Here is a 230,686-nt window from a genome sequence, read left to right as displayed (position 1 = left end):
CGACACGCCCCGGTAGGTGACGTCGGCGTTGGTGTACAGGCCGCCGGTCTGGGCCAGCTCGACCTTGACCACGTAGTAGTCGCGGACCCCGACGTACCGGGACAGGTCGGCGTACCGGATCCCCAGGTAGGAGATCACCACGATGCTCAGCACGAGGAACGCGTAGTTCTTCAGCCTGGTGCCGAGGGTCAGCATCAGTTGCCTCCAGCCTGGGAGGTGGTCGCCGACGGCGTACCGGGCGACGTCCCCGCCGGGGAGGTCGGCGCGGTGCTGCCCGTCCCGGTGCCCGGCCCGGTGCCCGTCCCGCCCGGTGCGGTGGGCGGCCCGACCCGCCGCGGCGCGGTGGTGGAGCGGGGCGAGGGCCCGGTGGTGGTCGGGACGCCGACCGAGGGCAGCGGCAGCGGGGCGTGCCTGAGGTTCACCGGCGCCTGCCCGCCGGAGGCCGGGCCCTGCCGGCAGCCCTCGTTGGCGTTGGTGAACTCCTCGTTGCTGCCGACCTGGCCGCAGGTGATGAACGGGATGATCGAGGTGCCGTCCACCGCGGTCGTCGACAGGTACACGTTGAGGTAGTCGCCCCTGACGGCGTTCAGCACCTGGTCGGTGAACGGGTAGGTCAGCAGCACCTCCAGCGACTTGGGCAGGGCGGTGCCGGCGTCGGCGAGGCGCTGCAGGATCGGCGCCAGCGCCCGCAGGTCGGCGACCATGTCGGCCTTGCTCCTGTCGATCACGTCGGTGGCGACCTCGCCGAGGTCCTCCAGCGCCCGCAGCATCGTCATCAGCTGGCCGCGCTGGTCCTCCAGCACGTCCAGGCCGGGCGAGATGTCGTCCAGCGCCACGTTGATCTGCGTCCGGCGGGAGGCCAGCGTGGCCGACAGCCGGTCGATGGCGTCCAGCGCGGCGGTGATGTCGCCGGAGTGCGCGTCCAGCGTGGAGGTCAGCTCGTTGACCCGCTTGAGCATCGAGCGGATCTGCGGCTCGTTGCCCTCCAGCGCCCGGTTCAGCTCCCGGGTGATGGTCTGGATCTGGCCGATCCCGCCGCCGTTGAGCAGCATCGACATCGCCCCGAAGACCTCCTCGACCTCCGGGTACCGGTTGGTGCGGTCCTCGGGGATCACCGCGCCGTCGCGCAGCGTGCCCTGGGCGGTGCCGTCGGGCGGCGGCATCAGCTGGACGTACTTCTCGCCGAGCAGGCTGGACTGCTCCAGCCGGGCGAGGGCGTTGGCGGGCAGCCGGACGTTCCGGTTGATCACCATGGTGACCTCGGCGCGCCACCCGTCGGCGGGCAGGGTGATGTCGGTGACCCGGCCGACGGCCACGTCGTTGACCCGCACCGCCGCGTGCGGGACGAGGCTGAGCACGTTGCCGAACTGCGCCTTCACCGTGTACGGGTCGTCGCCCACGTCGGCGCCGCCGGGCAGCGGCATGTCGTAGATGCCGCGGTAGCCGCCCTCCCCGGTGCTGCAACCGGCGGCCAGCGCCAGGGCCAGCCCGGCCACGGCCGTCTTGACGATGGGACGTCTCACCGGCGCTCCCCCTTCTGGCCGTACACGTCGCCGACCGCGGGCAGCGGCAGCGGCGGCGCGGTGGTCGCCTGTTCCCGCGACAGCGGCACCAGGTCCTGCGGCCCCAGCTTGTACTTGGCGCACAGCTCGCCGAGCGCGGAGTCGGCGTCGACGTCGCCGCACAGCTGGCCGCCGACCGGCGCGGGCGCGGCGCTCGTGGGGCTGGTGCCGCCGAGGCTGATCTCGTTGAGGTTGGCCCGGCTGAGGATGGAGCGGCTCACCGGGTCGTAGGCGCCCAGGAAGTTGCCGGCGGCGAGCGGGGCGACGTCCATCATCTCCGCCAGCGAGGCCCGCTGGTCGACCAGCACCTGGGTGATGTCGGCGAGCTTGTCGACGTTCTTCTCCAGCATCGGCCGGTGCTCGCGCACGAACCGCTCCACCTCGCGCAGCGCGGTCGCCAGCTCCGACAGCGCCGCCACCAGCTCCTCCCGGTCGGCGGCCAGGAACCGGTTGACCTCGGCCAGTTGCTGTTCGGCCCGGCTGACCTGGGCGTCGTTGTTCTTCAGCATGGTGGTGAACTTCTGCAGGCCGGCCAGCGTGCCGAAGAACTCGTCGCTGGTGCCCGACAGGGTGCGGGTGGCCTGCCCGAACTCGCGGATCATGTCGGCGATGGCCTCGCCGTTGGCCCGCAGGTTGGCCTCGCCGGTGCGCAGCGCGTCCGACAGCGCGCCGGTCGAGTTGACCCCGTCCGGCCCGAGCGAGTCGGTGAGCCGGGTGAGGCTCTCGTAGAGCTGGTCGACCTCGACCGGGACGGCGGTGCGGGAGGCGGGGATGACCGCGCCGTCGCGGATCCGGGGTCCTCCGGTGTAGGCGGGGGTGAGCTGCACGTACCGGTCGGCGACCACGCTGGGCGCGATCACCGCGGCGCTCGCGCCGGCCGGCACCTCGACGTCGTCGTCGACCCGCAGGGTGATCCTGACCTCCCGGCCGACCGGGTCGACCGACTCGATCTCGCCGACCCGCACGCCGAGCACCCGCACGTCCGATCCCTCGTAGACGCCGACCGCCCGGGTGAAGAAGGCCTCGATCCGCGTGCCGCTCTCCGGGGCCACGATGAACGCGACCGCGACCAGCGCGACCACCAGGGCCACGCCCGCGCCGGCCGTCCGCCCGGCCAGGCGTTCCCGTGCGATGTTCGCCATCAGTTCTCGCCTCCGGCCTTGGGCGGCATGCAGCCCTCGGGCGGCGTGTTGCCGTCGTACGGGGTGTCCTTCAGCAGCTCGGGGGTGATCAGCCCGCACAGGTAGCCGTCGGTCCACCGGCCGTTGCCGACGGCGTTGTTGACCACCCGGTAGTAGGGGCCGACCGTCGCCAGCGCCTTGTCCAGGTTCCGCTGGTTGTCGACGAGGATCTGGGTGACCCGGTCCAGCGAGCGCAGCATCGGCCGCAGGTCGTCCTCGGCGTCGCGCACCAGCCCGACCAGTTCCCGGGACAGCGCGCGGGTGGCCACCAGCAGCCGGTGGATGGCCTCGCGCCGCAGCCGCAGCTCCTCCAGCAGCAGGTTGCCGTCCCGCAGCAGCGCCTCGAACTGGCCGTTCTGGTCGGCCAGGGTGCCGGTGAGCCGGTCGGAGCCCTGCAGCAGCCGGGCCAGCCGGTCGTCGCGGGAGGAGATCGTCTTCGACAGCGCGGTCATCCCGTCCAGCGCCCGGCGCACGTCGGCCGGGGTGTCCTTGAACGTCGCGGAGATCACCCGCAGGCTCTCGGCGACCTTGGCGGTGTCCAGCTGCCCGGTGGTGCGGCCCAGTTCCTGGAACGCCTGGGTGACGTCGTAGGGCTCGTCGGTCCGCTCGACCGGGATGGTCTGGTCGGGGTCCTGCGCGGCCCCGCCGAGCGGGGTGATCGCCAGGTACTTGTCGCCGAGCAGGGTCTGGATGGCGATCGCCGCGTGGCTGGCGTTGCCGATCCACACGTCCTTGACCCGGAAGCTGACCTTGACCTTGCCGCGGTCCAGCTCGACCTTGGTGACCTCGCCGACCTTGACCCCGGCGACGCGGACCTCGCTGCTGGTGTTCAGCCCGGCGGCCTCGTTGAAGTGGGCGGTGTAGGTGGTGCCGCCGCCGATCACCGGCAGGTCGTCGGCGCGGTAGGCCACCAGGCCCAGCACCAGCAGCAGCACCAGCCCGATCACCGCGATCGGAACGGGGTTGCGTTCGGTGATCGGCTTCATCGCTTGCACCTCGGGTGGTCGACCGGCGGGAGCCCGGTGGGCGGCGGGCCGGGCGCCTCGGGCGCCACCAGGCCGGTGTCGTCGGTGTCCCACTCGACGCCCGTCACCCTGGCCTCGCACAGGTAGAAGTTGAGCCACGAGCCGTAGGAGGCCAGCCGCCCGACCGTCTGCATCTTCACCGGCAGGCGCTGCAGGAACGTCTCCACCGTGGCCTGCTCGTCGACCAGGTTCCGCGACAGCCGGTCCAGTTGCCGGATGTCGGTGACGATCGGGTCGCGGGTGTCGCGCAGCAGCCCGGCGGTGGTGTCGGCCAGGTCGCCGAGCGCGGTGATGGCCTCGCCGAACGCCCGCCGGTCGGCCGCGAAGCCCTGCACCAGCCGCCGCAGCGTGGTGACCAGCTGGACGAACTGGCCCTCGCGGGCGTTGATCGTCTCGACCACCGTGGTGAGGTTGTCGATGACCTGCCCGATGACCTGGTCCTTGTTGGCCAGCGTGGTGGTCAGCGACCCGACCGTGGCGATCAGCGACTCCACGGTGGCGCCCTCGCCCTGGAAGACCGAGATCAGCTCGCCGGCCAGCTTGTTGACGTCGTTGGGCGACAGCGCCTGGAACAGCGGCTGGAACCCGTTGAACAGCTGGGTCAGGTCCAGCGCGGGGGTGGTGCGCTGCTCGGGGATGGTGTCGCCGGGCCTCATGACGGCGGCGGTCCCGGTGACCTGGCCCTCGCCGCGGCCCAGTTCGATGAACCGCTGCCCGACCATGTTCAGGTACTTGATCGTGGCGGTGGTGGTGGCCGGCAGCCTGCGGTCGCGTTCGACGCTGAAGGTGACCTCGGCGAGCCTGCGGTCCACCACCCGGATCCCGTCGACCTGGCCGACCCGCACGCCCGCGATCCGGACGCTGTCGCCGACGATCAGCCCGGTGGTGTCGGTGAACCGCGCCTTGTAGGAGACGGTGTCGCCCACCCCGGTGTTGGCGATGCTGATCGCCAGCGCGGCGGTGGCCACCACGGTCACCACGATGAACGCGATCGACTTGGCCAGCGGGCCGGCGATGCTCTTGCGTCTCACTTCAGCCGCACCTCCGTTCCGCGGTAGATGGGGCCGACCAGCACGCTGCTCCAGTCGGGCAGCTCGCCGTGGGGCTTGCCGACCTGCGGGGCCAGCAGTTCGTTGAGGATCTGGTTCTCCTCCGGGGAGTTGGGGGCGCCGAGCCGCTGCCGGTCGGCGCCGCCCGGGTCGGCGGCGGAGGTGGACGCGAGCTGCCCGCCCGCCGGGACGGTGCCGACGCCGTCGTAGGGGACGGAGTAGCAGCGCGGCCCGCCGGTCGCGGTGTAGACGGGGCGGTCCCGTCCGGGCAGGTAACGGCCGCGGGACGGGGCGACCTTGACGGTGACCGACAGGCCGGGCTTGCCGGTGCCCTTGCCCAGCGCCCGGTCCATGGCTGGCACGAAGTCCCGCAGCATCCGCAGCGTGCAGGGGAACGACGGCGAGTACCGGGCCAGCAGTTCCAGCGACGGCCGGCTGTGGGCCGACAGCAGGATCAGGTTCTCCCGGTTGGCGACCAGCCATTCCCGCAGGTAGCGGGAGGTGGCGGTGACCGAGCCGTACAGGTCGCTCAGCTCGGCGCGCTGGTCGACCAGGGTGCGGCTGGTGATCGCGAAGTCCTCCAGCGCGGCCAGGATGTCGGGGGCGGCGTCGGCGTAGGCGTGGCTGACCCGCACCAGTTCCCGCAGGTCGCGGTTCATCTGCGGCAGGTGCGGGTTGAACTCGGCCAGGTGCGCGTCCAGCTTGACCAGCGTGTCGCCGAGCTGGTCGCCGCGTCCCTCCAGCGCGTCGGCCAGGGCGGTGAGGGTGGCCGCCAGCCGTTCCGGCTTGACCGCGGTCAGCAGCGGCAGCACGTTCTGCAGGACCTGTTCCAGCTCGACGGCGTTCTGGCTGCGGTCCTGGGTGATGACGGCGCCGGGCCGCAGGGTGTCGGCGGCGGGCTGGGCGGGCGGGATCAGCGCCACGTACCGCTGGCCGAACAGCGTGGTCGGCAGCATCTGGGCGGTGACGTTGGCCGGGACGTGCTCGAGCATCCCGGGCTTGAACGCCAGCGTCAGCCGCGCCCCGGTGCCGGTGGACTCGATCTCGCGGACCTGCCCGACGACCACGCCGCGCAGCTTGACGTCGGCGTTGCGGTGCATCTCGTTGCCGGTCGCGCCGGTGTGCAGGGTGACCATCTCGGCCGGGGTGAACCTCTTCTGGTAGATCGCCACCGAGAACCACAGCAGCAGCGCCATCACCAGCAGGAACACCAGTCCCAGCAGCCTGCGGCCGGTGGTGGTCATGATCGTGCTCCGCGCCATCAGCCCGCCACCTTCACGGTCGTGGTCGCGCCCCAGATCGCCAGGCTCAGGAAGAAGTCGGTCACGCTGATCAGCACGATCGCGGTGCGGACCGCGCGGCCGACCGCCACGCCCACCCCGGCCGGCCCGCCGACCGCCCTAAAGCCGTAGTAGCAGTGCGCCAGGATCACCATCACGCTGAACACCAGCACCTTGGCGAACGACCAGACCACGTCCACCGGTGACAGGAACAGCCCGAAGTAGTGGTCGTAGGTGCCGGGCGACTGCCCGTTGTAGACGGTGGTGACGAACCGGGAGGCGAAGTAGGAGGACAGCAGCCCCATCCCGTACAGCGGGATGATCGCCACGAAGCCCGCCACGATCCGGGTGGTGACCAGGTAGGGGATGCTGGAGATGCCCATGCCCTCCAGCGCGTCGACCTCCTCGTTGATCCGCATCGCGCCGAGCTGGGCGGTGAACCCGGCGCCGACGGTGGCGCTCAGCGCCAGCCCGGCCACCAGCGGGGCGATCTCGCGGGTGTTGAAGTAGGCCGACACGAACCCGGTGAACGCGCTGGTGCCGATCTGGTTGAGCGCCGCGTACCCCTGCAGGCCCACCACGGTGCCGGTGAACAGGGTCATCGCGACCATCACGCCGATGGTGCCGCCGATCACGCCGAGCGCGCCGCTGCCGAAGCTGACCTCGGCCAGCAGCCGGCGGATCTCGCGGGTGTAGCGCAGCACCGCCCGGGGGGTCCAGGCCAGCGCCCGCAGGTAGAACAAAAGCTGGTCGCCCAGCGTGTCCAGCCAGCTCAGCCGGCGGTTCACCTGCCGGCCGAGCCTGCCGTTGATGACGGTCATCGGGCCCCTCAGCTCCCCTTGGGCGGCACGACCTGCAGATAGATGGCCGTGAGCACGAGGTTGACGAAGAACAGCAGCAGGAACGCGATCACCACGGACTGGTTGACCGCGTCCCCGACCCCCTTGGGGCCGCCGCGCGGGTTCAGCCCCCGGTGCGCGGCCACCACCCCGGCGATGAAGCCGAAGATCAGCGCCTTGAGCTCGCTGATGTACAGGTCGGGGAGCTGGGCCAGGGCCGAGAAGCTGGCCAGGTAGGCGCCCGGCGTGCCGTCCTGCATGATCACGTTGAAGAAGTAGCCGCCGGCCACGCCGACCACCGAGACCAGCCCGTTGAGCAGCACGGCGACGCCCATGCAGGCCAGCACCCGGGGGACGATGAGCCGCTGGATGGGCGAGACGCCCATCACGGTCATCGCGTCGATCTCCTCGCGGATCTTGCGGGAGCCGATGTCGGCGCAGATCGCCGAGCCGCCCGCCCCCGAGATGAGCAGCGCCACGATCAGCGGGCTGGCCTGCTGGATGACCGCCAGCACGCTGGCCGCGCCGGTGAACGACTGGGCGCCGAGCTGCTGGGTGAGCGAGCCGACCTGCAGCGCGATGACCGCGCCGAACGGGATGGACACCAGCGCGGTCGGCAGGATGGTGACGCTGGCGATGAACCAGAACTGCTCGACCAGTTCGCGGAACTGGAACGGCCGTTTGAAGATGCCGGAGAGCACCGCCCCGGCCAGCGCGAACAGCTTGCCGGTCTCGCGCAGCGCGCCCGTTCCGGGGACGGTGTGGGAGGGGGTGGTCATCGCGGTCCCCCGGCGGGCGGCCCGGCCGGTCCCTCGGGCGGCAGCAGCCGCGGCCCCGGCGGCGGGGCGTGGCCGCCCGGCGGCGGAACGATCTGCGGGGCCTGCGGGGCCTGCGGCGGCACGGAGGGCTGGGCGGGCTGGGCCGCGGGGGCGCCGGCCGGGGCGGGCACGGGCTGGTGGGGCTGGTGGGCGGCCTCGGCGTTCAGGCTCTCCAGGATGGCGTGCTGGGCCTGCGGCGGCAGGGTGTGCAGCATCGCCAGGACCCTCTCGCGGCGGCGGGCGGCGGCCCTGCGCGGCGGCATCCCGGGGCTGGGCCGCAACTGCCGGGGGATCTTGAACGGCTCGTCGTCCTCGTCGTCGGCCAGCGGCGCGGCGGCCTCGGCGGCCAGGGTGGCGGCGTCCTTCTCCTCCGACATCCCGATCGGCCCGCGCCGCCGGCCGTGCAGGAACTGCGCCACCACCGGCTCCTCGCTGGTCAGCAGCACCTCGCGGGGCCCGAACATCACCAGGTTGCGGCGGAACAGCATGCCCATGTTGTCCGGCACCTTGGCGGCGATGTCGATGTTGTGGGTGACGATCAGCATCGTCGCGTCGATCTGCGCGTTCAGGTCGATGAGCAGTTGCGACAGGTAGGCGGTGCGCACCGGGTCCAGGCCGGAGTCCGGCTCGTCGCACAGGATGATCTCCGGGTCGAGCACCAGCGCCCGGGCCAGGCCGGCCCGCTTGCGCATGCCGCCGGAGATCTCGCCGGGCAGCTTGCCCTCGGCCCCGGCCAGGCCGACCATCTCCATCTTCTCCAGCACGATCCGGCGGATCTCGTGCTCTTTCTTCCTGGTGTGCTCGCGCAGCGGGAACGCCACGTTCTCGAAGAGATTGAGCGAGCCGAACAACGCGCCGTCCTGGAACATGATCCCGAACATCTTGCGGATCTCGTTGATCCGCCGCTCGGAACTGCTGACCATGTCCACGCCATTGATCAGCACCCGCCCGCGTTCCGGTTTGATCAGCCCGATCAGCGACTTGAGGAATACCGTCTTGCCGGTGCCCGAGGGGCCCAGCATCACGCTGACCTCGCCGGCCGGCAGGGTGAGCGTGACATCCTGCCAGATCCGCTGCTGGCCGAAGGACTTCGTCAGTCCTTCGACGACCACTTCGACGCCCATCTCACCCGCTCGCCATTCATGCCGCGCCGCGCCCGATGGCCCCCGAATGCGTTGTGCGGCGACGCGCGCCCTTATGATCGCTACTGGCGGGTACGCTACTTGCGCGACGCCCCCGGCTCAAGCAGATGGACTCACCAAAATAGCAGGCCGGAATTTATTATCACCGAGTGACAAGCGGCCCTCCGGCGTTGTGCTCCGGTGCGCAGATCCAGGTCGCGGAACGGTCACGATCAGGTCGTCAGCGGATCGCGGCCACCCGTGCCCACACGATCTTCCCGCCGCCGGGCGGCCGGCGCGTCCCCCACGCCTCGGCCAGCGCGCCGACGATCAGCAGCCCCCGCCCGCCCTCGTCCCCCGGTCCCGCCGCCCGCCGCACCGGCCCCTCCTCGACCGGGTCGCGCACCTCCACCATGACCGCCCCGGCCAGCGCGTACATCTCGAAGACGATGACCTCCCCCCGGCAGACGGCCACGCTGTTGGTGACCAGTTCGCTGACCACCAGCCGGACGTCGTCCACCAGTTCCGCCGACGCCCCCCACTTGACGAGATGCACCCCCGCCAGGTCCCGCAGCAGCCCCACCGTCGCGGGCGCCGCCAGCACTTCGCGCCGCAGTTCACAGCCACCGACTCGCGGCCTTTCGGGCATCCCGGTCATCATTTTCTCTCCCCTTGGTGACCCTTTTCGCCCACCAAGCCTGACCGGACCCATTACTGTCTGCCACGAGTTCTGTACTCCGCATCACCGACCCTGGCTACGCCTCGGCGAACCCCCGCTACCGCCGCTGTAGCCGACCGAGGAGCCCCCCATGCCAGAACTGGACCCGAAGAAATCCGCGCGGGCCTTCTACGCCCGTTCCCTGGCCCGCGAACGAGCCCGCGCGGGCCTGACCCAGGCCGCCCTGGGCGCCCACCCCGCCGTCATGGTCTCCGGCAAGCTCGTCGGCCACATCGAGAACTGCCGCCGTCCCCCGACCCTGCGCATCTCCCGCGCCTTCGACAGGGCCCTCAACCTGGAGGAGCACTTCGAGGGCCTGTACGCCCTGATGGTCCGCGAGGAGGGCGAGCCCCCGGCCATCTACGAGTATTACGACCTGGAGGACCAAGCCTCATCGATCAAGGCGTACGACTCTCTCTGGATCAATGGCCTGCTCCAGACCGAAGAGACGGCGCGGGAGATCTTGAGGGCCGGTCAGGGTGAGGACAGGCTGGAAGAACTCGTCGCCGCCCGCATGGAAAGGCAAGCGATCCTCCGCCGTGAGACGCCACCGTGGCTCATGGTCGCCATGGACGAATTCGTCCTGCGCCGCATCGTCGGCAGCCGCGACATCACCCGGCGGCAGCTCGAGCACCTGCTGACCGTCATGGAGGAGTCCGATGTCTCCATCGTGATCGTCCCGCGAGACGTCCCCATCCACCCAAGCGGCTCGTTCACCCTCCTCGAGCTTCCGGACGGCCTCAACGTCGGGTACGTCGAAGGAGCCGCCGGCCAAGGCCGCCTTCTGGGACCAGGACAGCCCGTCAGGAACCTCGGGCTCCTGCTCGACCGCATCGCCTCCACAGCACTGCCGGTGACAGACTCGGAGAAACTCATCCGTTCTGCCCTGGAGGACCTGTGACGGCACTGGATTTCTCGTCGGCCCGCTGGCGGAAGAGCAGCCACAGCTCGATGGACGAGAACTCGACATGCGTAGAGGTCACAGCTGTGCCGATCACCCGCCCACTCGGTGAGTGGCGCAAGAGCAGCCGAAGCGGCGACGGTGCCTCGATGTGCGTGGAGGTTGCGGCGTTGAGCGCTGTGATCGCCGTACGAGACAGCAAGGACCCGAACGGACCCCACCTGACCTTCACCCCCGAGGACTGGCGCACCCTCACCGAACGCATCAAGCACGGCCACCTCGACGCCTGACTCACCCCCACGCCTGGGACCGCCGGTCATCGGTCCCAGGCGCACGCCGTTCCCGGCCAACACCCCCGCAAGCCAAAGGGCGACGCCATACACCGGACGCACCCGGCAAGCCCGCTTCGACACCTGACCTACACCCACACCGGGACCGCCGGTCGGCGGTCCGGGTGCGCCCCGCTCCCCGCCCCCGGCAGACCAGGCGGCGAGGTCGTTCCGCAGGGCGTGACGGCCGGCCGTGCCGTTCAGCGGGGTGAGCGCATTTCCCTCCCCGCCGGCATCCGTCAAGCAACAGTGCGGCAGGGGGCGCAAGGGTGCTCCAGGGAGGAGCCGGGCGCGGCGTTCAGCGGGGTGGGCGGACCGCTCGGCGGCGGACCGCGGCGGTGCCGCCCAGTTCGTCCAGCAGGTCGGCCAGTACGGTACGGGCCGCGTCGAGCGCCCCGGTGCCGCATCGCTGGCGGAGGCGTTCCTCCAGCTCCGCCCGTGCGGTGCGGGCCGCGTCGATGGCGGCCCTGCCCCGTCCGGTGAGGCGGACCCGGCGGATGCGGGCGTCGCGCGGGTCGGGGACGCGTTCAACGTAGCCCAGGCCCTCGAGTTCCAGTACGGCCTTGGACGCGCCCTGCTGGGTCATGCCGAGCCCGGTCGCCAGGTCGCCCACCGTGGGCTCGGCGTCGATGAGGTGCTGGAAGACGTACCCGTGCGAGAAGCGCAGGTCGCCGAAGCCCGCGGCGGCCAGCGCGGCCTGCACGGACTCGGCCGCGGCGAACCCCACGAAGAGGGCGAGCGTGCCGGTGTCCAGATCCTGCGGTTCTGGGGAGGGCATGGATCCATGGTGCACTTGACAACCATAGTTGTACAACTACGGTTGTCCATATGACCGTTCTCCCCCGGCATCCCAACGTCGAACTCGCCGTCCGCTACCACGAGGCCGTCTCCCAGGGGCCTCCCCGCAGGAGCTGAGCCGGTTCCTGCATCCGGACATCGAGCACCGCGAGCTTCCGAACCTGCTGTTCCCCCAGGGCGCGACCCGCGACCTGGCGGGCATGCACGCCGCCGCCGAGCAGGGCCGCCGCACGATACGCGAGCAGCGCTTCGAGGTGCTGGGCGCCGTGGCGTCCGGTGACACCGTGGCGCTGGAGGTGCTGTGGACCGGCGTCCTGGCCGTTCCCCTGGGCGACCTGCCGGCCGGGCATGTGCTGCGCGCCCACATCGCGACGTTCCTGGAGTTCCGCGACGGGCTGATCCGCGCCCAGCGCAACTACGACTGCTACGAACCGCTCCGCCCCTGAACCACCGGTGAACGACTCGGGCGCACCTCATCCGGCGGACGAACATTCGCGCGCTGGAGGCATCCGCGACGGGAGGCGGCGCAGACCTTCTGCCGGGGCTGCCGCACGTTCATCGAACACATGGGGCGGAATGCCTCTGACCTACCGCGAGGGCCGGGTGTGCTCGCCGCCCAGGAGAGATGGAGCGGGGTCCGGAAAGGGGAACGGCGGGACCGATGGAAACGGTCCCGCCTCGGGCTGGCTCGGGTGCGGAGGGGTCAGGAGGGGGGAAGGGTGCCGGCGCCGAGCTTGAGGGTGATGGTGTTGCCGTCGCCCGGAACGGTCAGGTTGATCAGCGGGGTGGCCAGCAGGCAGTGCTCGAAGTCGGGGATGGAGTAGGTGCCGGAGAGGGTGCCGCCGTCGATGATGCTCCAGTCGTCACCGGACGTCACGCTGATCGTCACCGGCTCCTCGGTCTTGCAGTGGCTGCCCACCGGCGTCGGGATGCCCGCCACCTTGAGGTTGCTGAGCTGCAGCGTGACCTTCGAGGTGGAGGTCACCTTGCCGGTGAGCTGGTCGACCTTGCCGACCGTCTTGCCCTCCGGGATGAACGTCGTGGTGACGCTGACCGGGATGACCCCGAACTGCTTGAACTGGCCCTGCGCCGGCGGCAGTTCCAGGTCGGCGGTCAGGTCGGCGGTGGTCAGGTCCAGCTCCGACTTCAGCACGCCGGGCCCCAGCGTCATGGTCGAGTTGGTCGAGGCCAGGTAGGTCGTTCCGGTCACCGGGTAGTCCACCCGCAGGGTGTCCGCGTACGCGGTCCCCGACATGGCGACGATCCCGGCGGCGGCCGTCAGCCCGACGGCCGCCGTGGCCGCCGTCCTGCGCATCCACGATGAACCGGTCTGGTGGGACATGGATCCTCCTCGGAAATCCACCGAGCGGAATTCAGCGGGCAGCGGCGAATATTCGCCCCGGTCGGCCCCGAACCAGGTCCGCCGAACGTCCTCCGCAATTTTCCCGGAAACTACCCTGCGCGCACGGCGAGGACAAGACATGCCGCTCGAATACCTGACCACCGACCACGGAATCCGAATTATTTGTCACCGGCGCATGATTCCGGCGCCACCGGTTGTCGTCCGTTGAGTCCTCGGCCCACCCACACCGGTTCCACCCGGAAATCCTTCCGTCACCGCCAGTGAACGACTTTCGTCCCGCCCTGGGACCGACGCGGTGGAGGACTTCCGGGCGCACCGAGCCCGGTGCGCCCGGAAGATCCCCTGCGCGAGGGATCCCGGGCGCACCGGGCGGAATGGTCACCGAGCGGCGGCTACGGCTTGGTTATCTTGATCCGCTTGTCCGGGACGAAGGTGCCGTACATCTTGAGCTCGTCGAAGTTCGCGTGCGGAATACCGCACTCTTGACCCCATCTGAGCATAAGCCACACGCCGTTGTTCTGGGCCAGGACTCCTGGATTGAGCTCGAATCTACCCGTCACATTGTCATAGCTCAATCCGACCGAAGTTCCCTCGATCGTGTAGGGAAACAGGTCGAACGCACAGGTGCTGCTGACGTCTTCCATTGCTTGGAAGTTCCACATCCTGGCACGAACCCATCGCCCGTCGGCCGACGAGGTCAGCAAATCGACCTTTGCCGGCCCCGCCCAGTCTTGGATGAAGTTGAGGTCGAACGGCGTGCTCAGCTCACCGTCACCGGTGCATCCCGACGCGACGAGATGCGTGATCTCAGCAAATCCGGAACCAGTACTGGAGGATTCCGGCAGACTGCCGCGCATCACGGCGGAGGTGCAGGTGATGGAGGTCTGGTTACCGACCAGCCGCAGGCCGTCCGCCGCCGTGGCGGTGAACTCCCCGGCCTGCTCCACCTTCCAGCCGAACCGCTGCATCGGACACGGCATGGTCGGCTCGTCCTGCGGGTATTGAGGGCTGCCGCTGATGTTGCAGAGCGGTCCCTGGACCATCCGCACGTAGTTGCGCTTCCCCGACACCGATGACGTCAGCAGCGGGTCCAGGTCCTCACCGACTCCGCATCCGGTGAACTCGGGGATGTCGATGAATCCCTGCATGACCCCTCCGCCCTGCACCGTGTAGGAGGGGTTGGTGTCACCCCGGCCTTCCAGTTTCAGGTCGATCGGCCGCGCGGTGCGGCAGTTGTCGCCCACGTCCAGCGGAGTCCCGTTGACCTCGACGTCGTCCAGCCGGATCATGACCTTGCTGTAGGCGACCGTCTTCTCCGTTCGAGCACCGGGCAGGAAGGCGTTGAATGGGCCTATCCCCATGACGTCCACTTCCCCCACGGGAATGATCTCCATGGTGGCCGTGCTCGGCATGAATCCGTACGTCAGGAACGAGGCCCGGGAAGACTGCGGATAGAACTTCCCGATCGAGTACTGACTGGCGTAGTTGATCTTCTCGTCGCCGTTGAACACGAAGCGTATCGCGGGACGGAGGTAGGCCGTCCCGTTCACCGGCGTCGCCCCACCGGGCTTGTTGGCGTTGGAGTAGCCATAAAGCATGGCGCACCCCTGCTGACCCTGGGGGTTCATGAACTCCACCCAGCCCGGATGATTGACCGGGTCGGCACGGTCACCGACGTACTCGATGTCGTCCGGGAAGTCGGCGTTCGGCGGGAGGTATTCGGGCTTGGGAGCACGGAAGTCGATCGGATCCGGGCAGAAGTCGCCCAGGTCGTCGGGCTTCTCCGGGGTCGCTCCCCCGGACGGCGGCTGCGCCCGTGTCCCGGTCCCGGGCTGTGGCGTCGTCCGCCGGCTGGGCGGCGTCCGCTCGGTGCCCTCCACGAAGACCGTCCCCAGGGTGGCGTTCTGCCCCAGGGCGGGGGTGCAGGTCAGCGACACGGCGCCCGGAACGGTGGCGGCCCCGTCGCTCTTGCGTCCCCGCAGTTCGACCGTCAGCTGACCCGCGGAGAAAACGAGCGGGCCACCGGCCGCGGGGGTCACGGCCGGCAGCGCGCCGGAGGCCGTCACCGTCAGGTCCTCGCCCTCGCGCAGCGGCGCCGGCGCGATCTCCAGGTTCGGCTGGTCGAGCCTGCCGGTCGGCGACGGGTCGACCAGCAGGCCCGGGCTCATGGACCCGGCCACGGTGGCCGCCCCGGCCTTGGTCAGCTCCGCCAGGGCGCCCGCCGGAACGGTCGCGGTGACGGTCGCCTTGCCCGGTGTGATCGGCTTTCCCGCGGCGGCCGTCTCCGGAAGGCTGGAACGGATCCGCACGGTGACCACCTGGAGTCCACCGCCCTGCGGGCACTGGTAGCGCAGGCTGACGTCGACGTCCCGCGCGGCGGCCACCGCGCCGGACCCCGACAGCAGTCCCGCCGTCAGCACGAGCCCACCGATCGCAGCGGGCCACGCCCTCCGGCGGGCCGCCCAGTTCACGCTCAATTTCATCCGCGACTACCCGTTCTGAGCCGGCCGGTGACCGTTCGATGCCGTTGTCCGGAAACCCTCACGCATACCGGCGGATCCGGCCGCCCGATCCGTCCCCCGCCGAATCGGACCGCCCGTTCCGCACCGGCATCCACCGAGGCGCGATGGAACCATGATTCTTACTGGCCGGTACGCTACGTCCGCACTTCCCACCGTGCAAGCAGTCCCGAACGGCGAATCGCAACCCGATCGGCCCGCTATCACCGATTGACAATCCCGCCCCACCACCGGCTCAGCTCTTGCGCACTCCACGACAGCTCTACCGCCGCTCCTGGTGGCCTGCCCGCATCGCTCCGGCCTCCGCTCCTCGCACGCCCGGGCTCGGCGCCGCTCCCCCGTCATGCCGGGATTCCGTCGAGCATGATGATGGAACCGCCCTGGAAATCGTCTCAGACACCCAGGCGATCACTGTCGTTCAGAACTCCGAGGGGTCGGCGTCGCAGATCACCAGGTCGCCGTCTTCGATCTCGTCCATCGGCAGAATTCCGATGCCGCCATCGTGGGTGCCGTTCGTTGCTTCGGACACCGTCACAACAGTGAGGATCCCGAAAACCGGAACCCGGCACCGACGCGCCATGCGACGACATCATGTGCAGGCGGGCATGGATCTTCCGGATACCGGATGCGGTCCGCCGCAAAGGCGATGTCGAGCGGTTCCGCGCAGCCGATCCGGCTCTCCCCGCCGATGCCGCCGACGTGGCCCGGACCTTCGCTCCCGCGTGCGGGCCATCAAAGGCCACGCCTGCAAGGTCGCCCCTGCACGGTGGGCGGGAGGACTCCGTCGTCCACCGGCCTGTCGCCGCTACCGAGGAGAACTCGACAGCCCCTTCGGACTCGACGTCCCCGGTCACAGGAACCAGAGCCGTGTCTTGGGTCAGGCGGGGGTGATGACGGTGGGCGGAGTGGCGAAGGTGCCGAAGAGGCCCGGCCGATCACCATTTCTCAGGGTGCCGTCGAAGCAACTGGCACCAGAGACCACCAGGTTGCCGCCCTCGGGCTCGTTGATCACAAGAGTGCCGGCGTTGTCGTAGCTCCAACGAGCAGTGCCGGTCACACTGGCGCTGCACAGCGTACGGCTAAGCCCCAGGTTGATGCGGATCACACCCGTGACTCCGTCGGCGTTGGCCGCGTGCGCCTCAATGCTCCAGGTGCCCATCTGCCTCACGGTGAAGACGGTGCCGATCGGTCCGGCGCAGTTGGACCAAGTGATGGCGGTGATGTGGCCGATCGTGTTGGTGGTGCTGCTGGCGACGCTGCTTGAGAAGGTGGTCCTTCCGCACTGCAGCAGGGTGGTGCCCTTGTTGGTCATCCGGAAGTTGGTGCTGACGCCCGGAAAGGGACCCGAGGGGGTGACGGTCCAGCCGACGTCGGCATTGGCCGGGGCACCGGTCAAGCCGAGGATGGCGGCCACGGCCGTGCCGACGACCAGAATGGTTCGCAGAAACTTGCGCACGGCATTGCTCCTCTTCAGGAGGTCCTCTTGGGTTCGCGGAGCTTCTTGGAGGGGGTGGCGTGCAGGTCGGGCCACGTTCGTTCCCCGGCCTCTGGAGCACGCATCACCCGGTTGAGAACCGGTTCCCTGCGAACCCCCGCCGAGGTCATCCTCACCCTCACGCCCACGGGCTCCGGGCCACCGGAGGATGCAGGACTCCATGATCGCCTTCTGGAACGGCTCCTCATATGGAGACGGGGCCGTGCGGCGGAGGGGCTCCGCCGCACGGCCCCGGTCAGATGGCCGGGCCCGTGCCCTGGATCAGGCGGGGGTGACGGTGAAGGCCGGGGTCACCGTGAAGGTGGCGGAGAAGCTCGGCCGGTCGCCGTTGTTCAGAACGCCCAGGCAGCTGGCGTTGGAGACCACCAGGTTGCCGCCCGCGGGCTCGCTGATCGTGAGCGTGCCGGCGTTGTTGTAGGTGCCGCGGGCGGTGCCGGTCACCGTGGCGGAGCACAGCGGGCCGCTGATGCTCGCGTTGATGTTGCCGATCGAGCCGTTGATCCCGCCGCTGGCGTTGGTGCTGAGCGCGTTGACGGTCCAAGCGCCGTTCTGCCGCACGTTGAAGGTGATGCTGAACGGCCCGGTGCAGCTGGTCCAGGTGCTGCTGGTGATGGAGCCGACCGTGTTGCCGGTGCTGCTGGCGACGCTGCCCGAGGCGGTGACCCGGGCGCACCGCAGCGAGGCGCTGCCGTTGGTCAGCACGGAGTTGGTGCTGACGGCCGTGAAGGCGCCCGCGGGGCTGACGGTCCAGCCGGCGTCGGCGCTGGCCGGGGCGCCGGCCAGGGCGACGGCGGCGGCGGCGGTCGCACCGGTGACCAGGGCGTTCCTCATGAGCTTGCGCATTGTGCCATTCCCTTTCGAGAGATTCCTGGGGTTGGAGCGGAGGTGAACAGTTCGTGGTGCGAGCGCGGAGAGCGACGGCCGTTGCGCCGGGCCGGCTCTCCGCCTCGGCTGCTGGAGCGGAATCTGCGGGGTGTTCTGTGTTCTTCCGTTGGCGGCCCTTCTTTCCCGCGACACCACCGTTGACCTGGTCCGCCGCCGGCCGGGCAGGGTGTTTCAGCGGACACGGACGAAGCGGGTCACATGGTTTTCACCACATGGTCGGAGTGTTCGCGAGACGTTGCTGACTGTTGTGCGATAACCTTTCTTCGGGTCATCGCTGCCTACGCTCGAGTAGGTTAAGTCGCTGTTACAGGCCCGGCAAGGCCCGCATGACTGGAAATCCCGAATTCGTGCAGAACTTGTCATCGGCCGAGCACTTCGCGCCCCGGTCTTGTCCACGGCTCATCAAATTTCCGTGATCTCCGCCCGGCCGCCGCCGGATCGCGCCCGCGGCGCTCCGCGGACCCCACCGCCCCAGTCGCCACACCTTTCACCACCCCCGCACTTCCCGGCCCTCGGCTCCGCGTTCACCGACCGACAACGACGACCACCTGTTTTCTGCGCCAGGTGAGCAATCCGCCGCACGGCGGCGCCGAAACCACTGCGGTCGATGCCTTGACGAGAGCGGTGTCATGCGAAAGCCCGCGTCCACGCCGCGCCGTTCCCGCCGACCGGCACGCGACGACCTCGGTGGACGGTCTCCGGCATATCCCCGCCCTCCCGGCTCGCGGTCTCGCCGCCTCCGGTGGAGCGGACCCGGCCGCTTCGCTCACCGGGCGGCCCGCACGGGGAGACCGTCAGAACGAGCACCACGGCGAGAACCCCTCGGCGACGACCCCGCCGGCATCGCACCGGTCGTACGGGCACCTCACATCGCCAAGGAGTTCGACGATGGCGTACGCGAAGCCCCGTCCTCCAACGGCCCCGGGTGGCCCGACGCTGACCGCCGTTCCTCCACGAAGGTCGCCGGAGTCCGGACGCCGGCGCCGTCGAGGACGACGGAACGGCTCCCTGCCTCCGGAGCGGTCCCGCACGGCCGGAGGGATCCAACCGGCATCCGGCAATTCCGCGTTCACTTGCGAGGACGCGACCCGAAGCCGCCCGCCGTCGTGACCCGGCCGCACCAGATTTGTCAGAACCTGAGCAAAAACCGTCCCGGACGGCCGGCGTTCGCGTCACCGGCGGCGTTCCGTCGTATCGGCACCGAGCCGACCTCGGCGGATGCACTTTTCGTGCACGCACATGTCCGCAGCGCAACATTTCCGCCCATCGATGCGCTGGGCGGCGTCTTAAATTACCTTTAATGTGTCCTGGGTCACCGACCACCACCCCACCCCACGAGACCCTCCGGCTCGTGTCCTCGGCGACCCCCGGTGGAACGGCGCCGGCCGCCGCGGCCGGTCACCGGGCCGCCTCCGCGGGATGGCCGTCAGGGCGGGCGCTACGACGAGGAGGCCTCAGCGATGACCTACCGCACCGCGCACCACGGCACGGCGGCGCCGCCGGCATGCCCGCCGCCCCGGCTGGCCGCCGTGCTGCGCCCCGAACTGCCCGGCCTGGCCAGGGCGATCGAGGCCGAGATCCGCCGCTCGTTCCCCGAGTACGCGGACCTGGACTCCGGCGGTGACGCCCTGGACCTGCAGGGCGCCGTCCTGGAGATCCTGGAGGCGTTCGTGGACCGGATCGCCGACCCCGCCCGCGCCGACGACGAACGCGTGCAGAAGGTCTGCGAGGAGCTCGGCCGCTACGAGGCCCACCAGGGCCGCAGCCTGGACACCCTGCTGGCCGCCTACCGGGCGGGCACCCAGCTGGCCTGGCGGCGGGTGATGACGCTGGCGCGGCGGCACCACTTCTCCGCCTCGGTGATGCTGGTGCTGGCCGACGCGGTGTTCGCCTATATGGACGTGCTGTCGGACCGGTCGCGGCGCGGCTACCAGGACGCGATGGCCCGCTTCGAGGGCGAGCTGGAGGAGCGGCGGCGCCGGCTGCTGGCGCTGATCCTGGAGCGCCCGGCCGTTCCGCGCGCCGCGATCACCGAGCTGGCCGCCGGGGCCCGCTGGGAGGTGCCCGAGGAGGTCACCACGGTGGCGCTGTCCGGGGAGGCCCTGGAGATCCGGTCGGCGCTGGACGGCGACCTGCTGGTGGACCTGGCCGGGCCCGAGCCGCATCTGCTGATCCCCGGCCCGTTCACCGACGAGCGGCGGGCCATGCTGGAACGGGCCACCGCGCAGCATCTGGTCGTGGTCGGGCTGACCGTTCCGCTCGCCGAGGCGGCCGACTCGCTGCGCTGGGCGCGGCAGGCGCTGTCGCTGGCCCGCGCCGGGATCATCGCCGGCGGCCGGCTCACGCTGTGCGAGGACCACCTGATGACGCTGTGGCTGCTGGCCGACACGGCGCTCATCGACGAGCTGACCATGGGGCTGATCGAGCAGGCCGGGCTGTCGCAGGGGCACCGGCTGCTGGAGACGCTGGGGATGTGGCTGGAGAGCCGGGGCACCGCCGCCGAGATCGCCGACCGGCTGCACGTCCACCCGCAGACCGTGCGGTACCGGATCCGCCGGATCAAGGAGATCATGGGCGACCGGCTCGACGATCCCGACACCCGGCTGGCGCTGGAGGTGGCGTTGCGCGCGATGCGGCTGCGGGAACGCCCCTACCAGGCCGGTGAGCCGCGTCCGGCGCTGACGTTCCGCGCGTCCTGACAGCCCCGAAACTGACGGACCGGAACATCACTGACAGCCGTCCCAAATAACGGCCGGTAAGTGACCCGTGAGTATCCCCGGAGCCGTTTATCAGAAAATGAGCAAAAAATCCGACTTTACCTTGTCTTTGCCTTAGCCGATCGGGTTGTGGTTTAACGTGCGTGTGTCCTGGATCACTCCGGGCGCGGCCGGCGCCGTGCCTGGAGCGGTCCGCCACACGACCGCCACGCCGCCGTGGTGCCCACCCCCGGGACGCCCCCGCCATATCCGCCCGAGGAAGGGCCCGCGCCGGGGGCGCACACGGAGGTAACAGCCGATGACGGAAGGTCTCAACCCGGAGACCTTGGAGGAGCCGTTCTCGCTGCCCCCGAACCTGGCCCGGCTGATGCGGCCCGAGCTCCCCAGCCTCACCAACGAGATCATCGCGCAGATCCGCCGGTCCATCCCCGAGTACGCCAGGCCCATCGAGGGCCCCTACGGGCAGACCCTGCGGCTGGGCGTGGAGCGGGCGCTGAGCGCGTTCGTCGACCAGATCTCCGGCGCCACCGGCGACCTGGAACGGCGGGACGAACTGTGCCGGCGGCTCGGCCAGTTCGAGGCCCAGGAGGGCCGCAGCCTGGACAGCCTCCAGGCGGCGTACCGGATCGGTGCGCAGGTCGCCTGGCGGCGGGTGATGAAGATCGGCAGCCGCTACAACGTGTCCGCGGCGATCATCTCCAAGCTGGCCGACCGGCTGTTCAACTACATCGACGAGCTGTCGTCGCTGTCGCTGGAGGGCTACCTGGAGGCCAAGGCCCGCCCGGCCGGGGCGCTGGAGGAGCGCCGCCGCCGGCTGCTGCGGCTCATCCTGGCCCGTCCCGCGGTGCCCGAACCGGCCATCGCCGAGCTGGCGCACTTCGCCGAGTGGCCGGTGCCGGAGAAGGTCACCATGGTGGCGATGCCGTCCGGCGCCCAGCCGGTCCGCACCATCCTCGACGAGGACATCCTGTACGACCAGACCGCCGACGAGCCGCACCTGCTGGTCCCCGGCCCGCTGGACGAGAGCCGCCGGGCGATGCTGGACGCCGCGCTGCCGCAGACCCGGCTCGCGGTCGGCCTGACCGTGGACCTGGCGCAGGCCGCCGACTCGCTGCGCTGGGCGCGGCAGGCCCTGGACCTGGCCGTCCGGGGCGTCATCGACGAGGGGCGCATCACCTACTGCCACGACCACCTGCTGACGCTGTGGCTGCTGGCCGACCCGGCGCTGGTCGACCAGCTCGCCCGGCGGCGGCTGGGCGCCATGCAGGCGCTCACCGTCAACCAGCGGGAACGGCTCACCGAGACGCTGCGGACCTGGCTGGCCACCCGCGGCACCGCCGCGCAGATCGCCGAGCAGCTGCACATCCATCCGCAGACCGTGCGGTACCGGATCCGCAAACTGGAACAGATCCTCGGCGACCAGCTGAACGACCCCGACGCGCGTTTCGCCGTCGAGGTGGTGCTGCGCTCGCTGTGGCTGCGCGAACGGACCGGCCCGGACCGGGAGGGACCACCGCGGAATGTGTGACCGCTGACAAATGCGACACACCCGCCGGGCGGTGAATGCGCGGCGCCCGACAACAATTACCGGCGGGGTTGCCCGGTCACATCCGTTCGTGTTCGGATCGCTGGGTGACGGACCGGCCGAGTTCCCGGATGAAGGCGACAAGGCGGTGATGACGTGGCGAATCGACCGGCGGGAACCCCGATCATGCTGGGGCTCGGCGTCGCGGTGATCCTGGGGACGAACGTGGCCCTCCCGGCGGCGGCGTTCGCCGACGACCCGTCGGCCTCGCCCAGCGAGACCAGCGAGACCAGCGCCGAGCCGACCCCGGAGCCCTCGCCTCCGGCGGAGCCGACCCCCACCGTCTCCGAGTCGGAGCCGACCACCCCTCCGCCCGACCCGGACCCGACGACCCCGTCGCCCGACCCCACCAGCTCCGAGCCGGACCCGGACCCGACCTCGCCGACGCCCACGACGCCGGCCCCGGATCCGACCAGCCCCTCGCCCGACCCGACCACGCCGAGCCCGAACCCCACGTCTCCCGGTCCGACCCCGACGAAGCCGGGCACCACGCCGCCCCCGCCGGGCAAGGACCCGACCGACCCGGGCGACCCGCCGCCCGGCTCCACGGTCGCGATCAAGCTGTCGCTGTCCAGCCCGGTCGCCTCCCCCGGCGGCACGCTGACCGCCACCGCGCACCTCCGTTCCGGCAGGACCGCCGCCCGTGACGTGCGGCTGACGCTGTCGGGCAGCGGGTTCACCGTCAAGCAGTGCACCCTGTGGACCCCGTGCAAGCTCGGCTCGGTCAACGGCAAGGGCCGGGCGGTGCCGGTCACCGTGTACGTGCCGGGCAACGCCCGGCCCGGCAGCCACATCACCGTGTACGCCACCGTCACCGCGGCGCAGAGCAAACCGCAGACCGCGTCGGTCGCGTTCGGCGTGGCCGACGGCACGGGCGTCTCGACGGTGCTGCCGCCGACGCCGCCCGGCGGCGTCCCGGCCCCCCTGGCCATGGGAGATCTCCCCCAGGTGGCCCTGCCCCCGGTGGCGTCCCCGCAGCTCGCCCCCGGCCTGATGATCGTCAGCCCGGTCGCCGCGCTGCGCCACGACCCCGGCGACGGCGACGAGTGGGCGCCCGTCGTGCAGCGCATCGCCGCCGTGCAGGCCGGCTGGCTGGCCGCCCTGCTGACCTCGACCTCCCTGCTGCTCACCTCCCTGCGGCTGTCCCCGTACCGGCGGACCGGCAAGGCGGGCCCCGGCCGCGCCCTGCGGGTGGACCGCGACGTCCGCGCCCGCCTGAACGGCAAGCGCCCCACCGCCGCCCGCCTGCGCACCCTCCCGCCGCTGCCCGCCCAGCCGCCCAAACCACGCCCCCGCATCCGGCTGGCCTGGCTGCCGCCCCGCCCCACCCCCCCGATCCGCCACAGCACCGCCGGCACCTGACCTTCTCTGGGGACCGACCCCCAGCCCCCCGAAAGCGGGGATCAGGCGATCCTCGCTCCGCAGAACTCCGCTGCGGCCACCCGACCCCGGAGGCCGGCGCGACCGTCCACGCGCCGGCCTCCGGATTCCAGGACCTCTCCGGCGCCACCACCCTCGACAGGGCCCTGCACCCGAAGGCGCTGAAGGCCACCGCGAGCGGAGCGAGCGCCATGAGCACGCGCCGGCCTCCGGATTCCACTTCAGGGGGCTGCGATCGCGGTGAGAGGGTTGATCGCGGCGGCACGGCGGGCGGGACGGATCGCCGCCAGCACCCCGGCCACCGCTCCGACCAGCGCGATCACCGTGATCTGCACGGGCGGCGCGGCGAACGCCCCGAACCCGGCGCCCGCCAGCCCCCAGCCGAGGAACAGGCCCAGGCCCACTCCCCCGGCGGTGCCGAACAGCGCCACGATCACCGACTCCCAGCGGACCATCGCCCGGACCTGCCCGCGCGCCGCGCCGACCGCCCGCAGCAGACCCAGCTCCCGGGTCCGTTCGTGGATCGACTGGGCCAGCGTGTTGGCGATGCCCAGCAGCGCGATGAGGATCGCCAGCGCCAGCATCACGTAGATGACGGTGAGGAAGGCGTTCATGTCCGCGGTCTGCGCGTCCAGGAACGCGTCGCGGTCCCGCACCTGCGGTGCCCCGTACGGCCGGGCCACCCGGTCGATCGTCGCCTTGGCGCTCGCCGCGTCGGCCCCGTCCCTCAGGTCCACCAGCACCATCCGGTCCAGCGCCGGCGGGTTGTGGGCGTTCCACGTCCCGCGCGGCATCAGGTAGTCGCCGGCCATGCCGGGCGAGGCGTAGATCGCGGTGACCGGCAGTTCCTCCCGGGTGCCGTCGGCGAACGTGACCGGCACCCGGGTGCCGACCCGCCAGCCGTGTTCGTCGGCGACGTCCCGGGAGACCGCGAACCCGCCGAGCCGCCCTTCGCGCACGTCCAGGTCCAGCACCGCCCCGGCCGCCGCGGGATCGGCGACCGTCACCTGCGTGCCGGTCCGGCCCAGGCGCACGTCGCCGCCGCCGATCCCGGCCGCCGCGCGCACCTGCGGCAGCGCGGCCACCCGCCCGGCCAGCTCCGGGCTGAACCCGCCGAATCCGCCCCCGGCGTCGACCACCAGATCGCCCCGGAAAGAGCCGGTGACCTGCTGTTCCATCGACGCCCGCACCGACCCGACGAGCACCGTGAGCAGGGTGACCACCCCGATGCCGATCATCAGCGCGGTCGCCGCCCCGGCCGTGCGGCGGGGATTGGCGGTCGCGTTCCGCCGGGCCAGGCGTCCCCCCGCACCGCGCAGCCGGGCGGCGGGCAGGCCCAGCAGCCGCGCCGCGGGCCCGGCCGCGACCGGCGCCAGCACCACCATCACCACCAGGCACATCGCCGCCCCGGCCGCGGCGACCGGCAGCGCCTCGGCCAGCCGCCCCCACACCACCGCGCCCGCGGCGACGGCGCCCAGGGCCAGCCCGACCAGCGCCCGCGTCTCCGAGGCGCGCGGGGCGGGCCGTTCGGCGGCCGACTCGCGCAGCGCCGCCAGCGGCGCCACCCGGGACGCCCGCAGCACCGGGACCAGCACCGCCAGCGCGGTGACGCCGACGCCGACCGCCGCCGCCACCAGCGCGGTCCGCGCGGTGAACACCAGGCCCTGCGCCGGCAGCCCCAGGCCCACACCCGAGAACAGCGTCTTGAGCAGCGCCGCGACCCCGTACCCGCCGGCGAGCCCGGCGAGGGTGGCCACGACGCCGACCGCCAGCGCCTCCAGGCCCACCAGCGCCAGCACCTGCCCGCGGGTCGCGCCGATCGCCCGCAGCAGCGCCGACTGCCGGGACCGCTGCGCCATCTGGATCGAGAACGAGTTGTGGATGCTGAACGCCGCCACCAGCAGCGCCACCCCGCCGAACGCCAGAATCCCCGTCCGGAACGCGCTGAGGAACTGCTCGTTGACCTGGCTCACGCCCTCCTCCGCCAGCGCCGCCCCGGTCACCGCCTCAGTCCCGGGAGGCAGCACCGCCCGCACCCGCCGCGCCAGCTCCTCGTCGCTCACGCCCGGCTCGGCGCGGACCGCGACACTGCTGATCCGATCGGCGCCCTGCGCCAGATGCCTGCGCGCGCCCTCCAGGGTGAACCCCGTGTACGTCGCACCGCCGAACGCGTCGAGGTCGCCGAACTTGGCGATGCCGACGACCGTCACCGGCACCGGCGCCGGAGTCAGCACCGTCGTGCGGTCCCCCACCCGCAGGCCGCCGTCATCGGCCGCCGCCTTGTTCACCACCACCTCGTCCGAGGCCGCGGGGGCGCGTCCGGACACGATCCGGTACGGGTTGAGCGCCTGGTCGACCGGCCAGTTGCCCGCCCTGCGGGGACCGCGCGCCGCGACCGGCCTGCCGTCCCTGCCGACGAGCTGCCCGGTGCCCTCGATGACCGGCTCGGCCACCGCGACGCCGGGCACCCGCCGGACCCGTTCCACCAGCGCGCCGTCGATCATCGCGCGTTGCCGGCCCGGCCGGTCGGTCACGCTGGTCGCGTTGCGCACCACCGCGTCCGTTCCGGCATAGGCGCGCACGAAGTAGCCGTCCATGCTGGTCGCCAGGGTGTCGCCGAGCACCAGCGTCCCGGTCAGGAACGCCACGCCGAGGAACACCGCCGTCAGCGACCCGGCCAGCCGCCGCCTGCGCGCCCCGGCCTCCTTGACCGCGAGCCCGATCATGACACCCGCTCCAGCCGCTTCATCCGGTCCAGCACCCGCTCGGCGGTCGGGTCGGCGATCACGTCCACGATCCGGCCGTCCGCCAGGAAGATCACCTCGTCGGCATGGCCCGCCGCGCCCGGGTCGTGGGTCACCATCGCCACCGTCTGCCCCAGCTCGGTCACCGCCGTGCGCAGCAGCCCCAGCACCTCCGCGCCGGAGCGGGAGTCCAGGTTGCCGGTCGGCTCGTCGGCGAAGACGATCTGCGGCCGGGTCACCAGCGCCCGCGCCACCGCCACCCGCTGCTGCTGCCCGCCGGACAGCTCCGCGGGCCGGTGCCGCAGCCGCGACCGCAGGCCCACCGCGTCGACCACCGTGTCCATCCACGCCCGGTCGACCTCGGCGCCGGCCAGGACGGCCGGCAGGGTGATGTTCTCCTCGGCGGTGAGCGCCGGCAGCAGGTTGAACGCCTGGAACACGAAGCCGATCCGCTCCCGCCGCAGCCGGGTCAGCCGCCGGTCCGGCAGCGCGCCGATCTCCACGTCGCCGACGTACACCCGCCCGCCGGTGGGCCGGTCGAGCCCGGCCACGCAGTGCATCAGGGTGGACTTGCCCGCCCCGGACGGCCCCATGATCGCCGTGAACCGCCCTGCGGCCAGCTCCACGGTGACGTCGTCCAGCGCCCGAACGGCGGTGTCCCCCGTCCCGTAGACCTTGCTGAGCCCCACGGTCCGGGCCGCACTCGTCCCTGTGGTCGTTCGCATCCCGCTCCTCACCTCGCAGCCCGCTTCTCAGTCGCGAGCGTTCTCGTCTCCGTGGCCTGCTTCTCGGTGGCGGGCGCTGTTCTCCAGCCGCCTGCCGCGTTCGCCGTCGTCCTCATTCCGGAAGCGTGGCCGCGGGGAAAGGCCCCGGGCGTCGGGCGAGGAGAGGCATCCGGGATGCTCCGGCGGGAGCAGCGCGGGGCGCCGGCGTACGTCCGCCGGGGTAGACGCTGCTGGATGCGTTGTCCAATTTGTGACCCGCGCAACATACAAGCAGGCTTGCTTGCTTGTAAGTGACGGGCTTACCGTCGGGATGTGTCCATCACCGGCCGTCGCAGGCATCACCGCAGTTCAGGAAGCCGCCGCACCCAGCAGGAGCGGCGGTCGGCCACCCAGACCCGACTGCTGGAGGCCACCGCCGAGGCGCTGGCCGACCTCGGCTGGGCCGGGCTGTCCACCACCGAGGTGTCCCGGCGGGCCGGTGTGTCCCGGGGCGCGCAGCAGCACCACTACCCGACCAAGATGGCGCTGGTGGCCGCCGCGCTGGAGCACCTGCTCACCCGGCTGCGCCACGAGTACGAGCAGGCCTACGCGGCGCTGCCGGACGACCGGCGCAACGTGGAGGGCGCCCTGGACCTGTTCTGGGAGATGCTGCGGCAGCCCCCCGCCCTGGCGCTGCTGGAACTGGCGCTGGCCGGGCGCACCGACGAGTCGCTCCGCCAGCTCAGCGCCGACCTCAACGAACGCGTCGTCGCGATCATCAAGGAGGTCTTCCACGAGCTGTTCCCCGAGAGCCTGCCGCCGGAGATGGTCGACACCACCATCCGGGCGCTGTTCGCCCTGCTGGTCGGGCTCTCGCTGCAGAACGCCCTCGACGACGACGCCAACGGCCACCAGGCGGCCGTGCTGACACAGGTCAAGGCCATCGCCCTCATGCTCATCCCCGACGACAAGGGAGCCGCGTCATGACCGCACCCCCCGCCCGCACCGCGGAGGTCAAGGACCGCACGTCGTACTTCGGCGTCATCGAACGGCTGAACAAGGCCTCGGTGGACAAGCACTGGGAGGCGTACGCCGACATCCCCTGGGACGATCCCGACCACCAGGTCGACCCCGACGACCCCCGCTTCGTGCTGTCACCGGTGATGGACCCCCTGGGCCGCACCGAGTGGTACAGGTCGCAGCCGCCGCAGATCCAGGCGCAGATCGGCCTGTGGCGGGTCGCCACCGCCATGAAGGTCGGCCTGCAGTTCGAGAACCTGCTCAAGCGGGGCCTGCTCAACTACGCCTACTGGCTGCCCAACGGCCGGCCCGAGTTCCGGTACGTCCTGCACGAGACGACCGAGGAATGTCACCACGCGATGATGTTCCAGGAGTTCGTCAACCGGACCGGGATGCCGATCCGCGGCATGCCGCGCTCCCTGACCCTGATCGCCCAGAGCGCCCCGTGGATCCCGCTGATCAGCACCGAACTGTTCTTCGTCTTCGTGCTGGGCGGCGAGGACCCGATCGATCACGTGCAGCGCAAGTCCCTCAAGGAGGGGCACATCAGGCACCCGCTGCAAGAGACGATCATGAAGATCCACATCGCGGAGGAGGCCCGCCACATCTCCTTCGCCCGCCACTTCCTGCGTCACCGCGTCCCGCGGATCAGCGCGGCGCGCCGCCGCTTCCTCAGCATCATGACCCCGATCGTCCTCGGCGTCATGGCCCGCATCATGCTCTGCCCGCCCGGCCCGATGGTCCGCCACTTCGGCATCCCCCGCGAGGTGGTCAAGGAGGCCTACCGCTCCCCCGAGTTCCGCGCCGAACTCCGCGACTGCATCGCCAAGACCCGCGACCTGGCCCACGAACTCGGCCTCGTCAACCCCGTCAGCAAGCGCCTGTGGCAGGCCTTCGGCATCTGGGACGAGCCCCGCCCCGCCAAAGCCCGCCGCACCCGGACCCAGGCCGCCTGACCCCACCACCCCTCCACCGATCGAACGTCCCGGCCGACCGCCAGTCCCACCGGCGGGCACCCGCCCACTCCCGGCACCCGCACCGGACCGCCCGCCCGGCCGGACGCCCAGATCATCGTGGAGTCCCACCGACGAACACCCGACACACCCACCCCCAGCACGACCCGACACCCAAGCCGGGCACCCGCCTGGCTTCTCGACCGCGCGCCCGCCCCGCCGATGCACCGCAGCCTCGCCCCACCGGCGGGGCGGCCGCGCCCCGCCCCCTGTCCAGGGAGTTCACCAGGGAACAGCACGCCCACGACGCAAGAACGAGGGGCGTATGCGAACGGAACCAGACCGCCTCCCCAGAGAACGAGGCACCTCATGGCGCGGGAACGAAGGGCGTGCGCGAACGAAACCAGGCCGCGCTCCCAGAAAACGGGACGCCCCACGATGCAAGGGCACGGCGTGCGTGGACAGAACCAGACCGCCTCCCCAGGGAACAGGGACGCCCCACAGCACGAAACGAAGAGCGTGTGCGAACGGAACCAGGCCCGTTCCTGGGAACGGGGACGCCTCACAGCACGAGGGCGAAGGGGGCGTGCGCGAACGGAACCAGACCGCGCTTCCAGGGAATGGAGCACCACCGTGCCGCGAGGACACGAAGGTCAAGCAGGCGCTGAACGCGGCACCGCGACGCTCCGCCAGGCCGCTCCGTGACCCCGCACCGGCCGCGGTCCGGCGAGGTCGCCGTCAGGGGCGAAGCGTTGTGAACGGACAGGGCGGAGCAGGTCCCGGAGTGTGAGCGCGTAGACTTCCCGGCAACATTGATGATTCGTCCAATAGCCGTTCCGGCCCGAGCCATGGAGCCAGCCCATGAACATCGCGATCGTGACCGGGGGCGCATCGGGCATCGGCCGCGCCATCGCCACCGAGCTCGTCGCCCGCGGCGACACCGTGGTGGTCGCCGACATCGACGCCCCCGGCGCGGAGAAGACGGCGGCCAAGCTCAACACCCTCGGCCGCGGCCGGGCCAAGGCCGCCGAGCTGGACGTCACCGACGCCGAGGCGGTCGCCGCCCTCTACACCGGCGTGCGCGACGAGCACGGGCGGCTGGACCTGGTGTTCAACAACGCCGGGATCGCGATCGGGGGCCTGGCCGAGGAGCTGACCCTCGAGCACTGGAACCGCGCCATCGACATCAACCTCAAGGGCGTCGTCCACGGCGTGCACGCGGCGTACCCGATCATGCTGGAGCAGCGCTCCGGGCACATCGTCAACACCGCCTCGCTGGCCGGGCTGGTCCCCATGCCGATGGGCATCCCCTACACCGCCACCAAGCACGCCGTCGTCGGCCTGTCGCTGGGGCTGCGCGCCGAGGCCGCCGGCACCGGCGTCAAGGTCAGCGTGGTGTGCCCCGGTTTCGTGGACACCCCGCTGCTGAAGAACATCAACCCCGGGCTGCCGGAGACCCCGATGAGCGGCGACGGCCGGGCGGAGATCAGGAAGCAGGCCGGCGGCTTCTACACCCCCGAACGGCTGGCCCGCGACATCATGCGCGGCGTCGACCGCGACCAGGCCATGATCGTCGCGCCCCGCATCGGCCGGGCGGCCTGGCGGGGCATGCGGCTCAGCCCCCGCGCCGCGGTCCGCGCCGCCGCGTTCGCCGCCTCCCGCTACCGCCGCGAGCACCGCTCCCGCTGAACGTTCACCTCGGTTCCTCCGGTGTCCCGCCGGTGATCTCGCCCCGGGCCCGGGTGCCCGCGCTCAGCTTGCCGCCCTCCTCGGTGTGCGGATAGTGCAGGTCGAACGCCGGGCGCTCGGACCTGATCCGCGGAATGGCGTGGAAGTTGTGCCGCGGCGGCGGGCAGGACGTCGCCCACTCCAGCGAGTTCCCGTACCCCCACGGGTCGTCCACGTCCACCCGCCTGCCGTGCCGCGCCGTGCGGTACACGTTGTAGAGGAAGAACAGCGTGGACGCCCCGAGCAGGAACGCCCCCGCGCTGGAGACCCGGTTGAGGGCCAGGAACTCGTTCGGATAGTCGGCGTACCGCCGCGGCATCCCCTCGGCGCCCAGCCAGTGCTGGATCAGGAACGTGGTGTGGAACCCGATGAACAGCGTCCAGAAGTGCCACTTGCCGAGGGTGTCGTTCAGCATCTTCCCGGTGAACTTGGGCCACCAGAAGTAGAACCCGGCGAACATCGCGAACACCACCGTGCCGAACACCACGTAGTGGAAGTGCCCCACCACGAAGTAGGAGTCGTGCACGTGGAAGTCCAGCGGCGGCGAGGCCAGGATCACCCCGGTCAGCCCGCCGAACAGGAACGTCACCAGGAACCCGATCGCCCACAGCATCGGCGACTCGAAGCTCAGGTTCCCCCGCCACATCGTGCCGACCCAGTTGAAGAACTTCACCCCGGTCGGCACCGCGATCAGGTACGTCATGAACGCGAAGAACGGCAACAGCACCTGCCCGGTCGGGTACATGTGGTGCGCCCACACCGCCGCCGACAGCCCGGCGATCGCGATCGTCGCCCCCACCATCCCGACGTACCCGAACAGCGGCTTGCGGCTGAACACCGGGATGACCTCGGTGATGATGCCGAAGAACGGCAGCGCGATGATGTAGACCTCCGGATGCCCGAAGAACCAGAACAGGTGCTGCCACAGCAGCGGACCGCCGTTCGCGGGGTCGTAGATGTGCGTGCCGAGATTGCGGTCGGCGTACAGCGCCAGCAGCGCCGCCGCCAGCACCGGGAACGCCAGCAGCACCAGGATCGAGGTGAGCAGGATGTTCCAGGTGAAGATCGGCATCCGGAACATGGTCATCCCGGGCGCCCGCATCCCCACGATCGTGGTGATGAAGTTGACCCCGCCGAGGATGGTGCCGAGTCCCGACAGCACCAGCCCCATGATCCACATGTCACCGCCGGTCTCCGGCGAGTAGGTCTCCTGCGTCAGCGGGGTGTACCCCGTCCAGCCGAAGCTGGCCGCCCCGGTCGGCGTCAGGAACGAGGCCATCACGATCGTCCCGCCGAGCAGGAAGAGCCAGTAGCTGAACATGTTCAACCGGGGGAACGCCACGTCCGGCGACCCGATCTGCAACGGCATGATCACGTTCCCGAACCCGATGAACAGCGGGGTCGCGAACAGCAGCAGCATGACCGTGCCGTGGATGGTGAACATCTGGTTGTACTGCTCGTTGCTGACGAACTGCAGCCCCGTCTCCGCCAGCTCGGCTCTGATCACCAGCGCCATCACCCCGCCGAGCAGGAAGAACACGAACGAGGTCATCAGGTACAGGTAGCCGATGACCTTGTGGTCGGTGCTGGTGATCCAGCTGACGAGCACCGAGCCACGAGGACGCCGTACCGGCGGCGCCTCCGGCAGCGGTCGGCCGAGCAGTACCATGCCGGTCTCCCAGGGATGAGGAGGTCCATGGACACCGCTCTCCCTGTCCACAATTGGTCCGTTTCATGCACCCCTCACCGGAACCATGCGTTTTCCCGCAGCACTCGTTACCGGCCGCTGAACCGGGCCGTCGCCGCGGGTACGCCGCAGGTACCGTGAGTGATGTGGAACGTGTCCTGGTCAGCGCCTGCCTGCTGGGCCGGCCGGTCCGCTACGACGGCCGCGGCAAGCCCGTCCACGCCGAGATCTGGCGCCGCTGGCAGTCCGAGGGCCGCCTGGTCCCCTACTGCCCCGAGGTCGGCGGCGGCCTCCCCGTCCCCCGCCCGCCCGCCGAGATCACCGGCACCGGCGGCGGCGAAGGCGTCCTGAACGGCACCGCCCGCGTGGTCACCGACACCGGCGAGGACGTCACCGACGCCTTCCTCCGCGGCGCCCACCAGGCCCTCGAAACCGCCCTCCGCCACAACGCCCGAGTCGCCGTCCTCAAGGACTCCAGCCCCTCCTGCGCCACCACCCAGATCTACGACGGCACCTTCACCGGCCACCGCTCCCCCGGCACCGGCGTGACCACCGCCCTCCTGGAACGCCACGACATCCGCGTCTTCCCAGAAACCGCCCTGGACTCCGCCGCCGCCTACCTGACCACCCTCGAACACCCCTGACCCCCGCCCGCCGAAACACCCACCCTCAAAGAGCCACCCTCCGTGCGGAATCCTCCGGAGGACGGCCCCTCGGGGACCGGACGTCCTGGAGCCAGGCGGCCACACCCCCATTCGCGCACCGGGAGAGGCACCTGCGCCAGCGGGCCGGGCTCGACGCCGAGCCGCCTCCGGCCCAGGGAGCCGACGACGAAGGGGGGCAGGGAAGCACACACATGCGCACGCTGGGAGAGGCGTCCACACCGGCGGGCCGTCCACCCATAGCCGCACTACCGGCCCCCACGTGGAGACGCGAAGGCACAGAACGCGAGGGCGCGGAAAAGAAGGACCCGGCCTCAGAAGAAGAGCGCCGGAAGAATACGAAAGGGCCCGGTTTCTCGAAGGGTGTCAAAACCCCTGAGAAACCGGGCCCTTTTCGGATGGTAATGTTCCGGCGGTGTCCTACTCTCCCACACGGTCTCCCGTGCAGTACCATCGGCGCTGGAGGGCTTAACTACCGGGTTCGGAATGAGACCGGGTGTTTCCCCTCCGCCATGACCACCGGAACGCCTCACCCCGGCCGTGCCAGGCACGGCGGGAAACCCGTGGCGTTCCAGCACCCCCCAGAGGGGGTGGTGGACGCGTTATTCAGTTGCCAACAACCTACCAACAACCGCGGCCGACAAAGGGCCGGCGGGGTGCGGGGGTTGTTTTCTGTGAACCGCACAGGGACGCGAACATCCACGCTGCAACAGTGGTGTGTTAAGCCGCTCGGCCTATTAGTACCGGTCCACTCCACACCTTACGATGCTTCCATGCCCGGCCTATCAACCCAGTCGTCTCCTGGGGGCCTTACCCCCACACAGGGGGAGGGAGACCTCATCTCGAGGAAGGCTTCCCGCTTAGATGCTTTCAGCGGTTATCCTGACCGAACGTAGCCAACCAGCCATGCCCCTGGCGGGACAACTGGCACACCAGAGGTTCGTCCGTCCCGGTCCTCTCGTACTAGGGACAGACCCTCTCAAGTCTCCTACGCGCGCAGCGGATAGGGACCGAACTGTCTCGCGACGTTCTAAACCCAGCTCGCGTGCCGCTTTAATGGGCGAACAGCCCAACCCTTGGGACCTACTCCAGCCCCAGGATGCGACGAGCCGACATCGAGGTGCCAAACCATCCCGTCGATATGGACTCTTGGGGAAGATCAGCCTGTTATCCCCGGGGTACCTTTTAGCCGTTGAGCGACATCCCTTCCACACGGAGATGCCGGATCACTAGGCCCTGCTTTCGCACCTGCTCGACATGTCTGTCTCACAGTCAAGCTCCCTTGTGCCCTTGCACTCAACACCTGATGACCAACCAGGCTGAGGGAACCTTTGGGCGCCTCCGTTACCCTTTAGGAGGCAACCGCCCCAGTTAAACTACCCACCAGGCACTGTCCCCCACCCGGATTCACGGGCGCGGGTTAGACGCTCGAAACGACCAGAGTGGTATTTCACCAACGACTCCACCCCCACTAGCGTGGCGGCTTCACAGTCTCCCACCTATCCTACACAAGACGCTCCCAACGCCAATACCAAGCTGTAGTGAAGGTCCCGGGGTCTTTCCGTCCTGCTGCGCGAAACGAGCATCTTTACTCGTACTGCAATTTCGCCGGGCCTGTGGTTGAGACAGCGGGGAAGTCGTTACGCCATTCGTGCAGGTCGGAACTTACCCGACAAGGAATTTCGCTACCTTAGGATGGTTATAGTTACCACCGCCGTTTACCGGCGCTTAGATTCTCACCTTCACCCCCACGAGGAGGGTTGAGCGGTCCTCTTAACGTTCCGGCACCGGGCAGGCGTCAGTCCGTATACAGCGTCTTACGACTTCGCACGGACCTGTGTTTTTAGTAAACAGTCGCTTCCCCCTGGCCACTGCGACCACCCCCAGCTCCCACCGCAAGGGCGTTCACCAGGCGTGGCCCCCCTTCTCCCAAAGTTACGGGGGCAATTTGCCGAGTTCCTTAACCACAGTTCACCCGATCGCCTCGGTATTCTCTACCTGACCACCTGAGTCGGTTTGGGGTACGGGCCGCCGGCACACTCGCTAGAGGCTTTTCTCGGCAGCATGGGATCACTCACTTCACCTAAAACGGCTCGGCATCACATCTCACCCTCATGGACCGCGGATTTGCCTACGATCCGGGCTACCTGCTTACCCCAGGTCGACCATCGCCTGGGCTGAGCTACCCTCCTGCGTCACCCCATCGCTTACCTACTACCCCCTCGGGCCCCAGCCTCCCCGCAAGACACCCGGTCCGAAGACCGGGCGGCGGTTCGGGTGGTTAGCATCAGGAGGTTCGGTATGGGCGCGTACCAGCGGGTACGGGAATATCAACCCGTTGTCCATCGACTACGCCTCACGGCCTCGCCTTAGGTCCCGACTTACCCTGGGCGGATCAGCCTGCCCCAGGAACCCTTGGTCATCCGGCGCACACGTTTCTCACGTGTGAATCGCTACTCATGCCTGCATTCTCACTCCCACAGCCTCCACCACTCGATCACTCGGCGGCTTCACCGGCTGCAGGACGCTCCCCTACCCACCAACACCTCAAGTGTCAGTGCCACGGCTTCGGCGGTGTGCTTGAGCCCCGCTACATTGTCGGCGCGGAATCACTTGACCAGTGAGCTATTACGCACTCTTTCAAGGATGGCTGCTTCTAAGCCAACCTCCTGGTTGTCACGGCAACTCCACATCCTTTACCACTTAGCACACGCTTAGGGGCCTTAGCCGATGATCTGGGCTGTTTCCCTCTCGACTACGAAGCTTATCCCCCGCAGTCTCACTGCCGCGCTCTCACTTACCGGCATTCGGAGTTTGGCTGACTTCGGTAACCCGGTGAGGCCCCTAGGCCATCCAGTAGCTCTACCTCCGGCAAGAAACACACGACGCTGCACCTAAATGCATTTCGGGGAGAACCAGCTATCACGGAGTTTGATTGGCCTTTCACCCCTAACCACAGGTCATCCCCCAGGTTTTCAACCCTGGTGGGTTCGGGCCTCCACACCGTCTTACCGGCGCTTCACCCTGCCCATGGCTAGATCACCCCGCTTCGGGTCTACAGCATGCGACTCATACGCCCTCTTCAGACTCGCTTTCGCTACGGCTACCCCACACGGGTTAACCTCGCCACACACCATAACTCGCAGGCTCATTCTTCAAAAGGCACGCCATCACCAACCACAACCCCCGAAGAGGCCGCGGCCTGCGGCTCTGACGGCTTGTAGGCACACGGTTTCAGGTACTCTTTCACGACCCCTCACCGGGGCACTTTTCACCTTTCCCTCACGGTACTGGTCCGCTATCGGTCATCGGGAAGTATTCAGCCTTACCACGTGGTCGTGGCAGATTCACACGAGATTTCACGGGCCCCGTGCTACTCGGGAACACACCCAGAAGCCACCAGAGTTTCGCCTACCGGACTCTCACCGTCTACGGTCGGCCATCCCAAGCCGTTCGACTACCCCAGCGGTTTATCACTCCTTGCCGGCATGGCAGCACCGGCCGGATGGTCCCACAACCCCGCACACGCAACCCCTGCCAGGTATCACACGCGCACGGTTTAGGCTCCTCCGCTTTCGCTCACCACTACTCACGGAATCACATATTGTTTTCTCTTCCAGCGGGTACTGAGATGTTTCACTTCCCCGCGTTCCCACCACCGCCCTATACATTCAGGCGGCAGCGACACCCCATGACAGGTGCCAGGTTACCCCATTCGGAAATCCCCGGATCACAGCCTGGTTGCCGGCTCCCCGAGGCATATCGCAGGCTCCCACGTCCTTCATCGGCTCCCGATGCCAAGGCATCCACCGTATGCCCTTAACAACTTAACAAACCTACAGCGATCAAAGATGCTCGCGTCCACTATGCAGTTCACAAAAAACAACCGGACAACCACACCACACCCGAACACACACGCCCGGGAGGGGCCGTGGCCCCGCAGCCCAGAGAAAACAACCCCCACCCCCAAGAAGAGGGCGAGAAAGGTCCGTTTCCTCAGGACCCAACAGTGTGTCCAACCCACCCGAACCCCACACCAGGAGGTTCCACACCCCGACACCCGACCTCACAGAGGCCGAGCACCCGATCCCTCACCGAAGAGGAACCATCCACCAGCCACAGCTGGGGATGCGGGCAGTACTGACCAGGACGGCGGTCCCGGCAGGTTGAGTAGCCAGTGCTCCACGGTTCTATGAGCAACCACCCCGAGACACGGTCGGCCTCGACGGGCGGTTCCCTGGACCAGGCGCCTCTCACCACTGGTGAGCGGCGTCGGCCGGGTGCTCCTTAGAAAGGAGGTGATCCAGCCGCACCTTCCGGTACGGCTACCTTGTTACGACTTCGTCCCAATCGCCGGCCCCACCTTCGACCGCTCCCCCCCACGAAGGGTTGGGCCACGGGCTTCGGGTGTTGCCGACTTTCGTGACGTGACGGGCGGTGTGTACAAGGCCCGGGAACGTATTCACCGCAGCGTTGCTGATCTGCGATTACTAGCGACTCCGACTTCACGAAGTCGAGTTGCAGACTTCGATCCGAACTGAGACCGGCTTTTAGGGATTCGCTCCACCTCACGGTATCGCAGCCCTCTGTACCGGCCATTGTAGCATGTTTGCAGCCCAAGACATAAGGGGCATGATGACTTGACGTCATCCCCACCTTCCTCCGAGTTGACCCCGGCGGTCTCCCATGAGTCCCCACCATCACGTGCTGGCAACATGGAACGAGGGTTGCGCTCGTTGCGGGACTTAACCCAACATCTCACGACACGAGCTGACGACAGCCATGCACCACCTGTCACCCGCCCCCGAAGGGACCCCGTGTCTCCACGAGTTTTCGGGTGATGTCAAGCCTTGGTAAGGTTCTTCGCGTTGCGTCGAATTAAGCAACATGCTCCGCCGCTTGTGCGGGCCCCCGTCAATTCCTTTGAGTTTTAGCCTTGCGGCCGTACTCCCCAGGCGGGGCGCTTAATGCGTTAGCTACGGCGCGGAGCCCGTGGAAGAACCCCACACCTAGCGCCCAACGTTTACGGCGTGGACTACCAGGGTATCTAATCCTGTTCGCTCCCCACGCTTTCGCTCCTCAGCGTCAGAACAGGCCCAGAGAACCGCCTTCGCCACCGGTGTTCCTCCCGATATCTGCGCATTTCACCGCTACACCGGGAATTCCGTTCTCCCCTACCTGCCTCTAGCCTGCCCGTATCCACCGCAGACCCACGGTTGAGCCGTGGGCTTTCACGACGGACGCGACAGGCCGCCTACGAGCTCTTTACGCCCAATAATTCCGGACAACGCTTGCGCCCTACGTATTACCGCGGCTGCTGGCACGTAGTTAGCCGGCGCTTCTTCTGCACCTACCGTCCAGGTTCGTCGGTGCTGAAAGAGGTTTACAACCCGAAGGCCTTCATCCCCCACGCGGCGTCGCTGCGTCAGGCTTCCGCCCATTGCGCAATATTCCCCACTGCTGCCTCCCGTAGGAGTCTGGGCCGTGTCTCAGTCCCAGTGTGGCCGGTCGCCCTCTCAGGCCGGCTACCCGTCGTCGCCTTGGTAGGCCATCACCCCACCAACAAGCTGATAGGCCGCGAGCCCATCCCCGACCGAAAAAACTTTCCACCACCACCCATGCGAGCAGTGGTCATATCCGGTATTAGACCCGGTTTCCCAGGCTTATCCCAGAGTCGGGGGCAGGTTACTCACGTGTTACTCACCCGTTCGCCGCTCGAGTACCCCCGAAGGGGCCTTTCCGCTCGACTTGCATGTGTTAAGCACGCCGCCAGCGTTCGTCCTGAGCCAGGATCAAACTCTCCATCAAGGTCACACCCACCACCCCCAACAGGAGGCAGCGGAAACCCAGAATGGGAACAAATCCCAGCACGCACACCCCACATCAGGGGCGTGCTGCCTCAAAGAAATCCTCTTGACGAGGACAACAACCCCCACAGGGGCTGTCACAAGGCACTGGCTTTTAACACACTGTTGAGTTCTCAAGAAACGGACACCCACCCCAGAACACCCACCCCACCAGGCAGGCACCCCGCAGGGGCAACCCTTCTAACTTACCCGACCCCGACCCGATGTCAAACCCTCTCGCGAGAGCTCTTCCACCGCATCCTTGATCAGGCCCCGCACACCACCGCCACCCACAGGCCGAACAGCCTGCCGAAGCGTTGGTTCACGGGCTTGCCCTCGGGCCGGCCGCCTCCCCGGCGTCCTGCATCCCTTCCGGGCGACCCTCCCAGCATACCCCGCCGAACCCTGTGATCCGAACGGTTTACCCGGGACGGTGTCCCCGGGGCCGACCGCCTCGCGGCGTTCCGCATCCCCTCGGGGCACGTAGAAGATTAGGGTGATCATCCAACGCCGTCAAATCGGCGTCCATGAGTCATCAACACCCAGGTCACCCGGCTATCCCCGCTCGCGGACACGGATCCGGCAGGCTCACGTGCCCGGTCTGCGACCGGCCCCCTGCTCCGTCTGCAGCGCCGTCACCGATGATCGCGACGTGGGGGCGACCCGGCGTCCGAGTGGCTCCAACACCCAGACCGCTGCGGGCATTCCCGTCCGGGCGCGCGCATCAGCAGAGTCGCGTGACCGATCGGGGACAGACCCGCGCTCCACTTGGAGCGCTGTCGTCGGCGGCACCCACGATGGAGGCACACCCGTACGGAGGATGGCGGTGCCGGGAGTCGTGCCTTCGGGGAAGAGGCGGGGCGCACCCGTGCGTACGGGGAGGATGGGCGGGTGCGATCGTGAGGCCATGTATGCCTTCTCCGCCGAACCGGTCGCCGGGATCCGGGTCGTTCCGCTGTGCGATGCGATCGGTCCCATGCACGAGTCCATGCGCCAGCCGCTGCTGGAGACGTTCCCCGGGTCGACCCCGGAGATGTGGGAACGGATCCGCGCCGAGCAGCCGGAGGCCTTCGGGCCGGACGGTGAGTGGGTGCTGCGGTTCTACTGCTTCGTCCTGGACGTTCCCGGTGGGCCGACCGTGCTGGTCGACACGGGGCTGGGCGACCGGCATTCACCGGCGGCGAGCTGGGCGCCCGTACCGGGAAGGCTGGAGGAGGCGCTGTCGTCGACGGAGCTGTCCCCCGCGGACATCGATGTCGTGGTCCTCACGCACCTGCACAGCGACCATGCGAGCGGGGCGGTCGTCAAGGGCGAGCCGGCGTTCCCGAACGCGCGCTACATGGTGCAGCAGCGCGAGCTGGACTGGATCGCGGCGAGTCCCGGGAACCCGGTGGGAGAGCAGACGATCCGTCCGCTGCGGGAGGCCGGCTGCCTGGACGCCGTCGAGGGCCGTTCCCGCCTGACCCCGGATGTGGAGATCTTCCCCACGCCCGGCCACACCCCGGGCCACCAGTCGGTCGTGATCGACGACCACCGCCTGGTCGTGGCCGGCGACGTGGTGCTGCACCCGATCCATCTCGCCGACCACACGGTGCAGTACGTGCACGACGAGGATCCCGCGACGGCGGCCGTCACCCGCGCCGCCCTGCTGGACCGCATCCGAGAACGCGACGGCCTGATCGCCGCACCGCACCTGCCGGTCCCGTTCGCCCGTCCCTGAGAGCACCCAGAGAAGCGACCGCAGCCGAACCAGGCACCAGGCAAGACTCCACCTGGCAAAGCCTGAAGCCCTGCAACGCCCCCGTGCCGTGGCCCCTGCAAAGCCCCCACACTCAAGGCCCTGCACCCACCAACGGGGGCGTGGGGGCGAAGCCCCCACACGGGGGGTCCGGGGGGTCGTCCCCCGGGAGAAATGACGAGGGCCGGTGGTGAAGCAGCGAAGCTGCGAACACACCGGCCCTCGGCCCGAGTGGAGCTATGGGGATTCGAACCCCAGACCTCCTCCATGCCATGGAGGCGCGCTACCAACTGCGCCATAGCCCCGCGCGTGTTCGGGGATCGCGGGGATCCGCCGACCAGCCTGGGAAGAGCTTAGTGCACTCGGCGGGCAGATCCGTACAGCGCCCGGGTGAACGCCCTGTGGTCTGCCCCGCATGCGGCCGGAACAACCGGGCGCGGGGCCCTCCGCTTGCGCCATGATTGATCAACCTTGACCCGCTACGGCATCGTCTTGCACTGACGGCGTCGGTCTGTCGGCCTTCGGAGGTGTCGCGCATGCGGCGGCTGATCGTCTCTGTCCTGATGCTGCCCGGCTCGTTCGCCCTGTCCATGTGGACCGGCTACGGTCCGGCCGACGACTGGGTGCACAACTGCCAGGTGCGCCAGCAGTACCTCGACCGCCTGGACGCCATGCGCGTCGAGATCCACAAGCTGCGCGTGCAGGGCCGCTCCGAGCAGGAGATCGCCCGCATCATGGTGCCCCGCCGCAACCAGGCCAAGGCCCTGGTCCGCACCAAGATGAGGGCCAAGGACGTCCGCAGGCTCGAGGAGCGCAACAAGGCCCGCTACGGCGACCCGCTGGGCCCCACCGTCGAGTGGATGCACGCCCAGTACGGCGGCAACTGGCACGACATCGTCGAGGCCACCACCGAGTCCAACAGGCTCTACAACCTCTCCTGCCTCCCCTGGTTCGACCTCTGATCCATCCACCAGCCCCCTCCCGCCGAACGCCCCACTCCCACGAAGCCCCCCACCCCACCAACCCACGCATCCCTGATCCCCGACGCCCCCGGATGCTCCTCACCTCTGCTCGGATGGGTCGTTCCGGCGACGCATCGAACGTGACGACACCAACCCCGCCCCATGTCGGCGAGCCATCGTTCACACCAGCGATCGCGGACCAAGAGAGCAAACACCCGATCAGGCGCGCAGGAGAGCCACGGCCTCCCCGGACTGCTCCTCGCACAGATCGCCACCGCCGGTGACTACCGGTCGCCCAGCCCGTGTCGACCAGCACGGTCGGCCCACCGGGAACGTCCAGAACGAAGCAGTGGTCCCAAGTACGGAAGGGCGGTGCGCAGACCACCGAGCACGCCGTGGTGCGGGACAAGATCCCCAGGCACGGGATCGATGCCGAGCGCGTGTGCATCTGGACCGTGAGGCCATACGAGATCCCCCAGTACCGGGAGCAATACGCAAGCCGCTGGGCACGCCGCAACCTCGAGAGGAAGGGATCCCCAGGTACGGGAGCAACGCACAGACCACCGAACACGTCATGGCACGAGATGACGACGCTCCCACAGATACGGCAGGACAGTACCCCCGCACGCCACAGTTCCAGGGAGCAGACCCGAGGTACGGGGAGCGATACGCAGACCACCACACGCCGCAACCTCGGGAGGAAGAGGATCCCAGGTACGGGAGCAACGCACAGACCACCGAGCACGCCATGGCGCGGGACAAGATCCCCAGGCACGGGATCGATGGCGAGCACGCGTGTATTTGGACGGTGAGGTCGTACGAGACCCCCAGTACCGGGAGCAGTGCAAGCCGCTGGGCACGCCGCAACCTCGAGAGGAAGGGATCCCCAGGTACGAGAGCAACGCACAGACCACCGAACACGTCACGGCGCGAGATGACGACGCTCCCAGAGACACGGGAAGACAGTGCCCGAGCACGCCACAGCTCCAGGGACGAGACCCCAGGTACAGGGACACCGAGCACACCATAGCCCAAGGTGACGAGGTCCCCAAGTGCGAGGCGGCGCAACAGGCGGAAACGCCCCTGACCAGGTGCCGGCCAACCGTTCAGCAGAAGCGGAACACCCCAGGTAAATGACCGCGACCGAACCAGGCACCGGGCACCAGGCAAAGCCCGAAGCCCCGCAACGCCCCGTGCCTTGGCCCCTGCAAGGGCCCCGTACTCAAGGCCCTGCACCCACCAAGGGGGCGTGGGGGCGAAGCCCCCACACGGGGGGTCCGGGGGGTCGTCCCCCCGGGAGAAATGACGAGGGCCGGTGGTGAAGCAGCGAAGCTGCGAACACACCGGCCCTCGGCCCGAGTGGAGCTATGGGGATTCGAACCCCAGACCTCCTCCATGCCATGGAGGCGCGCTACCAACTGCGCCATAGCCCCGCGCGACTGCGTGGACTTTCATCCCGCAGCGCGTCGCCAGTGTATAGGACACCGGCCGTGGACTCGAATCGAATAACGAGGATCAGGTGGCGGCGGTGCCGTTGCGGTCGTCCTGGGCGGGGCGGTCGTCGCTGAGGACGGGCTGGGGCAGGGTGCCGGCGTTGTGCTCGACGAGGCGCCAGCCGCCGTCGCGCGCCTCCGCCAGGACCGACCAGCAGCAGTTGGACAGGCCGCCGAAGCGTTCCCAGATCTCCTCGGGGAAGCCGAGGAGGCCGCACATGCCCAGACGGAGGGCGGCGCCGTGGGAGGCGACGACGAGGACCCCGTCGGGGGGCAGGGCGTCCGCGGCGCGTTCGAGGGCGGCGGAGACGCGCTTGGCGACCTGGGCGCTGGTCTCGCCGCCGGGCGGCTGCCAGACGGCGTGCTCGGCCGGGTAGCGCGCGCGGATCTCGGCTCCGGTGAGGCCCTCCCACTCGCCGCCGTCGCGTTCGACCAGGTCCTGGTCGTAGGCGACCTCCAGGCCGGTGATCTCGGCGAGCGCGGCGGCGGTGTCGGCGGCGCGCTTGAGGGGGGAGGCGACGATCGCGGTGGGGTGCAGGCCGGCCAGCAGCCGGGCGGCGCGGGCGGCCTGGGCCAGGCCGGTCTCGTTGAGGGGGATGTCGGTCTTGCCCTGGAAGCGGTTCTCCACGTTCCAGGGGGTCTGGCCGTGCCGCCACAGCACCAGGCGGCGGCGGCCGGGCTCGCGGCGGGCGCCCGTGCCGACCTCGTCACTCACCGGCGCCTCCGGGGCCGGCGGCGCGGGCGCGCTGGGCGGCGTGCGCGTTGACGTGCTCGGGGAGCGTGATGGTGGGGCAGTCCTTCCACAGCCGTTCCAGGGCGTAGAAGGTGCGGTCCTCCTCGTGCTGGACGTGCACGATGACGTCGAGGTAGTCCAGCAGGACCCAGCGGCCCTCGCGTTCGCCCTCGCGGCGTACGGGCTTGGCGTCGGCGTCCTCGCGGAGGCGCTTTTCGATCTCGTCGACGATGGCCCGGACCTGGCGGTCGTTGGGCGCCGAGCAGAGCACGAAGGCGTCGGTGATGGCGAGCTGCTCGCTCACGTCGTAGGCGATGATGTCGTCGGCCAGCTTGTCGCCCGCCGCCTCGGCGGCGATCCGGACCAGCTCGGCGGCCCTAGCGGATGCGGTCACGTGCGGTCGTGATCCTCCCGTTCGCGGTCGGTTCCCAGGCTCTACTCTCTCACGGTCGCCGGGCCCGCATCCGGTCTGCGGCGACGGCCGTACATCCAGGTTATGCGGCGCTCCGGACGCGCCGTCCGGGTCGGGTGACCGCGGAGCGGAGGTCGCCCGACCCGCTTGCCGGGACCTGGGGTCGTTCCCCGGACGGAACACGCCAGGTGAGCGCAGCGGAGGTCGCCCGGCCCGCTCTCGGGGTCGCCCCGGACGGAACGGGTCAGTCGCGGTAGAGGCCGCGCTTGTTGATGTACTGCACGATCCCGTCCGGGACGAGGTACCAGATGGGCTCGCCGGCGCGGACGCGGTCGCGGCATTCGGTGGAGGAGATCGCCAGGGCGGGCACCTCGACGAGGCTGACGCGGCCCTTGGGCAGGCCGGGGTCCGACAGGTGATGGCCGGGGCGGGTGCAGCCGACGAAGTGGGCGAGGGTGAACATGTCGGCGGCGTTCCGCCAGGTGAGCATCTTGGCGAGGGCGTCGGCGCCGGTGATGAAGAACAGCTCGGTGCCGGGGCCGTGGATCTGGCGCATCTCGCGCAGCGTGTCGATGGTGTACGTGGGGCCGGGCCGGTCGATGTCGATCCGGCTGACGGAGAACCGGGGGTTGGAGGCGGTGGCGATCACCGTCATCAGGTAGCGGTCCTCGGCGGCGGCGACCTTGCGTTCGGACTTCTGCCAGGGCCGGCCGGTGGGGACGAAGACGACCTCGTCCAGCTCGAACAGGTGGGCGACCTCGCTGGCGGCCACCAGGTGGCCGTGGTGGATGGGGTCGAACGTGCCGCCCATGATCCCGAGGCGCCGGGCGGTGCTGCTGGTCATAGGGGCGACCATAACGACCGCGCCGGATCGGGCGCGTTCCGCCCCGCCCGTCGCGGGGATGGCCGGAACGGGCCGCGGCGCGGTGCCCGGGAACCCTGGGGGGAAGCGGTTCGTCGGACCTAGCATGCCGGATATGACGAAGAACACGCCGGACCGAGCACGCACGCGCTTCCCCGGGATCAGCTCCCGGGCCTACGAGCATCCGGCCGACCGCTCCGCCCTGGTGGCGCTGCGGTCGCTGACCGGGTTCGACACCGTCCTGCGCCGTCTGTCCGGCATGTTCAGCGAACGTGCCCTGCGGCTGATGTTCCTGGGCGGCAGCGTCCGGGTCGGGGACGACCAGTTCCGCAACATCCACGACATGGTGCGGGACGCGGCGTACATCCTGGACTTCGACGAGATCCCCGAGCTGTACGTGGTGCAGGACCCGACGCCGAACGCGATGGCCATCGGCACCGACAAGCCGTTCATCGTGCTCAACACCGGGCTGATCGAGCTGCTCGACGACGAGGAGCTGCGGTACGTGGTGGGCCACGAGGTGGGGCACATCCTGTCCGGGCACGCGGTGTACCGGACGATGCTGCTGATCCTCACGTCGCTGGGGGCGCGGCTGGCGTGGCTGCCGCTGGGCAACATCGCGATCGGGGCGATCGTGATCGGGCTGCAGGAGTGGCAGCGCAAGGCGGAGCTGTCGGCCGACCGGGCGGGCCTGCTGGCCGGGCAGGACGTCGACGCGGTCAAGCGGGCGCTGATGAAGATGGCCGGCGGGCCGCAGCTGACGGAGATGAACGTGGAGGCGTTCCACCGGCAGGCCCGGGAGTACGACGCGGCCGGGGACGTGCGGGACGGGCTGCTGAAGTTCCTGAACCTGCTGCAGCGCTCGCACCCGTACGCGGTGGTGCGGTTCGCCGAGATCGACAAGTGGGCGGGCGGCCCGGAGTACCGGCGGATCATGGCGGGCGACTACCCGCGCCGTGACGGGGACTCCTCCGCCAAGGTCACCGACGAGATCCGCAACGCGGCCAAGGCGTACCGGGACTCCTGGAACGAGACCGCCGACCCGTTCGTCGGCAAGCTCCGCGACATCGCCGACGGCGCCGCGGGGCTGGCCGGGGACCTGTTCGCCCGCGCCGGTCGCCGCGGCCAGAACCGCGAGGACAACTGACGGCCCGCCGTGTCGTGGGCGGCGTCCACGACACGGCGCGTGCCTGCCACCGACGGCCCCTGCGACAGCGGATGTCCCATGGGCGGGGCTCGCGTTGCGAGCGTCGATGACACATGGCTTCGTGATCTGTCGGCGGCCTCCTAGGGACGGGTGCGGGCGGTGCTCTGGGCAGCAAGGGCGGCCAGCTGGAGGACCGCCAGGAGCAGGACGCCGGCTCGCAGGTCGCCGTGGGCGGTCCAGGCGAGGGCCGTGGCGGCGGGGCCGAGGGTCATGCCGAGGGTGCGGACGGTGATGCTCGCTCCCCCGGCGGCGCCGGTCTGCCCGGGTGGGGCGGCGGCGAGGAGGGCGGCGTTGTGGGGTGCGTTGAAGAGCGCCTGGCCGCCGCCGATGATCACCAGCCGCCAGGCCAGGTCGAGCAGGCCGGGGTCGGCGGGCAGCGTCAGCAGGGTCAGCAGCCCGGCCAGGGTGACGGCGATGCCGAGGCGGGCGATCGTCTGAGGGCCCCGGCTGTCGGCGAGGGCGCCCGCGAGCGGTGAGACGGCGGCCAGGGTCCCGATGTGGAACAGCAGGGCCAGGCCGAGGAGTTCCGGGGATCCCACCGCGTAGGGCAGCAGGAACGCGGTCAGGCCCTGGATCGTGCAGGCCAGCAGGAGGGCCAGCAGCAGCGGCCCGGACCGGCGGCCGCGGGCGAAGGCCAGCAGCGGGCGGGCGTCGGGCAGCCGGGCCCACAGCACGGCGGGCGGCACCGCCACGGCGAGGCAGACGGCGGCCGTCACCGGGGCGGCCTGGACGCGGTCGAGGGCGAGCAGGACGGCGGTGACACCGCCGCCCAGCAGCAGGGCCTCGCGCACCGGCGTCCAGCCCGGCATCGGCAGGCCGCCGGGGGCCGGGGGCACGGTGCGGTGGGTCAGCCACAGGACGGCCACCAGCAACGGCAGCTTGATCAGGAAGACCGGGCGCCAGCCGAACGCACCGGCGACCAGGCCGCCCAGGGAGGCGCCGGCCATGGTGCCCGCGGGCATGATCGTGGTGACGTAGCCCAGGGCCCGGCCTCTGGCCGAGGGCGCGACCACCGTGCGGATCAGCGGCATGTAGACGGCGGCGACCAGCGCCCCCGCGACGCCCTGCAGAACCCGGGCGGCCACCAGCAGCTCGAACGTGGGGGCGGCGGCGGCCAGGACGCTGGTCAGTCCCACGGCGGTGACCGCGAGGAGCAGGACCCGGCGCAGGTCCGCGCCGTCGGCCCAGCGGCCGGCGGGGATGGCCAGGGCGGCGGTGGGCAGCGCGTACGCCAGCACGACCCAGGTGGTGGCGGCCGGGCCGGCGCCCAGGTCGGCGCCGATCAGGGGCAGGGTGACGGCGGTGAGGGTCAGTTCGACGGTGACGACGAGCATCGCAAGGCCCATCGCCGCCACCGGCGCCCAGCGGGTCCGTTGTTCTCGGGCGATCTGGTGCATGCCGCGGACGCTAGGCGGGGCGCGGGCGCGGGCGCCTCTGCCGTTCGACCGGGTTCCGCGGGCCGGCGGAACCCGGTCGGTTGACAGATGCCTCGCCCGGGCCGGTGTTCCTAGCGTTCATCGGCATGAACGACGACGCGATCAACCTGGCGATCATCATCGCCAGCACCCGGAAGGGGCGGCGCGGCCCGACGGTGGCCCGCTGGTTCGCCGGACGCGCCCGCGCGCACTCGGGCGTCGGCATCGACCTGATCGACCTGGCCGACACGGGGATCCCCGCCGCCGCGCCGGACTTCACCGACGAGCCGCCGGAGACGGTCCGGGCGCTGGGCGAGCGGCTGGCGCGGGCGGAGGCGTTCGCGGTGGTGACGCCGGAGTACAACCACAGCTTCCCCGCCTCGCTGAAGACGATGATCGACTGGTACCACGCCGAGTGGCGGGCCAAGCCGGTCGGTTTCGTCTCCTACGGCGGCCTCGCGGGCGGGCTGCGGGCGGTGGAGCACCTGCGGCAGGTGTTCGCCGAGCTGCACGCCACGACGGTCCGCGACACCGTCAGCTTCCACAACGTCGACGAACGGTTCGGCGACGACGGCGAGCCCACGGATCCGGAGGGCTGCAACGCCGCCGCCAAGGTGCTGCTCGACCAGCTCGTCTGGTGGGGCCGCGCGCTCCGCGACGCCCGTGCCGAACGCCCCTACGCGGTCTGAGAGGTCGATCCGATGAAGGCGATCCGGTTGCACGACTTCGGCCCCGCCGAGAACCTGCGCCACGTCGAGGTGGACGATCCCGTCCCCGGCCCCGGCCAGGTGCGCATCGCGGTGCGGGCCGCGGGCGTCCACCTGCTGGACGTGGCGATCCAGAAGGGCGACGCGGAGGGCCTGCCGTTCCCGCCGCCGCAGCCGCCGTTCATCCCGGGCCGCGAGGTCGCCGGGGTGGTGGACCGGCTCGGCGACGGGGTGGACCGACGATGGCTGGGCCGCCGGGTGGTGACGCATCTGGGGCTGGCGCACGGCGGGTACGCCGAGCTGGCGGTCCGGGAGGTGGAGGCGCTGCACGAGATCCCCGAGGAGCTGAACTTCGCCCAGGCCGTCGCGATGATCGGAACGGGCCGGACGGCGATCGGCATCCTGGACGCGGCACAGCCGAAGCCCGAGGACGTGGTGCTGGTCACGGCGGCGGCCGGAGGGATCGGCGGCCTGCTGGTCCAGCACTGCCGCCATCTGGGCGCGACGGTGATCGGCTTGGCCGGCGGGGAGCGCAAGACCGAACGGGTGCGGCGGCTCGGCGCCCACGTCGCCGTCGACTACACCCGGCCCGGCTGGCCCGACGAGGTGCGCGAGGAGCTGAACGGCCGGGAGATCACGCTGGCGTTCGACGGGGTCGGCGGCGAGCCGGGCCGGGCGGCGCTGGAACTCCTCGGGATGGCCGGCCGGTTCGTGATGTTCGGCTGGTCGGCGGGCGCACCGACGAAGATCACCACCGACGACCTGTACGCCAGGGTCCTGACCGTGACGGTGGCGCTCGGCCCGCGGCTGCTGGCGCGGCCCGGCGGGCTGCGGAGCCTGGAGACCGCGGCGCTGGCCGCCGCCGCGGGCGGCCGGATGGTCCCGGACGTGCAGACGTTCGCGCTCGCCGAGGCCGCCGCCGCGCACACCGCGCTGGACGGCCGGGCGACCGTCGGCAAGGTCGTCCTGGTGCCCTAGGGTGCGGAACATGCTGCACGGACGGGCCGGGGAACTGGCCGCCGTCGACCGGCTGCTGGACGGGGCCCGGCACGGCCGCAGCGGGGCGCTGGTGGTCCGGGGCGAGGCGGGCATCGGCAAGTCGGCGATCCTCGACCACGCCGCCGCCGCGCGGGACATGACGGTCCTGCGCGGCACCGGCATCGAGTCCGAGAGCGAACTGCCGTACGCGGGCCTGCACCTGCTGCTGGGCAAGGCGGTCGACCGGATCGGCGCGCTGCCCGCACCGCAGGCGCGGGCCCTGCGCGGCGCCCTCGGGATCGGCGAGCCCGCGCGGGCCGACCGGTTCCTGACCGGGCTGGCGGTGCTGTCGCTGCTGGCCGAGCTGGCCGAGGAACGCCCGCTGCTGGTGCTGGTGGACGACGCGCACTGGCTGGACGAGGGCTCGGCGCAGGCGCTGCTGCTGGCGGCGCGGCGGCTGGGCGCCGAGCCGATCGCGATGATCTTCGCGGTGCGGGACGGTCACGCGCCCGCGTTCGGCGCGCCCGGCCTGCCGGAGCTGCGGCTGGGCGGGCTGGACGAGGCGTCGGCGGCGGAGCTGCTCGCCGAACGGGCCGCCGACCTGGCCCCGCACGTCCGCGAGCAGATCCGCCACCAGGCCCAGGGCAACCCGCTGGCGCTGCTGGAGCTGGCCGCCGCGCAGCGGGAGGGCCGGCTGGCCGCCGAGACCGCCATGGTGCGGCCACTGCCCGCGCACAGCCGGGTGCGGCGCACGTTCGCCGAACGGATCGCCGCCGTTCCCCCGCGGACCCGGACGGTGCTGCTGGTGGTGGCGGCCGACGACACCGGCGACCCGGCGGTGGTGCTGGCGGCGGCGCGGCGGCTGGGCGCGACCACCGAGGACCTGGAGCCCGCCGAGCGGCGGGGACTGGTGCACCTCGTGGAGGGGCGGCTGGACTTCCGGCATCCGCTGATCCGGACGGTGGCGTACCAGGAGGCGACGCTGCACCAGCGGCTGGCCGTGCACCGGGCGCTGGCCGAGGTGATGGACGCGCCGCAGTACGCCGACCGGCGGGCCCGGCACCTGGCCGCCGCGACCACCGGGCCGGACGAGGAGGTCGCCGCCGAGCTGGAACGCAGCGCCGAGCAGGCCCGGGCGCGCGGCGGATACGGGGCGGTCGCGGCCGCCTACGCGCGGGCGGCGGAGCTGACCCCCGATCCGCGCCGGCGGGGCCGCCGCCTGGCCGCCGCCGCGCGGGCCACCGTCGACGCGGGCCGGCTCGACCAGGCCGAGCGGCTGGCCGACGAGGCCGCCGCTCATCTGACCGACCCGCTGGAACTGGCGGAGGTGGCGGAGATCAGGGCGGCGCTGGCCGGTGGCCAGGGGCGGCAGCGCGCGGCGCACGACATCCTGGCCGAGGCCGCCCTCTCGGTGGCGCGGCGGGCGCCGCAGCGGGCGAGCGGGATGCTGTTCCACGCGGTGGAGGCGGCCTGGAACGCCGTGGACTTCGAGGCCGTCGCGGCGACCGCGGGCCGCGCGGCGGCGCTGGGGCTCCCCGGCGGCGAACGGATCCGGGCGATGGCGCGGGTCGCCGACGGCCTCAACCACCTGGGCGGCGGCGACATGGGCGACGGGCTGGCGGCGCTGCGCGAGCTGGTCGCGTTCACCGGCGACGCCGGTCCCCAGGAGAGCGCCACGGTCGCGTTCTGGCATCTGCTGCTCGGCGACCACGAAGCCGCCCACGACCTGGCGGCCGAGCTGGAACGCCAGTGCCGCGCCCGCAGCGCGCTGGGGGCGCTCCCCCGCGTCCTCGGGCTGCTGGCCCGCGCCCAGTTGCTGCAGGGGCGGCACCGCGAGGCCCGTTCGAACGCCGCCGAGGGCCTGCAGCTCGCCCGCGACATCGGCCAGCCCGAGGGCGAGGGGCTCCCGGCGACCGTGCTGGCGCAGCTCGCGGCCATCGAGGGCGACGAGGAGGAGTTCGCCCGCATCTCCGCCGCGGCGCTCGACCGCGCCACCGGCACCAGCCCGCTCCGGCTGGCGTGCGCGCGGAGCCTGCTGGACCTGGGGCTCGGCCTGTACGAGGCGGCCGCCGACCGGCTGACCGAGATCGCCGCCGGGCCGGCCCGCCTCGACGGGCTGTCGAGCATGCCCGACCTGGTGGAGGCCGCCGTCCGGCTGGGCCGCACCGGCCGGGCCCGCGAGATCACCGCCTGGTACGCGGACTGGGCCGAGCACACCGGACGGCCCTGGGCGCTGGCGGTGGCGTCCCGCTGCCGTGCCCTGACCGGCCAGGACGGCGGACGCCACTACGCCCGCGCCGTCGAGCTGCACCGCGAGCCCGGCGGCAGGCCGTTCGAGCAGGCCCGCACCGAGCTGCTGTACGGGGAGTGGCTGCGCCGCGCCCGCCGCCCGTCCGAGGCGCGCACGCATCTGCGCGCCGCGCTGGAGACGTTCGAACGCCTGCCCGCCCGGCCCTGGGCCGAGCGGGCGCGCACCGAGCTGCGGGCGGCGGGCGAGACCACCACCGGCCGCGCTCCGGACGACCTGACCGCCCGGCTCACGCCGCAGGAGCTGCAGGTCGCCCGGCTGGCGGCGGCGGGGCTGAGCAACCGGGAGATCGGCGCCCAGCTGTTCCTCAGCCCCCGCACCGTCGGCTACCACCTGTCCAACGCCTACCCCAAGCTCGGGGTGACCTCGCGGGCGGCGCTGGCCGGGCTCGGGCTCGGCCCTTCGACCGGCCCGCGCCGGTGAAGGTCAGCAGTTGGCGGGTCCGCCGGCGCCCTTCAGCTGGCCCTCGCCGGTGACGACGTACTTGGTGGAGGTCAGCTCCGGCAGGCCCATCGGGCCGCGGGCGTGCAGCTTCTGGGTGGAGATGCCGATCTCGGCGCCGAACCCGAACTCCTCGCCGTCGGTGAACCGGGTCGAGGCGTTCACCATGATCGCCGCCGAGTCGACGATGGCGACGAAGCGGCGGGCGGCCTGCTGGGAGGTGGTGACGATCGCCTCGGTGTGGCCGGAGCCGTACTTGCGGATGTGCGCGGCGGCCTCCTCCAGCGAGCCGACCACCCGCGCGGCGATGTCCAGCGACAGGTACTCGGCGTACCAGTCGTCCTCGGTCGCCTCCACCACGTCGGCAGAGTAGGAGCGGACCCGCTCGTCGCCGTGCACGGTGACGCCCTTGGCGTGCAGCGCCTCCAGCGCCCGGGGCAGGAACGCGTCGGCGATGTCGGCGTGCACCAGCAGGGTCTCGGCGGCGTTGCACACCGAGGGCCGCTGGGTCTTGGCGTTGACCAGGATGTCGACCGCCATGTCCAGGTCGGCGGCGGCGTCGACGTACACCGCGCAGTTGCCCACCCCGGTCTCGATCACCGGCACGGTGGACTCCTCCACCACCGAGTTGATCAGGGAGGCGCCGCCGCGCGGGATCAGCACGTCCACCAGCCCGCGCGCCCGCATCAGGTGCTTGGCCGACTCGCGGGTGGTGCCGGGGACGAGCTGGACGGCGTCGGCGGGGACCTCGGTCGCGGCCAGCGCGTCCTGCATGATCCGCACCAGCGCGGTGTTGGAGTGGTACGCCGAGGAGGAGCCGCGCAGCATGGCCGCGTTGCCGCTCTTGAGGCACAGCGCCGCCGCGTCCACGGTCACGTTGGGACGGCCCTCGTAGATGATGCCGACCACGCCCATCGGGACGCGGATCTGCCGCAGCTCCAGGCCGTTGGGCAGCACGGTGCCGCGCACCACCTCGCCGACCGGGTCGGGCAGGGCGGCGACCTTGCGGACGGCGGCGGCGATCGCCGCGATCCGGGCCTCGTCCAGGCTGAGCCGGTCGATCATGTACTCGGAGGTGCCGCCGGCGCGGGCGGCCGCCACGTCGGCCTCGTTGGCCTTGACGATCTCGGCCGAGTGCTCGACCAGGGCGTCGGCGATGGCGTGCAGCGCGGCGTCCTTGGGCGCCCGCGGCAGCGGCGCCAGCGTCGCGGCCGCATCCCTGGCCAGCCCGGCCACCCGCAGGAAGTCCTCGCGCTCAGACATCACCGTGCTCCTTCTCGGTCGGATTCTCGGTCGAGCACGACCAGATCATCGCGGTGGATGATCTCCCGTTCGTACTCGGGGCCCATCTCGCGGGCCAGCCACCGGGTGGAACGCCCCATCAGGGAGGGGATCTCCCCCGCGTCGTAGTTCACCAGGCCGCGCGCCACCACGCGGCCGTTCTCGTCCACCACGTCCACCGGGTCGCCGGCGGTGAAGTCGCCCTGCACGCCGGTCACCCCGGCGGGCAGCAGCGACTTGCGGCGCCGCACCACCGCGTCGACCGCGCCGGGGTCCAGGACCAGGCGGCCGTGCCCCACGGTGGCGTGCGCCAGCCACAGGTGCCGGGTGGACGGGCGGTGCGCCTCGGGGTGGAAGTAGGTGCCGACGGGCTCGCCGGACAGGGCGGCGGCGGCCGAGGCGGCGTTGGTGAGGACCACCGGGACGCTGGCGCCCCCGGCGATCCGGGCCGCCTCCACCTTGGTGACCATGCCGCCGGTGCCGACCCGGCCCGACCCGCCGAGCTTGACGTCGGCCAGGTCCTGCGGGCCGCGCACGTCGGTGATGCGGCGGGCGCCGGGCTCGCGGGGGTCGCCGGTGTAGAGGGCGTCCACGTCCGACAGCAGGATCAGGGCCTCGGCGCGGACGATGTGCGACACCAGCGCGGCCAGCCGGTCGTTGTCGCCGAACCGGATCTCGTCGGTGGCGACGGTGTCGTTCTCGTTGACGATCGGGACCACGCCGAGCGCCAGCAACTGCTCCAGGGTGCGCTGGGCGTTGCGGTGGTGGGCGCGGCGCATCATGTCGTCGGCGGTCAGCAGCACCTGCCCCACCCGGATCCCGTACCGGGCGAACGAGGAGGTGTAGCGGGCCACCAGCAGCCCCTGCCCGACGCTGGCGGCGGCCTGCTGGGTGGCCAGGTCCGACGGCCTACGGGTCAGCCCCAGCGGGCCGAGCCCGGCGGCGATCGCGCCGGAGGAGACGAACACGATCTCCCGTCCGGCGGCCTTCTGCATCGCCAGCACGTCCACCAGCGCGTCGATGCGGTCGGCGTCGATGGTGCCCTGCGGGGTGGTCAGCGAGGACGAGCCCGCCTTGACCACCACCCGGCGCGCCCCGGCGATCTCCGTCCGGAACGCCGCCGCCTCTTCGATGATCATCCCTAGCGACCCTCCAGCCGGCGGTCGGTGCCGCGGGGCCCCAGGCCCTCGCCGCCGCCCGCCAGGATCTCCGGCTCCCAGTCGAAGACGACCGCGTCGTCCTCGTCGCCGATCATGACCGTGGCGCCGGGCTCGGCGCCCGCCTCGGCCAGCGCCTCCTCCACGCCCAGCCGGGCCAGCCGGTCGGCCAGGTAGCCGACCGCCTCGTCGTTGTTGAAGTCGGTCTGCCGCAGCCAGCGGCGCGGCTTGTCCCCGGTGATCAGGTACGTGTTGTCGCCCATCGGCCGGACGGTGAAGTCCGCCCCGCCGCCGACCGGCTCGGGACGGATCACCAGCCGGGTCGGCTCCGGGGGCGGCAGCGCGGCCCGGTAGGCGGCGACCATCTCGGCCATCGCGAACGACAGCTCCCGCAGCCCCTCGTGGGAGGCCGCCGACACCTCGAACACCCGCAGCCCGCGCGCCTGGAACTCCGGCCGGACCAGCTCGGCGATCTCCCGGCCGTCCGGCACGTCGATCTTGTTGAGCACCACCAGCCGGGGGCGGCCGGACAGCGGACGGTCGCCGCCCAGCGCCTCGTCGTAGGCGCGCAGCTCCTTCTCGATGACCTCGAAGTCGCTGACCGGGTCGCGGCCGGGCTCGGGGGTGGCGCAGTCCAGCACGTGCACGATGGTGGAGGACCGCTCGATGTGCCGCAGGAACTCCAGGCCCAGCCCGCGGCCCTCGCTGGCGCCCTCGATCAGCCCGGGCACGTCGGCGACGGTGAACGTCACGTCCCCGGCCGCCACCACGCCCAGGTTGGGGGTCAGGGTGGTGAACGGGTAGTCGGCGATCTTGGGCCGGGCCGCCGACAGCGCCGCGATCAGCGAGGACTTGCCCGCGCTGGGGAAGCCGACCAGCGCCACGTCGGCGACGCTCTTGAGCTCCAGCACGATCTCGCGTTCCTCGCCGGGCTCGCCGAGCAGCGCGAACCCGGGGGCCTTGCGCTTGGTGGAGGCCAGCGCCGCGTTGCCGAGCCCGCCCCGGCCGCCCTGCGCGACGACGAACCGGGTGCCCTCCCCCACCAGGTCGGCCAGCACGTTCCCGTGGGAGTCCAGCACCACCGTGCCGTCGGGGACGGGCAGCACCACGTCCTCGCCGTCGGCCCCGTTGCGGTGCGACCCCTGGCCGGGCCTGCCGTTGCCGGCCTTGCGGTGCGGGCGGCGGTGGTAGTCCAGCAGGCTGGCGGTGCCGGTGTCGACCTGCAGGATCACGTCGCCGCCGCGCCCGCCGTTCCCGCCGTCCGGGCCGCCCAGCGGCTTGAACTTCTCCCGGTGCACCGAGGCGCACCCGTGCCCGCCGTTCCCGGCCGCGACGTGCAGTATCACCCGGTCCACGAACTGCGCCCCGGCGGCCATCGTGTCTCCCTCGATCGACGTGTCACTTCTGGAGGCCCCGCGAACGAACCCTCTGGGGAGGCTCCAGACCTCCTTGTGCAGCGGACGGACCTCCCCGGGATGCCTCCCGGTCCCTCCGTGCGGTGGACCTGTGCCCCGCCTCCGGCGCGAGCCCGGCCCCTCGGAGGAGACGGGCCGGCGATCCGTTTCGGCGAGAACCCCGCCCCCTCCGGCCGAGGAGGCGATCCGGGTCCGGCGACGGTCCGCCTCCGGAGGGGCGGCCACACTCCGCCGGAGGCGTCCGTCCACGTTCAACGACAAAGGGCGGACCGGATGGTCCGCCCTTTGGTCAACGCTGTGTGCAGGCGGATTACTCCGCCGGCGGGACGATGCTCACGGCCCGGCGACCGCGGTAACGGCCGAACTCGACCGTGCCGGCGACCAGCGCGAACAGCGTGTCGTCGCCGCCGCGGCCGACGCCGGGGCCGGGGTGGAAGTGGGTGCCGCGCTGGCGCACCAGGATCTCGCCGGCGTTGACGAGCTGGCCGCCGAAGCGCTTGACGCCGAGCCGCTTGGCGTTGGAGTCCCGGCCGTTCCGGCTGGACGAGGCGCCCTTCTTGTGTGCCATCGGTCTACCCCTTCCTCACTTGCCGGACTTGATGCCGGTGACCTTGACACGGGTGTACGGCTGACGGTGGCCCATCCGCCGCTTGTACCCGGTCTTGTTCCGGTAGTGCATGATGTTGATCTTCGGTCCCTTGACCGCGCCGAGCACCTCGGCGGTGACCTCGTACTTGGCGAGCTCGGCCGGGGAGGTCACGACATTGTCGCCGTCGACGACCAGCACGGCGGGGAAGGTGACGGTGGCGCCGACCTCGTCGCTCAGCCGGTCGACGGTGAGCACGTCACCCTCGGTCACCTTCTCCTGCCTGCCGCCTGCGCGGACAATCGCGTACACCGCGGAAACCCTTCGTTGGCGCGTGCTTCCGGAATCAACCGGTCCCACGCGTGGTCCTCACCAGCCCTCGGTTGAGGGCCTACCTCCGGCTGCGACCGAAGGCGGCACGCACGGGACGGTCCCCCGTACGCTCTCTGCTTCCGAACCCCGCCGGAACGACGGGGGTCGCACCGGCACGTCCGCGACGGGGTCGCAGCCCCCACGGATGCCCAGGTGCATGGCTCATGGTCGCGCCAGGACGCGACAGGCCCATGGTACATGGGCCGCCGGGCCGCTGCGAACCGGGCGCGGCGGGCGGCCGCGCCCGGTTCGGGCGGTCAGCCGTCGGCGGCGGCCGCCTCGGCGACCTCGGACTTGGCGCGCGACCGGCGTGAGCGGCGCCGCCGCCCGTTGCTGCCCGCGGCGCCCTCCTGCGCCTCGTTCGCCTCGTTCACCTCGGCCGGCTCGACCGGCTCGGCGTCGACCGGCTCCAGCGTGGCCGGCACGGTCTCGGTCGCCTCCGCCGCGGCCTCGGCGGCCTCGGCGGCGGCCTCGGCCGGCTCCTCGTCGGGCTCGGGCGGCGGGCCGGCGGCACGCCGGGCGGCCGGGCGCTTGTCCGGCTCCCTGGCGGGCTCGGGCTGCTCGGCGGGCTTGTCGGGCTCGGGCTGCCTGCTCGCCTCCTGCCGGGCCAGCTTCTCCTCGACGGCCCGTTCCACGTCGCCCTTGCGCTTGCGGCGGCGGCCGCCGCCGGACGCGGCGGACTTGTCGGGGGTGTGGTCGACCGGGGTGGTGGAGACGTGGATGCCGCGGCCGTTGCAGCACTCGCAGACCTCCGAGAACGCCTCCAGCAGGCCCTGGCCGACCCGCTTGCGGGTCATCTGGACCAGGCCCAGCGAGGTCACCTCGGCCACCTGGTGCTTGGTGCGGTCCCGCGACAGGCACTCCAGCAGCCGGCGCAGCACCAGCTCCCGGTTGCTCTCCAGCACCATGTCGATGAAGTCGATGACGATGATGCCGCCGATGTCGCGCAGCCGCAGCTGGCGGACGATCTCCTCGGCCGCCTCCAGGTTGTTGCGGGTGACGGTCTCCTCGAGGTTGCCGCCCTGGCCGGTGAACTTGCCGGTGTTGACGTCCACCACGGTCATCGCCTCGGTCCGGTCGATGACCAGGGAGCCGCCGCTGGGCAGCCACACCTTGCGCTCCAGCGCCTTGGCGATCTGCTCGTCGATCCGGTACGCGGCGAGCACGTCCTCGCCGGACTCCCAGCGCTCCAGCCGGTCGGCCAGGTGCGGGGCGACGTAGTTGACGTACTCCGACACCATGTCCCAGGCGCCGTCGCCGGAGACCACCAGCTTGCTGAAGTCCTCGTTGAAGATGTCGCGGACCACCCGGATGGTCAGGTCCGGCTCGCCGTGCAGCAGCGCGGGCGCGCTGGCGGTCTTGGCCTGCCTCTGGATGTGCTCCCACTGGGCGGCCAGCCGCGACACGTCCCCGGCCAGCTCCTCCTCGGTGGCGCCCTCGGCGGCGGTGCGCACGATCACCCCGGCGTTGTCCGGCATGATCTTCTTGAGCACCTGCTTGAGCCGGCTGCGCTCCTTGTCGGGCAGCTTGCGGCTGATCCCGGTCATCGAGCCGTCCGGCACGTACACCAGGTAGCGGCCGGGCAGCGAGACCTGGCTGGTCAGCCGGGCGCCCTTGTGGCCGATCGGGTCCTTGGTGACCTGCACCAGCACCGACTGGCCGGACTTGAGCGCCGACTCGATCCGGCGCGGCTGGCCGACCAGCCCGGCCACGTCCCAGTTGACCTCGCCGGCGTACAGCACCGCGTTGCGGCCCTTGCCGATGTCGACGAACGCCGCCTCCATCGACGGCAGCACGTTCTGCACCTTGCCGAGGTAGACGTTGCCGACGTACGACTGGTGGCTGGCGCGGTCCACGTAGTGCTCGACCAGCACGTTGTCCTCGAGGACGGCGATCTGGGTGCGCTCGCCCTGCTGGCGGATCACCATCACCCGCTCCACCGACTCGCGGCGGGCCAGGAACTCCGACTCGGTGATCACCGGCGGACGGCGGCGGCCGTGCTCGCGGCCCTCGCGGCGGCGCTGCTTCTTGGCCTCCAGCCGGGTCGAGCCCTTGACGGACTGGACCTCGTCGGTGACGTCGCGGGTCTCGGTCCGCCCCGGGCGGACGTGCACCACCGTGTGCGGCGGGTCGTCGGGCGCCTGCTCCTCGGCCTCGGCGCCGCCGGACCGGCGACGGCGGCGGCGACGGCGGCGGCTCCCGGTCGCCGAGGTCTCCTCCGCCTGCTCCGCGGTCTGCTCGTCGTCCTCGTCGCCCTCCTCCTCGGCGGCGGGCTCGGCCTGCTCGGCGGTCTCCTCGGCCTTGGCGTCGGCCTTGGCCTCGGCCTTGGCGCGCCTGCGGGAACGGCTCGGCTTGGGCTCCTCGGCGGCGGCCTCGGGCTCCGCGCCCTCCTCGTCCTCGGCGGACTCGGCCTCGGCGTTCTCCCGGCCCTTGTCGCCGGACCGGCGGTTGCGCCCGCCCCGGCGGCGACGGCGGCGGGGACGGTCGGCGCCCTCCTCGTCCTCGTCGAGGTCGACCGGCTCGATGTCCTCGCTCTCGTCCTCGACCTCGGCGTGCTTGGGCGGCAGTTCCGCCTTCGGCGCGGGCTGCGGCGGCTGGAACACCACCATCGGCGGCTGGAACGTCACCGTGGGCACCCCGCCCGGCGTCTCCGGCTCGTTCCCGGTCTCGAACGCCGGGACCGGCGGCACCGCCGGCACCGCGGGCACCGGCGGCAGCCCCTCGGCACCCGCCTGCTCCCGCGCGATCTCGGCGTCGTCCGCGCGCTCGGCCTCGGCCGCCTTGGCGCGCTCGCTCCTGCGGCTCCTGGTCCTGCCGCGCGCGCCCTTCCTGCCGGACCGCTCCTCGGCGGGCGGCTCCTCGGCGGGCGGCTCCTCGGCGGGCGGCTCCTCGCTCACCGTGATGGCCGCGGTGCTCTCCCCGGCCTCGGCGACCTCGCCGGTCCCGGCGACCTCGTCGATCGGCCCGTTCCCGGCGGCGGGCTCCTCCGCCGTCGCGTCCTGGTCGGCGGCCGCCTGCCCGATCTCGTCGGTCTCCCGGATCCCGGCCTCCTCGTTCGAGGCGACCGGCTCGGCGGCCTCACCGGCGTCGGCGCTCCGGCCGGTCTCGGCGGGCTCGTGAGTCTCGATGGCATCGGCCGTCTCGGCGGCCTCAGCGGGCTCCACGGCCTCGCCGGTCAGGGCCTCCTCGGCCGCGGCGGCCTCGCCGGTCTCCGGAAGCCCAGCGGCCTCACCGGCCGGGCCGGGCTCGGCATCGCCGTTCCGGCCGATCCGGTCGCTCTCCTCGATCCCGGCGGTCTCGTTCGTGCCGGCGACCTCCTCCGCGGGCCCGGACGGGGCGGCGCCGGCGTCCTGGTCGCCGTCCTGGGTCCCGGTGGCCCGGGGCTCTTCCGCCTCGCCGCCGGCGCTCTCCGCAAGTCCGGCGGCCTCTTCGGTGTCGGCGTCCTCGGCGTCCTGGACGATCAGGTCATCCTCCTGAGCCGCGGCGTTCTCCGCCGCCTGGGACGCCTCGTCGGCGGCCGGTCCGCCGGTCTCCGGAGTCAGGCCGACCTCGTCGGCGGCCGGAGAGGCGGCGTCGCCGGCTCCCCGAACGGCGGTCTCGTCGGTCTCGGCGTCCTGGACGATCAGGTCACTCTCCTGAGCCGCGGCGTTCTCCGCCGTCTGGGACGCCTCGTCGGCGATGGGCTGGACGGTCTCGGCGGTCCGGGGGGTGTCCGGCGGGACGGAGGTCTCGGAGGCGGCCGGGGGGTTCTCGGCGGGGGGTGCGGTGAGGACCGCGGGGACGTCGTCTACCTCGGGGGGCGGGCCGGCGGGTCGGCTGGCGCGGCGGCGGGCCGGTGCGGGCCGGGTGGTGCCGGTGGTCTCCTCGGTGGTCTCGGGGTTGGCCGAGTCGTTGTCGTTGTCGTTGTCATGCATGCGGGCGATCTCCCGTCAGGCTCCCGGGCGCTGCCGCGGTCCGCCGGTGGGCGGGTCCGCGGTGCGCCGCGCGGGAGCGCTCCGTCAGTCATCGTCGCCGTGCGCCGGACGGTGGTCCGGTGACGACGGCGAAAGTCGTCTAGGCAGCCCGGCCGTACCCCTGGAGGGACGACGACGCGTGGCCGCGCCGTGCGTCCCCCGAACCCGCCCCGTGCCGGGGCACGGTGCGAGGTTCTATGACCGGGCGGTGACGACGTCCGCGCTCTCGGTGCCCGCCGGCCGCTCCTGGGCGGCGCCGTGGGCCGTCCCGGCGTCATCGCCGGGCGGTGGCACGGCGTCCCGATCGGGATCCAGCGGGTCCGCCAGCTCACCGGTGGCTTCGTCCAGGGGCCCCTGCGCCAGCCGGGTCACCAGCGGGGGTGACGGCGGCGCCAGGTCGGCGACCTGTCGTAGTCCGGCGAGGACGTCGTCGGGTCGAACGGCAGGTGTGACGTGCCGAACAACCATTCGAAGTATCGCAGAAGGGGCGTCGGCCGCCTGTGGGGCGCGCCGGTCCAGCTCGCAGGCGGACACTGCGGCACGCGCGTCGAAACGGCGGCGTCCCTTCTTGGTGAGGCGTTCCACCTCGATGCGCTCGGCGGCCATGAAGGCGGCCACGGCCCGTTCGACGGCGCCGGGGTCGACGCCGTCCAGCCGGATCCGCCACTCGGACGCCTGCAGGCGGTCCGCGAGCGAGGTGCCCGCCGGGGCGGGAACCACGTCGAGGACGTCCAGACCCGGCGGCAGCGCCGCGTCGAGGTCGGCCCGCACCCGTGCAGGGTCACGGATGTCGGTGAGCCCGAGTTCGAGGTACTCCGCCTCGCTGGCCACCCCTGTCGGTGCCGCACCCGTGTACGAGATCTTCGGGTGCGGGGTGAATCCGGCGCTGAACGCGACAGGGATCCCGGCGCGCCGCACTGCGCGTTCCACGGCCCGGGAGATGTCGCGGTGGCTGGTGAACCGCAGCCTGCCGCGCTTGGCGTAGCGCACGCGCAGGCGCTGGACCACGGGGGCCGGCGCTGGACCGTCCGGCATGGGTGCCAGGGTCTTTGTCCTTCCTACTCGTGTCGAGAAGAAAACGTCTGCCTACAGGGTAAGGCCACGTTGGCCCTCCCGTACCCACGGGTGCCGCCCCGTCCCCCGGCGAGCGCCCGATGACCTCGGCGAACGCGACCGGCCGCGGCGGCGCGCCGACGGCCGGATCGCCTGCGCCACAAGGGGGACGGAACGGTCAGACGACGCTCAGCGGGAGCAACTTCCGCCCGGTGGGACCGATCTGGATCTCGGTGCCCATGGTCGGGCAGACGCCGCAGTCGTAGCAGGGCGTCCACCGGCAGTCCTCGACCTCGACCTCCGACAGCGCGTCCTGCCAGTCCTGCCACAGCCACTCGCGGTCCAGCCCGGCGTCCAGGTGGTCCCAGGGCAGCACCTCGACCTCGTCGCGCTCGCGCGTGGTGTACCAGTCCAGGTCGACGGGCTCGTCGGCCAGGGCCTTCTCGGCGCAGGCCGCCCAGCGCTCGTAGGAGAAGTGCTCGCTCCAGCCGTCGAACCGGCCGCCGTCCTCCCACACCGCGCGGATCACCTTGCCGACCCGGCGGTCGCCGCGCGACAGCAGCCCCTCGATGATGGACGGCTTGCCGTCGTGGTAGCGCAGCCCGATCGAGCGGCCGTACTCCTTGTCGGTGCGCAGCACGTCCTTGAGGGCGCGCAGCCGCCGGTCCACGGTCTCGTGGTCGCACTGGGCGGCCCACTGGAACGGGGTGTGCGGCTTGGGCACGAAACCGCCGATGGACACCGTGCAGCGGATGTCGCGGCGCCCGGTGGCCTCGCGGCCGGCCTGGATGACGCGGCGGGCCATGTCGGCGATGCCCAGGACGTCCTCGTCCTCCTCGGTGGGCAGGCCGCACATGAAGTACAGCTTGACCTGCCGCCAGCCGTTCTCGTAGGCGGTGGTGACGGTGCGGATGAGGTCCTCCTCCGACACCATCTTGTTGATCACGCGGCGCATCCGCTCCGACCCGCCCTCGGGGGCGAAGGTCAGCCCGGAACGCCGCCCGCCGCGGGAGAACTCGTTGGCCAGGGTGATGTTGAACGCGTCCACCCGGGTCGACGGCAGCGACAGCGAGGTGTTGGTGCCCTCGTAGCGGTCGGCCAGGCCCTTGGCGATGTCGCCGATCTCGCTGTGGTCGGCGCTGGACAGGCTGAGCAGCCCGACCTCCTGGAAACCGGACTCCTTCAGGCCCCCCTCGACCATCTCGCCGATGGTGGTGATCGACCGCTCCCGCACCGGGCGGGTGATCATCCCGGCCTGGCAGAACCGGCAGCCCCGGGTGCAGCCGCGGAAGATCTCCACGCTGTACCGCTCGTGCACCGTCTCGGCCAGCGGGACCAGCGGCTTCTTCGGGTACGGCCAGGCGTCCAGATCCATCACGGTGTGCTTGGCCACCCGCCACGGCACCCCGTGCCGGTTGGGCGCCACCCGCTGGATCCGCCCGTCCGGCAAATAGGTCACGTCATAGAACCTGGGCACGTACACGCCGCCGGAGGCCGCCAGCCGCATCAGCAGCTCGTCGCGGCCGCCGGGCCGGCCCTCGGCCTTCCACTCGCGGACCACCTCGGTGATGGCCAGCACGATCTCCTCGCCGTCGCCGAGCACCGCGGCGTCCAGGAAGTCGGCGATCGGCTCGGGGTTGAACGCGGCGTGCCCGCCGGCGATCACGATCGGGTGCTCGTCGGTCCGGTCGGCCGCCTCCAGCGGGATGCCGGCCAGGTCGAGCGCGGTCAGCAGGTTGGTGTAGCCCAGCTCGGTGGGGAAGCTGACGCCCAGCAGGTCGAACGCGGCGACCGGGCGGTGGGCGTCCACGGTGAACTGCGGGACGCCGTGCTCGCGCATCAGCCGCTCCATGTCGGGCCACACCGCGTAGGTCCGCTCGGCGAGCACCCCGTCCCGCTCGTTCAGGATCTCGTAAAGGATCTGGACGCCCTGGTTGGGCAGGCCGACCTCGTAGGCGTCGGGGTACATCAGGGCCCACCGGACCTCGGCGGCGTCCCAGTCCTTGATCTGCGAGTTGAGCTCTCCGCCGACGTACTGAATCGGCTTGTTGACGCGCGCGAGCAGCGGCTCCAGACGCGCGAAGAGCGATTCGACGGGCATGGAGGTCCTCCGAAGTCAACAGGAATGGGTGTCAGCCTATGTGCAAATCGCCCACCGCGCAGATCAGATGATCGCGGCGGGGCGAGGATCGCCCGATCCGCTCCGCGGGTCGCGTCCCGGACCGGCGGGGTCAGGCGGGGAAGGGGCGGGCGCGCAGGTGGACGGCCTGCAGCAGGCCGAGCGCGATCATGTTGGCGAACGTCGCCGACCCGCCGTAGGACACGAACGGCAGCGGCAGCCCGGTGATCGGCATGATGCCCAGCGTCATCCCGATGTTCTCGAACATCTGGAACGCCAGCCAGCACACCACCCCGGCCGCCACCAGCGCCCCGAACGGGTCGGCGGCCGAGCTGGCGATCCGCAGGCCCCGCCACAGCACCACGCCCAGCAGCACGATGACCAGGCAGCCGCCGACGAATCCCAGTTCCTCCCCGGCGACGGTGAAGATGAAGTCGGTCTGCTGCTCGGGCACGAAATGGCCGCCGGTCTGCTCCCCCTCGAACAGCCCCTTGCCGGTGACGCCGCCCGAGCCGACCGCGATCCGCGCCTGCATGGCGTTGTAGCCGGCGCCGCGCGGGTCGGCCTCCGGATTGGCGAACGCGGTGAACCGGGCGATCTGGTACGGCTTGAGCAGCCCGAGGAACCACACCGCCAGGCCCGCCAGCAACGCCCCGCCGGCCAGGCCCGCCAGCCACCGCTTGCGGACCCCGGACATCGCCAGCATCCCCATCACCACGGCCCCGAACACCAGCGTGGTGCCCAGGTCGGGCTGCGCCAGCACCAGCGCCGCCGGGGCGCCGGCCAGCGCCAGCGCCAGCACGATGTCGCGCGGGCCGGGACCGGCGTCGGTGTCGCGGGGCTCGCCGTCGCGCGGCTCGGCCAGCAGCATCGCCAGCAGCACCACCAGCCCGACCTTGGCGAACTCCGACGGCTGCACCTGGAACCCGCCGCCCACCACGATCCACGAGTGCGACCCGTTGATCGTCTCGCCCAGCGGGGACAGCACCGCGACCAGGCCCGCGCAGGCCAGCCCGTACACGATCGGGGCGTAGGCGCGCAGCAGCCGGTAGTCCAGCATCGACACCACCGCGCCGAGCCCGAACCCGATCGCCAGGTTCAGCAGGTGCCGTTTGAGGAAGCCCTGGGGGTCCTTGCCCTGCTCGGCCAGCTCCGCCCAGGTCGCCGAGCGGACCAGCAGCGCGCTCAGCACCGACAGCGCCACCACGGCCAGGATCAGGCTCCAGTCCAGCCGGCGCAGCGCGGCGGCGCGGTGCCGCCAGGTGTGCCGGCTGCCGTAGCCCTCCACCACGTCGGTGGCGCCGATCCCCGCGATCATGTCCCGGCCCTCCTCCGGCCGCCCGCCGGCGTCACGGCGCGGTCCCCGTCGGCACCGCGACGGTCCCGTCCGGGCGCACCCTGGGCAGCCTGTTCGGCAGGTCGCCGTTCACCAGCGCGGCCTTCTTGCCGTTCAGCCCGTACATCGCCTCGTAGATCTCGCGGACGGCCGGGGCCGCGTAGGTGCCGCCGGTGCCGGCCTGGGAGATCATCGCCACCACGACGAAGCGGGGGTTCCTGGCGGGGGCGAAGGAGGCGAACCACGCGGTGTCCTCCTTGCCGTAGACCTCGGCGGTGCCGGTCTTGCCCGCCACATGGACCTTCTTGAGGTCGAACCCGTTGAACGCGCCCGCCGCGGTGCCGTTGGTGGTCACGTCCGCCAGCGCCCTGCGCATGTAGGCCAGCACCTTGCCGTCGACCGGCAGCCGCTCCGGCTCGGGCGGCTCGATGTGCCGGACCACGGTGCCGTCCGGGCGGATCACCGCCAGCCCGACCCGCGGCACCACCAGCTTCCCGCCGTTGGCCACCGCCGCGTACGCCCGCGCCAGCTGCAGCGGGGTGACCAGCACGTCGCCCTGGCCGATGGAGAAGTTGGCGGCGTCACCGGGCCGCCACACGAAGCCCTCGGCGCAGTGCTCCTTGGCGATGGCCTTCAGGTACGCGGCCCGCGACGGGGCGGTGCGCTCCAGGTCCTTGTAGCCGTTCTTGGCGGCCTTGCAGGTGTCGTCCTTGGTGGCCTGCCAGTACTCGCGCTTCCAGGTGCGGTCGGGGATCCGGCCCTCGGCCTCGCTGGGCAGGTCCACCCCGGTCCTGGAGCCGAAGCCGAAGTTGCGGGCCATGGTCGCCATCGGGTCCTTGGGCTTCCTGGCCGGCTTGAGGCCCCCGTCGCGCAGCCACTGCTCGTAGGCGAACTTGTAGAAGATCGTGTCGCAGGAGACCACCAGCGCCCGGTGCAGGGTCATGCTGCCGTGCGCCTGGCCCTCGAAGTTGCGGAACTCCCGGTTGCCGACCCGGTACGAGCCCGGGCACGGGTAGGTGCCGTTCAGCGGGTAGCCGTCGGCGACCGCCGCGGCCACCGAGGAGATCTTGAACGTGGAGGCCGGCGGGAACTGCCCCTGGATGGCGCGGGAGATCAGCGGCTGCCCCTGCGACCTGCCCAGCAGCCCCTCGTACTCGGCCTGGGAGATCCCGCCGATCCAGATGCTGGGGTCGTAGCTGGGGTAGCTGGCCAGCGCCACCACCCGGCCGGTGCGGGCGTCCATCACCACCGCCGCGCCCGAGTCGGCCTTGGAGCCCGCCTTGCGGGCCTTGTCGACGGCGTTCTTGATCGCCTGCTCGGCGGCGGCCTGGATCCGCGCGTCCAGGCTGGTCACCAGGGACGAGCCGGGAACGGGCGCCTGCTCGCGGGCGGTGCCGGTGACCCGTCCCTGGCTGTCGACCAGCACCTCCCGCACGCCGGGCTGCCCGCGCAGGTCGGTGTCGTACTGGGCCTCCAGCCCGTCCCGGCCGATCAGGTCCACGCCGCTGTAGCCGGTGACCTTCAGCCCGCGCCGCTCGTCCATCTCCTCCTGGGTGATGGGCTGCAGGTAGCCGAGGGTCTGCGCGGCGACCGCACCCTCCGGCCGGGGGTACTCGCGGACCGCCTGGACCGCCGCGATCACCCCGGGGTACTCCTCGGCCCGTTCCATGATCTGCAGCGCCTGCTTGGGGTCGACCCGGTCGGCGACCGGGATCGGCTGGTACGGCGAGCCCGGCCAGCACGGCCGCTTCACCGTGGGCGAGCACAGCCGGATCCGCTTCTCCAGTTCGGCGCGGGTGGTGCCGAGGGTGGCCGCCAGCCGCCCCAGGACGGCCTTGCCGCCGTCGTCCTGCCGCGACAGCACCGTGCGGTCCACCGAGACCACCAGGGCGGCCCGGTTGCGGACCAGCGCCCGGCCGCTGCTGTCGAGGATCATGCCCCGGGTGGCCGGGACCACGATCTCGCGGATCCGGTTCTGCGCGGCCACGTCACGGTAGTGCTCGCCGTTGATGACCTGCAGGTTCCACAGCCGTCCCAGCAGCACCAGCAGCATCGCCAGCACCACGACGTGCAGCACGGTCAGCCGGAAGTGGGTCTTGGGGTTCATCGCTCACATCCGGGACGACAGCGTGCGGTAGCGGGCGACCGGCAGGTCGAACCGGTCACGGCCGCGGTCGCGTTCGAACCGCCGGGTCGCCCGCAGCACCGCCCACACCACGAACGGGCTGGCCAGCACGTCGTAGACGATCTGCAGCGGGACGATCCGGCGGACGATCTCCCAGGCCGAGCGCGGATCGCCGAGCATCATGCCCAGCCCGGCGTACAGCAGCGTCCCGGCCAGCGCCCCGGCCGCGACCGCCAGGAACGGCACCACCGCCGAGCGGGTCATCTCGTCGCTGACCAGCCCGCAGATGTAGCCGATCAGGCAGTACACCAGGGCGTAGCGGCCGATGGTGTGGTCGGCGGGCGGGATGATGTCGGCGGCCAGCCCGGCGCAGAACCCGGCCACCGCCCCGGTCAGCGGCCCGCCGGTCAGCGCCAGCGCCACCACCGTCAGCAGCACCAGGTCCGGGGTGACCGCGCCGGGCAGCGGCAGCCGGTTGGCCACCGACACCTGCAGGACCAGGGCCACCACGATCACGGCCGCCGCCGTCAGGTTGCGGCCGGGCGGCATATCGGTGGTCGTCAGCACGGTCAGTCCCCCGTGTCCGGTGTCTGGGTGGCTCTGGGCGAGGCGGAGGTGCTCGGGCTCGGGCTCGCGGTGGTCGACGGCGACGGCGACGGCGGGGGCGTCGACGGCCGCGCGGGCCTGGGCGGCAGCACGGCGTCGCGCGGGTCCGACTTGGGCGGCGCGACCACCACGCCCACCACGTCCAGGGTGCTGAAGTTGACGAACGGACGCACGTAGGCGGTGCGGGTGAGCGACCCGATGGACTGCTCGACGCGTTCCACGGTGCCGATCGGCACGCCCGGCACGTACGGGCGTTCGCCCTGCGAGCCGAGCGTCACCAGCCGCTGCCCGGCGCGCAGCGGGGCGTGCGCGTTCAGCAACTGGAGGCGCAGCGGGGTCAGCCCGCCCCCGCCGACGCCGCGGCGGCCCGCGCCCTGCACGATGCCGATCTCCCGGGAGTCCTCCAGCCGGGCGCCCACCGAGGACGCCGCGTCGGTGGCCAGCAGCACGGTGGCGGTGGCCGGGCCGACCCGGGTGACGCGGCCGACCAGCCCGTCGGCGGTCATCACGGTCATGTCCGGGCGCACCCCGCTGCCGCTGCCGACGTCGATGGTGACGGTGTCCTCCAGGCCCTGTCCCGCGGAGATCACCTGGGCCGGAACGATCTTGTAGCCGCCCAGCCCCGCCGACCCCAGCAGCCGCTGCAGCTGCGCGGCCCGCTCGGCGTCGATCCGCTGGGCGCGCAACTGCTCGCGCAGCCGCTGGTTCTCGCGTTCCAGCCGCTCGGCGCGGCGGCGCTCGCCGGGCGCGTCGGTGATCGCGTCGAACGCGTTGCCGACCGGGCGGACCACCGACGCCGACAGCCGTTCGATCGGACCGAACACGGCGTCGCCGGCGGCGCGCAGCACGCGCAGCGGCGAGCCCTCCCCACCGCGGTAGTCCACGGTGATCAGCACCAGCGCGGTGACCAGCAGCGCGCCGAGCACCACGCGGGTACGCCGGGTGTCTCTCACCCCGGGGCCCTCCCGTTCGTCTCCGGCCTCCGGGACCGCTCAGCCGCCCCGCAGGCCATCCGTTCTCGGTTGTCCGAACTGGGGGCGGCCGGTCAATGCCTGGGTTCGGGAACGAGGACCTCGCGCAACGCCTCGAAGTCCTCCACGCACTTGCCGGTGCCGAGCACCACCGAGTCGAGGGGGTTGTCGACCAGGTGGATCGGCATCCCGGTCTCCTCGCGCAGCCGCTCGTCGAGGTTCTTCAGCAGGGCCCCGCCGCCGGTCAGCGCGATCCCGCGGTCCATGATGTCGCCGCTCAGCTCCGGGGGGCACTTGTCGAGGGTGGTCTTGACCGCGTCGACGATCGCGTTGACCGGCTCCTCGATGGCCCGGCGGACCTCCTCGGCGGAGATCACCACGGTCTTGGGCAGCCCGCTGACCAGGTCGCGGCCGCGGATCTCGGCGTGCGGCTCGTCGTCCCCGCCGGGGTAGGCCGAGCCGATCGCCATCTTGATCTCCTCGGCGGTGCGCTCGCCGAGCATCAGCGAGTACTCCTTCTTGGAGAAGGCGATGATGGCCTGGTCCAGCTCGTCCCCGCCGACCCGCACGGACTGGCTGGTGACGATGCCGCCCAGGGAGATGATCGCCACCTCGGTGGTGCCGCCGCCGATGTCGACGACCATGTTGCCGGTCGGCTCGTACACCGGCAGGCCCGCGCCGATCGCGGCGGCCATCGGCTCCTCGATGATGTAGACCCGGCGGGCGCCGGCCTGGTACCCGGCCTCCTTGACGGCGCGCTGCTCCACCCCGGTGATCCCGCTGGGCACCGCCACCACGATGCGCGGCTTGGCGAAGTGCCGGCGCTTGTGCACCTTCTGGATGAAGTAGCGCAGCATGCGCTCGGTGACGTCGAAGTCGGCGATCACCCCGTCCTTGAGGGGGCGGACCGCCACGATGTTGCCGGGGGTGCGGCCGATCATCCGCTTGGCCTCGATCCCCACCGCGTGGATCTTGCCCGTGTTGGTGTTGATCGCCACCACCGAGGGCTCGTTGAGCACGATGCCGCGTCCGCGCACGTAGACGAGCGTGTTCGCCGTGCCCAGGTCGACCGCCATGTCCCGGCCGAGAAACGACAGCTTGTTACCCATGAAGAAAGGGAGCCCTCTCAGTAACTGGCGGACGTGCAGAGTGGCATACCCATCGTAACGCGCCCGTATGCCCGTCGAGGCAGCCGGCCGGGCTGCCCCGTCATGCCCGAATATTCGCCGATGACCCGCCCAATTTCACGCCGCGACACGCGGGAGCAGCCGAATTACCGAGGTCACGCCGCGGCCACGGAGCCGGGTCCGGACGCGGCGGCCCGCCCGTGCCGGCACGGGCGGGCCGCTCGCGGGCGCGGGCGCAGGTCAGCCGAGTTCGGGGAAGAACAGCTTGACCTCGCGGGCGGCGGACTCGGGCGAGTCGGAGCCGTGCACGATGTTCTCGCCGATCTCCAGGGCGAAGTCGCCGCGGATGGTGCCGGGGGCGGCCTTGACCGGGTCGGTGGCGCCGGCCAGGGCGCGGAACGCCTCGATGGCGCGCGGGCCCTCGACGACCATGGCGACCAGCGGGCCGCCGGTGATGAAGTCCACCAGCTCGCCGAAGAACGGGCGCTCGCGGTGCTCGGCGTAGTGGTCCTCGGCGACCTCGCGGGTGAGGGTGCGCAGCTCGAGCGCGACGATCTTCAGACCCTTGCGCTCGATGCGCGAGATGACCTCGCCGACCACACCGCGGCGGACGCCGTCGGGCTTGACCAGGACGAGAGTGCGCTCGGACACGGCAGGTATCTCCTCGTGGGTTCGCGTTCAGATGACGTTCAGACGATCCGCCGGCCCCCTGGAACGGGGGCGGCGCGCAAGCAAAGCGTTGCGCGCGAAGCCTACCCGGATCCCCGCCCGCCGGTGCCCGGGCGGGCTTCCGGGCGCGGACGGACGCCGGCGACCGGCGCCTCCGGCCGCGACGCTCCCGCCCGGGAGAGCCCGTCACGGCACCGGCCGGGGTGCCCCCGGCACGCCGTTCCCCCGACGCGGGAAATGCGACGGCCGCGGGACCGCCGAACGGCGGGGCGGAACGCGGCCCGCGGCGATTTACCGGGTTCGGGTAAATGGCGTGCGCGGGATCGTTCAGGACTTCGCCGGGCGCGTTTCGCAGGGCCCGGGAAAACCTAACGCGCGCCGGCTCCCTGGACCTTGCGGCCGAGCCAGAGGGCGGTGACCCACAAAGCGCCGAAAAGCACGCCGAGAAAGAACATCGTGGACACCATGAATCCGGCGGCGATCAGCGCGGCCTGCAGCACGCTGCCGGCCGCGACCGCCCACCGGCGGCGCACCAGCCCGGCCAGCAGCAGGCACGCCACCGCCAGCCCCCCGCACACCAGCCCGGCGGTCCGGCCGTCGACGCCCTGCACCGCCACCGCCACCGGGATCGCCAGCCCGATCACCACGGCCTCGCTGGTCAGCACCGCCGCCAGCAGCGAACTCGGCTTGGGCGGCGCGGGCCGTCCCTCGGCGCCGCTCATCGTCCCTCCTCCACGCGCAGCAGCGTACGGGCCTCGCCCACGGTCACCACCGAGCCGGTGATCAGCACCCCGGCGCCCTGGTACTCGCCGGTCTCCTCGGCCAGCGCCAGGGCCCGGTCGATGGCGTCGTCGAGGCGGTCGGCCACGTGCACCCGTTCCGCCCCGAACACGCCCGCGGCCAGCTCCGCCAGCTCCCTGGGCGGCATCGACCGCTGGGTGGAGTTGGCGGTGACCACCACCTCGGCCAGCACCGGCTCGAGCTGGTCCAGCATCCCGGGCACGTCCTTGTCGGCCGACACCGCCAGCACCCCGACCAGCCGGGTGAAGCCGAACTCCTCGGTGACGGCCGCGACGGTGGCGGCCATGCCCATCGGGTTGTGCGCGGCGTCCAGCAGCACGGTCGGCCCGGTCCGGACGATCTCCAGCCGGCCCGGGGAGGACGCCTTGGCGAACGCCGACCGCACCAGCGCCGGGTCGAGCTCGCCGGCGCCCTCGAAGTCCTCGCCGGCCGCGATCCGGGTGGCGGCGGCCAGGTCGCCGCCGGTCCGCGACGGCGCGCCGCCGGCGAACGCCTCCACCGCCGCCAGCGCGCAGGCCGCGTTGCCGGCCTGGTGCGCCCCGAACAGCGGCAGGAACAGGTCCTCGTAGACGGCGTGCAGGCCCTGCAGCCGCACCATCTGGCCGCCGACCGCCACGTCCCGGCCCAGCACCCCGAACTCGATGCCCTCGCGGGCGGCGGTGGCGCCGACCTCCACGACGCGGCGCAGCAGGATCTCGGCGGCCGGCAGCGGCTGCTGCGCCAGCACCGCGACCGCGCCCGGCTTGATGATCCCGGCCTTCTCGGTGGCGATGTCCTCGATGGTGGGGCCCAGGTGGACGGTGTGGTCCAGCCCGATGGGGGTGATGACCGCGACCGCCCCGTCGGCCACGTTGGTGGCGTCCCACACGCCGCCCATGCCGACCTCGACCACCGCCACGTCCACCGGGGCGTCGGCGAACGCCGCGTACGCCATGGCGGTGAGCGTCTCGAAGTACGACAGCCGCTGCTCGTGCTTGCCGTCCACCAGTTCCAGGTAGGGCAGCACGTCCCGGTAGGTGGCGGCGAACGCCTCCGCGGAGATCGGCTCGCCGTCGATGACGATGCGCTCCCGCATGGTGGTCAGGTGGGGGCTGGTGAACAGCCCGGTGCGCAGCCCGCGTTCCCGCAACAGGATCTCGATCAGCCGGGCGGTGCTGGACTTGCCGTTGGTCCCGGTCACGTGGATCACCGGGTAGGAGCGCTGCGGGGAGCCCAGCAGGTCCACCAGGTCGGCGATGCGGTCCAGGGTGGGATCGAACGTCCACTCCACGCCGCGCGCCATGATCGCGGCGACGGCGGCTTCGTACTCGGTGAGCTGCGGTTCCGACACGCTGAAAGCCTACTCACCGGCGCGGGGCCCGCGGTCCGGCCCGGCGGGCACGACGGGACGAGGGACGGCGCGCGGCCGCCCCTCGTCCGCGATGCCGGGCGTCAGGCCTTCGGCAGGGCCGCCAGCTGGGACTCCAGCCGGGCGATGTCGGCCTCGGCCTGGGCCAGCCGGGCGCGGTTCTTGGCCACCACGGCCTCGGGGGCCTTGGCCAGGAAGTCGGCGTTGCCCAGCTTGCGGCGGGTCTGCTCGACCTCCTTGCGGGCGGCGGCCAGGTCCTTCTCCAGGCGCTTGCGCTCGGCGGCGACGTCGATGGCCCCGGCGGTGTCGAGCTCGACGGTGACGCCCTCGACCGGCAGCGACGCGGTGGCCGAGAAGCCGTCGCCGGGGACGGTCAGCCGCAGCAGCGAGCGGATGCCCTCCTCGTGGGCGGCCAGCGGGGAGTCGCCGAAGCGCAGCGCGGCGGCGACCTTCTGGCCGGGCTTGAGGCCCTGGTCGGAGCGGAACCGGCGGACCTCGGTCACCAGCCGCTGCAGCGACTCCAGCTCCGCCTCGGCGTCCTTGTCGATCCGGGACTGCTCGGCGGCCGGCCAGGCCGCGGTCACCAGCGTCTCCGCGCCGGTCAGCGAGGTCCACAGCTCCTCGGTGACGAACGGGACCAGCGGGTGCAGCATCCGCAGCAGCTTGTCCAGGACCTCGCCGAGCACCCGGCGGGTGGCCTCGGCGCGCTCGTCGCCGAGCTGGACCTTGGACAGCTCCACGTACCAGTCGCAGACCTCGTCCCAGGCGAAGTGGTAGAGGGTCTCGCACGCCTTGGCGAACTCGAACGCCTCGAAGTGCTCGTCGACCTCGGCGATGACGTTCTGCAGCCGGGACAGGATCCACCGGTCGGCGGTGGTGAGCCCGTCCGGCAGGTCGCCGCGCACGTGGGCGCCGTTCATCAGGGCGAAGCGGGTGGCGTTCCACAGCTTGTTGCAGAAGTTGCGCGAGCCCTGCGCCCACTCCTCGGCCACCGGCACGTCCCCGCCCGGGTTGGCGCCGCGCAGCAGGGTGAAGCGGGTGGCGTCGGCGCCGTACCGCTCGATCCAGTCCAGCGGGTCGACGACGTTGCCGAACGACTTGGACATCTTCTTGCCGTGCTGGTCGCGCACCATGCCGTGCAGGGCGATGACCTTGAACGGCTCGACCCCGTCCATCGCGTACAGGCCGAACATCATCATCCGGGCGACCCAGAAGAACAGGATGTCGTACCCGGTGACCAGGACCGAGGTCGGGTAGAAGCGCTCCAGGTCGGGGGTGCGGTCGGGCCAGCCGAGCGTGGAGAACGGCCACAGCGCCGAGGAGAACCAGGTGTCCAGCACGTCGGTGTCCTGGGTCCACCCGGCGGGCGGCTCGTCGTCGGGCCCGGCGCAGAACACCTCGCCGTCCGGGCCGTACCAGACCGGGATCCGGTGGCCCCACCACAGCTGGCGGCTGATGCACCAGTCGTGCATGTTGTCGACCCACGCGAAGTAGCGCGCGGCCATCTCCGGCGGGTGGATCCGCACCCGCCCGTCGCGGACGGCGTCCCCGGCGGCCTTGGCCAGCGGCGCGACCTTGACGAACCACTGCAGCGACACCCGCGGCTCGACCACGGTCGAGCAGCGCTGGCAGTGCCCGACGGCGTGCTCGTAGGGGCGGACCTCCTTGACGATGCGGCCCTGCTCGCGCAGCGCGGCGACCACGGCGGGCCGGGCCTCGAAGCGGTCCAGCCCCTCGAACGGCCCGTGCGCGGTGATCACGCCGCGCTCGTCCATGATCGTGACGGCCGGCAGCGAGTGGCGGCGGCCGATCTCGAAGTCGTTGGGGTCGTGCGCCGGGGTGACCTTGACCGCGCCGGTGCCGAAGGACGGGTCGACGTGCTCGTCGGCGACGATCGGGATGCGGCGGCCGGTCAGCGGCAGCTCGACCTCCCTGCCGACCAGGTGGCGGTAGCGCTCGTCGCCGGGGTGCACGGCCACCGCGGTGTCGCCCAGCATCGTCTCGGCCCGGGTGGTGGCCACCACGATCTCGGTGTCGCCGTCGCCGTAGCGGATGGAGACCAGCTCGCCCTCGCGCTCGGCGTGCTCGACCTCGATGTCCGACAGGGCGGTCAGGCAGCGCGGGCACCAGTTGATGATGCGCTCGGCGCGGTAGATCAGGCCGTCGTCGAACAGCCGCTTGAAGATGGTGCGCACCGCGCGGGCCCGCTGCTCGTCCATGGTGAACGCCTCGCGGGACCAGTCCACGCTGTCGCCCAGCCGGCGCATCTGGCCCAGGATCCGGCCGCCGGACTCGGCCTTCCACTGCCAGACCCGCTCGACGAACGCCTCACGGCCCAGGTCGTGACGCGACAGCCCCTGCTTGGCCAGCTCCCGCTCGACCACGTTCTGGGTGGCGATGCCGGCGTGGTCCATGCCCGGCAGCCACAGCGTCTCGTGGCCCTGCATGCGCCGCCGCCGGATCAGCGCGTCCTGGATCGAGTGGTCCAGCGCGTGGCCCATGTGCAGCGATCCGGTCACGTTCGGCGGCGGGATCACGATGGAGAACGGCGGGCGCGAGGGGTCGCGGGCCGGGTCGGCGGCGAACAGGCCGGCCTGTACCCAGCGCTCGTACAGCCTGCCCTCGACCTCGGCGGGCCGGTACTGGGTGGGCAGATCCACGTCGGCGTCCTGGCGTTCCATGGGCTGTGTCACGGGCTCAGAGTTTACGGTCGCCGGAGGGGTGCGCGTCGCGCGGACCCCGAAGCACGGGGGGCTTCGGCCAGAAGAGATTCACTTCCCGGTCCGAACCCATGTACGCCCTCCATACGTCACAATGTTCGCCTAACAGCCTCTTTACTACGGATGGTCGAAAGATTCCGCCGGCCCCGAGCGAACGCGGCGGACGCTGAGGAGTACTGATGAGTGGTTGGAACCCCCCGCCGGGCCAGGGCGGCGGCCCCTACGGTCCTCAGGGGCCGGGCCAGCAGCCCGGCTACGGTCCCGCTCCGGGCGGCGGCCCCGTTCCTCCGTACGGGGGCCAGCCGCAGCCGCCGTACGGCGGAGCCCCGCAGCCGCCACCGTACGGAGGAGCGCCGCAGCCGCCGGGCTACGGCCCGCAGCCGGGTCCGGTCGGCCCGGGCACCCCGCCGCCGTTCCCGCCCCCGGCACCGCCCAAGCGCGGCTCCGGCGCGGGCGTGATCCTGCTGCTGGGCGGCGGCGGCCTGGTCGTGGTGCTGATCCTGGTGGCGGTGGTCATCGCGCTCGGCGGCGGCAGCGACCACACCATCTCCACGCCGCCCACCGCCGGCGGGCTGTCCCGCAACACGGCCGCCGAGAGCGAGCTGAACAGCCAGATCAGCCAGCAGCGCTCGATGCTGCAGCGATCGGCCGGCTACCGGCTGGACGACGTGAAGACCGCCGTGTACGGCGAGGGCCGCAACCGGTGGCTGTTCCTCGGCGGCACCGGCAACATCGAGGACCCCGACGACTTCGTGGAGGGCTTCCGCCGGTCGGCGACCTCGACCAACAGCGGCTCGATCCAGACCACCGTCAACGAGCTGAGCGACGCCGGCGGCGACGGCGTGGGCGTGTGCGCGGAGATCCGCAGCACGGTCGGCTCCACCTCGTACACCACCGCGCTGTGCTCGTGGGCCACCGACTCCTCGTTCGGCGCGGTGTACCCGGCGCCGGAGCAGGCCTCGTCGCTGACCGACGTCCCCACCTTCAGCGCCTCCGACGTGGCCGACATGATGCGGCGCATCCGCGCCGACGTGGAGGACTGACCCGCCGGGACGGCGATGTTCGAAGGGGGACGGCGGTGAACCGCCGTCCCCCTTCGCGCGTCCATGGTCATGGGATATCCCGGCCTCGAGGTGACACGGGTCCCGTGACCTAGGGACGCCTTCTGCCCGAAAGTCGACCGGAGTCGTCGACCGGGCGGGAGGGTTCCATGCGGGTGGTGGTCACCCTGGCGCGTCTCATCGCCGCCACCACCCCGGTGCTGATCGGGTGCGCGTACGCGCTCGGCATGGGCGTGCGAGGGCCGCTGTGGGGGCCGGGCGCGGTCGTCGGCGTGGTCTTCCCGGCGGTGGGGGCGTTCCTGCTGGCGCACCGGCCGCGGCTGTGGGCGGCCTGGCTGCTGTGGGGCGGCGGGACGGTCATCGCCTGCTACGAGGTGCTGCGGCAGATCGCCCACTGGGCGTACGCGTGCGGCCATGTGGAGGCGGCGGCCACCATCGGCTGGGTCTGCTCGTGGCTGGGCCAGTTCGGGATGTACCAGCTGCTCGGGGTGCTGTTCCTGTACCCCGACGGGCATCTGCCGTCCCCGCGCTGGCGGCCGCTGCTGGTGGCGGCGGCCTGGCTGCCGGTGCTGCCCGCCGTGTACGTGGCGGTGGCCCCCGGGCCGGTCGGGCCGGGCTCGGCGCCCAACCCGTTCGCCTGGCAGGCGCTGCAGCCGCTGCACGGGATCGCCCACCCGCTGCGGCACCTCGGCTGGCTGATCCCGATGGCGTGCGGGGTCGTCGCGCTGACCCTGCGGTACCGGCGCGGGACGCAGGACATCCGCCGGCAGATCCTGTGGGCGGCCTACCCCGGGTCGCTGCTGGTGGCGACCGAGCTGCTGCGGGCGGACGTCCCGGTGCTGCGGGCGTTCCAGGCGGTGGTGCTGCTGGCGCTGCCGGTGGCGATCGCCGTGGGGCTGATGCGCTACCGGCTGCGCGACATCGACCTGATCATCAACCGGACCCTGGTGTACGGGCTGCTGGTGGCGGCGATCGGCGCGCTGTACTTCGGGCTGACCGGGGTGAGCGAGCTGCTGGGGGCCTCCGGCGCGGGGTCGCCGGGGTTCGCGGGGCTGGTCGGCGCGTTCGCCGCGGGGGCGCTGTTCCATCCGCTGCGGGGCCGGCTGCAGCGCGGGGTGGACCGGCTGCTGCGGGTGGAGCGCAACCCGTACCTGCTGGCGGACCGGCTGAGCCGCACCGTGCAGGAGGCGCCCGGCCCGTCGGAGGCGCTGAGCACGGCGGTCGCCACGGTGCGCGAGACGCTGCGGGTGCCGGGCGCGGCGGTCGAGGTCGCCGGGGACTCCTCCGGGCCGCGCGTCTACCGCGACGGCGAGCTGGGGGAACGTCCCTACTCGGTGCCGCTGGTGTGGCAGGGCGAGCCGGTGGGGCGAATGCTGGTGGCCCGGCCCGACACGCTGCGGCACCGCATCGACGCCCGGCTGCTGGGCACCCTGGCGGTGCATCTGGCCGACGTCGCCCACGCCGTGCGGCTGACCGCCGACCTGCAGCGTTCCCGGGAGCGGATCCTGGCGACCCGGGAGGAGGAGCGGCGGCGGCTGCGCCGCGACCTGCACGACGGGCTCGGCCCCACCCTGGCCAGCCTGGCGATGTCGCTGGACGCGGCGCGGATCACGCTGAACCGCGACCCGGACAAGGTGGAGCCGCTGCTGGCCGACCTGCGCGAACGGCTGGCCACCACGATCGGCGACATCCGCGACCTGGTCGACGGGCTGCGCCCGCCCGCCCTGGACGACCTGGGGCTGGTGGCCGCCATCACCGCGCTGGCCGAACGCTGCACCGGCCGGGTGGACGTACGCTTCGAGGGCGATCCGACCGGTCTGCCGGCCGCGGTGGAGGTGGCCGCGTACCGGATCGTCCAGGAGGCGCTGACCAACATCCAGCGCCACGCGCGCGCCCCGACCGCCCAGGTGCGGCTGCGTCGCGACACCGACCTGCACATCACGGTGTCGGACACCGGAGTGGGGCTGCCGAACCGGCTCAGGGCGGGCGTGGGACTGGGTTCCATGCGGGAACGCGCCGCCGAGCTGGGCGGCAGCTTCGCCATCAGGACCCGCAGCAGCGGCGGCACCGTGGTCACGGCCCGGCTGCCGCTGCGTTCGCAAGACCCGCAACCCTCCCGTGCGACGGTGCCGGGAGCCGTCCCCCACGAAACGGTGAACCCTTCATGACGACCGCTGACGACGTCCGTGTGATCATCACCGACGACCACCCGATGTACCGGCAGGGCCTGCGGGCGCTGCTGGAGGCGCTCGACGTGAACGTCGTGGCCGAGGCGGGCAGCGGTCCGGAGGCGGTGCGCCTGGCGGCCGAACTGCAACCCGAGGTCGTGGTGATGGATCTGCACATGCCCGGGGGGAACGGGATCGAGGCCACCCGCACCATCACCCGCACCAGCCCCCGCATCGGCGTCCTGGTGCTGACCATGTTCCGCGACGACGACTCGGTCTTCGCCGCCATGCGCGCCGGAGCCCGCGGCTACCTGCTCAAAGAATCCGGCGCCGAAGAAATCGCCCGCGCCGTCCGCGCCGTCGCCGCCGGCGAAGCCATCTACGGACCCGAAATCGCCCGACGCGTCCTCACCTACTTCGCCGACATGCCCGACCCCAAACAAACCGCCTTCCCCGAACTCACCGACCGCGAACGCGAAGTCCTCCAACTCATCGCCCAAGGCCGCTCCAACTCAGACATCGCACAAACCCTCTTCCTGTCCCCCAAAACCGTCCGCAACCACGTCTCCAACATCTTCATGAAACTCCACGTCGCCGACCGCGCCCAAGCCATCGTCCTCGCCCGCGAAGCCGGCCTGGGCGGGGTGTGACCGGCGGCCCTTCCGCGGGCCCGGACCCGGGCCCGGACCCGGAGGAACGTTTGTCCGGATACTGGACGGGATGGTGCCCGGAACGCCTGTGACCTGTACGATCCACACGTTTTCGCAGGGTGGGGGTGCCGGTGGCGGGGGAGCGTGCTCGCCTGGTGATGGTCCGCGTCGCGGCGGTCGCCGCGGTGGCCGCGGTCGTGGCGGGCCTGCTGCTGCGCTTCACGATCCCCGAGGAGTACCGCTCGGTCCAGCCGTGGCGGCCCGAGCACGTGATGGGCCTGGTGTACCCGGCGGTCGGGGCGTTCCTGCTGGCGCGCCGGCCGCGGCTGGTGGTGGCCTGGCTGATCTGGTGGATCGGGCTGATGGCGGCGCTGCACGTGGTGCTGCAGCCGGTGTCGCGGTGGGCGGTCGTCCACGAGACGCCCGGCGCGGCGTGGCTGCGGTGGGTGGCGGTGTGGATCTACCTGCTGGAGTTCCTGCCGCTGATCACGCTGCTGCCGCTGCTGTATCCGGACGGGCGTCCGCCGTCGCCGCGCTGGCGTCCGCTGCTCGTCACGGTGTACGCGCTGATCGCGCTGAACGCGGTGGGGATGGCGCTGCTGCCGGTGCAGTACACGGTGGGGCCGCTGCGGGTGCCCAATCCCGCCGGACTGGACTTCGCCGCGTCCCTGGAACCGCTGGTCAGGGGGCCGCTGGCGGCGGTGACGGTGGCGGCGGCGTTCGCCTGCCTGTTCTCGCTGGCGGTGCGGTTCCGTTCCGGCGGGCCGGTGCAGCGGCGGCAGATCGCCTGGCTGGGGTACGTGCTGCTGGCGGTGGCGGTGCTGGGGTTCTCCGACCTGGTGGTGGCGGTCCCGTTCGTGCTGTGGACCGTGCCGGTGTCGGTGGCGGTGGCCGGGGTGCCGGTGGCCATCGCGATCGCGGTCCTGCGCCACCGGCTGTACGACATCGACCTGATCGTCAACCGGACCGTGGTGTACGGGGCGCTGGCGGTGTTCACCGGCGTGCTGTACTTCGGGCTGATCGGCCTGGTCAACTGGGCGGTGCAGGGCTACGGGGCGCTGGCCGGGCTGGCCGGGGCGCTGCTGGTGGGGCTGACGTTCCAGCCGCTGCGGCACCGGCTGCAGCGCGCCGTGGACCGGCTGCTGCACGTCGAGCGGGACCCGTACGCGGTCGCCGACCGGCTCAGCCGCACCGTCCAGCAGGCCCGCGACCCGTCCGCGGCGCTGCGCAGCGCGCTGGCGTCGGCGCGGCAGGCGCTCGGGGTGCGCGGCGCGGCCGTGGAGATCGCCGACCGGGACGGCGGGGTGCGGCTGCACGGCGACGGCGACACCGACGCCCTGTCCGAGGAGATCCCGCTGCGCTGGCACGGCGCGACCGTGGGCCGGCTGCTGCTGCCCGCCGGCCGGCACGACGCCCAGCTCGCCGGGGTGCTGGCCCGGCACCTGGCCGACGTGGCGCACGCCGTGCGGCTCACCGCCGACCTGCAGGTCTCCCGCGAACGCATCCTCACCACCCGCGAGGAGGAGCGCCGCAGGCTGCGCCGCGACCTGCACGACGGGCTCGGCCCCACGCTGGCGGCGCTGGCGCTGTCCCTGGACGCCGCCCGGCTGCGGCTGCGCACCGACCCGGAGGCGGTCGCCCGGGAACTGGTCGCGCTGCGCGAACGGATGAACGCCACCATCGACGACATCCGCCGGCTGGTCTACGGGCTGCGCCCGCCCGCCCTGGACAACCTGGGCCTGGAGGGGGCGGTGCGGGCGCTGGCCGCCGACCTTCCCGAACCCCTCGTCGAGATCGTGGTGGAACCCGGTCCCGCGCTCGGCGAGCTGCCCGCCGCCGCCGAGGTCGCCGCGTACCGGATCGTCGCCGAGGCGCTCAACAACGCCCGCCGCCACGCCGAGGCCACCCGCGTCACCGTGCGGATGTGCTGCGAGCACGACGAGGGCGCCGAACGCCTCACCCTGGTGGTCGCCGATGACGGCGTGGGCCTGCCGGTGCTCCCGGACGGTCGCGTCCCGCACGCCGGCGTCGGGCTGGGCTCCATGCGCGAGCGGGCCGCCGAGCTCGGCGGCACCTGTACTATCGGCCCGCGACCCGGTGGCGGCACCGAGGTGATCGCGCACCTGCCCCTGTCCCCCGCTCCAGGAGCCCCCACGCCATGAACCAGACGCCGGAGTCCCCCGTGGCCGGCAACGAGGCCATCCGCGTCCTCATCACCGACGACCACCCGGTCTTCCGGCAGGGCCTGCAGAACCTCCTGGAGGCCCTCGGCATCGAGGTCGTCGGCCAGGCCGAGAGCGGCCCCGACGCGGTGCGCCTGGCCGCCGAACTCCAGCCCGACGTCGTGGTGATGGATCTGCACATGCCCGGGGGGAACGGGATCGAGGCCACCCGCACCATCACCCGCACCAGCCCCCGCATCGGCGTCCTGGTGCTGACCATGTTCCGCGACGACGACTCGGTCTTCGCCGCCATGCGCGCCGGAGCCCGCGGCTACCTGCTCAAAGAATCCGGCGCCGAAGAAATCGCCCGCGCCGTCCGCGCCGTCGCCGCCGGCGAAGCCATCTACGGACCCGAAATCGCCCGACGCGTCCTCACCTACTTCGCCGACATGCCCGACCCCAAACAAACCGCCTTCCCCGAACTCACCGACCGCGAACGCGAAGTCCTCCAACTCATCGCCCAAGGCCGCTCCAACTCAGACATCGCACAAACCCTCTTCCTGTCCCCCAAAACCGTCCGCAACCACGTCTCCAACATCTTCATGAAACTCCACGTCGCCGACCGCGCCCAAGCCATCGTCCTCGCCCGCGAAGCCGGCCTCGGCACGGATTGATGGCGCTCGCTCCGCTCGCGCGGCTCGCGGGCCTGGGGACGCGTGGTCGTTCGTCGTTGCGGTTCAAGATCGCTCGTTCCTCGCGATCTTGAACCGCTCCTCCTCACGACCACGCGGGCCCGCTCGCGGTGGCCTTCAGCACCCACGAGTGCAAGGTCTCTGGGAACGACAGGAGCGGCAGGAGCACCGCGTTCATCCGGACAGGGCCTTGTCGCCGGGCTGAGCGGCCAGTCTCCGCTCATCGGCGTTCGGCACGGGCATCCGGAAACCCGATACGGCGATCCGGAAACAGCGACCCCGAAATCGGCCATGGTTCCACGCCCGTCAGGAGGGTGGCGAGCCGGATTACTCGGCGAGCGGCGAGTTCTGCACGCTCGGAAAGCAGCGAGCCCCGGCCGTCCAGCCGGGGCTTCATCGTCCTTCGATACTCAGGACCCGCACGAACGCGGGGGCGTGGGGGCGGAGCCCCCACATCGGGGGGTTCCGGGGGGTCGTCCCCCCGGGCCGGCACTGAGGTCCGCTCAACGGCGAGCACGCGCAGCGTGCGAGCACACCTCCCCCAGCGGACCGTCCGGGTTACGCGGACTTCTCCCTGGGCTCCCGCTTGGTGCGTTCGCGGGGGACGAGGGTGGGGTTGACGTGCTCGAGGACGGCCTCGCGGGTGATGACGACGCGGGCCACGTCGTGGCGGCTGGGGACCTCGTACATCACCGACAGCAGGACCTCCTCCATGATCGCGCGCAGGCCGCGGGCGCCGGTGCCGCGCAGGATGGCCTGGTCGGCGATGGCCTCGAGGGCGTCGGGGGTGAACTCCAGGTCCACCCCGTCCAGCTCGAACAGCCGCCTGTACTGCTTGACCAGGGCGTTCTTGGGCTCGGTGAGGATGGAGATCAGCGCGTCGCGGTCCAGGTTGTGCACGTTGGTGATCACCGGGAGACGGCCCACGAACTCCGGGATCATCCCGAACTTCAGCAGGTCCTCCGGCATGATCTCGGCCAGGATGTCGGCGCCGGGGTCCTCGTCCTTGGAGCGGATCACCGCGCCGAAGCCCATGCCCTGCTTGCCGATCCGGGCCTCGACGATCTTCTCCAGACCGGCGAACGCGCCGCCGCAGATGAACAGCACGTTGGTGGTGTCGATCTGGATGAACTCCTGGTGCGGGTGCTTGCGGCCGCCCTGCGGCGGGACGCTGGCGGTGGTGCCCTCCAGGATCTTCAGCAGCGCCTGCTGGACGCCCTCGCCGGACACGTCCCGGGTGATCGACGGGTTCTCGCTCTTGCGGGCGATCTTGTCGACCTCGTCGATGTAGATGATCCCGGTCTCGGCCTTCTTGACGTCGTAGTCGGCCGCCTGGATCAGCTTGAGCAGGATGTTCTCCACGTCCTCGCCCACGTAGCCGGCCTCGGTCAGCGCCGTGGCGTCGGCGATCGCGAACGGGACGTTCAGCAGCTTGGCGAGCGTCTGCGCGAGCAGCGTCTTGCCGGATCCGGTGGGGCCCAGCAACAGGATGTTGGACTTGGCCAGCTCCACCTGGTCGTCACGGGCGCTGTCGCCGGACTGGATCCGCTTGTAGTGGTTGTAGACGGCCACCGACAGGGCCTTCTTGGCCGTCTCCTGCCCGATCACATAGCTGTCGAGGAACTCGTAGATCTCCCGCGGCTTGGGCAGACTGTCCCACTTGAGGTCGGAGGTCTCCGAGAGCTCCTCCTCGATGATCTCGTTGCAGAGATCGATGCACTCGTCGCAGATGTACACGCCCGGACCCGCGATGAGTTTCTTGACCTGCTTCTGGCTCTTCCCGCAGAACGAGCACTTGAGCAGGTCACCGCCGTCGCCGATGCGTGGCACCCGACCGTCTCCTTTTCGTGGGGCCGCCCGCCTTGAGGATGCGGCGCGGTTCTTACCTCGCGCTCGGCGACGGGCCTGCCCGGCGCCCGCCGGCCGCCTGGGCCGCCGGTGCGGTGCGGGCCGGGCCGCTCGTCACCTTGCGCTCGTACCTATCATCGCGCGAGGCGGCGGGTCCGCGACACGGGCGGCGACGGGTTGCCGTGGGCATCCGCATCGCCGACCACCTCGCTCGCTCGTCGCCTCGCCGGTCATTGGCGTCCCGAAGGCTCTCGCGTCGGAATCGACGTTACCGCCTCCCGGGGACTTGGTGAGCCCCTCGCCCGGAAGTCTTCGCCACGGTGCCGGACCGGGGGTCGCCCGGCCCGTCCGGGCCGCCGAGCCGCCCCGGCCCGGTGGGGCCGGGCGGCTCGGGAACCGTCAGGACGACACTACCTGCGCGCTGCGCTTCCTGCTGACGAAGACATCGTCCACCAAACCGTACGCCTTGGCATCCTCGGCGGTCAGGATCTTGTCCCGCTCGATGTCCCGGCGGACCTCCTCCACCGGCTTGCCGGAGTGCCGGGCGATGATCTCCTCCAGCTGCTCGCGGATCCGCATGATCTCGCGGGCCTGGATCTCGATGTCGCTGGACTGCCCGTAGGTGCCCTCGGTGGCCGGCTGGTGGATCAGGATCCGCGAGTGCGGCAGCGCCGCCCGCTTGCCCGGGGTGCCGGCCGCCAGCAGCACCGCCGCCGCCGAGGCCGCCTGCCCGATGCACACCGTCTGGATGTCGGGCTTGACGAACTGCATCGTGTCGTAGATCGCCGTCATCGCGGTGAACGAGCCGCCCGGCGAGTTGATGTAGATGCTGATGTCCCGGTCCGGGTCGATCGACTCCAGGGTCAGCAGCTGCGCCATCACGTCGTTGGCCGACGCGTCGTCGATCTGCACCCCGAGGAAGATGATCCGCTCCTCGAAGAGCTTGTTGTACGGGTTCATCTCCTTGACCCCGTACGTGGTGCGCTCGACGAAGGACGGGATGATGTACCGGTTGTCCACGGGCGCCGCGGTGCCGCCCACCCGCATGCCCGGCCTGATCAGGTCGCTCACTTGTCTGCCTCCGCTAGTCCGCTTGCTTGCCCCCGGGCGGCGCCGCAGCGCCGCGCCGTCACGAGACGGGGCCCTCCGAGGGCACCTGGTTGGCGCTGCGCACCACGTGGTCGACGAAGCCGTAGTCCTTGGCCTCCTCGGCGGTGAACCAGCGGTCCCGGTCGGAGTCCTTGTTGATCTGCTCCACCGTCTGGCCGGTGTGCATCGCGATCCGCTCGGCCAGGGTGTTCTTGACGTACAGCATCTGCTCGGCCTGGATCTTGATGTCCGAGGCGGTGCCGCCGATGCCGCCGGACGGCTGGTGCATCATGATCCGCGCGTGCGGCAGCGCGTACCGCTTGCCGGGCGCGCCGGCGCACAGCAGGAACTGCCCCATCGACGCGGCCAGGCCCATCCCGACGGTCGCCACGTCGTTGGGCACGTACTGCATGATGTCGTAGATCGCCATGCCGGCCGAGACGGAGCCGCCGGGCGAGTTGATGTACAGGTAGATGTCGCGCTCGCCGTCCTCGGCCGACAGCAGCAGCAGCTCGGCGCAGATCCGGTTGGCGATGTCGTCGTCGACCTGCTGGCCGAGGAAGACGATGCGCTTGCGCAGCAGCTGCTGGAACAGCTGGTCACCGAGCGGCAGCAGCTGGGCCTCGGCCAGTCGTGAGGTCGTCGGCCGCGGCTGTTCGAAAGTCGGAGGCATGCTCACCGGTTTCCTCCGGTCTGTGTCACGGGTCGGATGATTGCGACACTAACGCGCTGCGTCCCCCACTTAAGCCGGGAGGTCGCTCGTTTCGCTCGGGGCGTACCTATGGCCGCGGCGAAGCCGCGGCGGCTCGCGGGCCTGGGGACGCGCGGCCGTTCGTCGTCGCGGTTCAAGATCGCTCGTTCCTCGCGATCTTGAACCGCTCCTCCTCACGACCACGCGGGCCCGCTCGCGGTGGCCTTCAGGACCTTCGGGTGCGGGGCCCTTGTGACGAGGCCCGGCGCAGCGAGGTCGGTCGACGAGTGTCGTGGGAGCGTTCGGTTGCGTCTGGAAGGCGGGGTCAGCGGTGCCGGGGGCCTCGCGGGGCAGTCTGTGGGTGCGGCGGGTGGAGCCGGCGGCCGGGACGGGGCTGTTCCGGGTGCGGTCGGCGAGGGTGCTGAGATCGCCGGGAGGCGTGGGAGAGGCTGATCGCCCGTTCGGGGCCGGTGGGAGGTTTTACCGGGATTTCGGGGTGTCGTGGCGGGGGGTGTACGCGAACGGGCCGGGGCCGCTGGTGCGGCGCCGGCCCGTTCGCGTGGTGCGGGCGGGTGAGACCCCGGGTCAGGACTCGGAGTCGGCCTTGCCCTTGGTCTCTTCGTCCTTGGCCTCTTCGGTCTCGGCCTCGGCGGTGTCCTCGGCCTTGGCCTCGGCGGACTCCTCGGTCTCGGCGGACTCGGCGGTCTCCTCGGGGGTGACGGTCTCGCCGTTGAGCTCGCGCTGGATGGCCTCGAGGTCGAGTTCGTTGCCGGCCTCGTCGGTGATCTTGACGTGCTCGACCAGGAGGTTGAGGGCCTTGGTGCGCAGGACCTCGGAGACCAGGGCGGGGATCTGGCCGCTGTCGGTGAGGTGCTGGGCGAGCTGCTGGGGCTGGACGCCCATCTGCATGGCCTGGGTGACCACGTACTCGCTCAGTTCCTCGTTCTCGACGCCGAGCTCCTCCTGGAGGGCGAGCTGGTCGAGGACGAAGCCGCCCTTGACGGCCTGGCGGGCCGCCTCGGCGATCTCGGTGTCGAACTCCTCGGCGGTCTTGCCCTCGCGCTCGAGGTAGGCCTCCTTGGTCAGGCCGCTCCACTGGAGCTGCTGCTCGAGCTGCTCGTTACGGCGCTGGATCTCGTCCTCGACCACCTTGTCGGGCAGCGGGATGTCGATCTGCTCGAGCAGGGCCTCCAGGGCCTTGTCGCGGGCCTGGCCGATCTGCTGCATGCGCTTGTTGCGCAGCAGCCGGGTGCGCAGGTCCTCGCGCAGCTCGGCGATGGTGTCGAACTCGCTGGCGAGCTGGGCGAACTCGTCGTCGGCCGCGGGCAGGTTCTTGACCTTGACGCTCTGCACGGTGACGGTGATCTCGGCCTCCTGGCCGGCCTTCTCGCCGCCCACCAGGGTCGAGGTGAAGGTCTTGGACTCGCCGGCGCTCATGCCCACCAGCGCGTCGTCCAGGCCCTCGACCGAGGAACGGCTGCCGACCTCGTAGGAGTAGCCGGTGGTGGAGGCGTCCTCGACCGGCTCGCCGTCGACGGCGGCGGACATGTCGATGGACACGAAGTCGCCCTCCTCGGCGGGGCGGTCGGCCGCGGTCAGCGATCCGAAGCGCTCACGCAGGGTGTTGAGGGTCTCCTCGATCTCCTCGTCGGTGACCGTGGCCTCGTCGACGGTCACCTCGATCCCGTCGTAGTCGGGGACCTCGAACTTGGGCCTGATGTCCACCTCGGCGGTGAACGTCATCTCCTTGCCGTCGTCCAGCGCGGTGATCTCCACCTCGGGCTGGCCGAGCACGAAGATCTCGCTCTCCTCGACGGCGCGGCCGTACAGCTCCGGCAGGGCGTCGTTGACCGCCTCCTGCAGGACCGCGCCACGGCCGACGTACTGGTCGATCAGCGGGGCGGGCACCTTGCCGGGCCGGAAACCCTTGATGCGCACCTGCTTGGCGATCTCCTTGTACGCCCTGTCGAGGTTCGGCTTGAGCTCGTCGAACGGCACCTCGACGGTGAGCTTGACCCGCGTGGGGGTCAGCTCCTCGACATCGGTCTTCACTGGGGTCGGTCTCCTTGTCCGGCACGGTCACAGGCGCGGGTTCACTCTCCGGCCGCGGCGTCTCGACGCGTTGCCGCCGGCTCTGACGCCCGTGGCGCGGGCACGCCGACGAAGCGGCACCTCGCGCCTTCGCGCGCCAAGTCTATGGTGTCCCGGCGGCGGGCGCTGACACTCGGGCCTCCCACGGGGCGTGGAGCGCCCCGGAGCGCCCCGGCGCGGGGTCCCCGGCCGGGGCGCCGCGGGCTCGGCACAGGCCCCGGCGAGATCGCCCCATTTCCTGAGAATTTCACTTGCGGCCGCGTCCGGAGCGGCGCACATAAGCGATCACTGATATGCCGGAGATCGCGGTCCCGGACGGCCCGGGCCGGTTGCGGTTTTCTCGAAATACGGTCCCACCTGCGGTTTTGTCACTCCGGACAGGGCCGGCGATACGAACTCTGTGTTTCCGGCACGTGACAAATCGGAGTACTGGTCCATACTTTGGCGGGATGAACGGGACGTTGGCGGCGTTCGGCGCCACCGGGCTGTACTACGTCGGTTTCGCCGTGTTCAAGGTGGCGGCGGACCGGATGGAACCCCTGCGCGGCAACCGCATCCCGCACATGGCGTGGACGATCCTGCGCAGCCCGGTCTTCCTCGGCGGGCTGGTGCTCGTGCTGGGCGGGCTGGCGCTGCAGATCATCGCGCTGGGCGAGCTGACCCTGGGCGTGGCGGTCCCGATCTTCGTCTCCGGGCTGGTCCCGCTGCTGCTGATCGCGCTGGCCGCGTTCGGCGAGCGGCTGTGCGTCCGCGAGTGGCTGAGCATGCTGCTGATCGCCGCCGCGATGCTGCTGATCGCGCTGTCCATCGGCGGGTCCGGGCCGCTGACGGCCGGTCCGGTGCCGCCCTGGCGGCTGGTCGCGGTGGCGGTGCCGCCGCTGGTGCTGTCGGTGGCGCTGATGGCGTTCGGGGACCGGCGGCCGGACGGCCGGCACGCCCGGCCGGTGGCGGGCATCGCCTACGGGATGAGCGCGGGCTTTCCGATCGGCACCGCGGAGCTGGCCATCAAGGGCTGGGGCGACATGGCCGGTTCGGCGTCGACGAGCCTGGAGATCCTGCGCACCCCGTACCCGTACGTGACGGTGGTGGCCGCGGCGCTGGGCTTCGGCATCATCATGGCGGGCTTCCAGCGCTGCCGGGTGATCATCGTGGCCACCGTGATGACCGTCAGCGCCAAGAGCTACCTGCTGGTGATGGGGACGGTCCTGTACGGGGAGCCCTGGCCCGACGACGTCGGGCAGGCGGCGCTGCGGGTGCTGGCGCTGGCGCTGGCGGTGTCGGCGGTGCTGCTGTTCCCGCGGTACGACGACCGCCTGACCCCGCAGCCGCGGCCGGTGCGGCAGGCCCAGCGTTCCTGACCCCGCGGACGCGGAGAAGGGCGGGCGGCCTCCCGCCGGGTCACCGACGGCCGCGTGGACGCGCAGAAGGCTCCGCGGAGCCCTCGTGAAGAGAGACCCTGTGCCCTGCCGGGTCCTGACGGCCGCGCGGCGCCTTCCGGCGGTGCGCCCGAGGCGTTCACCGGCTCCGGAACGTTCCGGAGCACGGCGAGGGGATCCCGGAAGCGCCCCGCCCCGGGATCCCCTCGGTCCTTGGGACCGCGTGATCAGACCTGGCCGGCCTTCTCCAGCGCGGTGCAGCAGGTGTCCACGAGCACGCGGGTCACCTCGTAGGGGTCGCAGTTGGCGTTCGGGCGGCGGTCCTCCAGGTAGCCCTTCCGGTCGACCTCCACCTGCCAGGGGATGCGGATCGAGGCGCCGCGGTTGGACACGCCGTAGGAGAACTCGTTCCACGGGGCGGTCTCGTGCAGACCGGTCAGGCGGTCCTCGATGCCGTGGCCGTAGGCGGCGATGTGCTCCTTGACCCTCTCGCCCAGGGCCTCGCAGGCGGTGATGATCGGCTCGTAGGCCTCGCGCATCGCCTTGGTGGAGAAGTTGGTGTGCGCGCCGGCGCCGTTCCAGTCGCCCTTGACCGGCTTGGGGTCGAGGGTGGCGGCGACCTTGAAGTCCTCGGCGATGCGGTAGAGCAGCCAGCGGGCCACCCACAGCGCGTCGGCGACCTCGAGCGGGCCGCCCGGGCCGACCTGGAACTCCCACTGACCGGGCATGACCTCGGCGTTGATGCCGGAGATCGGCAGGCCGGCGGTCAGGCAGGCGTCCAGGTGCCGCTCGACGATCTCACGGCCGAACACCTCGTCGGCGCCGACGCCGCAGTAGTACGGGCCCTGCGGGGCGGGGAAGCCGGTGTCGGGGAAGCCCAGCGGGCGGCCGGCCTGGAAGAAGGTGTACTCCTGCTCGATGCCGAACCAGGGGTCCTGGTCGGCGAACCGCTCGGCGATCGGCCGCAGCTTGGCCCGGTTGTTGGTCGGGTGCGGGGTGCCGTCCGGCAGGAACACCTCGCACAGCACCAGCTTGTCGTCGCCGCCGCGGATCGGGTCCGGGCACGAGAAGACCGGCTTGAGCACGCAGTCCGAGTTCTCGCCCGGCGCCTGGTTGGTGCTGGACCCATCGAAGCCCCAGGTGGGCAGCTCGGCGCCGTCGGGGAGGATCTTCGTCTTGGACCGCAGCTTGGCGGTGGGCTCGGTCCCGTCGATCCAGATGTACTCGGCCTTGTAGGTCACGTCGGTCCCTTCCTCATGGCGGCCGCACACGGTTTCGGCCAGGAAGGACACTAGGAATCAGGCTTTTCGGACTTGTTGCCCTTGTGTGAACGCCGTGTTAACCCCCTCCGGGTCCGGGCACGGCCGTCCGGTGAACCCCTCGCCACCGGCCGCCACGGCCCTGACCAGGGCGAACGTCATCGATCAACGGGCAGGGAGGTCCGGGCGCCCGGGCGGTCGAGGTCGCGGGCGCCCGGACCGTGGCGGCGCCCCGGCGTCCGGGTCGAGGCGTCGTCCCGTGGTACGGGGCCGGACGGCGCGAGGGTTCGACGTCCGGCCGGGCGATCGCGCAAAACGGTCTTCTCACAGCACCGGACCTCATCTCTCCATGCCCGATCAACCGAGCCTTAGATGAAGAACTGCGTTCACATCCAAATATGAGCCGAACACCGGCATCATGTCCGGCATGACCCGGCTCTCCGCGCTCGACGACGCCCCCGCCTCCCCTCCCTACGTCCACGACTGGGCGATCGTGGACGTCGAGACCTCCGGCCTGCGGGCCGCCGAGCACCGCGTGCTGTCGCTGGCGGTCCTCACCCTGGGCCCGGACGGCGCGACGCGGGAGGAGTTCGCCACCCTGCTCGATCCGGGCTGCGATCCCGGCCCGGTGCACATCCACGGGCTGACCGCCGAACGGCTGCGCGGATCCCCGACGTTCGACCAGGTCGCGGACAGGATCGCGAAACTGCTGGACGGGCGGGTGATGGTGGCGCACAACGCGCACTTCGACTACGCGTTCCTGGCCCGCGAGTTCGCCCGCGCCGGGGCGCGGCTGCCGGTGCGGCGGCGGCTGTGCACGCTGGCGCTCAACCGGCGGATCGGCCCGCCCACCCCCGACCTGCGGCTGGGCACGCTGGCCGAGCACTACGGGGTGCGGCAGCGGCGCGCCCACGACGCGCTCGACGACGCCCGGGTGCTCGCGGGGGTGCTGCGCGGGTCGCTGGCGGGGGCGGCGGCGCTGGGCCTGGACCTGCCGCTGGTGGCCTGCCCGCCCAAGAACGGGAGCTCCGCCGCCCATCCCCCGCCGACGCGCAAGATGCCGTGCGCGTTCCGCTGCCCGGGGCGGATGCCGCAGGGCGGTCCGCTCGTCCAGGGCATGAAGGTCGCGTTCACCGGGGAGACCCGGGTGCCGCGCGACGAGCTGGCGGCGCGGGCGGCGGAGGCGGGGCTGAACGTGATGACCACCGTCAGCCGGTTCACCAGCGTGCTGGTCACCAACGATCCGGGGTCGGGGTCGGCCAAGGCGCGCCGTGCGCCGGCCGAGGGCGTGCCGGTGATCGACGAGGCCGCGTTCCTGCGGCTGCTGGACGACGTCCGGCCCGGGGTGCGGCACGACGAGCCGGCCCCGGTGCCCGCGCCCCGCCCGACGGCCGAGCCGCAGCGGCGTTCCGGGGCGTCCGGCGGCAGGCTGGCGGGACGGCGGGTGCTGGTCCTGGGCGGCACCCATCCGGAGGCGTCGGCGGCCCGCGCCCGGATCGCCGGGCTCGGCGGGGCCGCCGCGGTGAACCTGTCGGCTAGCGTCACCGACGTGGTCGTCCTGCCCGGCGGGGAACGGGACCGGCGGATCGGCCGGATCGCCGCGCTGAAGCTCCCGGTGCACGACCCGGAGTGGCTCCAGGCCGACGACGACGGCGGCGCGCCCGAACGGCAGGCGTCACGGCCGGCGCCGCTGGTGCTGCCGATGGGCGGGGTGATCGACCTGCCCGTCACGACCGGCGCGACGACCTGGACGATCAGCGCGAGCTGGGCGCAGCAGGCGGACTGCGAGATCGACGTGGTCGCCTTCGCGGTGGACGAGGACGGCCAGGTGCCGGGGGACGAGAACTTCGTGTTCTACGGCGCGCCGGACGATCCGGCGGCGGGGGTCCGGCTCGCGATCGACGGGCCCACCGAGCAGTCGATCACCGTGGACCTGGCCGTGCCGCCGCCGCAGATCCGCCGGATCGCGGTGGCCGCCGCGATCGACGGCGCGGCCACGTTCGGCGACGTGGGGGCGATCGAGATCACCGCCGGTCCCGGGGTGAGCCGGGCGCTGCTGGCGCAGGCCACCCTGGACGCCGCCACCACCGAGCGCACCCTGCTGCTGGCGGAGGTCTACCGGCGCGGCCCGTCCTGGCGGCTGCGCGCGCTCGGCCAGGGGTACGACTTCGGCCTGGCGGAGCTGGCCCGCCGTCACGGGGTGGACGTGGAGAACTGACCCGCGGGGGCCGGCAGCTGCGCCAGGCCCAGGTCGGCGCCGGTCGGGTCGGACAGCACCGAGAACCGGCCCGGGTCGATGGCGGTCGGCGGCACCCGGACCCGCGCGCCCATCCCGGCGGCGTGCGCGGTGGCCGCGTCGCAGTCGCCGACGCCGAAGTAGGGCATCCACCGCGCCACCCGGTCGTCCGCCCGGTGCCCGACGAACCCGATGATCCCGGCGATACGGCGATCGCCGAGCAGGCACACGGTGTATCCGAGGCCGCCGTACTCCTCGTCGAGGGCCTTCCAGCCGAAGACGTCGCCGTAGAACCGGCGGGCCGCCTCCACGTCCCGGCAGCACAGCTCGATCCAGCACAGCGCCCCCGGCTCGGCGATGCGGGTCGTGCCCGGGAACGTGTACGGCTGCCAGAGCCCGAACCCGGCCCCCGCCACGTCGGCGCACACCGCCATCCGCCCCAGATGCGCGACGTCCACCGGGTCTGCCAGCACCCGGCCGCCGGCCGCCTCGACCGCCTTGGCCGCCGGGAGGATGTCGGTCACGTTGAAGTAGCAGGTCCAGGCGGGCGGGACCGTGTCGTCGGCCAGCGCGCTCAGCCCGGCGACCTCGGGACCGGTGTCGTCCTCCATCGTGAACATGTCGTAGTCGCCGAGCTTGCCGTCGGCGATCGTGTAGTATCGCCACCCCAGCAACGCGCCGTAGAACGAGTGCGCCCCCGGCGGGTCCGGGCTGGCCAGCTCCACCCAGCTGGGTGCCGCGGGTTCGTGCTCCGTGACCTCGACCATGGCTCCCTCCTCTGGGAGGGGTGTGCCCGGGGCATGGTCAACGTTCAGGGACGAACCGGGACGAACTTCGCCAAACGATCGTCAGCCGTGCCGGGCGTCTCCGGGGCGCTCACGGCGTCTCCTCGATCCAGCCGGCGTCCATCGACTCGTCGCTGTCGTGCACGACGAACTCCCGTTCCACCTCGGCGATCCGGTGCCCGCGCCGCCACAGCGCCGCGACCAGGGCGTCGAGGCGGCGTCGTGCGGCCGGGTCGCCGACCAGGCGGCAGCGCTGGGTGACGAACCGTTCGGCGACGCCGTCGTCCCGGACCCGGCGGGCGTTGCGGGACAGGTGCGCGGCGTGCGGGACGACCAGGTCGGCCAGCGCGCCGTCGCCGGTCCCCGGCGGCAGCAGCAGCTTGACGTGGTGCTCGAAGTAACGGCCGGGGCCGAGCACGGCGGCGTCCTCATCGGTGCGGGGAACGCCACGGTTCCAGGGGGCGGCCTCCACCTTGGCACGGACCACCTCGAACCCGTCCGCCGCCAGCGCCCGCGCCGTCCGCCGGGTCGCCGCCATGACGTCGGCGAACGCGCCCCGATGGCGGGTCGTCAGCATCGGCTGGGACGCCCGGCGGCCACGGGCCAGCACGATGTGGCTGAACTTGACACCGCGCGCACCGGCCCAGCCCGCCAGCGCGTCGACCTCGGAGCCCTCGCACCGCACGGTGAGGTGCGCTTCGAAATCGCCGGCGAACTCCGTCAGGGACACGCTCCATCATGGCCGCCCGATACGCCCGGGGTCACCGCGTTCGCCCGGAACGGGCATGCGACGATGCGATCATGACGACTCTGCCGTTGACGCCCGACGAGCTGCTGACCACCACCCGTGCCGTGCGGCGGCGGCTGGACCTGGACCGGCCGGTGCCGATGGAGCTGATCCGCGAGTGCCTCGAGATCGCCATCCAGGCGCCCAGCGGGAGCAACGCCCAGGGCTGGCAGTGGGTGGTGCTGACCGACCCGCAGATCAAGACCAAGGTCGCCGAGTACTACCGGCAGGCGTGGGACCTCTACAGCGGCTCCCGGGCGTCGGCGGACAAGCTGTACGCCGACGACCCGGAGCGGGCGGCGGTGCAGCGGCGGGTGGGCGCCAGCGCCGCCTACCTCGCCGAGGTCATGGAACGGGTGCCGGTGCTGCTGATCCCCTGCCTGCGCGTTCCGGGCGGCGAGCTCCCGAAGGGCAACCAGGCCGGGCTGTGGGGGTCGCTGCTGCCCGCGGTGTGGAACTACATGCTGGCCGCCCGCGCCCGGGGCCTGGGCACCGCGTGGACCTCCCTGCACCTGCAGTACGAACGCGAGGTCGCCGAGCTGCTGGGGCTGCCGGAGGACGTGCGGCAGGGGGCGCTGGTCCCGACCGCGTACTACACCGGCGACACGTTCCGCCCCGCGCCGCGGCAGCCGCTGGACGGCATCCTGCACGTCAACGGCTGGTGAGCCGGGCGACCAGCGCGGTGAGGGTCGCGCCGAGCGGGGCGTCGAGGATGACCGTCGCGTGGCCGTCGCCCCGGGTGGGGCCCTGGTTGACGATCGCGACGGGAACGGCGTGCCGGTCGGCGTGCCGGACGAACCGGTACCCCGACATCACGGTCAGCGAGGAGCCCAGCACCAGCAGCACCCCGGCCCGTTCGGTGAGGTCGTAGCAGGTCCGCACCCGGTCGGGCGGGACGTTCTCGCCGAAGAAGATCACGTCCGGTTTGAGGACGCCGCCGCAGCCGGCGCAGTCCACGATCCGGAACGCGGCCACCTCCTCGTCGGTCAGCACCGCGTCCCCGTCCGGGTTGAACTCCGCGGCGCGGGCGGCCCAGCCCGGGTTGGCCTCGCGCAGCCGCCGGTCCAGGTCGTCGCGCGGGGTCCGCTCGCCGCAGTCCAGGCAGCGGACCCGGTCCAGGCTGCCGTGCAGCTCGATCACGCCGGTGGCCCCGGCGGCCTGGTGCAGGCCGTCCACGTTCTGGGCGATGATCCCGGTGACCAGCCCGCGCCGCTGCAGCTCGGCGACGGCGCGGTGCCCGGCGTTGGGGGCGGCGCGGGCCACGTGCCGCCAGCCCAGATGGCTGCGCGCCCAGTACCGCCGGCGGGCCTCCGCACTGCCGACGAACGTCTGGTACGTCATCGGCGTCGCCCGCCGCCTGCGGCCGGTCTCGCCCCGGTAGTCGGGGATCCCGGACTCGGTGGACAGCCCGGCGCCGCTCAGCACCACCACGTCGCCGTCGGCGACCAGATCGGCCAGCAGCTCGAACCCGGTGGCCCGTCCGGCGCCGACAGCCTGCGTCATGTCCTCCATGGTGCCCGACGCGGGCGGGTGTCCCCATCCGCCGGGAACGGGCGGGTGTCCCGGTCCGCCGGGAGCGGGCGGACCGGGATCCCGGCACCGGCGGGTCGCCCGTCACGGCGACGGCTTCCCCGGACCCGCCGGGACCGCGTCAGGGCTCGATGGTGATGGTCAGCTCGGGCAGCGACGGAACGCGGTAGTCCCCGGGCGTCGCGGTCACCGCGGCGGCCAGCTGCCTGCTGGCGTCCGCCGGGATGAAGATCTCCAGCGCCTGGTCGGTGTCGTTGTAGGAGAACTCCTGACCCGGCAGGAACACCACCGGGGCGCGGTGCCCGGCCCGCAGGATCAGCGGGGCGCCGTGCGGGATCCGGCCCGGCAGCACCCGGGTGAACTGCGGCACGTGCTGGGCTCCCATGGTCACCCGCACCCCGCCCGCCTGCCCGCCGACCTGGGCGTCGAGCTGGTGCAGGAACAGGTAGCCGGTGCCGGAGCCCTCCCTGCGGGCCCCCTCCTCCACCGCCCGCACCACGTCGGGCAGGTGCGCCAGCGAGGACCGGTGCAGGTCGGTGACCAGCAGCGGCAGATGCGGCTGCAGCGCGCCCAGCAGGCCCTCCACGTTCCACGCCTGCGCGGAGTGCAGTTCGTCTTCGGTGATCCCGACGAACTGCAGGAACGTGATCCGCCCGATCGCGGTGTCCAGCACCCCCAGCTCGGGGTCCAGCGCGAACCCGCCGGCCCGGATCGCCGAGTCCGGGACCTCGGGGTCGATCGGGTCCCGGATTTCGAGGAAATGCCCGACGGCGAAGTCGTTGCCGCTGCGGGAGACGTACGAGGCCAGCTGTTCCATTTCGTGCATCGCCCAGTTGGGCGGGGCGTCGCCGTCCTCGGGGCGGCGCGGCACCCGCAGCGTGAACTCGTAACCGCGCTCCTCGTAGGGGGCGGTCAGCGCGTACCCGATGAGATGCCAGTGCGGGACGGGCGTGGTCCGCGGATACACCACGATGAGATTGGTGACGAACCGCCCCACCGGCGTCGGCCCCATCGGCCGGTACGGCACCGGCGGAGCCCATTCCAGCCGCGGGACGTCCCCGTAACGCTCCTTCAGCACCGCGTCGATCGCTTCCCAGTTCTGGTAGACGAGCATGCCCATCCCTCACGGCCTCGTGGTCGGCTTCGGTGCCCTTTACCGACGCGCCACCGGGACGGGACGATCCGCGATGTGTCACAGGTCACACCTCTCGTCATGTTTCGTCCAGAAACTTCCGCCTTCCTCTCGGGAGTCGTACAAGGCATGGACGGCCCGTACACCGCGTGCGCCCGCCGCGTCATCGAGTCGGCGCGGGCCCAGGCCCGCGCATGGGACCACGACGAGGTGGAGACCGGCCATGTGCTGCTGGCCCTGACATCCGGCTCGGAACAGGGGATCGCGGGCGCGATGCTGCAAGCGCTGTCGCTCGCTCCGGAGCCCCTGCGACAGGAGGTGACCTCGGCCGGTGACCGCGATCGACGAGGTCGCCCGGCTGCGGGACCTGCTCGCCGAACGCCATGAGGGGGGCTCATGACCGTCGACCTGACCAAGCGGGACGTTCCCGATGACGTGCCCGATGAGGGCGAGTCGCGGTGGGCGACCGCCACCCTGGACGCGATGCCGCTGCCGGGCGAGGAGCCGTGGAAGCTGTCGATCGGCGGGATGCTGCGCCGCCACCCGAAGGTCCCGCGCGGCGCCGGGCGGGTGCTCGGGCTGCTCGACCGCTTCGGCGCCATCGAGTTCGGGCCGGACGGGCTCGGTTTCGACGGCGAGGAGGTCCGCTGGGAGAAGGTCATCGAGATCCGCACCCGCACCGTCGACGACCTCCTGCTCGGCCCGGTCTCCGAGTCCGTGATCGACCAGGTCCGCGACCGGCTCCCGCCCGTTCCCGGCCGCAGGTGGGCGGTGCGGCAGGCCGTCCAGACCGTGACCGCCCTGGTCCTGGCGGCCCGCCAGGACCTGCTGGAGGAACGCCCCGACCGCCCGCCCGTCCCCTGCGAGATCGTCTACCTGGGCCGCCTGGGCGGCGTGAAGCGCATCGAGGCCGGCCTGTTCGCCGCCCTGTGCATGGACCGCCGCCCCGAGATCGGCACCGCCCTGCAGGCGGCCGCCCGCCGCCGCCACGTGGCCGTCTGCCCCGCCGCCCCGCACGACCTGGCGACCGGCACCGCCCAGCGCGCCAAGGCCCTCCAGCACCGCACCGCCCTGCTCACCGCCCGCCTGCGCACCGCCGCCGGCCGTTCCCCCGAGGAATGAACGCGATCTCCCCGTGCGGCGTGGCCATGCCCAGAAAGGACGATGCCACGTAAGCGGTCCGCGCCGAGCAATGCCGACCACCGCACCAAAATGCTCCCGCACGCTATATCCGAGGCGTCTCAGCGCACACGCACGGCATTTCCAGTCCCGGCCGATGCCGTTGCCCTCGACCAGGAAGGCGACCACCGCACAGCGGCCCGGCGGTTTCCGGGAGCACACCCTGGAACTCGGCCAGCCGGCAGCCGACTCACTGACCGGCATCCAGACCCTGGCGCGCCAACTAGTGCCCGGCTGACCCGGGACGCCACGGCGCATCATCGCCATTGGGCCTCTTCTTTTGAAAGCAGTTCACTGATCGGAGGCGTGCACCCGTACGGGATCCAGGTGCAGCTCGTACGGACCCGTGCAATCTGCGGCCAGGGTGGCGATGGGCTCACCACAAGGGCAGGCGAGATTGAGCCCGTATGTGCCTGAAGGCCGCAGCAACCGGCGCTGTTGGCCCAATCGGGCAATGGCTGAAGGTCCGGCACGTCGTCCGGGTGCACCACCACGCTGTTGGTCATTCCGGCGGAGATCACGAACGCGTCATCCATGATCATGAACGGACTGCGTGGCTGTGCGGGCTCGGGGTCCTCCTGATCCTGCTGCGGCACATAGGGCGCTCCCCACGGTTCCGTATCGATCGCGTAGTAGCCGCGAGGAACCGTGGACGGTGCTCGTCGAGTCTCCGGGTCCCGTTCACTATCGAGATCCTTGAGCTCGGGAACACCGGGCAGTGCTTCAAGCTCCTGCGTGAGCGCAGCTCCGCACTTGGAGCAGAAGAAGACGGTCATGCCCCTTTTGTAACAGGCGGGAGCCGACGGCAATGCGCGGATGAGACCGGCCACGAAGGTGCGGAGGGGGCGGCACGATGGACGGTTTGTCGGTGCTGGTCGCTAGCGTCCGGCGTCGTGAACGCCGACGAGCTTGACCGACGGGCCCGCACCTACGACGGTTGGATCCCGCCCTGGCTGGTCTCATTGCTGATCGAGCAGGGCCACATTGACGAGGTGCGACTGCAGGCCCGCAACGGGGATTGGTTCTGCGCGCGTGCGTGGGCGCAGACGTTGATCGAACAGGGCCAACGGGATGCGGCCCTGGACGTGCTGGCTCCCTTCGTGGACGCGGGCTGGGCCGGCGCGGCCAGAGAGGTCGCCGACATCCTCGACGGCTGGGGACGCGCGGAGGAAGCGATCGCTCTGGTCCGCCCGTACGCGGAGACCGGCGAACGGCTCGCCCTGGAACATCTGGCGAGGCTGCTGGATCGGATCGGCCGTAAGGACGAGGCGTTCGAGCTGTTGCGCCCGCACACCGAGGACTGGTTCCTCGCCGAGGCTCTGGTCGACGTCACCGCCGGCCTGGGCCGGGACGAGGAGGTGGCCGGCCTGCTGGAGGCGCACGTCGAGGCCCTGCGCCAAGCCGACGAGTGGTGGTGTGCGGAGCCCATGAACGCCGTGGAGCTGCTGGCCAGGGTGCGCGAGCGGCAGGGGCGGATCGATGAGGCGGCGGCCCTGTTGCACACCACCCGCCTGGGACCGATCAACGGCCGTGACCAGCTCGCCGACCTGCTGGTCCGCCATGGCGGAGAGGACGAACTGCGGGACTACGTCGCCGGGAAAGGCGGTGAGAATGCGGCCTATCACCTGGCCGAATTCCTGGAAGAACGCGGAGACGTGGAAGGCGCCATCGAGGTGCTTCGGCCGTTCGCCGCGGATGGATCGCGGAATCCGTCGATGGCGCTCGCCGAACTGCTGACCCGGCACGGCAGGGCCGACGAGGCGATCGAGGTCCTGCTGCCCGTGCCGAGTTCGGTGGGCGGCGACTGCGGATGCGCCCTTCGGATGCTGTGGACGCTGATGGCCGACCACGGCCGTGCCGATGAGGCGCTCGCGGTCATCGACGATCTCGCCGCACAGGCCGGCGGCATGTCGTGGGAACTGTTCCGCGAACGTACCTGCCTGCTGACCTACTGCGGTCGCACGGAGCAGGCGATCACGGAGGTGCGAGCACATCCCGAGGCCGACACCTGGTACGGAGCATGGCTCCTCTCCGACCTGCTGACCGACGCCGGCCGGCTGGACGAGGCCATCGCGGTCCTGCAGTCGCCCCCCAGCGCCAGCGGAGGCAACGAGAACCGCCTGGCCGAGCTGCTCATCCACCGAGGACGCGTCAAGGAGGCCATGACCGTCCTGCACCACCCGAAATCCGTCTCCCCGATCGGCGCAGATCCCTGGGTCTCGGTAAGCGAGTCGGAGAAGCCGCCCTTCTGACGGGACACCCTCACGCTGATACGCAGCGCTTGATCCCGATCACCGAAGCGCCTGCGGGACCATGCGCAGGGCTGGACGGGGTCCCCCGCCTTCTCGAGCACGTGGAAGCACCGCCTGTCCACGGTGCAGAGCCGGATGGAGGCGACGACGCCCACCTCGCCGCCTGCGAACCACCAGCCCACCGGCCACGCAGATCCTGATCGTCCTGGCAGGCCGGCTCGCCGAGCTCGACCCCCTGTCATGACGTCGGACCCCACGGCCAAACGACCGGAGACCTGACCATCTCCACGATGATCAGGCCTCCGACCTGGGACTCTGCGTCGGGGTGGCGGGATTCGAACCCACGGCCTCGTGCACCCAAAGCACGCGCGCTAGCCAAGCTGCGCCACACCCCGGTCACCGGCCGCCGATACGGCGACCGGTGAAAGTTTAGTGCGGATCCGCCCTCACGCCATCCCGATTGATGCGCCGGTCCTCGGGTGGCCCATCCCACGCGCGAACCCCGCCGGGAAGCTAGTACGCTACGTCCGGGACCAAGGCCCATCCCCTCGGGTTCCTTGGCCCCGCATGCGGGCGTAGCTCAATGGTAGAGCCCCAGTCTTCCAAACTGGCTACGCGGGTTCGATTCCCGTCGCCCGCTCCACGTTTCCCCAGGTCACCGGCCTGATCATCGCCAAGATGATCAGGCCGAAGATCTTTTATCACCCATCTATCACCCGGCACCCGCCACCCCGATTGGACATCGGCGATCACCCACGAGTCCCCACCGGCACCACCGAGGCCCTCATGGGGATGGCCGCGTGACCGCCCTCAGAGGCTCCGGGCAGGACGAGCTGAGCGGCTCACAGTGGAGGGTGAACGAGACCGCAGGCCGAGAGGCCGACCTTGACTCTCACCACCGAGGAGGCACGCGCCGACGGTGGCGGCGTACCGACCGCCCTCTGCATCGCTGTTTTCTTGCTTCTTCGGCAGATCTGTGTTCCCTGCCATGGTCGGTCACCGCAGGCTCTGCGAGCCTTCCCGGAGACGGCAAGGAGGGGTGGCCATTTCCGTGGGAGGTCGTCGTGTCCAGCGCCGGAGGCGCGACCGCCACCTTGCTCGGCGTGGTGACCGGGGCGGTGCTGTCCACCCGGGCGCAGCGGCGCCACTGGGCCAGGGACAGGCAGGTCGAGGCCTGCCAGGCGATCATCGCGGAGTCGACGAAGTGCCAGCTCGCCCTGCGGCGGAAGTGGCGGCATGGCGAGGCCGTTGACTGGACCGCGTGGAACGAGGCGCTGGCCTTGATGTGGCTCGTCGGCTCGCGGAAGGTCATCCGCGCCGCCTACCGGATGGACGAGGTCTTCTGGCTGCAACGTGCCCGGATCGACCGCGGCGAGATAACCGACGAAGCGTCCTGGGAGCAGGCCAGGGATGAGATGGAGAGCACCCGGTTGCGGTTCATCAACGCCACCCGGAACGACGTCCTACAGAAGCGAGGTGCGCTGACGGAGAAGCCCGTCGCCCGTCCCCCGCTCCCTTCCCCCAGACATCAACCAACGGAAGCCGTGTCTTAGGGAGCCAGCAGCCGGCGCTCGCCGGATACGCCAACACAAGCAGTGTCCATGAGCTGAGCACCCAGGCCAGAGGCGCCCTGCAGGTTCATCCGCGCCGAGACGTTTGCCCGAGTGACAGCCGACCGGCCGCAGGTGGCCGCTGCTACTCAGCACCGGAGCCGATCGGCTGCCGTGACACTCTGTCTTCAGAACCCCATTCCCGTCGGAAACAGCGCACGGCCAGTGGTCACCAGCCACGCTCAGGTACACGAAGCCGCGGATGTCAACGCCGCACAATCCACAGAATCCAGGCAGTGCCGGACATGGCCTTGGCCTGCCGAGGCCTTCCCAAACAGGACGGAAAACCGCACGAATAGGCCGACTCCGCTGCTGAGAGGCCCCGATTCGCCTTCTGGCGAGTTGGCCGGTCAGGTGTTCTCTTCCAGGAGGCTGGCGGTGGCCTTGGGGTCCATGATGTTGAACCAGGCCTGTTCGGGACCGTAGAGGCTGCGTTCGGGGAGGCGGACGGCGGTGTCCCACAGTTCGGGGTCACAGCCGGGGACATGGCGCAGGATCACGGCGACCAGGTCGTCGGGGACGGAGCCGGTGATCTTCACGGCCACGTAGGTCTCATGTCCGTCGTCGGCGCGGACCACGATGCCCAGCCGGAATCCGGACAGGTCGGCGGCGTGCTCGTGGCCGTCGTGCAGGGATCCGCGTGTCAGGTCGCGGATGACGGTGATCAGCCGTCGGACCAGGCGGGTGCCTGCTTCCAACTGGTGGCGCTTGTGGTCGTCGTCGGTGGGCAGCAGGTGGCCGATGTAGGTCTTGCCGCCGATCGGCTTGGCGTTCTCGGTGTTGTAGCGGGCGCGGGCTGCCTGGGCGTCACGCGCGAGGGCCTGGTAGAAATCGTCGCCGGAGCCGTCCTCGCGGATGCCGGCGGCGATCAGCCAGGGAATGTGCGTGTCGAGCCAGACGGCGCCGCGCCATCGCTGGATCTTGACCTTGAAGACGATCTCGTCGTCGATCGCGCGGATCCGCTCGTGGCCGGTGCCGTCCGCGGCGAACTGGGCGCGGGCCTTGGCCAGCAGTGGGTGGCCGATCTCGTCCAAGGGCTGGTCGAGCGGGGGCAGCGGGAGGCGTAGATCCTCCCGCAGCGCTCGTAGGGTCGGCCGGGCCGGCTCCATCGGTCAGGTGTCCTCGCTGATACCGCCGAGCCGCTCGATGTCCTCGGCGGGGATGCCGGTGAGCAGGGAAACACTGGAGGTCGCCGTTCCGTCGAGCCTGCGGAGCTTTTCGAGCATGGCCTGTCGCATCTCCTCGCGGCGGGATTCCAGGTAGGCGCGGACGGCTTCGCTCACCAGGTCCTTCTTGGTCATGCCGAGGAAGTGGGCGCCGTCTGTGATCAGCTCGTCCGTCTCCGCATCAACCTTCAGCGGCGCGGTGGCCCGCCCCGAGCGGGGCTTGGTGGCAGCCACGACGATCACCTCCATACCTCTCTCGGTACCCCATGGTACTTCTCTACCGATCTGAGCACGAGAGCGATGGAGGCAGGTCTGAGACGAGGTCGCCTGGGCGGTTGGCCCATTCGGTGAGCCGGCGCTCACCATGCCGGGACGGTGGTCGCTCGGTGGTCGGCAATGGCGGTGTAGACGGCCGGCATCTGGGCAACGACGTGGATCCTCATACGGCTGGGGCGGGCGGCTCAGGCCGTTCGAGTTGCCCCACCCAGCGGTGCGTGAACGGGATGTCCTTGGGGCGTGTCCTACGTGGTGGTTCTGGGTGGGTGTCCCTATCGCTCGGGGAGGATCCGGGTGTCGGCGTCGGGGAGTTTGGTCCACCAGTGGTCGTAGCGGCGGTAGACCGCCGGTTCGCGGTCGGCGAGGAGCGACAGCAGGGAGCGGGCCTCTGCTGCGAGTTCCTCCCATATCTCGTCGGAGAGGGGATGGAAGGCGGTGGCCTCGATCCCTTTCTCGACCGCGCGCCACACACCCGCGACATGGCCGTCGACCAGCAGGGTCGGCAGCACGTCGCCGTTCCTGCGGATCACATGCGTGCGGTGGGCGGGCGGAATGAAGCGGCTCCGGTCGGCGTGGGCCAGCAGGATGCTGTCCCACATCGCCATCAGCCTCGGCGGGGCCGGGGTGTCCTCGGGTGGGCGCGGTGCGTCGGGAAGGTCGTACATCACCGCGCCGTCGGGCCCTTCCAGACGCTCGAGCTCGTCGCTCAGCGCCTGTACCGCGGCCTTGACCCGCGTCTGCTGGACCGTCGCGAACCGGGCCATGTCCGCCACCGTCGCCGGTCCGAAACCCTCCAGGTAGCGGCGGATCAGGATCTGCAACGCCTTGGCGGAGACATCCGGATCCGCCAGCACCGGCCGGGTGCTCGCCGCCACGTACGACTGCCGGCCATCGAACGACCACGGACCCCCGGTGGGCGCGTGCAGCAGAGGCGCGTACTGCCGCAACATCCGCCATGCATCAGCATCCATCGGTGCGCCCAGTCGTTCTTCGAGCCAGGCCCTCATCTCGTCGGCGGTCCGCGGCCGGTCTGCGTACTCCAGCAGGTCCGGGATCAGCGCGTCGGCGTCGCCGGCGGTGAGCCCGGACGCCGTGAAGCGACGGTCCCCGAGCCGGGCGGCACGCAGCGTCGGATCCATGGCCTCGCGGAAGACCCGGTAGTCCGCGGCGTGGACCGCGTGCAACGTGACCCGCATCAGCGTCGTCCTGACCACCTGGTGAGCGGCGACGGCGGCGTCGAGGTCGGCCGGGGTGAAACCGGCGAGCCGGTTCCACAGCGCGAGGTACGGTGAGGCGGGCTGCTGTGCCTGCAGGGCGACCACACGTCGTACCGCGTCGACAACGCCGACAGACTCGCGCCCGAGCAGTAGCTGCCGTGCGAGGACGGCCCGGTTGAGCGTCCGAGCAGTGATCCTCATGTCGTGGTCGTCTTCTCCAGTCTTCGCACGAAGCCGACGGCCTGTGCCCGATGGGTCGAGCGATCAGATCGAGCCGACGCCGTGACATGCACGGGCGTAGAGATCGCGCTCGCGGAACACCACGCGCAGATCCTCGCCGAAATCGACCTTATCGCCCGGGCCGAAGGAGCCGGAGCGAACACTGCATGACCTTCGCTTGGCGGCCGACCGCCCGTTCTACTCCGGAGAACACCACCGGCACGGGATGAACCTGCAGGTCCTGGCCACCCTCGGCGGCGTCCTGGTGGGTGCCGGGTGCGCTGCCCGGCAGCGTGCACGACCTGAAGGCCGCCCCGGATCCGGGGCATCCCGCGCGCCCTCAAGGCCACCGGGCCGCTGGCACTGGCCGACAAGGGCTCCCTCGGCGCAGGCCATCCCATGCTCACCCCCTACCGGGGCCGCAACAGGCCCGACGTCCTCAAAGACGCCAACCGGGCCAACGCCCGGCCGCGCAGCCCGGGGAACGCGGCATCGCCCAGCCCAAGACCTGGCGCATCCTGCACCGGCTCCGCTGCCGCCCCCACCGCGCCGACCACATCGCCAAAGCCGTCCTCGTGCTCCAGGCACACGAGACCTGCACGTACCGAAAAAGGCTCCCTATCTTGCAGCCTCCAAGCACGGAGATCACATATTGCGATATCGAGCGCCGCCTATGCACGATATGGCCTGCATCATGATGCTCAATATCAATGACTGCCACCGAGTCCGTCGGCTAATCTGCAGCCACGCGATTCGTTGATAATAAGGGCCTGCACAGGCCGATTCCTGGAGGCAAGGCGTGTCGGACCGGCATCGCACCATTGTGGACGTCCACGTTCTCCTGACGCGTTCCGATGGCAGGATCCTGATGATGGAGCGCGCCAACACCGGCTACGCCGACGGTCAGGCCGGACTGCCGAGCGGGCACCTGGAGGACGACGAGACGGTCCTCGACGCCGCCATCCGAGAGGCCGAAGAGGAGGTGGGAGTCTCGATCGAGCCCGGCGATCTGACGTGCGTTCATGTCTGTCACCTGCGCAGGGCCGGCGAGGAGGCCCGGATCGGGTTCTTCTTCGCCACGTCCCGGTGGCGTGGGGAGCCCGCGAACTGCGAGCCGCACAAGTGCGCCCGGACCTGGTGGGCCGATCCCGCCGCCCTCCCCTGTCAGACCCTCGACTACATCGCCCACGCCATCCCCCGCATCCGGCAGGGTCAGGGATTCTCCGTCTACGGCGACTGGGACTGAGGTTCGACCACAGATGCGCCTACCCATCTCCGTCACCGGCGGTGAGCCGTTCGACGGCTACGCATCCCCGGCTATGGGATGACTGAGCCCCGCCCTTGATCGCCGTCCATTTGCGCTCGTCCGGGCCGCCGTGTCATTCGCGGTCATTCTGCAGGCCGCCGGGCCTCACACCGCTGGTGGGTACGTTCGTCCGATAAAGCGGTGGCCCGCAGGTAATGGCTGGCCTGATCATGGTCGTCATGCAAGTGCCCAAGCATCAGATCCGTGCGCTCTACACGGCATCCACGATCACCGTCTACCAGGCGTACGCACCGCAGATAGGCTTGGCAGCAGCCCGCGAGGGCCGCTTCCCGGCGGCCTGGAAGCGGGACCGGATGACCTGGATCAAGCCGTCCTTCCTGTGGATGATGTACCGCTCAGGCTGGGGCACCAAGACCAACCAGGAGACCGTCCTCGCCGTCGAGATCACCCGTGAAGGCTTCGAGTGGGCGCTCGAGAACGCCTGCCTGTCCCACTACGAACCCGGACTCCACCCCGACCGGGACACCTGGCAACGGCAACTCAAGCATGCTCCGGCCCGCGTCCAATGGGACCCCGAACGAGACCTGCATCTACAGCCGCTCCCGCACCGCTCGCTGCAACTCGGCCTCAAGGGCATCGCCGCACGCCGTTACGCCGACGAGTGGACCGTCTCCATCACCGACGTGACACCACTCGCACACAAGATCCGCGCCCTCGTGCGAACCGGAGACCTGACCGCCGCCCGGCAACACCTACCCGCAGAACGCCCCTACCCCGCCCAAGACGCGCTCCTGACCCACCTCACCCAGGATCAGCCACCAGTCTCTGGGACGGAGAAGGCTGAACATGAGGGACGTACCAGATCGACTGCTTGAGGCGGAGACGGATCATGGCCACGACTGGGTGGTCCTTCGGCGGGGCATCATGATCGCTGCCGGAGTCGGCGGCCGGTCAGCGGTCTGTAGCACCTGGAATACCAGACGGGCGTGTCGCCGAACCCGGGTTCAGTCGTCGCAGGCGATGCCGTCACCGTCGCGGTCCAGATCATAGATGTCCGAGCCGGTTATGCGAACGGGCCCGTCCACGTAGGCCGGGCCGTTGCCGCCGCCGCCCGCGCAGTCGACATCGTCGGCGATCGGCACGCAGGCACCGCTGTAGTTCGGGTCGCACCGCGGGGTCTGCTTGGTGCCGACGGCGATGACCCGGGTGACCGGCGCCTTGGTGACCACCTCACGGACCAGTTTCTTGCCCGTCTGCACGCCGTCGGTGACGGTGACCTCGTAGGTGAGGGTCCTGACACCCGCGACGCCGCGGCGCCTCACCTCGGTGGTGCCCTCGGCGAGGGTGGGGTCGTTCACCCTCTTGGTCTTGAACGGAATCTCCTCGGTTTCGGTGACGGTGCGCTTTTCGATCTTCGGCGTGGTCGCCGTGCTCGCAGGTGTGGAAGGCGCCGCGTTCCCTGGATCTGTCGCCGCCGGAGTCACGGCCGTAGGCGCTGTGGCCGGCTCGCATTTGGCGCCGAGGGTGAGCAGAACACCGACCGCCACCATGGCTGTAACGAAACGCCTCATCGTTTCCCTCCCCGCTCCGCAGAGCGGCTCACGCTACCCAGCGGCCCGCCCAGGGCGACAGGGACAGGAGTCCTGAATGATGACGGATCCGCTGAAAGAAGATCTTTCTCGCCGGGTACACAGGGCCAATGGCGTTCTTTAGGGCTGCCCTTGTTCCGGATGCCCTCTGGGAGCATGCCTTGCGGACGGCCTGCCGGTTTCTCGAGGGCGGCGGCTTGCTCGCCGACCGCATGAACCTGGGCGTGGTGTCGGCTGAACGGTCTCTTGTGTTGGCCCTGCTCACGCGCGCTTGCGTCGTTTGACCGGAGTACCGACGCGGCCACCGGCACCCCTGTTCGCATTCAGGGTGAAAACAGCTCCGTGTGGCCTTGGCCTGCGACCGAAGCCATACGGCCTGCATGATCTGAGAGATCATGAGTTCATAGACCTTGGTCCCAGCGTTTCCGCAGGTCAACCAGTGGCCGAGGTCTGGGAACCTGCGATCCCTTTAGATCGACCAGTGCGAATCTCCACGTCGGCGGTTGAGAACCTGCATGCGGCGTTCGCCACGGTGCCGCGTCCCGCGGACATGCCGGGCGGCACCTGCTTCGTGGTACCGGAGAACGGGCGTGCGCTGGTACGGCGGCCGTTGCGGAGCCTGTCCGCGGAGGAACTGGCGGCGTTCGCGCAAGGCGCTGACCGCTTGGGGCGGTCTCGACGAGTTCCGGTACTTCGCGCCGCGGCTGCTGGAGCCGGCCGCCGACGACGCGTTCGGCTGGCCCGATCCGGAGATCGTCTTCGGCGAACTGGGGCTGGTGCCATGGCGGGACTGGCCGCAACGTGACGCGGTCACGACGTTCCTGGACGCGTTCTGGAGACGGATGCTGGAGACGTTCCCTGCCCGCCCCGCCGCCGGAGCCGCACTGTGCGCGATCGCCGCGGCTTCCGGTGACGTGACGCTGCAGCTCGCCATCTGGGCACGGCTGGACGCCGAGGCCGCCGTCCGGCACCTGCACACGTTCGTCACCAACGAGCTGACCTGGTGGAACGGCCGACCGCACCTCGGCAACGCGTACTGGGACGAGACCGGCCCGGCCTACCGGCGGTCATCGCCTGGCTCGTTGACGGGACCGCCGCAGCCGCCGTCAGGACGGCGCTCGACCGCACCGACTCCGAGGACCTGCTGCAACTGCTCGCCGACACCGACCGGCGGCTGCGCCCGTAACCCTCCGTCCCCTGGGGCGGGAGAGCAGCACATGAAGCTCCCGCGCGGGCAAGGCTGCTCTTGATCGACGACCTCACCCGACAGGAGCTCCACCCGTTCAGGACGTGAACCCACCGCCTGCGACCAGCCCGGGACCTGCACGCTCAGGGTGGAATCAGCGCAGAGAACGTCAGGGGATACGGACGATGCCACACAGGTAGGTGGAGTCGTTCAGGAGAGAGAGGGTCACACGGACGCCGGTGAGGCGTTCGGCAAAGGCGAAGGCTGTAGCCGTTGGGTTCCACGGAGAGCGCCGCCGGGCCGTCGGTGCCCTCGCAGGAGGTGACGTGTGTTCCCGGACTCCTCGCCGAGGTCGAGGGCGAGGTCGTACAGGCCGGTGACGCCCTGGCGGCGTTCGGTGACCTTCGCGCCCAAGCGACACAGGTACTCCTCGGGAATCAGCCCGAGAGCAACGGTGAAGCAGTACGCCTCGGTCAGGTCACCCTCGAACTGTTCGTCGAACCAGGCGTAGTCGGCTGCGGTAGGGCCCATGCGGTCATTCATATCCAGGTGACGGCGTTCGCCGAGCTGGTGGTCGAGCATCGCTGGCCGGCGCAGCGGGTGGCGTTCGAATACGACGCATTGGACCTGGCGGTCCTGGACGGTGACGAGCCGCTTCTCGTGGCCGAGGTCAAGCGCGATCGTACCGAGCTGGAAAGGATGCTTGCCCAGTTCGAGGTCGCCACGTCGGAGCATGTCGTTGCTCCGGCGAACACCGTCCAGCGCAAGGTGGCCGCTCTGGCGAGGCTTCGTCCAGCGGTTTTCTGGGCCGTGGCGCCCGGCGTCCGGCGGGCTTTCTCCGTAGAGGCCGATCGGGGCGGGGTGCCGCGGCTTCATCCGCGTGGCGGGCTGCCGCAGGGGTCGCGGACGGAGCTGGACTGCCCGATCTGCGGATCCGAAGAGGACGTGCGGGGCAACCCGATGCCCGATGGACGCATCGGCCTGGTGTGCGCCGCCTGTGACCATCACTGGTCTCGGACGCCTCGCCGACCATGCCGTCGCTGCGGATCCGCCGATGTCGAGGCCGGCGGGTATCGAGGCTGGGCTTATGAGGATTCCGAGGACGCCACCGACGACACCATGGCACCGTGGCACTACGTCGACTGGGACGTGTACCGATGCAGGAACTGCCATCACACGTGGAAAGTGGGCCGCCGTGCCGAGTGAGAGCAGGGGACGGGCCGACTGGGCCAGGCTCACCGCGTTCTTGACCGCACGTCCCGAAGATGAGGACTCGGTGACCCTGTCGTGGGCCGAGCTGGACCAGATCGTGGGCGGCGTTCCGGCTTCGGCGGTGCGTCATTATCCGCAGTGGTGGCATGGAGACCGGTCGCATGTCCGTGCCTGGAAGTCCGCGGGTTACACGGCGGTCCGGATCCGGCCGGGGCGGTCGGTGACCTTCCGTCGAAGCGGAGGCAATCCGGCTGCTCACGGCACCGGGAGACGGCAGGAGAAGCCCACGGCCGTGTCCACGACCTCCAATGGTGACCTGCGGACGCTGCAGGAGATCGACCCCCGCGACGCTCTGCTGGTGATCCCTTGTTCGGGGAAGAAGCGAACCCACGGAAGCGCGGAGAGCTCGGAGGCGGCGTCGTGGCCGTCTGAACTGCTGGCGGCCCGAGCATGCAACCGTGCGGCAGCGAAGATGGACGAGCAGCAGCTGATGCCCGCCTGGTACCGCTACAACGGATGGTTCTATACGACTGCCGAGGCCAGCTTGCGGGACGCCGTATTCACAGGAGCACCTTTGGCCATCCTCAGCGGAGGATACGGGTTGCTGCATCCCGAGGAACCGACTGGCCACTACAACAAGGCCATGCGCCTGACAGACTGGCCGACCGGTCTCCTTGAAGAACTCCTGATGGCCGAGGCCGACCGTCGGAACGTATCGGCAGTAGTGGCTTTCGCTGCGGCCAAGACCGATTACGCGAAGCTAGTACGGCGTACGCCCTGGCGAAGCGCCGGGCTCATGGCCTACTTGGTCACCATCAATGGGGTGAGCAAGGGAGCTCAGCGTGAGGTGCCGCGCCGACTTGGACATGCCTTCACCTGTTTCTGGCAACGGCAGCCCGCCGGGCGGTATCCGGAGGGAACGACTGTGGAGCGTCTGGCATGAGCAATCTGCAAGCCGACCGTCGACGGGACACCGACCGGTTCTACGCCCTGCTCGATGAGCTGGCCGAACGGGTCGGCGGGCCGCGCCGGCTGAAGGATTGCACCGAGGCCAGTGGCTGGCCGCAGTACGGCGTGGAGTTCTTCCTCGAAGACGGCCAGGTCCGTGCCGGAGGAGGCGGGCTCCGAGTCGTACGCGTGGGCAGTCACGCTCTGAGGACCACGTCGAAGGCCACCTTCTGGACCAGGTTGGCCCAGCACCGTGGACCGGTGAGCGGGGCCAATGCCGGTGTGGGCAACCACCGCGGCTCGGTGTTCCGCCAGCACGTCGGCAGCGCACTGCTGGAGACCGGTGACTGGCCCGCCGAGGTGGCGCAGACCTGGGGACAGAAGGACGTAAGCCCGGTCCAGCGAGCAGCCGAACGCCCGCTCGAACGTGCCGTGAGCGACCATATCGGCGCCATGCCGTTGCTCTGGCTGGACGTTCCCGACCTCGAACAGCGCAAGTCCATCCGAGCCAACGCGATCGCCCTGCTGTCCCAGCGCACCGGCGGCATCCACCCGACCACCCCCGGCTGGCTCGGCCTGCACGCCAAGAACGACAACGTCCGCACCTCGGGGCTGTGGAACAGCGACTTCGTGGACGACCCCTACGACCCGTCCTTCCTGGACGCCATGGAAGCCTGCGTGAAGGCCATGTGATGGCACGCCTGATGGCGGACGAGGGCTTCCGCGCGGAGCGGCAGAGAAACCGGTACGCGCCGCACGTCCGTCCGATCAACGAGCTGGTCGACGCGCTCCGCGAGCAGGACGGCCGGGGCTGGATGCCCTACGTTGCTCCGTGGCATGGCGGGATCCGGGCCAAGGTGCTGTCGGTGCTGAGAGACCCCGGTCCCGCGACGCAGCAGGGTGGTGGGTCCGGCTTCCTGTGCACCGAGAACGACGACCCCACCGCCGAGTTCCAGGCCCGGGCGTTCGAGGCCGCCGGAATCCAGCCCCAGGACCTCACGCCGTGGAACGCCTACCCGTGGTACATCAACCGCGCACCGACCAGCCGCGAACTGGACGCGGGCGTGACCGTTCTCGCCGCCCTCATCGGTCTCCTCCCCGACCTTCAGGTGGTGCTTCTCCAAGGCGTGGATGCCCAGAAGGCCTGGAAGCGCTTCACCAAGCGATATCCCACCGTGGCCAACAGGTTCACCGTCGAGGCGACCCATCACCCCGGCCGCCAGGCGCTTTGGTCGGCCGACCCGGCGATACGCGAGGAACGAAGGGCTCATCGGATCGCCACGTACCACAAGGTGGCCGCGACCATCCGCTGACCGTCCCTCAGAACGGACCAGCCGACAACCCGGGAAATCTGATTGCGATCAGCGATCATCACGTGACATCGAGTTAGCATGAATGGCATGGAGAACATGCCGAATCCCAAAATCCAGCTGGTCGAGATGAAAGCCCTGGGGCCGTTCTCGTGGCACTGGCCTGAGGGAATCGAGCGGTTCGAACGAGGCTGGGCCGCCGTGGCGACGGTGGAAGGTCAGGAGGTTCACGTTCGGCACGGAATCGGTCGCAGAGATGCCTATGGTCGTCCGCGCGTCCGTTCGGTGACCTGGGTCGAGGGCGACCCCCTGGTCGAGGGCGTCGAGTCCGATGACTTCGACCGGTCAGAAGCCCTGCTGAGCCTGATCAAGGTGACCAAGCATCATCTGAAGCCGGACGCCACTCCCCCTCCCGGCTACCTCTCGCTGCCCGTCGTGGTCATGGCTGACGAGATCCGTACACCGGGTGCTCCGCAGAGCCTGGCGGTGAAGCTCCGACACGATGACGTCGCCGGGTGGACCCGGCACGCGCTCCTCCGCGCCGTGGCCTGGGACCGTCTGCGTTCTCAGCCCACCGAACGAGAAGTCCTTCCACCTGTTTCCGACGTCGGCCCCGCCCCCGCCAATGTGCAGCCCCAGGATGACTCCGAGCTCCACGCCGCCGTGGTCAACGCGTTGCTGGCGTACGCCGAGCAGCACAAGTCCGCTCAGGTGGAGCCGACGGCGGAGTTCACGCAGGACCAGGAGGCGAACGAATTCCTCCTCGAGAACGACTTCGCTTTCCTGACCGGAGTTCTCTTCGACCAGGGAGTGTCGGCGGAGCGGGCATGGCGTGCACCGTTCCTCCTGCGCCAGCGTCTCGGCCACTTCGATCCCGAACGGATCGCCCAGGATGAGGCAGGAGTGCGGGAAGCCATCGCGCAACCGCCCAAGCTGCACCGATACATCGAGAAAACGCCCCGCTGGCTGGTCCTCGCGGCCCGCCGGGTGATGACCGAGTACGCCGGCGACGCCGGGGCCATCTGGTCCGATCACCCCAGCGCGAGCGAGCTACAGGATCGCTTCAAGGCGTTCGTAGGCATCGGCCAGAAGAAGGCCGCGATGGCGGTGGAGATCCTCGAGCGCGACCGCGGCGTGCCCATCAGGGACATGGAGCGAAGCGACATCGCCTACGACGTCCACCTGCGCCGCGTCTTCCTTCGCACGCGTCTCGCCGACCTCGACGACCGCGACCACATGATCACCAGGGCACGGGAGCTGTATCCCGAGCGTCCCGGTGCACTCGACCTGCCCAGCTGGCTCATCGGGCGCAGCTGGTGCCGCCCCGGCGTCCCCGACTGCGCCTCCTGCCCGCTCACCCAGGTATGCCCCAAGGACATCGAGCGGGCAAGCCAAGTCGTCAGCGCCTGACGTCTCCCGTGCCCTCATCCGGTGCGGGTCGAGTTCGCCTCGACCCGCACCGCCCACTTTGCGGTGTGAGCCACTTTGGCGGCGACGGCCGCAGGGCATGCCGAGCGATGGAGGCGGAGCGCCGCAACGCCCAGCTCACAACTGAAGGGTCGGCGGCCTTGACCGATTGGCCCGGTCGGCGGGCGCGGGCTCACCACCGGATCGCCGCGTTAATGAAGACGCTGGGAGCGTGCGTGTCTGGCCCCATCTGAGCCTGAGGACGGTGAGTGGGCGGGTGCGCGTTACGGTCTGCCGGTGCCTCATGCCATGACCAGGTGTGTACGGCGCCCGTAAGTGTCTGGCCGGCTTGCTCGCCGACTACTCCATGAGCCCTGCTTCCGCTTGTCCGCGGCTTCGGCTTCTGGTGTACGTTTCGCCCCATATCGGTCGATGTGGATCTTGCACCGGAGGGTTGATCGACAGTGGGAGCGAAGACCGCGCTGCTGGTGTACGCCGATGGTGATGCGGCCGAACTCCTGCGCAACGCCCGGTCCTTGGATCCGGTCGCGACCGATGCGCTCGTCGCGCGGACCAATCCTGACGGTGCGGAGCCGACGGGCGAGACCGGGACGTTGGCGGACTACGTCTACCCCGATGAAGGGTCGGTCTACGCCGGCTGCTTCCCCGGGGTGAGCGTGTTGTGCGATCGGCAGGTGATGGTCGATCGCCCCTCGCAGTTGCCCCCGCATCTGCTGGAGCCTGGTCGTGGCCGCAGGGTCGTTCTTCATGCCATGCACAGCGTGACCGACTGGTTCGCCTACGCCATCTGGGAGAACGGCACTCTGGTCCGTTCTTTGAGCCTGTCCCCCGACGAGGGAATCGTCGAGGACATCGGAGATCGTCTGGCGTTCGAAGAACCGTTCTGGGCCGGAGAACACCCGGTCACCCGCACTCCCGGCTGGCCCAACCAGAGCCCCTATCCCCTGCCCTTTCACCCTCTCGTCCTGGGCGGCGAAGCGGCCCTGCGCGCCCTGCTGGGCTTCGTCCGGGAAGGCCGCAGGCTCACCGACGACCTCGATGCGCATGAAGTCCCTCTCGCCCGGTACCGGGTCCCGGTGACCGAGGAGTTCACCAGGGAGGAGCTCGAGGAGTTCCTGCGCACCCACAAGCGCACGCGCTACACGTTCAACGCCGACGGCGCCCTCGTCCCGATCGAGGACTGAACGACCAGCAGGCCGGAGAAGAGGTCTCATGGCGTCGGACGGACACCTGGTCTTCGTCACCCCTGAAGACCCTGCCGGGCGGGCGGAGCAGAACTGGATCGCCCATGCCGACCTCGCATCTCATGGCCTGGCAGGCCAAGCCGAACAATTGTGGCTGTGCGCTCACGGCGACGGCACCTACGCCTTGGCGTGCATCCCGTTCTGCGTCTACGGACTGGCCCTGCACGATCGCGTCCACCTCTCCGAGGACGGCGGCGCGCAAAACAGCGGAGCAGAACACGTGGTCCCGGGGGTGCCCGCCGGGCGAGAACGTCTGACACACCTCCGGGAGTTGTGCGGGGTGGAGCGTGGTGGCGGCTCCCGGAGGGAGCGGGGCGTGGTGGGTCAGCGGGAGGCGGTGCGGTTGAAGAGGTACTTGGACCACGCGTAGCCGGTGATGGTCAGGGTGGCGCACCAGCCGATGGCCTGGGCGGCGCTGTCGCCGATCGGGGTGCCGAGGAGCAGGCCGCGCAGGGTCTCGGTGAGGGGCGTGAACGGCTGGTGCTCGGCGAACCAGCGCAGCCAGGTGGGCATCGTGTCGGTGGGGACGAAGCCGCTGCCCAGGAACGGCAGGAGCATCAGGAACATCGGGGTGTTGCTGGCGCTCTCGACGGTCTTGGCGGCAAGGCCGAATCCCACGGTGAGCCAGGTGAGGGCGAGGGCGAATCCGGCGAGGAGGCCGGCGGCCGCCAGCCATTCGGTCGGGGTCGCGTCCGGCCGGAAGCCGATCAGCAGGGCGACGCCGGTGACGGCCGCGATGCCCAGCAGCGCCTGCAGGACGCTGGCGATGACGTGCCCCGTCAGCACCGACGGACGCCAGATCGCCATGGTACGGAAGCGGGCGACGATCCCCTGGGTCATGTCCAGCGCGACGGCCACGGCGGTGCCCTGCGCGGTGGCGGCCATCGCCATCAGGACGATGCCGGGTGTCACGTACTCGACGTACGCCCGGCGGCCGCCGGACGCGCCGTCGATGCCGTTCCCGAGGGTGCCGCCGAAGACGTAGACGAACAGCAGGAGGAAGATCACCGGCAGGCCGATGAGCTGCAGCGTCAGGGACGGGTAGCGCCGCATGTGCCGCAACTGGCGGCGCAGCATCGTCGTCGAATCGGTCAGTGCGTGGGACAGAGTGCTCATGTGCGTCCTTCGTGGAGGCTCCCGCCTTCAGGCGGGGAACGGAGCTCCCGCGGAGCGGGTCAAGGGGCGGGAGTCGGCCGTCGATGCCGTTCCCGTGGCTCGTGCCGGGCCCGCGGACAGGCGGTTTCAGGAGGGGAACCCGTTATGGCTGAGGCTCCTTTCCGCGGTTCGCGCCGGGCCTGCGGACGGGCGATTCAGAGCGGATGGTTTTCAGAAAGAGGGACCTGTTACCGCTGAGGCTTCTTTTCCGTGGTTCGTGCCGGGCCTGGGGGCGGGTGGTTTCAGGAGGAGTCCGTTACCGCTGAGGTTCCTTGTCGGGTCGGCCGGTGAGGGTGAGGAAGACGTCGTCGAGGTCGGGGGTGTGCACCGACATCGCCTCGACCTCGATCGACAGGTGATCGAGGCGGGCGAACAGGTCGCGCATCGAGCGGACGCCGCCGTCGCTGGGGATCCGCAGGGTGAGCGCGTCCTCGTCCAGGGATCCGGTGCCGAGGGCCGCCATGGCCGACCGCAGGGCGTCCGGGTCGGCGAAGGTGAGCCGGATGTGGCCGCCGGGGACCAGGCGCTTGAGCTCCTGCGGAGTGCCCTCGGCGATCAGCCGGCCGTGGTCGAGCAGCGCGATCCGGTCGGCGAGCTGATCGGCCTCCTCCAGGTACTGGGTGGTCAGGAAGATCGTGACGCCGCGGGCCGCCAGCGAACGGACGATCCGCCACATGGCGCGGCGGCTGCGCGGGTCCAGGCCGGTGGTCGGCTCGTCCAGGAAGATGATCCGCGGGTCGCCCACCAGGGTCATCGCGATGTCGAGCCGGCGCCGCATGCCGCCGGAGTAGGCGGCGGCCATCTTCCCGGCCGCGTCCACCAGGTCCCACTCCTCGAGCAGCGCGGCCACGCGGCGGCGGCCCTCGGCGCGGGGGAGGTGGTGCAGGTCCGCCATCAGCCGCAGGTTCTCCTCGCCGGTGAGCAGGTTGTCCACCGCGGAGAACTGGCCGGTGACGCCGATCGCGGCACGTACCGCATCGGGTTCGCGGGCCACGTCATGCCCGGCCACGCGGACCTGCCCGCCGTCGGCGCGGATCAGCGTGGACAGGATCTGCACCATGGTGGTCTTGCCCGCGCCGTTGGGGCCGAGCAGCGAGAAGATCGTTCCCTCGGCGACCTGCAGGTCCACGCCGTCGAGCACGACCTTGTCGCCGTAGGACTTGCTCAGCCCGGCGGTCTCGATGGCCGATTCCGTCATGTTCTTCCTACCTTCGGGGGTCAAGCGCGGCGGATGAGAACACCGCCGTGGCAGGTGCAAGCGCACTTCGACGGTTGCGCCGGGGCCGCCCGGGATTGGCGGTGGCCTCGAGGTCGCCGCGCACGTTGCCGTACTGGGAACTCACCTCAAGTCAGGCGGCGTTGCCCGGCGGGACGCCGACCTCCACCTCACCGAGACCGGTCTCCAGCACCGTGGTGCCGTGCGCGGACTTCGCATCGGGGGCAGTGCAGGAGCGGCCGACGAAGATGTCCCCGTCGACTGTCGTCGGTGATCTGTGCGGGGATGCCGGGGCGCGTTTTCGCGAGCCATGGCGTGATCGGGTATTTGCTGGATTTTCGCGTGGTCGGGCATGGGGTTCACGCTGCCCGGACGCGCTGACAGGGGTCTGAAAGCGGGCTGATGGCAGACGTCAGGGTGAGCAGAGCCGACCGAGCGCTTCGGCCCGGGGCATCCCGGCGCCCCGGTCGAACGCCTGTGCGTAGGCCGTCGCGCCGAGCCGTGCGGTGAGATCATCGATCAGCTCGCGCAGTTCCGGGTCGCCCCGGTCGAACGTCCCGCGAATGACCTGGCTCATGCCGAGCGCGGTCGCCGCCCCGGCCGCGTCCCCCTCCCGCGCCAGCAACCGGGCCAGCAGTTCCGCGGCCGGTGCCGCCATGTCTCGCAGGGCGGAGCCCACCCCCGCGACCCAGGGCAGCAGTTCCCGCGCCGCCGTCGTGGCCCCGGTGTCGATCCGAATGGCCATCCGGACCGGGGCGATGTGTATAGCGGCGGTCTGCTCGGCGCCGGGCTGCCCGCGAACGAGTGCCTCCAGGTGGTCGAGCATCTGCTCGGCGCGGTCCGGTTCGCCCGCGCGGCGGTGCAGGTCGGCCAGGCCCACCATTGCCTCGATCCGCAGGTGGGGCCGGCCGCGTTCGACCGCCTGCCGCAGGGCGGCGTCCAGGGCCCGCCGAGCCCCGTCCGGGTCGCCGGCGCGCAGTCGCTGGGCTCCCAGCCGGGCCCGGTACGAGATCTCTTCCTCCCAGCCGACCTCGGCCGCGAGCGTGACGCACCGTTCCAGGGCGGCCAGCGCCTGCTCGTGTTCTCCCTGAACGGCATGGTTCTGCGCCACCCTGCCCAGGGTGAACGCCAGGCCGAGCCGCTCGCCCACCGCCTCGAACCCGCGCAGCGCCCGCGTCCACTCCGCCGCCGCGCCCGTCCAGTCGCCCTGATCGTTCCGGAAGACGGCCCGCAACCAGGCCGCGACGGCCGCCGCCCACCGATCCGGATGGTCCTCGGCGGCCCGCAGCAGGCGTTCGGCCAGCTCTCGGCGACCGACGAAGTAGGCCATGGGCGCCGTCATGATCAGCAGCATCGGGTGGTGGTCCAGCGCGCCGGTGCCGATGCAGTCCTCGATGACCGAGCACACCTGCTCGGGGTCGGCGGGCGTTCCGTCCTTCCCGGGCATCCGATACAGCGCGGTGAGAGCGGCCCGGGTGTGGCCGGGGAGGGCGTCGCCGAAGCCGAGCACCTCGGCCACGAACCCCTCCGCCCGGGCATCCGAGCGCAACGTCTGCCAGTACCACAGCAGCGAGCCGGTCAGCCGCGCCGCCGCGTCCGCGGCGCCGTCGTTGATGGCCGTACGCAGCGCGGAGATCAGATTGTCGTACTCGGCGTCGAACCACCGCATCGAGGCGAGCTGTTCCCGGGACCGCACACGCGGCTCATGCTCCTCGGCCGATGCCAGGAAATACCGCAGGAACCGGTCGGCGATGGACTTCCGCTCGTCCAGCCGCTCGCTCGCGTACGCGCGGATGGTCTCCAGCATCCGGTACCGCCGCCCGTCCCACTGCACCAGCGACTTGTCCACCAGCGAGCCGAGCACGTAGACGACCTCGTCGGCGGGCAGCGTCCCGTCCGCGCAGACGGCCTCCAGGGCGGCCGCCGTCGCCCCGCCGGGGAAGATCGACAGCCGTGCGGCCAGCACCCGCTCCTGCTCGGTCAGCAGCTCCCAGCTCCACTCGACCACCGCCAGCAGTGTCCGGTGCCGCGGCAGCGCCGTCCGGCTGCCCGAGGTGAGCAGCCGGAACCGGTCATCGAGGCGGTGCGCGATCTGCTCGACGGTCATCGAGCGCAGCCGGGCGGCGGCCAGCTCCAGGGCCAGCGGCAGGCCGTCCAGCCGCCGGCAGATGTCGACGACCGGTCCCGCCGTCGACTCATCCAGTGCGAAGCCGGGCCGTACGGCCCGAGCCCGGTCGACGAACAGCCGCACCGCCGCGGAGTCGTCCGCCGTGGCGACCCCCGTCGGCAGTTCCAGCGGACCGAGCCGGCACAGCGCCTCACCGGTGATCGCCAGCGGTTCCCGGCTGGTGGCCAGGATCGTCAGCCGCGGCAGCCGTTCCAGAAGCAGGCCGGCGAACTCCGCGGCGGCGGCCACCAGGTGCTCGCAGTTGTCCAGCACCAGCACCGCCGCCTCGGGCCCGATCAGCTCCACCAGCTGGTCGATCACCCCCTGCCGACCTCCGGTCAAACGCACCTGGGCGGCACTGAGCACCCCCAGCACCGCCCCGGCGACCTCGCCCGCCGCCCCGACCGGATCTGCCGCCCCAGCCGGGCCTGCCACCCTGGCCGGATCTGCCGCCCCGGCCAGGTCGGCCGCCCCAGTCAGATCTGCCGTCCTGGCCGGGTCCACCGTTCTAGCCAAATCCGCCGGCCTGGCCGGGGCTGCCAGGTTCGTTCGGTCCGCCGTGCTCATCCGGTTCGGTGCGCTTTCCCGGCCCGACGGGTCGTTCTCGGCGGGCGCGCCCACTCCGGCCAGCGGTACGAACCACACCCGGCCCTGTTCGTTGGCCGGGTGCCGGGCCGCCGCCTCGATGGCCAGCCGGGTCTTCCCCACGCCGCCCGGCCCGACGATCGTGACCAGCCGGGCGGTCGCGAGCTGTCCGGCGAGCAGCCTCAGCTCCGCGTCCCGTCCGGTGAAGCTGGTGAGCTGCGCGGGCAGTCGTCCGGGTACGAGCTTCGGGCGCGTCACCGGCGGGTCGAGCTCGCCGCGCAGCAGGGCGAGGTGGACCTGCCGCAGCTCGGCCCCGGGGTCGACGCCGAGCTGCTCGGCGAGTGCGCCGCGGATCTCCTCGTACGCGGCGAGCGCCGCCGACTGCTGCCCCGCCGCATGAAGCGCGCGCATCCGCAGCACGGCCAGCCGCTCACGCAGCGGGTGCGCCCTGGCCGAGGCCTCCAGGTCGGCCAGCACCTCGCCGTGACGCCCCAGCCGCAACGCCGCCTCGAAGCGGTCCTCAACGGCCCCCAGCCGCAGCTCTTCCAGCCGCGCGACGGCCGTACGGACGAAGGAGACGTCCGGAAGGTCGCTCAGCGCCACGCCGGTCCACAAGCCCAGCGCCACGTCAAGGCTGGCGACGGCGGCGGCAGGCCGGTCCGCGGCCAGCTCCCGTCGGCCCCGCGCGGCCAGCTCCTCGAACCGCGGTGCGTCCACATCCGCCCTGAGCCGGTAGCCCCCGCCCGTCAGCTCCACCGCCGCAGCGCCCACGGCCTTGCGCAACCGTGACACCAGCGCCTGCAGGGCATTGGTCGCGTCGGCGAGCGGATCCGCCTCCCACAGGTCGTCGATGAGCACTTCGGACGGCACCGGCCGACCGCGAGCCAGCGCCAGCCTGGCCAGCAGGAGACGGACCCGGGCACCGGAAATGCCGATCGGCGATCCGTCGGCGTAGGCCCGAACCGGCCCCAGCAGCGCCACCCGAATCCCGCCGCCTTCGCTCACCCACCCATTGATACCGCCTGCCGCGGCGGCCGCGTGAACGCATAGGGACTCGGGGACGCGCGATGAGCCCCGGAACGGCTCCGCGTGATGTCGGTGGCGGTGTGCAGTTCGCATCAATGGCCTGCTGTGCGAGGCCGGAGCGGCGAGGCGATTCCGCAGGTCGCCGTTCTGCGAGGCCGTGACCTGCGCGGACGCTCTCCTTTTTGGTTGGTCGCGCCTTCCCCGGGGCCGGGCTCGGGCGGCTGTCTATCCGCGGTCCGAGCTTGGTTTGGTAGTGCCGTCCGGGGTCGTTCCGGGTTTGATGTGGAGGACCTCGCGGGCCTGTTCGGCGGCGCGGGCGGTGCTCTCGCTGACGAAGTCGAGGAAGCGGGCGGCGCCCTCGAGGCGGGCGCCGGCGGGGGTGTGGGGGCCGAGGATGCCGACGCCCTGCCGTGCGGTCTCGACGACCTGGGCGAGGGAGCGGGCGCTGGCGATCATCGACTGGTACCAGACGTCGTCGTCGACGACGTAGCGCTCGCGGCGGCGTTCGTCGCGTTCCCGGCGGACGAGGCCCTGGTCCTCCAGGAACGTGATCGCCTTGGAGATGGACGCCGGGCTGACCTGGAGGCGCTGGACGAGTTCGGACGCGGTGAGGCTGCCGGAGTCGGTGGTGTAGAGGCAGGCCAGTACCCGGGCCGTCATCTTGGGCATGCCCGAGGCCATGAAGACGGTGGTGAGCACCTCCGCGAACTCGCGCACGGCCTCGGGGTCGCGTCCGTGCGGCTGGGGGACCGACTCCGGCCCTCGGGACGAGGCGGGCCTGCGCCGGTGGGCGCGGCGTTCGGTGGCGTGGTGGGCCAGGTCGGCGCGGTAGCCGGTGGGGCCGCCGTTGCGCATCACCTCACGCGTGATCGTCGAGGTCGGACGATCGAGGCGGCGGGCGATCTCCGCGTAGGCCAGGCCGTCGGCCAGCCCCAGCGCGATCTGCTGGCGTTCCTGCAGGGTGAGCCTGCCTCCCGGCATCGCGACCTCCTCGGTGCTCCTCGATGCCTGCAGTGTAGCGTTCACCCCCAATCCATTGCAACGAACAGCATCACCGTCGTTGCGTTAAGCTCAGGCCCATTGCAATGATTTTCACGCTTCTACCTGCATAAATATTGATCGTGTGCAACGAACTTGTTGCCATCACCTTGAACGCAACGTAGCGTTTCCAACATCGGAAACAACGAGCACAGGAGCGCACGATGCAGAAGTTCGACACCCCCGCCCCGATCTCCGCCGTCCTGGACATCCCCGCGGGGCGGGTGCAGTTCATCGCCGCCGACCGGGCCGACACCGCGGTCGAGGTCCGCCCCGCGGACGCCTCGAAGGGCCGCGACGTGAAGGCCGCGGAGCAGACGAAGGTCGAGTACGGCGACGGCGTCCTGCGGATCGAGGTGCCGGTGAAGAACCAGTACTTCGGCCCCTCCGGATCCGTCGAGGTGACGGTCCGGCTGCCCGCCGGTTCCCGGGTCGAGGCCAGGGCCTCCGCCGCCGAGTTCCGGGCCGTCGGACGGCTGGGCGAGGTGACCTTCGAGGGCGCGCACGGCCAGGTCAAGGTCGACGAGGCCGCCGGCGCCCGCATCACCGCCGTGGCCGGTGACGTCACGGTCGGCCGGCTCACCGGAGCCGCGGAGATCAGCACCGGCAAGGGCGACATCAGCATCGCCGAGGTCGCAGGCGGCACGGTCGTGCTGCGCACCGAGGCCGGTGATGTGTCGGTCGGCGCCGCCCCCGGCGTCTCGGCCGCCCTGGACGCGGGCACCGGTCACGGCCGCGTCACCAACGCCCTCAAGAACGACGGCGCCGCCGACCTCGACATCCACGCGACCACCGCCTACGGCGACATCGTCGCCCGCAGCCTCTGACCCGCGGCCTCCGACCCCGCGGCCTCCCAAGGAGCAGCATCATGACGAACCTGGCCATCGCGGCGAACGGGCTGCGCAAGTCCTACGGCGACAAGGTCGTGCTCGACGGCGTCGACCTGGCCGTCCCCGAAGGGACGATCTTCTCCCTGCTCGGCCCGAACGGCGCCGGCAAGACCACCACCGTCCAGATCCTGTCCACCCTGATCCCGGCCGACGGCGGCACCGTCCGGGTCGCCGGCCATGACCTGGCCCGCAGGCCGGACGACGTGCGCGGCGCGATCGGCGTCACCGGCCAGTACTCGGCCGTCGACAAGCTGCTCACCGGCGAGGAGAACCTGCTCCTCATGGCCGACCTCAAGCACCTGTCCCGCAGGGACGGCAGGCGCAGGGCCGCCGAACTGCTCGACCGCTTCGACCTGGCCGACGCGGCGCGCAAGCCGGCCGGAACCTACTCCGGCGGCATGCAGCGCCGGCTCGACCTGGCGATGACCCTGGTCGGCGACCCCCGCCTGATCTTCCTGGACGAGCCCACCACCGGCCTGGACCCGCGCAGCCGCCGCGCCATGTGGCAGATCGTGCGGGAACTCGTCGCCGGCGGCGTCACCATCTTCCTCACCACCCAGTACCTGGAGGAGGCCGACGAGCTCGCCGACCGGATCGTCCTCCTCGACCACGGACGGCTGATCGCCGAAGGCACCGCCGAAGAGCTCAAGCGGCTCATCCCCGGCGGCCACATCGAGCTCACCTTCGCCGACCCGCACCTGCTCGACGCGGCCCGTCAGCTCGTCGGGGCCGGAGTCGCCGACCCCGAGGCGCTCACCCTGCAGGTGCCGAGCGACGGCGGCGTCCGCGCGATCCGTGAACTGCTCGCCCTGCTGGACGAACGCTCGATCGACGTCGCCGAGATGAGCGTCCACACCCCCGACCTCGACGACGTCTTCCTCACCCTGACCGGCCGGCAGAAGGAGGCCACCCGATGAGCACCCTCACCCTCGCCGTGCGCGACTCCTCCACCATGGTCCGGCGCCAGCTCAAGCGCCTGCTCCGCTACCCGTCCATGACCGTGCAGCTGGTCGTCACGCCCGTCATCCTCCTGCTGCTGTTCGTCTACGTCTTCGGCGGCACCCTCGGCGCCGGCCTCGGCGGTGGCCGCGACGTCTACGTCGACTACGTCGTCCCCGGCATCCTGCTCATGGCGGCCGCCACCGCCGCGACCGGAACCGCCGTCATGGTCGCCACCGACATGACCGAAGGCATCATCGCCCGCTTCCGCACCATGCGGATCTGGCGGCCCTCGGTCCTCACCGGCCACGTCGTCGGCGCCGTCATCCAGCAGTTCCTCGGCATGGCCGTCCTCATCGGCGTCGCCCTGCTGATCGGCTTCCGCCCGAACGCCACCGCCACCGAATGGCTGGCCGCCGCCGGACTGCTCACCCTGTTCGTCGTGGCCATCACCTGGCTGTCGGTCGCCCTCGGCCTGAAGTCCCCGACCCCCGAGGCCGCCAGCAACGCCCCGATGCCCCTGATCCTGCTGCCCTTCCTCGGCAGCGGCTTCGTCCCCACCGACTCCATGCCCACCGCCATCCGCTGGTTCGCCGAATACCAGCCCTTCACCCCGATCATGGAAACCGTCCGCGGCCTCCTCCTCGGCACCCCGATCGGCAACAGCGCCGCCATCGCCACCGCCTGGTGCGCCGGCATCGCCGCCGTCTCCTACCTCTGGGCCAAGAGCACCTTCAACAAGTCCTGACCATGAACCGGCCGAACAGGGCCGTCAGACCGACCGGTCTGACGGCCCTGAGCCCTTTCCACCCGTCCCACCGACCGGCTCGACCTGCGAGAAGGATCGGAGCGGTCGCCGTCACCGACGTCCGGCTCCGCGAAGGCGAGTTCATCACCTGGCCCCCGACGACGACCCCCGCCCGTGGGACCCGTGGAGCCGGCGGCGGTTCGCGGTGATGCCGCCGCTTCCGGGGCGGCGCATCACCGGTGTGAAGGGCGGGTCAGATGACGTGTTCGGTCCAGCGGCGGCACACCGTGGCGAGGGTCTGGGCGCCGTCGGCGGCCCACACGTCGGCGTTGAAGATCTCGACCTCGATGTCGCCGGTGTAGCCGGCGGCGTCGGTGAGGCGGACGAAGCCGCGCAGGTCGATGTGGCCGTCGCCGAGCATGCCGCGGGACAGCAGGGCGTCGGGGGGCAGCGGGGTGATCCAGTCGGCCAACTGGACACCGGCGATCCGTTCCCCCGCCCGGGTGAGCTGGGCGGGCAGTTGCGGGTCCCACCAGGTGTGGAAGGAGTCGACCACCACGCCCACCGCACTGGAGGGGAAGCGTTCGGCCAGGTCCAGGGCCTCGCCGAGGGTGGCGAGCACGCCCCGGTCGGCGGTGTAGAGCGGGTGCATCGGCTCCAGGGCCAGCCGTACGTTCCGTTCGACGGCGTACGGGACCAGCAGGTCGAGGGACTCGGCCACCCGGGCGCGGGCCGCGGGCAGGTCGCGGGAGCCGGGTGGGAGGCCGCCGACGACCAGGACCAGGCAGGCGGCGCCGAGTTCGGCGGCCTCGTCGATCGCGCGGCGGTTGTCGTCCAGGGCGTTCCGCCAGGCGTCGGGGTCGGGTGAGGTGAGGAAGCCGCCGCGGCACAGGGAGGAGACGCGCAGTCCGGCCTCGGCGACCAGCTTGGCGCTTGCCCGTAGTCCGTACGCCCGGACGGGTTCTCGCCACAGGCCGATCGCCGGTACGCCTGCGGCCGCGCATCCGGCGACCGCTTCGGCGACGTTCCACCGGTCGATGGTCTTCTGGTTCAGCGAAAGGCGGTGCAGGCGTGCGTCGCCGGGTTCGGGCGTGGGGACGGCCGCCGGGCGGCCGGACGGGACGTCGAGGTCGGTCATCGGGCGAGTCCCGCGGTTGCGAGCAGCGAACGCATGCGGGCGGCGGCCAGGTCGGGGTCGGGCAGCAGCCCGGCGGCGTCGGCGAGGCGGAAGGTCCGGGCCAGGTGCAGGATGCCGCGGCCCGACTGCAGGCCGCCGACCATGACGAAGCCGGGTTGCAGCCCGGCGATCCACGCCAGGAAGGCGATCCCGGTCTTGTAGTAGGGGGTGGGGGCGGCGAAGACGTGCCGGGACAGCGGGACGGTCGGGGCGAGAAGAGCGTCGTAGGCGTCCAGGTCGCCCCGGTCCAGGGCGTGCAGTGCGCGGGCGGCGACCGGGGCGATGCCGGCGAAGATCCCCAGCAGGGCGTCGGAGTGGCCGAACTCGTCCCCGCGGATCAGTTCGGGGTAGTGGAAGTCGTCCCCGGTGTAGAGCCGGACCCCCGCAGGCAGGGAACGCCGCAGCGCGACCTCGTGGCCGGCGTCCAGCAGGGACACCTTGACCCCGTCGATCCTGCCGGCGTTCTCCTTGACCAGCTCCAGGAACGCGGTGGTCGCGGTGCCGGTGTCGGTCGATCCCCAGTAGCCGCGCAGCGCCGGGTCGAACACCTCCCCGAGCCAGTGCAGGATGACCCGGCCGGAGCACTGGCCGAGCACCCGCCGGTAGACCTCCAGGTAGTCCTCGGCGGTCCGGGCGGTGGCCGCCAGCGCCCGGCTGGCCATGAGGATCACGCCCGCGCCGGCGTCCTCGGCCACGGCGAGCTGCTCCAGGTACGCCTCGGCGATGCGGTCGAGGTCGTGCGGGCCGGGCGGGAGGTGGTCGGTGCCGACGCCGACCGCGACCGTGCCGCCGCACGCGCGGGCCTCGGCGGCGCTGCGGCGGATCAGCTCGGAGGTCGCCGCCCAGTCCAGGCCCATGCCCCGCTGGGCGGTGTCCATCGCGTCGGCGACGCCGAGCCCCTGCCGCCACAGATGGCGGCGGAAGGCCAGCGTGGCGTCCCAGTCGATCGCGGCCGGGGCGCCGGGGGTGTTGTCGCCGTACGGGTCGGCCGCCACGTGCGCGGCGGCGTACACGACCCGGGACTTCGGCGGGGACGGCGGCGGCGTCCAGTCGGCCGGGGCGCCGAGGGTGTGGACCGAGCCGCCGTCCTCGTCGGGCAGCCACAGGGAGGTCACAGCGTCACCTCCGGGATCTGGATGCGGCGGCCCTCGGCCGACGACCGCAGGCCCAGCTCGGCGAGCCGGATGCCGCGGACCCCGGACACGAAGTCGTACGGGTGCGGCGAGCCGTCGGCGACGTGCCGGACGAACTGCTCCCACTGGGCCTTGAAGCCGTTGTCCAGGTCGGCGTTGTCGGGCACCTCCAGCCACTGGTCGCGGAACGGCTCGGTGACCGGGAGGTCGGGGTTCCACACCGGCTTGGGCGTGTTCACCCGGTGCTGGACCCTGCAGTTGCGCAGGCCCGCCACCGCGCTGCCCTCGGTGCCGTCGACCTGGAACTCCACCAGCTCGTCGCGGTTGACCCGCACCGCCCAGGAGGAGTTGATCTGGGCGATGATCCCGCCGTCCAGCTCGAAGATCCCGTAGGCGGCGTCGTCGGCGGTCGCGGTGTAGCTGCGGCCCTGCTCGTCGACCCGGGTGGGGATGTGCGTGACGACCTTGGCCGTCACCGCCCGGACGGGGCCGAAGAGGTTCTCCAGCACGTAGTTCCAGTGGCAGAACATGTCGACGGTGATGCCGCCGCCGTCCTCCTTGCGGTAGTTCCAGCTCGGCCGCTGCGCGGGCTGCCAGTCGCCCTCGAACACCCAGTAGCCGAACTCGCCGCGCACCGACAGCACCCGCCCGAAGAAGCCGGCGTCCAGCAGCCTCTTCAGCTTCACCAGGCCCGGCAGGTACAGCTTGTCGTGCACCACTCCGTGGCGGACCCCGGCCCGCGCGGCGGCCCGCGCCAGCCGCAGCGCGCCCTCCACCGACTCGGCGGTCGGCTTCTCGGTGTAGACGTCCCAGCCCGCGTCGATCGCGGTCAGGATCGCCTTCTCCCTGGCCTGGGTGATCTGGGCGTCGAAGTAGATGCCGGTGCCGTCGGCCAGCGCGGACTCCAGGTCGGTGGTCCAGCGGTCGAGGCCGTGCCGGTCGGCGATCTCCTTCAGCCTGGCCTCGTTGCGCCCGACCAGGATCGGGTCGAGCGTCACGCGGGACCCGTCGGCCAGGAGCACGCCGCCCTGCTCGCGGATCGCCAGCACCGACCGCACCAGATGCTGGCGGTAGCCCATCCGGCCCGTCACGCCGTTCATGATCACTTTGATGGTCCGCATGGACACCTCTCTCGGAATCGGTTGTCGGAACGCCCCGGCGAACGGTTCAGCACCAGCCGAGATCGCGCAGGAAGGCGGCGCAGGCGGCGGTCCACGCCCCCGCCGGGTGGTCCGCCGCCAGACCCAGGCCGTGCCCGCCGGTCCGGTAGACGTGCAGTTCGAAGGGAACGTGGTGGCGGGCCAGCGCGCCGGCCACCAGGAACGAGTGCATCGGGCTGACGGAGGCGTCGTCGGCGGTGTGCCACAGGAAGGTGGGCGGGGTGTCGCCGTCGACGCGATGTTCCAAGGACAGGTCGTGCAGGTCCGCGGGGTCGGGGTCGGGGCCGAGCAGGTTGGTGACGGAGCCCTCGTGGGGCAGGGTCAGCAGGCTGGCCACCGGATAGGCCAGGACGGCCGCGTCCGGCCGCTCGGACGGGTCGGTGGCCAGCAGCCCGGCCAGATGCCCTCCGGCGGAGAATCCCAGCACCCCGATCCGGTGGGCGTCGATGCCCAGCCGGTCGGCGTTCGCACGCAGATGGGCGAGGGCGTTCCGGGCATCCAGCAGCGGCGCGGCGTACCGGTGCGGCGCGACCCGGTAGTGCAGGACGAACGCCGCGATGCCCAGCCCTGACAGCCACCGCGCGACGGGGGCGCCCTCGTGCTCGGCCAGGCGCGCATAGCCGCCGCCGGGCAGGACGAGCATCGCCGCCGTCCGGCCCTCCTCGCCGGAGGCCGGGAAGACGCCGAGCACGGCGCCGTCGGCGAGCAGGATGGTGTCGTTCACGGCAGTTCCAGGACGCCGTCGCGGCGCCGGGGCAGCGACCAGGGGTTGTCGTCGCGCAGGGCGGGCGGGAGGAGGGCGGGCGGGCAGTTCTGGTAGGCGACCGGGCGGAGGAAGCGGAAGACGGCCGCCGTGCCGACCGAGGTGGTGGTGGGGGCGGTGGTGGCCGGGTAGGGGCCGCCGTGCTGCTGGGCCCAGCCGACGGTGACGCCGGTGGGGTAGGCGTCGAAGACGAGGCGGCCGGCGCGCTCGCGGGCCAGGGCGATCAGGCGGGCGGCGAGCTTTTCCTCCTCCGGGCCGCTGTGCAGGGTCACCGTGAGGGTGCCGGGGGCGGCGGCCAGGGCCTCGGCGAGTTCGTCCTCGCCTTCGTATTCGAGGACGACCGTCAGCGGGCCGAAGCACTCCTCCAGCAGCAGGTCGCAGGAGCGCAGGAGCGAGACCGGGCCGGCGAGCAGGCGGGCGGTGACCTGGCGTCCGTCTCCGGTCCGGCCGGTCGCGACGGTGCGCAGGCCGGGGACGGCCGCACGTTCGGCCGCTCCCGCGGTGAACCCCTCGCGGATCGGGTCGCCGAGCAGCACCTGGGGGTCGAGGGCGGTGAAGTGCTCGGCCATCGCCTCGGCCAGCCCGCTGCCGGCGGGGGCCAGGACCAGGCCGGGCTTGACGCAGAACTGTCCCGCGCCGAGCGTCGCGGAGGCCGACAGGCCCGCCGCGATCTCCGCCAGCCGGGTCCGCGCCGCGCCGGGGGTGACGACGAGCGGGTTGAGGCTGCCGAGCTCGCCGTAGAAGGGGATCGGTTCGGGCCGGGACATGGCCAGGTCGTGCAGGTACCGGCCGCCGCCGACGGAGCCGGTGAACCCGATCGCCTTCACGCGGGGGTCCTGCACCAGGGCGATGCCCGCCTCGCGGCCGTGCGCGAGCTGCACGATGTCCCCGGGGAATCCGGCGGCCTCGGCGCCCGCCCGCAGCGCCGCGAGCGTCAGGACCGAGGTGTCCGGATGGAGCGGGTGCGCCTTGACCACGACCGTGCAGCCCGCCGCCAGGGCGCTGGCGGTGTCGCCGCCGCCGACGCTGAAGGCGAACGGGAAGTTGCTCGCCGAGAAGACGCCGACCACCCCGAGCGGGACGTTCATCCGGCGCAGGTCGGGTTTGGGCGGCGTGGCGCCGGGATCGGCGGAGTCGAGGCGGACGTCGAGGAAGGAGCCCTCGCGCAGCACCTCGGCGAACAGGCGGAGCTGGCCGCTGGTGCGGGCCGTCTCGCCGGTCAGCCGTACCTCGCCGAGGGCGGTCTCGGCGTCGGCGACGGCGACCAGCTCGCCGGTCCGCGCGTCGAGGGCGTCGGCCATGGCCTCCAGCAGGGCGGCGCGGCCCGGCGGCCCGGCCTCGTCGAGGACGGGCAGCAGGTCGTGGGCGCGGCGGCAGAGCGCGCCGACCTCCTGCGGCGTCGTCTCGGCGTGCTCGGTACGGCGTTCGCCGGAGCGGGCGTCGATGCTCCAGACGGTCACGGGTGTCCTCCAGGTCGGTTCGGTGGGACGGGCGGCCCCGCGGTGAAGGCCCTCATGGGTTCGTGTGCTCCGCGAAGAGGGCCGAGGCCCGTGCGGGGGTGAGCCGGCCGTCGGCGACCACCACGGTGATCGCGCGGTCCAGCCGGTCGGGGACGCTCAGCGGCGTGTCCCAGGCCAGGGCCGGTCCGACGCCGGGGTACTCGGCGACGCGGACGAACCACGGGTCGAGCCCGCGGGTCTGCACGAACAGCAGGCTCCAGTCGTCGCAGGTCAGCGCCAGCCAGGGCGTGCGGCTGCCGTGCACGGCCTGCTCGCCGGAGGCTTCGGCGGTGAAGACCGCCGGCCCGGTGGAGTCCTTGGGCGCACGCCAGAAGAACCCGCCGTAGCCCGCACCGGCCCGCCCCTTGCACGCCGAGCTCTGGATCGACAGCGGCTCGCCGGTCCGGTTGTGCAGGGTGAAGGCGAAGTCCAGCGCCCACGCGCCGGGCAGGGGGCGGGCCACCAGGGTGCGGTCCTCGGCGGCCAGGACGGTGCCGTCCGGGCCGATCCAGTCCAGGCGCTCGGCGAAGCCGCCGCCCACGGGGCGCAGCGACCGCCGCCGCTGCCGCCCGTGGTTGGGGAGGATCTTCGGTCCGACGCCGGGCACATAGGTGGAGCCGCCCCAGAAGTTGGCCCCGTTGACGTCCGAGATCGCCACGCCCGCCCCGAAGTGGTGCACGTGATCGTCGGGCTGGACCTCGGTGACGACCGTCCCGCCGAGCGTGCGGACCGGGTGCAGGTGGGGCCGCGGCGCGTCCGTCGCCTGCAGGTCGCCCCGCTGGACGTAGGTGGCGACCTGCTGCGGTCCGGCGCACAGCACGGTCTCCGGCCAGGGCTCCGGCCGGGGGCCGAGGCTGCCGGGGAAGCCGAGTTCCGACAGGGTCTTCAGCTCCGCCGCCGCGCGTACGGCCAGTCCTTCGATGCCCGGCAGCACCAGCCGGGTCGGCTCGGTGCGGGCGCCGCCGACGGGCAGCGGGTCGGGGGCGCGCCGGATCTCGTCCAGCAGCCGGGTGAAGCCGCCGGTCCGCGCCAGCGGCACCAGCAGTTCCTCGCCCTCCCTGACGTGCGCCAGGAGGTTGGCCAGCAGGTCGACCCGGTCGAAGCCGGTGCGGACGCCGTCCAGCTCCAGCTCGTCGACGGTGTAGAAGAGCCGGGCCGACCGCGTCCGGCCGTGCAGGTGCAGGTAGGGCTCGGTGCGGCGGCCGGCGCACAGGCTCACGGTGATCGCGATGACGGTCCCGTCGGCCAGGCGGATCCGGGCGCTGGAGGTGTCGTCGGACTCGATCGCGTTGGCCCGGTACAGCTCCAGTTCGATCCCCTCGACCGAGGAGACCTCGTCGGCGCCGGCGACGGCCAGCGCGGTGGCCACCGCGTGGGCGAACGGGTTGGTCAGCGCGCCGTCCATGACGTCCACGCCGTCCAGCCGGCGCCTGCCCGCCCAGGGCGCGCGGGAGAAATAGGAGAACGGCCGCGTCCAGGCGCCGGCGACGCCGATGCCGCGGATCGGCTCGCCCAGCAGCCCGGCCGCCGCCGGCACGGCGGCCGAGCCGAGCGACTGGAAGCCGACCTGGCAGGCCAGTCCGGTCTCGGCGACCGCGGCCGAGATCCGCTCGAACTCCTCGACCGACGGGGCGGGCGGCTTCTCCAGCAGCACGTGCGCCCCGGCCCGCAGCGCCGCGACGGCCAGCGGCGCATGGGTGTGGATCGGGGTGGCGATCACCGCGACCTCCGCGCCGGTCTCGGTGATCAGCGCCGGCAGGTCCGCCGAGCACGGCACGCCGAGATCGGGTGAGGGCCGGACATCGCAGACGCCGACGAGCTGGGCCCGACCGGCCCCGGCCAGCCGCCGGACGTTCTCCAGATGGTGGCGTCCGTATCCGTGGACTCCGGCGACCACCACGCGCACCGGCTTCACGTCGCCCACCTCGTCGGCGCCCCGGTGGCCCGCAACTCCGCTCCGGCGAACTCCACCGGGGAGGGGTCGGCGAGCAGCCCCAGCTCGGTCAGCGTGGCGTCCTCCACGCGCTCCACCATCGCGGGATGGTGCAGCGCGAGGGCGAGCTGGCCGGACAGCTCGGTGAGCAGGTGCGGATAGACCGGGACGTCGAACACGCGGGCCAGCTCGGCGATCCGCAGGAACGGGGTGATCCCGCCGACCCGCACGACGTTCGGCTGGACGACGTCGCAGGCGCCGGCGGTCAGCAGGTCGCGGAAGCCGTGGGCGGTGGCGACGTTCTCGCCGACCGCGACCGGAGTGCCGATGCCGCGCCGCAGCTCCACGTGGGCGGCCAGGTCGTCGGCGGGCAGCGGCTCCTCGATCCAGAACGGGTCGTACTCCTGCAGGGCGCGCAGCGCGGTCCGGGCCCGGTGCAGGTCCCACCGCTGGTTGGCGTCGATCATCAGCAGCCGGTCCGGGCCGATCACCTCGCGGACCGCCGCGACCCGCTCGACGTCCTCGGCCAGGGAGGGCCGCCCGACCTTGATCTTGACCGCGGTGTAGCCGGCGGCGACCCACCGTTCGGCCTGCGCCCGCAACTCCTCCAGCGGGTAGTGGCGGTTGATCCCGCTGCCGTAGACGGGGACGCTCTCGCGCCGCGCGCCCAGGACCTCGATCAGCGGGCGCTCGCCGCAGCGCAGGTCCCACAGCGCGAGGTCCACCCCGGCCAGGGCGATCGGGACGATCCCGGTCCGTCCCGCCTCACCCAGCCGGGCCGACAGCCGGTCCCAGACGACCTCCGGATGCGGCGGCAGGCCGATCACCGCGTCGCGGACGTCGTGTTCCAGCAGGGCCTTGATCGCGTGGGCGCCGATCTGCGGCGTCCAGGACAGCCCGGTGCCGCGGCGTCCGTCGTCCAGCGTGACCGTGACGAGCAGCGCGTGGTTGCAGGGCACGTCCGGACCCCACGGCCGGGTCAGGGGCACCGACCTCAGGGTGACCGACAGGTCCTCGATCACGACGCCTCCTTGTGGGGGGACAATCCCCCACACCCCCTGGTGAGAACAGCGCTCATGAACTCGCTCCGCTCGTTCATGACGCCACCAGGGCCAGACCCGACTTGATCAGCTCCTCCAGCTCGGCCTCGTGCTCGGGCGTCACGGGGACCAGCGGCGGCCGGGGGTCGCCGACGTCCAGGCCGCGCAGCCGTACTCCGGCCTTGACCAGCGACACCGCGTAGCCCGGCACCTTGGAGCGCAGCCGCACCAGCGGCGCGTAGAACGCGGTGAGCAGCCGCCGGTCGCCGTCCAGGTAGGCCCTGGCGATCTCGGGTGCGAAGCCGAACACCGCGCTGGAGTACAGGTCGACGCCCAGCGCCCGGTAGGCGGGCTGGGTCAGCTCGGCGGTCGGCAGCCCGTTGAAGAACAGGAAGTCCTCGCGGACGTCCCGGACGGCCAGCACGATCCGCTGGATGCGGTCGATGTCCCCCAGGCCGTCCTTGAGCCCGATGACGCCCGGGATCGCGGCCAGTTCGACGGCGGTCTCCGGTTCGAGCGCGATCGGCCCGCGCTGGTAGAGGATCACCGGCAGCACGGCGGCGACCGCCCGGACGTAGTCGGCGAAGCCGGGCCCCTGGGCGAGGTAGGGCGGCATGAGCAGCAGGCCGTCGGCACCGGCCGCGCGGGCGGCCCGCGCCTGGGCGAGCGCCGCGCCCAGCGGCCCGCCCGCTCCGGCGAACACCGGTACGGATCCGGCCACGGCCTGCACCGCCACCCGGACGGCCTCGGCGTGCTCGGCCTCCGACAGCGCCGTGAACTCGCCGGTCCCGCAGGCGGCGAACACTCCGCCGGGCCCGTGCTCGAGCCCCTGGCGCACGTGGTCGGCCAGTACGCCGGGCGCGAGTGCGCCGTCGGGGCCGAAGGGGGTCACGGGGAAGAAGAGAACTCCGTCGAGCTTCATCAGCAGGGCCTCTTTCAGGAGAGTTCGGTACGCCAGCTGCGCTTGGCGGTCCAGCCGAGCAGCCGCTCGGCCTTGGCGGAGGAGAAGGCGGGGGCGGTGCCGGTCAGGACGGAGGCCAGGCCCTTGGTCTCGGGCATGACGGCGGGCAGCAGCTCGGCCAGCGGCTCGCGGGCCAGGGCGTCGGCGGCACCGGCGAAGAAGACCTCGCCGTTGGTCTCCGGCCGCGCGAGCCCGGCCAGCAGCGCGTCGACGAAGTCGCCGGCGTCGCGGGCGTCGAGGTAGTTGAACAGGGAGGTCCCGCCCAGCTCGGGCCGCTCCAGCCGCTCGGTGATCGTGTGCCCGGTCTGGGTGGGGGCGCCCTCCCACTCCTCGGGGGCGACGACGAAGCAGGGGCGGAAGGCGGCCATGCGGGTGGTCTCGGTGCTCCGGGCGAACGCCTTCATGGTCTGCTCGGCCACGAGTTTGGACAGGTTGTAGGCGTTCCAGGGCTCGGTCGGGTGGTCCTCGTCCAGCGGTAGGTAGGAGGGGGTCCAGCCGCCCGGCGCGCCGTACCCGATCACCGTGGGGCTGCTGGCCACGACGAGCCTGTCCACTCCCAGGGCGACGCAGGCCGCGCAGACGTTGAAGGCGAGCTGGGTGTTGACGCGGAACGTGGTCGCCTCCGAGCGGCTGAACGGCACCGCGATGGCCGCCAGGTGGACCACCGCCTCCGGCCGGAACCGCGCGATCACCGAGTGGGCCTCGCCGAGGTCGGTGAGGTCGGCGGGCAGGACCGCGGCGGCCTCGGGCGGGCTGCCGGGCGCGGGGTCCACGCCGATCACCTCGTGTCCGGCCGCCGCGAGCGAGGTGACCACGCTGCGGCCGAGGCGGCCCGCGCTTCCGGTGACGAGCACTCTGCTCACCCTGTGGACTCCTTCCGGCACTGCAATCAGTTGCAGTAAACAATCCCGGCAGAGAAGGTGATACGTCAAGTAACCGTGGTAGTTCACCAGCAATCGATCTCAGGACGCTCGAACCGTTTGCAAACGGTTGCGTTAGGGTGTGCGACATGTCAGTGACCATTCGGGACGTCGCCCAGGCCTCGGGCGTCCATGTGTCGACGGTCTCCCGGACCTTCTCCGCGCCCCACCTGGTGAACGCCGAGACGCGGACCCGGGTGCTGGCGGTCGCCGAGCAGCTCGGCTACCGGCCCAACCGGGCGGCGCGCTCCCTGACGACGGGCCGCACCAACAACATCGGGCTGATCGTGGCGGACCTGGCCAACCCGTTCTTCCCGCCGCTGATCAAGGCCGCGCAGGCCGCCGCCCGCCGCCAGGACTACCACCTGTTCGTGGCCGACACCGACGAGAACCCCGCCGAGGAGGAGGACCTGGTGCTGGCCTTCTCCAAACAGGTGGACGGCATCGTGCTGTGCAGCCCCCGGCTGTCCAACAAGGCCCTCGAAAAGCTCGCCAAGCGCGTCCCGTTCGTCCTGGTCAACCGGCGGATCCGCGGGCTGACCACGGTCGTGATGGACGTCGCCCAGGGCGCCCGCGCCGCCATGGAGCACCTGGCGGGGCTCGGCCACCGGCGCGTCGCCCTGGTGTCGGGGCCGTCCGGCTCGTGGACCAGCGGCGAGATCCGCAAGGCCGTCCTGGAGACCCCCGATCTGGAGACGGTCGTCATCGGCCCCAACTCCCCCACCGAGGAGGGCGGCCTGGCCGTCGCCGCCCAGGTCGCCGAGGCAGGGGTGACCGGCGTGCTCGCCTACAACGACCTCGTCGCCATCGGGCTCATCGAGGGGCTGGGCGCCCTCGGCGTCGGCGTTCCCGGCGACATCAGCGTGATCGGCTTCGACGACAGCATCACCGGACGCCTGTACCGGCCCAAGCTCACCACGGTCGCGATGCCCGCGGGCGACGCCGGCCGGATGGCGGTCGACCTGCTCGTCCAGTCGATGAGCGCCGCCACCGTCCTGGAGACCCATCTGGTGGTCCGCGAGTCCACCGCTCCCCCGAAAGGAGTCCCATGAGCATCGATCCCGCGGGGCGTGAGGGCACCGTCTTCGGCGTCGCCCCCGGCGGCGAGCCGGTCGAACGGCACGTGCTCGCCAACGGCCGGCTGCGCGTGGCGGTCCTCAGCTACGGCGCGACCATCCAGCGGCTGGAGGTGGCCGACGGCGCCAACGTCGTCCTCGGCCTCGACACCCTCGAGGACTACCTGCACCGCAGCCGCTACTTCGGCGCGGTCGTCGGCCGCTACGGCAACCGCATCGCCCGCGCCAGGTTCACCCTCGACGGGATCGAGCACCGGCTGCCGGCCAACGACGGGGAGCACAGCCTGCACGGCGGGGTCCGCGGCTTCGACAAGCGGGTGTGGCGGGTCGAGTCGGCGGGCCCGGAGGAGATCACCCTGAGCCTGCTCAGCCCGGACGGCGAGGAGGGCTACCCCGGGACCCTGCGGGTGCGGGTCCGCTACCTGCTGGACGGGGACGCGCTGCGGATCGAGTACCGGGCGGTCGCCGACGCGCCCACCGTCGTCAACCTGACCAACCACTCCTACTTCAACCTCGCCGGCGCGGGCGACGTGCGCGGGCACCTCGTGCGGATCGACGCCGACCGCTACCTGCCCGTCGACGAGGGCAAGATCCCCACCGGCGAACTGGCCCCCGTGGCGGGCACCCCGTTCGACTTCACCGCCCCGGCCCGGGTGGACGCGCGGCTCGACGGCCGCTACGACCACTGCTTCGTGCTCCGGGGCGGGGCGACGGTCACCGATCCCGGCAGCGGCCGGTCGATGGAGGTGACCACCACCGAGCCGGGCGTGCAGTTCTACACCGGGCACATGCTCGACGGCCGCGCCACGCCCTACGGCCCGTTCGCCGGGCTCTGCCTGGAGACCCAGCACTTCCCCGACTCCCCCAACCGGCCCGGCTTCCCCTCGACGGTGCTGCGTCCGGGCCGGGAGTACGTCTCGAGCACGACCTACCTGTTCAGGACGCGGCCCGCCCCCTGAGGCGGGTGCGGAGGCCGCACCCGCCCGACCCGCCCGACCGGCCCCGACGCCGACCGGCAGGAGCCGGCCGGCGTTGCCGTGCTGCCATCGGGCGACTGCAATCGGTTGTACTAACCCAAGCCGGATCGGCCCGTTTTCGCTGCACTGCCGCTTCCAACAAGACCCGCTTGACCTGCCTAAATGCAGGGAACGACAGCGATGCATCGTGAGCTGGCTCACTGCAAAGGGTTGACGTCATCGGCGGTGACGCTATAGGAAGAGCGCATCCATCCCACCGACTCCCCGAAGGGCCAGTGATGACACTGAGTCCCGTAACGGCGAGGACGGCCAAAGCGCCGGTCAGGCCCCCCGAGGCGGCGGGCGCCCGCCGCCCCGGGCGCCGCAGGAGCTCCCGCAGCCGATCGCAGACCCGAGCGGCCTACCTGTTCCTGGCCCCCTGGTTCCTCGGCCTGTTCGCCATCACCCTCGGGCCGATCATCGCCTCGCTCTACCTGTCGTTCACCGACTACAGCATCCTGAGCGAGGGCCGCTGGATCGGCCTCGACAACTACGAGCGGATGTTCACCGAGGACGACCGGTTCCTCACCTCGCTGAAGGTGACGGCCACCTACGTCGTGGTGTCGGTCCCCCTGCAACTGGCCTTCGCCCTGGCGCTGGCGCTGGCGCTGGACAAGGGACTGCGCGGCCTGCCGTTCTACCGCTCGGTCTTCTACCTGCCGTCACTGCTCGGCGGCAGCGTGGCGATCTCGATCCTGTGGCGGAAGATCTTCGGGACCGACGGCATCGTCAACTCGTTCCTCGGCCTGTTCGGCTACGAAGGCCAGGGCTGGGTGACCAGTCCGGACACCGCGCTGTGGACGCTGATCGTCCTGCACGTCTGGACGTTCGGCGCCCCGATGGTCATCTTCCTGGCCGGGCTCCGGCAGATCCCGCAGAGCCTGTACGAGGCGGCCTCGGTGGACGGCGCCGGGCCGTGGCGGAAGTTCCGCTCGATCACCCTGCCGCTGCTCACCCCGATCATCTTCTTCAACCTGGTGCTGGAGGTGATCAAGTCGTTCCAGTCCTTCACCCAGGCGTTCATCGTCAGCGGCGGCACCGGCGGACCGGTCGACTCGACCCTGTTCTACACGCTCTACCTCTACAACAAGGGCTTCAAGGACTACGAGATGGGCTACGCGGCCGGAATGGCCTGGGTGCTGCTGTTCATCATCGCGGTCCTGACCGGCGTCAACTTCTTCATGTCTCGATTCTGGGTCTTCTATGGCGACGACAAGTAAGCCGGCGCCGGTCCTCTTCCGGCCCGCCCCGCGCCTGGTCAGGCATCTGCTGCTGATCGCCTTCGGGCTGTTCATGCTCTACCCGCTGCTGTGGATGGTCTCCAGTTCCGTCAAGCCCGAGGAACTCATCTTCCGGGAGCCGGGGCTGGTGCCGGGCGAGGTGACGGCCGAGAACTACAGCCGGGGCTGGGACGCCCTCAAGCACTCCTTCGGCTACTACCTGTGGAACTCGGCGCTCATCACCGGCCTGGCGGTGGTCGGCAACCTGGTGGCCTGCTCACTGGCGGCCTACGCCTTCGCCCGGCTGGACTTCCCGCTGAAAAAGGTGTGGTTCGCGGTCATGCTCGGCTCGATCATGCTGCCGCACCACGTCACGGTCGTCCCGCAGTACATCATGTTCGCCAAGTTCGACTGGATCAACACGATCTGGCCGATCGTCGTGCCGAAGTTCCTGGCCACCGACGCGTTCTTCATCTTCCTGATGGTGCAGTTCATCCGCACCCTGCCCCGGGAACTGGACGAGGCGGCGGCGATCGACGGCGCCGGTCACTGGCGCACGTTCGTCCAGGTGATCCTGCCGTTGTGCGTCCCGGCGCTGGCGACCACGGCGATCTTCACCTTCATCTGGACGTGGAACGACTTCTTCACCCAGAACCTCTACCTGACCGACTCCGACAACCTCACCGTCCCCGTCGCGCTCCGGCATTTCATGGACTCCAGCGGCGACTCCTCCTGGGGACCGCTGTTCGCGATGTCGATCGTCTCCCTCGGCCCGATCTTCGGTTTCTTCCTGGCGGGCCAGAAATACCTCGTCCGCGGCATGGCGACCACCGGTTTCAAATAGCCCTTCCGCGCCCCCTCACCCCCACTCCCCCACCCCCCGGAGGTACCCCGATGAAGCGCATCCTGGCGGCCACCGCCCTCACCTTGCTCGCGGTGCCGGCCACCGCCGCATGCGGCGGCGACGACGGCGGCTCCGACGGGAAGACGAAGGTCGTCTTCTCCTACTGGGGCAGCGACGCCCGGCAGAAGCTGACGGAGGCCGCCATCGCCAAGTTCGAGGCCAAGAACCCGACGATCGACGTCGAGGGCGACTTCTCCGACTGGGACAGCTACTACGAGAAGCTGGCCACCAAGACCGCGGCCGGCGACGCCCCGGACGTGATGACCATCGAGATCCGCGGCCTCGCCGAGTACGCCGGCCGCGGCATCCTCGCCGACCTGGCGGGCAAGGTCGACACCACCGGCCTCGACCAGCAGGTGCTCAAGGCCGGCCAGGTGGGCGGCAGGCAGTACGCCATCCCCACCGGCGTCAACACCTTCCCGATGATCGTCAACCGGGCGTCGGTGGAGAAGGCCGGCGAGAAGGTCCCCGACGACAAGACCTGGACCTGGGACGAGTACATCGCGCTCGCCCAGCGGATCACCAGTAAGAGCGGCGGCGACCTGTGGGGCACCGAGTGGAACCGCAACCCCGCCTTCCTGGAGATCTTCGCCCGCCAGCGCGGCGAGAGCTTCTACGCCGACGGCAGGCTCGGCCTCTCGGAGCAGACCGTCAAGGACTGGTGGGCCCTGCTGCAGAAGATCATCTCCACCAAGGCCGGCCCGGACGCCGCCAAGATGAACGAGACCGGCACCAAGGTCGACCAGGCCATGCTCGCCACCAACGACAGCGCGTTCGGCAGCTGGTGGAGCAACCAGCTCACCGCGCTGACCACCGGCTCCGGCCAGCAGCTCGACCTGCTGCGGATGCCCAAGGCCCCGGGCGCGGCCGGCTCCGGCATGTTCCTGCAGCCGGCCATGTACTACACGATCTCGGCCAGGACCGAGAACGCCGAGGCCGCCCGGAAGTTCGTCGACTTCATGGTCAACGACCCCGAGGCCGGCGCGATCCTGCTCAGCGACCGCGGCCTGCCGACCAACGCCAAGGTCGTCGCCGCCGTCAAGGACAAGCTGGCGCCGGCCGACCGGAAGGTGCTGGCCTTCATCGAGTCGACCAGGAACGAGCTGAGCACCGCCGCGGTCCCGCCGAAGGGCGCCATGGAGATGGAGGACATCCTCGAGCGCGCCACCGACTCGGTGCTGTTCGGCAAGGCCTCCCCGGACGCCGCGGCCAAGACCCTGCTCAGCGAGGCCGACGCCGCCCTCTCATAGTTCATTGCGCTCGCTCCGCTCGCGCGGCTCGCGGGCCTGGGGACGCGTGGTCGTTCGTCGTCGCGGGTCAAGATCGCTCGTTCCTCGCGATCTTGACCCGCTCCTCCTCACGACCACGCGGGCCCGCTCGCGGTGGTCTTCAGGATCGTCGGGTGCAAGGCCCTCAGGCGGCGTGGGTCCGCTCGCGGTGGTCTTCGGGATCGTCGGGTGCAGGGCCCTTCTGACGACCATGTGGGTCCGCTCGCGGTGAGCCGTACAGCACCCTCACCCTCTTCCGGCACTCTTCTGAGGGGTTCCTCCATGCGATACGCCTTCGTCGGGCTCGGTCACCGGGCGCAGATGTACGTCGACGCGCTGCTCGGCGAGTGGAGCGACACCGGCGAGATCGTCGCCCTCTGCGACGTCAACCGGACCCGGCTCGGCTACTACCTCGGCCGGATCGGCCGCGACGTCCCCTGTTTCGCGCCGCACGAGTACGACGAGATGCTGGGGCTCGCGGACGCCGTCGTGGTCGCCACCGTCGACGCGACCCACGCCCGCTACGTCGTCGCCGCCCTGGAGGCGGGCAAGGACGTCGTCGTCGAGAAGCCGCTGTGCACCACCGCCGAGGACTGCGCGGCCATCGCCGAGGCCGCCGAGCGGAGCACCGGCCGGCTCGTCGTCACCTTCAACTACCGCTACTCGCCGCGCAACAGCGCCGTACGCCGGCTGATCGCCGACGGCGCGATCGGCGACGTCACCTCCGTGCACTTCGAGTGGGTGCTCGACACCATCCACGGAGCCGACTACTTCCGCCGCTGGCACCGCGAGGCGGCCAACTCCGGCGGGCTGCTGGTGCACAAGGCCACCCACCACTTCGACCTGGTCAACTGGTGGCTGGACGACACCGCCCGCACGGTCTACGCCCGGTCGGCCCTGCGGTTCTACGGGGCGGACAACGCCCGCGCCCGCGGCCTGCGCGACCGGCCGGAACGCGCTCGGGGCGCGCCGGGGCTCGGCACCGACCCCTACCTGCTCGACCTGGCCGCCGATCCCCGGCTCAAGCGCCTCTATCTGGACGCCGAGCACGAGGACGGCTACATCCGCGACCAGGACGTGTTCGGCGAGGGGGTGACGATCGAGGACAACATGGCCGTCCTCGTCGGCTACTCCCGGGGGGCGCTGCTCACCTACTCCCTCAACGCCCACGGCCCGTTCGAGGGCTACCGGGTGGCGTTCAACGGCACCGGCGGGCGGCTGGAACTGCAGGTCGTCGAGCGCGCCTGGACCCCGCCGCACGCCGCGATCGACCCGACCGCCGCCGACAAGAAGCACGCCGCGGGCGCCTTCGAACGGCTCGTGCTGCACCGGCACTGGAGCGAGCCGGAGGAGATCCCCATCGAGTCGGGCGCGGGCGGTCACGGCGGCGGCGACGCCCTCCTGCTGGACGACGTGTTCCGCGGCGCCGGCGACGACCCCCTGGCCCGGCAGGCGGGATACCGCGCGGGCGTCGCCAGCGTGATGATCGGGGTGTCGGCGAACCTGTCGGCCGCGCGCGGCGCGCCCGTCCTGCTGGACGACGGCATCCGGCTCGCGGGCTGATGTTGGCAGGGTTCTCCGGGCTGGCGGAGCTGGCCGCGCATCAGCGCGGTCTGTTCCCTCCGCCGGGCCCGGACCTGCGCGCCGCGCTCCGCGACGCCCTGGGCGTCCTGGACCTGCGCGTCCGCGACGTACGGGTGGAACGCCGCTGGACCGACGCGGGCGGCGGACTCTCGGGAGAGGAACTGTCGTGGACGGTCGGGTTCGGCCCGCGGACCCGTGCCTATCTGCTGCGTCCCCGTGATACGGCCGGGCCGCTCCCCGGGGTCGTGGCGATGCACTGTCACGCGGGCATGAAGTGGGCCGGCAAGGAGAAGATCGCCGACGGTCCCCGGCCGCCGTCCGCCGAGGTGCTCCGGCTCCGCCGGCGGCTCTACGGCGGCCGTGCCTACGCCTGCGAGCTGGCCCGCCGCGGCTTCGCCGTCCTCGTCCACGACGTGTTCGCCTGGGGCAGCCGCCGCCCGCCCCTCGGCCGGCACCGGGCCGACGACTACGACCGGGCGGCCCGGGAGCACGAGCACGTCGTGGCGAAGGTCTGCGCGGTGCTGGGCACGTCCTTCGCGGGCGTCCTGGCCTCGGAGGATCTGGCGGCGGCGGCCTACCTGCGCTCCCGGCCCGACATCGCCTCGGTCGCGGCGATCGGCCTGTCCGGCGGCGGCGCCCGCGCCGCCCTGCTGGGCGCCCTGGACCCCGGGATCGGCGCGGTCGCCGTGGCCGCGATGGTCTCCTCGTTCCGCGACCTGCGCGAGGAGCACGTCGCCGCCCACTCCTGGATGCTGTTCCCGCCCGGCCTGACCCGGCTGGCCGACTGGCCGCACGTGGTCGCCTGCCGCGCGCCCGGCCCGCTGCTGGTGCTCTACGCCCTCGACGACCCCCTCTTCCCCGAACCGGGCATGCGCCGCGCCCACGCCCTGATCACCGAGGTCTACCAGGACGCGCCCCGCGGATACACCGGCCTGTTCTTCTCGGCTCCCCACTGCTTCGACATCCCCATGCAGGAGGCGGCCTTCGCCTGGCTCGCCGACCGGCGAGCAGGTCCGCACGAGGCCGAGGGCGTGAGATCGCCGTGAACAATGGCGCGGCATTACCACCTGCTCCCACCACGGCGTCACCCTCCCAGCCTCGTTTCCGGTGCCGACATAACACTTTGCCTTCGCAATCTCACCTTGGCCGTCGGATGATCTCCAAGGTCGTCCGACCATGCCCGGAAAGCCGCTTGCCGGAGTTTTCATGAGCCTTTCATGAACGGGGGTGACGCGCAGGCATCGAACAGCCTCTTCATAGGGTTTGACCAGCGGCTATCTCCCCCAAATCCAGCAACTCGGCAATCTGGGCAATAAAACAGAACGAGTCTGTTGACGCGTTCACGGCGAGCATCTAGCTTTCCAATGAAAGCGCTTTCTCCCCCGAACGCAGTGTTCGGCCATCCGGCCCGTTCATGCCGTCGAACCGGCCGCGCCGCCGCACCTTCAATCGCCGCAGAAAGGGGTCATCCCCATGCGTCCGATTTCCTGGCTCCGAGCCCGATCGCCCCCGCGCTTTCACCGCTGGAAAGAACGCGTCGGAAGAGCGGTCCGACGCGGCGCCCCCGCGCCGTGAGCACTGCATCGCCCGGCACGGCGCCCACCAGTGGCGCGGACGTCACCGCCACGCGGTTCCCCGACCGCCCCCCCACCGAACCCCTGGTCAGACGAACCACCAACCTGGAGACCAACGATGCAACCGAGACCCGTCATCGCGTGCGCCGGTCTGCTGGCCGGCACGCTCGTCGTGCTGTCCGGCAACGCGGCGCAGGCCGCGTCCACCCGTTACGAGGCCGAGAGCTCCTCGGCGGTCTGCACCGGCACCATCGACTCCGACTGGGCCGGCTACTCCGGCAGCGGATTCTGCAACGGCACCAACGCGGTCGGCGCCCACGCACAGTTCACCGTGAACGCCCCCGCCGCGGGCACGGCGACGCTGAGGGTCCGCTTCGCCAACGGAACCGCCACCGCGCGGCCGGCCAGCCTGATCGTCAACGGATCCACGGTGCAGACGCCGTCGTTCGAAGCCACCGGCGCCTGGTCGACGTGGGCCACCAAGACACTGACCGTTTCGCTGAACGCGGGCGGCAACACCGTCCGGTTCAGCCCGACCACCTCCGGCGGCCTGCCCAACATCGACTACATCGAGGTCGAGACGGGCGACACCACCACGCCGCCGCCGGGCACCGCGCTGTACGTGTCGCCGAACGGCAGCGACGGCGCCCCCGGAACGGAGTCCAGCCCGACGACGCTCGCCTCGGCGATCAGCCGCATCCCCGCCGGCGGGACGATCTACATGCGCGGCGGGACCTACCGCCTCTCGCAGACGGTCACCATCCCGCCGGGCAACAACGGCACCTCCAGTGCCCGCAAGAGGCTGTTCGCCTACCCGGGTGAGACCCCGGTGCTGAACTTCTCGGCCATGAGCGAGGACCCGGCGAACCGCGGGCTCGCCGTGAACGGGTCGTACTGGCACGTCAACGGCATCGTCGTCGAGCGCGCCGGTGACAACGGGATCTTCGTCGGCGGCAGCGGCAACATCTTCGAGCGCACGGTGACGCGCTTCAACCGCGACACCGGGCTGCAGCTCTCGCGGATGGCCTCCAGCACCCCCCGCGACCAGTGGCCGTCCAACAACCTCATCCTGAGCGCGGTGTCGCACGACAACGCCGACTCCGACGGCGAGGACGCCGACGGCTTCGCCGCCAAGCTCACCTCCGGCCCCGGGAACGTCTTCCGCTATGCCGTGGCCCACAACAACATCGACGACGGCTGGGACCTCTACACCAAGTCGGACACCGGCCCCATCGGTCCGGTGACCATCGAGGACTCCCTCGCCTACAAGAACGGCACCCTCAGCGACGGCACCCAGAACTCGGCCGGTGACCGCAACGGTTACAAGCTCGGCGGCGAGGACATCGGGGTCGACCACGTCATCCGGCGCAACATCGCCTACGACAACGGCAAGCACGGGTTCACCTACAACCGGAACCCCGGCACGATGACGATCTCGGACAACGTCGGCATCGACAACGACCAGCGCAACTTCTCGTTCGACGCCGGCACCTCGGTGTTCCGCAACAACACCTCCTGCCGCAGCGGCAGCGGGACCAACGACAAGATCGTCGGCAACGCCGACGGCTCCAACCAGTTCTGGTCCGGCTCGAACGGCTCCCGCTGCTCCTCCTACACCGGTGCCCTGAGGTGGTCCTTCGCCGCGGACGGCCGCCTCGTCGTCACCTTCGGCGGCTGAACGTCGTCACCTTCGGCGGCTGAACGGCAACGCCGTACCGCCTCCGTCGCCCTCGACCGGCACCCGGCCCACCGGACGGCAGCGCGAGCGGCCGGACCCGACCGAGGTTCGTGAGCCGTCCGGTCGAACGGGTCAAGGTGCCGACCCGGTCGGGATCGGCGATGACCCTGGTCGGCCCATCCGGACGAACCGGATGGGCCGACCAGGCCGAAGGGTGCAGGCGACCGGGCGTCGTCCGTCCTCATCCGGCAGCGGCGGGATTCACCCACGCCGTGACCGCGTCCTCCGTACGAACGAGATCCACGCCCAGTGCGGTGAGAAGCCTGTGGACGGCCGTGTTGTCGGGTGTCGTGCTCACGAAGACCGCATCGATCCCGTCCGCACGCGCCAAGGCCAGAAGCCGCCTCAGCGCCGCACCGCCGACGCCGCCCCCACGATGGGAACGCCCGATCCACACCCCGGCCTCGGCCGCCCCCGTCCTCTCCTCCATCGGGCACAACCGGGCGGCCCCCACCACCGTGTCCTCCACGACGATGGCGTAGGTGCTCTCCACCGGCTCGGCCGCCAACGCCCTCGACCGGTGGAACCGCAGGAAGGCGCTCCGACGCTCGGGAGTCCACCCCGGCGGCCCCGCCACCGGCGGCATCACCTCGAGAGGGTCCGCATCCGCGACCGCGGCGTCCAGCAACTCCTGCAACAGTTCCTCATCGAGCGGCCGGAGCGCGACGTCAGAACGCATCACCCCATCCTCTCGCCCGCAGCACGACGCCCTCAATCCCTTTCGAGCCGCCGAGCACCCGCCGGCCCCGCTGCCACCCGTGCGGCATCGCACCGGCCGAGCGCCTCAGGCGTCCGGCAAAACGGTTCCCCGCTCGACTCCGCGCCCACGGAAAGCCCCGGCTAGGCGGAGTGCTGCGGCTCCCTGGTCCGCAGTGCTCGGAAGACCCCTCCGGGTCGGAGTGCTTCCGACTTGCGGGCTGAAGCGCTCTGGGGCGGAAGGAGACCTTCACGGAACCCGGGCTGTGGTGTCATGTGGAGATGAGCGGCTGGAAGACGCGAGCGAACCGGATGCTGGCCTCGGTCACCGGGTACCGGCTGACCAGGGTGTCGGCGGGGCCGCGCCGCCCGGCGACCGGGCGGGGACGGTTCCCGGCGGACTTCGACGAGGACTACCGGGCCATCATCAGCGCGGTCCGCCCGTACACGATGACGGGCAACGCCAAGCTGCACGCGCTGATCACCGCGACCCGTTACATCCATGACCACGCGGTGCCCGGCGCGGTCATGGAGTGCGGCGTCTGGCGGGGCGGCAGCATGCACGCCGTGGCGCGGACGCTGGACATGGCCGGCGACCACTCCCGGGACCTGTACCTCTTCGACACCTTCGAGGGCATGACCCGGCCGTCCGAGCACGACCGGCGGCACGACGGACGTGCCGCCGACCACCTGCTGGCCACCTCGGACCGCTCCGCCGGCGTGTGGGCCCACGCCTCACTGGAGGACGTCCGCGCGGGGTTCGCCCAGGTGCCCTACCCGGCCGAACGGATCCACTACGTGCAGGGCCCGGTGGAGAAGACCGTCCCCGACCAGGCTCCCGAACAGATCGCGCTGCTGCGGCTGGACACCGACTGGTACGCCTCGACCAAGCACGAACTCGAGCACCTCTACCCCCGCCTGGTCTCCGGAGGCGTGCTCATCATCGACGACTACGGCTACTGGAAGGGCGCGCGCAAGGCCACCGACGAGTTCCTCGCGCGCACCGGCGAGCGCCTCCTGCTCATCCGGATCGACACCGGCCGGATCGCCGTCAAGCCCTGACCGCCGATACGGCGGAAAAGGATCCGGGACCGTGTCGATCCGCAGCGTCCCCGTTCGACCTAGCGCAGGCGGGCCGGGACCGGCCGCGGCACTGCCGATCGTGGACGAACTGGTGGCCGCCAAGGCGCTGCCGAACTCCCACCTGCTGCCGAGCGTCCGCGGCGAACTGCTCACCCGCCTGGGACGCACTGACGAGGCGCGCCCCGAACTGGAGCACGCCCTACGGCTGTGCCGCAACGAACGCGAAGGAGCACTCCTGAAACGCAAGCTCACCACCCTCCCCTGACCGGCCGGGGTGATCGGTGAGTCCGGCGGCGGGGTTGCCGGCGGCGGGGGGCGTCCGTCATGATCGTCGGCATGATCTACAGGAAGGGCGGTCTCCGCCCGGGCCGTTGAGCCCGACCAGGCCGGCGAACGGGCCGGCTGACGGCGCCGGTGGGCCGCCGGCGCGTGGTGAATCTCTTCCCTGTCCGCAGCGCATGCGTGAGCTGGCGCTCCATGCCCGGCGGCTCGCCGGGGACGGGCGGCTACGCGACGTGCTCGCGGAGCTGTCCTCGCAGGGCCCCCACGAGCGCATGGTCGCGCTGCACATGGCCATGGCGGGGCGTGATCTCGATCATGTGGCGCGGGTGCTCGCCGGGCCCGACATGCGGTTGCGTCGTGCGGCGTTGCGGGCCGTGCGGACGTTGCCGGTGCCGGATCGGGCGGCCGCCGCGGTCCTCGAGGACGCTCCGGCCGAGCTGCGCCGGGCGTTCTACCGGACGCTGCTGCACTCCCGCCGCACGGAGCTGGCGGACCGGCTGCTGCCCGAGGTCAGGGACCGGTGGGGGGATCCGGACGCGGCGGCCCTGCTGCCGGCCTGCAGCGCCGGGGTCGTCTCGGCGGTGTTGCCGGAGCTGGCGCACGCGGTGGTCTCGTGGCGGGCGATCGGCAAGCGGCATCCCGGGGCGCTGCTCGACGTCGTCGAAGCGCAGCACGTATGGCAGTGGCGGCGTTACCTTCCCGGATTGGAGCTCGCCGCTCGGAGCCTGCCCGATCGGACGCTGTCCCTGCTGGAGCGGAGCGATCTCGGCCACCATCTCGTGCCGCTCTCCGCTCCGGCGCTCAGGGCGCTGGTGAGAGCCGACCCCGTTCGGACGGCACGGATCCTGCGCGGATCGTGGCGGCGGTGGGCGTCGACCGACGCCTACCGGAAGACCCTGCGATGGTGGCCGGTTCCGGAGGTCCTGGCGGCCGTGCCGAGGATCCCCGAAGCGCTGCCTCGTCTGCTCGGAGCGCTGCCGCCGGGACTGCGGGAGGCGGCGTTCGACGCGGTCGTGGAACACGACGACGGCTCGCGCAGCGGGGTGCGCGCTCTGCCGGTGTTGCCGCTGCTGCCGCCGGAACGGGCGGCGGCCGAGGCCCGGCGGATGCTGGAGTGGCATGCCTCGGTCTGGCATCCGTCCCGTTCGTGGTTGGACGATCCGGGTCTGCCGTTGAAGCTGACCTCCCATCTGCCGTACGAGGAGGCCGCCGGGCCGCTCACCGAGGCGGCCAAGGGCGGGGACCCCAGGCTCCGCGGGCTCGCCCGTCGCCTGCTGGTCGAGTGCGCCGCCCGCACCGGGGACTCCGCCGTGCTGCGCCGTCTGCTGTCGGAGCTGGTCCCGCGGACCGTCACCGACCGGGACCCGCTGCGAGGCGCGCTGCTGGAGGCGCTGGCGAAGGTGCGTCCGGCGCTCTTCGATGACGGTTTCGTTCACGACCTCGGCCGGTTGTCCGCAGCCGCCGTCGACGCGCCCGACTCCTCCGCCGCCACCCGGCATGCGGTGCGTGCGCTGGCGGACCGGGTGCTGCGTCACATCGACCCCGGCACCGCACCGCGCCTGACCTCCTGGGCACTGGACATGTACGCGCACCTGGTGATGCGCCATGGAGCGGGGGCGCTCGGCCTTTCGCCCGCCGATGATCCGCCCGTACGCCGCCGGAGGCGGAAGGGAGACCGGCGTCGGGTGAGCCGGGGCTGCCATCGGCTCGATCTCGTGCTGCGTCCCGGTCAGGAAAGGGAGCTGTACGACAGGCTGCGGCCGTGCCTTCGTTCCGCCCGGGAGCGGCAGGACTTCGCCGTCGCCGTCGTGCTGGCCCGTTCGCTGCGGCGCCGGGCGTTCGGGATCGAGGAGTTGCAGGACGATCTGCGCAGCGCGGCGCTGCACGCGCCGGAGCCGCTGGCCCGCGAGGCCGCCGGGCTCTGGCTGGCCGACGGCGCCCGCCGTGAGGAACGCGCCGTCGACCTGCTGGGAGCGGATCCGTCCATGATCGCCCTGCCCCAGGTCTGGCGCGTGGTGGCGGGACGCCGCACGGACCTGCTGACAACGGCGGCCGAGGGCGACGCCGGGTGGGTGTCGGAGCCCCCCGCCGGGTTCGCGGGGCGCTGGACACCGGCGCAGCGGGACCGCGTCCGCGCCCTGCTCGGGCGGGTGATCGCCGACGAGACGACGGCCCTCCAGCGCAGGGTGAACGCGATGGCGTGGCTGGGCCGTCTCACCGGGAGCGCCGACGAACTGGCCGCGTGGGCGGAGCACGACGACACCGTCATCGCCGAAGCGGCACTCGGTGCGCTCGCCCATGGAGACGAGCCTGAGCGCGCCCTTTCGGTCCTGCTGGCCCACGGCCGTGGTCACGCCTCCCGTACCGTCGTGGCCGCCATGGCACGCTGCTGTGCGGCGATACCGCCGTCCCGGCTGGCGCCTGTGCTGGAGGCGGCGCTGACCGGCCCGAACAGCAAGGTGACCGTGCGCAAGCAGGCCGCGTTGCAGCTGGTGCGCAACCGGCCTCCCGGCGCGGTCGACATCCTGCTGGACGCCTGGAACGACCCGGGCCTGCACCGGGACGTACGGGTGAGCGTCGCCACGGCGCTCCGCCGCATCCCCGAGGACGCTCGCGCGTTGCGCGCCCTCGATGCGGCGGTGGAGGTCTACGCCGGCGGGCCGCTGTTCCGGGCGCTGTGCCAGGCACAGCCGTGGGAGTACGCGCCATCGCACAGGCCCGCCTATGCGGCGCTCGTTCTGCGGCTGCTCGACGCGGCCACCGACCCTGGGGTCCGGTTCCGGGCGGCCAAGGCGTTCAGAGTTTGGGCCGAGTGGTACGAGGGCGGTTACGACACGGTCCTCGAGGCGGTCGCCGACCCCGCCGACCCGGACGGCGACGAACGGCTGCCGGTGTTCATGGCGTTGCTGTCGAGCGGGCAGGTCGACGACCAGGTCCTGCCCGTACTGGAACGCCTGCTGACCGCCGGTTCCCGGCCCCGTGCCCGCGACCGCATCGTCACGATCGCCAGAGGGCTGACCGAACCGCGTCAAACCTCCGGAAGCCGGGACCTGGCGCGGCGGGCCGCCGATCTCCTGGCCGGGCATCCCCGCTATCTCGCCCAGGCCACGTCGATCATGGTCCAGCTCCTTCCCGAACCCGATGACGATCCGCGGTTCCCCGACCGGCTCGCCGACGAGCTGTGGCGGCTGGCCGACGCGCTCAGGGACCGTCCGGTTCTGGCCACGCGCACCTTCGGCCGACCGCTCACCTCCCGGATCAGCTCCTACGGCCGGCAGGTCATTCCCCCGGACGCCCTGCTGCCCGCCGCCCGGCGGCTCGCGGCGGAGGGACACCTCGTCGCCGAACTGCTCGCCCTGGCCATCACCGACAGTGCCGGTCTCGCCTCCGGCTGGACGGCCCCCTGGCGCGAGGTGCTCGACGGGCTGCGCCGTTCACCGCGTGTCGAAATCCACTCGGAGGCATGGCACATCACCCTTCCCGACCCGTGACGACGCCGATCACGAGCCCGCCGGTCCCGCAACCGGCCCGGGGAGCGGTCGCGGGAGCGGCGGCGGGAAAGCGCGGATTCGCGGGACGCCGGGTGCCATGCACGCATACGATCGGCCTGCGATGTGAAACGTGTTCCAGACAGGGGGCGCGCGGTGGCGGACGTGAACGAACGGCCGGAGGAGTGGGCCTCCCGGGGCATCGACATCACCAAGCCCAGCATCGCGCGGGCCTACGACGTCGTGCTGCACGGCAAGGACAACTTCGAGGCCGACCGGGCGTTCGTCGCCGAGATCGCCAGGCTGATCCCGGAGATCTACGACGTCGCCGCCTACAACCGCCAGATCCTCGGGCGCGGGGTGCGGTTCCTGGCCGAGCAGGGCATCCGCCAGTTCCTCGACCTGGGCTCGGGCCTGCCCACGGTGGAGAACACCCACCAGGTCGCCCAGCGCGTGGCCCCCGACGCCAACGTCGTCTACGTCGACAACGACCCCATCGTCCTGGCCCACGGGCGGGCGCTGCTGGCCGAGAACGACCACACCACCGTGGTCACCGCCGACCTGCGCGATCCCCGGTCCGTGCTGAACGACCCGGACGTCACCCGGCTCATCGACTTCGACAGGCCGGTGGCGGTCCTGCTGGTGGGCATCCTGCACCACCTGCACGACGACGAGGACCCGCAGGGCATCGTCAAGACCTACATGGACGCGGTGCCGTCCGGCAGCCACCTGTTCGTCACCCACTTCTGCGCCTCCAGCCAGGAGGCGCGCGACGCCGAGAAGCAGTACCTGGCGCTGCTGGGCACCGGCCGTTTCCGCACCGTCGAGGAGATCACCGCCTACTTCGACGGCCTGGACCTCCTGGAGCCCGGCGTCGTCCCGCTGCCGCTGTGGCGCCCCGACGGCCCCGTCCCGCCCGAGAGCGAACTGACGGTCGGCCAGAAGCTCATGTACGGCGGCATCGCCCGCAAACCCTGACCGGCGCCTGCCCGGACACCGGCCGGGTGGGCGGGCCCGCCCTCGGCTCCACGCCCTCGGGCGATGCGGTGTCTCGCGCGGGAGGAGGACCGTGCGGGCGCGGCGATGACCACTTCAGTCAATGTGCGTGGAATCGATTGCCAGCTCGTTCTACTCTGCCGTAGCTTTTCCACCGGCGGTCGGAGATGACCGTTGCGGCACGAAACGCGCCGGACGCGATGTTGGGAGATCACCGGTGGAACGGCAGCCACGTCCTGAGCCCCTCGTCCTCGATCCCACGGGGAGGGACATCCACGCGGAGGCGGCCGAGCTGCGCGAGCGCGGCCCGGCGACCCTGGTGGAGCTGCCGGGGGGCGTGGTGGCCTGGGCGGTGACCGAGCACGAGGCGCTGCGGCGGCTGCTGGCCGATCCGCGGGTGTCCAAGGACCCGTACCGGCACTGGCCCGCGTGGATCAACGGGGAGATCCCGCAGGACTGGCCGCTGCAGCTGTGGGTGTCGGTGCGGAACATGTTCACCGCGTACGGCGAGGAGCACCGGCGGCTGCGCTCGCTGGTCTCCAAGGCGTTCACCCCGCGCAGCACCACCGCGCTGCGCCCGCAGATCGAGGAGATCACCGCCGACCTGCTCGACCGGCTGGCGGCCGTGCCCGCGGGCGAGCGGGTGGACCTGCGCGAGGAGTTCGCCTATCCGCTGCCGATCGAGGTGATCTGCCGGCTGTTCGGCATCCCCGAGGACTCCCGTCCGCGGCTGCGCACGCTGGTCGACGGGGTGTTCAACACCTCCGCCACGGCCGAGGAGGCGGCGGCCAACGTGCAGGAGCTGTACGCCGCGCTCACCGAGTTCGTCGCGTTCAAGCGCAGCTCCCCCGGCGACGACCTGGCCTCCGGGCTCATCGCCGCCCGCGACCAGGACGGGTCGCGGCTGGAGGAGAACGAGATGGTCGACACGCTGATCCTGCTGATCTCGGCGGGTCACGAGACCACGGTCAACCTCCTCGACCACGCCATCACCGCGCTGCTGACCCATCCCGACCAGCTCGACCTCGTCCGCGCCGGGGAGGCGACCTGGGACGACGTCATCGACGAGACGCTGCGCTGGCAGCCCCCGGTGGCGAACCTGCCGCTCCGGTACGCGGTCGAGGACGTCGAGGTGGCCGAGGGGGTGACCATCCCGAAGGGCGACGCGATCCTGGCCGGGTACGCCGCCGTCGGCCGCGACCCCGCGCTGCACGGTTCCGACGCCGACCGCTTCGACATCCGGCGCGAGAACAAGGACCATCTGTCGTTCGGGCACGGCGTCCACTACTGCCTGGGCGCGCCGCTGGCCCGCATGGAGGCCGCGATCTCCCTGCCGGCCCTGTTCGAGCGCTTCCCCGACCTCTCCCTGGCGGTGCCGCCGGGCGAGCTGCAGCCGGTCGCGTCGTTCATCTCCAACGGCCACCGCACGCTGCCGGTGTACCTGCACAAGCCGAACGGCGGCTGACCCGCGCCCCGGCCGGAGCCGGTGCACGCGGCGGACGTCAAGCCCCAGGTCTCACCGATCGCCGCGCGCGGCTCGGTGATCTTTGCCATCTCCTTTCGACGCGCGGTGTGATCAGATGCCGACACTCGGATGTCGGAGACAGGAGGGGAAGACGTGGGTCGTCCAGTTGTGTTGGCGGCGCTGACCGCGGCGGCGGCGGCCGCGGTCACGGTCGGGATCGCGGGGCCCGCCTCGGCGATCAACTCGTACAACGCGGAGCCGGCGCCGGAGCGCACCGAGGTCGGGGCGCTGGTCGTGCAGTACGACCGGGACGGGGATCCGGGCACTCCGGACGTCGTCCGGTGGACCTGCTCGGGGACGATGATCTCCGCGGACGTGTTCCTGACCGCGGCGCACTGCACCGTGGGGCGCCCGGCGGGCACCAGGTTCTACGTCTCGCTGGCGCAGGACGTGCAGGGCGCGATCGACGCGTCCAACGCCCTCGGCGGGACGCCGGAGCAGATCGCCGCGCGGGTGGGCGTGGAGGGGACCGCCCACTCCGATCCCGCGTACCCCGGGACGCAGTCGGACTCGCACGACATCGCGGTGATCACGTTCGACCGGCGGCAGAGCGCCGAGCTGGCCAGGCGGTGGAGCTTCACTCCGGCGACGCTGCCGGGCCGCGGCCAGTTGTCCGCGCTCGGATCCCGCGCGCTCGACGACCGGCCGTGGCTGGTGGTGGGGTACGGCACCCAGGAGGCGGTGAACGGTCCCGGCGGGCACACCCATCCCGGCGGGGGCGTGCGGATGAAGGCGACGCTGGACTTCAACGCGATCAACCCGACCTGGGTTCGCCTGGCGATGAACGAGAGCCGTGAGCTCGGCGGCGCCTGCTACGGCGACTCCGGCGGGCCGAACTTCGTCGAGCTCGACGGCAGGCTCGTGCTCGCGGGGACGACGATCACCGGCGACGTCCCCTGCAAGGCGACCAACGTGACGTACCGGACGGACAGCGACAGCGCCCGCACCTTCCTCGGCCGCTTCGTCACGCTCCCGTGACCGCGGGCCCGGTGTCTCCGGACCATGAACGGCCCGGAGACACCGGTCTCGTCCTTGGACGAGACCCCGCCGGCAGCTCGGTGATCATGGATCGGGTGCTGGAGGCGTTCCGGGCGGAGGCGACGCGGCTGGCCGAGGCCGCCTCGGGGTGGACCGAGCGGGAGTGGGACCTGCCCACCCGGTGCGCGCCCTGGCGGGTCCGGGACCTGTTCGGTCACGTCCGGGTCGTGATCGCCTGGTTGCCCGGGATGCTGGCCGGAGCGTCCCCGGACCGGGCGCGGGTGTCGGCCCGGCAGTACTACCGGCCCGACGGGCGGTTCTCGGCGGACGCGAACGACAGGCGCGTCTCCCTGGCCCGGGAACACGCCGCCGCGTGGCCGGACGGCCGCGCGCTCGCCGAGGACTTCGCCGCCGCCTGGCGGCGGGTGCATCGCCTGTGCGGCGCGGAACCGGCCGGCCGGGTGGTGCGGACCCGGCACGGGGACGCCATGCTGCTGTCGGAGTTCCTGATCACCAGGGTGGTCGAGGTCGCCGTGCACGGGCTGGACCTGGCCGCCGCGCTGGAACGCGAGCCGTGGCTGACCCCGCAGGCCGGTTCGGTGGTGGAGGAACTGCTGACCGGCCGCTCCGACACCACCGCCCGGCGGACGCTGGGCTGGGACCGGGCGACCTTCCTGAACAAGGCCACCGGGCGCCTGCCGCTCACCGCCGAGGAGACCCGGCGGCTGGACGAGCTGGACCTGCACTGGCTCGCCCTCGGCTGACCGGTGCGCCGTGCGGCCGGGGATATCGAACTAGAACAAGTTCTATTATGCTGCCGGCATGCGGTTCAGCTATGCCGAGGCGATGACCGATCCGTCCTACCACCTGCCGCTGGCGCGGGCCGCGGAGGCGGCCGGGTACGCGGGGATGACCGTGGCGGACTCGCTGGTCTACCCGCGCGAGTCGGACTCGGCGTACCCGTACACCGCGGACGGGAGCCGGGAGTTCCTGGAGGACAAGGCCTTCCTGGAGCCGTTCTCGCTGATCGCGGCGATGGGGGCGGTGACCTCGACGATCCGGTTCGTTCCGTTCGTGCTCAAGCTGGCGGTCCGGCCGCCGGTGCTGGTGGCCAAGCAGGCGGGCTCGGTGGCGTTCCTGACCGGCGGGCGGCTGGCGCTGGGGGTGGGGCTGAGCCCGTGGCCGGAGGACTTCGCGGTCATGGGGGTGCCGTGGGAGCGGCGCGGGCGGCGGATGGACGAGGCGATCGAGGTGGTGCGGGGGCTGACCCGCGGCGGCTACTTCGAGTACCACGGCGAGTTCTTCGACCTGCCGGCGGTGAAGATGACGCCCGCCCCGGACGGGCCGATCCCGATCCTGGTCGGCGGGCACAGCGAGGCGGCGCTGCGCCGGGCGGCGCGGCTGGGCGACGGCTGGATGCACGGCGGCGGCGACCCCGCCGAGCTGGACCGGCTGCTGACCAGGCTGAACGAGCTGCGCGTCGAGGAGGGCACGGCGGACCGGCCGTTCGAGATCCATGTGATCTCGCCCGACGCCTACTCGGTGGACGGGGTGCGGCGGCTGGCCGACAAGGGCGTCACCGACGTGATCGTGGGATTCCGCGACCCGTACGTCAAGGGGCCGGACACCCAGCCGCTGGCGACGAAGATCGAGCGGCTGGAGCGGTTCGCCGAGGCGGTGATCGCCAAGATCACCCCTTGACCCAAAACGAGAACTCGTTACAGTTTTGCTCGTGTCCCGCATCGTCTGGGAGGCGCCGGACGGCGACCATCCCGCCCGCCGCGCCGCCCGCTCCTCCATGGCCGCGGTCGTCGACGGCCGCCGGGACGACTGGCTCGCGCTGTTCGCCCCGGACGCGGTCGTGGAGGACCCGGTGGGACCGTCGATGCTCGATCCGGAGGGTCGCGGTCATCGGGGGACCGACGAGATCCGCCGGTTCTGGGACCGGCACATCGCCTCGGTCGACGCCTACTGGTTCCACGTGTGGGACTCGTTCGCGAACGGACCGTGCTGCGCGAACGTCGTCACCATCACGACCGCGATGGACCGCGGCACGACCATGACCATCGACTGCGTCATCGTCTACACCGTCGACGACGACGGCCTGATCACGTCCCTGCGCGCCCACTGGGAACCGGACCGCGCCATGGCCACGCTCAGCTCCCCGGCTCGAAGTACACACTGACGACGACGCGGCCCTCCGAGAGCTCAAAAGGGTCCGGAAACGCCGTGGAGCCCCCGGAGGCGTCTCCGGGGGCTCCACTGAACCTTTTCCGCCGCCGTCGTGCCGCGGCGGCCGACCGCGGTGATCCGGCCGGTTGCGCAAGGTCCCTGATCGATGGCGGCGGTGGTCAGGTCAGGCGGGGCGTCCCGGCCGCGACCCTGATCCGCCGGGCGCTCTCGGTCAGTTGTGCGAGCCGACGACCGGGGCGATCACGTCGCCGGACGTGGTGCGCTCGTAGTCGTCGTAGCCGTTGTCGTCGTCGTAGCCGTGGTCGTCGTAGTGGTCCTTGTCGTGGTGGTCCTTGTCGTAGTGGTCCTTGTCGTCGTGGTGGCCGTGGTCGTGGTGCTTGCCCTTGTGGTGGTGGTCGTGACCGTGGTCGTGGTGGTGACCGTGGTCGTGGTGGTGGCCGTGGTCGTGGTGGTGCTTGTGGTAGTGCTCGTGGTAGTGCTTGTGGTGCTTCTTGTGATGCTTGCACTTGCACTTGCACCTGCGGTGGCAGTCGCCGGCCTTGCGCAGGCCCGCCTGGGTCGCGTCCACGGCGACCGAAGCGGTGGCGCCGTAAGCGGCCCGGTCCGCCGCCAGCGCGGACGGTGCCGCGAGCAGGGCGCCGCCGAGCACGAAGGACGCGAGGCCGGCCATAGCCAGTTGCTTGTTCATCTGAGCCCTCTGCTTCATCGCTAGAAGTGCTTTCGGCTGCGTTGATGCAGCGCCTCAGACGTAACACGCACCCCGGTCAGCGCTGTAGGCAGCCCCGGTTAAAAACTGCGCATTTGGCCGGTCCTTGCCGTGTCCACCACCATAAAAGAACCATGAAATGACCCTCTTTGCGCGACACGCCGCTTATCACCGGACGGCCCGTTCCGTGAAGGCTCGCCGCGTGGCGGCGGAATCTCCGGTGACCGCCCGCGGCCCGGCGCGGGCCCGCTCCCGAAGTCGCCGCTCATCGCGTATCCCGCACGCCACTGCCTGCCGGAACGTCCGTTCCGAGCCAGGCCGGCCACGCGCGGTCGCAGATGGGGTTCACCGAGCGGGAACCCCTGTCAGGGGCCGCCTCGCGCGGTGCGAGTCATGGGGCTCGGATTTCCACGCCCCGGCCCCGGGGCGCGGGTCGATGGAATTTCCATCAGAATCCCGCCGGTGGTCCTCGTCGATCCGGCCCTGCGGCCTCTCCTCGGTGACACCATGGACGCGCGCCACCGAAGACGGTGGTCCGTGACCCTCCTCGTCCATGTCGTGAAACAGATCCCGCCATTGATGGAGAGCGCGGCGAGAGCTCCTGCGGGATTCCCTCACGCAGTCACTTCCTGCAGACCCCGAACGGTTCCGGCCCGTTGTCCCCGGTCTTCCAGACGAGCACGTCGTCCATGCGTTCGCGCAGACCTTGGAGCACGGTCTCGAAAAGGAACGCGATGACTGATGCCGTAGGTCCGGCCGGGACTCACGCCGGTCTGCTCGTTTCCACCAGCCAGCGCAGCAGGCGCGTCCGGTCGGGGCCGAGGGCGGGGGCGGCGGTGGTGAGCAGGGTGCGGATCCGCTCCCGGGCGGCCGGTGACGGGGGCGTGTACGCGGTGGCGGAGTCCCGCCGCATCCAGGCGACCAGGTCGGCGCGGCCTCTGGCGGCGAGTTCGGGGTCGGGGTCGGTGATCAGGACGAGATCGGCCTCCACCCGGGTCCAGGCGTCCCGGGACCGCAGCAGGCGGTGCGCGCCCAGCCGGACGTGGCGGGGCCGTTCGCCGTTCAGCAGTTCCCACAGCCGACCGGTGAGCGGGAGGCCGGGTTCGCCGCGCAGCGCCCGGGTCACGGCGCGGACCACCGCCGGGGCGGGGTCGGTGAGCATCGCCGCGATCGGATCCATCGGCCCGCCGAGCCGGCGGACCGCCCGGACCGCCTCCGCCCGGACGCGCGGCCGTCCGTGCCCTAGCAGCGGCAGGAGCAGATCGACGTCGTCGGCGGTGCCGCACTCGCCCAGCCCTGCCACCGCCCCCGGCGAGACCTCACCCGTCCGTGAGTCCGCCTCCGAGCCCGCCGACACAGCGGCGCGGTAAAGCCCGGCGGGATCTTCGCCCGCGCGGCGGACGGCCCACTGGGCGGTGGCGCGCAGCAGCGTCGAGCGGGTCCGCAGGAACGCGACGCCCGCTTCCGGGCGGCCGATCTCCACCAGCCCGGTGAGCGCCTCGACCCGCACCCGGGCACAGCGCGCTCCCAGCAGCCGTTCCAGCCGGGCGGCGTCCCGTTCCCGTGCGGCGGTGCGCGCGACGGCCGCGGCGCAGCGGACCCGGCTGACCGGGTCGATCTCGGTCAGCGCGGCGTGGACCAGGGCGTCCTGGCCGGCCCGGCCGGAGTCCAGCCAGATCTGGTGGGCGGCCCGCCGGGTCCGCAGGTCTGTCGCGGCGCGGGCGGCGGCGAGCGTGGCGTCCGGGGCGGCGGCCAGCGCCCGTGCCACCGCGGTGAACGCGTGGTCCCCGCGCAGCCGGGCGCGCAGCAGGACCGCCACGCCCAGGACTGTCGCGGCCTGTTCCGGGGAGAGCACGCCGGGGGCGGCGAGCATCTCGTCGAGCGTCCGCCGGGCCTGCTCGCGCACCGGCGGAGCCCAGTCGGCGGTGCGGATCATCAGAACGGGCAGCAGCCGCGGGTCCGTCCGCACGGCCTCGGACCGCACGGCCCATTCCCGTTCCCTGCCGTTTCGGGAGCAGGCCGCCAGCAGAGCCGCCAGCGGACGCGGCCCGCCGACCACCACCCGCCACCGCCCGGTCGCGTGATAGGCGGACGCGGCGCGCAGTTCGTCGTCGAGCCGCGGCCACAGCGCCGGGGGCGCGGCCGTCAACGCCGTCAGCGCCTGCTCGGCGGCCTGCCGGTCCCTCGCCGCGTCGACGAGCCGTCCGGCCAGTTCCCACCGTTCCCCGGCCCGGTCCGCAGCCGCCGCGACCAGTGCGGGCCAGTCCGTCACGAGCCCCTCCGCCACCAGCCGCGCTGTGGAGACCGTACGGGCTCCTCCTCGATCTCCACGACAGCGGGCGCCCCGGCGGGTTCGGGCTCGGCGACCCAGCCCGCGGTCAGGATCAGGCCGCTGGTCCGGTGGACGGTGAGGAACCCGAAGGGACGGTCGAAGCGGACTTCGATGACCTTGACCCGGTAGGTGCTCGAAGGGGGCGCCGCCCCGCCCGGAACGGCGGTGAAGGCGGTGACCGCGGCGGCCTCGAAGCCCAGCGCCTGGAAGGAGGCGAGGGCGTCCTGCCGGGCCTGGCCGATGGCCAGCGGTTCGGCGCTGATGCCGGGGAAGTGGCCCCGCCCACGGTCGGTCACGCTCTGCAGGCCGAACACCTCGGGCACCTTGAGCAGGTCGTGGGAGGAGGTGACGGTGAACCGCGGCACCGCCTGGTACAGGACGTCACCGGGGGTGAAGCTCTCGACCGTCCGGACGACGACCCCGGGTGCGGCGTCCCCCTCGGGCAGGGCGGAGCCGCCGGTGATCCGGTGCCGCCCGGCCAGCGCGGCGACGCCCGCGGCGAGCACGTCCCCGGCGGACCGGGCGGGGTCGCCGAGCAGCAGGTGGACGTCGATCTCCCCCGAACCCGCGACGCGCAGCATGGTCAGCGGCCCGCCCGGGGCGTCGGCCGCCCGCAGGTCGTCGAACGTCCAGAGGGCACGCCGAAGCACGGCGATCTCCCGATCGGCCCAGGGCCCGGCCGCCGGCCGGTCCGGAACCTCGCTGAACGGGTGGTCCCAGGCCGTGCGGACGGTGAGCGCACCGGCCAGCACCAGCCGCGTGTCCTCGTCGATCTCGACGGGCATGGCGGGGATGAGCCCGCCGGTCCGCTCGTCCGCCCAGGCGTTCAGCCGTTCCTGGTCCTCGCGGGGCTTCCCGGTCAGCTCGCCGCGGGTGCCCGCCGGGATCTGCCCGGCCCATTCCGGGCGCAGCGGCAACCCCACCCCGGTCCACAGTCCCAGCGCGGACCGGACGGCCGGTGACGCGTCCAGCACGCCCAGAACCTCCCGGGCGGCCCGGGCGGCGCCGGCGGCGTCCACCCCGACGGCCTGCTGCAACTCGTCCCGCCCCGGCCCGGCGGCGCCCTCGGCCAGGAACGCCAGCAGCGGCCAGACCCCCGCCCCGGAGAACACGACCGACTCCGTCCCCGAGCAGGCCGCCGCGGCCCACCGTACGGTCAGCGCATTGACCGATTCGATCAGCGATCCCCCGTCATGCCCCATTTCAACGCCCTTCGCCGTCACCGCCTCGGATGCGTGATCGTCCCACCGGCCCACCCGCCCGGACAACGCGATTCCGGCCCGTTCGCCCCGGAACGCCGGGATCGCGGTGCGGGTGAGGCGGGGCATCGCCCGGCCGGGCCTGCGGCTTCTAGAGTTGGCGCGTGCCGAGTCACCGCATTCTGGTCGTGGAGGACGAACCGGCCATCGCCGACGCGGTGGCCGAGCGGCTGCGGGCGGAGGGCTTCGACGCCGCGGTCGCCCGCGACGGGCTCGGCGCCGTCGAGCGGTTCCGCCGGTACCTGCCGGACCTCGTCGTGCTGGACGTCATGCTGCCCGGCCTGGACGGGCTGGAGGTCTGCCGGCGGATCCAGGCCGAGCGGCCCGTGCCGGTGCTGATGCTCACCGCGCGCAGCGACGAGACCGACCAGCTCGTCGGGCTGGGCGTCGGCGCCGACGACTACCTCACCAAGCCGTTCAGCATGCGGGTGCTGGTCGCCCGGGTGCGGGCGCTGCTGCGCCGGGTCGAGCGGGTGCGGAGCGGGCCGCATCCGGTGGTGCGGCTCGGCGACCTGGAGGTGGACCGGGCGGCGCGGCGGGTCCGCCGGGACGGGGCCGAGGTGCATCTGACGCCGACGGAGTTCGAGCTGCTGGCCTTCCTGGCCGGCTCCCCCGGCACCGTGTTCTCCCGGGCGCAGTTGCTGGAACGGATCTGGGGCTGGGCGGACGGGGCGGGGACGCGCACGGTCGACAGCCATGTCAAGGCGCTGCGCCGCAAGCTCGGCGGCGAGGTCATCCGGACCGTGCACGGCGTCGGGTACGCGCTGGAGGCCCCGTGACGATCCCCCGTCCGCTCGATCCGCTGCGCTCCATCAAGCTCAAGCTGGGCCTGCTGGTGGTGGCCAGCACCTGCGCCACCGCCCTGGTCCTCAAGGAGGCGCTGGAGGCGGGCATCCGGGGCAGGTACGCCCTGCCGGTCGCCGTGCTCGTCTCGCTGGCGGTCACCCAGTTCCTGGCGCACGGCATGACGTCCCCGCTGCGCCAGATGACCGCGGTGGCGCGGGCGATGGCCGAGGGACGCTACGACCGCCGGGTGCGGGCCAGCTCCCGCGACGAGGTCGGCGAGCTGGCCCGCGCCTTCAACAGCATGGCCGACGAGCTGGCCGAGGTGGACCGGCGGCGGCGCGAGTTCATCGCCAACGTCTCCCACGAGCTGCGGACGCCGATCAGCGCCCTGCACGCCCAGCTGGAGAACATCGCCGACGGGGTGACACCGGCCCGGCCGCAGACGCTGCGGGTCGCGTTGGACCAGACCGAACGGCTCGAACGGCTGGTGGCGCAACTGCTCGACCTGTCCCGCCTGGACGGGGGCGGGCGGTTCCTCGACCGCGCCCGCTTCGCCGTACGGCCGTTCCTGGACGACGCCGTCGAGCAGGCGCGGATCGCGCATCCGCAGGTCCGTTTCACGGCCGAGGCGCCCTCCGGCCTGGCGGTGCGGGCCGACCGGGACCGCCTGCACCAGGTGGTGGCCAACCTGCTGGACAACGCCGCCCGGCACGGCGGGGGCACCGTCGTCGTCACCGCCCGGGCGGTGCGCGCCGGGCTGGTGCTGGAGGTCGCCGACGACGGGCCGGGCATCCCGCCGGACCAGCGGGACCGGGTGTTCGAACGGTTCTCCCGCGGCGACTCCTACGGCTCCGACGGCGGCACCGGCCTCGGCCTGGCCATCGCCCGCTGGGCGGTGGAGCTGCACGGCGGACGCATCGAGGTGGTCGACCCCCCGGCCGGCTCGGCGCGCGGCTGCCGGATCCGGGCGCTGATCCCGGACGCGGGCTGATCTTCACAACCCCTTCACAGAACCCGCGCCGGACCCCCACCGGCGATGATCGTCAGGGCGGTATCCAGGTCGGTGACCGACCTGGAGGAGCCCCCCATGCGAGTGAAGATGATCCTGCCCGCGCTGACCGAGGCGACCTCGCCGCTGTTCCGCCCGATCAAGTACTCGCTGTTCCCGCCGCTCGGGCTGGCCACGCTGGCCGGCTACCTGGACCCCGACGACGAGGTGACGATCACCGACGAGCACGTGCAGAAGGTCGACACCTCCGACGAGCCCGACCTGGTGGTGATCCAGGTCTACATCACCTCCGCGCGCCGCGCCTACGAGCTGGCCGACCTGTACCGGGCGCGCGGCGCGTACGTCTGTCTCGGCGGCCTGCACGTGACGTCGCTGCCCGAGGAGGCCGCCCGCCACGCCGACACCGTCTTCACCGGGCCGGGCGAGGACACCTGGCCGCGTTTCCTGGCCGACCTGCGCGCCGGGCGGCCGGCGCCCCGCTACGACTCCACCGAGCGCACCCTGACCGGGCTGCCGCCCGTCCGCCGCGACCTGATCGACCGGAGCCGGTACCTGGTGCCGAACTCGATCGTGGTCTCCCGCGGCTGCCCGCACGTGTGCGACTTCTGCTACAAGGAGGCGTTCTTCGAGGGCGGCAAGTCGTTCTACACCCAGACCGTGGACGCGGCGCTCGCCGAGATCGACCGGCTGCCGGGGCGGCACCTGTACTTCCTGGACGACCACCTGTTCGGCAACGCCCGCTTCGCCGCCGCCCTGTTCGACGGGATGCGCGGGATGGGGCGGCTGTGGCAGGCGGCCGGGACGGTGCAGACGGTGCTGCGTCCCGGGCTGCTGGAGAAGGCCGCCGAGTCGGGGCTGCGCAGCCTGTTCGTCGGCTTCGAGACCGTCAACACCGCCAACCTGGCCGAGCAGCGCAAGTGGCAGAACATCGACCGGGACTACGGCGCGGCGATCCGGCGGCTGCACGACCACGGGGTGATGGTCAACGGCAGCTTCGTCTTCGGGATGGACCACGACGACGCGAGCGTGTTCGACCGCACCGTCGAGTGGGCGATCGGCAACGGCATCGAGACCGCCACCTTCCACATCCTCACCCCCTATCCCGGCACCCGCCTGTACGAGCGGATGGCCAAGGCGGGGCGGCTGCTGCACTCCGACTGGGACCGCTACGACACCCGCCACGTCGTCTTCGAACCGGCCCGGATGACCGCCCGCCAGTTGGAGGACGGCTACTGGCGGGCCTACCGCGACTTCTACCGCTGGGGGTCGATCCTGCGCGGCGCCGCCACCAAGCCGACCCTGGCGGGCAGGATGCGCCACGTCGCCTACGCGGGCGGCTGGAAGAAGTTCGAACCCGCCTGGGACCTGGCGATCAGGGCCAGGCAGGTCGGCCGCACCCTGCCGGTCCTGGAGACGATCCTGGCGGGCGGCCCCCGCTCACGCACCCGCCCCCGGCGGACCGAGGCACCGGACCCGGCCCGGCGACGGGAACTCTCCGTGTAACCGACGCGGCGTCCTGCCGCTCTCACAGGGGGTCCTCCCCGAGGCCCTGTCAGGGGCGGAAGTCGTCGACGTGATGCCGGGCCCACTGGGCGAACGTTCGCGCGGGCCGCCCCGTCACCTCCTGCGCGGTCGGCAACGGCCCGTACGCCGACAGGTCGATCTCCTCCCGTTCGGACGGATCGGCCGGTGCCCCGGAGTAGTCCTCGAACCCCAGCAGGAAGTCGGCGTTCTCGGCCGCGAACCCGCCCTGACGCAGGTAGGTCTCCCGTGCCCGCTCCGGGGTGACCCGCTCGAACCCGATCCGCCGTCCGAGCGCCTCCCCGATCAGGCGGATCTGCTCGCGGTGGGTCAGGAACTGCGGCCCGTTGAGCGGGTAGGCCCTGCCCTCGTGCCCGTCCTCCAGCAACGCCGCCGCCGCGACGTCGGCGATGTCGTCCTCGTGCACCGGGCACCAGCGCGCGTCGGGGAACGGGTCGCGCACCACGCCCTCGGCGCGGATCGACGGCCCCCACAGCCACAGCTTGTTCAGCATGAACTCGCCCGGCCGCACATGCGTCCACGCCACCCCCGACGCCTCGACGGCCCGCTCGACGGGAAGATGGAAGTCGGTGTACGCGACGGCAAGAACGCCGCGCATCCGCCTCGCCGAACGGGCCGGAACCGTCAGCCCGGCCTGCCATGATCGGCTCTCGGCCTCCGGCCGCCCCGAGAGCATCCACCGGACCCACCACTCCGGCCGACAGAGGAGAGAGCCGTGGGCGTCATCTTCGAGTACTTCCGCGCCGCGGATCGCGACACCGCCCGCGCCCGCCTGCTGAGCACCCCGTACGGGACGCCCGAGCCGGCCGTGGACGCCGTCGACACCAAGGGCTACGACCCGTTCGTCGTCATGGGACGGCTCATGGCGCTCGTCCTGAACCGGCCGTGGAGCCCCGACCTCGTCAGCGAGGAGATCATCTGGCCCGAAGAGCCCTACCCCGAGAACGAGGAGGACCTCCCGGAGGACTCCCCCTGGAACTCCGGCGTCGTCCTGGTGGAACTGCCCGCCTCGTTCAGGGACGCCTTCGCCGACGTGGACGACTACGCGCTGCCGTGGATCGCCGACCAATGGCACCGCATCGAAGAACTCGACGGCGGCGTGGACGCGGGCTTGGCCCTTGACTTCATCGAGGAGTTCGTGGCCTTCACCCGCCGCGCCGAGCAGGCCGGGGACCGGCTCTACTGCCTGATGGTCGCCTGATCGGTTCGTGCGGGGACGTTCGGGTGGGCGATGCCGGGCATGCGGCCCCGCGCCACCACCCCGCGTGTGCGCTCGCCGTCGTCGGGGTGGGGGCACGGATCCGGTGGTGCGGGGGCCGTGATCGCTGCTGGTGGTTTCAGAAGCCGATGGCTTCGCGGAGCAGCAGGACGGTGCCGCGTCCGGGGTGGGGTTCCGCGTTGAGGATGAGCAGGCGGTTGACGGCGCTGGGCTGCCCGTAGGCCACCTGGGCGCGGGCGCTTTCCAGCGGGAGGGCGTGGTCTTCGACGCGGCGCAGCGCGGTGTCCAGGTCGGGCACCACCTTCTGCGCCCCGACGATCCAGATCGCGCGGGCGGCGCCGCCGGCGTAGGCGGGCAGTTGGCTTCCGCTGTACGAGGCGACCACGAGGGAGCCGGTTTCGGTGAGCGCGGCGACGCTGCCCACGACGACGTCGGGGCCGGCGAGCATCCGCCGGATGTCGTCGGCGCGGGTGGCGCGGTCCATGGCCAGGGCGCGTGGCTTGACGGCCTGGTACCGCCCGCTGGTGTTGATGTCCTCATCGATGCCGGACAGGCGGAGGGTCTCGCTGGCCGCGGTGAACACGCCGGCGCCTTCGGGGATCAGCTCTTTGACGCGGGTACGCGCGGCGACGGCGTCGTCGAGGATTTCGGCGGTGAACCCGTTCGCCGTCAGCGCGGTGGCCGCCCGCTCCAGACGCCGCGCGGGCGCCGGGTCTGCGAACGGTGTCGCCGGAACGGGGATGGTCATGGTGCCTCCTGGTCGTGGGGTGCAGGTGGTGCCGGATCGGTGTCGCCCGGTCCGCGGGCGTGTTCCCGACCGGCGGGTCAGCGGGGGCCGTCTGCCGTCTGGGGCGCCGAGCCCGTCAGCGGACTGTGGTCCAGGTAGCGGACCTCGTAGACGCGTTCGGTGAACTTCCACCCTTCGCCGGTACGCCGGTAACGGTCGTGGTAGATGGCGTAGTTCAGGTGCGAACTGCCGTCGCGCAGGCGGATGAGCTCTTGGAGGTAGGCGCGGCCGGACGCGGTGTCGCCGTCCAGCCGGATCGTGCCCGGGTGGGTGGTCTGCACGAAGAGGGCCACGAGAGCCTCCCGCCGCTCGCGCCAGGCGCGGATCTGTTCCCGGCCGGCGAGTTCGACGGGAACGTTGGGCATCCGCAGCACGCCGTCCGGTGTGAACAGCGAGGCGATGCGGTCGTAGTCGCACATCATCGCCGCGTCGGTGAACTCGCCGCGCAGCGCCTCGATCTCGACGCGGTCGGCGACGGCCTGGAAGTCGCTCATCGTTCCCTCCTCGTCGCATCCAGGCCGGAGGGGCCGCGGTCGTTGATCGCGGCGTTCACAGGAGCCGGTCGTGAGGCCGCTGAGCTTCCCGTCCGCTGGATGCCGTGTTCTGCTCAGTGGCTACGACGACGCAGCCCGCCGGAATGTGAGGCGGCGCGTCGGCCTCACAGTTCGGCGCCGTATCTCGTCGTACTGGTGAGGACGGATGTGACCGAGGGAGTCGACGGCGCCATGACCAACCGATCCGAGCCGGGAGACGACCGGCCCGACCCGAGCCTGAGCGTCGTCATGAGCGAGCGGCGTCGGCTGATCAATCTCGCCTACCGGCTGCTGGGCTCCCTGGCCGAGGCCGAGGACGTCGTGCAGGAGACCTACGCCCGCTGGTACGCCCTGTCCCGGCAGCAGCAGGAGGCCGTCGCATCGGTCGGCGGCTGGCTGACGACGGTGGCCGGCCGCATCTGCCTGGACCTGCTCGGCTCGGCGCGGGCCCGGCGGGAACGCTACGTGGGCCAGTGGATCCCCGAACCGCTGCCCGAACCCACCGAGTGGATCACCGGACGGCCGGGCGCCGCGGCCGACCCGGCCGACCGGGTCACCCTGGACGAGTCGGTCACCATGGCCTTCCTCGTCGTGCTCGAATCGATGACCCCGGCCGAACGCGTCGCGTTCGTCCTGCACGACGTCTTCCGCTACTCCTTCGCCGACGTGGCCGAGATCGTCGGCCGCACCCCGGCGGCCTGCCGCCAGCTGGCCTCCTCGGCCCGCCGCCGCATCCGCGCCGCGCAGACCCCCACGACCCCGGCGGCGCGGCAGGCCGGCATCGTCCGGGCTTTCAAACAGGCTTGGGAGGCCAAGGACATCGACGCCCTCATCGGCCTCCTCGATCCCGACGCCACGGCGACCGGCGACGGGGGCGGCCTGGTCAGCGCCGCTCTCCACCCGATCGAAGGCGCCGAGCAGATCGCGCGCTTCCTCACCGACCGGATCAGCGCGGCGCCCGACGTGACGTTCCTGGAACGCATGGTCAACGGCAGGCCCGGCCTGGTGGCCCAGCTCGACGGCGTCACCGTGTCGGTGATGGCGTTCGACGTCGCAGGCGACCGGATCAAGCGCATCTGGACGGTGGTGAACCCCGACAAGCTCCGGCCCTGGACGACGGGTTGACCCTCGCCTCCATGCCATGGGTCCGCCGACGGCCCTGGGCTGACGCGTTCCCGTATCGCGGGATGAGACCAGCCCCGTTCTCGACTTCACCCGCAGCGAGTTGACTGCCCGTGAGCCCGCCATCCGCACGGCACCCCGGGCCGCCCCACGGCGCGGTGGTTCTGTCACTGCCGTGTGCGAGCATCGCGGGATGAGCGAGGAACTGTACGAGGCCGTCACCGGCTACTGCGAGGAGTTCCTGGGCAGCGTCAAGGAGTACCCGTTCGGCGAGTCCGCCGGTGTCTACAAGGTCGCCGGGAAGATGTTCGCCCTCATCGCCGAGGACGCCCGGCCGCCGAGGCTCAGCGTCAAACTCGACCCCGAGGAAGGGCTCGCGCTGCGCGCCGAGTACCCCGACCACGTCCTCCCCGGCTACCACCTCAACAAGCGGCACTGGAACACGATCGTCCTGGACGGCACCCTCGACTCCGACGAGGTACTCGCCCTGCTCAGACAGTCCTACGACCTGGTCGTCGCCGGCCTGCCCAAACACCTGCGCCCGCCCGCCCCGGACCGCTGACCCGCACCGCGCGGGACCTGCTCCCGCAAGCCGCCCACCCCTCCGCCATCTTCACCGGCCTTCCCCATCGGGAGGCGCCGGCCGTTGGCGTCGCGCCGCAAGGGCCGCGTTCGCGGCGGGTGGCCGGGGATGTGACGTGGCCCGTGGAACGGGCAGGGTCCCGTACGACGATGGGGGGCCTGCGATGAGCGAAGCGGTGAGGGAGACGGCGCGCCACGGCACGACGTGCGCGATCGTCGGTGGTGGGCCCGCCGGGATGGTGCTGGGCCTGCTGCTGGCCCGGGCGGGGGTGGAGGTCACCGTGCTGGAGAAGCACGGCGACTTCCTGCGGGACTTCCGCGGCGACACCGTGCATCCGACGACGCTGCGGCTGTTGGACGAGCTGGGCCTGTACGAGCGCTTCGCCGTTCTGCCGCACAGCGAGATCCATCAGGTGACCTTCGACCTGGACGGGGGCGAGAAGGTCGCCGTGGCCGACTTCGACCGCCTGCGCCTGCCTCGCCGCTATCGCTGCATCGCGATGGTGCCGCAGTGGGACCTGCTGAACCTGCTCGCCGAAGCGGGCCGGGACGAGCCGGCCTTCACCCTGCGCATGCGCACCGAGGCCGTCGGGCTGCTGCGCGAGTCCGGCCGGATCACCGGCGTGCGTTACCACGGCCCGGACGGGCCCGGCGAACTGCGCACCGACCTGACGGTGGCCTGTGACGGCCGCTGGTCCCTGTGCCGGCGCCAGGCCGGTCTCAAGCCCCGGGAGCATCCGGTGAACATCGACGCCTGGTGGTTCAAGATCCCCGTCGACGGCCCCATCGGCCCCTCCCTGCTGCCCCGCACCGCACCGGGCAAGGTGACCGTCGCGTTCCCGCGCGAGGGCTACCTGCAGATCGCCTACCTGGGACCCAAGGGCATCGACGCCCGGCTGCGGGCACGGGGCATCGAGGCGTTCCGCCGCGACATCCTCGAACTGATGCCCGAGCTGTCCGGATCGGTGGACGGCCTGCGGTCCATGGACGAGGTCAAGCATCTGGACGTGCGCCTGAACCGGTTGCGCCGCTGGCATACCGAGGGGCTGTTGTGCATCGGCGACGCCGCGCACGCCATGTCCCCTCTCGGCGGCGTGGGCATCAACCTGGCCGTCCAGGACGCCGTGGCCGCCGCGACGCTGCTGGCCGGGCCGCTGTCCCGGCGCCGCGTCACCGGCCGGGACCTGGCGGCCGTCCGGCGGCGCCGCCTGCTGCCCACCGTCGTGACCCAGACGCTGCAGCGCGTGCTGCACCGCCGGGTGGTCGACCCGATTCTGGCGGGCCAGAACGCCACTCCGCCCACAGCGGTGCTGGCCCTCATCAAGCGTTTCCCCCAGCTGTCAGCCGTGCCCGCCTACCTCGTCGGGGTCGGCATCCGCCCCGAACACGCTCCCCCGTTCGCACGCCGGGCACCACGCAGCCAGGCACCGGCCGCCTCCCCCCGGACCGGCCCGGCCAGTCGATCACATCCATGATCTGGCGCCGCAGGTGCTCGTCCTTGCCGTCCCGGTGCTCCTGTAGCAGCATCACGCAGGCGTCGATGGAGGCCGATCCGTACTGGGCCGAGCAGCCGAGCCGAGTCCGCCGACCCGGCCCTGCGCCGCCCTGCAGACCCTCAGCGAGAACGCCGCCACGACCGGACGCCGGACCAAGCCGACTTCGCCGCCCGCCCTGCTCCTACAGGCCGTTGGCGAGAACGCGACCACACCCCGGAGCCAGGCCAAGCCGCCCCCCGTGCCACGCTTCGCCCTGTCCCTACAGGCCCTTGGCGAGGATGACGACTCCGGTGGTGGCGGCGACCCGGTCCTTGGAGATCTCCTGGTACTCGGGTGAGTACGCCCACGCCTCAAAGGCTTCACGATCCTGGAACGACATGAGGATCACCTTGTCGTAGGGCCACTCGCCCTCGATGACCTCCGGCTGCTCGTCGACGGCCAGCAACCGCCCCCCGTACTTGACGAACACCTCCATGAACCTCGCGACGTAGGCGTCATAGCGCCCGCGGTCGTGGATGGAGATCTGGGCCAGGGCGTAAACCGTCATGCCCGAGAGCGTACCGAACGCAATTCGGCTTCAGGAGACCGCTCCGGGCGGTACCGGGTGGACGACCTCGCGCCGCCGTGGATCGCGGACCGGTGGCGCCGCATCGAGGAACGCGACGGCAGCGCGTACCCCTGCCCCGTCCCGCCCGGCCTCCCGGGTCAGGCGGTGGTTCGGGTCGCGGTGACCACCACCGTGGTGTAGCGCATCGTGAAGCCGCCGCCCACCGCGTCGATGGCGGTGCCGACGTCCGCGAGCAGCTCCTCCAGCTTGGCCGGCGGAAGCCGGGTGAAGACGCCATGGGTGGGCACCTGGTCCAGCCATTCGTCCCGGGTGTAGGAGTGCTCCCAGTCGAACCGCCACTGTTCCGGCTCGCCGAACGCGCCCGCTTTCTCGATGCCGTCGGCCGCCTTGGCGAGCAGCGGCGAGTACGCGTCCAGGGACTGCCCCGTCATGGCCCGGGGGTCCACCGGCGAGTCGGGCAGGATCCGCCGGTAGACCGCGACGAGCGCCTCCGCCACGTCGGGCGGGAGCTGGAACACGTTCCAGAACGCCGCCAACCGCCCGCCGGGGCGCAGCACCCGCGCCGCCTTGGCCGCTCCCGCGACCGGGTCGACCCAGTGCCAGGCCTGCCCGGCGATGACCGCGTCGAAGCCGCGGCCGGCGGGGTCCCAGTCCTCGAACGCGGCCACCTCGACCTCGACTCCGCGGCGCCGCGCGAAGTCGGCCATCCGCGCGTCGGGCTCCACCCCGAGCACCCGGCAGCCGGCCGCCTGGAACTGCCGGGCGTCTATGCCGGTGCCGCAGCCGACGGCGAGGACCTCGGGCCCGGGGCTGGCGGCGGCGATCCGCTCCACCATCACCTCGGGATAGCGGGGCCGGGTCCGGTCGTAGCGTTCGGCGTCCGCACCGAACGATTCGGCCATCTGCCTGGCCTGATGGGGCTCCGGCGCGGGAGGACGCGATCGTTGCGGGGGTATGGTGGGCATGCGCCCACAATAGTGGGCACGTGCCCACTCGGCTACGGAGGGACGCCTGGAATGCCGACAGGGGTGGCCATGCGCGACGCGCGCCGGCAACTGTTCGACGCCGCCGAGCGCATCCTGCTGCGGGACGGCCCGAACGCGCTGACCAGCCGGGCCGTCACCACCGAGGCGGGCTGCGCCAAGGGCGTCCTGCACCGGCATTTCGCCGACTTCGACGCCTTCCTCGCCGAACTCGTCCTCGACCGCACCGCCCGGATCGACGCCCAGGCCGCCGCCCTGCGCGAGTCCGCCGGAACCGGCACCGTCGCCGGCAACCTCGCCGACGCCCTGACCACCCTGTTCGGATCGGTCGCCCTGGCGATCATCGGCCTCGTCACCTTCCGTGACGGCCTGCGCGCCCGGCTGCGCCGGACCCGGCCGACCGGCGTCCCCATGCTGACCGAGGCGACCGCCATGCTCGCCGCCTACCTCACCGCCGAACGCGACCTGGGCCGCATCACCCCGGACGCCGACGTCGACACCCTCGCCCTCACCCTGATCGGCTCCGGCCATCTGCTGTTCGCCGGCCGTGAGGGCACACCCCCCGAGCCCGAGGCCGTCCACAAGGTCGTCACCACGATCCTCAACGGCGTCACTCAGGAACCCTGACCCGGCACGGCGGCGAACGGCTCCAGTGCCCCGCCGCCGGCGGACCCGGCGTGCAGCGGATCACGGGCGTTCGGCCGTGGCCTCGATTCCCGCCGCGCGCAAACGGGAGGCGAGGAGTTCCATTTCGGGGAGCGTCCCGGTGAGGGTTCCGGTCCGGATCCGCCGGAGCGTCTCCTTGGCCCGCGACAGGTCACCGCCCAGTTCGGCGCGCAGCACCTTCATCAGCGTGGTCGGGCGGGCCTGTTGAGCGCGGTGAGGGTCGAGGGTGGGCGGGATGCACAAAAACGGGGGGTGGGGGATGGGGGCGGGTATGGCGTTTCTGTGCGGTGGGTGGCATTCTCGGCGGGGTGCGGCAGGATGGGGGCACGGTGCGGATTCCGCGGTTCGATCGGGAGACCGAACGGGCCATCGCGCAGGCGTGGTCGTTGCTGTTGCCGTATGCGGACGAGATCGCCGAGAGCATCACGCAGGCGTTGATGGAGGCCGATCCGTACTGGGCGGAGCAGCCGCCGGACCTGCAGGCCGACCAGCGGCGGGGCGCGCGGGAGCACGTGCGGCGCGGGCTGGCGGCGATGGCCGGGGTGGCGCGGCCGGACGAGCAGCCGATCGACCTGTGGCGGGAGACCGGGCGGGTGCGGGCGCGGCAGGGCGTGCCGATGGACCGGGTGCTGAACGCCTACAACCTCGGGTCGCGGATGCTGTGGGAGGCGCTGCTGCGGCTGCGCTGGAACGGCGAGATCGACGTCGACGAGCATCTGCTGCTGCTGGCCGGGCAGCGGCTGTGGGCGGCCCTGGACATCCAGAACGCCACCCTGGTCGACTCGTACCGCACCGAGAGCGCCCGGCTGCAGCGGCGCGACCTGCAGCGGCAGCAGAACTTCCTGGACGGGCTGGTGGACGGGCGCGGCACCGACCCGCTGTTCTCCAAGGAGGCGCGGGAGGCGCTGGGGCTGGCGCCCGCCGACCCGGTGGCGTGCGTGGTGGCGCTGCTGGAGGACCCGCCGGACGAGCCGCTGCGGGGGCCGCAGGACCGGCTGGAGAGGCTGGGGGTCCTCTCGCACTGGCATGTGCGGGGCGGCAACTACTTCGGGCTGGTCTCGCACGGCGGCCTGCCCCTGGACGATCTGGTGGCGGCGCTGCGGCCGGGGGTCGCGGGCCGGGTCGGGGTGGCCGGGGCGCTGGACGGGATCACCGGGTTCGCCACCGCGTACCGGCTGGCGGCCCGCGCGGCCGAGTCGCTGCCGCGCGGCTCGCAGCGGATCGTGACGGTGCGCGGCCGGCTGCCGGAGGTGCTGGTCACCGGCAGCCCGGAGGTCGTCCCGGTGCTGGTGCAGGAGACCATCGGGCCGCTGCTGGCCCAGCCGCCCAACCAGAAGGACGTGCTGCTGCGCACCCTGGCGGCCCTGCTGGACCACAACGGCTCCCCCACCCAGGCCGCGCAGGTGCTGTTCTGCCACCGCAACACGGTCATCTACCGCGCCAAGCAGATCGAGTCCCTCACCGGCCGCGACCTGCAGAACGCCCGCGACCGCCTGGAGCTGTCCCTCGGCCTCATCGCCTCCGGCCACGACCCGCACTGAACGCCGAACGCCGAACCCTGCGCGAACGGCGACCGCGGTCTTGCCTGTCAACGGGCCCCTGGTTGTGGCTCAACTCTGGTGGCCGGTCCGCGCCGACAGCCCTCGGCGCAGGCATTCGGCGAGGCGGACAGCGATCGTCCCCTCGGGGTCCAGGCGGGGGTTGAAGATCGTGACGTCGAGTCCCCGGGCTCGTTCGTCGGCCAGTGCCGTCCGCAGCACGCTCTCCAGTTCCGGCCACGTCAGCCCGCCGGGGAGCCGGTAGTCGACGGCCGGCATGACGGCGTCGTCCAGGACGTCGACGTCGAGGTGGACCCAGAATCCGGCGCTCGCGCCGGCGGTCAGCCGGTCGATCGCCCGGCGCGCCGCCGTGGCGGCTCCGGCCGCGCGCACCTCGTCGAGGTCGAGCGCGTACAGCCGTGGCGGCAGCGGCTGCATCCCGGCCTGGGCGGACTCGGCGGTGTCGCGGAAGCCGAAGGCGACGACGTCCTCGTCGCGCAGCAGGGGCCCGCGGCCTTCGAGGTCGGTGAGCAGCCGGGGGCCGCGGCCCGTGGCCAGGGCGAGTTCCATCGAGGCCGCCTCGCCGGCCGGCTCCGCCGCCGGCTGGTAGAAGTCGGTGTGGCCGTCCAGGAACAGCAGCCCGTGGCGTCCGCGGCGGCGCAGGGCCAGGAGGTTGCCCAGCAGGATGCTGCAGTCACCGCCGAGGACCACGGGGAAGCGGCCGCGGTCCAGGACGTCGCCGACCGCGTCGGCCAGCCTGACCGAGTACCGCGCGATGCCCACCGGGTTGAGGATCCCGGTGTCGGGATCGCGCCTCGGGTCGTACGCCGGCGCTTCGACCCGGCCGGCCCGCACCGCCCCCAGCCCGGCCGTCAGACCGGCGTCGAGCAGGGCGGCCGGCAGGTCCTGAACGCCGGACGGCCGCAGCCCGAGCACGGACGGGGCCTCGATGATCGCCAGTTCCCGCACGTCCGACCCCCCCATCGGCGCGGCGGCCCTGTGACCGGCACGCCCCTCCCTGCCACCACGCGGTCCCGCGGCACGGACAATGCGCCGCCACCACGTGGACCGACATGCCTTCCCCCGGCCGCCACCCCGACACATGCGCCGCGTCCGCTTCCGGCCACACCGCACAGAGACCGGACCGGCCTGCCGTGTCCACCGGCAGCGCCGTTGCCGGGTGCGGTCCGTGCGGCGCGGCGATCTGAGCCGGTGACGACCCGTACGGCGACATCACCGGGTCATGCGCAGGAGTTCCGGCCAAATGGCGGCGGCCCGCCGTCACGGGCGGGCCGCCGCATCACAAAACCGGGCTCAGGCCGCCGGGAGGTCGACCAGGCCGGCGAGGAGGGCGTGGTGGGCGCCCGGGGTGCCGAGGGCGATCTGGTCGGCCTTGGCGCGCTTGAGGTACAGGTGCGCCGGGTGCTCCCAGGTCATGCCGACGCCGCCGTGCAGCTGGATCGCCTCCTCGGCGGCCAGGACGGCCGCGTCGGCGCAGTACGCCTGGGCGACCGAGGCGGCCACCGAACGGTCCGGGTCGTCGGCGGCGACCGCGGCGGCGGCGTACCGGGCGGCGGCGCGGGCCGACTCGACCGTGACGTACAGGTCGGCGAGGCGGTGCTTGAGGGCCTGGAAGCCGCCGACGATCCGGCCGAACTGGCGGCGGATCTTCAGGTACTCGACGGTGGTGTCCAGGCACCACTGGGCCACGCCGTACTGCTCGGAGGCCATCAGCGCGGCACCGGTCTCCAGCGCGCGGCCGACAGCCCGTTCGGCCGCGTCGGCACCGGCGATCCGCCGGGACGCGACGCCGGTCAGGTCGATGTCGGCGACCTGCCGGGTCATGTCCAGCGACGTCACCGGCGTGACCCGGGCGTCGCCGCCGCTCACCTCGTGCAGCTCCAGGCCGCCGTCCGTGCGCACCGGGACGAGCAGCAGGTCCGCCTCCAGCGCGCCCGCCACCGCGTGCACCGACCCCTGCAGGACCCCGCCGTTGACGGACACCGCCGGGACCGCACGGCCCGGGGCGGTGGAGAACGGCACCGCCAGCGCGGCGGTCCGCTCCCCGGCGGCCAGCTCGCCCAGCCGGTCGGTCGCGCCCGCCTCCAGCAGCGCCGTCGTGGCCACGACCGCGCTGGTCAGGAACGGCACCGGCGCGACGTACCGGCCCAGCTCCTCCAGCACCACGGCGGCCTCGCGGGCCGACGCGCCCGCGCCGCCGTGCTCCTCGGGGACCAGCAGCGCGGCCAGCCCCAGCTCGGCCGCCAGCGCCTGCCACAGCTCGGCGAGCCCGGACCGGTCGCCGTCGTAGACCCGGACCACCTGCTCGGGCGTGGACCGCTTGGCCAGCAGGGACCGCACGCTGTCGCGCACCGACTCCTCGACGTCGGTGTAGAGCAGGTCCAGCTCGTCGCTCATCGGGGCAGGTCCTTCCACGGGACGTCCTTGTCGGTGCGCGGCTCGGGGGGCAGGCCCAGCACCCGCTCGGCGACGATGTTGCGCAGGATCTCCGAGGTGCCGCCCTCGATGGAGTTGCCCTTGGCGCGCAGGTACCGGTAGCCCGCGTCCTTGCCGGTGAACTCCACGATCTCCGGACGCTTCATCGTCCAGTCGCCGTACCGCAGGCCCTCGGCGCCGAGCATCTCCAGCTCCAGGCCGGACAGCTGCTGCGCCAGCCGGGCGAAGGTGAGCTTGGCCGCCGAGCCCTCGGGGCCGGGCTGCCCGGCGGCCAGCTTCTGCCGCAGCCGCCGGCCGGTCATCCGGGCGACCTCGGCCTCCACCCACAGCCTCATCAACCGGGCGTGCAGCTCGGGGGTGCGCAGCTCCGGCCGCTCCCGCCAGGTCCCGGCGACGACCCCGATCATGCCGCCCTCGCGGCGCGGGTCGCCGCCGCCGATGGCGACGCGCTCGTTCATCAGGGTGGCGGTGGCGACCCGCCAGCCCTCTCCCTCCTCGCCCAGGCGCAGCGAGTCGGGGATCTTCACGTCGGTGAGGAAGACCTCGTTGAACTCGGCCTCACCGGTGATCTGCCGCAGCGGCCGGACCTCCACGCCCGGGTCGGTCATGTCGCACAGGAAGTACGTCATGCCGCGGTGCTTGGGCGCCCCGGGGTCGGTGCGGGCCACCAGGATCGCCCAGCGGGCCTTGTGCGCCCCGGAGGTCCACACCTTCTGGCCGTTGACGATCCAGTGGTCGCCGTCGCGTTCGGCGCGGGTGGCCAGCGCGGCCAGGTCGGAGCCGGCGCCGGGCTCGCTGAACAGCTGGCACCAGATCTCCTCGCCCGTCCACAGCGGGCGCAGGAACCGCCTCTTCTGCTCCTCGGTCCCGTACGCCAGGATCGTCGGCGCGGCCATGCCGAGCCCGATGCCGTTGCGGCGCGGGTCGTTGTCGGGCGCGCCCGCCCGGGCGAGCAGCCGGTCCACGTGGGCCTGCAGCTCCCGGGGCAGGCCCAGGCCCCCCAGCCCCTCGGGGAAGTGCACCCACGCCAGCCCGGCGTCGAACCGCGCCCGCAGGAACTCCAGCCGGTCGGTGGCGGCCGGCGGGTGCTCGGCCAGCAGCTTCTCGACGCGCGCGGTCAGGTCGGCGATGGTCTTGTCGGTGTCGGTCATGTCAGGCCACCAGCAGCGACAGCGACTCCGCCACGCAGGCGGGCTTGTCGCCGCCCTCGCGCTCGATGGTGACCTTGACCTTGACGCGGGTGCCCGCGGCGGTGGGGGTGACCTCCACCAGCTCCACGCCCGCCCGCAGCCGCGACCCGACCGGCACCGGCGAGGGGAAGCGGACCTTGTCGGTGCCGTAGTTGATGCCCATCTTCAGCCCGTCCACCCGGTACACCTGGTGCACCAGCAGCGGCAGCAGCGACAGGGTCAGGTAGCCGTGCGCGATGGTGGTGCCGAACGGGCCCTGCGCCGCCTTCTCGGGGTCCACGTGGATCCACTGGTGGTCGCCGGTGGCCTCGGCGAACTTGTCGATCTGCTCCTGGGTGACGGTGTGCCACTCGCTGTATCCCAGGTGCGTGCCGACCGCCTTCTCCAGGTCGGCGATGCCGTCGAAGACCTTCATGTCTCGTCCCCTCCCCTTGTGCGCCCGGTCAGGCCTTCGGCATGCCGGCGACGTAGATGACCTGGCCGGTGACGAACCCGGCGCCCTCGCTGACGAAGAACGACACCGCGTGCGCGATGTCCTCGGGCCTGCCGGTGCGCTTGACCGCGGTGGCCTCGGCGGCGGCCTTCTTGAAGTCCTCGAACGGCACGCCCACGCGGGCGGCGGTGGCGGCGGTCATCTCGGTCTCGATGAAGCCGGGGGCGACGGCGTTGACGGTCACGCCGAACTTGCCCAGCTCGATCGCCAGCGTCTTGGTGAAGCCCTGCAGACCGGCCTTGGCCGCCGCGTAGTTGGCCTGGCCCCGGTTGCCCAGCGCCGAGGTGGACGACAGGTTGACGATGCGGCCCCACCTGGCCTCGGTCATGTACTTCTGCGCGGCCCGGCTCATCAGGAACGAGCCCCGCAGGTGGACGTTCATCACCGAGTCCCAGTCGTCGGTGCTCATCTTGAACAGCATGTTGTCGCGGATGATCCCGGCGTTGTTGACCAGGACGACCGGCGGGCCGAGCTCGGTGGCCACGCGCTCGACGGCGGCCTCCACGGCCTGCTCGTCGGCCACGTTGCAGCCGACCGCCAGGGCCTTGCCGCCGGCGGCCTCGATCTCGGCGACGACCGGCTTGCAGGCGTCCTCGTCCAGGTCGAGCACGGCGACGGCGAACCCGTCCTGGGCCAGCCGCCTGGCCACGCCGGCACCGATGCCGCGGGCGGCGCCGGTCACGATGGCGACGCGGGGGGCCTGCTGAGTCATGGGGTCTCCTTCTCGTGGGTGGGCACGCAGGGTCGCTGCGTGGATCTCGGTGTTCCGCGGGATGCGCCGGTCAGGACAGGCGTTCGATGACCATGGCCATGCCCTGGCCGCCGCCGACGCACATGGTCTCCAGCCCGAACTGCTTGTCGTGCCACTGCAGGCTGTTGATCAGCGTGGTGGTGATGCGGGCGCCGGTCATGCCGAACGGGTGGCCGACCGCGATGGCGCCGCCGTTGACGTTCAGCTTGTCCATGTCGACGCCCAGTTCCCGGGCCGAGGGGATGACCTGGGCGGCGAACGCCTCGTTGATCTCGACCAGGTCGATGTCGCCGATGGTCATCCCGGCGCGAGCCAGCGCCTGCCGGGACGCCTCGACCGGGCCGAGGCCCATGATCTCCGGGGACAGGCCGGACACGCCGGTGGACACGATCCGGGCCAGCGGGGTGAGGCCGAGTTCGGCGGCCTTGGTGTCGCTCATGATCACCAGGGCGGCGGCGCCGTCGTTGAGCGGGCAGCAGTTGCCGGCGGTGACCGTGCCGTCGGGCCGGAACACCGGCTTGAGCTCGGAGACCTTCTCCAGGGTGACGCCGGCGCGGGGGCCGTCGTCCTTGGTCACCACGGTGCCGTCGGGCAGGGTGACCGGGGTGATCTCGCGCTCCCAGAAGCCGTCGGCGATGGCCTTCTCCGCGAGGTTCTGGCTGCGGACGCCGAACTCGTCCTGCTCGCGCCGGGTGATCCCCTTGAACTGGGCGACGTTCTCGGCGGTCTGGCCCATGGCGATGTAGATGTCGGGCAGGTCGCCGTTCCGGCGCGGGTCGGCCCAGGTCCGGCCGCCCTCGGCGAACTGCTTGGTGCGCGCCCGCGCATCGGCGAACAGCGGGTTGGTCGTCTCCGGCATGCCGTCCGCGCGGCCCTTGTCGTACCGGCTGACGGTCTCCACGCCCGCGGAGATGAACACGTCGCCCTCGCCGGCCTTGATCGCGTGGAACGCCATCCGGGTGGTCTGCAGGCTGGAGGAGCAGTACCGGTTGACGGTGGTGCCCGGCACCCCGTCCAGCCCGGCCAGCACGGCGACGACGCGGCCGATGTTGTAGCCGGACTCCCCGGCGGGCTGGCCGCAGCCCATGATCAGGTCGTCGACGTCGCCGGGGTCCAGGGCGGGCACCTTGTCCAGTGCGGCGCGCACCATCTGCACCGCCAGGTCGTCCGGTCGGATCGACACGAGCGAGCCCTTGCCCGCGCGCCCGATCGGCGAGCGCACGGCCGACACGATCACTGCTTCCGGCATGGCTGGTCCCTGACCCCTCTGGCTCCCGGCGTACGGGTGGCGGCGCGTCCGCCCCTCATCACGTTGCGCGCACCGCCGCGCACCGAGCCCGCGACCGACCTGAAGGCCATGAACGGGCACGATCGGTGACGCACGCCGCGAGGATCCCACTACTTGCACAAAGACGCCAGTCCGGGCAGGCCATTTCATGCGTCTCGCACCAAACGTTTTGTGCAGGTCGCACAGAGGAGGGTCCGGGTTGTGCACGCGCACACCCCGGTCCGGGTGGTCACGCCTGGTGACGGCGGACGGCGGCGCCGGATGCGGCGAGGTCACCCTACGCCTGCCGCCCGGCGCGCTCCAGCCCTGCCCGCCGGATCGTTTGGAACGGTCCTTCGCCGTCCGCGCCGCACCGCCCGCCGTTCAGGCGATGCCCGCCCGTCCCTTCCGGGACCGCCGAGAGGGGCGGCACGCGCGCGGGGTCAGGTGTCGCGGCGGTGGATCCGGGGGGTCCAGGGGAAGACGGCCTGGTCGGGGTCCCAGCGGTTCTCGATGGCGGCGAGGATCAGGTGGGCCAGGCCGCGGCCGGCCGGGGCGACGCCCACCGAGGTGAGGCGGGGGCGCAGCATCTCGCACAGCGGCTCGTTCCCGGCGCCGACCAGGGCGAGGTCGTCCGGGACGCGCAGGCCCGCGTCGGTGAGGGCGCCCAGCATGAGACCGGCGTAGCGGTCGTGCCAGGCGAAGACGCCGTCGGGACGGCCGCCGCCGGCCCACTCGCGGGCCAGCGCCGCGGCCTCGGCGGGAACGCCCGCCATCGTGACCCGGCGGATCGGGACGCCGTGGCGGGCGGCGGCGCGCTCGGCCCCCCGGTAGCGGGCCTCGGCGTACATGCGGGGACCGGGGGCGCGCGGCAGCAGCACCACCAGATCGGTGCAGCCCCGGGTGAGCAGGTGCACGACGGCGGCCTCGCCCAGCGTGGAGTCGTCCAGCACCAGGGTGGGGACCAGCGGCGACGGCTCGCGGCCCAGGCCGATCGGCACCACCCCGGCGGCGTGCAGCACCTCGACGGCGGCCCGGGTGAACTGCGACGTCTCCGCGATCACCGCCGCGGGCCGCAGCGCCGCCCACACCCGGGCGGCCTGCAGCCCCTGCAGGGCGGGCTCCCCGTGCAGCATGAACGCATAGCCCGCCTCGCGCAGGTCGGCGCCCAGCCGGGTCAGCTCCGCGGCCACCAGCCCGCTGCGCAGCACGGCCTGCGACCAGACGTGCATCACCACCAGGTCGGCGCGCCCCCGCGACAGCGAACGGGCGCCGGGCTGGCCGGCGTACCCCAGCCGCCGCATCGCCGCGTGCACCCGCTCCCGGGTCTGCTGGGGCACCCGCTCCGGGTCCCGGCCCTGCAGCACATGCGAGACGGTGGCCGTGGACACCCCGGCCAGCCGTGCCACGTCGGCGATCGTGGGCCGACGCCCAGGCGCGACATCCATGCCCGAATCCTGTCACTTGCCGCGCCATTCCCATCGCACATCGTGGCGTTTCTCCGGCCCCCCAGATCGCCACAAACGGGATTGACGCACCTCACACGCCATAGATGTGACGAACAACAGCCCTGTTTCGCAGAACACCCAGGGAAGCGGTACACGCCGCCGCCCTCGCGCCACACTCTCTCGACGGAGCCACCGTGGCGCCGGCCCCGCCCGGTCCGACCCCCCTTGCCCGGGCGGGGCCACCCCCTCACCCGCCGATCGGCCCCGGCACCGGGCACTCGGACCACGGCGCCATCCCCATGCCGTAGAGATCACCGCTGACATGGAGGGGCGGGCGGCGGGTAGGCGTTCCGGCGTTCGCCGAAAGGAGGCGGAGGTGGGCGCACGGGGGCGGTCGATGGCCGCGGCGGCGTTGATCGGGGCCGCGGTGATGGCGGCGGTGGACGAAATCGTGTTCCACCAGATTCTGGGATGGCATCACTTCTATGACCGTTCCACGCCGTCGATCGGGCTGTTGACGGACGGTCTGCTGCACACCGCCGAATTGCTGGGGCTGGTGGCGGGGTTCGTGTGGTGGGCGGATCTGCGGCGTCGGGGGACGCTGGCGGGCGGGCACGCGTGGGCGGGGTTGTTCCTCGGCGCGGGCGGCTTTCAACTGTTCGACGGAATCGTCGACCACAAGCTGCTGCGGCTGCACCAGATCCGGTACGGCGTTCCCGATCTGCTGCCTTACGACCTGGCCTGGAACGCCTCCGCGCTGGTGCTGCTCGCCATCGGCGCGGCTCTGGCCGTGCGCGCGGCCCGGCGGAGCCGGTGATGCATCACCACGGTCCGGGTGCCGACGGGCGGATGGTCGCGGTGGTCGCGGTGGCCGTGGTCGTCGCGGTCCACCTGGTGGCGGCGGCCAGGCTGCGCGGCCGTGGCGACGCCTGGCCGTGGACCCGGGACCTGTGCTTCACCGCCGGAGGCGTTCTTCTGGCGGTCGCCGTCATCGGTGTCCTGCCGGGCGGGCCGTTCACCGTTCACATGCTCCAGCACCTGCTCGCGGGGATGGCGGCGCCCCTGCTGCTGGTGCTCGGCCGTCCCCTCACCCTGGCCCTGCGCGCCCTCCGCCCGGGCGGCCTCCCGCGCCGGGTCCTCCTGACGGCGGCCCACTCCCGCCCGGCACGCTGCCTGGTCTTTCCCCCGGTCGCGGCAGTGCTCGACATGGGCGGCCTGTGGCTGCTGTACCGGACGCCGCTCCTGGCCGCCGCCCACCACCACCCGATGCTGCACGCCCTGGTCCACTTCCACATCGTCGCGGCGGGGCTTCTGTTCACGTTCGCGATCTGCCAACTGGACCCGGTCCGCCACCGTCACGGCCTGTCCCTGCGCGCCGCCACCCTGCTCCTGGCCGGGGCCGCCCACGCCGTACTGGCCAAGTCCCTGTACGCCGCTCCCCCGCCCGGCACCGCCTACGGCGCGCAGGACCTGCACACCGCCGCCCAGCTCATGTACTACGGCGGCGACCTCGTCGAACTGTCCCTGGCCGTCGTCCTGGCCACCACCTGGTACGCCCGCGGCGCCCGCCGCTCTCCCCTGCCGCACCGGGCCTGCTCCTGAAGTTCGGCGATGTCCCGGGCGGCCTCGTCCGGCGCAACCCGGCCGTTCGCCGGGTCACCAGTCCTGGTGCAGGTCGAGGTTCCAGGGGACGCGGTTCCAGGGGCTGTCGCGGTCGGTGGCGAGGTCCCGCACGATCTGCTCGTACCGGGCCTGGCTCTCCGTGCCGCCGCCGCCCCACAGGAGACGGGCCTGCAGGTAGCAGGCGGCCATGTCCTGCCAGGAGACGTAGTGGCGCTGGATCTCGCGGGCCACCCGCAGCAGGGGGTCCCAGCACTCCTGTTCGGTGAACCAGCCCACCATGTGCGCCCAGCGGAAGAGCATCACGGCGCGGCCGAAGTCCCAGATCATGTGGCGGCCGTGGTTGGCCTGGAAGGACGGGTCGGCGTACAGGGTCAGGCGGCGGGCCTCCGCGTCGGCGAAGCCCGGCTCCAGGAGCACCTGGTGCAGGTAGCGCTCCAGCTCGGCCTTGGCGGGTTCGGGGGCGGGGACGTCCTCGCCGGTGAGCGTCAGGACCAGCAGGGGCAGCAGCCACTGGGCCGCGGCGCCGAACCGCAGCGTGATCAGCCGGGCCAGGACGTCGACCAGCGCGTCGGTCAGCTCCTGGGCGGCGCCCGCCCGCCTGGCCTGCCGCAGCAGCCGGACGTACTCGGCGCGTTCCCGCTCGCCGAGCGCGGCGGCCAGGACGCCGCTCTGGTCGAAGTCGGCCCGGTGCCCGTGGGAGATCAGCGAGTCGATCTGGGCGCGCACGTCGGAGGGCCGGAACGAGCCCCACGCGCCGAACAGCAGTTCCAGCGCGGTCAGCCGGTCCATCAGCGTCTCCTCGCGGGACGCGCCCAGCCGGTCGTGCCGGTAGCCGTTCATCGCGGCGAGCGGGGCGCAGGTCCCGACGATCCACTGCTGGACGGGCGTGAGCGGGCGGCCGGAGGAGTCGGGGCGGTCGGGGTGGCCGGGGTCGTGCCAGGGGGTCACCCCCGCCTCGTCCAGGCTGCGGACCATCGCCCGGTACACGTCGGTGTTCTCGGAGTCGAAGTACTGCGGCAGGACCGTGAGCGGGTCGACCGAGCGGACCCGGCCGTCCAGCCCGGCGACCGTCACGACGATGGCCCAGTCGGACGGGTCGTCGGTGTCCTGCTCGACCTCCCAGCGGCCGCCGTGCCGGCCGACGAGGATCTCCGCGAAACAGGCGGAGAACGCCGTCCGCAGCCAGAACCAGGGGTCGTCCTCGTCGACGCCCTTGACGATCTCGGTCAGGTCCAGGCCCTCGGGCGGGAACTCCTCGACATAGGACTCCAGCCGCAGCAGCAGGTCGAACGGCTCCCGCGCGAAGGACTCGGCGTCCATTCCGACCTCGTCGAGAAGCCATTGTGTGTACTCGCGGGACTCCAGGGCGTATTGGCCGACAAGCTCGTGGGCCTGCTGCGCGCTCATGCCGTCGATCACCGGGACGCCCCTTCCACCGTGCGCTTATTGGACATTTCCAACCTGTCTGATCGCCGTGTCCGGTTCGCTCGGCCAAAAACCGATCCCTACGCTATCGCCGTGGCCGAGACGATCGATTACGGGCGGTTCGCGGAACGGATGCGCCGGGCCGCCGCGCAGGGCCGTCCGGCGTTCTGGACGCTGCTGCGCGACTTCCAGCGCGAATGGGGCTACGAAGAGCCCGGCGGCGAGCCGGCCCGGCCGCGCGCCCGGGAAGAGCAGGACGTCGACGAGGAGCGCGTGGACCCCGCCCTGCCCATTCCGGCGGCGCTGCGGGAGTGGTGGGACCTTCCGTTCAACTCCTTCACCCACTCGCCGAAGCTCTACTACACCCATCCCGAATGGCCGCCCACGATCCGGCCCGACCCGAGCGGCCACGGCGTCGGCGACGGACTGCCCGCCGACAATCCGTTCGTCGGTCCCGGCCAGGACCGGCGGGTCTGCGTGTTCATGGCCGAATACCAGTACTGCGACGAATGGGGCTACCCGGCCGCCGAGGCGGCGCAGCCCGACCCCCGGGTGCTGGTCGGCACCGAGGACGGCTGGAAACTGCAGGCCCGCTCCATCTCGGAGTTCTTTCTCCAGTTGGCCGTCCAGCGGATCTCCCACAGCCACGGCTGGCGGCTGCTGCTCTGGCCCGCCGACGTGGTCGAACATCCGGGGCTGCTGGAACGGCTGCGCGCCGTCTACCCGGAGATGGGCCTGCTGCCCTGGCGGGAACTGGGCGGCGACAGCATCGCCTACGGGGCCCCGGACGCGATCGTCCACCACGCCCGGGCGGGCTCTCCGGACCATCCGGTGGTCGTCTGCGCCCGTTCCCGGGCGGCGCTGCTGCGGGTGGCGCGGACGCTGCGGATCGACGTCGCCCCCTACATGATCGAAGCGCCCCGGTACGGGCCCGACAGGGCGGAACGCCCCGAACTCGGGCCGGTGGCGCTGGCCGAGGGCGACACCGACGCGCTGGACCGCTGGACGGTGGTGGCGGTGCGCCCCGCCGATCCCGCACCGGTCGTCCCCGCCGCGGTCGGCGACGTCGCCGGGCGGACCGTGGCGGCCGCCGACCGGGACGGGACGATCGCGGTCGCCGGCGACGTGGGCGGCGGCGTGCACGTCTCGGTGGACGGCGCCGCGCCGTACGCCCTGCCGCTGCACGACTCCCCGGTGACCGCCGTGGCCTGCGTTCGGCTGGACGGCGGCCCGCTGGTGGTGAGCGGGGACGAGAAGGGCGCCGTCCGGCTGTGGCAGCCGCCCGCCCGCCCGGCCGGACGGCCGATCGCCCGGCACCGGGGCCCGGTCGCCGCGCTGGCGGCGGCGCTGCTGCCGACCGGGCCGGGCGTCGCCATGGCCTGGCCCGACGGGCTGGTCCGCCTGCGGGACGTGCGCACGGGGGTGAGCGCCGACCTGTGGCCGGGCGGCGGGATCACCGCCCTGGACCTGTGGCCCGACGGGGAGCTGCGGATCACCGCGGCGAACGGGACCACGGTGCTGCGGCTGGATCCGGAACGGCTGTGGCCGCACCGGGACATGCGGCTGCGGCTGGACCGGATCGACTGGGCGTCGCTGGAGCACTCCTACGGCACGGCCGACAACATCCCGGACCTGATCATGAAGCTGGCCACGCCCCGCGGCCATGAGGTCAAGGAGGGGTTCGAGGGCCTGGAGGGGGCGCTGTTCGGGGAGGTGCGGGCGTGCACGGCCGCCGCGGCCGTCGTGCCGTTCCTGGTCGAGCTGGTGACCGGCCCGCCCACCGAGGCGCGCGACCACCTGTTCCACCTGCTGTCGCGGATCGGCCGGGCGCACGAGGAGGTCGACGACGGCGACACCGAGGCCCTGCGCGCGGCCCTGGCGGGACGGGCGGCGGTCGAGGCCCGGATCCCGGCCCTGCTGGCGATGCTCGACCACGCCGACCACGCCGTCCGGGCCGGGGCGGCGTACGTACTGGCCGACTTCCCCGACCGGGCCCCGGAACTGCTGCCCGTGCTGCAGGCCCGCCACGCCGCCGAGACCACGGCGTCGGCGGCGGTCGCGCTGGTGCTGTGCGTCGGCGACCTGTACGACGAGCGCGACGACCCGCCGGTGGACTGGCTGCGCGGCGTGCTCGCCGGCTCCCCGGTCCGGGAGGTACGGGCCGCCGCGGCGCTGGCGCTGCTGTGGTGCCGCGTCGATGAGATGCCCGAGGGGCTCGTCCGGACCGTCGAGCAGGAGATGGCCGCGGGCGACTCCGCGCTGGACGAGGTGCTGTGGACGTTCGCCGACGGCCGCGACGACCTGCTGGTCACCGCCATGGAGGACCATCCGGACGAGCTGATCGGGCTGACCCGTTCCCTCCTGGCGACCGGCGAGCCCGCCGTCCGCCTGCGGATCGCGCGGCTGGCCGGCGCGGTGATGCGGACCTGGCGGGCGGCGCCGGCGCGGCTGCTGCCCGCCCTGGCCGGGCTGGTCGGCTCCGACAACGAGGAGATCGGCCGCACGGCGCTGGAGGAGATCGAGTGCAGCGGCCCCGCCGCCGCCCGGGTGGCCGACGCCCTGGTGCCGTTCCTGGACGACGAGCGGCCGTGGCGTTCGTCCGGTGCGCTCCGGACGCTGGCCGGTCTGGGCGACGCCCGCTGCCTGCCCGCGCTGACCCGCCTGCTGGCCGACCGGCGGATGCCCGCCGACGAGATGCACTGCCTGGCGGGCATGGCCGGCCACGCCGGTGAACTGCTGCCGGTGCTGCGCACCCTGCTGGCCGCCGAGTCGGGCGACTGGCTGACCCGCCTGGTCAACGCGATCCGCCCGTGGGGCCCGCGGGCCGCCCCGCTGGTGCCGGACCTGATCGCGCTGCTGGAGCGGCGCAAGGCCGTGTCCGCGACGGCACTGACCCTGGGCGCCGTCGGCGAGGCCGCGGCCGACGCCGTCCCGCTGCTGCGCCCTCTCCTCGAAGGCGGCAGGCGCCAGGAGCGCAGGAACGCCGCCTGGGCCCTGTGGCAGATCACCGGCGACGGCGAGGAACCGCTGACGGTGCTGGCCGACACCTTCCTGCCCGCCCTCTCGGAGTCCACCGCCGAGCGCCTGTTCGACCTCGGCCCCGCCGCCCGCCCGGCCGTCCCGCTGCTGCGCCCCCTGCTGGACTCCGCCGAGTCGGCGGACGCCGCCGCCTGCGTGATCTACCACGCCACCGGCGACCACGCCCTGCTCCCCCGCGTGATCGAAACGGTCGCTCCCACCCCGGTCGGCCTCCTCGCCGTCCGCGCCCTGCGCGGCCCCGAGGCCGCCCCCGCCGTCCCCCGCCTCAAGGAGATCGCCCACTCCCCCCGAGTCCAGGCGGCACCCGCCGCCCTCGCCCAGACCCTCACCGTCGACACCGCCTACCGCACCCAAGCCCACAAAGCCCTGACCCGCATCACCACCGAACCGCCGTGCGAAAGGTGACGGCCTCTTCCCACTCCCGACGGTCCGCGCGGGGCCGGTCGAGCGGAACACTGACGCCGCATCGGATCGCCACAGGAGCCGCGGGCGGGCGAACCGGGCGGCGGTACGGGCGGGGAAGCGTCCATGAGGTCCTCCGAGGTGCGCTCTCCGCCTCGGAGAATGACAGCGCCCACTGACGTTTTCGGCGCTCCGAAGGAGCGGAGATCCACCGGGCCCGCGTCATCCACTCTGACGGGGACATGCCGCATCCCGCCCTGTTCACTCACAACGTTCGAGATCTGCCGACCCCTCGACCGTTTCAGCGGCCGGCGACATCGGTCCGCAATTCCACTGTCCGTAAAGACAGGAATTCCTCACCTCGAGGATCGCCGGGGAACGGCGTCGGCGCGATCAACCGGCCGTGCGCCTGGGGGCAGGTGGGCGCCCAAACCGCCCGCCCCGCGTCCATCCCCGGGCCCTGGCGGGCATCGTCGCACGTGCCTGTGGGAGACCGGCTCCCACGCTGGGGAACGAGGCCCTGTAATGGACCTGCGCTGCAGGCGGGCGTGTGAGGATGGTCCTGTGAGGCCGCCGCGCTGCCATGTCTGTGGGTCGGACGCTCGGGACGTGCCCGAGGGCCGGGATGTGTTGTCGAGCTTCGTCCTCGTTCACTTCGGCCTGACTCCGCAGGAGAAGGAAGGGCTGGAGGCATGGAACCGCTCCGGTTGGACGGGGCATCCGGCGAACGCCTTCTGGTTCTGCCGCGAGCATGCCGAACTCGCCCGGTCCCGTACCGGCCTGCACTGGCGGGACGCCCTGGCCTCGATCGACGCCGCGCTCGGACGGTGAGACGGCTCTCTCCCGGGCCGTCATCGGTCGGCCTTGATCCGGGTGAGGAGGGCGCGAACTCGGCGGTCGTCAGGCTCAGGTGCCCGAGCCTTGGGTCGATGCCGTCCGGGGGGCGCCGGTCATGTCACCTGGACGTTGATCTCGGTGTTCTCGCGGAAGGCCGTGGTGTAGGGGCACTCGTCGAACGCCTGGCCCACGACGCGCTCGGCGGTGGCGCGGTCGACGTTCGGCATGTGCGCCCGGACCGCCAGAGCGATCCGGTAGTCGTCGGCGCGGTTCCGCTTGAGCAGCGCCACCTCGGCCTGCACGTCGGCCTCGGGGTCCACGCCCTGCCGGGAGGCCACCAGCGTCAGGGCGCTGTGGAAGCAGGCGGCGTAGGCGGCGGCCATGAGCTGCTCGGGGTTGCTGGCCCCGCCGGTGCCGCCCAGTTCCGGGGGCGCCTTCAGGGCGACGTCCAGTGCTCCGTCGTCGGAGACCACCCGATCGTCGCGGCCGCCTCGTGACGTCGCCCGAGCGACGTACAACCGTTCGTAGTCAGGTGCGGTGGCCGAGTCCACGTCCGCCTCCCCCGTTCGGCGTGCTTCGCAGATCGTGGATGCTCATACCCCCGCCGGAACCCGCGACCCGGTCCGGTCGCCGGAAGAACCGGAAGGAGCCGGAGCGCGCCCCGGTCGCGACGGTCCGGGGATCAGGATCGGTTCGGCGGCATGGTCATGATCCGGGCGGTGGCCGTCGCCACGGCCACCGGCCTGCCGTCAGGGTCGATGAGCTCACCGGCCAGGAAGCACACCTCACGCCCCCGCTGCACGATCCGTCCCCGTCCGACGAGCCGCCCCGGCCGGGCGGGACGGAGGAACTGAACGTGCAGGTCGAGGGTCGGCGCGAACTGTCCCTCCGGCAGGGTCGCGACCAACGCCGGTCCCAGCGTGTCATCGAGCATCGCGGCCAGGAACCCGCCCTGGACGACCCCGGCCGGATTCAGGAACTGCTCCCCCGCCGTGAAGCCCACCTCGATGGTGCCCTGCTCGGGATCCACCGCGATGAGCTCCCACCCCAACGTCACCGCCGCAGGCGGCGGAGCGACCCGCCCGGCCTGCACGTCCCAGAAGAATCCGCGCCTCTGCCCGTCCACAGTCATGATCGAACCCTACGGGCCCCATACTCGAGCGACCAGAACATCAACCTGGCACTGACGTACGGCCGGATCAGGGCCGAGGATCGACCGTGCGCAGGAGGGTGAGGAGGCCGTTGACCTTGTCGTAGCGTTCGGGTGACAGCGGGTCCGGACTGAAGTGCATCAGGTCGTTACGGATGACGCGGACGTCCTCGAGCAGACCCAAGAGAATCTGCTGGTCGATGTTCCAGCCCAGCTTGGTCCAGCGACCGGGATCCTTCAGCAGGTGGTAGTAGTCGCCGAAGTTGAAGTCGGCGGCATGGTTGATCTTGTTACGCCGATGCGGTTGCACCGCGTCGCGCAGCTCGTCGACGGTGAAGTTCTCGTCGGCCGCCCTGCGGAGCCGGTTCTCGGCCTCCTCGATGAGGACAAAGGGACGGGCGAGTTCACCGAACTGGAGTGACAGATCCGCGGCCGTGATGATGCCGGTGACCCGCTGACGATCGGGATGGCGTACGAAGACATAACCGCGTTCGTAGATCAGCGGGATCTGTTCGAGCAGCAGCGCATCATGGTCCACCACCAGGGCGGGTGTGATTGCGTCCTGCAGAGTGGGGTTACCTGAGGCCACGTGCGCCCGGCCGATGGACTCCCAGCTCACCGCACCGCGGTAGGTGCCGTCGTCGTCGATCACGGCGAGTTGGGAGAACTGGCGGGTGAGCATCAGCGTCTTGACGTACGTCAGGTCGGCCGTGCTCGGCACCGAGACCAGCGGCGCCGGCAGGCTCCCCAGCCGAAGGGCCATGTGCTGGGGATCGGCTACGTCCTCGGTGTCCTCCACGTCCTCAGCGGCGTTGGCCACAGAGCCCGGTTCGGCCCCCAGCGGAACCAAGGCGACCTCGGTCGTGATGGGCCCTTCGGTGAACGGCGGGCGTGTGGTGAGGCCCTTCTCGGCGAGATCGGCCTTGACGATCTCGACGGCCGCGCTGGTGCGGCGCTGCAGTCCCCAGTGTTCGAGCAGGTTGCGGATGGTCAGCTTGCGGGGGTTGTCCGGGCTCCGCCCGGCCGCGTCCTCCAGCAGATCGTCGGAGCTGGTGATCTCCTCCTGGCCCGCCAGCCCGGGATCCTCCCCGTGCTCAGCAAGGTGTGCGATGCGCCGGGCGGCCTCGTTACGGGAGAGCCGACAGATGGTGAGCAGCGACCCCAGGGTGGCGACGAGATCCGCCCTGATCCTCTCCTTGGAGACGTCGGTGCGGATCCAATCGACCCGGCGGATCTGCCGGAACCCTTCCGGCTCGGTGGTCCGGTACTCGTAGGGGCCGGCGATCCGTCCCACCGCCACATGCCCCGGCCGGGTCTTCAAAGGCATCACCACCAGATCGCCTTCCCGCATCTCGGTGGTGAACCGCCAGAGCTGGCCGGTCCAGTTGCCGATCACGTTGCGGCCGGCATCCGGATAGGCACGGCGCAACGCCTCGCTCAGCGCCGCCCGCGTCCGGTAGCCGCTGAGATCCCCCATCTCGTTCCAGCCCGCAATGACCAGACCCTCAGTGAGCGCCTTGGCCTCACGCTCGCCATGCCATCCACCGCGCACCATCCACGCCGCCGACCTGCCCGCACGCTGCACTTCTTCGGCCACCGTCAACATTCCTCACGACCGATTCGGGATACATCTCCACACAGGGGCCCATGGATGGTATATGTCACCCAGGCTCCCGCAGGCGATCCAACCACTGACAGAATGCGCGTGAACGAGATTTGCACACATTCCTCCACCCGCGAGCCCTGACCGTCCTGCAGCGGTCCTCTCCGCCCCGTCCGCGAGCAACCCGTACCTCCACTCCAGCCCACCGCCGTGTCCGGCGCGGATTCGGTGCCGGCCATGGGTGAAGGAGTTCGGCCGGGTGACGGATTCGCCATCGGCTCTCTCGTCGCGGTGCGGGCCGACCCTGCGCGTACGGGGCCGATCATGGCCGAACTCGAGACGGTCGGCGGTCGCAGGCGCTTCCGGGTCTTCCACTCCGCGACCCTGATCCAGGACTACTTCGAGGACCAGCTTCAGCCGGTGCAGTCGGCGGTTGTGGACGAGTGGGCGAACGCACTGGCCGAACGCCGGTTCGTCGACCTGGCGGAGTTCCGGGCCCGGCTGACGGCGACACGGCTGGGCAACCCGCAGGTCGACCACCTCTACGCGCTCACCGCCGCGCGGATCCAGTTCATCCCGTTCCAGTTCAAGCCGCTGCTCCGGATGCTGCGGGCGGAGCGGCCGCGGCTGCTCATCGCCGATGACGTGGGCGTGGGAAAGACGATCGAGGCGGGACTGGTCCTCAAGGAACTGTCGACCCGGCAGCGGATGGACAACGTGCTGGTGCTGTGCCCCAAGGCGCTCACCGGCAAGTGGCGGGCCGAGATGCGCCGTTTCGACGAGGACTTCCGTGTCCTGTCCGCACGGGAGCTGCGGTACTGCCTTGACGAGGTGTACGAGGAAGGCCGGTGGCCGCAGGAGTACTCCCGGGCGATCGTGCACTACGAACTGTTCCGCATGGAGCAGTACCTGCAGGGGACTCGGGGAGGCGGACGGCGGCATCTCGGTCTGCTGGAACTGTCTCCTTCCCCGCAGTTCAACCTGGTCATCGCTGATGAGGCCCATCACCTGAGGACACCGGCGAGCAACTCGTACCGGCTCATCGAGAAGCTGTGCCAGACCAGCGAAGCGGTGCTGATGCTCTCGGCGACGCCGGTCCAGGTGCATTCGGACAACCTGTTCACCCTGCTGAACCTGCTGCGGCCCGACCTGTTCCCGGACAAGAGCTCGTTCCAGGAGATCCTGGAGCCCAACCGGCATCTGACGAAGGCCGTGGGGCTGCTGCGGAGCGGTGAGTCCGCCGGTGAGGACTGGCAGAGGGAAGCGGCGACCGCCGTCGCCGAGGCCGGCGAGACGAGCTGGGGACGCAAGATTCTGCGCGCCGATCCCCGATACCAGGAGGTCGTCCAGCGCCTCGGTGGTGCCGCCCTGGACGACGAAGGGCGTGTCCGGTGCATCCGTGACCTGGAGGAACTGCATTCGCTGGCGCACGTCATGAACCGGACGAGGCGCCGTGACATCGGGCGGTTCACCGTCCGGGATCCGCAGACGGTGCAGGTCCCGTTCACCGACGCTCAGCGGGCGGCCTATGAGGCGGTGCTCGCGTTCCGCCGTGAGGTCCTGCTGCAGCGGCACGACCCCCGGGTGGTACGGCTGATCATGGACGTGCTGGAACGGCAGGCCGCGAGCTGCATCACCGTCCTCCGGCACACGCTCGGCCGGATCCTCGACTCCGGTGGTGTCTCACTGGAGACGCTGACCGACGATCCCGAGATCGAGGACGAGCCCACGGAGCTGCCGGCCGTCGTACGCGACCGCGCACAGGATCTGCTCGTCGCGGTGGCGGGGCTGTCGGATGAGGACCCCAAGTTCGAACGGCTGCGGGACATCGTGTCGCAGACGCTCGCCGACCCGGAGAGCCCGGGGAAGGTGCTGGTGTTCTCCTCCTTCCTCAACACGATCGACTACCTGAGGGGCCGACTGGCCGCGGCGGGCGTTCGTGTCGGGGTGGTGACCGGACAGGTGGCCGATCGCGAACGGGAAGAACTGCGCGACCGGTTCCGGCTCGACCGGGACCACCCGGACGCGATCGACGTGCTGCTGTCGTCCGAGGTGGGCTGTGAAGGGCTCGACTACGAGTTCTGCGATCGGCTCGTGAACTACGACATCCCATGGAACCCGATGCGCATCGAACAGCGGATCGGGCGGGTCGACCGGTTCGGGCAGCGCAGTGACAAGGTGCTGATCTTCAACTTCATCACCCCCGACACCGTCGAGGAGCGGGTCTTCTTCCGTTGCTTCGACCGGCTGGGCGTCTTCCGGGACAGCGTCGGCGACCTGGAGGAGGTTCTGGGCGAGGCCATCGCGGACCTCAACCGCGTCGCCCTCGACGCCTCACTGTCGCCGGAGCAGACCGCATCGCGGGCCCGGCAGATCGCCGACAACGCGATCCGGCTGGCCGAGGAGCAACGGCGGCTCGATGACGAGAGCGGGTGGCTGATCGGTCTCGGCGACGCGTTCACCGCCGAGGTCGAGGACGTCGTGGAGGACGGGCGCTTCATCGACGAGGCCGACCTCGGCGTTCTCGTCGAAAGCTTCCTGCGGCAGCCGTTCCTGCGTGGCCGGCTCGAGCGCGTGGACGGTGATGCGGTCAAGCGACTGCGCATCTCCGAGAACGGCCGTGTGGAGCTGGCGTCCCGCATCCGGAGCCTGGAGCAGGCTTCGGCATCCTTCGTGGCCGCGCTCGAGCAGGGGCGGGACATCGACCTCACACTGCGGCAGAAGACCGCAGTCGAACGCCGGGACCTGGAGTTCCTGACCCCGGTGCATCCGCTCGCCAAAGCGGCGGCGGCCCACTGGACCCAGGTCGACACACCGCTGGTGGGCGCGTTCCGCACGACGACCGACCTGGTTCCCGCCGGGGTGTACGTGTTCGCGTGCGAGATCTGGGAGACGATCGCCGCGCGCCCTGATCTCAGGCTGGTGTCCCTCGTCGTCTCATCCGACGACCGGCGGCCCGTGGACCCCCTCTCCCGCAACTTCCTCAGGCTGCTGACGGGTGCCGGCACCGCCGGGCCCGGGCTCGCGCTGCCGGAAGCGGCGATCGCCGAGTGCCTGCGCGCACTGGACGCCATGTCCGACGCCAGGCGGCGTGTCGAGATCCAGCGGCTCCAGGCGTCCAACGACCGGCTGCTGGACCGTCGGCTGGCCAGTCTCGACAGCTTCCACGAGAACCGCCACCGGCGCGTCAAGGCGGAGCTGGAGGTCGCGACCGAACCGCGGATCGCGCGGATGAAAAAGTCGGAGCTGGCCGGGATCGAAGCCGACCATCAGCGCCGCAGAACGGAGCTGGAGCGCGCCAGGCGGGTCGAGATCCTCTCCCGGCGGGTGGCGATCGGACTGTTGGAGGTTACCGGTGCCGGTTGATTACAAGGCGATCTACGACGAGAACATCCGCCGGTACGGCGAGGACACCACACACCTGGACCTCCTGGGGCGGCTCTACAGCAAGCGAACGCACTTCATCTTCGAGCTGATCCAGAACGCCGAGGACGCCGGCGCGAAGGAGCTGACCTTCGAGTTGTTCGATGACCGACTCGAAGTGCGCCATGATGGGCGGCCGTTCAACGAGGCAGACGTACGCGGCATCTGCGGGGTCGGCAGGAGCACCAAGTCGGAAGACCTGACGCAGATTGGAAAGTTCGGTATCGGCTTCAAGTCCGTCTATGCGTACACCAGAACACCCCGCATCCACTCCGGTGATGAGCACTTTCGCATCGAGAACTACGTCCGCCCGCATGCCGACGAGCATGTTCCCGTCCCCTCCGGTGAAACACTCTTCGTCTTTCCCTTCGACCATCTCGAACTGACTACAGACATCGCTGCCGGAGACATATCCGAAGCGCTCGACAGCCTCAACCTCCGGACGCTGCTTTTTCTCCGGAACATCGAACGGATTTATATCTGCGGCGCGACTACCAGGAACGGTGTACTGGGGCGGTTGGTTGATTCTCGTACGCCGTCGAGCCGTCGTATATCCTTGACCGGATCGTCCGATACCGGACGGTGGCAGGAGAACTGGATCGTCTGGGAACGCAAGGTGTTCGGTCCCGACCAGGGCGAGCACCGTGTCGAGATCGCCTTCCGTGTTACACAGGACGGTGATCGGGAACGAATAATTCAATGCGACAGCTCACCATTGGTCGCATTTTTCCCCACCGAGAAGGACACATCTCTAGGATTTCTCATCCAGGGCCCCTATCGAACAACACCGGCTCGTGACAATATTCCTGACTACGAACCTTGGAACAAGCGACTCGTAAACGAGACAGCCATCCTGCTCACCGACGTGCTCACCGAGCTACGCGACAAAGAACTGCTCACGGTCGAGGTGCTGCAGGCTCTGCCACTCGAACCCACCCGGTTCGAGCCCGGTTCGATGTTCCATCCGATGTTCACCACAGTACGCAACGCGTTTATCCGAGAAAAGCTCATTCCGCTCGCCGACGGCGGCTATGGCAGAGCGCCTGAGCTGAGGCTGGCACGCGGCACCGGGATCCGTGATTTGCTGTCGCCGGAGCAGCTCTGCGCCCTCTACGATCTGCCTGCCCCCGTCTCCTTCGCTCATCCGTCGATCACAGCGGATCGATCCCCCTTCCTGTGGAAATACCTCCGAGAAGAACTCGAAGATCGGTGAGGTGACCGGAGAAGGGGTCATCGGTAAGATCACCGCAGAGTTTCTCAGCGTGCAGCCAGATGACTGGCTGGTCCGCTTCTATGGGTTTCTACAGCAGAATCAGGCACTGTGGCGGGCACCACGCTGGCGCGGCGACCCCCCGGGACCAGCACGTATGAAGCCCATCATACGATTGGAAGACGGTAGCCATGTACGCCCGTTCGACGCGGCCGACAAGCCCAACGCCTACCTGCCAGGATCGACCGGCACCCGATTCCCCACCGTCCGGCGGTCGATTGCCGCCGCTCCAGAGGCCAAGCAGTTTCTCGAAGCGCTTGGGCTCACCGAGCCAGATGTGGTCGCAGAAGTGATGGAATATGTTATTCCTCGATACCACGACACAACTCCCGACCAGCTAGATCCCGAGCAGCACACAGAAGACCTCAACCTCATATCAAAAGCCTTGAGCAAAGCGTCCGGAAGGCGACGTGAACAGCTCACAATAACTCTACAGAGAACACCATTTGTTATCAGCCGCAATGCGGCAACGAATAGAACAGGGCTGCGCACTCCGGCAGACACCTACATGGGGACGCCTGAACTGCAGCTATTTTTTGAAGGCAACCCGGATGCGTGGCTCGCTGACGACCTCTACCGCCCCTGGCTGCCTGTGTTGCAGGAGCTCGGACTACAGGACAGGGTACGCGTCACCGCCAAGAAGCCAGATTGGCGGAATCACGTGATCCTGATCCACGGCTGGGGGCTACACGAACGCGGTCTCAACGGTTTCGATCCCCACGCGCAGATCGATGGTCTCGAGTACGCGCTGCGACATCCCACTCTCACCCGATCAGCATACGTCTGGAACAATCTACTCATTCCGAACAGCCACCTCATCGCAGGAATCATCGAGAAATCCAGCCGTAAGGACTTCTCCGATCCGGAACTCAAGGCCGCGACATCGCAGATCGGGGCCATTGCCAAACGGGAGCGCTGGCTCCCGAACGCTCACGGCGGTTTCCGCTCTCCAAGCGAGCTCAGGCTGGACGACCTGCCGCAGTCGTTCACCCGCGATCATGTGCTGGCGAAGGCACTGGGCATGATCCAGCCGGTCCTCGAGGAGGCAAGCCGTGAGCTGGGCATCCCCGCAGAGATCCTGCGCGCACTGAAAGACCACCCGGATCTTCTCGAGAAGCTCGACCAGGAGATACGAGCCCGCGCCCAGGCCGATCGGAACGACCACGGCGAAGATCCCAAGCCGTCTGCGGACGACGTCGACTTCGCCAAGGAGTTGTCGGTGGTGTTCGATCGCCCCGGCCGTCCTCCGGGGCACGAGGGAGGGGAGGTCCCGTCGACGGGCTCGGGTCAGGTCGGCAATCCGGCGTTCCGGCGGGAGCGGATCAAGGAGGGGATCGCGGCGGACAGGGAGGCCGAGCCTCCGGCGCACGAACGGTTCCGTCGAGTACCGCGCAGGACCTGGGAGGCCAAGGACGGCGCGGTGAAGCACTTCCTGCTGGAGCAGTACGGCGGCAGATGCCAGATCTGTGACGACGTGTTCCCCAAGTACGACGGCACCCCGTACTTCGAAGGCCTTTACCTTGTCTCGCGCCTGCGCGGCAGGTGGCTCAATCGGCCTGGCAACGTGCTGTGCCTGTGTGCCACATGTTGCGCGAAGTTCCAGTACGGCGCCATCGACGGACAGGACGTCACCGAGCAGATCAGGAAGTGGCGAACGGCCAGGGAGGGAGGCGGCCCCGCCGTCATCTCTCTCACTCTCTGTGGTGAAGCGGTCCAGTTGCGCTTCACCGAAAAACACCTGCTCGAACTGCAGGAGATCATCAACAGCGCACCGGGCTCCGCCGATGGCGATACAACCGACGCCTGATCTCGCCTGACGCCGTTCCGGGATGGGTGCTCCGGCCATCCGGTTCACCTCGGCACCACACCCCATCGTCCCCGCAGGATCACAAGACAGGGTGATCTCCTCGAGACGAGCCAGGACGAAAGCACAGTTAGGCGCTGACTTAGCTATTGAACGGGGCGCCACTCGAGTCTGCGCTTAAGCGTTCGGATGTGGATCCGAGTCTGCGGGTGTCGGCGGAGCCGACCAGGAGGGCGATCATGGAGCGGTTGCGCCCGGACCGGCGGCCGTGAGCGAACTGGCCGAGCCACTCGAGATGTCGTTGGCGGCAGTTGGAGGCCTGGATCGCCGCTTCGACGGCGGCCCTCATACCCGGAGATCGCTGAGAACGGCTACGGCGTCCCGCTAGCCGACCTCGGAAAGGGCTGGAGAACCCCAGCTGATCTCAACAGGCCGCGCTCCCGCGAACGGCTTCCGGCGGAGCAACCCGGCGTGTGGGCCGACCGTCGGGCGGATCGCGAATGAAAGACCGTGGAAAGAAGGTTTTTTCTGTGGCATGGCCAACTTAGTTTGAAGGCGTTCGTGAGCTGTTCGCATTCTGCCGACGAATGGTCGGGGGCTCCGGGAGGTCTCGTGTTGGGAAGATCAGGCCGCCGGGCGGTGGCGCTGGGCGCGCCGGTGCTGGCCACCGCCGTGCTGGCCACCGCCGTGTCGGCGGTCCCGTCCTCGGCCGTGGTGCCGGGCCGGGCGGCGGCTCAGGTCCACGCCCGGACCGCCGCGCTGCCGTACCAGGACCCGTCGCTGCCGGTGCGCGACCGGGTGGAGGACCTGCTGGCGCGCATGTCGCTGGACGACAAGGTCGGGCAGATGACCCAGGCCGAGCGGGGCGCCCTGGACCCGGTGTCGGACCTGGCCACCTACCGCATCGGCTCGGTGCTGTCGGGCGGCGGCTCGGCGCCGTCCCCCAACAACGCCCGGTCCTGGGCCGACATGTACGACTCGTTCCAGCGCGTGGCGCTGTCCACCCCGCTGGGCATTCCGATGATCTACGGAGTGGACGCGGTGCACGGGCACAACAACGTGCACGGCGCGACGATCTTCCCGCACAACATCGGGCTGGGCGCCGCCCGTGACCCCGAACTGGTCCGGCGGATCGGGCGGGCGACGGCCGAGGAGATGTCCGGCACCGGGGTGGACTGGAACTTCGCGCCCTGCGTGTGCGTGGCCCGCAACGACCGGTGGGGCCGCACCTACGAGTCGTTCGGCGAGCTGCCCGAGCTGCCCGGCGCGATGACCACGCTGGTCACCGGGCTGCAGGGCGAGTCGCTGAACGCCTCCGGCTCGGTGCTGGCCACCGCCAAGCACTATGTCGGCGACGGCGGCACCACCGGCGGGGTGGACCAGGGCGACACCCGGCTGTCGGAGGCCGAGCTGCGCGCCGTGCACCTGCCGCCCTTCCGCGCGGCGATCGAGCGCGGGGTCGGCTCGGTGATGATCTCGTTCAGCAGCTGGAACGGGGCCAAGCTGCACGGGCACCGCTACCTGATCACCGACGTGCTCAAGGGCGAGCTGGGCTTCTCCGGGTTCGTGGTCAGCGACTGGGCGGGCATCGACCAGCTCGACGGCGCGCCCGGCTTCACCGCCGAGGAGGTGCGCACCGCGGTCAACGCCGGGATCGACATGGTGATGGTGCCCAACGACTACCGCAGGTTCATCGGCCTGCTGCGGTCGGAGGTGCAGGCCGGGCGGATCCCGATGGCGCGCGTCGACGACGCCAACCGGCGGATCCTCACCAAGAAGTTCGAGCTCGGCCTGTTCGAGCGCCCGCTGACCGACCGGAACTACACCGGCACCGTCGGGTCGGCCGAGCACCGCGCGCTGGCGCGGGAGGCGGTGCGCAAGTCCCAGGTGCTGCTGAAGAACGACGGCGGCGTGCTGCCGCTGGCCAAGGACGCCCGGATCTTCGTCGCCGGCAAGTCGGCCGACGACATCGGCAACCAGAGCGGCGGCTGGACCATCTCATGGCAGGGCGACAGCGGCCCCGTCACGCCGGGCACGACGATCCTGCAGGCCATCCGCAGCACCGTGACCAATCCGGCCAACGTCACCTACAGCCGTTCCGGCAGCGGCGTCAACGGTGACTACGACGTGGCCGTCGCGGTGGTCGGCGAGACCCCGTACGCCGAGGGCGAGGGCGACCGGCCCGGCTCGCTCGGCCTGGACGCCGAGGACCTGGACACCCTGGCGAGGCTGCGCTCGGCGGGCGTGCCCGTGGTGGTGGTGCTGGTGTCCGGCCGGCCGCTGGACATCGGCGCGCACCTGCCGGACTGGCGGGCGCTGCTGGCGGCCTGGCTGCCCGGCACCGAGGGGCAGGGGGTGGCCGACGTGCTGTTCGGCGACCACCGGCCGACCGGGAAGCTGCCGATGACCTGGATGCAGAGCGCGTCCCAGCAGCCGATCAACGACGGCGACGGCAAGACGCCGCTGTTCCCGTACGGGTACGGGCTGACCTACCCCGACCGCCCGACCGATCCGACCCCGACGCCGACGCCGACCACGCCCCCGCCGGGTCCGGCCGGCTGCACCGCCGAGTACCGGGTCATCGGCTCCTGGTCGGGTGGTTTCCAGGCGGAGGTGACGGTGCGGAACGCGGGCGGCTCTCCGCTGAACGGCTGGACGGCGCGGTGGAACTGGAACCAGGGCCAGCGCATCGCCAGCCTGTGGAACGGCGTCCTGGCCCAGAACGCCCCCGACGTCATCGTGCGGAACGCGTCCTGGAACGGCGCTCTCGCACCCGGCACCAGTGCGACGTTCGGATTCACCGCCACGGGCGCCTCGACGCCGCCCTCCGTCACCTGCACCGCCCCCTGATCGTCGAACGGCCACGACAACGGCGCCCGGTGGATCCGAGTCCACCGGGCGCCGTTCTCGCCCTCGTGCTGGACTGATCGGTCCCGTCGGCTCGCCCACGACGGACCCGCGCCCTCCCGGTCTCAAGGAGCAGGACCGACGCGGCGATCGGCAGGGCCGGGGCGCGGATGTCAGTTCGTTGCGGAAGGGGATCCGAGGCGGGAGTCGTCGGTGCCGGGCGGGACGACCGCGATGGCGTCGACCTCGAAGAGCATGTCCGGGAGGGCGAGCGCGGCCACGCCGGTGAGGGTCTGCGTGGGCGGGCGGGAGCCCCAGATCCGGCCGATCCGTTCGGCGAGGATCGTGAGCTTGCCGGGGTCGTGGTCGACGATGTGGGTGCGGAGCTGGACGACGTCGCCGTAGTCGAGGCCGACGGCGGTCAGGGCGGTGCGCAGGTTGGCGAGCGACCGGTCGACCTGCTCGGCGAAGTCCGATGAGGTGACCTGGCCTTCGGCGTCGGAGGCGTACTGCCCCGCGATGAACACCAGGCCCCCCGGCGTGCGGGCGATGTGGCTGTAGCCGAAGCCGACCGGGTCGTGCAGGCCGGCGGGATTGATGATGTCGTGCGTCATGATGATCCCTTCGTGTCGGACGGTCGGGCGGAGGGTTCGCGGGAGGCGCCGACGGCCACGGCGGCGAGCAGCGCAAGGCAGCCGGCGACCCACAGGACCGCGGTGGCGGCGCCGTCGACCGCGGCTCCCCCGATCAGGGCGCCGAGGGCGATGGACAGGTTGAAGGCGGCGACGAACAGCGACGAGGCGGCCTCGGTCGTGTCGGGTGCGGCTTTGAGCATCCAGGTCTGCAGGCTCACCGACACCCCGCCGTAGGCCAGCCCCCAGGCGACCAGCAGGACGGCCCCGGTGACGGGTCCGGTGCCGAGCAGGGCGAACAGCGCGGTGACGGCGGTGAGGGCGGCGCAGATGGTCACGAGCGTGCCGCGCGGGCTTCCGGACGCCCGGGGGCCCGCCGCGAAGTTGCCCGCGATCCCGGCGACGCCGTACGCCATCAGCAGCGCCCCGACGAACGCGCTGTCGATCCCGGAGACCTCGCGCAGGATCGGACGCACGAAGGTGTACGCCGTGAAGTGGCCGGTGATCAGCAGGAAGGTGATCAGGACGCCGACCCGCACCCCGGGATTGCGCCGCAGCAGCGCGGGCAGTTCCCGGAAGGCGAGCGCCCCCTGGGACGGCAGCGGCGGCACCAGGACGAGCAGACAGGCCAGGGAGACCAGCCCCAGCCCCCCGACCGCCGCGAAGGCGGTGCGCCATCCGCTGAGGTCGCCCAGCAGCGTTCCCGCCGGTACGCCGACGACGGACGCGGTGGAGACCCCGCCGAACACGACCGCCGTGGCGCGGGCGACGTGCCGGGCGGACACCAGCCGTACCGCCAGGCCGCCGGCGACGGCCCAGAAGCCGCCGATGCTCACGCCGACGGCCACCCGCGCCGCCAGCAGGACGGCGTAGTGCGGGGCGGCGGCGCAGACCAGGTTGGCCGCCGCCATCAGGCCGATCAGCGCCGCCAGCAGCACCCGCCGGTCCAGGCGCGCCCCGGCCACGGTGACCACGGGCGCCGCTGCCGCCGCCACCAGCCCGGGCACGGTCAGCATGAGTCCCGCGGCCCCGTCGGAGACGCCCAGGTCGGAGCCGATGGGCGTGAGCAGGCCCACGGGCAGCAGCTCGGAGGTCATCAGCGCGAAGATCCCCAGCGTCACCGCCAGGACCGCCGGCCACTCCCGCGCCGCCGTCCGGCGCTTCTCCTGTACCTTGCTAGGAAACATCCAGAATTCTCCGATCAGTACGCCCTCCGCGGGGAGGGCGCGGCGCTCAGGCGCGGGCGTCGGCCAGCCGGCGACGGGTCTGGCCGGGCGCGGCGGGGAACCGCTCCTCCACCGTCGCCCTGAGGTCGGCGAGGGTCCGCCCGGCCAGCTCCCGCCGCCAGGTCAGCTCGGCCTGGCGCATGGTCTGGGAGATCACGCAGGTCTTCCGGTAGTCGACCCCCGGCTCGCCGCCGGGCCCCTGCCGCAGGATCTCGGTGCAGGCGAACGCCTCCTGCGGCCCCTCGATCGCCACCACGACGTCCAGCACCGTGATCTCCTCGGGCCGGCGGGCCAGCCGGAAGCCGCCCCGGGGCCCGGACGTCGAGGTGAGGATCCCGGCACGGACCAGCGCCTGCAACTGCTTGTTGAGGTACGCGGGCGGCAGCTCGTAGAAGGCGGCCAGCATCGCGGCGGGCACCGCGCGATCGTCCTCGACCCATGTCAGGTTCAGGCAGGTGTGCAGCGCCCACTCCACGCCTTCGCTCATCCTCACGATCCTGGATCTTACATATCCAGATTGTTCCTGTCATCCGGCGGGGCGTCCCTCATCCCACGGCCCGATCCGCACGGCGCCGCCGGCATGACCGGTCGCCGACGCAGGTGGAAGGCGGCACCGTCGCTCCCGACAGCGGCGCGGCGTTCGGTTTCACCGCCACGGGCCGCCCTCACCACCTGCGCCGCCTCTGATCGCCGGACGGCCATGACAAGGGCGCCCGGTGGATCCGAGTCCACCGGGCGCCGAGGCTTCAGCAGGACATGGCTGTCATGTACCGCAGCGCAGGGTTATGGGGCCGGGGGCGGCACCGCTGGCCTGGAACCCGAACGTGGTGCTGGTGCCGGGGGCCAGGGAGCGGTTGTGGGACGCGGGGACGGCCCGCACGTCCCGGCCGCTCTGGGTCACCGTGGCGTTCCAGGCGTTGACCACCCGCTGGTCGCCGGGGAAGGCCCAGTCCACGCGCCAGTCGTTCAGCTGCCGGTTCCCGGAGTTGGTCACCGTCACGTTCGCGACGAACCCGGTGTTCCAGGAGGTCGCGACCTCCAGTCGCGCCGTGCAGGAGGCGTCGCCCGGCGGCGGGGTCGTGGGCGGCGGGGTCGTGGAGCCGCCGACGTTCACCGAGAAGGAGTTGGTGGCCAGCCCGGCGCCGCCCTGCCACAGTTCGAAGCCCGCCTCGACGCCGATCAGGTACCAGGAGTTCTGGATCGAGCCGCGGGCGACCGCGTCCTGGGTGAAGGCGCGCAGGTCCAGGCCGCTGACCGAGGTGGTGCCGGAGGTGCGGACGTAGGCGATGTAGTTCCACTCCGACATCCGGGTGGTCCACACGTCCCAGGTGGCCCCGGCGATCGGCACGCCGGTGGCGACCCGCGAACCGGCGGGCTGCACGCCGCCCCGGCTGTTGAGCCAGATCATCAGCTCGGCCCCGTTCGGGGCGCCGGTGGTGGACGGGGTGGTGTTGTACCACAGGTCGTAGGCGACGTTGTAGGCGCCGGAGGAGATCTGCGTGGTGCTCCAGCTGCTGGTCACGGCGGGCATGCCGCCGACCTGGACCGGCAGGCCGCTGTTGCCGGTGCACTGGCCCCAGTGGCAGCCCTTGAAGAACGAGGGGTAGGCGGCGGGCGCCCCGCTCGTGTCGTTCTGGTGCCCGGCCGAGTCGACGCGGAACGAGGTCCCGTCGACCGTGATGCACTGGGGTGTGGAGGCGCCCCAGATGTTGTTCTGCGCGATGTACTCTCCCCCGTTCACCGGGGTGGTGTCGGTGGTGCCGCACAGCTGGACGGCCGCCCGCGCGGGCAGGGCGAACGGCGCGACCGCACCGGCGACCAGCAGCAGGCCGAAGGCCAGCGCCGCGACCACGGCGGTACTGATGCGCAATCGGGTGAGTGGCATGGACGACCTCACTCTCCGGGCGCGCCGTGGAGCACGCCCGCACAACCAAGTGGGAGCGCTCCCACCGTCATGAGGCGCTCACCGCCTGTCAAGCGCCGGCTCCCCGCCGCCCCGCCGCCCGCCCGCTGACCGAGCGTTCTGCCGCCCGCCCATGAAAACGACGTGAAAACCACCGCCGCCGACCGCCCGGCGGACCACCGCCTGGGCTCGTTCACGGCAACTGGATGCCGATGGACGACAGGCCCCTGTCCACTTATGGAGAAGTGGCGAGAGGAAAGCGGCGGAGGATCGTGAAGGAGGTCGGGGTGGTCTCGGTGAACGACACCTCCCGGACCCAGAACTCGCCCTCCAGGCGGCGGCCCGCCAGTGCGGAGTGGCAGTCCGGGCCTCGGGAGGACGTACGGGGGTGGGCGATGGTCACGTGGGGTGGGAAGTCGACGGGGGTCATGGGCGGGGCCAGCAGTCGGCGCCGCAGGGCCGCCCATCCCCCGTCCACGTCGTCGACCGCGACGAACACCCCGCCGTGGCCCTCGTTCTCCGCGAAGACCTTCCCCGGCCGGAGCCGGAACGCAGTCGCCTGGGGCACCCATGATTCGGCGCGCCTCAGCAGGAGGGTCTCGTCGCTGGTCTCCTCCGGGTAGGTCACCGTCAGGTGGGCCGGTACCAGGTCGGCCATCACCGGATCCCAGGTACGCCGTAGTTCCTCGATCTGCTCGGCCCCTTCGAGGAGCACGCACAGATGGCGGCGTCTCATCAGACGGCGGCCGGGACTCGGTGGGGGGCCAGGTGGGACAGGACGGTCTGGTGGGCCTCCCAGCCGTCGGGGAACTTGACGGGGACGTTCAGGTGGAGCGGGTCGGTGGAGGGGTGGGCGTCCAGGAGGTCGGTGATGCCCGCCCGGGCGACGACGATGCAGGCCTGGCGGTGGCGGGAGGTCAGCACGCACAGGCGGCCCGCCTCCAGGTGGAAGGCGGTGGCGTCGCGGCGGCCCGACAGCGGGTGGACCACGATGACGACCTCGAACTCGCGGCCCTGCAGGCGGTTGGCGGTGTCCACGGTGACCTCGGGAGCACCGGCGGCGGCCAGGGCACGGCGGATCTGGTCGGCCTGGTCCCGGTGGGCCACGCCTATAGCGATGTCGCGTGGGCCTATGGCGCGCCCGTCGGGGTGGCGTTCGCAGTAGGCGACGGTGCCCCGGGCCAGCAGGCGGGCGGCCAGGTTCGCGGCGGCCTCGGCGGCCTGGGGGTCGGTGCGCAGAGTGTGGCGGGCGGGCAGTTCGTGCAGCGCCCAGCCCGCTGTACGGGCCGTCTCCAGCGTCTCGTCCAACGGTGAGCGCAGACCCGACGTGGTGAACTCCAGGCGGCGCGTGCCCTCCGTCGTACCGGCCTGGAAGCCCGTGAACGGATAGAACGCCTGCGACACCAGGGGGGCCGCCGAGGCCGGCAGGCGCCAGGAGACGGGGAGGCGGTGAGTGGGCAGGGACGCGTTGTGGGCCAGCAGGACGTCGATGGCGTTCAGGCGCGGGTCGTACGACAGGCCCGTCCAGCGGGTGGTCTCCACCACGGTGAACGGGTCGAGCTGGCCGGGGTCGCCGACGAACAGCCCCCGGTCGAACAGGTGCGCCACCAGCAGCAGCGCGTCCGACCTCATCTGGTACGCCTCGTCGACGATGGTCCAGCGGCGGTGGTGGTCACGGACCCGGGCCCACTTGGCGGCGGTGCCCAGCAGCAGCGGGCAGTCGGCCAGGCCGTCGATCCTGGTGTCGATCGCGACGTTCGCCAAAGCCTCCACCGGGCCGGGCGGGGTGTAGGTCTCGGCGGACAGCCGGCCCAGCCGGATCTCGGGCAGCTCGGCGGCCAGGCGTTCCAGCAGGTCGTCGATCTGGTGGTTGGTCTGGGCGATGATCATCGCGGGCTCGCCGGACTCCACCAGCGCCCGGGCGGCCCGCACCACCAGGGTGGTCTTGCCGGCGCCGGGCGGGGAGTCGACGATCACGCCGCGGTCGCCGTCGCCGGCGCGGGCCATGTCGGCCAGCACCGCCTCGACGGCCTCCTTGGACGCCACCGAAGGGTCGTCGATCACTGCTGTGCTCCCTGGGAGTCGTCCGGGGCGGCCGGCGGGCCGCCGTGCGTCCACGGGGTCTGTTCCGGCGCCGGGAACTCCTGGCCGCCGAACTGGGCCGGGGCGCGGGTGTAGCAGACGGTCTCGCCCAGTTCCGGGATGGGGGCGGGCTTCTTGACCGTGCCCATCCCGGCGACGACGTCCAGGACCAGCAGGCATTCGGACCCGTCCTCGATGATCTCGCGGATCCGGACGGTCTGCTTGGGGCGTTCGGGGGACACGTAGGTCTGGTCGGCCTCGACGCGGACCGGGTCCTCGGTGAGCACGGTGATGCGGGGGCGCAGCAGGACCCGGCCCTTGGGGCTGATCTCCGTGCGGTCCGGCTCCCGCCCGACCACGGTGCCGCCGAACGCGTCGCCGGTGGTCCGCAGCTCCGCCAGCACGAACGGGTCGTCCAGTGCCTGCTCGGCGTCGAACCGGTTCTGGGCGCGTTCCAGCGTCGCCAGCCGGGCGGCGGCCGCGACGGCGTGGTCGTGGCGGGGCTGCGGAGGCCCGCCCTCGGCGATGTGGTCGACGTGCCCGGTGAACCGGTCGCGGTCGGCGGCCCAGCGCTGCTCGCAGTGCGGCGCCTCGGGCAGCTGGCGGAGCCGCTCCAGGCCCTTCCACATCAGCCGCCAGGTCGGCATGAGCTGCGACTCCACCGCCTCGCGGATCTTGGCCTCGGAACGGGCCAGCGCCACCCGGTCCCCCGCCGCGGCGGCGCGGTCGTAGCCCCGGACGGCGGGCTGCAGGACGAGGTTGTCGAAGTCGGGGTCGGTGGCCGGGCCGGCGGGCGGGAAGTCCAGCGGGTCCTCGGCGGCCTGCGCGGCCTGCGCCCCGGTCATCCCCTCCGGCGGGCAGATCCAGGCCAGCAGCATCGCCAGGTTGGCGTCCTCCAGGTCGCTCTGCCCGGTCGCCCACTGCGCCGTGAGCAGGTCGGTCATCGCCAGCGTCAGCGACGACCCCGGATACTCGGCCCGGTCGGCGAAGAACGTCAGCCACCGTCCCAGCAGCGGCACGTCGTCCTCGGTCTCCTGGAACCGGGTCAGCCGCCCCAGGAGCCCCAGGTAGTCCAGCGCGAGCCGGTTGGGCACCAGGATCTGCGGGGCGTCGGCGTAGCGGAGCCGGGGCGGTTCGTCCTTCCTGTTGGACGGCACCTCCTCGGTCTCGTCCTGCCGGGCCGCGACGTAGCCGAGCACCACCCGCGCCAGCTCGACGAAGAACGCGTGCTGCAGGTCCCGGTTGCGCGGCTGCGGAACGGTGAGCAGCAGCGGATCGTCCGGGTCGGTCCCCACCGCGCACCCCAGCGGCGCGGCGGCCTCGCCGGCGAGCTTCAGCGGGACGATCACCAGCGGCTCGTCCACCAGATGGTGGTGCCGCATCCGCCGCAACGGCCGCGCATGCCCCGAACGCGCCGCGTGCAGCTTCTCCAGGACCACGAGCAGGCTGCTCATGCGCGTCTCCCGCTCATGCCCGCTCCCCGCTCGCCTCCGGCGCGCCTCGAGGCACCGGTCCTCCTCGTCGCGTGCTCGCTCGCGCCCACGGCCGCGCCGCGCGCCTCCGGCTCGCTCATGTGAGGCCGCACCGCAGGGACTCGGCGTGGCGCAGGGCCCGGGCGATCTCGACCTCGTCGTCGGCGGGGGCGCGGGTGCCGTCGGCCAGGGCCAGGGCGGCGGAGACGGTGTCGACGCCGCCCAGCATGCCGCCGAGGGCGGGGCCGAAGACGTCGAGGGAGTCGGCGCGGCGGGCCTCGTCGCGGCAGAACGCGGCCAGCTCACAGTGGGCGCGGCAGCCGGGGCGGTAGCGGGCGGGGAGCTGGTGGAGGGCGGCGGACAGCTCGGCCGGGTCGCGGGTCGGGTTGCCCTCGGCGTCGAGGGCCAGGTCGAGCGTCACGCCCTCGGGGAGCGCCTCCAGCAGGCTGTCGATGCGGCTCATGCGGGTCAGCACCCGGCGGACGGCGGCGAGCTGCTTGCGCACGTCGAGCACCGACACCATCGGGGTGTTCGCGAAATTGGCCGGGGTGACCAGCAGGACCTCGTGCGACACCGCCTCGGGGTCCAGGTCGTGGTCGGCCAGCAGCTCCCGCAGCGCCAGCACGTACACCGCGGCCTGCTGGGCGGCGGCCGTGACCTGCTCGCTGTCCACCTGGCCGTCGACGACCGCGAACGACTTGATCTCCACGACGTGGAAGCGCCCGCCGACCTGGAACGCCACCAGGTCCGGCTCCAGGTAGGCGGTGTGCCCGGCGACGTTCAGCCGGAGCATCGGGTGGTCGAACAGCGTGCCCGCGTCGTCGGCGTCGCGGGCGGCGCGCAGCAGCAGGTTGGCGGTGTGGGCGGCGCGCACCTCGCGGCCGGTGTGCTCGCCCACGTCCTCCAGCGGCAGGTAGGCGGCCTCCTCGACGGCCAGGCCCAGCCTCTCGCGCAGCAGCGCCAGCAGTTGCGCGGCGCCGTCCGCCTTGACCTGCTCCTCGAACGCACGGCCGCGGGCCAGCGCGAACGTGGACTGCCCGAACCGGCCCGGGAAGCCCACCCGGGCCGAGATCCGGCCCTTGTCGGCCCCGGATGCGTCCAGCAGGGCGCGGCGCGCGCAGCCGGGATTGGCGGTCAGTCCGGCGATGGCGCGGGCGGAGAAACCGGCCGGGGGCGTGCCGCCCCGCAGTGCGGCGAGCCGTGTGTCGAGTGCGTTCACGTTAGTGACCTAAGTGGTTGTCGGGTCGGTAGGGAAGTATGACGCGCGCATGGGTCAGCCTCGGGCCGCCGTGCCGGGGATCGCCCGCAGCGGGGCCCCGAAGAGCCGTTCACGCTCGTCGAGCTGGCGGCGGGCCCGCTGCGCCGCGTCGGCCCGGGTCCGCCGGTCGGCGTCGATGTGGACGGCGATCTCGGTCTCGGCCGCCCGGGCGAGCAGGCCGGGGTCGACGGGTGCGGGCCGGCCCGTCCGGCGCGGCGCGATCGCCCCGGGGATGCTCACCGCGAAGCTCCGCAGCAGGCGTTCCACGTCGCCGGTGGCCGAGCCGTGCAGCCCCTCCTGGGCGACGGCGGCCCCGGCGACCCTGACCGCCGCCTGCAGGAAGTCCACCCGGGGGCTGAGCGGGCCGACGATCCGGCGTTCCAGCGGCCAGGAGCTCACGGTGATCAGCGCCCGGGCGGGGGCGAGCAGGTCGGAGGTCAGCGCCGGGCACAGGTAGTAGGGGCGGGCGCCCGGCGCCGAGCGGTAGGAGCGCTCCTCGTCGCGGCGCAGGCTGGCCAGCCGGGAGGCGGGCAGCTCGCCGGAGAAGAACGCGCGGTGCACCGCGCCGATCAGCTTGGGCGCGGCCGGGACGCCGAGCAGGGTGAGGACCTGGTGGACGTGCTCGCGGGCCGGCAGCAGCGGACCGGCGGGCCGGGCCGGCTCGGGCGGCGGCTCCGGCTCCCCCGAGCGTTCCAGGGAGTCGGCGAGCCGGTCCCAGGCGCGTTCGGCGGCCCGCAGCTCGGCCCGCAACTCCCGGACGCGCGCCGTGTCCCGCCGCCGCATGGCGGCGCGCACCGCCCGGCGCAGCTGGGCGATCCGGTCCTCCAGCGCGTCCAGATCGTCCTGCATGATCACGACGCTAGCAGAGCCTCCAGACTTTTCCAGAGATCTCCACGAAAAGCGCCCGGTCCCCGGGGGCGTCGGGGGCCGGGCGGAAGGGGGGACGGGGGCCTCAGGCGGCCTCGGCGGTGATGCGGCGGGTGACGTCGGCGCGGAGTTCGCCCAGGTCGATCCCCGCCTGCCAGAGGAGGTGGCAGGCGGAGTTGCCGGAGTCGTGCAGGACGCCGAGCAGGATGTGGCCGGTGCCGATGTGGTTGTGCTTGAGGCGCAGGGCGTGGCGCAGGGAGAGTTCGAGGGCCTTCTTGGCGGGCTTGGTGAACGGGATGTGCCCGCGCCGGCGGCGGACGAGGCCACGGCGGAGGGCGTCGGGGCCGAAGGCGGCGTCGGCGGCCTCGCGGACGCGGTCGAGGTCGATGCCGATCGCGGCCAGGGCCTCCGGGTCGAGGGCGGCGTCCTCGGCGGGCGACCGGAGGCGGGCGCGCAGGTCGTCCAGGTCGACGTCGTGGGCGCGCAGGGCCTCGGCGGCGGGGCCGGCGCCCACCCGCAGCAGGCCCAGCAGGACGTGCTCGGGGCCGATCTCGTCGTGGCCCAGCTCGCGGGCCTCCTGCTGGGCGAGGACCACGGCCTCGCGGGCGTCCTTGGCGAAACGCTCGAACACGGCTAGGGCTCCTTTCTGAGGATGCGGCGGCCGGAGCCGTACTTCTTGTGCACGGCCTGCTTGCTGACCCCGAGACAGACGGCGATCTCCTGCCAGGACCAGCCCTGGTCGCGGGCGTTGCCGACCTGCAGGGCCTCGAGCCGGTCGGCGAGCTCGCGCAGCGCGCGCACCGCCCGCAGGCCGATCGCCGGGTCGCGGCTGCTCGCCTCCTGGGCGAGCCGGACTCCTTCGCTCATGGAGTCAACATAGGTTGACGACCCGGCCGAAGTCAACCCAGGTTGACGAATCGGGGGCGGGTCCTAAAGACCCAGATCGAGCGCCCGCACCATGGCCGCGGTGTACTCGGCGGCACCGGGCAGGTCCTCGCGGCCCTGCAGGACGGCGTTGAACACGTAGCCCAGGCAGCCGCCGAGCAGCAGGTGGGCGACGGCGAGGGCGTCGACCTCCGGGGACACCCGGCCGAACCTGCGCTCGGCCTCCAGATAGTCGGCCACCATCCGTTCGGCATGGTGCGGGCCCAGGTCGCCGGCCCGGGTCAGCTGGCGCAGGCCCGCCGTCTGCTCGGGGCTGGCCAGCACCGCCGCCTGGGCGGGCAGCACCTCGCCGTAGAAGTCGACGGTGGCCCGGGCGGCCAGGGTCAGGTTCTCCCGGACGCTCCGCCGGCCGGGCCGCCCGAGCGCCTCGGCCATCGAGGCCGCGTAGACCGGCAGCCGGTCCTGCAGCAGCGAGAGGAACACGCCCAGTCCCGCCCGGCCGGGCTGCGCCAGGAGCGGGACGGCGCCGACCGCCTCCATGATCCGGCGGCGCACCTCCTCGGCCGGCGGGCGGGAGGCGGCCCTTCCGCCCTCGCACCCGGATCCCGGCGACGGCGCAGGGGCGGGCGGACCGTCCGCCCCGGGCCGGGCTCGCCGATCCCGGAAGAAGGGGTCCGCAGGCTCGTGCTCGAAGTCCATGGGCCTTCCAGGGCATACGGGGACATCGCATCGCCACTCCCCCCGGGTGACGGAACACACCAGGGTAGGCAGCAATGGACGGAACTGGTGGCCCAACCCGCAGAAAAGTAATGAGTCGGAGCGGCCCGGCTGTTCCCGGACCAACACGTAAGGCATACTCGTCACCGCCGTCAGAAATATGCCTAAGGAGTCGTGGTGGAGCTGGAGCCGCCGGCCACGTTCCGGGTCGAACTGGCCCCGATCCTGGAGGTGGGGCACGGCCCCTGGGGGCGGCGGCGGGTGATCGGCATCGTCGGCGGGTCGTTCACCGGGCCCCGGCTGTCCGGCGAGGTCCTGCCCGGCGGCGCTGACTGGCAGGTCGTCCACCACGACGGAACGGCCGCCATCGACACCCGCTACACCCTGCGGACCCACGACGGCGCGCTGCTCTACATCCAGACCCAGGGCCTGCGGCACGGCCCGCCCGAGGTGATGGAACGGCTGGCGGCGGGCGAGGACGTCGACCCCGCCGAGTACTACTTCCGGCTCTTCCTCCGTTTCGAGACCGGCGCCCCCGAGTACGCCTGGCTGGGACGCACCCTGGCGGTCGGGACCGGCCGCCGCGAACCGGACGCGGTCGTCTACGACGCGTTCACCCTGACCTGACACCCCCCCGGACCAGGAGGCGCCCTCGTGGCCAAGCTGAACAAGTCCGCCGTGCCGGTGACCACCGTGCTCGACCAGCCGATCGAGATGCGGGACGGCACGATCCTGCGGGCCGACGTGCACCGGCCCGCCGAGGGCGGCCCGTTCCGCACCGTGCTGATCCGCAACCCGTACGGGGAGCCGCTCTTCCGCCGGACGCCGGTGGTGCCGTACCTGCACGCCGGGCTGGCCGTGGTCCTCCAGCACTGCCGCGGCCGGGGCTCCAGCGACGGAACGTTCACGCCCTGGGTGGACGAGCCGCGGGACGGGGTGGACACCGTCGAGTGGATCACCGCGCAGCCCTGGTCGAACGGCGAGGTCGTCGCCTCGGGCATGTCCTACCTGGCCGGGTGCGCGCTGCAACTGGCGGCCCAGCGGCCCGCCGCGCTCAAGGCGGTGGCGGCCTCGATGACGCCGCACGACTTCTACGACGGGCTCAAGTACCACGGGGGCGCGTTCGCGCTGGGCTCGGCGTTCCACTGGGGCTCGCTGCAGGGGATGCTGGGCGCGCTGCACGCCATGTCCGGCGGCGAGGACGCCGGGGCCCGGTTCGGCGCGCTGCTGCCGGTGCTGGCCGACCCGTACCCGGCGATGGCCGCCACGCCGCTGAGCGAGGCGCCGGGGGTGTCGCAGGCGTTCCCGTTCTGGCGGGACTGGGTCGAGCACCCCGAACGCGACGAGTACTGGGAGAAGCTGGCCGAGACGCTGCGGCACGACCGGATCGAGGTCCCGGTGCTGCACACGGCCGGCTGGTTCGACGTGTTCCTGCGCGGCACCCTGGAGAACTTCCGGCGCATCCCCGGCGGCCGGTTGATCGTCGGGCCGTGGACGCACCTGTCGCAGGAGTCGGGCGTGGGCGAGCTGAACTTCGGGTTCTCCGCCTCCGCGCAGAGCGCCATGCTGGAGGCCCAGCAGATCGCCTGGCTCCTCGGCGACACCGCAGGCCCCAGGGTCAGGTACTTCACGATGGGCGCCGACACCTGGCGGGAGGCCGAGTCCTGGCCACCGCCCGGCGCCACCGAGACCCGCTACTACCTGCACCCGGGCGGGCTGCTGTCGCCCGAGGCCCCGGCCGCCGACGCCGAGCCGTCCCGGTTCGTGCACGACCCCGACGACCCGGTGCCCACCCACGGCGGCCCGCTGCTGCTGCCCGACCCGACCAACGCCGGTCCCCGCGACCAGCGGCGCATCGAGGAACGCCCCGACGTGCTGTGCTTCACCACCCCGGTGCTGGACCGCGACGTGGAGGTCACCGGCCCGCTCACGGTGGTGCTGCACGCGGCGACCTCGGCGGCCGGCGGCGACTGGACCGCCAAACTGGTGGACGTGTGGCCGGACGGGCGGGCGATGAGCGTGATCGACGGGATCGTGCGCTCGGCCGGCGACCGGCTGCGGCACGAGATCGACCTGGTGGCCACCAGCCAGACGTTCCGGGCCGGGCACCGGATCCGGGTGGAGATCGCCTCGTCCAACTTCCCCCGCTTCGACCGGCATCCGGCCATGACGCGCGCCGAGCAGACCGTCTTCCACGACGCCGGCCGGCCCTCGTGGATCACCCTGCCGATCATGGGCGGCTGACGGCCGGGCTCAGTGGCGCCAGCGGGTGCGGGCCACGATCTCCTCGTCGGAGGCGTCCTTGAACAGGGCGATCTCGCCGCGCCGCACGTCGGCCACGGTGTCGGCGGTGGCGGCGCCCAGGGCGGCGCGCAGCACCTCGTCCTGCTCGAACACCGTCACCGCCTCCTCCAGCGACGTCGGCAGCCGGGCCACGCCGCGTGCCTCGCGTTCCTCCGGATCGAGGGTCGCGGGGTCCACGGTGACCGGGTCGGGCAGCCGGGCGGCGGCGTCCACCCCGTCGCGCCCGGCCGCCAGCAGGACGGTCAGCGCCAGGTACGGGTTGGCGGTGGCGTCGAAGCACTTGACCTCGAGGTTGGCGGCCTGCGCGCGCAGCCCCGCCGGGCCGGCCACGAACCGCAGCGCCGCCTCCCGGTTCTCCAGCCCCCAGCAGGCGAACGGGCCGGACCACTGGCCGGGGGTCAGCCGCAGGTAGCTGGCCACGGACGGGCAGCCGATCGCCAGCATCGCGGGCAGCCGGGCCAGGATCCCGGCGGCGAACCCCTCCCCCTCGGGCCGCATCCCGTACGGGCCGGAGCCGGTGGCCATCAGGTTCCGGCCGCCGCGCCACAGGCTCAGGTGGACGTGGCCGCCGTTGCCGACCCCGTCCATCACGACCTTGGGCGAGAACGACGCGCGCATCCCGTACCGCATCGTCACCGCCTGGATCGTCTGGCGGACCAGCACCGCCGTGTCGGCCGCCCACACCGGCCCCTGCGCCGCCACCGACACCTCGAACTGCCCGGCGGCGTACTCCGGGTGCAGTTGCTCGACCTCGACCCCCGCGGTGTCCAGCGCGCGCAGCACGTCGAACAGGTACTCCGGCAGCTCGGCGATCCGGGTCATCCCGTAGCCGGGGCCGACCGCGGCGGGGACGAAATCCTCGCCCCTGCCCAGCGAGACCGTCCACTCGACCTCGAACGCCGCCCGCACCCGCAGGCCCTCCTCGGTCAGCCGGGCGACCTGGCGGCGCAGCAGGGCGCGGGCGTCCTGCGCGTGGCGGATGCCCTCCTGGTCGTAGCGTTCGCCGGGCGCCCAGGCCCAGCCCGCGGGCTCCCCCAGCACCGTCAGCCGGTCCAGGTCCGGATGCAGCCGCAGGTCGCCGACCGGGCCGCCGGCGTGCCGCCCGGAGGCGATCGAGTCGTCCAGCAGATAGGCGTCGAAGACCGGGGAGAACCCCACCCCCCACGCGGCGACGTGCTCCAGCCGTCCCGTCGGCACCGTCTTGACCCGGGTGATGCCGCTGTTGTCCACCCAGGTGAGCGTGGTCGCCACGATGCCGCGGGCGGTCAGCTCGCGGGCCGCCGCCCGGCCGCGGGCCGCCCGGTGCGCCCGTTCCTGCTCGTCCACAGCCCCAGCGTAAGACCCTGACCTGCGACGATCCCGATCGCAAAAGAATCTTGGGAAAATCCCGGCGGCCGTGTCGAAATCCGGGCCGCCCGTTCGAAGCGTTCACGACCGGGGCCGCACGGGCCCCGCCGCGAGAACGGAGAACGGCCATGACCGCCGCCCTGACCATCACCCGCACCCCCGCCACCCGGACCGCCCGGACCACCCGCTCCCTGCTCGGCCTCGGCGCCGCCGCCGGACCGGTGTACGTGGCGGTGTCGCTGGCGCAGGCGCTGACCCGGGACGGGTTCGACCTGGCCCGCCATCCGTGGAGCGCGCTGGCCAACGGGGACCTCGGCTGGATCCAGGTGGCGAACCTCCTGGTCGCGGGGCTGGCGACGCTGGCCGCCGCGGTGGGCCTGCACCGGGCGCTGCCGGGCTCGCCGTGGGCCGGGCGGCTGGTCGCCGGGTACGGGATCGGCCTGGTCGCGGCCGGGGTCTTCAAGGCCGACCCGGTGCCGGGCTTCCCGGCGGGCACGACCGAGGCGACGGTGAGCCTGCCGGGGATGCTGCACATGATGAGCGGCGCGGTCGGTTTCTCGTGCATCATCGCCGCGTGCTTCGTCGTCGCCCGCCGGTTCGCCGCCGAGGGCCGGTCCGGCCGGGCCCGTTGCTCGCGGGCGGCCGGGGCGGTGTTCGGGGCATCGTTCGTCGTCATGGCGGCCGGGGGCGGGGCGTCCTGGACGATCCTCGCCTTCGTCGCCGGGGTCCTGGTCATCTGGACCTGGCTGTCGGCCCTGTCGCTGCACCTGTACCGCAACGCCTGAACCCACCGTCCCCCGAGACTCCGAGGAGAACCGCCATGCGTTACCTGATCACCCTCAACGCCACCGCGACGCCGGACGGGCCGCCGCCCGCCGAACTGATGGAGGCCATCGCCAAGCTGGGCGAGGACGCCGCCAAGGCGGGCGTGCTGCTGGACGTCGGCGGGCTGGCCCCCAGCTCCGAGGGCGCCCGCGTCACCCTGACCGGCGGCGAGCTGACCGTGACGGACGGACCGTTCGCCGAGGCCAAGGAACTGATCAGCTACACGGTCTACCAGCTGTCGTCCAAGGAGGAGGCGGTGGAGTGGGCCTCCCGCTTCCTCAAGCTGCACCGCGACCTGTGGCCCGGCTGGGAGGGCGAGACCGAGGTGCGGCGCGTGATGGGCCCGGAGGACTTCGCCCCGCCCGCCTGACCTTCGTTCCGCCGCGAAGCCCCCGGGAACCGTTCTCCCGGGGGCTTTGCCGTGGAACGAGGAGCGCGGTTGGATCCTGATATGACGGGCGTGGACGCGCGGCGGGCCGTGGAGGCCGTCTGGCGGATCGAGTCGGCGCGGGTGGTCGCGGGGCTGGCCCGCATGGTGCACGACGTGGGGCTGGCCGAGGAACTGGCGCAGGACGCGCTGGTCGCCGCGCTGGAGCAGTGGCCGGTCTCCGGCGTTCCGGACAACCCGGGCGGCTGGCTGATGCTGACCGCCAAGCACCGGGCGATCGACCTGCTGCGCCGCCGCGCCCGGTACGCCGGCAAGCTCGCCGAGGTGGGCCGGGACCTGACGATCCGGCAGGAGGAGGCCGAGGCGGCGCTGGACGACGCGCTCGACGACCACATCGGCGACGACGTGCTGCGGCTGTTCTTCACCGCGTGCCATCCGGTGCTGCCCGCGGAGGGCCGGGCGGCGCTGACGCTGCGCCTGCTGGGCGGGCTGACCACGGCGGAGATCGCGCGGGCGTTCCTGGTGCCGGAGCCGACCGTGGGGCAGCGGATCTCCCGGGCCAAGCGGACCCTGACCGACAAGGGCGTGCGGATCGAGCTGCCGTCGCCGGAGGAGCTGCCGCGGCGGCTGGCGTCCGTGCTCGGCGTGATCTATCTGGTCTTCAACGAGGGCTACGCGGCGACCTCCGGGGACGAGTGGATGCGGCCGGAGCTGTGCGAGGAGGCGCTGCGGCTGGGCCGGGTGCTGGCGACGCTGATGCCCGGCCAGTCCGAGGTGCACGGCCTGGTCGCGCTGATGGAGTTGCAGGCGTCGCGGATCGGCGCCCGCACCGGCCCGGACGGCGCGCCGGTGCTGCTGGCCGACCAGGACCGGCGGCGGTGGGACCGGCTGCTGATCCGCCGGGGCCTGGAGGCGCTGGCCCGGGCCGAGGCGCTGGGGACGATGGGCCCGTACGGGCTGCAGGCCGCCATCGCCGCCTGCCACGCGCGGGCGGTGACGGCCGAGGACACCGACTGGGAGCGGATCGCCGCCCTCTACCGCGTGCTGGCGCACGTGGCCCCCTCCCCGGTCGTCGAGCTGAACCGGGCGGTGGCGGTGGCGATGGCGTACGGGCCGCAGCGGGGCCTGGAGATCGCCGACGGGCTGCTCGGCGAGAAGGCGCTGCGGGGCTATCCGCAGCTTCCGGCCGTGCGCGGGGACCTGCTGGAACGGCTGGGGCGGGCGGACGAGGCGCGCCGCGAGTTCGCGCGGGCCGCCGAGCTGACCCGCAACGAACGGGAACGGGCGGTGTTCCTGGCCCGCGCCGCCCGGCCGCCCCAGCCGTGACCGGCCCTACGCCCCCGCCGGCACGGGGAGGTCCCACTCGACGCGGTACCGCTGCTCGGGGCCCAGGTTCTTCTCCGGCGTCAGCACGGTCTTCGTCATCACCCGCATGAGCAGCGGCATCAGCGCGCTGGTCACCGGGCCCGGCGCCTTCAGCCGGTTGACCTTCGCCGCGCGGGCCGCGATCCGCTCCACGCGCGGGCGCCGCAGACGTTCGTAGGCGGCGAACGCGGCCTGTGCGTCGGGCCGGTCGCGCAGGCATCGGGCCAGTTCGAGGGCGCTCTCGACGGCCAGCGACGCACCCTGCCCGGAGCTGTTGGACGGCGCGTGCACCGCGTCGCCGACCAGCACCATCCGGCCCCGGTGCCAGCGCGGCACGCTCGGCATGATGTGCAGCGACCCGGTCACCTGGAGATCACCGGGATCGATGTGCCGGACCAGTTCCCCGCCCGGGTCGTCGTCCCCGTACGCCTCGCGCAGCCGGTCCAGCCACTTCTCCGCCGGCACCGCCCTGGCCTCGGCGAGGGTCATCGGCTCGTCCTGGGGCAGGTTGGCGCCCCATCCGGTACGGCCGTCGGGGCGCGACCAGTACAGGTAGTACGCCTTCCTGCCGAAGGCGAAGACCATGGTGCCGGGCTCGCCGGGCACCGGCCGGTCCACCACGGCCTCGAAACCGAGGGTGCCGGTGTAGCCGGGGCCGGGGGCGTCCGGGTCGATCAGGGTGCGGACGGTGGAGTGGATGCCGTCGGCCCCGATCAGGATGTCGGCGGTGGCCGTGCTCCCGTCGGCGAACCGGGCGGTGACGCCGGTGGCGTCCTGCTCGGCGGCCACCAGGCGCCTGCCGTGCTCGATCCGGACGCCGTGGTCCAGCGCCACGTCCCGCAGCGCCCGGTACAGGTCGGCACGCCGTACGAGCCGCAGCGCGGGAAGGCCCTCCAGTTGCGGCAGCCCGACCTTCCTGCCGCCGAACGACATCGCCGTCCGCCGGACGGGCAGTGCGGCGGCGGTCACGGCCTCCCGCGCGCCGACCACCTCGAGTGCGGCCTGCCCGTTCGGCGCGATGGCGATGCTGCCGCCGACGCCGTCCGCCGTGCTCGGGTACGCCTCGAAGACGGCGGCCTCGATGCCCGCCTTGCGCAGCCCCAGTGCCGTCACCGGCCCGGCGATGCCGCCGCCGATGACGATCGCGGTCCGTACTTTCGTCATGGTGTCCCTCCAGGGGTCGCCGCGGCACCGCGACGTCGCGGTGCCGTCTCGTGCGAACCGTCCCGGGAGGGAGCACCCGGCTATCCTTGCGGTCGCCACCTCGTGGCCGGATCCGTCCACGGGCACGGTTCGAGGTCGCGGGCCCGGCGGGGTGTTGCCGCACCGCCGCCGGGCCCGTTCTGTTCAGTCCGCGCCGCCCCTTTCCGCCAGTTCGGCCAGCTCCTGCGGCACCTGCCGGGTCCGGTGCCACTGCCGCCACAGGTCCAGGCCGGGGAAGGTCCCGGACGTCAGCTCCTCGAGCAGCGAACGGACCCAGGCGGTCTCGGCCTCGCGGAGGGCGATCTCGTACTCGGTCTCCAGCAGGAACGCCCGGGGTATCTCGCGGGCCTGCTCCGCCAGGGACTCGCGCGCGGCGGCGTTCGCCCGCTCCAGCGCGTCGAGCCGATGGCGCAGCAGGCCGGCGGCCTCGTCCGGGGACAACGCCACCAGCACCGACAGGCCCGCCTTGAACTTCGGGCGTTCCGGCTGCGGGGTGGAGATCAGCTCGCGCACCCAGTCGACCAGCTCCGCCCGGCCCGCGTCGGTGATCCGGTAGACCGTCCGCTCCGGGCGGGCGCCCTCACGGGCGCTGCCGGCGACCTCCAGGAAGCCGTGCTTGGCCAGGTTCCGCACCACCGTGTAGAGGGAGCCCCATTTGATCTCCATGTCGTCGCCCTTGCCGCGGGCGCGCAGCAGGGACGCGATCTCGTACGGGTGCATCGGCCGCTGCGCGACCGTCGCGAGCACGGCCAGCGCGAGCAGGTTGCCGACCTTGCGCCGCTTGGCCATCGCCCTCACCTCGCCCTGTTCACTTGCAGGCGAGCATACGCCTGCGATTACTCGTGAACAAGTATTCTCCCGCACACCGAGAATTCTCGGCCGGAACGCCGCCCGCGACTGCTCTGGCCAGCGTTGATATCGATTCGATGATGATCGTTCCGGCCATAGCGGTATTGGACATGGAGACATCAGCTCTGCTCTGATCACCGGTGTCCACCAGACCGAGGAACCGAGGAGTCCCTATGGAGCAGGCCCTGCGCGCCCGGTGGCGCACCGCGCTGGGGGCGGCGGCGGTCGCCGCGTCGATGCTGTTCGGGGCGGCCGCCTGCGGAAGCGAGCCCACCCGGACCACCGCCGCCGGGTCGCAGAGCACGCTGACGACCGCGCCGGCCTTCGAGGCCGCCGGCCAGGCCGAGGTCCGGCGGCGGCTGCGCGCGCTGGAGGCCGAGTACGAGGGCGGCCGGATCGGCGCGTACGCCATCGACACCGCGACCGGCCGGACGGTGGGGTACCGGGCGCAGGAGACGTTCCCGATGTTGTCCACGTTCAAGGCGATGGCCTGCGCCGCCGTGCTGCACAAGGCCCGCACCGCCGACCCCGGCCTGATGGAACGGGTGATCCGCTACACCGCCGACGACCTGGTGGACCACTCGCCGGAGACCGGGAAGGAGGAGAACCTGAAGGCCGGGATGACCGTCTCCGCCCTGTGCGAGGCGACCATCACCCTCAGCGACAACACGGCGGGGAACCTGGTCCTCAGGCAGATCGGCGGCCCGGCCGGGCTGACCGCGTACCTGCGTTCGCTCGGCGACCCCCGTTCGCGGCTGGACCGCTGGGAACTCGAGCTGAACGACTGGCGGCCCGGCGAGCGCCGCGACACCACCACCCCCGCCCTGATGGCGCAGAACCTGCGGAAGGTCACCACCACCGACGCGCTGGCCGGACCGGACCGCGCCCGGCTGATCGCCTGGCTGCGCGCCAACACCACCGGCGACGCCCGCATCCGCGCGGGCCTGCCCGGGGACTGGACGGTCGGCGACAAGACCGGCACCGGCGGGACCTACGCCACCGCCAACGACATCGCGATCGTCTGGCCCAAGGGCGCCACCGCCCCGCTGATCATGGCCGTCTACACCAACCGCGGCACGCCCGACGCCACCGCCGACAACACGTTCGTCGCCCGCACCGCCACCATCCTCGCCCAGGGCCTCGGCAAGCTGCCCTGACCGGCCCGAACGAGCGAAGGCCCGGGGTCCTCCCCGCCTTCGTACGTCCACGGGCGACCTCCGCCCGCTGCAGCCCGCCCGAAAAGGCTGCCTCGAGAAGAGCGGCCTTGCGATCCGGTGGTGCCGGTCAGGAGCCGAAGCGGCTGTTCGCCCAGGCGGTGAGTTCGGCGCGGGCGGCGGCGAGGCGGTCGGCGGGGACGTCGGTGGCGGCGTTCACGATCAGGGCGACGTGGAGCGAGCCCGGCGGGGTCCGGTCGATCACCAGGCGGCGGGCGGTCGCGGACCCCTGCTCCAGGGCGACGCGGACGGGGCCGGAGGTGGGCAGGCCGTGGTGGGCGCCCAGGTCGCCGACCAGGACGGTGCCCTCCGGGGCGAACGAGCCCGGCAGGTGCAGTTCGGTCGGGCCGGAGCCGGTGGATCGCCACACCAGCACGCCGAACTGGCGGCCCTTGGTCAGCGCGGCGACGTTCGGCATGTTCTGCGGGGAGGCCAGCCACTGCGCCTGCGCGCCCTCCCCGGCGAACCCGGAGCGGGCCAGGTCCTCGTAGGCGAACGCCAGCACGTCACCGGCGACGGCGGCCGGGTAGAGGCGGTCCAGGACCCGCCGGTCCAGGCGCAGGACGACGCCGCCGGAGTCGTCGGTCCGCACCACGGAGAAGTCCTCGTCGTTCCAGCCGTCGCCCTCGGTCTGCACCTTGCCTGGGTTGCCGTTCATCAGCTCGTGGTGACGGCCGCTGTAGATGTCCCAGTGCCAGTGGGTGGACGACAGCACGGTGCCGCCCGACGCCGCGTCCGTCCACCAGGAACGGCCGGGCACGCCGTAGTCCTGCGCCTGGTACATGGCGCGGATCATCCAGGGGGTGCGGGAGCTGCCGGTGCCGGACATGCGGTTGCCGTACTCGGACAGGAACGCCGCCGTGCCCAGGTCGCGGGCGCGGGCACGGATCTCGTTCATCACGTCGTCGTAGGTGCCGTCACCGGCGGGCCTGGGGTCGATGGTCATCCGGGCGCCGTCGTAGAAGTGGCTGTTGAACACGTACCGGGTGCCGATCCGGCCGACTTGCGACAGGCCGCCCTCCTCGAAGAACCCGACGTTCCAGAACGGCAGCGGCTCCACGAACGCGGGCTTGCCCGACCATCCGGCCTCGTCCATCACACCGCGGAACCGCTCGTAGAACGGCATCAGGTGGGTCTTCTCCCACTCGGCGCCGGTGCCGTCCCGGCCGCCGTCGAACGGCTCGTTGAACGGATCCACGCCGAGGATCGCGTCGAACTGCTCCGGCGTGAGCCGCTGCCTGAGATGGGTCAGGGCCGCCCTGGCCTGGGCGAGGTAGGCGTCCTGGACCTTCACCGGCCCGGCGGGGGTCTGGATCTCGCGGTTGTTCCAGAAGTCCCGGGCGGCGGCGCGGACCGCCTCGTTGGTCATCATGTTCTGGCCCCACATGATGCAGATCCCGCAGGACTCGCGCGGATAGCCGCCGCCCTCCACCACCCAGGCGGGCGCGCCGTCCCCGGTGTACCAGCTGTCCTCGTGGAACAGGTGGGCCGAGTACAGGTCCTGGTGGTAGTCGAGCAGGACGTGGAAGCCCCGGTCGGTGAACTGCCGGATCTGCGCGGCGGCCCGGTCCAGGTAGGCGTGGTCGATCCGGTCGGGGGCGGGCTGCACGCCCTCCCAGGTGATCAGGAAGCGGATCGCGTTCGCGCCGGTCAGGTCCCGCATGGCCTGCGCGGACCTGGCGGCGTCGGCGGTGCTGCGGAACGGCAGCAGGCCGTTCTCGTAGAGCTTGGCGCTGCCGGAGACGTTGAAGCCGCGCAGAATGATCCGGCGTCCGGCGCGGTCGCGGAATACCCAGTCCCCCGCCTCGGGGGCGATGACCAGGGCGGAGGGGGCGGCGGTGTCGTCGGCGGCCCAGGCGGGCGGCCCGGCCGGCACGATGGCGGCGGCCAGGGCCGCCGCCACGGCGATCAGAGGGCGGGAAAGTGATCGCTTTGGGAGCACTCCCGCACCGTAGGACGGGACAGGCCGCCGGTCAGGCCCCGGTCCCACTGCCCGGGACACCGCCGCGTTCACATGGTGCGCCCGTACCGGATCAGCGCCCAGGCCAGGCAGCCCAGGGCGGCGGTGGACAGGACGGCGCGGACGGCGTTCCAGCGGACCCAGCGGGTCTCGAACGCGGCGCGCACGGCGGCCAGGTCACCGATCGCGTCCACGTTCCCGGCCGCGTCGATGGCGTTGTTGAGCGGCACGTTGATCCCGAACGTGATGGCCAGCACCGCCGCGTACAGCACGAACGCGGCGACCAGCCACGGCAGCACCGGCCGCTGGCCGCCGCCCAGGTGCAGGACGGCGGCCAGGCCGGTGAACACGATCGCGCCGACGAAGCCGAGGGCGAACCAGCCGTTGAGGATGGCGGCGTTGATCCGCTGCACGGCGTCCACGAACACCCGGTCCTCGGTCCGGCCGAGGCCGGGCATGACCGCGTACGAGAAGGCGGCGAACAGGCCCGCCGTCCAGCCCATCGTGACCGTCGCCGAGATCAGCGACACGATCTGCAAGGTCTTCACTGTTCAGTCCTTCGGCAGGTCCCACACGCCGGAGGCGGCGGCGGAACGGGCGTAGTCGGTGAAGTCGCGGGGCTCGCGCCCCAGGGCCCGGCGCACCCCGTCGGTCACGTGCGCGTTGCGGCCGTCCATGACGGTGACGAACAGGTACGTCAGCAGGTCGGCGGCCTCGGCCGGGACCCCGGCGTCGGCCAGCACCTGCGGGTACCGCTCCACCGGCACCTCGACCAGCGCGATCTCGCGGCCGGTGGCGGCGGAGATCTCGGCGGCCACGTCGGCGAAGGTCAGCAGCCGCGGCCCGGTCACCTCGTGGACGCGGCCGGCGTGCCCGTCCTCGGTGAGCGCCGCCACCGCCACGTCGGCGATGTCGTCGGCGTCCACGTACGGCTCGGGCGCGCGCCCGGCCGGGACCACCAGCGCCCCGTCCAGGATCCAGCCGAGCATGTCGCTCTCGCTGAAGTTCTGGTGGAACCAGGCGGCGCGGACGATCGTCCACTCCAGGCCGCTGTTCCGGACGATGTCCTCGCAGCGCTGCGCCTCCTCCTCGCCGCGGCCCGACAGCAGCACCAGCCGCCGCACCCCGGCCTCCCGGGCCGCCTCGGTGAACGCGGTGATCGCCGCCGGGGCCTGCGGGACCGCCAGGTCGGGCTGGTAGGCCACGTACACCGACGACACCCCGTGCAGCGCCGACGCCCAGGTGCCGGGGTCCTCCCAGTCGAACGCGGGGTCCGCGGACCGGGAGCCGATCCGGACGGGGACGGCGCGTTCCTTCAGCCTCTCTGCGACGCGGCGGCCGGTCTTGCCGGTGCCGCCCAGGACCAGGGTCATCTCGTTGTCCGCCATGCCTCACAGTCAAGCCGCGCCAGGTGAGACGGAACATGGCCGGAAAGCTCGTGGACATACGCGTGCGTCTACACTCGGCGGCATGGACGCACTGGCGGGCCTGCTGGACGGGCCGCGGGCCCGAGGGGCGTTCCTGCTGCGGGCGGTGCTGGACGCGCCCTGGTCGATGCGGGTGCAGGACCGCGCGCCGCTCACGCTGGTGGCGCTGCTGCGCGGGCACGCCTGGGTCCGCCCGGACGGCGGGGAGCCGGTGCGCGGCGACGCCGGGGACATCGCCGTCATACGGGGACCCGACCCGTACACCGTCGCCGACGACCCGGACCGGCGGCCCGACATCGTCATCCACCCCAACGGCCGCTGCACCGCCCTGGACGGCCGTGAACTGTTCCAGGAGATGTCGCTGGGGGTGCGTTCCTGGGGCACCGGCCCCGACGGTGCGCACCAGATGCTGGTCGGGACCTACCAGATGGAGGGCGAGGTCAGCCGGCGGCTGCTGGAGGCGCTGCCGCCGCTGCTGATGATCCCCGCCGAGACGGCCGGCACCCCGCTGGTGGGGCTGCTCGGCGCGGAGATGGCGGTGGACCGGCCGGGCCAGGCGGTCGTGCTGGACCGGTTGCTGGACCTGCTGCTGATCACGTCGCTGCGGGCGTGGTTCGACCGGGAACGGGACGCCGCCCCCGCCTGGTACCGGGCGCACGCCGACCCGGTGGTGGGCCGCGCGCTGCGGTTGATCCACGACCAGCCGGCGCACCCGTGGACGGTGGCGTCCCTGGCCGACCGCGTCGGGGTGTCCCGGGCGGCGCTGGCCCGCCGCTTCACCGCCCTGGTCGGCGAGCCGCCAATGACGTACCTGACCGGCTGGCGGCTGGCGCTGGCCGCCGACCTGCTGCGCGAGCCGGACGCCACGGTGGACAAGGTGGCCCGCCGGGTCGGCTACAGCACCCCGTTCGCGCTCAGCAGCGCGTTCAAGCGGGTCCGCGGGGTCAGCCCGCGCGAGTTCCGGGCGACGGCGGGCGCCGCCGGGTAGCGGCGCGGGCGACGGGGAGCAGGGTCACCGCGCCGAGGAAGAAGTAGGCGTTGACGGCCATGCTCGTCCAGAACTGCCGGGTCCCCGGGTCGGCCTCGGCTCCGTCGATGGTGCCGAGCAGCCCGTGCGGGGCGACCCCGGTGACGACCAGGACGTTCTCGGCCATCCCGGGCACGCCCCGGACGACCAGCAGCACGCTGCCGAACCACAGCGGGACCAGCACCAGCGGACGCGGCAGCCGCCGTCCCCACGGGCGGACGGCGGCGAGCACGAGCACCGCCCCCGCAGCCGCCATCGCGATCAGCACGACGTTGTAGACGACGTAGGCGGTGCGGCCCCAGGGGCCGTCGCCGGTCGGGTCCTCGCCGGGGAAGATCACGGCCAGGACGTGCGAGACGACGAAGAAGGCCAGCCAGGCGCAGCAGGCCCAGGCAGCGGCGCGATGGCGCCGGGGCGTCGCGGAGGTCATGGGACCACGCTCCGGGTCCATGATCGCCGGGTCCTCCCCCGCCGGGCGGATTGCCCTCCCCCGCCGAGGGGAATACGGAGAGTAGCCAATTGAACGCATTCACGGACGTTCGGAATTCCCGTGAACGACCGGATCCATCACGAATTGATGGAGGGTTCACCCGTGCTTCTTCTCGGCGGTGACGATCATGCCTACGCTCGCGCCATGTCCCGAACCTCACTGACCCGCACCGCGGTGGCGACCGCAGCCCTCGCCGCCGGAACGCTCGTCGGCCTCGGCGGCGCCGCCGAGGCCGCGCAGACCGGCTGCGACACCCCGGCGACCCACCGGATCGCCCAGGTGCAGGGGCCCGGCGAGGCCACCCCCCTCAACGGGAGCACGGTCCGGGTCGAGGGCGTCGTCACCGCGGACTTCCAGCGCGGCGACCAGCTCGGCGGCTTCTTCGTCCAGGACCCGGACCCCGACGACGACCCCGCCACCTCCGAGGGCCTGTTCGTGTTCGCGGGCACCTCGCGCGGGGACGTCAAGGTCGGCGACCGGGTCCTGGTGACCGGGCGGGCCATCGAGTTCAACGGGCTGACCGAGCTGTCCCCCGTCACCGCCGTGGACGTGTGCGGCACCGGCGCCGTCGCGCCCACCGCGTACGACCTGCCCCGTCCGGAGGGCGTGTCGTTCGAGCCGCACGAGGGGATGCTGCTGACCTTCCCCGAGCGGCTCACCGCCACCGAGCACTACCAGCTCGGCCGGTACGGGGAGCTGACGGTCTCGGCACAGGGCCGGCTGTTCCAGCCCACCGACCGGCCCGGGGTCTCGCAGGAGGCCAACGACCGGCGGCGGCTGCTGATCGACGACGGCTCCAACCGGCAGAACCCGCCGAACGTGCCGTTCACCTCGCCCGAGCCGGTGCGGCTGGGCGACACGGTGCGCGGGCTGACCGGAGTGCTCGGCTACGGGTTCGGCCAGTACCGGCTGCAGCCCACCGCGCAGGCGACGTTCGAGCGGACCAACCCGCGCCCGGCCGCCCCCGGCCCGGTGGGCCCGGCGAACGTGAAGGTCGCCTCGTTCAACACCCTCAACTGGTTCACCACGCTGGACCGGCGCGGCGCGGGCAGCCCCGAGGAGCAGGAGCGTCAGCTCACCAAGCTGGTCGCCGCCCTCAAGGGCCTGGACGCCGACGTGGTCGGGCTGATGGAGGTCGAGAACAACGGCGACACCGCCGTCAAGGCCCTGGTCGACCGGCTCAACGCCGAGGTCGGCGCGGGCGCCTACTCCTGGATCCGGCACCCCAATCCGGGCACCGACGAGATCCATGTGACCCTGATCTACAAGCCCGGTGAGGTCGAGCCGGTCGGGGCTCCGCGTTCCTCCACGGACGAGAACTTCGACCGCCCGCCGCTGGCGCAGACGTTCCGGCGGGTCTCGGGCGGCGAGCCGTTCACCGTGATCGTCAACCACTTCAAGTCCAAGGGCTGCGACGGCGCCACCGGCGAGGAGGCCGACCAGGGCGACGGCCAGGGCTGCTGGAACCCCAAGCGGGTCAGGCAGGCCCGGGCGGTCGCCGCGCTCGCCGCCGACGTGCCGCACCCGCTGGTGATCGGCGACCTGAACGCCTACGGCACCGAGGACCCGATCAGGACGCTGGAGAAGGCGGGGCTGCACAGCCAGACCGAGCGGTTCGTCCCGGCGCACCGCCGCTACAGCTACGTCTTCGACGGCCAGTCCGGCGAGCTGGACCACGTGCTGGCGGGCCGTTCGCTGGCCCGCCGCGTCACCGGCGCGACCATCTGGCACATCAACGCCGACGAGCCGCTCATCCTGGACTACAACACCGAGTACAACCCGCCGTCCCTCTACAAGCCGGACGCCTACCGGTCCAGCGACCACGACCCGGTCCTCATCGGCCTGCGCCTGCACGGCGGCCACTGACCCGGGCCGATGCGCCGCCAGGGCTCCGCGCGGTTCTGCCGTGCGGAGCCCTGCCGTGTCCCTGGGCGTTCGTGGTCGGGTGGAGCGGGTAGGGAACGGCGACATGGTGCCCCAGCGGGGCGGTGGGGACGCGTTGATCCGGGCGTTGCACGATCACGGGGTTCGTGATCCGCGGGTGCTGGACGCGTTCCGGCGGACGGCCCGTGAGCCGTTCGTTCCGGCCGAGTACGTGGACATGGCGCGGGAGGACGTCCCCGTGCCCATCCCGCACGGCCAGGTGACCTCGCAGCCCTCGCTCATCGCCCGGATGGTCGCCGCGCTCCGGCTCACCGGCCGCGAGCGGGTCCTGGAGGTCGGGACGGGGCTGGGGTTCCAGACCGCCCTGCTCGGCCGGCTCGCCGCCCGGGTGTGGTCCGTCGAGCAGTACGCCGACCTCGCCGAACAGGCCCGCGCCAACCTCACGGCGGCCGGTGTCCGCAACGCGACCGTGGTCGTCGGCGACGGCACGCAGGGGCTCGCGGAACACGCCCCCTATGACGGCATCGTCGTCTCCGCGGCGGCCCCGCAGGTGCCGTCCCCGCTCGCCGCGCAGCTCGCCGAGGGCGGGCGTCTCGTCCAGCCCATCACCGGCGGCGGCACCGACCAGGTCTTCGCGTTCACCAAGCACGAGGGGCGGCTGACGCGGGAGGAACTGGTGACGCCCGCCTACTTCGTGCCCCTGGTCGGCCGGTACGGACAGCAGTCGCATGGTCGGTGAGCCGGGGGGTAGTCCCCGACCATGACCGTGCACCTTGCGGCGGAGGGGCCGTACCGGTTCCGGATCGAGCCCACCGGCGCCATGCGCGTGCCCGGCGTGGTGTTCGCCTCACACGAGTTGCTGCACGGGGCCGACAAGGCGATCGAGCAGGTCGCCAACGTCGCCATGCTGCCGGGCGTGGTGGACGCCTCGTACGCCATGCCCGACGTCCACTGGGGGTACGGCTTCGCCATCGGCGGCGTGGCGGCCACCGACCCGCGGGAGGGCGGCGTGGTCTCGCCCGGCGGCGTCGGCTTCGACATCTCGTGCGGGGTACGGCTGCTGGCCGCCGACATCGACGCCGCGGAACTGAGGCCCGTGCTGGAACGGGTGATGGACGGCCTCGACCCGGCCGTCCCGCGCGGCATGGGCAAGGGCGCGGTCTGGCACCTGCCCGGCCGCGGCGAGCTGACCGGCATCCTCACCGGCGGCTCGCGGTACGCGGTCGAGCACGGCCACGGCGACGAGCGGGACCTGCTGCGGTGCGAGGACGCCGGGGCGGTCGCCGACGCCGACCCCGGCCAGGTGGGCGAACGGGCCGTGCAGCGGGGGGCGCAGCAGGTCGGCAGCCTGGGCTCGGGCAACCACTTCCTGGAGGTGCAGCGGGTCGCCGAGGTGTACGACCCGGCCGCCGCCGAGGCGTTCGGGCTGCGCCCGGACCAGGTCTGCGTCATGATCCACTGCGGTTCGCGCGGCCTGGGGCACCAGATCTGCACCGACCACGTACGGGCGATGGAGAAACAGATGGCGCGGCACGGCATCACGGTGCCCGACCGGCAGCTGGCCTGCGCACCGGTCGACTCCGCCGAGGGCCGGGCCTACCTGGGCGCCATGGCCGCGGCGGCCAACTACGGCCGCGCCAACCGGCAACTGCTCGCCCAGGCGGCGCGCCAGGTCTTCCGGCGTGCGGCGGGCGCCCGGCTCGACCTGGTCTACGACGTCTCGCACAACCTCGCCAAGCTGGAGGACCACGAGGTCGGCGGCGAGCGGC

General features: G+C 71.7%; 191 protein-coding genes, 4 tRNA genes, 3 rRNA genes and 2 pseudogenes (2 of these 200 only partly in view). 85 read left to right on the top strand and 115 right to left on the bottom strand.

Going from position 1 to position 230,686, the window contains the following annotated elements:
- The 10 genes from HNR21_RS15900 to HNR21_RS15855 all read right to left on the bottom strand — a co-directional run.
- Positions 1–195: the beginning of an MCE family protein gene (locus HNR21_RS15900; protein WP_119727796.1), read on the bottom strand. Its footprint begins 1,059 nt before the window's first position; only the first 195 of its 1,254 coding nucleotides appear in the window; its start codon is at positions 193–195; the stop codon falls past the left edge of the window.
- A complete protein-coding gene (locus HNR21_RS15895; protein ID WP_312881051.1) occupies positions 195–1,523 on the bottom strand; it encodes an MCE family protein in 1,329 nt (442 codons plus the stop codon). The genes HNR21_RS15900 and HNR21_RS15895 overlap by 1 nt, the downstream gene beginning before the upstream one ends.
- The gene (locus HNR21_RS15890; RefSeq protein WP_220500177.1) at positions 1,520–2,704 is read right to left on the bottom strand and encodes an MCE family protein; all 1,185 of its coding nucleotides are present in this window, start codon (positions 2,702–2,704) and stop codon (positions 1,520–1,522) included. The genes HNR21_RS15895 and HNR21_RS15890 overlap by 4 nt, the downstream gene beginning before the upstream one ends.
- Entirely contained in the window at positions 2,704–3,729 is a 1,026-nt protein-coding gene (locus tag HNR21_RS15885; RefSeq protein WP_182705825.1) for an MCE family protein, read from the bottom strand. Before HNR21_RS15885 ends, HNR21_RS15890 begins: the two co-directional genes overlap by 1 nt.
- Positions 3,726–4,799 (bottom strand): MCE family protein, encoded by a 1,074-nt coding sequence (locus tag HNR21_RS15880; RefSeq protein ID WP_119727794.1) that lies wholly within the window; start codon positions 4,797–4,799, stop codon positions 3,726–3,728. The genes HNR21_RS15885 and HNR21_RS15880 overlap by 4 nt, the downstream gene beginning before the upstream one ends.
- A complete protein-coding gene (locus HNR21_RS15875; RefSeq protein WP_182705824.1) occupies positions 4,796–6,079 on the bottom strand; it encodes an MCE family protein in 1,284 nt (427 codons plus the stop codon). Before HNR21_RS15875 ends, HNR21_RS15880 begins: the two co-directional genes overlap by 4 nt.
- Entirely contained in the window at positions 6,079–6,918 is an 840-nt protein-coding gene (locus HNR21_RS15870; RefSeq protein ID WP_182705823.1) for an MlaE family ABC transporter permease, read from the bottom strand. Before HNR21_RS15870 ends, HNR21_RS15875 begins: the two co-directional genes overlap by 1 nt.
- Positions 6,919–6,926: 8 nt before the next feature.
- The gene (locus tag HNR21_RS15865; RefSeq protein WP_119727792.1) at positions 6,927–7,715 is read right to left on the bottom strand and encodes an MlaE family ABC transporter permease; all 789 of its coding nucleotides are present in this window, start codon (positions 7,713–7,715) and stop codon (positions 6,927–6,929) included.
- Positions 7,712–8,878 carry an ABC transporter ATP-binding protein gene (locus tag HNR21_RS15860; protein ID WP_182705822.1) on the bottom strand — a complete coding sequence of 389 codons (1,167 nt, stop codon included), beginning with the start codon at positions 8,876–8,878 and terminating at the stop codon, positions 7,712–7,714. The genes HNR21_RS15865 and HNR21_RS15860 overlap by 4 nt, the downstream gene beginning before the upstream one ends.
- Before the next feature lie 238 nt (positions 8,879–9,116).
- Positions 9,117–9,524, bottom strand: coding sequence for an ATP-binding protein (locus HNR21_RS15855; RefSeq protein WP_182705821.1), 408 nt, complete (start codon positions 9,522–9,524; stop codon positions 9,117–9,119).
- A gap of 160 nt (positions 9,525–9,684) precedes the next feature.
- On the opposite strand from HNR21_RS15855, the gene HNR21_RS15850 reads away from it, so the two are divergent.
- On the top strand, positions 9,685–10,494 hold the full coding sequence (locus tag HNR21_RS15850; RefSeq protein ID WP_182705820.1) for a helix-turn-helix domain-containing protein: 810 nt from the start codon (positions 9,685–9,687) through the stop codon (positions 10,492–10,494).
- Positions 10,495–10,544: 50 nt separating this feature from the next.
- Entirely contained in the window at positions 10,545–10,784 is a 240-nt protein-coding gene (locus tag HNR21_RS36010; RefSeq protein WP_182708655.1) for a DUF397 domain-containing protein, read from the top strand.
- Positions 10,785–11,121: 337 nt separating this feature from the next.
- Here HNR21_RS36010 and HNR21_RS15840 read toward each other — a convergent pair whose 3' ends face one another.
- Positions 11,122–11,601 (bottom strand): MarR family winged helix-turn-helix transcriptional regulator, encoded by a 480-nt coding sequence (locus HNR21_RS15840; protein WP_182705819.1) that lies wholly within the window; start codon positions 11,599–11,601, stop codon positions 11,122–11,124.
- 28 nt (positions 11,602–11,629) lie between these two features.
- Between HNR21_RS15840 and HNR21_RS15835 the strand changes: the two genes are divergently transcribed.
- Positions 11,630–12,067, top strand: coding sequence for a nuclear transport factor 2 family protein (locus HNR21_RS15835; protein WP_220500176.1), 438 nt, complete (start codon positions 11,630–11,632; stop codon positions 12,065–12,067).
- A gap of 257 nt (positions 12,068–12,324) precedes the next feature.
- Here HNR21_RS15835 and HNR21_RS15830 read toward each other — a convergent pair whose 3' ends face one another.
- The 4 genes from HNR21_RS15830 to HNR21_RS15815 form a co-directional block, all read right to left on the bottom strand.
- Positions 12,325–12,963 (bottom strand): hypothetical protein, encoded by a 639-nt coding sequence (locus HNR21_RS15830; protein ID WP_198679435.1) that lies wholly within the window; start codon positions 12,961–12,963, stop codon positions 12,325–12,327.
- Positions 12,964–13,376: 413 nt separating this feature from the next.
- Positions 13,377–15,455 (bottom strand): DUF6801 domain-containing protein, encoded by a 2,079-nt coding sequence (locus HNR21_RS15825; protein WP_119727784.1) that lies wholly within the window; start codon positions 15,453–15,455, stop codon positions 13,377–13,379.
- A 925-nt stretch (positions 15,456–16,380) separates the two neighbouring features.
- Positions 16,381–16,959, bottom strand: coding sequence for a hypothetical protein (locus tag HNR21_RS15820; protein ID WP_182705817.1), 579 nt, complete (start codon positions 16,957–16,959; stop codon positions 16,381–16,383).
- A gap of 300 nt (positions 16,960–17,259) precedes the next feature.
- Positions 17,260–17,841, bottom strand: a complete 582-nt coding sequence (locus tag HNR21_RS15815) for a hypothetical protein (RefSeq protein ID WP_182705816.1) — start codon at positions 17,839–17,841, stop codon at positions 17,260–17,262.
- A gap of 1,502 nt (positions 17,842–19,343) precedes the next feature.
- Here HNR21_RS15815 and HNR21_RS15810 point away from each other — a divergent pair.
- From HNR21_RS15810 to HNR21_RS15800, 3 genes are all read left to right on the top strand, one after another.
- Entirely contained in the window at positions 19,344–20,582 is a 1,239-nt protein-coding gene (locus HNR21_RS15810) for a PucR family transcriptional regulator (RefSeq protein WP_119731710.1), read from the top strand.
- Positions 20,583–20,898: 316 nt separating this feature from the next.
- Positions 20,899–22,128, top strand: a complete 1,230-nt coding sequence (locus HNR21_RS15805; RefSeq protein WP_182705815.1) for a PucR family transcriptional regulator — start codon at positions 20,899–20,901, stop codon at positions 22,126–22,128.
- A 153-nt stretch (positions 22,129–22,281) separates the two neighbouring features.
- Entirely contained in the window at positions 22,282–23,547 is a 1,266-nt protein-coding gene (locus tag HNR21_RS15800; RefSeq protein WP_182705814.1) for a COG1361 family protein, read from the top strand.
- A 239-nt stretch (positions 23,548–23,786) separates the two neighbouring features.
- On the opposite strand, the gene HNR21_RS15795 is transcribed toward HNR21_RS15800, so the two are convergent.
- Both HNR21_RS15795 and HNR21_RS15790 read right to left on the bottom strand, forming a co-directional pair.
- Positions 23,787–26,291, bottom strand: coding sequence for an FtsX-like permease family protein (locus HNR21_RS15795; protein ID WP_182705813.1), 2,505 nt, complete (start codon positions 26,289–26,291; stop codon positions 23,787–23,789).
- Complete coding sequence (locus HNR21_RS15790; RefSeq protein WP_182705812.1) at positions 26,288–27,034, bottom strand: ABC transporter ATP-binding protein; 747 nt, start codon at positions 27,032–27,034, stop codon at positions 26,288–26,290. The genes HNR21_RS15795 and HNR21_RS15790 overlap by 4 nt, the downstream gene beginning before the upstream one ends.
- A 312-nt stretch (positions 27,035–27,346) precedes the next feature.
- Here HNR21_RS15790 and HNR21_RS15785 point away from each other — a divergent pair, with 312 nt between their 5' ends.
- The 3 genes from HNR21_RS15785 (at position 27,347) to HNR21_RS15775 (ending at position 30,675) form a co-directional block, all read left to right on the top strand.
- Positions 27,347–28,000 (top strand): TetR/AcrR family transcriptional regulator, encoded by a 654-nt coding sequence (locus tag HNR21_RS15785; protein WP_119727778.1) that lies wholly within the window; start codon positions 27,347–27,349, stop codon positions 27,998–28,000.
- The gene (locus HNR21_RS15780; protein ID WP_182705811.1) at positions 27,997–28,989 is read left to right on the top strand and encodes an AurF N-oxygenase family protein; all 993 of its coding nucleotides are present in this window, start codon (positions 27,997–27,999) and stop codon (positions 28,987–28,989) included. Before HNR21_RS15785 ends, HNR21_RS15780 begins: the two co-directional genes overlap by 4 nt.
- An 858-nt stretch (positions 28,990–29,847) precedes the next feature.
- Positions 29,848–30,675, top strand: a complete 828-nt coding sequence (locus tag HNR21_RS15775) for an SDR family oxidoreductase (RefSeq protein WP_119727776.1) — start codon at positions 29,848–29,850, stop codon at positions 30,673–30,675.
- A gap of 4 nt (positions 30,676–30,679) precedes the next feature.
- Here HNR21_RS15775 and ctaD read toward each other — a convergent pair whose 3' ends face one another.
- Entirely contained in the window at positions 30,680–32,383 is a 1,704-nt protein-coding gene (gene ctaD / locus HNR21_RS15770) for an aa3-type cytochrome oxidase subunit I (protein WP_182705810.1), read from the bottom strand.
- A 164-nt stretch (positions 32,384–32,547) separates the two neighbouring features.
- Between ctaD and HNR21_RS15765 the strand changes: the two genes are divergently transcribed.
- Positions 32,548–33,045, top strand: coding sequence for a 2-thiouracil desulfurase family protein (locus HNR21_RS15765; RefSeq protein WP_119727774.1), 498 nt, complete (start codon positions 32,548–32,550; stop codon positions 33,043–33,045).
- Between the two features lie 425 nt (positions 33,046–33,470).
- Here HNR21_RS15765 and rrf read toward each other — a convergent pair.
- The 3 genes from rrf to HNR21_RS15750 form a co-directional block, all read right to left on the bottom strand.
- Positions 33,471–33,587: ribosomal RNA gene (gene rrf / locus HNR21_RS15760) — 5S ribosomal RNA — on the bottom strand.
- Positions 33,588–33,779: 192 nt separating this feature from the next.
- Positions 33,780–36,896 (bottom strand): 23S ribosomal RNA (locus HNR21_RS15755).
- Positions 36,897–37,354: 458 nt separating this feature from the next.
- Positions 37,355–38,871 (bottom strand): 16S ribosomal RNA (locus HNR21_RS15750).
- Together the 16S, 23S and 5S rRNA genes form the textbook arrangement of a ribosomal RNA operon.
- A gap of 945 nt (positions 38,872–39,816) precedes the next feature.
- Here HNR21_RS15750 and HNR21_RS15745 point away from each other — a divergent pair.
- Positions 39,817–40,629, top strand: coding sequence for an MBL fold metallo-hydrolase (locus HNR21_RS15745; RefSeq protein ID WP_182705808.1), 813 nt, complete (start codon positions 39,817–39,819; stop codon positions 40,627–40,629).
- Positions 40,630–40,879: 250 nt separating this feature from the next.
- Here HNR21_RS15745 and HNR21_RS15740 read toward each other — a convergent pair.
- Positions 40,880–40,952: transfer RNA gene (locus HNR21_RS15740), tRNA-Ala, on the bottom strand.
- 231 nt (positions 40,953–41,183) lie between these two features.
- Between HNR21_RS15740 and HNR21_RS15735 the strand changes: the two genes are divergently transcribed.
- Positions 41,184–41,609 carry a hypothetical protein gene (locus tag HNR21_RS15735; protein ID WP_119727772.1) on the top strand — a complete coding sequence of 142 codons (426 nt, stop codon included), beginning with the start codon at positions 41,184–41,186 and terminating at the stop codon, positions 41,607–41,609.
- Between the two features lie 1,360 nt (positions 41,610–42,969).
- Here HNR21_RS15735 and HNR21_RS15730 read toward each other — a convergent pair.
- The 4 genes from HNR21_RS15730 to nadD all read right to left on the bottom strand — a co-directional run bounded on the left by HNR21_RS15730 (position 42,970) and on the right by nadD (position 45,091).
- Positions 42,970–43,042 (bottom strand) — tRNA-Ala (locus tag HNR21_RS15730).
- 82 nt (positions 43,043–43,124) lie between these two features.
- Positions 43,125–43,817, bottom strand: a complete 693-nt coding sequence (locus HNR21_RS15725; protein ID WP_182705807.1) for a histidine phosphatase family protein — start codon at positions 43,815–43,817, stop codon at positions 43,125–43,127.
- Positions 43,810–44,229 carry a ribosome silencing factor gene (gene rsfS, locus HNR21_RS15720; RefSeq protein ID WP_119727770.1) on the bottom strand — a complete coding sequence of 140 codons (420 nt, stop codon included), beginning with the start codon at positions 44,227–44,229 and terminating at the stop codon, positions 43,810–43,812. The genes HNR21_RS15725 and rsfS overlap by 8 nt, the downstream gene beginning before the upstream one ends.
- A gap of 262 nt (positions 44,230–44,491) precedes the next feature.
- Positions 44,492–45,091: a nicotinate-nucleotide adenylyltransferase gene (gene nadD, locus HNR21_RS15715; RefSeq protein WP_119727769.1), complete on the bottom strand. Its 600-nt coding sequence runs from the start codon at positions 45,089–45,091 to the stop codon at positions 44,492–44,494.
- 133 nt (positions 45,092–45,224) lie between these two features.
- Between nadD and HNR21_RS15710 the strand changes: the two genes are divergently transcribed.
- Positions 45,225–46,256: a M48 family metallopeptidase gene (locus HNR21_RS15710; protein ID WP_246442184.1), complete on the top strand. Its 1,032-nt coding sequence runs from the start codon at positions 45,225–45,227 to the stop codon at positions 46,254–46,256.
- 140 nt (positions 46,257–46,396) lie between these two features.
- Here the strand turns inward: HNR21_RS15710 and HNR21_RS15705 are convergent, their stop codons facing one another.
- Positions 46,397–47,713 carry an MFS transporter gene (locus HNR21_RS15705; RefSeq protein ID WP_182705804.1) on the bottom strand — a complete coding sequence of 439 codons (1,317 nt, stop codon included), beginning with the start codon at positions 47,711–47,713 and terminating at the stop codon, positions 46,397–46,399.
- A 125-nt stretch (positions 47,714–47,838) separates the two neighbouring features.
- Here HNR21_RS15705 and HNR21_RS15700 point away from each other — a divergent pair, with 125 nt between their 5' ends.
- From HNR21_RS15700 to HNR21_RS15690, 3 genes are read left to right on the top strand one after another with little or no spacing between them, the layout of a single operon-like run.
- Complete coding sequence (locus tag HNR21_RS15700) at positions 47,839–48,420, top strand: NADPH-dependent FMN reductase (RefSeq protein ID WP_182705803.1); 582 nt, start codon at positions 47,839–47,841, stop codon at positions 48,418–48,420.
- A gap of 12 nt (positions 48,421–48,432) precedes the next feature.
- On the top strand, positions 48,433–49,416 hold the full coding sequence (locus tag HNR21_RS15695) for a zinc-binding dehydrogenase (protein ID WP_182705802.1): 984 nt from the start codon (positions 48,433–48,435) through the stop codon (positions 49,414–49,416).
- A 10-nt stretch (positions 49,417–49,426) separates the two neighbouring features.
- On the top strand, positions 49,427–52,147 hold the full coding sequence (locus HNR21_RS15690) for a helix-turn-helix transcriptional regulator (RefSeq protein ID WP_182705801.1): 2,721 nt from the start codon (positions 49,427–49,429) through the stop codon (positions 52,145–52,147).
- 3 nt (positions 52,148–52,150) lie between these two features.
- Here the strand turns inward: HNR21_RS15690 and HNR21_RS15685 are convergent, their stop codons facing one another.
- The 17 genes from HNR21_RS15685 to HNR21_RS15605 all read right to left on the bottom strand — a co-directional run bounded on the left by HNR21_RS15685 (position 52,151) and on the right by HNR21_RS15605 (position 75,765).
- A complete protein-coding gene (locus HNR21_RS15685; RefSeq protein ID WP_182705800.1) occupies positions 52,151–53,428 on the bottom strand; it encodes a glutamate-5-semialdehyde dehydrogenase in 1,278 nt (425 codons plus the stop codon).
- Positions 53,428–54,585 (bottom strand): glutamate 5-kinase, encoded by a 1,158-nt coding sequence (proB, locus tag HNR21_RS15680; RefSeq protein ID WP_182705799.1) that lies wholly within the window; start codon positions 54,583–54,585, stop codon positions 53,428–53,430. The genes HNR21_RS15685 and proB overlap by 1 nt, the downstream gene beginning before the upstream one ends.
- 2 nt (positions 54,586–54,587) lie before the next feature.
- Positions 54,588–55,979, bottom strand: a complete 1,392-nt coding sequence (gene obgE / locus HNR21_RS15675) for a GTPase ObgE (RefSeq protein WP_182705798.1) — start codon at positions 55,977–55,979, stop codon at positions 54,588–54,590.
- Between the two features lie 349 nt (positions 55,980–56,328).
- Positions 56,329–56,586, bottom strand: a complete 258-nt coding sequence (rpmA, locus tag HNR21_RS15670) for a 50S ribosomal protein L27 (RefSeq protein ID WP_119727762.1) — start codon at positions 56,584–56,586, stop codon at positions 56,329–56,331.
- Between the two features lie 15 nt (positions 56,587–56,601).
- Positions 56,602–56,916 carry a 50S ribosomal protein L21 gene (gene rplU / locus HNR21_RS15665; RefSeq protein WP_119727761.1) on the bottom strand — a complete coding sequence of 105 codons (315 nt, stop codon included), beginning with the start codon at positions 56,914–56,916 and terminating at the stop codon, positions 56,602–56,604.
- Positions 56,917–57,233: 317 nt separating this feature from the next.
- Positions 57,234–60,890, bottom strand: a complete 3,657-nt coding sequence (locus HNR21_RS15660; RefSeq protein ID WP_246442181.1) for an Rne/Rng family ribonuclease — start codon at positions 60,888–60,890, stop codon at positions 57,234–57,236.
- A 234-nt stretch (positions 60,891–61,124) separates the two neighbouring features.
- Complete coding sequence (locus HNR21_RS15655) at positions 61,125–61,964, bottom strand: TIGR03936 family radical SAM-associated protein (RefSeq protein ID WP_182705797.1); 840 nt, start codon at positions 61,962–61,964, stop codon at positions 61,125–61,127.
- Between the two features lie 196 nt (positions 61,965–62,160).
- Entirely contained in the window at positions 62,161–64,083 is a 1,923-nt protein-coding gene (locus tag HNR21_RS15650) for a TIGR03960 family B12-binding radical SAM protein (RefSeq protein ID WP_182705796.1), read from the bottom strand.
- A 130-nt stretch (positions 64,084–64,213) separates the two neighbouring features.
- Positions 64,214–65,419: a rod shape-determining protein RodA gene (gene rodA / locus HNR21_RS15645; RefSeq protein ID WP_119727759.1), complete on the bottom strand. Its 1,206-nt coding sequence runs from the start codon at positions 65,417–65,419 to the stop codon at positions 64,214–64,216.
- Between the two features lie 31 nt (positions 65,420–65,450).
- Positions 65,451–67,544, bottom strand: a complete 2,094-nt coding sequence (mrdA, locus tag HNR21_RS15640) for a penicillin-binding protein 2 (RefSeq protein WP_182705795.1) — start codon at positions 67,542–67,544, stop codon at positions 65,451–65,453.
- 3 nt (positions 67,545–67,547) lie between these two features.
- A complete protein-coding gene (gene mreD, locus HNR21_RS15635; protein ID WP_233358996.1) occupies positions 67,548–68,129 on the bottom strand; it encodes a rod shape-determining protein MreD in 582 nt (193 codons plus the stop codon).
- Between the two features lie 2 nt (positions 68,130–68,131).
- Positions 68,132–69,121 (bottom strand): rod shape-determining protein MreC, encoded by a 990-nt coding sequence (gene mreC, locus HNR21_RS15630; protein ID WP_119727756.1) that lies wholly within the window; start codon positions 69,119–69,121, stop codon positions 68,132–68,134.
- Between the two features lie 92 nt (positions 69,122–69,213).
- The gene (locus HNR21_RS15625) at positions 69,214–70,248 is read right to left on the bottom strand and encodes a rod shape-determining protein (RefSeq protein ID WP_182705794.1); all 1,035 of its coding nucleotides are present in this window, start codon (positions 70,246–70,248) and stop codon (positions 69,214–69,216) included.
- Positions 70,249–70,506: 258 nt separating this feature from the next.
- The gene (ndk, locus tag HNR21_RS15620; RefSeq protein WP_119727755.1) at positions 70,507–70,917 is read right to left on the bottom strand and encodes a nucleoside-diphosphate kinase; all 411 of its coding nucleotides are present in this window, start codon (positions 70,915–70,917) and stop codon (positions 70,507–70,509) included.
- A 386-nt stretch (positions 70,918–71,303) separates the two neighbouring features.
- Positions 71,304–71,657, bottom strand: coding sequence for a DUF4233 domain-containing protein (locus tag HNR21_RS15615; RefSeq protein WP_182705793.1), 354 nt, complete (start codon positions 71,655–71,657; stop codon positions 71,304–71,306).
- Positions 71,654–73,018, bottom strand: a complete 1,365-nt coding sequence (locus HNR21_RS15610) for a bifunctional folylpolyglutamate synthase/dihydrofolate synthase (RefSeq protein ID WP_182708653.1) — start codon at positions 73,016–73,018, stop codon at positions 71,654–71,656. The genes HNR21_RS15615 and HNR21_RS15610 overlap by 4 nt, the downstream gene beginning before the upstream one ends.
- 149 nt (positions 73,019–73,167) lie before the next feature.
- Positions 73,168–75,765, bottom strand: coding sequence for a valine--tRNA ligase (locus HNR21_RS15605; RefSeq protein WP_182708652.1), 2,598 nt, complete (start codon positions 75,763–75,765; stop codon positions 73,168–73,170).
- A gap of 218 nt (positions 75,766–75,983) precedes the next feature.
- Between HNR21_RS15605 and HNR21_RS15600 the strand changes: the two genes are divergently transcribed.
- The 5 genes from HNR21_RS15600 (at position 75,984) to HNR21_RS15580 (ending at position 82,519) form a co-directional block, all read left to right on the top strand.
- Positions 75,984–76,847, top strand: coding sequence for a hypothetical protein (locus HNR21_RS15600; protein ID WP_119727752.1), 864 nt, complete (start codon positions 75,984–75,986; stop codon positions 76,845–76,847).
- 167 nt (positions 76,848–77,014) lie between these two features.
- Positions 77,015–79,033 (top strand): sensor histidine kinase, encoded by a 2,019-nt coding sequence (locus HNR21_RS35290; RefSeq protein WP_246442178.1) that lies wholly within the window; start codon positions 77,015–77,017, stop codon positions 79,031–79,033.
- Complete coding sequence (locus HNR21_RS15590) at positions 79,030–79,683, top strand: response regulator transcription factor (RefSeq protein WP_182705792.1); 654 nt, start codon at positions 79,030–79,032, stop codon at positions 79,681–79,683. The genes HNR21_RS35290 and HNR21_RS15590 overlap by 4 nt, the downstream gene beginning before the upstream one ends.
- Positions 79,684–79,802: 119 nt before the next feature.
- Positions 79,803–81,845, top strand: a complete 2,043-nt coding sequence (locus HNR21_RS15585) for a sensor histidine kinase (RefSeq protein ID WP_312881050.1) — start codon at positions 79,803–79,805, stop codon at positions 81,843–81,845.
- Positions 81,842–82,519 carry a response regulator transcription factor gene (locus HNR21_RS15580; protein ID WP_119727749.1) on the top strand — a complete coding sequence of 226 codons (678 nt, stop codon included), beginning with the start codon at positions 81,842–81,844 and terminating at the stop codon, positions 82,517–82,519. The genes HNR21_RS15585 and HNR21_RS15580 overlap by 4 nt, the downstream gene beginning before the upstream one ends.
- Before the next feature lie 576 nt (positions 82,520–83,095).
- Here HNR21_RS15580 and clpX read toward each other — a convergent pair.
- The 4 genes from clpX to tig form a co-directional block, all read right to left on the bottom strand.
- Complete coding sequence (clpX, locus tag HNR21_RS15575; RefSeq protein WP_119727748.1) at positions 83,096–84,367, bottom strand: ATP-dependent Clp protease ATP-binding subunit ClpX; 1,272 nt, start codon at positions 84,365–84,367, stop codon at positions 83,096–83,098.
- A 417-nt stretch (positions 84,368–84,784) separates the two neighbouring features.
- A complete protein-coding gene (locus tag HNR21_RS15570; protein ID WP_182708649.1) occupies positions 84,785–85,432 on the bottom strand; it encodes an ATP-dependent Clp protease proteolytic subunit in 648 nt (215 codons plus the stop codon).
- A gap of 82 nt (positions 85,433–85,514) precedes the next feature.
- Complete coding sequence (locus HNR21_RS15565) at positions 85,515–86,147, bottom strand: ClpP family protease (RefSeq protein ID WP_119727746.1); 633 nt, start codon at positions 86,145–86,147, stop codon at positions 85,515–85,517.
- Positions 86,148–86,750: 603 nt separating this feature from the next.
- Positions 86,751–88,217, bottom strand: a complete 1,467-nt coding sequence (tig, locus tag HNR21_RS15560) for a trigger factor (RefSeq protein ID WP_182705791.1) — start codon at positions 88,215–88,217, stop codon at positions 86,751–86,753.
- A gap of 488 nt (positions 88,218–88,705) precedes the next feature.
- Between tig and HNR21_RS15555 the strand changes: the two genes are divergently transcribed.
- Positions 88,706–89,614, top strand: coding sequence for a hypothetical protein (locus HNR21_RS15555; RefSeq protein WP_182705790.1), 909 nt, complete (start codon positions 88,706–88,708; stop codon positions 89,612–89,614).
- A gap of 245 nt (positions 89,615–89,859) precedes the next feature.
- Here HNR21_RS15555 and glnII read toward each other — a convergent pair whose 3' ends face one another.
- Positions 89,860–90,873 carry a glutamine synthetase gene (gene glnII / locus HNR21_RS15550; protein WP_182705789.1) on the bottom strand — a complete coding sequence of 338 codons (1,014 nt, stop codon included), beginning with the start codon at positions 90,871–90,873 and terminating at the stop codon, positions 89,860–89,862.
- 445 nt (positions 90,874–91,318) lie between these two features.
- Here glnII and HNR21_RS15545 point away from each other — a divergent pair, with 445 nt between their 5' ends.
- The gene (locus HNR21_RS15545; RefSeq protein ID WP_182705788.1) at positions 91,319–93,109 is read left to right on the top strand and encodes a DEDDh family exonuclease; all 1,791 of its coding nucleotides are present in this window, start codon (positions 91,319–91,321) and stop codon (positions 93,107–93,109) included.
- On the opposite strand, the gene HNR21_RS15540 is transcribed toward HNR21_RS15545, so the two are convergent.
- Both HNR21_RS15540 and HNR21_RS15535 read right to left on the bottom strand, forming a co-directional pair.
- Positions 93,085–93,894 carry a VOC family protein gene (locus tag HNR21_RS15540; RefSeq protein ID WP_119727743.1) on the bottom strand — a complete coding sequence of 270 codons (810 nt, stop codon included), beginning with the start codon at positions 93,892–93,894 and terminating at the stop codon, positions 93,085–93,087. The genes HNR21_RS15545 and HNR21_RS15540 overlap by 25 nt on opposite strands.
- A gap of 109 nt (positions 93,895–94,003) precedes the next feature.
- A complete protein-coding gene (locus tag HNR21_RS15535) occupies positions 94,004–94,642 on the bottom strand; it encodes a hypothetical protein (protein ID WP_312881049.1) in 639 nt (212 codons plus the stop codon).
- Between the two features lie 71 nt (positions 94,643–94,713).
- On the opposite strand from HNR21_RS15535, the gene HNR21_RS15530 reads away from it, so the two are divergent.
- On the top strand, positions 94,714–95,364 hold the full coding sequence (locus tag HNR21_RS15530; protein WP_119727742.1) for a nitroreductase family protein: 651 nt from the start codon (positions 94,714–94,716) through the stop codon (positions 95,362–95,364).
- Here HNR21_RS15530 and HNR21_RS15525 read toward each other — a convergent pair.
- The gene (locus HNR21_RS15525; RefSeq protein WP_182705787.1) at positions 95,351–96,202 is read right to left on the bottom strand and encodes an NAD-dependent protein deacetylase; all 852 of its coding nucleotides are present in this window, start codon (positions 96,200–96,202) and stop codon (positions 95,351–95,353) included. The genes HNR21_RS15530 and HNR21_RS15525 overlap by 14 nt on opposite strands.
- Positions 96,203–96,350: 148 nt before the next feature.
- Positions 96,351–97,343, bottom strand: coding sequence for a suppressor of fused domain protein (locus HNR21_RS15520; RefSeq protein WP_157995799.1), 993 nt, complete (start codon positions 97,341–97,343; stop codon positions 96,351–96,353).
- Positions 97,344–97,490: 147 nt separating this feature from the next.
- On the opposite strand from HNR21_RS15520, the gene HNR21_RS15515 reads away from it, so the two are divergent.
- The 3 genes from HNR21_RS15515 (at position 97,491) to HNR21_RS15505 (ending at position 98,778) form a co-directional block, all read left to right on the top strand.
- On the top strand, positions 97,491–97,748 hold the full coding sequence (locus tag HNR21_RS15515; RefSeq protein ID WP_182705786.1) for a Clp protease N-terminal domain-containing protein: 258 nt from the start codon (positions 97,491–97,493) through the stop codon (positions 97,746–97,748).
- A 9-nt stretch (positions 97,749–97,757) separates the two neighbouring features.
- Entirely contained in the window at positions 97,758–98,483 is a 726-nt protein-coding gene (locus HNR21_RS15510) for a hypothetical protein (RefSeq protein WP_182705785.1), read from the top strand.
- Positions 98,484–98,637: 154 nt separating this feature from the next.
- Positions 98,638–98,778, top strand: coding sequence for a hypothetical protein (locus HNR21_RS15505; RefSeq protein WP_182705784.1), 141 nt, complete (start codon positions 98,638–98,640; stop codon positions 98,776–98,778).
- 19 nt (positions 98,779–98,797) lie between these two features.
- On the opposite strand, the gene HNR21_RS15500 is transcribed toward HNR21_RS15505, so the two are convergent.
- On the bottom strand, positions 98,798–99,316 hold the full coding sequence (locus HNR21_RS15500) for a hypothetical protein (protein ID WP_220500175.1): 519 nt from the start codon (positions 99,314–99,316) through the stop codon (positions 98,798–98,800).
- Positions 99,317–99,433: 117 nt separating this feature from the next.
- Here HNR21_RS15500 and HNR21_RS15495 point away from each other — a divergent pair, with 117 nt between their 5' ends.
- Positions 99,434–100,792 carry a tetratricopeptide repeat protein gene (locus tag HNR21_RS15495; RefSeq protein ID WP_182705783.1) on the top strand — a complete coding sequence of 453 codons (1,359 nt, stop codon included), beginning with the start codon at positions 99,434–99,436 and terminating at the stop codon, positions 100,790–100,792.
- Between the two features lie 320 nt (positions 100,793–101,112).
- On the opposite strand, the gene HNR21_RS15490 is transcribed toward HNR21_RS15495, so the two are convergent.
- Positions 101,113–101,187, bottom strand: a tRNA-Pro gene (locus tag HNR21_RS15490).
- A 174-nt stretch (positions 101,188–101,361) separates the two neighbouring features.
- On the opposite strand from HNR21_RS15490, the gene HNR21_RS15485 reads away from it, so the two are divergent.
- Positions 101,362–101,435: transfer RNA gene (locus HNR21_RS15485), tRNA-Gly, on the top strand.
- A 421-nt stretch (positions 101,436–101,856) separates the two neighbouring features.
- A complete protein-coding gene (locus tag HNR21_RS15480; RefSeq protein WP_182705782.1) occupies positions 101,857–102,345 on the top strand; it encodes a hypothetical protein in 489 nt (162 codons plus the stop codon).
- Positions 102,346–102,752: 407 nt separating this feature from the next.
- Here HNR21_RS15480 and HNR21_RS15475 read toward each other — a convergent pair whose 3' ends face one another.
- The 3 genes from HNR21_RS15475 to HNR21_RS15465 form a co-directional block, all read right to left on the bottom strand.
- The gene (locus tag HNR21_RS15475) at positions 102,753–103,511 is read right to left on the bottom strand and encodes a hypothetical protein (protein ID WP_182705781.1); all 759 of its coding nucleotides are present in this window, start codon (positions 103,509–103,511) and stop codon (positions 102,753–102,755) included.
- Between the two features lie 3 nt (positions 103,512–103,514).
- A complete protein-coding gene (locus HNR21_RS15470; protein ID WP_220500174.1) occupies positions 103,515–103,802 on the bottom strand; it encodes a hypothetical protein in 288 nt (95 codons plus the stop codon).
- A gap of 314 nt (positions 103,803–104,116) precedes the next feature.
- Positions 104,117–105,262, bottom strand: a complete 1,146-nt coding sequence (locus tag HNR21_RS15465) for a winged helix DNA-binding domain-containing protein (protein ID WP_182705779.1) — start codon at positions 105,260–105,262, stop codon at positions 104,117–104,119.
- A gap of 817 nt (positions 105,263–106,079) precedes the next feature.
- Here HNR21_RS15465 and HNR21_RS15460 point away from each other — a divergent pair.
- Together HNR21_RS15460 and HNR21_RS15455 are read left to right on the top strand one after the other, a co-directional pair.
- The gene (locus HNR21_RS15460; RefSeq protein ID WP_182705778.1) at positions 106,080–106,526 is read left to right on the top strand and encodes an NUDIX hydrolase; all 447 of its coding nucleotides are present in this window, start codon (positions 106,080–106,082) and stop codon (positions 106,524–106,526) included.
- A 239-nt stretch (positions 106,527–106,765) separates the two neighbouring features.
- Complete coding sequence (locus tag HNR21_RS15455; protein ID WP_182708647.1) at positions 106,766–107,422, top strand: DUF4291 domain-containing protein; 657 nt, start codon at positions 106,766–106,768, stop codon at positions 107,420–107,422.
- A gap of 129 nt (positions 107,423–107,551) precedes the next feature.
- Here the strand turns inward: HNR21_RS15455 and HNR21_RS15450 are convergent, their stop codons facing one another.
- Entirely contained in the window at positions 107,552–108,118 is a 567-nt protein-coding gene (locus HNR21_RS15450; RefSeq protein WP_182705777.1) for a G5 domain-containing protein, read from the bottom strand.
- A 608-nt stretch (positions 108,119–108,726) separates the two neighbouring features.
- Between HNR21_RS15450 and HNR21_RS15445 the strand changes: the two genes are divergently transcribed.
- Positions 108,727–109,386: a hypothetical protein gene (locus tag HNR21_RS15445; protein WP_182705776.1), complete on the top strand. Its 660-nt coding sequence runs from the start codon at positions 108,727–108,729 to the stop codon at positions 109,384–109,386.
- A gap of 105 nt (positions 109,387–109,491) precedes the next feature.
- Here HNR21_RS15445 and HNR21_RS36630 read toward each other — a convergent pair whose 3' ends face one another.
- Both HNR21_RS36630 and HNR21_RS36625 read right to left on the bottom strand, forming a co-directional pair.
- Positions 109,492–109,743 (bottom strand): DUF6461 domain-containing protein, encoded by a 252-nt coding sequence (locus tag HNR21_RS36630; RefSeq protein ID WP_376766625.1) that lies wholly within the window; start codon positions 109,741–109,743, stop codon positions 109,492–109,494.
- A pseudogene (locus HNR21_RS36625) lies at positions 109,722–109,853 on the bottom strand (DUF6461 domain-containing protein); the annotation flags it as partial. The gene HNR21_RS36630 and the pseudogene HNR21_RS36625, both read right to left, overlap by 22 nt.
- Before the next feature lie 436 nt (positions 109,854–110,289).
- Between HNR21_RS36625 and HNR21_RS15435 the strand changes: the two are divergent.
- The 5 genes from HNR21_RS15435 (at position 110,290) to HNR21_RS15415 (ending at position 115,404) form a co-directional block, all read left to right on the top strand.
- The gene (locus HNR21_RS15435) at positions 110,290–111,477 is read left to right on the top strand and encodes a DUF7662 domain-containing protein (RefSeq protein ID WP_446697334.1); all 1,188 of its coding nucleotides are present in this window, start codon (positions 110,290–110,292) and stop codon (positions 111,475–111,477) included.
- Positions 111,474–112,175 (top strand): GIY-YIG domain-containing protein, encoded by a 702-nt coding sequence (locus HNR21_RS15430; RefSeq protein WP_182705773.1) that lies wholly within the window; start codon positions 111,474–111,476, stop codon positions 112,173–112,175. The genes HNR21_RS15435 and HNR21_RS15430 overlap by 4 nt, the downstream gene beginning before the upstream one ends.
- Positions 112,175–112,795: a uracil-DNA glycosylase gene (locus HNR21_RS15425; protein WP_220500172.1), complete on the top strand. Its 621-nt coding sequence runs from the start codon at positions 112,175–112,177 to the stop codon at positions 112,793–112,795. Before HNR21_RS15430 ends, HNR21_RS15425 begins: the two co-directional genes overlap by 1 nt.
- Before the next feature lie 87 nt (positions 112,796–112,882).
- Entirely contained in the window at positions 112,883–114,202 is a 1,320-nt protein-coding gene (locus tag HNR21_RS15420) for an HhH-GDP family DNA glycosylase (RefSeq protein ID WP_182705772.1), read from the top strand.
- A 461-nt stretch (positions 114,203–114,663) separates the two neighbouring features.
- A complete protein-coding gene (locus tag HNR21_RS15415) occupies positions 114,664–115,404 on the top strand; it encodes a DUF6928 family protein (protein ID WP_182705771.1) in 741 nt (246 codons plus the stop codon).
- 384 nt (positions 115,405–115,788) lie between these two features.
- Here HNR21_RS15415 and HNR21_RS15410 read toward each other — a convergent pair whose 3' ends face one another.
- The 4 genes from HNR21_RS15410 to HNR21_RS15395 form a co-directional block, all read right to left on the bottom strand.
- Positions 115,789–116,580: an ABC transporter permease gene (locus tag HNR21_RS15410; RefSeq protein ID WP_182705770.1), complete on the bottom strand. Its 792-nt coding sequence runs from the start codon at positions 116,578–116,580 to the stop codon at positions 115,789–115,791.
- 295 nt (positions 116,581–116,875) lie between these two features.
- Positions 116,876–117,817 (bottom strand): ATP-binding cassette domain-containing protein, encoded by a 942-nt coding sequence (locus HNR21_RS15405; RefSeq protein WP_182705769.1) that lies wholly within the window; start codon positions 117,815–117,817, stop codon positions 116,876–116,878.
- Between the two features lie 430 nt (positions 117,818–118,247).
- A complete protein-coding gene (locus HNR21_RS35285; RefSeq protein ID WP_312881048.1) occupies positions 118,248–121,592 on the bottom strand; it encodes an ATP-binding protein in 3,345 nt (1,114 codons plus the stop codon).
- 246 nt (positions 121,593–121,838) lie between these two features.
- On the bottom strand, positions 121,839–122,594 hold the full coding sequence (locus HNR21_RS15395; protein WP_182708645.1) for a GbsR/MarR family transcriptional regulator: 756 nt from the start codon (positions 122,592–122,594) through the stop codon (positions 121,839–121,841).
- 221 nt (positions 122,595–122,815) lie between these two features.
- Here HNR21_RS15395 and HNR21_RS15390 point away from each other — a divergent pair, with 221 nt between their 5' ends.
- Genes HNR21_RS15390 through HNR21_RS15380 form a run of 3 tightly spaced genes read left to right on the top strand, consistent with a single transcriptional unit; the run spans position 122,816 to position 125,228 of the window.
- The gene (locus tag HNR21_RS15390) at positions 122,816–123,478 is read left to right on the top strand and encodes a DUF4097 family beta strand repeat-containing protein (protein ID WP_182705768.1); all 663 of its coding nucleotides are present in this window, start codon (positions 122,816–122,818) and stop codon (positions 123,476–123,478) included.
- Between the two features lie 41 nt (positions 123,479–123,519).
- On the top strand, positions 123,520–124,458 hold the full coding sequence (locus HNR21_RS15385; RefSeq protein ID WP_182705767.1) for an ATP-binding cassette domain-containing protein: 939 nt from the start codon (positions 123,520–123,522) through the stop codon (positions 124,456–124,458).
- Entirely contained in the window at positions 124,455–125,228 is a 774-nt protein-coding gene (locus HNR21_RS15380; protein ID WP_182705766.1) for an ABC transporter permease, read from the top strand. Before HNR21_RS15385 ends, HNR21_RS15380 begins: the two co-directional genes overlap by 4 nt.
- Positions 125,229–125,481: 253 nt before the next feature.
- On the opposite strand, the gene HNR21_RS15375 is transcribed toward HNR21_RS15380, so the two are convergent.
- From HNR21_RS15375 to HNR21_RS15335, 9 genes are all read right to left on the bottom strand, one after another.
- Positions 125,482–126,366 carry a sugar phosphate isomerase/epimerase family protein gene (locus HNR21_RS15375; protein ID WP_182705765.1) on the bottom strand — a complete coding sequence of 295 codons (885 nt, stop codon included), beginning with the start codon at positions 126,364–126,366 and terminating at the stop codon, positions 125,482–125,484.
- Positions 126,363–127,520, bottom strand: coding sequence for a dihydrodipicolinate synthase family protein (locus HNR21_RS15370; protein ID WP_182705764.1), 1,158 nt, complete (start codon positions 127,518–127,520; stop codon positions 126,363–126,365). Before HNR21_RS15370 ends, HNR21_RS15375 begins: the two co-directional genes overlap by 4 nt.
- A complete protein-coding gene (locus tag HNR21_RS15365; RefSeq protein WP_246442171.1) occupies positions 127,517–128,659 on the bottom strand; it encodes a Gfo/Idh/MocA family protein in 1,143 nt (380 codons plus the stop codon). Before HNR21_RS15365 ends, HNR21_RS15370 begins: the two co-directional genes overlap by 4 nt.
- 46 nt (positions 128,660–128,705) lie before the next feature.
- Positions 128,706–129,422, bottom strand: a complete 717-nt coding sequence (locus HNR21_RS15360; RefSeq protein WP_182705762.1) for an alpha/beta hydrolase — start codon at positions 129,420–129,422, stop codon at positions 128,706–128,708.
- The gene (locus tag HNR21_RS15355; protein ID WP_182705761.1) at positions 129,419–130,921 is read right to left on the bottom strand and encodes an aldehyde dehydrogenase (NADP(+)); all 1,503 of its coding nucleotides are present in this window, start codon (positions 130,919–130,921) and stop codon (positions 129,419–129,421) included. Before HNR21_RS15355 ends, HNR21_RS15360 begins: the two co-directional genes overlap by 4 nt.
- 52 nt (positions 130,922–130,973) lie before the next feature.
- Complete coding sequence (locus tag HNR21_RS15350; protein WP_182705760.1) at positions 130,974–132,875, bottom strand: DUF6807 family protein; 1,902 nt, start codon at positions 132,873–132,875, stop codon at positions 130,974–130,976.
- On the bottom strand, positions 132,872–133,915 hold the full coding sequence (locus HNR21_RS15345; protein WP_182705759.1) for a mandelate racemase/muconate lactonizing enzyme family protein: 1,044 nt from the start codon (positions 133,913–133,915) through the stop codon (positions 132,872–132,874). The genes HNR21_RS15350 and HNR21_RS15345 overlap by 4 nt, the downstream gene beginning before the upstream one ends.
- A 73-nt stretch (positions 133,916–133,988) precedes the next feature.
- Positions 133,989–134,855, bottom strand: coding sequence for a 5-dehydro-4-deoxyglucarate dehydratase (locus HNR21_RS15340; RefSeq protein ID WP_119727707.1), 867 nt, complete (start codon positions 134,853–134,855; stop codon positions 133,989–133,991).
- 14 nt (positions 134,856–134,869) lie between these two features.
- Positions 134,870–135,757 carry an NAD-dependent epimerase/dehydratase family protein gene (locus HNR21_RS15335; RefSeq protein WP_182705758.1) on the bottom strand — a complete coding sequence of 296 codons (888 nt, stop codon included), beginning with the start codon at positions 135,755–135,757 and terminating at the stop codon, positions 134,870–134,872.
- Positions 135,758–135,903: 146 nt separating this feature from the next.
- On the opposite strand from HNR21_RS15335, the gene HNR21_RS15330 reads away from it, so the two are divergent.
- The 8 genes from HNR21_RS15330 to HNR21_RS15295 all read left to right on the top strand — a co-directional run bounded on the left by HNR21_RS15330 (position 135,904) and on the right by HNR21_RS15295 (position 146,134).
- On the top strand, positions 135,904–136,866 hold the full coding sequence (locus tag HNR21_RS15330; RefSeq protein ID WP_182705757.1) for a LacI family DNA-binding transcriptional regulator: 963 nt from the start codon (positions 135,904–135,906) through the stop codon (positions 136,864–136,866).
- Positions 136,863–137,849 carry an aldose epimerase family protein gene (locus HNR21_RS15325; protein ID WP_119727705.1) on the top strand — a complete coding sequence of 329 codons (987 nt, stop codon included), beginning with the start codon at positions 136,863–136,865 and terminating at the stop codon, positions 137,847–137,849. Before HNR21_RS15330 ends, HNR21_RS15325 begins: the two co-directional genes overlap by 4 nt.
- A gap of 296 nt (positions 137,850–138,145) precedes the next feature.
- Positions 138,146–139,126, top strand: coding sequence for a carbohydrate ABC transporter permease (locus HNR21_RS15320; protein WP_182705756.1), 981 nt, complete (start codon positions 138,146–138,148; stop codon positions 139,124–139,126).
- Positions 139,110–139,970, top strand: coding sequence for a carbohydrate ABC transporter permease (locus HNR21_RS15315; RefSeq protein WP_119727703.1), 861 nt, complete (start codon positions 139,110–139,112; stop codon positions 139,968–139,970). The genes HNR21_RS15320 and HNR21_RS15315 overlap by 17 nt, the downstream gene beginning before the upstream one ends.
- A 50-nt stretch (positions 139,971–140,020) precedes the next feature.
- The gene (locus HNR21_RS15310; RefSeq protein WP_182705755.1) at positions 140,021–141,280 is read left to right on the top strand and encodes an ABC transporter substrate-binding protein; all 1,260 of its coding nucleotides are present in this window, start codon (positions 140,021–140,023) and stop codon (positions 141,278–141,280) included.
- 300 nt (positions 141,281–141,580) lie between these two features.
- Positions 141,581–142,861, top strand: coding sequence for a Gfo/Idh/MocA family protein (locus HNR21_RS15305; protein ID WP_182705754.1), 1,281 nt, complete (start codon positions 141,581–141,583; stop codon positions 142,859–142,861).
- Positions 142,861–143,928 (top strand): dienelactone hydrolase family protein, encoded by a 1,068-nt coding sequence (locus tag HNR21_RS15300; protein ID WP_119727700.1) that lies wholly within the window; start codon positions 142,861–142,863, stop codon positions 143,926–143,928. The genes HNR21_RS15305 and HNR21_RS15300 overlap by 1 nt, the downstream gene beginning before the upstream one ends.
- Before the next feature lie 646 nt (positions 143,929–144,574).
- On the top strand, positions 144,575–146,134 hold the full coding sequence (locus HNR21_RS15295) for a right-handed parallel beta-helix repeat-containing protein (RefSeq protein ID WP_119727699.1): 1,560 nt from the start codon (positions 144,575–144,577) through the stop codon (positions 146,132–146,134).
- Positions 146,135–146,375: 241 nt separating this feature from the next.
- On the opposite strand, the gene HNR21_RS15290 is transcribed toward HNR21_RS15295, so the two are convergent.
- A complete protein-coding gene (locus HNR21_RS15290; RefSeq protein ID WP_119727698.1) occupies positions 146,376–146,873 on the bottom strand; it encodes a GNAT family N-acetyltransferase in 498 nt (165 codons plus the stop codon).
- A gap of 299 nt (positions 146,874–147,172) precedes the next feature.
- Here HNR21_RS15290 and HNR21_RS15285 point away from each other — a divergent pair, with 299 nt between their 5' ends.
- The 9 genes from HNR21_RS15285 to HNR21_RS15245 all read left to right on the top strand — a co-directional run bounded on the left by HNR21_RS15285 (position 147,173) and on the right by HNR21_RS15245 (position 157,427).
- A complete protein-coding gene (locus HNR21_RS15285) occupies positions 147,173–147,952 on the top strand; it encodes a TylF/MycF/NovP-related O-methyltransferase (RefSeq protein WP_119731688.1) in 780 nt (259 codons plus the stop codon).
- Between the two features lie 31 nt (positions 147,953–147,983).
- Positions 147,984–148,238: a hypothetical protein gene (locus tag HNR21_RS15280; protein WP_376766588.1), complete on the top strand. Its 255-nt coding sequence runs from the start codon at positions 147,984–147,986 to the stop codon at positions 148,236–148,238.
- A gap of 193 nt (positions 148,239–148,431) precedes the next feature.
- Entirely contained in the window at positions 148,432–151,746 is a 3,315-nt protein-coding gene (locus HNR21_RS15275; RefSeq protein ID WP_182705753.1) for a hypothetical protein, read from the top strand.
- Between the two features lie 162 nt (positions 151,747–151,908).
- Positions 151,909–152,721, top strand: coding sequence for an SAM-dependent methyltransferase (locus HNR21_RS15270; protein ID WP_182705752.1), 813 nt, complete (start codon positions 151,909–151,911; stop codon positions 152,719–152,721).
- A gap of 235 nt (positions 152,722–152,956) precedes the next feature.
- Positions 152,957–154,204: a cytochrome P450 family protein gene (locus HNR21_RS15265; RefSeq protein WP_312881046.1), complete on the top strand. Its 1,248-nt coding sequence runs from the start codon at positions 152,957–152,959 to the stop codon at positions 154,202–154,204.
- A gap of 153 nt (positions 154,205–154,357) precedes the next feature.
- Positions 154,358–155,242 carry a trypsin-like serine protease gene (locus HNR21_RS15260; RefSeq protein ID WP_220500171.1) on the top strand — a complete coding sequence of 295 codons (885 nt, stop codon included), beginning with the start codon at positions 154,358–154,360 and terminating at the stop codon, positions 155,240–155,242.
- An 86-nt stretch (positions 155,243–155,328) separates the two neighbouring features.
- Entirely contained in the window at positions 155,329–156,006 is a 678-nt protein-coding gene (locus HNR21_RS15255) for a maleylpyruvate isomerase N-terminal domain-containing protein (RefSeq protein ID WP_182705749.1), read from the top strand.
- Positions 156,007–156,064: 58 nt separating this feature from the next.
- The gene (locus tag HNR21_RS15250) at positions 156,065–156,943 is read left to right on the top strand and encodes a TIGR03619 family F420-dependent LLM class oxidoreductase (RefSeq protein ID WP_182705748.1); all 879 of its coding nucleotides are present in this window, start codon (positions 156,065–156,067) and stop codon (positions 156,941–156,943) included.
- Between the two features lie 31 nt (positions 156,944–156,974).
- A complete protein-coding gene (locus HNR21_RS15245) occupies positions 156,975–157,427 on the top strand; it encodes a nuclear transport factor 2 family protein (RefSeq protein ID WP_312881045.1) in 453 nt (150 codons plus the stop codon).
- Positions 157,428–157,646: 219 nt separating this feature from the next.
- On the opposite strand, the gene HNR21_RS15240 is transcribed toward HNR21_RS15245, so the two are convergent.
- From HNR21_RS15240 to HNR21_RS15230, 3 genes are all read right to left on the bottom strand, one after another.
- Positions 157,647–158,123 (bottom strand): hypothetical protein, encoded by a 477-nt coding sequence (locus HNR21_RS15240; RefSeq protein WP_157995793.1) that lies wholly within the window; start codon positions 158,121–158,123, stop codon positions 157,647–157,649.
- Between the two features lie 781 nt (positions 158,124–158,904).
- Positions 158,905–160,413: a HEAT repeat domain-containing protein gene (locus HNR21_RS15235; protein ID WP_182705747.1), complete on the bottom strand. Its 1,509-nt coding sequence runs from the start codon at positions 160,411–160,413 to the stop codon at positions 158,905–158,907.
- Positions 160,410–161,675 carry a serpin family protein gene (locus tag HNR21_RS15230; RefSeq protein WP_182705746.1) on the bottom strand — a complete coding sequence of 422 codons (1,266 nt, stop codon included), beginning with the start codon at positions 161,673–161,675 and terminating at the stop codon, positions 160,410–160,412. The genes HNR21_RS15235 and HNR21_RS15230 overlap by 4 nt, the downstream gene beginning before the upstream one ends.
- 161 nt (positions 161,676–161,836) lie before the next feature.
- Between HNR21_RS15230 and HNR21_RS15225 the strand changes: the two genes are divergently transcribed.
- From HNR21_RS15225 to HNR21_RS15215, 3 genes are all read left to right on the top strand, one after another.
- Entirely contained in the window at positions 161,837–162,511 is a 675-nt protein-coding gene (locus tag HNR21_RS15225) for a response regulator transcription factor (protein ID WP_182705745.1), read from the top strand.
- On the top strand, positions 162,508–163,509 hold the full coding sequence (locus HNR21_RS15220) for a sensor histidine kinase (RefSeq protein WP_182705744.1): 1,002 nt from the start codon (positions 162,508–162,510) through the stop codon (positions 163,507–163,509). Before HNR21_RS15225 ends, HNR21_RS15220 begins: the two co-directional genes overlap by 4 nt.
- A gap of 96 nt (positions 163,510–163,605) precedes the next feature.
- Positions 163,606–165,030 carry a B12-binding domain-containing radical SAM protein gene (locus HNR21_RS15215; RefSeq protein WP_119727688.1) on the top strand — a complete coding sequence of 475 codons (1,425 nt, stop codon included), beginning with the start codon at positions 163,606–163,608 and terminating at the stop codon, positions 165,028–165,030.
- A gap of 49 nt (positions 165,031–165,079) precedes the next feature.
- Here HNR21_RS15215 and HNR21_RS15210 read toward each other — a convergent pair whose 3' ends face one another.
- Positions 165,080–165,667, bottom strand: a complete 588-nt coding sequence (locus tag HNR21_RS15210; protein WP_182705743.1) for a Rossmann-fold NAD(P)-binding domain-containing protein — start codon at positions 165,665–165,667, stop codon at positions 165,080–165,082.
- A 117-nt stretch (positions 165,668–165,784) separates the two neighbouring features.
- Between HNR21_RS15210 and HNR21_RS15205 the strand changes: the two genes are divergently transcribed.
- The gene (locus tag HNR21_RS15205; protein ID WP_119727687.1) at positions 165,785–166,270 is read left to right on the top strand and encodes a hypothetical protein; all 486 of its coding nucleotides are present in this window, start codon (positions 165,785–165,787) and stop codon (positions 166,268–166,270) included.
- 136 nt (positions 166,271–166,406) lie between these two features.
- Here the strand turns inward: HNR21_RS15205 and HNR21_RS15200 are convergent, their stop codons facing one another.
- Both HNR21_RS15200 and HNR21_RS15195 read right to left on the bottom strand, forming a co-directional pair.
- On the bottom strand, positions 166,407–167,036 hold the full coding sequence (locus HNR21_RS15200; protein ID WP_182705742.1) for an LUD domain-containing protein: 630 nt from the start codon (positions 167,034–167,036) through the stop codon (positions 166,407–166,409).
- Between the two features lie 77 nt (positions 167,037–167,113).
- A complete protein-coding gene (locus HNR21_RS15195; RefSeq protein ID WP_182705741.1) occupies positions 167,114–167,569 on the bottom strand; it encodes a nuclear transport factor 2 family protein in 456 nt (151 codons plus the stop codon).
- A gap of 231 nt (positions 167,570–167,800) precedes the next feature.
- On the opposite strand from HNR21_RS15195, the gene sigJ reads away from it, so the two are divergent.
- The 3 genes from sigJ (at position 167,801) to HNR21_RS15180 (ending at position 170,787) form a co-directional block, all read left to right on the top strand.
- Positions 167,801–168,733, top strand: coding sequence for an RNA polymerase sigma factor SigJ (gene sigJ, locus HNR21_RS15190; RefSeq protein ID WP_182705740.1), 933 nt, complete (start codon positions 167,801–167,803; stop codon positions 168,731–168,733).
- A gap of 190 nt (positions 168,734–168,923) precedes the next feature.
- Positions 168,924–169,292 (top strand): MmcQ/YjbR family DNA-binding protein, encoded by a 369-nt coding sequence (locus tag HNR21_RS15185; RefSeq protein ID WP_119727684.1) that lies wholly within the window; start codon positions 168,924–168,926, stop codon positions 169,290–169,292.
- A gap of 184 nt (positions 169,293–169,476) precedes the next feature.
- On the top strand, positions 169,477–170,787 hold the full coding sequence (locus HNR21_RS15180; RefSeq protein WP_182705739.1) for an FAD-dependent oxidoreductase: 1,311 nt from the start codon (positions 169,477–169,479) through the stop codon (positions 170,785–170,787).
- Positions 170,788–171,067: 280 nt separating this feature from the next.
- On the opposite strand, the gene HNR21_RS15175 is transcribed toward HNR21_RS15180, so the two are convergent.
- Positions 171,068–171,355, bottom strand: coding sequence for a DUF1330 domain-containing protein (locus HNR21_RS15175; protein ID WP_182705738.1), 288 nt, complete (start codon positions 171,353–171,355; stop codon positions 171,068–171,070).
- A 158-nt stretch (positions 171,356–171,513) separates the two neighbouring features.
- The gene (locus HNR21_RS15170; RefSeq protein WP_182705737.1) at positions 171,514–172,278 is read right to left on the bottom strand and encodes a class I SAM-dependent methyltransferase; all 765 of its coding nucleotides are present in this window, start codon (positions 172,276–172,278) and stop codon (positions 171,514–171,516) included.
- 114 nt (positions 172,279–172,392) lie between these two features.
- Between HNR21_RS15170 and HNR21_RS15165 the strand changes: the two genes are divergently transcribed.
- Positions 172,393–172,986: a TetR family transcriptional regulator gene (locus tag HNR21_RS15165; RefSeq protein WP_182705736.1), complete on the top strand. Its 594-nt coding sequence runs from the start codon at positions 172,393–172,395 to the stop codon at positions 172,984–172,986.
- A 60-nt stretch (positions 172,987–173,046) separates the two neighbouring features.
- On the opposite strand, the gene HNR21_RS15160 is transcribed toward HNR21_RS15165, so the two are convergent.
- Positions 173,047–173,202: a hypothetical protein gene (locus tag HNR21_RS15160; protein ID WP_220500169.1), complete on the bottom strand. Its 156-nt coding sequence runs from the start codon at positions 173,200–173,202 to the stop codon at positions 173,047–173,049.
- Between the two features lie 131 nt (positions 173,203–173,333).
- Here HNR21_RS15160 and HNR21_RS15155 point away from each other — a divergent pair, with 131 nt between their 5' ends.
- Positions 173,334–174,566 carry a PucR family transcriptional regulator gene (locus HNR21_RS15155; protein WP_182705734.1) on the top strand — a complete coding sequence of 411 codons (1,233 nt, stop codon included), beginning with the start codon at positions 173,334–173,336 and terminating at the stop codon, positions 174,564–174,566.
- Between the two features lie 69 nt (positions 174,567–174,635).
- On the opposite strand, the gene HNR21_RS15150 is transcribed toward HNR21_RS15155, so the two are convergent.
- The 7 genes from HNR21_RS15150 to HNR21_RS15120 form a co-directional block, all read right to left on the bottom strand.
- Complete coding sequence (locus HNR21_RS15150) at positions 174,636–175,547, bottom strand: arginase family protein (protein WP_182705733.1); 912 nt, start codon at positions 175,545–175,547, stop codon at positions 174,636–174,638.
- 330 nt (positions 175,548–175,877) lie between these two features.
- Entirely contained in the window at positions 175,878–176,981 is a 1,104-nt protein-coding gene (locus HNR21_RS15145) for an acyl-CoA dehydrogenase family protein (protein ID WP_182705732.1), read from the bottom strand.
- Entirely contained in the window at positions 176,978–178,171 is a 1,194-nt protein-coding gene (locus tag HNR21_RS15140; RefSeq protein WP_182705731.1) for an acyl-CoA dehydrogenase family protein, read from the bottom strand. The genes HNR21_RS15145 and HNR21_RS15140 overlap by 4 nt, the downstream gene beginning before the upstream one ends.
- Position 178,172: 1 nt before the next feature.
- Entirely contained in the window at positions 178,173–178,625 is a 453-nt protein-coding gene (locus HNR21_RS15135; protein ID WP_182705730.1) for a MaoC family dehydratase, read from the bottom strand.
- Positions 178,626–178,653: 28 nt separating this feature from the next.
- The gene (gene fabG, locus HNR21_RS15130; RefSeq protein ID WP_182705729.1) at positions 178,654–179,415 is read right to left on the bottom strand and encodes a 3-oxoacyl-ACP reductase FabG; all 762 of its coding nucleotides are present in this window, start codon (positions 179,413–179,415) and stop codon (positions 178,654–178,656) included.
- A 70-nt stretch (positions 179,416–179,485) separates the two neighbouring features.
- The gene (locus tag HNR21_RS15125; RefSeq protein ID WP_182705728.1) at positions 179,486–180,703 is read right to left on the bottom strand and encodes an acetyl-CoA C-acetyltransferase; all 1,218 of its coding nucleotides are present in this window, start codon (positions 180,701–180,703) and stop codon (positions 179,486–179,488) included.
- A gap of 461 nt (positions 180,704–181,164) precedes the next feature.
- Entirely contained in the window at positions 181,165–182,169 is a 1,005-nt protein-coding gene (locus tag HNR21_RS15120) for a LacI family DNA-binding transcriptional regulator (protein ID WP_182705727.1), read from the bottom strand.
- A 376-nt stretch (positions 182,170–182,545) separates the two neighbouring features.
- Between HNR21_RS15120 and HNR21_RS15115 the strand changes: the two genes are divergently transcribed.
- Positions 182,546–182,986: a DUF2243 domain-containing protein gene (locus tag HNR21_RS15115; RefSeq protein ID WP_312881044.1), complete on the top strand. Its 441-nt coding sequence runs from the start codon at positions 182,546–182,548 to the stop codon at positions 182,984–182,986.
- Positions 182,986–183,771 carry a cytochrome c oxidase assembly protein gene (locus HNR21_RS15110; RefSeq protein WP_182705725.1) on the top strand — a complete coding sequence of 262 codons (786 nt, stop codon included), beginning with the start codon at positions 182,986–182,988 and terminating at the stop codon, positions 183,769–183,771. Before HNR21_RS15115 ends, HNR21_RS15110 begins: the two co-directional genes overlap by 1 nt.
- A gap of 54 nt (positions 183,772–183,825) precedes the next feature.
- On the opposite strand, the gene HNR21_RS15105 is transcribed toward HNR21_RS15110, so the two are convergent.
- Positions 183,826–185,211, bottom strand: coding sequence for a DUF1266 domain-containing protein (locus HNR21_RS15105; protein ID WP_312881043.1), 1,386 nt, complete (start codon positions 185,209–185,211; stop codon positions 183,826–183,828).
- Positions 185,212–185,310: 99 nt separating this feature from the next.
- Here HNR21_RS15105 and HNR21_RS15100 point away from each other — a divergent pair, with 99 nt between their 5' ends.
- Entirely contained in the window at positions 185,311–188,661 is a 3,351-nt protein-coding gene (locus HNR21_RS15100; protein WP_182705724.1) for a hypothetical protein, read from the top strand.
- Positions 188,662–189,267: 606 nt separating this feature from the next.
- Positions 189,268–189,489 carry a hypothetical protein gene (locus HNR21_RS15095; RefSeq protein WP_182705723.1) on the top strand — a complete coding sequence of 74 codons (222 nt, stop codon included), beginning with the start codon at positions 189,268–189,270 and terminating at the stop codon, positions 189,487–189,489.
- Between the two features lie 119 nt (positions 189,490–189,608).
- On the opposite strand, the gene HNR21_RS15090 is transcribed toward HNR21_RS15095, so the two are convergent.
- The 3 genes from HNR21_RS15090 to HNR21_RS15080 form a co-directional block, all read right to left on the bottom strand.
- The gene (locus tag HNR21_RS15090) at positions 189,609–190,046 is read right to left on the bottom strand and encodes an Ohr family peroxiredoxin (protein WP_157995785.1); all 438 of its coding nucleotides are present in this window, start codon (positions 190,044–190,046) and stop codon (positions 189,609–189,611) included.
- 131 nt (positions 190,047–190,177) lie between these two features.
- Positions 190,178–190,627, bottom strand: a complete 450-nt coding sequence (locus tag HNR21_RS15085; protein WP_182705722.1) for a PaaI family thioesterase — start codon at positions 190,625–190,627, stop codon at positions 190,178–190,180.
- 67 nt (positions 190,628–190,694) lie between these two features.
- Positions 190,695–192,242, bottom strand: coding sequence for a CBS domain-containing anti-phage protein (locus tag HNR21_RS15080; protein WP_182705721.1), 1,548 nt, complete (start codon positions 192,240–192,242; stop codon positions 190,695–190,697).
- Positions 192,243–192,572: 330 nt separating this feature from the next.
- Between HNR21_RS15080 and HNR21_RS15075 the strand changes: the two genes are divergently transcribed.
- The 4 genes from HNR21_RS15075 (at position 192,573) to HNR21_RS15060 (ending at position 201,595) form a co-directional block, all read left to right on the top strand.
- Positions 192,573–195,614, top strand: coding sequence for an SNF2-related protein (locus HNR21_RS15075; protein ID WP_182705720.1), 3,042 nt, complete (start codon positions 192,573–192,575; stop codon positions 195,612–195,614).
- A complete protein-coding gene (locus HNR21_RS15070) occupies positions 195,604–196,884 on the top strand; it encodes a sacsin N-terminal ATP-binding-like domain-containing protein (protein WP_182705719.1) in 1,281 nt (426 codons plus the stop codon). Before HNR21_RS15075 ends, HNR21_RS15070 begins: the two co-directional genes overlap by 11 nt.
- 1 nt (position 196,885) lies before the next feature.
- Positions 196,886–198,748, top strand: a complete 1,863-nt coding sequence (locus HNR21_RS15065) for a hypothetical protein (RefSeq protein ID WP_182705718.1) — start codon at positions 196,886–196,888, stop codon at positions 198,746–198,748.
- A gap of 609 nt (positions 198,749–199,357) precedes the next feature.
- Positions 199,358–201,595 carry a glycoside hydrolase family 3 N-terminal domain-containing protein gene (locus HNR21_RS15060; RefSeq protein ID WP_312881042.1) on the top strand — a complete coding sequence of 746 codons (2,238 nt, stop codon included), beginning with the start codon at positions 199,358–199,360 and terminating at the stop codon, positions 201,593–201,595.
- A 170-nt stretch (positions 201,596–201,765) separates the two neighbouring features.
- Here the strand turns inward: HNR21_RS15060 and HNR21_RS15055 are convergent, their stop codons facing one another.
- From HNR21_RS15055 to HNR21_RS15000, 13 genes and pseudogenes are all read right to left on the bottom strand, one after another.
- The gene (locus HNR21_RS15055; protein WP_182705717.1) at positions 201,766–202,206 is read right to left on the bottom strand and encodes a RidA family protein; all 441 of its coding nucleotides are present in this window, start codon (positions 202,204–202,206) and stop codon (positions 201,766–201,768) included.
- A complete protein-coding gene (locus HNR21_RS15050) occupies positions 202,203–203,411 on the bottom strand; it encodes an MFS transporter (protein WP_182705716.1) in 1,209 nt (402 codons plus the stop codon). The genes HNR21_RS15055 and HNR21_RS15050 overlap by 4 nt, the downstream gene beginning before the upstream one ends.
- Before the next feature lie 46 nt (positions 203,412–203,457).
- On the bottom strand, positions 203,458–203,937 hold the full coding sequence (locus HNR21_RS15045; protein WP_182705715.1) for an RrF2 family transcriptional regulator: 480 nt from the start codon (positions 203,935–203,937) through the stop codon (positions 203,458–203,460).
- A 276-nt stretch (positions 203,938–204,213) separates the two neighbouring features.
- A complete protein-coding gene (locus HNR21_RS15040; RefSeq protein ID WP_220500168.1) occupies positions 204,214–205,320 on the bottom strand; it encodes a GH12 family glycosyl hydrolase domain-containing protein in 1,107 nt (368 codons plus the stop codon).
- Positions 205,321–205,588: 268 nt separating this feature from the next.
- Entirely contained in the window at positions 205,589–206,068 is a 480-nt protein-coding gene (locus HNR21_RS15035) for a 2'-5' RNA ligase family protein (protein ID WP_182705713.1), read from the bottom strand.
- A 20-nt stretch (positions 206,069–206,088) separates the two neighbouring features.
- Positions 206,089–207,417 (bottom strand): AAA domain-containing protein, encoded by a 1,329-nt coding sequence (locus tag HNR21_RS15030; protein WP_312881041.1) that lies wholly within the window; start codon positions 207,415–207,417, stop codon positions 206,089–206,091.
- On the bottom strand, positions 207,414–208,889 hold the full coding sequence (locus HNR21_RS15025) for a hypothetical protein (protein WP_182705712.1): 1,476 nt from the start codon (positions 208,887–208,889) through the stop codon (positions 207,414–207,416). The genes HNR21_RS15030 and HNR21_RS15025 overlap by 4 nt, the downstream gene beginning before the upstream one ends.
- A gap of 115 nt (positions 208,890–209,004) precedes the next feature.
- Positions 209,005–210,126: a hypothetical protein gene (locus HNR21_RS15020; protein WP_182705711.1), complete on the bottom strand. Its 1,122-nt coding sequence runs from the start codon at positions 210,124–210,126 to the stop codon at positions 209,005–209,007.
- Positions 210,127–210,180: 54 nt separating this feature from the next.
- The gene (locus tag HNR21_RS15015) at positions 210,181–211,014 is read right to left on the bottom strand and encodes a hypothetical protein (RefSeq protein WP_182705710.1); all 834 of its coding nucleotides are present in this window, start codon (positions 211,012–211,014) and stop codon (positions 210,181–210,183) included.
- Between the two features lie 103 nt (positions 211,015–211,117).
- Positions 211,118–211,489 (bottom strand): Clp protease N-terminal domain-containing protein, encoded by a 372-nt coding sequence (locus tag HNR21_RS36755; RefSeq protein WP_512700802.1) that lies wholly within the window; start codon positions 211,487–211,489, stop codon positions 211,118–211,120.
- A 26-nt stretch (positions 211,490–211,515) separates the two neighbouring features.
- Positions 211,516–211,663 (bottom strand): annotated as a pseudogene (locus HNR21_RS36750) (Clp protease N-terminal domain-containing protein); the annotation flags it as partial.
- 2 nt (positions 211,664–211,665) lie between these two features.
- Positions 211,666–211,899: an RNA polymerase subunit sigma-70 gene (locus HNR21_RS15005; protein WP_119727647.1), complete on the bottom strand. Its 234-nt coding sequence runs from the start codon at positions 211,897–211,899 to the stop codon at positions 211,666–211,668.
- A gap of 63 nt (positions 211,900–211,962) precedes the next feature.
- Positions 211,963–212,472: a hypothetical protein gene (locus HNR21_RS15000; RefSeq protein ID WP_182705708.1), complete on the bottom strand. Its 510-nt coding sequence runs from the start codon at positions 212,470–212,472 to the stop codon at positions 211,963–211,965.
- A gap of 339 nt (positions 212,473–212,811) precedes the next feature.
- Between HNR21_RS15000 and HNR21_RS14995 the strand changes: the two genes are divergently transcribed.
- On the top strand, positions 212,812–213,261 hold the full coding sequence (locus tag HNR21_RS14995; RefSeq protein ID WP_312881040.1) for a DUF3237 domain-containing protein: 450 nt from the start codon (positions 212,812–212,814) through the stop codon (positions 213,259–213,261).
- 27 nt (positions 213,262–213,288) lie between these two features.
- Positions 213,289–214,878, top strand: coding sequence for a CocE/NonD family hydrolase (locus tag HNR21_RS14990; RefSeq protein ID WP_182705706.1), 1,590 nt, complete (start codon positions 213,289–213,291; stop codon positions 214,876–214,878).
- Positions 214,879–214,887: 9 nt separating this feature from the next.
- On the opposite strand, the gene HNR21_RS14985 is transcribed toward HNR21_RS14990, so the two are convergent.
- Positions 214,888–216,264: a glutamine synthetase family protein gene (locus HNR21_RS14985; protein WP_220500167.1), complete on the bottom strand. Its 1,377-nt coding sequence runs from the start codon at positions 216,262–216,264 to the stop codon at positions 214,888–214,890.
- Positions 216,265–216,413: 149 nt separating this feature from the next.
- Between HNR21_RS14985 and HNR21_RS14980 the strand changes: the two genes are divergently transcribed.
- The 3 genes from HNR21_RS14980 (at position 216,414) to HNR21_RS14970 (ending at position 218,824) form a co-directional block, all read left to right on the top strand.
- A complete protein-coding gene (locus tag HNR21_RS14980; RefSeq protein ID WP_182705705.1) occupies positions 216,414–217,070 on the top strand; it encodes a DUF998 domain-containing protein in 657 nt (218 codons plus the stop codon).
- Between the two features lie 35 nt (positions 217,071–217,105).
- Positions 217,106–217,480, top strand: a complete 375-nt coding sequence (locus HNR21_RS14975) for a YciI family protein (protein ID WP_182705704.1) — start codon at positions 217,106–217,108, stop codon at positions 217,478–217,480.
- 81 nt (positions 217,481–217,561) lie between these two features.
- On the top strand, positions 217,562–218,824 hold the full coding sequence (locus HNR21_RS14970; RefSeq protein ID WP_182708639.1) for an RNA polymerase sigma factor: 1,263 nt from the start codon (positions 217,562–217,564) through the stop codon (positions 218,822–218,824).
- A gap of 6 nt (positions 218,825–218,830) precedes the next feature.
- Here the strand turns inward: HNR21_RS14970 and HNR21_RS14965 are convergent, their stop codons facing one another.
- A complete protein-coding gene (locus HNR21_RS14965; RefSeq protein ID WP_182705703.1) occupies positions 218,831–220,027 on the bottom strand; it encodes an FAD-dependent oxidoreductase in 1,197 nt (398 codons plus the stop codon).
- Between the two features lie 183 nt (positions 220,028–220,210).
- Positions 220,211–220,855 carry a PadR family transcriptional regulator gene (locus HNR21_RS14960; protein ID WP_182705702.1) on the bottom strand — a complete coding sequence of 215 codons (645 nt, stop codon included), beginning with the start codon at positions 220,853–220,855 and terminating at the stop codon, positions 220,211–220,213.
- Positions 220,856–221,088: 233 nt separating this feature from the next.
- On the opposite strand from HNR21_RS14960, the gene bla reads away from it, so the two are divergent.
- Complete coding sequence (gene bla / locus HNR21_RS14955) at positions 221,089–222,072, top strand: class A beta-lactamase (protein ID WP_246442167.1); 984 nt, start codon at positions 221,089–221,091, stop codon at positions 222,070–222,072.
- A 127-nt stretch (positions 222,073–222,199) separates the two neighbouring features.
- Here the strand turns inward: bla and HNR21_RS14950 are convergent, their stop codons facing one another.
- The 3 genes from HNR21_RS14950 to HNR21_RS14940 all read right to left on the bottom strand — a co-directional run bounded on the left by HNR21_RS14950 (position 222,200) and on the right by HNR21_RS14940 (position 225,477).
- Positions 222,200–224,032, bottom strand: a complete 1,833-nt coding sequence (locus tag HNR21_RS14950; protein ID WP_182705701.1) for a cellulase family glycosylhydrolase — start codon at positions 224,030–224,032, stop codon at positions 222,200–222,202.
- A 107-nt stretch (positions 224,033–224,139) separates the two neighbouring features.
- The gene (locus tag HNR21_RS14945; protein WP_233358982.1) at positions 224,140–224,637 is read right to left on the bottom strand and encodes an anthrone oxygenase family protein; all 498 of its coding nucleotides are present in this window, start codon (positions 224,635–224,637) and stop codon (positions 224,140–224,142) included.
- 3 nt (positions 224,638–224,640) lie between these two features.
- Positions 224,641–225,477, bottom strand: coding sequence for an NAD(P)H-binding protein (locus HNR21_RS14940; RefSeq protein WP_182705700.1), 837 nt, complete (start codon positions 225,475–225,477; stop codon positions 224,641–224,643).
- A gap of 82 nt (positions 225,478–225,559) precedes the next feature.
- On the opposite strand from HNR21_RS14940, the gene HNR21_RS14935 reads away from it, so the two are divergent.
- On the top strand, positions 225,560–226,504 hold the full coding sequence (locus HNR21_RS14935; RefSeq protein WP_182705699.1) for an AraC family transcriptional regulator: 945 nt from the start codon (positions 225,560–225,562) through the stop codon (positions 226,502–226,504).
- On the opposite strand, the gene HNR21_RS14930 is transcribed toward HNR21_RS14935, so the two are convergent.
- A complete protein-coding gene (locus tag HNR21_RS14930) occupies positions 226,461–226,973 on the bottom strand; it encodes a DUF3995 domain-containing protein (RefSeq protein ID WP_182705698.1) in 513 nt (170 codons plus the stop codon). The two genes, HNR21_RS14935 and HNR21_RS14930, sit on opposite strands and share 44 nt — an antisense overlap.
- Before the next feature lie 204 nt (positions 226,974–227,177).
- On the opposite strand from HNR21_RS14930, the gene HNR21_RS14925 reads away from it, so the two are divergent.
- The 3 genes from HNR21_RS14925 to HNR21_RS14915 all read left to right on the top strand — a co-directional run.
- The gene (locus tag HNR21_RS14925) at positions 227,178–228,899 is read left to right on the top strand and encodes an ExeM/NucH family extracellular endonuclease (RefSeq protein ID WP_182705697.1); all 1,722 of its coding nucleotides are present in this window, start codon (positions 227,178–227,180) and stop codon (positions 228,897–228,899) included.
- 103 nt (positions 228,900–229,002) lie between these two features.
- Positions 229,003–229,656 carry a protein-L-isoaspartate(D-aspartate) O-methyltransferase gene (locus tag HNR21_RS14920; RefSeq protein ID WP_182705696.1) on the top strand — a complete coding sequence of 218 codons (654 nt, stop codon included), beginning with the start codon at positions 229,003–229,005 and terminating at the stop codon, positions 229,654–229,656.
- Positions 229,657–229,677: 21 nt separating this feature from the next.
- Positions 229,678–230,686, top strand: partial view of an RtcB family protein gene (locus tag HNR21_RS14915; protein WP_220500166.1) — the 5' portion only. It continues 410 nt past the right edge of the window; 1,009 of the gene's 1,419 nt are visible here — the first part of the coding sequence; its start codon is at positions 229,678–229,680; its stop codon lies beyond the right edge, outside the window.

Origin of the sequence: Thermomonospora cellulosilytica (assembly GCF_014138835.1) — a bacterium.
GTDB lineage: Bacteria > Actinomycetota > Actinomycetes > Streptosporangiales > Streptosporangiaceae > Thermomonospora > Thermomonospora amylolytica.
The sequence above is the reverse complement of the archived record's forward strand: the minus strand, read 5'-3'. Positions and strand labels throughout refer to the sequence as shown.

Bases quoted from the DNA above. Each gene is read 5' to 3' on its own strand.
- HNR21_RS15395 (WP_182708645.1), bottom strand. From the start codon at position 122,594: ATGCCGGGAGGCAGGCTCACCCTGCAGGAACGCCAGCAGATCGCGCTG.
- HNR21_RS15410 (WP_182705770.1), bottom strand. From the start codon at position 116,580: ATGAGCACTCTGTCCCACGCACTGACCGATTCGACGACGATGCTGCGC.
- HNR21_RS15525 (WP_182705787.1), bottom strand. From the start codon at position 96,202: ATGACGCAGGCTGTCGGCGCCGGACGGGCCACCGGGTTCGAGCTGCTG.
- HNR21_RS15865 (WP_119727792.1), bottom strand. From the start codon at position 7,715: ATGACCACCCCCTCCCACACCGTCCCCGGAACGGGCGCGCTGCGCGAG.
- HNR21_RS15340 (WP_119727707.1), bottom strand. From the start codon at position 134,855: ATGAAGCTCGACGGAGTTCTCTTCTTCCCCGTGACCCCCTTCGGCCCC.
- HNR21_RS15230 (WP_182705746.1), bottom strand. From the start codon at position 161,675: ATGGGGCATGACGGGGGATCGCTGATCGAATCGGTCAATGCGCTGACC.
- HNR21_RS15555 (WP_182705790.1), top strand. From the start codon at position 88,706: ATGAACGGGACGTTGGCGGCGTTCGGCGCCACCGGGCTGTACTACGTC.
- HNR21_RS15875 (WP_182705824.1), bottom strand. From the start codon at position 6,079: ATGGCGCGGAGCACGATCATGACCACCACCGGCCGCAGGCTGCTGGGA.
- HNR21_RS14925 (WP_182705697.1), top strand. From the start codon at position 227,178: ATGTCCCGAACCTCACTGACCCGCACCGCGGTGGCGACCGCAGCCCTC.
- HNR21_RS15180 (WP_182705739.1), top strand. From the start codon at position 169,477: ATGAGCGAAGCGGTGAGGGAGACGGCGCGCCACGGCACGACGTGCGCG.
- HNR21_RS15650 (WP_182705796.1), bottom strand. From the start codon at position 64,083: ATGCCCGTCGAATCGCTCTTCGCGCGTCTGGAGCCGCTGCTCGCGCGC.
- HNR21_RS14980 (WP_182705705.1), top strand. From the start codon at position 216,414: ATGACCGCCGCCCTGACCATCACCCGCACCCCCGCCACCCGGACCGCC.
- HNR21_RS15125 (WP_182705728.1), bottom strand. From the start codon at position 180,703: ATGCCGGAAGCAGTGATCGTGTCGGCCGTGCGCTCGCCGATCGGGCGC.
- HNR21_RS15690 (WP_182705801.1), top strand. From the start codon at position 49,427: ATGCTGCACGGACGGGCCGGGGAACTGGCCGCCGTCGACCGGCTGCTG.
- HNR21_RS15580 (WP_119727749.1), top strand. From the start codon at position 81,842: ATGAACCAGACGCCGGAGTCCCCCGTGGCCGGCAACGAGGCCATCCGC.
- HNR21_RS15120 (WP_182705727.1), bottom strand. From the start codon at position 182,169: ATGGATGTCGCGCCTGGGCGTCGGCCCACGATCGCCGACGTGGCACGG.
- HNR21_RS15605 (WP_182708652.1), bottom strand. From the start codon at position 75,765: ATGGAACGCCAGGACGCCGACGTGGATCTGCCCACCCAGTACCGGCCC.
- HNR21_RS15710 (WP_246442184.1), top strand. From the start codon at position 45,225: ATGACGAAGAACACGCCGGACCGAGCACGCACGCGCTTCCCCGGGATC.
- HNR21_RS15435 (WP_446697334.1), top strand. From the start codon at position 110,290: ATGGACGCATCGGCCTGGTGTGCGCCGCCTGTGACCATCACTGGTCTC.
- HNR21_RS15320 (WP_182705756.1), top strand. From the start codon at position 138,146: ATGACACTGAGTCCCGTAACGGCGAGGACGGCCAAAGCGCCGGTCAGG.
- HNR21_RS15735 (WP_119727772.1), top strand. From the start codon at position 41,184: ATGCGGCGGCTGATCGTCTCTGTCCTGATGCTGCCCGGCTCGTTCGCC.
- HNR21_RS15085 (WP_182705722.1), bottom strand. From the start codon at position 190,627: ATGACTGTGGACGGGCAGAGGCGCGGATTCTTCTGGGACGTGCAGGCC.
- HNR21_RS15775 (WP_119727776.1), top strand. From the start codon at position 29,848: ATGAACATCGCGATCGTGACCGGGGGCGCATCGGGCATCGGCCGCGCC.
- HNR21_RS15290 (WP_119727698.1), bottom strand. From the start codon at position 146,873: ATGCGTTCTGACGTCGCGCTCCGGCCGCTCGATGAGGAACTGTTGCAG.
- HNR21_RS15300 (WP_119727700.1), top strand. From the start codon at position 142,861: ATGTTGGCAGGGTTCTCCGGGCTGGCGGAGCTGGCCGCGCATCAGCGC.
- HNR21_RS15520 (WP_157995799.1), bottom strand. From the start codon at position 97,343: ATGCTCGTCTACCAGAACTGGGAAGCGATCGACGCGGTGCTGAAGGAG.
- HNR21_RS15625 (WP_182705794.1), bottom strand. From the start codon at position 70,248: ATGGGTAACAAGCTGTCGTTTCTCGGCCGGGACATGGCGGTCGACCTG.
- HNR21_RS15195 (WP_182705741.1), bottom strand. From the start codon at position 167,569: ATGAGCGACTTCCAGGCCGTCGCCGACCGCGTCGAGATCGAGGCGCTG.
- HNR21_RS15505 (WP_182705784.1), top strand. From the start codon at position 98,638: ATGCCGTTGCCCTCGACCAGGAAGGCGACCACCGCACAGCGGCCCGGC.
- HNR21_RS15655 (WP_182705797.1), bottom strand. From the start codon at position 61,964: ATGCCGGACGGTCCAGCGCCGGCCCCCGTGGTCCAGCGCCTGCGCGTG.
- HNR21_RS15745 (WP_182705808.1), top strand. From the start codon at position 39,817: ATGTATGCCTTCTCCGCCGAACCGGTCGCCGGGATCCGGGTCGTTCCG.
- HNR21_RS15365 (WP_246442171.1), bottom strand. From the start codon at position 128,659: ATGCGGACCATCAAAGTGATCATGAACGGCGTGACGGGCCGGATGGGC.
- HNR21_RS36010 (WP_182708655.1), top strand. From the start codon at position 10,545: ATGGACGAGAACTCGACATGCGTAGAGGTCACAGCTGTGCCGATCACC.
- bla (WP_246442167.1), top strand. From the start codon at position 221,089: ATGGAGCAGGCCCTGCGCGCCCGGTGGCGCACCGCGCTGGGGGCGGCG.
- HNR21_RS15255 (WP_182705749.1), top strand. From the start codon at position 155,329: ATGGATCGGGTGCTGGAGGCGTTCCGGGCGGAGGCGACGCGGCTGGCC.
- HNR21_RS15305 (WP_182705754.1), top strand. From the start codon at position 141,581: ATGCGATACGCCTTCGTCGGGCTCGGTCACCGGGCGCAGATGTACGTC.
- HNR21_RS14920 (WP_182705696.1), top strand. From the start codon at position 229,003: ATGGTGCCCCAGCGGGGCGGTGGGGACGCGTTGATCCGGGCGTTGCAC.
- proB (WP_182705799.1), bottom strand. From the start codon at position 54,585: ATGATCATCGAAGAGGCGGCGGCGTTCCGGACGGAGATCGCCGGGGCG.
- HNR21_RS15110 (WP_182705725.1), top strand. From the start codon at position 182,986: ATGCATCACCACGGTCCGGGTGCCGACGGGCGGATGGTCGCGGTGGTC.
- HNR21_RS15860 (WP_182705822.1), bottom strand. From the start codon at position 8,878: ATGGGCGTCGAAGTGGTCGTCGAAGGACTGACGAAGTCCTTCGGCCAG.
- HNR21_RS15570 (WP_182708649.1), bottom strand. From the start codon at position 85,432: ATGCGGGTGGGCGGCACCGCGGCGCCCGTGGACAACCGGTACATCATC.
- HNR21_RS15140 (WP_182705731.1), bottom strand. From the start codon at position 178,171: ATGACCGACACCGACAAGACCATCGCCGACCTGACCGCGCGCGTCGAG.
- HNR21_RS15025 (WP_182705712.1), bottom strand. From the start codon at position 208,889: ATGAGCAGCCTGCTCGTGGTCCTGGAGAAGCTGCACGCGGCGCGTTCG.
- HNR21_RS15145 (WP_182705732.1), bottom strand. From the start codon at position 176,981: ATGAGCGACGAGCTGGACCTGCTCTACACCGACGTCGAGGAGTCGGTG.
- HNR21_RS15510 (WP_182705785.1), top strand. From the start codon at position 97,758: ATGACCGTCGACCTGACCAAGCGGGACGTTCCCGATGACGTGCCCGAT.
- HNR21_RS15240 (WP_157995793.1), bottom strand. From the start codon at position 158,123: ATGAACAAGCAACTGGCTATGGCCGGCCTCGCGTCCTTCGTGCTCGGC.
- HNR21_RS15615 (WP_182705793.1), bottom strand. From the start codon at position 71,657: ATGAGCGGCGCCGAGGGACGGCCCGCGCCGCCCAAGCCGAGTTCGCTG.
- ctaD (WP_182705810.1), bottom strand. From the start codon at position 32,383: ATGGTACTGCTCGGCCGACCGCTGCCGGAGGCGCCGCCGGTACGGCGT.
- HNR21_RS14930 (WP_182705698.1), bottom strand. From the start codon at position 226,973: ATGACCTCCGCGACGCCCCGGCGCCATCGCGCCGCTGCCTGGGCCTGC.
- HNR21_RS15850 (WP_182705820.1), top strand. From the start codon at position 9,685: ATGCCAGAACTGGACCCGAAGAAATCCGCGCGGGCCTTCTACGCCCGT.
- HNR21_RS15870 (WP_182705823.1), bottom strand. From the start codon at position 6,918: ATGACCGTCATCAACGGCAGGCTCGGCCGGCAGGTGAACCGCCGGCTG.
- HNR21_RS15385 (WP_182705767.1), top strand. From the start codon at position 123,520: ATGACGAACCTGGCCATCGCGGCGAACGGGCTGCGCAAGTCCTACGGC.
- HNR21_RS15050 (WP_182705716.1), bottom strand. From the start codon at position 203,411: ATGTTTCCTAGCAAGGTACAGGAGAAGCGCCGGACGGCGGCGCGGGAG.
- HNR21_RS15780 (WP_182705811.1), top strand. From the start codon at position 27,997: ATGACCGCACCCCCCGCCCGCACCGCGGAGGTCAAGGACCGCACGTCG.
- HNR21_RS15390 (WP_182705768.1), top strand. From the start codon at position 122,816: ATGCAGAAGTTCGACACCCCCGCCCCGATCTCCGCCGTCCTGGACATC.
- HNR21_RS14975 (WP_182705704.1), top strand. From the start codon at position 217,106: ATGCGTTACCTGATCACCCTCAACGCCACCGCGACGCCGGACGGGCCG.
- HNR21_RS14960 (WP_182705702.1), bottom strand. From the start codon at position 220,855: ATGGCCAAGCGGCGCAAGGTCGGCAACCTGCTCGCGCTGGCCGTGCTC.
- HNR21_RS15430 (WP_182705773.1), top strand. From the start codon at position 111,474: ATGAGCAATCTGCAAGCCGACCGTCGACGGGACACCGACCGGTTCTAC.
- HNR21_RS15695 (WP_182705802.1), top strand. From the start codon at position 48,433: ATGAAGGCGATCCGGTTGCACGACTTCGGCCCCGCCGAGAACCTGCGC.
- HNR21_RS15315 (WP_119727703.1), top strand. From the start codon at position 139,110: ATGGCGACGACAAGTAAGCCGGCGCCGGTCCTCTTCCGGCCCGCCCCG.
- HNR21_RS15150 (WP_182705733.1), bottom strand. From the start codon at position 175,547: ATGGGGGGGTCGGACGTGCGGGAACTGGCGATCATCGAGGCCCCGTCC.
- HNR21_RS15450 (WP_182705777.1), bottom strand. From the start codon at position 108,118: ATGAGGCGTTTCGTTACAGCCATGGTGGCGGTCGGTGTTCTGCTCACC.
- HNR21_RS14935 (WP_182705699.1), top strand. From the start codon at position 225,560: ATGGACGCACTGGCGGGCCTGCTGGACGGGCCGCGGGCCCGAGGGGCG.
- obgE (WP_182705798.1), bottom strand. From the start codon at position 55,979: ATGGCCGCCGGGGCGCAGTTCGTGGACCGGGTGATACTGCACGTCGCG.
- HNR21_RS15075 (WP_182705720.1), top strand. From the start codon at position 192,573: ATGGCCGAACTCGAGACGGTCGGCGGTCGCAGGCGCTTCCGGGTCTTC.
- HNR21_RS15600 (WP_119727752.1), top strand. From the start codon at position 75,984: ATGAGTGGTTGGAACCCCCCGCCGGGCCAGGGCGGCGGCCCCTACGGT.
- HNR21_RS15805 (WP_182705815.1), top strand. From the start codon at position 20,899: ATGACGGAAGGTCTCAACCCGGAGACCTTGGAGGAGCCGTTCTCGCTG.
- HNR21_RS15815 (WP_182705816.1), bottom strand. From the start codon at position 17,841: ATGCGCAAGCTCATGAGGAACGCCCTGGTCACCGGTGCGACCGCCGCC.
- rodA (WP_119727759.1), bottom strand. From the start codon at position 65,419: ATGATCGCGGGGATCGGCGCCACCGACGTGGTGGAGGGCTACGGCAGC.
- HNR21_RS15210 (WP_182705743.1), bottom strand. From the start codon at position 165,667: ATGCGCGGCGTTCTTGCCGTCGCGTACACCGACTTCCATCTTCCCGTC.
- HNR21_RS15215 (WP_119727688.1), top strand. From the start codon at position 163,606: ATGCGAGTGAAGATGATCCTGCCCGCGCTGACCGAGGCGACCTCGCCG.
- HNR21_RS15175 (WP_182705738.1), bottom strand. From the start codon at position 171,355: ATGACGGTTTACGCCCTGGCCCAGATCTCCATCCACGACCGCGGGCGC.
- fabG (WP_182705729.1), bottom strand. From the start codon at position 179,415: ATGACTCAGCAGGCCCCCCGCGTCGCCATCGTGACCGGCGCCGCCCGC.
- HNR21_RS15565 (WP_119727746.1), bottom strand. From the start codon at position 86,147: ATGCCTCCGACTTTCGAACAGCCGCGGCCGACGACCTCACGACTGGCC.
- rpmA (WP_119727762.1), bottom strand. From the start codon at position 56,586: ATGGCACACAAGAAGGGCGCCTCGTCCAGCCGGAACGGCCGGGACTCC.
- HNR21_RS15420 (WP_182705772.1), top strand. From the start codon at position 112,883: ATGGAGAACATGCCGAATCCCAAAATCCAGCTGGTCGAGATGAAAGCC.
- mrdA (WP_182705795.1), bottom strand. From the start codon at position 67,544: ATGAACCCCAAGACCCACTTCCGGCTGACCGTGCTGCACGTCGTGGTG.
- HNR21_RS15005 (WP_119727647.1), bottom strand. From the start codon at position 211,899: ATGAGCGAAGGAGTCCGGCTCGCCCAGGAGGCGAGCAGCCGCGACCCG.
- HNR21_RS15330 (WP_182705757.1), top strand. From the start codon at position 135,904: ATGTCAGTGACCATTCGGGACGTCGCCCAGGCCTCGGGCGTCCATGTG.
- nadD (WP_119727769.1), bottom strand. From the start codon at position 45,091: ATGACCAGCAGCACCGCCCGGCGCCTCGGGATCATGGGCGGCACGTTC.
- HNR21_RS15705 (WP_182705804.1), bottom strand. From the start codon at position 47,713: ATGCACCAGATCGCCCGAGAACAACGGACCCGCTGGGCGCCGGTGGCG.
- HNR21_RS14970 (WP_182708639.1), top strand. From the start codon at position 217,562: ATGACGGGCGTGGACGCGCGGCGGGCCGTGGAGGCCGTCTGGCGGATC.
- HNR21_RS15380 (WP_182705766.1), top strand. From the start codon at position 124,455: ATGAGCACCCTCACCCTCGCCGTGCGCGACTCCTCCACCATGGTCCGG.
- HNR21_RS15200 (WP_182705742.1), bottom strand. From the start codon at position 167,036: ATGACCATCCCCGTTCCGGCGACACCGTTCGCAGACCCGGCGCCCGCG.
- HNR21_RS15055 (WP_182705717.1), bottom strand. From the start codon at position 202,206: ATGACGCACGACATCATCAATCCCGCCGGCCTGCACGACCCGGTCGGC.
- HNR21_RS15530 (WP_119727742.1), top strand. From the start codon at position 94,714: ATGACGACTCTGCCGTTGACGCCCGACGAGCTGCTGACCACCACCCGT.
- HNR21_RS15590 (WP_182705792.1), top strand. From the start codon at position 79,030: ATGACGACCGCTGACGACGTCCGTGTGATCATCACCGACGACCACCCG.
- HNR21_RS15425 (WP_220500172.1), top strand. From the start codon at position 112,175: ATGGCACGCCTGATGGCGGACGAGGGCTTCCGCGCGGAGCGGCAGAGA.
- HNR21_RS15660 (WP_246442181.1), bottom strand. From the start codon at position 60,890: ATGCATGACAACGACAACGACAACGACTCGGCCAACCCCGAGACCACC.
- HNR21_RS15165 (WP_182705736.1), top strand. From the start codon at position 172,393: ATGCCGACAGGGGTGGCCATGCGCGACGCGCGCCGGCAACTGTTCGAC.
- HNR21_RS14965 (WP_182705703.1), bottom strand. From the start codon at position 220,027: ATGACGAAAGTACGGACCGCGATCGTCATCGGCGGCGGCATCGCCGGG.
- HNR21_RS15795 (WP_182705813.1), bottom strand. From the start codon at position 26,291: ATGATCGGGCTCGCGGTCAAGGAGGCCGGGGCGCGCAGGCGGCGGCTG.
- HNR21_RS15840 (WP_182705819.1), bottom strand. From the start codon at position 11,601: ATGCCCTCCCCAGAACCGCAGGATCTGGACACCGGCACGCTCGCCCTC.
- HNR21_RS15185 (WP_119727684.1), top strand. From the start codon at position 168,924: ATGAGCGAGGAACTGTACGAGGCCGTCACCGGCTACTGCGAGGAGTTC.
- HNR21_RS15045 (WP_182705715.1), bottom strand. From the start codon at position 203,937: ATGAGCGAAGGCGTGGAGTGGGCGCTGCACACCTGCCTGAACCTGACA.
- HNR21_RS15810 (WP_119731710.1), top strand. From the start codon at position 19,344: ATGACCTACCGCACCGCGCACCACGGCACGGCGGCGCCGCCGGCATGC.
- HNR21_RS15295 (WP_119727699.1), top strand. From the start codon at position 144,575: ATGCAACCGAGACCCGTCATCGCGTGCGCCGGTCTGCTGGCCGGCACG.
- HNR21_RS15540 (WP_119727743.1), bottom strand. From the start codon at position 93,894: ATGGTCGAGGTCACGGAGCACGAACCCGCGGCACCCAGCTGGGTGGAG.
- HNR21_RS15375 (WP_182705765.1), bottom strand. From the start codon at position 126,366: ATGACCGACCTCGACGTCCCGTCCGGCCGCCCGGCGGCCGTCCCCACG.
- HNR21_RS15285 (WP_119731688.1), top strand. From the start codon at position 147,173: ATGAGCGGCTGGAAGACGCGAGCGAACCGGATGCTGGCCTCGGTCACC.
- HNR21_RS15250 (WP_182705748.1), top strand. From the start codon at position 156,065: ATGCGGTTCAGCTATGCCGAGGCGATGACCGATCCGTCCTACCACCTG.
- HNR21_RS15310 (WP_182705755.1), top strand. From the start codon at position 140,021: ATGAAGCGCATCCTGGCGGCCACCGCCCTCACCTTGCTCGCGGTGCCG.
- HNR21_RS15500 (WP_220500175.1), bottom strand. From the start codon at position 99,316: ATGACCGTCTTCTTCTGCTCCAAGTGCGGAGCTGCGCTCACGCAGGAG.
- sigJ (WP_182705740.1), top strand. From the start codon at position 167,801: ATGACCAACCGATCCGAGCCGGGAGACGACCGGCCCGACCCGAGCCTG.
- HNR21_RS15455 (WP_182708647.1), top strand. From the start codon at position 106,766: ATGCAAGTGCCCAAGCATCAGATCCGTGCGCTCTACACGGCATCCACG.
- HNR21_RS15610 (WP_182708653.1), bottom strand. From the start codon at position 73,018: ATGGCGCGCGGCGTGGAGTGGACGTTCGATCCCACCCTGGACCGCATC.
- HNR21_RS15545 (WP_182705788.1), top strand. From the start codon at position 91,319: ATGACCCGGCTCTCCGCGCTCGACGACGCCCCCGCCTCCCCTCCCTAC.
- HNR21_RS14940 (WP_182705700.1), bottom strand. From the start codon at position 225,477: ATGGCGGACAACGAGATGACCCTGGTCCTGGGCGGCACCGGCAAGACC.
- HNR21_RS15275 (WP_182705753.1), top strand. From the start codon at position 148,432: ATGCGTGAGCTGGCGCTCCATGCCCGGCGGCTCGCCGGGGACGGGCGG.
- HNR21_RS15515 (WP_182705786.1), top strand. From the start codon at position 97,491: ATGGACGGCCCGTACACCGCGTGCGCCCGCCGCGTCATCGAGTCGGCG.
- HNR21_RS15325 (WP_119727705.1), top strand. From the start codon at position 136,863: ATGAGCATCGATCCCGCGGGGCGTGAGGGCACCGTCTTCGGCGTCGCC.
- HNR21_RS15790 (WP_182705812.1), bottom strand. From the start codon at position 27,034: ATGCGAACGACCACAGGGACGAGTGCGGCCCGGACCGTGGGGCTCAGC.
- HNR21_RS15830 (WP_198679435.1), bottom strand. From the start codon at position 12,963: ATGTCCCACCAGACCGGTTCATCGTGGATGCGCAGGACGGCGGCCACG.
- HNR21_RS15135 (WP_182705730.1), bottom strand. From the start codon at position 178,625: ATGAAGGTCTTCGACGGCATCGCCGACCTGGAGAAGGCGGTCGGCACG.
- HNR21_RS15015 (WP_182705710.1), bottom strand. From the start codon at position 211,014: ATGCAGGACGATCTGGACGCGCTGGAGGACCGGATCGCCCAGCTGCGC.
- HNR21_RS15685 (WP_182705800.1), bottom strand. From the start codon at position 53,428: ATGTCTGAGCGCGAGGACTTCCTGCGGGTGGCCGGGCTGGCCAGGGAT.
- HNR21_RS15700 (WP_182705803.1), top strand. From the start codon at position 47,839: ATGAACGACGACGCGATCAACCTGGCGATCATCATCGCCAGCACCCGG.
- HNR21_RS15855 (WP_182705821.1), bottom strand. From the start codon at position 9,524: ATGCCCGAAAGGCCGCGAGTCGGTGGCTGTGAACTGCGGCGCGAAGTG.
- HNR21_RS15890 (WP_220500177.1), bottom strand. From the start codon at position 2,704: ATGGCGAACATCGCACGGGAACGCCTGGCCGGGCGGACGGCCGGCGCG.
- HNR21_RS15885 (WP_182705825.1), bottom strand. From the start codon at position 3,729: ATGAAGCCGATCACCGAACGCAACCCCGTTCCGATCGCGGTGATCGGG.
- HNR21_RS15405 (WP_182705769.1), bottom strand. From the start codon at position 117,817: ATGACGGAATCGGCCATCGAGACCGCCGGGCTGAGCAAGTCCTACGGC.
- HNR21_RS15170 (WP_182705737.1), bottom strand. From the start codon at position 172,278: ATGGCCGAATCGTTCGGTGCGGACGCCGAACGCTACGACCGGACCCGG.
- HNR21_RS35290 (WP_246442178.1), top strand. From the start codon at position 77,015: ATGCGGGTGGTGGTCACCCTGGCGCGTCTCATCGCCGCCACCACCCCG.
- HNR21_RS15465 (WP_182705779.1), bottom strand. From the start codon at position 105,262: ATGAGGATCACTGCTCGGACGCTCAACCGGGCCGTCCTCGCACGGCAG.
- HNR21_RS15475 (WP_182705781.1), bottom strand. From the start codon at position 103,511: ATGGAGCCGGCCCGGCCGACCCTACGAGCGCTGCGGGAGGATCTACGC.